Origin of the sequence: Leptospira noumeaensis, from assembly GCF_004770765.1 — a bacterium.
GTDB lineage: Bacteria > Spirochaetota > Leptospiria > Leptospirales > Leptospiraceae > Leptospira_A > Leptospira_A noumeaensis.
On the sequence record NZ_RQFK01000011.1, the window covers coordinates 403,701 to 616,770 of the forward strand.

The 213,070-nt window shown below is 39.3% G+C and carries 186 protein-coding genes, 2 tRNA genes and 3 pseudogenes (1 of these 191 running past the window's edge); 50 read left to right on the forward strand and 141 right to left on the reverse strand.

Going from position 1 to position 213,070, the window contains the following annotated elements; genetic code table 11:
* The 15 genes and pseudogenes from secD to rplM form a co-directional block, all read right to left on the reverse strand.
* Positions 1-1,898, reverse strand: partial view of a protein translocase subunit SecD gene (gene secD / locus EHQ24_RS05070; RefSeq protein ID WP_135600576.1) — the 5' portion only. It extends 37 nt beyond the left edge of the window; only the first 1,898 of its 1,935 coding nucleotides appear in the window; it begins with the start codon at positions 1,896-1,898; the stop codon falls past the left edge of the window.
* A gap of 21 nt (positions 1,899-1,919) precedes the next feature.
* A complete protein-coding gene (locus tag EHQ24_RS05075) occupies positions 1,920-2,549 on the reverse strand; it encodes an SRP-less Sec system protein (protein WP_135600577.1) in 630 nt (209 codons plus the stop codon).
* A gap of 1 nt (position 2,550) precedes the next feature.
* Positions 2,551-2,874 (reverse strand): preprotein translocase subunit YajC, encoded by a 324-nt coding sequence (gene yajC, locus EHQ24_RS05080; RefSeq protein ID WP_004789187.1) that lies wholly within the window; start codon positions 2,872-2,874, stop codon positions 2,551-2,553.
* A gap of 26 nt (positions 2,875-2,900) precedes the next feature.
* The gene (trpD, locus tag EHQ24_RS05085; RefSeq protein WP_135600578.1) at positions 2,901-3,929 is read right to left on the reverse strand and encodes an anthranilate phosphoribosyltransferase; all 1,029 of its coding nucleotides are present in this window, start codon (positions 3,927-3,929) and stop codon (positions 2,901-2,903) included.
* Entirely contained in the window at positions 3,910-4,692 is a 783-nt protein-coding gene (gene pgsA / locus EHQ24_RS05090) for a CDP-diacylglycerol--glycerol-3-phosphate 3-phosphatidyltransferase (protein ID WP_208725704.1), read from the reverse strand. Before pgsA ends, trpD begins: the two co-directional genes overlap by 20 nt.
* Positions 4,658-6,004, reverse strand: coding sequence for a MiaB/RimO family radical SAM methylthiotransferase (locus EHQ24_RS05095; RefSeq protein ID WP_135600579.1), 1,347 nt, complete (start codon positions 6,002-6,004; stop codon positions 4,658-4,660). The genes pgsA and EHQ24_RS05095 overlap by 35 nt, the downstream gene beginning before the upstream one ends.
* On the reverse strand, positions 6,004-7,107 hold the full coding sequence (locus EHQ24_RS05100) for a helix-turn-helix domain-containing protein (RefSeq protein ID WP_135600580.1): 1,104 nt from the start codon (positions 7,105-7,107) through the stop codon (positions 6,004-6,006). Before EHQ24_RS05100 ends, EHQ24_RS05095 begins: the two co-directional genes overlap by 1 nt.
* A 17-nt stretch (positions 7,108-7,124) precedes the next feature.
* Positions 7,125-7,826: a LolA family protein gene (locus EHQ24_RS05105; RefSeq protein WP_135600581.1), complete on the reverse strand. Its 702-nt coding sequence runs from the start codon at positions 7,824-7,826 to the stop codon at positions 7,125-7,127.
* A gap of 40 nt (positions 7,827-7,866) precedes the next feature.
* A pseudogene (locus EHQ24_RS05110) lies at positions 7,867-10,023 on the reverse strand (DNA translocase FtsK); the annotation flags it as partial.
* A gap of 456 nt (positions 10,024-10,479) precedes the next feature.
* A pseudogene (locus tag EHQ24_RS19465) lies at positions 10,480-10,875 on the reverse strand (DNA translocase FtsK 4TM domain-containing protein); the annotation flags it as partial.
* 76 nt (positions 10,876-10,951) lie between these two features.
* The gene (locus tag EHQ24_RS05115; protein WP_100742611.1) at positions 10,952-11,449 is read right to left on the reverse strand and encodes a YajQ family cyclic di-GMP-binding protein; all 498 of its coding nucleotides are present in this window, start codon (positions 11,447-11,449) and stop codon (positions 10,952-10,954) included.
* A gap of 30 nt (positions 11,450-11,479) precedes the next feature.
* Positions 11,480-14,239, reverse strand: a complete 2,760-nt coding sequence (gene alaS / locus EHQ24_RS05120; RefSeq protein ID WP_167483049.1) for an alanine--tRNA ligase — start codon at positions 14,237-14,239, stop codon at positions 11,480-11,482.
* A 49-nt stretch (positions 14,240-14,288) separates the two neighbouring features.
* Positions 14,289-15,494 carry an MFS transporter gene (locus EHQ24_RS05125; protein ID WP_135600584.1) on the reverse strand — a complete coding sequence of 402 codons (1,206 nt, stop codon included), beginning with the start codon at positions 15,492-15,494 and terminating at the stop codon, positions 14,289-14,291.
* A gap of 70 nt (positions 15,495-15,564) precedes the next feature.
* On the reverse strand, positions 15,565-15,960 hold the full coding sequence (gene rpsI, locus EHQ24_RS05130) for a 30S ribosomal protein S9 (RefSeq protein WP_135580601.1): 396 nt from the start codon (positions 15,958-15,960) through the stop codon (positions 15,565-15,567).
* A gap of 1 nt (position 15,961) precedes the next feature.
* On the reverse strand, positions 15,962-16,414 hold the full coding sequence (gene rplM, locus EHQ24_RS05135) for a 50S ribosomal protein L13 (protein WP_002973943.1): 453 nt from the start codon (positions 16,412-16,414) through the stop codon (positions 15,962-15,964).
* A gap of 77 nt (positions 16,415-16,491) precedes the next feature.
* Here rplM and thiL point away from each other — a divergent pair, with 77 nt between their 5' ends.
* Entirely contained in the window at positions 16,492-17,400 is a 909-nt protein-coding gene (gene thiL, locus EHQ24_RS05140; protein ID WP_135600585.1) for a thiamine-phosphate kinase, read from the forward strand.
* On the opposite strand, the gene EHQ24_RS05145 is transcribed toward thiL, so the two are convergent.
* Positions 17,379-18,644 (reverse strand): ATP-binding response regulator, encoded by a 1,266-nt coding sequence (locus tag EHQ24_RS05145; RefSeq protein WP_135600586.1) that lies wholly within the window; start codon positions 18,642-18,644, stop codon positions 17,379-17,381. The two genes, thiL and EHQ24_RS05145, sit on opposite strands and share 22 nt — an antisense overlap.
* Before the next feature lie 72 nt (positions 18,645-18,716).
* On the reverse strand, positions 18,717-20,207 hold the full coding sequence (gene pcnB / locus EHQ24_RS05150) for a polynucleotide adenylyltransferase PcnB (protein ID WP_135600587.1): 1,491 nt from the start codon (positions 20,205-20,207) through the stop codon (positions 18,717-18,719).
* A 67-nt stretch (positions 20,208-20,274) separates the two neighbouring features.
* Here pcnB and EHQ24_RS05155 point away from each other — a divergent pair, with 67 nt between their 5' ends.
* Entirely contained in the window at positions 20,275-21,276 is a 1,002-nt protein-coding gene (locus tag EHQ24_RS05155; protein WP_135600588.1) for a M23 family metallopeptidase, read from the forward strand.
* Positions 21,277-21,440: 164 nt separating this feature from the next.
* Here the strand turns inward: EHQ24_RS05155 and EHQ24_RS05160 are convergent, their stop codons facing one another.
* Entirely contained in the window at positions 21,441-21,887 is a 447-nt protein-coding gene (locus tag EHQ24_RS05160; protein ID WP_135600589.1) for a DoxX family protein, read from the reverse strand.
* A gap of 137 nt (positions 21,888-22,024) precedes the next feature.
* Here EHQ24_RS05160 and EHQ24_RS05165 point away from each other — a divergent pair, with 137 nt between their 5' ends.
* Positions 22,025-22,951 (forward strand): prolipoprotein diacylglyceryl transferase, encoded by a 927-nt coding sequence (locus EHQ24_RS05165; RefSeq protein WP_135600590.1) that lies wholly within the window; start codon positions 22,025-22,027, stop codon positions 22,949-22,951.
* Positions 22,948-23,778 carry a crotonase/enoyl-CoA hydratase family protein gene (locus EHQ24_RS05170; protein ID WP_135600591.1) on the forward strand — a complete coding sequence of 277 codons (831 nt, stop codon included), beginning with the start codon at positions 22,948-22,950 and terminating at the stop codon, positions 23,776-23,778. The genes EHQ24_RS05165 and EHQ24_RS05170 overlap by 4 nt, the downstream gene beginning before the upstream one ends.
* A gap of 7 nt (positions 23,779-23,785) precedes the next feature.
* Here EHQ24_RS05170 and EHQ24_RS19190 read toward each other — a convergent pair whose 3' ends face one another.
* Positions 23,786-23,941 carry a hypothetical protein gene (locus EHQ24_RS19190; protein ID WP_167483050.1) on the reverse strand — a complete coding sequence of 52 codons (156 nt, stop codon included), beginning with the start codon at positions 23,939-23,941 and terminating at the stop codon, positions 23,786-23,788.
* Between the two features lie 79 nt (positions 23,942-24,020).
* Here EHQ24_RS19190 and EHQ24_RS05175 point away from each other — a divergent pair, with 79 nt between their 5' ends.
* Positions 24,021-24,872: a tetratricopeptide repeat protein gene (locus EHQ24_RS05175; protein ID WP_135600592.1), complete on the forward strand. Its 852-nt coding sequence runs from the start codon at positions 24,021-24,023 to the stop codon at positions 24,870-24,872.
* On the forward strand, positions 24,857-26,683 hold the full coding sequence (locus tag EHQ24_RS05180) for an AAA domain-containing protein (protein ID WP_135600593.1): 1,827 nt from the start codon (positions 24,857-24,859) through the stop codon (positions 26,681-26,683). The genes EHQ24_RS05175 and EHQ24_RS05180 overlap by 16 nt, the downstream gene beginning before the upstream one ends.
* A gap of 77 nt (positions 26,684-26,760) precedes the next feature.
* Here the strand turns inward: EHQ24_RS05180 and EHQ24_RS05185 are convergent, their stop codons facing one another.
* Positions 26,761-27,414, reverse strand: coding sequence for an adenylate/guanylate cyclase domain-containing protein (locus tag EHQ24_RS05185; protein WP_135600594.1), 654 nt, complete (start codon positions 27,412-27,414; stop codon positions 26,761-26,763).
* A gap of 187 nt (positions 27,415-27,601) precedes the next feature.
* Between EHQ24_RS05185 and EHQ24_RS05190 the strand changes: the two genes are divergently transcribed.
* Positions 27,602-27,994, forward strand: coding sequence for a DoxX family protein (locus EHQ24_RS05190; protein WP_135600595.1), 393 nt, complete (start codon positions 27,602-27,604; stop codon positions 27,992-27,994).
* Positions 27,995-28,154: 160 nt separating this feature from the next.
* Here EHQ24_RS05190 and EHQ24_RS05195 read toward each other — a convergent pair whose 3' ends face one another.
* From EHQ24_RS05195 to rlmN, 14 genes are all read right to left on the reverse strand, one after another.
* A complete protein-coding gene (locus EHQ24_RS05195; RefSeq protein WP_135600596.1) occupies positions 28,155-28,724 on the reverse strand; it encodes a hypothetical protein in 570 nt (189 codons plus the stop codon).
* Entirely contained in the window at positions 28,721-29,176 is a 456-nt protein-coding gene (locus EHQ24_RS05200; protein ID WP_135600597.1) for a MarR family winged helix-turn-helix transcriptional regulator, read from the reverse strand. Before EHQ24_RS05200 ends, EHQ24_RS05195 begins: the two co-directional genes overlap by 4 nt.
* Positions 29,177-29,385: 209 nt before the next feature.
* The gene (locus EHQ24_RS05205) at positions 29,386-29,925 is read right to left on the reverse strand and encodes a hypothetical protein (protein WP_135600598.1); all 540 of its coding nucleotides are present in this window, start codon (positions 29,923-29,925) and stop codon (positions 29,386-29,388) included.
* A gap of 149 nt (positions 29,926-30,074) precedes the next feature.
* Positions 30,075-30,590, reverse strand: coding sequence for an Lsa16 family lipoprotein adhesin (locus EHQ24_RS05210; RefSeq protein ID WP_135600764.1), 516 nt, complete (start codon positions 30,588-30,590; stop codon positions 30,075-30,077).
* Between the two features lie 10 nt (positions 30,591-30,600).
* Complete coding sequence (locus tag EHQ24_RS05215; RefSeq protein ID WP_135600599.1) at positions 30,601-31,851, reverse strand: hypothetical protein; 1,251 nt, start codon at positions 31,849-31,851, stop codon at positions 30,601-30,603.
* A gap of 8 nt (positions 31,852-31,859) precedes the next feature.
* Positions 31,860-32,447: a c-type cytochrome gene (locus EHQ24_RS05220; protein WP_135600600.1), complete on the reverse strand. Its 588-nt coding sequence runs from the start codon at positions 32,445-32,447 to the stop codon at positions 31,860-31,862.
* On the reverse strand, positions 32,444-33,010 hold the full coding sequence (locus EHQ24_RS05225; RefSeq protein WP_135600601.1) for a DUF3341 domain-containing protein: 567 nt from the start codon (positions 33,008-33,010) through the stop codon (positions 32,444-32,446). Before EHQ24_RS05225 ends, EHQ24_RS05220 begins: the two co-directional genes overlap by 4 nt.
* Position 33,011: 1 nt before the next feature.
* Entirely contained in the window at positions 33,012-34,385 is a 1,374-nt protein-coding gene (nrfD, locus tag EHQ24_RS05230) for an NrfD/PsrC family molybdoenzyme membrane anchor subunit (protein WP_135600602.1), read from the reverse strand.
* Between the two features lie 19 nt (positions 34,386-34,404).
* Positions 34,405-37,533, reverse strand: coding sequence for a TAT-variant-translocated molybdopterin oxidoreductase (locus EHQ24_RS05235; protein WP_208725719.1), 3,129 nt, complete (start codon positions 37,531-37,533; stop codon positions 34,405-34,407).
* Positions 37,534-37,557: 24 nt separating this feature from the next.
* A complete protein-coding gene (locus tag EHQ24_RS05240; protein ID WP_100742589.1) occupies positions 37,558-38,070 on the reverse strand; it encodes a cytochrome c3 family protein in 513 nt (170 codons plus the stop codon).
* A gap of 256 nt (positions 38,071-38,326) precedes the next feature.
* A complete protein-coding gene (locus tag EHQ24_RS05245; protein WP_135600604.1) occupies positions 38,327-40,330 on the reverse strand; it encodes a methyl-accepting chemotaxis protein in 2,004 nt (667 codons plus the stop codon).
* A 223-nt stretch (positions 40,331-40,553) separates the two neighbouring features.
* Positions 40,554-42,266, reverse strand: coding sequence for an ArnT family glycosyltransferase (locus EHQ24_RS05250; protein ID WP_135600605.1), 1,713 nt, complete (start codon positions 42,264-42,266; stop codon positions 40,554-40,556).
* Positions 42,263-42,547 (reverse strand): Cys-rich protein, encoded by a 285-nt coding sequence (locus EHQ24_RS05255; protein WP_135600606.1) that lies wholly within the window; start codon positions 42,545-42,547, stop codon positions 42,263-42,265. Before EHQ24_RS05255 ends, EHQ24_RS05250 begins: the two co-directional genes overlap by 4 nt.
* A complete protein-coding gene (gene rlmN, locus EHQ24_RS05260; RefSeq protein ID WP_135600607.1) occupies positions 42,534-43,592 on the reverse strand; it encodes a 23S rRNA (adenine(2503)-C(2))-methyltransferase RlmN in 1,059 nt (352 codons plus the stop codon). The genes EHQ24_RS05255 and rlmN overlap by 14 nt, the downstream gene beginning before the upstream one ends.
* 214 nt (positions 43,593-43,806) lie before the next feature.
* Here rlmN and EHQ24_RS05265 point away from each other — a divergent pair, with 214 nt between their 5' ends.
* Positions 43,807-45,126, forward strand: coding sequence for a sterol desaturase family protein (locus tag EHQ24_RS05265; RefSeq protein ID WP_135600608.1), 1,320 nt, complete (start codon positions 43,807-43,809; stop codon positions 45,124-45,126).
* Here EHQ24_RS05265 and EHQ24_RS05270 read toward each other — a convergent pair.
* Together EHQ24_RS05270 and EHQ24_RS05275 are read right to left on the reverse strand one after the other, a co-directional pair.
* Entirely contained in the window at positions 45,123-47,111 is a 1,989-nt protein-coding gene (locus EHQ24_RS05270; RefSeq protein ID WP_135600609.1) for an LTA synthase family protein, read from the reverse strand. The genes EHQ24_RS05265 and EHQ24_RS05270 overlap by 4 nt on opposite strands.
* Before the next feature lie 67 nt (positions 47,112-47,178).
* Positions 47,179-48,414: a PQQ-dependent sugar dehydrogenase gene (locus EHQ24_RS05275; protein WP_135600765.1), complete on the reverse strand. Its 1,236-nt coding sequence runs from the start codon at positions 48,412-48,414 to the stop codon at positions 47,179-47,181.
* Between the two features lie 72 nt (positions 48,415-48,486).
* On the opposite strand from EHQ24_RS05275, the gene EHQ24_RS05280 reads away from it, so the two are divergent.
* Positions 48,487-48,789 (forward strand): transmembrane 220 family protein, encoded by a 303-nt coding sequence (locus EHQ24_RS05280; RefSeq protein WP_135600610.1) that lies wholly within the window; start codon positions 48,487-48,489, stop codon positions 48,787-48,789.
* 20 nt (positions 48,790-48,809) lie between these two features.
* Here the strand turns inward: EHQ24_RS05280 and sufB are convergent, their stop codons facing one another.
* The 4 genes from sufB to EHQ24_RS05300 form a co-directional block, all read right to left on the reverse strand.
* Positions 48,810-50,204 carry a Fe-S cluster assembly protein SufB gene (gene sufB / locus EHQ24_RS05285; protein ID WP_135600611.1) on the reverse strand — a complete coding sequence of 465 codons (1,395 nt, stop codon included), beginning with the start codon at positions 50,202-50,204 and terminating at the stop codon, positions 48,810-48,812.
* 35 nt (positions 50,205-50,239) lie between these two features.
* On the reverse strand, positions 50,240-50,833 hold the full coding sequence (locus EHQ24_RS05290; protein WP_135600612.1) for a peroxiredoxin: 594 nt from the start codon (positions 50,831-50,833) through the stop codon (positions 50,240-50,242).
* A 35-nt stretch (positions 50,834-50,868) separates the two neighbouring features.
* A complete protein-coding gene (locus tag EHQ24_RS05295) occupies positions 50,869-52,377 on the reverse strand; it encodes an ATP-binding cassette domain-containing protein (RefSeq protein ID WP_135600766.1) in 1,509 nt (502 codons plus the stop codon).
* 181 nt (positions 52,378-52,558) lie between these two features.
* Positions 52,559-55,090 (reverse strand): hypothetical protein, encoded by a 2,532-nt coding sequence (locus EHQ24_RS05300; protein WP_135600613.1) that lies wholly within the window; start codon positions 55,088-55,090, stop codon positions 52,559-52,561.
* A 162-nt stretch (positions 55,091-55,252) separates the two neighbouring features.
* Between EHQ24_RS05300 and EHQ24_RS05305 the strand changes: the two genes are divergently transcribed.
* Entirely contained in the window at positions 55,253-55,657 is a 405-nt protein-coding gene (locus tag EHQ24_RS05305) for a PaaI family thioesterase (RefSeq protein ID WP_002973585.1), read from the forward strand.
* 4 nt (positions 55,658-55,661) lie between these two features.
* Positions 55,662-55,748, forward strand: a tRNA-Leu gene (locus tag EHQ24_RS05310).
* An 8-nt stretch (positions 55,749-55,756) separates the two neighbouring features.
* On the opposite strand, the gene EHQ24_RS05315 is transcribed toward EHQ24_RS05310, so the two are convergent.
* From EHQ24_RS05315 to EHQ24_RS05345, 7 genes are read right to left on the reverse strand one after another with little or no spacing between them, the layout of a single operon-like run.
* Entirely contained in the window at positions 55,757-56,530 is a 774-nt protein-coding gene (locus tag EHQ24_RS05315; RefSeq protein ID WP_135600614.1) for a hypothetical protein, read from the reverse strand.
* A gap of 13 nt (positions 56,531-56,543) precedes the next feature.
* On the reverse strand, positions 56,544-57,893 hold the full coding sequence (locus tag EHQ24_RS05320; protein WP_135600615.1) for an N-acetylmuramoyl-L-alanine amidase: 1,350 nt from the start codon (positions 57,891-57,893) through the stop codon (positions 56,544-56,546).
* A gap of 44 nt (positions 57,894-57,937) precedes the next feature.
* Entirely contained in the window at positions 57,938-58,690 is a 753-nt protein-coding gene (locus tag EHQ24_RS05325) for a hypothetical protein (RefSeq protein WP_135600616.1), read from the reverse strand.
* 58 nt (positions 58,691-58,748) lie between these two features.
* The gene (locus EHQ24_RS05330) at positions 58,749-59,408 is read right to left on the reverse strand and encodes an O-methyltransferase (protein ID WP_135600617.1); all 660 of its coding nucleotides are present in this window, start codon (positions 59,406-59,408) and stop codon (positions 58,749-58,751) included.
* Positions 59,405-60,244 carry an MBL fold metallo-hydrolase gene (locus EHQ24_RS05335; protein ID WP_135600618.1) on the reverse strand — a complete coding sequence of 280 codons (840 nt, stop codon included), beginning with the start codon at positions 60,242-60,244 and terminating at the stop codon, positions 59,405-59,407. The genes EHQ24_RS05330 and EHQ24_RS05335 overlap by 4 nt, the downstream gene beginning before the upstream one ends.
* The gene (locus tag EHQ24_RS05340; RefSeq protein WP_135600619.1) at positions 60,244-61,647 is read right to left on the reverse strand and encodes a M16 family metallopeptidase; all 1,404 of its coding nucleotides are present in this window, start codon (positions 61,645-61,647) and stop codon (positions 60,244-60,246) included. Before EHQ24_RS05340 ends, EHQ24_RS05335 begins: the two co-directional genes overlap by 1 nt.
* Entirely contained in the window at positions 61,644-63,194 is a 1,551-nt protein-coding gene (locus EHQ24_RS05345; RefSeq protein WP_135600620.1) for a M16 family metallopeptidase, read from the reverse strand. Before EHQ24_RS05345 ends, EHQ24_RS05340 begins: the two co-directional genes overlap by 4 nt.
* 21 nt (positions 63,195-63,215) lie before the next feature.
* Here EHQ24_RS05345 and EHQ24_RS05350 point away from each other — a divergent pair, with 21 nt between their 5' ends.
* Together EHQ24_RS05350 and EHQ24_RS05355 are read left to right on the forward strand one after the other, a co-directional pair.
* Positions 63,216-63,926, forward strand: a complete 711-nt coding sequence (locus tag EHQ24_RS05350; protein WP_135600621.1) for a hypothetical protein — start codon at positions 63,216-63,218, stop codon at positions 63,924-63,926.
* A complete protein-coding gene (locus tag EHQ24_RS05355) occupies positions 63,927-64,355 on the forward strand; it encodes a lipoprotein (RefSeq protein WP_135600622.1) in 429 nt (142 codons plus the stop codon).
* 16 nt (positions 64,356-64,371) lie between these two features.
* On the opposite strand, the gene mpl17 is transcribed toward EHQ24_RS05355, so the two are convergent.
* Both mpl17 and EHQ24_RS05365 read right to left on the reverse strand, forming a co-directional pair.
* Entirely contained in the window at positions 64,372-64,800 is a 429-nt protein-coding gene (mpl17, locus tag EHQ24_RS05360) for a cell surface protein MPL17 (protein WP_135600623.1), read from the reverse strand.
* A gap of 13 nt (positions 64,801-64,813) precedes the next feature.
* Complete coding sequence (locus EHQ24_RS05365; protein WP_135600624.1) at positions 64,814-65,971, reverse strand: DNA methyltransferase; 1,158 nt, start codon at positions 65,969-65,971, stop codon at positions 64,814-64,816.
* A gap of 520 nt (positions 65,972-66,491) precedes the next feature.
* Here EHQ24_RS05365 and EHQ24_RS05370 point away from each other — a divergent pair.
* Positions 66,492-67,253 (forward strand): hypothetical protein, encoded by a 762-nt coding sequence (locus EHQ24_RS05370; RefSeq protein WP_135600625.1) that lies wholly within the window; start codon positions 66,492-66,494, stop codon positions 67,251-67,253.
* A gap of 149 nt (positions 67,254-67,402) precedes the next feature.
* Here the strand turns inward: EHQ24_RS05370 and EHQ24_RS05375 are convergent, their stop codons facing one another.
* From EHQ24_RS05375 to EHQ24_RS05440, 15 genes and pseudogenes are all read right to left on the reverse strand, one after another.
* Positions 67,403-67,918 carry a hypothetical protein gene (locus tag EHQ24_RS05375; protein ID WP_135600626.1) on the reverse strand — a complete coding sequence of 172 codons (516 nt, stop codon included), beginning with the start codon at positions 67,916-67,918 and terminating at the stop codon, positions 67,403-67,405.
* A gap of 71 nt (positions 67,919-67,989) precedes the next feature.
* Positions 67,990-68,331 (reverse strand): hypothetical protein, encoded by a 342-nt coding sequence (locus tag EHQ24_RS05380; RefSeq protein ID WP_135600627.1) that lies wholly within the window; start codon positions 68,329-68,331, stop codon positions 67,990-67,992.
* Positions 68,332-68,361: 30 nt separating this feature from the next.
* Positions 68,362-68,514: pseudogene (locus EHQ24_RS05385) on the reverse strand (ISNCY family transposase); the annotation flags it as partial.
* Between the two features lie 364 nt (positions 68,515-68,878).
* A complete protein-coding gene (locus tag EHQ24_RS05390) occupies positions 68,879-69,196 on the reverse strand; it encodes a hypothetical protein (protein ID WP_135600628.1) in 318 nt (105 codons plus the stop codon).
* Positions 69,197-69,499: 303 nt separating this feature from the next.
* Positions 69,500-69,910 (reverse strand): hypothetical protein, encoded by a 411-nt coding sequence (locus EHQ24_RS05395; RefSeq protein WP_167483051.1) that lies wholly within the window; start codon positions 69,908-69,910, stop codon positions 69,500-69,502.
* A gap of 685 nt (positions 69,911-70,595) precedes the next feature.
* Positions 70,596-71,510, reverse strand: a complete 915-nt coding sequence (locus EHQ24_RS05400; RefSeq protein ID WP_135600630.1) for a hypothetical protein — start codon at positions 71,508-71,510, stop codon at positions 70,596-70,598.
* A 271-nt stretch (positions 71,511-71,781) separates the two neighbouring features.
* On the reverse strand, positions 71,782-72,411 hold the full coding sequence (locus EHQ24_RS05405) for a hypothetical protein (RefSeq protein WP_135600631.1): 630 nt from the start codon (positions 72,409-72,411) through the stop codon (positions 71,782-71,784).
* A gap of 20 nt (positions 72,412-72,431) precedes the next feature.
* Entirely contained in the window at positions 72,432-72,596 is a 165-nt protein-coding gene (locus tag EHQ24_RS19195) for a hypothetical protein (protein ID WP_167483052.1), read from the reverse strand.
* A gap of 369 nt (positions 72,597-72,965) precedes the next feature.
* On the reverse strand, positions 72,966-73,925 hold the full coding sequence (locus EHQ24_RS05410) for an RluA family pseudouridine synthase (RefSeq protein WP_135600632.1): 960 nt from the start codon (positions 73,923-73,925) through the stop codon (positions 72,966-72,968).
* Positions 73,926-73,928: 3 nt separating this feature from the next.
* Positions 73,929-75,203, reverse strand: a complete 1,275-nt coding sequence (locus EHQ24_RS05415; protein WP_135600633.1) for a PilZ domain-containing protein — start codon at positions 75,201-75,203, stop codon at positions 73,929-73,931.
* Positions 75,204-75,205: 2 nt separating this feature from the next.
* A complete protein-coding gene (locus EHQ24_RS05420) occupies positions 75,206-77,458 on the reverse strand; it encodes an alpha-hydroxy-acid oxidizing protein (RefSeq protein WP_135600634.1) in 2,253 nt (750 codons plus the stop codon).
* A complete protein-coding gene (mnmA, locus tag EHQ24_RS05425; protein ID WP_135600635.1) occupies positions 77,455-78,597 on the reverse strand; it encodes a tRNA 2-thiouridine(34) synthase MnmA in 1,143 nt (380 codons plus the stop codon). Before mnmA ends, EHQ24_RS05420 begins: the two co-directional genes overlap by 4 nt.
* Before the next feature lies 1 nt (position 78,598).
* Positions 78,599-79,483 (reverse strand): hypothetical protein, encoded by an 885-nt coding sequence (locus EHQ24_RS05430; RefSeq protein ID WP_135600636.1) that lies wholly within the window; start codon positions 79,481-79,483, stop codon positions 78,599-78,601.
* Positions 79,447-79,674 (reverse strand): hypothetical protein, encoded by a 228-nt coding sequence (locus tag EHQ24_RS05435; protein WP_135600637.1) that lies wholly within the window; start codon positions 79,672-79,674, stop codon positions 79,447-79,449. The genes EHQ24_RS05430 and EHQ24_RS05435 overlap by 37 nt, the downstream gene beginning before the upstream one ends.
* A 22-nt stretch (positions 79,675-79,696) precedes the next feature.
* On the reverse strand, positions 79,697-80,758 hold the full coding sequence (locus EHQ24_RS05440) for a sensor domain-containing diguanylate cyclase (RefSeq protein ID WP_135600638.1): 1,062 nt from the start codon (positions 80,756-80,758) through the stop codon (positions 79,697-79,699).
* Between the two features lie 167 nt (positions 80,759-80,925).
* Here EHQ24_RS05440 and EHQ24_RS05445 point away from each other — a divergent pair.
* Positions 80,926-80,998 (forward strand) — tRNA-Met (locus tag EHQ24_RS05445).
* A 6-nt stretch (positions 80,999-81,004) separates the two neighbouring features.
* On the opposite strand, the gene proC is transcribed toward EHQ24_RS05445, so the two are convergent.
* From proC to EHQ24_RS05460, 3 genes are read right to left on the reverse strand one after another with little or no spacing between them, the layout of a single operon-like run.
* Positions 81,005-81,796, reverse strand: a complete 792-nt coding sequence (gene proC / locus EHQ24_RS05450) for a pyrroline-5-carboxylate reductase (RefSeq protein WP_135600639.1) — start codon at positions 81,794-81,796, stop codon at positions 81,005-81,007.
* Positions 81,777-82,475 (reverse strand): YggS family pyridoxal phosphate-dependent enzyme, encoded by a 699-nt coding sequence (locus tag EHQ24_RS05455; protein WP_135600640.1) that lies wholly within the window; start codon positions 82,473-82,475, stop codon positions 81,777-81,779. Before EHQ24_RS05455 ends, proC begins: the two co-directional genes overlap by 20 nt.
* Positions 82,476-82,477: 2 nt before the next feature.
* Positions 82,478-83,278, reverse strand: a complete 801-nt coding sequence (locus tag EHQ24_RS05460; protein ID WP_135600641.1) for a hypothetical protein — start codon at positions 83,276-83,278, stop codon at positions 82,478-82,480.
* A gap of 69 nt (positions 83,279-83,347) precedes the next feature.
* Here EHQ24_RS05460 and EHQ24_RS05465 point away from each other — a divergent pair, with 69 nt between their 5' ends.
* Genes EHQ24_RS05465 through nadE form a run of 3 tightly spaced genes read left to right on the forward strand, consistent with a single transcriptional unit; the run spans position 83,348 to position 87,311 of the window.
* Positions 83,348-84,097, forward strand: a complete 750-nt coding sequence (locus EHQ24_RS05465) for a flagellar filament outer layer protein FlaA (protein WP_135600642.1) — start codon at positions 83,348-83,350, stop codon at positions 84,095-84,097.
* Complete coding sequence (locus EHQ24_RS05470) at positions 84,098-85,375, forward strand: 3-deoxy-D-manno-octulosonic acid transferase (RefSeq protein WP_135600643.1); 1,278 nt, start codon at positions 84,098-84,100, stop codon at positions 85,373-85,375.
* Positions 85,362-87,311: an NAD(+) synthase gene (gene nadE, locus EHQ24_RS05475; RefSeq protein WP_135600644.1), complete on the forward strand. Its 1,950-nt coding sequence runs from the start codon at positions 85,362-85,364 to the stop codon at positions 87,309-87,311. The genes EHQ24_RS05470 and nadE overlap by 14 nt, the downstream gene beginning before the upstream one ends.
* Before the next feature lie 2 nt (positions 87,312-87,313).
* Here nadE and EHQ24_RS05480 read toward each other — a convergent pair whose 3' ends face one another.
* Positions 87,314-88,006 (reverse strand): LIC_20245 family lipoprotein, encoded by a 693-nt coding sequence (locus tag EHQ24_RS05480; protein WP_135600645.1) that lies wholly within the window; start codon positions 88,004-88,006, stop codon positions 87,314-87,316.
* A 42-nt stretch (positions 88,007-88,048) separates the two neighbouring features.
* Between EHQ24_RS05480 and EHQ24_RS05485 the strand changes: the two genes are divergently transcribed.
* The 6 genes from EHQ24_RS05485 to EHQ24_RS05510 all read left to right on the forward strand — a co-directional run bounded on the left by EHQ24_RS05485 (position 88,049) and on the right by EHQ24_RS05510 (position 92,526).
* The gene (locus EHQ24_RS05485) at positions 88,049-88,789 is read left to right on the forward strand and encodes an LIC11073 family putative lipoprotein (RefSeq protein WP_135600646.1); all 741 of its coding nucleotides are present in this window, start codon (positions 88,049-88,051) and stop codon (positions 88,787-88,789) included.
* On the forward strand, positions 88,779-89,501 hold the full coding sequence (rsmI, locus tag EHQ24_RS05490) for a 16S rRNA (cytidine(1402)-2'-O)-methyltransferase (RefSeq protein WP_135600647.1): 723 nt from the start codon (positions 88,779-88,781) through the stop codon (positions 89,499-89,501). Before EHQ24_RS05485 ends, rsmI begins: the two co-directional genes overlap by 11 nt.
* A 21-nt stretch (positions 89,502-89,522) precedes the next feature.
* Entirely contained in the window at positions 89,523-89,849 is a 327-nt protein-coding gene (locus EHQ24_RS05495) for a flagellar biosynthesis anti-sigma factor FlgM (protein ID WP_002973649.1), read from the forward strand.
* An 83-nt stretch (positions 89,850-89,932) separates the two neighbouring features.
* The gene (locus tag EHQ24_RS05500) at positions 89,933-91,099 is read left to right on the forward strand and encodes an iron-containing alcohol dehydrogenase (protein ID WP_135600648.1); all 1,167 of its coding nucleotides are present in this window, start codon (positions 89,933-89,935) and stop codon (positions 91,097-91,099) included.
* A 6-nt stretch (positions 91,100-91,105) separates the two neighbouring features.
* Complete coding sequence (locus tag EHQ24_RS05505) at positions 91,106-91,351, forward strand: hypothetical protein (RefSeq protein ID WP_135600649.1); 246 nt, start codon at positions 91,106-91,108, stop codon at positions 91,349-91,351.
* Positions 91,348-92,526, forward strand: coding sequence for a flagellar motor switch protein FliG (locus EHQ24_RS05510; protein WP_167483058.1), 1,179 nt, complete (start codon positions 91,348-91,350; stop codon positions 92,524-92,526). The genes EHQ24_RS05505 and EHQ24_RS05510 overlap by 4 nt, the downstream gene beginning before the upstream one ends.
* 6 nt (positions 92,527-92,532) lie before the next feature.
* Here the strand turns inward: EHQ24_RS05510 and EHQ24_RS05515 are convergent, their stop codons facing one another.
* From EHQ24_RS05515 to EHQ24_RS05525, 3 genes are all read right to left on the reverse strand, one after another.
* On the reverse strand, positions 92,533-92,961 hold the full coding sequence (locus EHQ24_RS05515) for a hypothetical protein (RefSeq protein ID WP_135600650.1): 429 nt from the start codon (positions 92,959-92,961) through the stop codon (positions 92,533-92,535).
* 71 nt (positions 92,962-93,032) lie between these two features.
* Positions 93,033-94,529 carry a glycerol kinase GlpK gene (glpK, locus tag EHQ24_RS05520; protein WP_135600651.1) on the reverse strand — a complete coding sequence of 499 codons (1,497 nt, stop codon included), beginning with the start codon at positions 94,527-94,529 and terminating at the stop codon, positions 93,033-93,035.
* A gap of 1 nt (position 94,530) precedes the next feature.
* The gene (locus EHQ24_RS05525; protein ID WP_135600652.1) at positions 94,531-95,487 is read right to left on the reverse strand and encodes an MBL fold metallo-hydrolase; all 957 of its coding nucleotides are present in this window, start codon (positions 95,485-95,487) and stop codon (positions 94,531-94,533) included.
* An 85-nt stretch (positions 95,488-95,572) separates the two neighbouring features.
* On the opposite strand from EHQ24_RS05525, the gene EHQ24_RS05530 reads away from it, so the two are divergent.
* On the forward strand, positions 95,573-95,890 hold the full coding sequence (locus EHQ24_RS05530) for an STAS domain-containing protein (protein WP_135600653.1): 318 nt from the start codon (positions 95,573-95,575) through the stop codon (positions 95,888-95,890).
* On the opposite strand, the gene EHQ24_RS05535 is transcribed toward EHQ24_RS05530, so the two are convergent.
* The 10 genes from EHQ24_RS05535 to EHQ24_RS05580 form a co-directional block, all read right to left on the reverse strand.
* Positions 95,887-96,642: a CDP-alcohol phosphatidyltransferase family protein gene (locus EHQ24_RS05535; RefSeq protein WP_135600654.1), complete on the reverse strand. Its 756-nt coding sequence runs from the start codon at positions 96,640-96,642 to the stop codon at positions 95,887-95,889. The two genes, EHQ24_RS05530 and EHQ24_RS05535, sit on opposite strands and share 4 nt — an antisense overlap.
* Positions 96,639-97,664: a tRNA (adenosine(37)-N6)-threonylcarbamoyltransferase complex transferase subunit TsaD gene (tsaD, locus tag EHQ24_RS05540; RefSeq protein WP_135600655.1), complete on the reverse strand. Its 1,026-nt coding sequence runs from the start codon at positions 97,662-97,664 to the stop codon at positions 96,639-96,641. Before tsaD ends, EHQ24_RS05535 begins: the two co-directional genes overlap by 4 nt.
* Entirely contained in the window at positions 97,664-99,028 is a 1,365-nt protein-coding gene (locus EHQ24_RS05545) for a S41 family peptidase (RefSeq protein WP_208725720.1), read from the reverse strand. Before EHQ24_RS05545 ends, tsaD begins: the two co-directional genes overlap by 1 nt.
* 1 nt (position 99,029) lies before the next feature.
* Positions 99,030-99,320, reverse strand: coding sequence for an LA_1448 family UV-C exposure upregulated protein (locus EHQ24_RS05550; RefSeq protein WP_135600657.1), 291 nt, complete (start codon positions 99,318-99,320; stop codon positions 99,030-99,032).
* Positions 99,321-99,356: 36 nt separating this feature from the next.
* Positions 99,357-99,965: a transcriptional repressor LexA gene (gene lexA, locus EHQ24_RS05555; RefSeq protein WP_135600658.1), complete on the reverse strand. Its 609-nt coding sequence runs from the start codon at positions 99,963-99,965 to the stop codon at positions 99,357-99,359.
* 50 nt (positions 99,966-100,015) lie between these two features.
* Positions 100,016-101,197, reverse strand: coding sequence for an efflux RND transporter periplasmic adaptor subunit (locus EHQ24_RS05560; protein WP_135600659.1), 1,182 nt, complete (start codon positions 101,195-101,197; stop codon positions 100,016-100,018).
* 6 nt (positions 101,198-101,203) lie between these two features.
* A complete protein-coding gene (locus tag EHQ24_RS05565; RefSeq protein WP_135600660.1) occupies positions 101,204-102,529 on the reverse strand; it encodes a TolC family protein in 1,326 nt (441 codons plus the stop codon).
* On the reverse strand, positions 102,526-103,149 hold the full coding sequence (locus tag EHQ24_RS05570) for an inorganic pyrophosphatase (RefSeq protein ID WP_135600661.1): 624 nt from the start codon (positions 103,147-103,149) through the stop codon (positions 102,526-102,528). Before EHQ24_RS05570 ends, EHQ24_RS05565 begins: the two co-directional genes overlap by 4 nt.
* On the reverse strand, positions 103,150-106,446 hold the full coding sequence (locus tag EHQ24_RS05575; protein ID WP_135600662.1) for an efflux RND transporter permease subunit: 3,297 nt from the start codon (positions 106,444-106,446) through the stop codon (positions 103,150-103,152).
* Positions 106,447-106,522: 76 nt separating this feature from the next.
* A complete protein-coding gene (locus EHQ24_RS05580) occupies positions 106,523-106,849 on the reverse strand; it encodes a hypothetical protein (RefSeq protein ID WP_135600663.1) in 327 nt (108 codons plus the stop codon).
* 150 nt (positions 106,850-106,999) lie between these two features.
* On the opposite strand from EHQ24_RS05580, the gene EHQ24_RS05585 reads away from it, so the two are divergent.
* Positions 107,000-107,320 (forward strand): bactofilin family protein, encoded by a 321-nt coding sequence (locus tag EHQ24_RS05585; protein WP_002973855.1) that lies wholly within the window; start codon positions 107,000-107,002, stop codon positions 107,318-107,320.
* Complete coding sequence (gene recJ, locus EHQ24_RS05590) at positions 107,308-109,278, forward strand: single-stranded-DNA-specific exonuclease RecJ (RefSeq protein ID WP_135600664.1); 1,971 nt, start codon at positions 107,308-107,310, stop codon at positions 109,276-109,278. The genes EHQ24_RS05585 and recJ overlap by 13 nt, the downstream gene beginning before the upstream one ends.
* A gap of 69 nt (positions 109,279-109,347) precedes the next feature.
* On the opposite strand, the gene EHQ24_RS05595 is transcribed toward recJ, so the two are convergent.
* The 13 genes from EHQ24_RS05595 to EHQ24_RS05655 form a co-directional block, all read right to left on the reverse strand.
* The gene (locus tag EHQ24_RS05595; RefSeq protein WP_135600665.1) at positions 109,348-109,881 is read right to left on the reverse strand and encodes a cupin domain-containing protein; all 534 of its coding nucleotides are present in this window, start codon (positions 109,879-109,881) and stop codon (positions 109,348-109,350) included.
* A gap of 103 nt (positions 109,882-109,984) precedes the next feature.
* The gene (locus EHQ24_RS05600) at positions 109,985-111,427 is read right to left on the reverse strand and encodes an NADH-quinone oxidoreductase subunit N (protein WP_135600666.1); all 1,443 of its coding nucleotides are present in this window, start codon (positions 111,425-111,427) and stop codon (positions 109,985-109,987) included.
* 3 nt (positions 111,428-111,430) lie between these two features.
* Complete coding sequence (locus EHQ24_RS05605; RefSeq protein ID WP_135600667.1) at positions 111,431-113,170, reverse strand: complex I subunit 4 family protein; 1,740 nt, start codon at positions 113,168-113,170, stop codon at positions 111,431-111,433.
* A gap of 1 nt (position 113,171) precedes the next feature.
* Positions 113,172-115,100: an NADH-quinone oxidoreductase subunit L gene (gene nuoL, locus EHQ24_RS05610; protein ID WP_135600668.1), complete on the reverse strand. Its 1,929-nt coding sequence runs from the start codon at positions 115,098-115,100 to the stop codon at positions 113,172-113,174.
* A gap of 4 nt (positions 115,101-115,104) precedes the next feature.
* Positions 115,105-115,425: an NADH-quinone oxidoreductase subunit NuoK gene (gene nuoK / locus EHQ24_RS05615; protein WP_135600669.1), complete on the reverse strand. Its 321-nt coding sequence runs from the start codon at positions 115,423-115,425 to the stop codon at positions 115,105-115,107.
* A complete protein-coding gene (locus EHQ24_RS05620) occupies positions 115,422-116,039 on the reverse strand; it encodes an NADH-quinone oxidoreductase subunit J family protein (RefSeq protein WP_135600670.1) in 618 nt (205 codons plus the stop codon). Before EHQ24_RS05620 ends, nuoK begins: the two co-directional genes overlap by 4 nt.
* Positions 116,018-117,088 (reverse strand): NADH-quinone oxidoreductase subunit NuoH, encoded by a 1,071-nt coding sequence (nuoH, locus tag EHQ24_RS05625; protein ID WP_135600671.1) that lies wholly within the window; start codon positions 117,086-117,088, stop codon positions 116,018-116,020. The genes EHQ24_RS05620 and nuoH overlap by 22 nt, the downstream gene beginning before the upstream one ends.
* A gap of 16 nt (positions 117,089-117,104) precedes the next feature.
* A complete protein-coding gene (gene nuoF, locus EHQ24_RS05630) occupies positions 117,105-118,376 on the reverse strand; it encodes an NADH-quinone oxidoreductase subunit NuoF (protein WP_135600672.1) in 1,272 nt (423 codons plus the stop codon).
* A gap of 1 nt (position 118,377) precedes the next feature.
* Entirely contained in the window at positions 118,378-118,866 is a 489-nt protein-coding gene (locus EHQ24_RS05635) for an NADH-quinone oxidoreductase subunit NuoE family protein (protein ID WP_135600673.1), read from the reverse strand.
* Complete coding sequence (locus EHQ24_RS05640) at positions 118,866-120,086, reverse strand: NADH-quinone oxidoreductase subunit D (RefSeq protein WP_208725706.1); 1,221 nt, start codon at positions 120,084-120,086, stop codon at positions 118,866-118,868. Before EHQ24_RS05640 ends, EHQ24_RS05635 begins: the two co-directional genes overlap by 1 nt.
* A gap of 16 nt (positions 120,087-120,102) precedes the next feature.
* Positions 120,103-120,624: an NADH-quinone oxidoreductase subunit C gene (locus EHQ24_RS05645; RefSeq protein ID WP_135600675.1), complete on the reverse strand. Its 522-nt coding sequence runs from the start codon at positions 120,622-120,624 to the stop codon at positions 120,103-120,105.
* Positions 120,621-121,181: an NADH-quinone oxidoreductase subunit B gene (locus tag EHQ24_RS05650; RefSeq protein WP_135600676.1), complete on the reverse strand. Its 561-nt coding sequence runs from the start codon at positions 121,179-121,181 to the stop codon at positions 120,621-120,623. The genes EHQ24_RS05645 and EHQ24_RS05650 overlap by 4 nt, the downstream gene beginning before the upstream one ends.
* Positions 121,172-121,549, reverse strand: a complete 378-nt coding sequence (locus tag EHQ24_RS05655; RefSeq protein WP_004788658.1) for an NADH-quinone oxidoreductase subunit A — start codon at positions 121,547-121,549, stop codon at positions 121,172-121,174. Before EHQ24_RS05655 ends, EHQ24_RS05650 begins: the two co-directional genes overlap by 10 nt.
* Before the next feature lie 283 nt (positions 121,550-121,832).
* On the opposite strand from EHQ24_RS05655, the gene EHQ24_RS19395 reads away from it, so the two are divergent.
* Positions 121,833-121,955 carry a hypothetical protein gene (locus tag EHQ24_RS19395; RefSeq protein ID WP_279633549.1) on the forward strand — a complete coding sequence of 41 codons (123 nt, stop codon included), beginning with the start codon at positions 121,833-121,835 and terminating at the stop codon, positions 121,953-121,955.
* Between the two features lie 235 nt (positions 121,956-122,190).
* Positions 122,191-124,575 carry a PP2C family protein-serine/threonine phosphatase gene (locus EHQ24_RS05660; RefSeq protein ID WP_135600677.1) on the forward strand — a complete coding sequence of 795 codons (2,385 nt, stop codon included), beginning with the start codon at positions 122,191-122,193 and terminating at the stop codon, positions 124,573-124,575.
* A gap of 104 nt (positions 124,576-124,679) precedes the next feature.
* Here the strand turns inward: EHQ24_RS05660 and EHQ24_RS05665 are convergent, their stop codons facing one another.
* The 10 genes from EHQ24_RS05665 to EHQ24_RS05710 are packed head-to-tail and all read right to left on the reverse strand — an operon-like array spanning position 124,680 to position 133,714.
* Positions 124,680-125,939: a replication-associated recombination protein A gene (locus EHQ24_RS05665; protein ID WP_135600678.1), complete on the reverse strand. Its 1,260-nt coding sequence runs from the start codon at positions 125,937-125,939 to the stop codon at positions 124,680-124,682.
* Between the two features lies 1 nt (position 125,940).
* Entirely contained in the window at positions 125,941-126,162 is a 222-nt protein-coding gene (locus EHQ24_RS05670; RefSeq protein ID WP_135584161.1) for a hypothetical protein, read from the reverse strand.
* On the reverse strand, positions 126,163-126,747 hold the full coding sequence (locus tag EHQ24_RS05675; protein WP_135584163.1) for a YqaA family protein: 585 nt from the start codon (positions 126,745-126,747) through the stop codon (positions 126,163-126,165).
* 50 nt (positions 126,748-126,797) lie between these two features.
* Positions 126,798-127,364 carry an aminoacyl-tRNA hydrolase gene (pth, locus tag EHQ24_RS05680; RefSeq protein WP_135600679.1) on the reverse strand — a complete coding sequence of 189 codons (567 nt, stop codon included), beginning with the start codon at positions 127,362-127,364 and terminating at the stop codon, positions 126,798-126,800.
* Positions 127,361-128,896, reverse strand: a complete 1,536-nt coding sequence (cimA, locus tag EHQ24_RS05685) for a (R)-citramalate synthase CimA (RefSeq protein ID WP_135600680.1) — start codon at positions 128,894-128,896, stop codon at positions 127,361-127,363. The genes pth and cimA overlap by 4 nt, the downstream gene beginning before the upstream one ends.
* Positions 128,893-129,168, reverse strand: a complete 276-nt coding sequence (locus tag EHQ24_RS05690; protein ID WP_135600681.1) for a Smr/MutS family protein — start codon at positions 129,166-129,168, stop codon at positions 128,893-128,895. Before EHQ24_RS05690 ends, cimA begins: the two co-directional genes overlap by 4 nt.
* 21 nt (positions 129,169-129,189) lie before the next feature.
* Positions 129,190-129,606 carry a response regulator gene (locus tag EHQ24_RS05695; protein ID WP_135600682.1) on the reverse strand — a complete coding sequence of 139 codons (417 nt, stop codon included), beginning with the start codon at positions 129,604-129,606 and terminating at the stop codon, positions 129,190-129,192.
* Positions 129,603-132,335, reverse strand: coding sequence for a sensor histidine kinase (locus EHQ24_RS05700; RefSeq protein ID WP_135600683.1), 2,733 nt, complete (start codon positions 132,333-132,335; stop codon positions 129,603-129,605). Before EHQ24_RS05700 ends, EHQ24_RS05695 begins: the two co-directional genes overlap by 4 nt.
* A 21-nt stretch (positions 132,336-132,356) precedes the next feature.
* Positions 132,357-133,433, reverse strand: a complete 1,077-nt coding sequence (gene mutY, locus EHQ24_RS05705) for an A/G-specific adenine glycosylase (RefSeq protein WP_135600684.1) — start codon at positions 133,431-133,433, stop codon at positions 132,357-132,359.
* On the reverse strand, positions 133,430-133,714 hold the full coding sequence (locus EHQ24_RS05710) for a hypothetical protein (protein ID WP_135600685.1): 285 nt from the start codon (positions 133,712-133,714) through the stop codon (positions 133,430-133,432). The genes mutY and EHQ24_RS05710 overlap by 4 nt, the downstream gene beginning before the upstream one ends.
* A gap of 141 nt (positions 133,715-133,855) precedes the next feature.
* Between EHQ24_RS05710 and ispG the strand changes: the two genes are divergently transcribed.
* Genes ispG through EHQ24_RS05725 form a run of 3 tightly spaced genes read left to right on the forward strand, consistent with a single transcriptional unit; the run spans position 133,856 to position 138,882 of the window.
* Positions 133,856-135,913 carry a (E)-4-hydroxy-3-methylbut-2-enyl-diphosphate synthase gene (gene ispG / locus EHQ24_RS05715; RefSeq protein ID WP_135600686.1) on the forward strand — a complete coding sequence of 686 codons (2,058 nt, stop codon included), beginning with the start codon at positions 133,856-133,858 and terminating at the stop codon, positions 135,911-135,913.
* A gap of 42 nt (positions 135,914-135,955) precedes the next feature.
* A complete protein-coding gene (locus EHQ24_RS05720) occupies positions 135,956-137,644 on the forward strand; it encodes a DUF2339 domain-containing protein (protein WP_135600687.1) in 1,689 nt (562 codons plus the stop codon).
* Entirely contained in the window at positions 137,641-138,882 is a 1,242-nt protein-coding gene (locus EHQ24_RS05725) for a hypothetical protein (protein ID WP_135600688.1), read from the forward strand. The genes EHQ24_RS05720 and EHQ24_RS05725 overlap by 4 nt, the downstream gene beginning before the upstream one ends.
* A 98-nt stretch (positions 138,883-138,980) precedes the next feature.
* On the opposite strand, the gene EHQ24_RS05730 is transcribed toward EHQ24_RS05725, so the two are convergent.
* Complete coding sequence (locus EHQ24_RS05730; protein WP_135600689.1) at positions 138,981-140,069, reverse strand: alkane 1-monooxygenase; 1,089 nt, start codon at positions 140,067-140,069, stop codon at positions 138,981-138,983.
* Between the two features lie 10 nt (positions 140,070-140,079).
* Positions 140,080-140,583, reverse strand: a complete 504-nt coding sequence (locus EHQ24_RS05735) for a TetR/AcrR family transcriptional regulator (protein ID WP_135600768.1) — start codon at positions 140,581-140,583, stop codon at positions 140,080-140,082.
* Positions 140,584-141,319: 736 nt separating this feature from the next.
* Here EHQ24_RS05735 and EHQ24_RS05740 point away from each other — a divergent pair.
* Positions 141,320-141,769 (forward strand): DUF1499 domain-containing protein, encoded by a 450-nt coding sequence (locus tag EHQ24_RS05740; RefSeq protein WP_135600690.1) that lies wholly within the window; start codon positions 141,320-141,322, stop codon positions 141,767-141,769.
* 43 nt (positions 141,770-141,812) lie between these two features.
* Here EHQ24_RS05740 and carB read toward each other — a convergent pair whose 3' ends face one another.
* The 12 genes from carB to EHQ24_RS05800 all read right to left on the reverse strand — a co-directional run bounded on the left by carB (position 141,813) and on the right by EHQ24_RS05800 (position 165,672).
* Positions 141,813-145,133, reverse strand: coding sequence for a carbamoyl-phosphate synthase large subunit (gene carB / locus EHQ24_RS05745; RefSeq protein WP_135600691.1), 3,321 nt, complete (start codon positions 145,131-145,133; stop codon positions 141,813-141,815).
* Positions 145,134-145,162: 29 nt separating this feature from the next.
* Entirely contained in the window at positions 145,163-147,421 is a 2,259-nt protein-coding gene (locus EHQ24_RS05750) for a sulfatase family protein (protein ID WP_135600692.1), read from the reverse strand.
* Positions 147,422-147,462: 41 nt separating this feature from the next.
* Entirely contained in the window at positions 147,463-153,063 is a 5,601-nt protein-coding gene (locus EHQ24_RS05755; RefSeq protein ID WP_135600693.1) for an alpha-2-macroglobulin family protein, read from the reverse strand.
* A 175-nt stretch (positions 153,064-153,238) separates the two neighbouring features.
* The gene (locus tag EHQ24_RS05760; protein ID WP_244310304.1) at positions 153,239-154,522 is read right to left on the reverse strand and encodes a porin; all 1,284 of its coding nucleotides are present in this window, start codon (positions 154,520-154,522) and stop codon (positions 153,239-153,241) included.
* 118 nt (positions 154,523-154,640) lie between these two features.
* Positions 154,641-155,327: a response regulator gene (locus EHQ24_RS05765; RefSeq protein WP_135600694.1), complete on the reverse strand. Its 687-nt coding sequence runs from the start codon at positions 155,325-155,327 to the stop codon at positions 154,641-154,643.
* A 14-nt stretch (positions 155,328-155,341) separates the two neighbouring features.
* Positions 155,342-157,915, reverse strand: a complete 2,574-nt coding sequence (locus EHQ24_RS05770; RefSeq protein WP_135600695.1) for a sensor histidine kinase — start codon at positions 157,913-157,915, stop codon at positions 155,342-155,344.
* Positions 157,908-158,486, reverse strand: coding sequence for a potassium-transporting ATPase subunit C (locus EHQ24_RS05775; RefSeq protein WP_135600696.1), 579 nt, complete (start codon positions 158,484-158,486; stop codon positions 157,908-157,910). The genes EHQ24_RS05770 and EHQ24_RS05775 overlap by 8 nt, the downstream gene beginning before the upstream one ends.
* Positions 158,483-160,537, reverse strand: a complete 2,055-nt coding sequence (kdpB, locus tag EHQ24_RS05780; RefSeq protein WP_135600697.1) for a potassium-transporting ATPase subunit KdpB — start codon at positions 160,535-160,537, stop codon at positions 158,483-158,485. The genes EHQ24_RS05775 and kdpB overlap by 4 nt, the downstream gene beginning before the upstream one ends.
* A 9-nt stretch (positions 160,538-160,546) precedes the next feature.
* Positions 160,547-162,184 carry a potassium-transporting ATPase subunit KdpA gene (gene kdpA, locus EHQ24_RS05785; protein ID WP_135600698.1) on the reverse strand — a complete coding sequence of 546 codons (1,638 nt, stop codon included), beginning with the start codon at positions 162,182-162,184 and terminating at the stop codon, positions 160,547-160,549.
* 78 nt (positions 162,185-162,262) lie between these two features.
* On the reverse strand, positions 162,263-163,060 hold the full coding sequence (locus EHQ24_RS05790; RefSeq protein WP_135600699.1) for a hypothetical protein: 798 nt from the start codon (positions 163,058-163,060) through the stop codon (positions 162,263-162,265).
* Positions 163,061-163,063: 3 nt separating this feature from the next.
* Entirely contained in the window at positions 163,064-164,212 is a 1,149-nt protein-coding gene (locus EHQ24_RS05795) for an LIC10775 family protein (protein ID WP_135600700.1), read from the reverse strand.
* 2 nt (positions 164,213-164,214) lie between these two features.
* Positions 164,215-165,672, reverse strand: a complete 1,458-nt coding sequence (locus tag EHQ24_RS05800; protein ID WP_135600701.1) for a hypothetical protein — start codon at positions 165,670-165,672, stop codon at positions 164,215-164,217.
* A 93-nt stretch (positions 165,673-165,765) separates the two neighbouring features.
* Here EHQ24_RS05800 and EHQ24_RS05805 point away from each other — a divergent pair, with 93 nt between their 5' ends.
* The gene (locus EHQ24_RS05805; RefSeq protein ID WP_244310305.1) at positions 165,766-166,035 is read left to right on the forward strand and encodes a hypothetical protein; all 270 of its coding nucleotides are present in this window, start codon (positions 165,766-165,768) and stop codon (positions 166,033-166,035) included.
* 14 nt (positions 166,036-166,049) lie between these two features.
* Here the strand turns inward: EHQ24_RS05805 and EHQ24_RS05810 are convergent, their stop codons facing one another.
* From EHQ24_RS05810 to guaB, 3 genes are read right to left on the reverse strand one after another with little or no spacing between them, the layout of a single operon-like run.
* The gene (locus EHQ24_RS05810) at positions 166,050-166,730 is read right to left on the reverse strand and encodes a 16S rRNA (uracil(1498)-N(3))-methyltransferase (protein WP_135600702.1); all 681 of its coding nucleotides are present in this window, start codon (positions 166,728-166,730) and stop codon (positions 166,050-166,052) included.
* 4 nt (positions 166,731-166,734) lie between these two features.
* Positions 166,735-167,508: an outer membrane lipoprotein-sorting protein gene (locus EHQ24_RS05815; RefSeq protein WP_135600703.1), complete on the reverse strand. Its 774-nt coding sequence runs from the start codon at positions 167,506-167,508 to the stop codon at positions 166,735-166,737.
* A gap of 9 nt (positions 167,509-167,517) precedes the next feature.
* Complete coding sequence (gene guaB / locus EHQ24_RS05820) at positions 167,518-169,044, reverse strand: IMP dehydrogenase (RefSeq protein WP_135600704.1); 1,527 nt, start codon at positions 169,042-169,044, stop codon at positions 167,518-167,520.
* Positions 169,045-169,140: 96 nt separating this feature from the next.
* On the opposite strand from guaB, the gene EHQ24_RS05825 reads away from it, so the two are divergent.
* Complete coding sequence (locus EHQ24_RS05825; RefSeq protein WP_135600771.1) at positions 169,141-170,298, forward strand: DUF1577 domain-containing protein; 1,158 nt, start codon at positions 169,141-169,143, stop codon at positions 170,296-170,298.
* A gap of 1 nt (position 170,299) precedes the next feature.
* Here the strand turns inward: EHQ24_RS05825 and EHQ24_RS05830 are convergent, their stop codons facing one another.
* The 3 genes from EHQ24_RS05830 to EHQ24_RS19200 all read right to left on the reverse strand — a co-directional run bounded on the left by EHQ24_RS05830 (position 170,300) and on the right by EHQ24_RS19200 (position 173,910).
* A complete protein-coding gene (locus EHQ24_RS05830) occupies positions 170,300-172,237 on the reverse strand; it encodes a B12-binding domain-containing radical SAM protein (protein WP_135600705.1) in 1,938 nt (645 codons plus the stop codon).
* Between the two features lie 45 nt (positions 172,238-172,282).
* Entirely contained in the window at positions 172,283-173,548 is a 1,266-nt protein-coding gene (locus tag EHQ24_RS05835; RefSeq protein WP_135600706.1) for an EAL domain-containing protein, read from the reverse strand.
* A gap of 197 nt (positions 173,549-173,745) precedes the next feature.
* On the reverse strand, positions 173,746-173,910 hold the full coding sequence (locus EHQ24_RS19200) for a hypothetical protein (RefSeq protein WP_002973824.1): 165 nt from the start codon (positions 173,908-173,910) through the stop codon (positions 173,746-173,748).
* A gap of 79 nt (positions 173,911-173,989) precedes the next feature.
* Between EHQ24_RS19200 and tmk the strand changes: the two genes are divergently transcribed.
* On the forward strand, positions 173,990-174,595 hold the full coding sequence (gene tmk, locus EHQ24_RS05840) for a dTMP kinase (RefSeq protein ID WP_135600707.1): 606 nt from the start codon (positions 173,990-173,992) through the stop codon (positions 174,593-174,595).
* Positions 174,596-174,599: 4 nt separating this feature from the next.
* On the opposite strand, the gene EHQ24_RS05845 is transcribed toward tmk, so the two are convergent.
* The 9 genes from EHQ24_RS05845 to EHQ24_RS05885 form a co-directional block, all read right to left on the reverse strand.
* On the reverse strand, positions 174,600-175,484 hold the full coding sequence (locus EHQ24_RS05845; protein WP_135600708.1) for a class I SAM-dependent methyltransferase: 885 nt from the start codon (positions 175,482-175,484) through the stop codon (positions 174,600-174,602).
* A gap of 7 nt (positions 175,485-175,491) precedes the next feature.
* Entirely contained in the window at positions 175,492-176,346 is an 855-nt protein-coding gene (locus EHQ24_RS05850) for a metal ABC transporter permease (protein ID WP_135600709.1), read from the reverse strand.
* The gene (locus EHQ24_RS05855) at positions 176,339-177,052 is read right to left on the reverse strand and encodes a metal ABC transporter ATP-binding protein (RefSeq protein WP_135600710.1); all 714 of its coding nucleotides are present in this window, start codon (positions 177,050-177,052) and stop codon (positions 176,339-176,341) included. Before EHQ24_RS05855 ends, EHQ24_RS05850 begins: the two co-directional genes overlap by 8 nt.
* A complete protein-coding gene (locus EHQ24_RS05860) occupies positions 177,030-177,974 on the reverse strand; it encodes a metal ABC transporter substrate-binding protein (protein ID WP_135600711.1) in 945 nt (314 codons plus the stop codon). The genes EHQ24_RS05855 and EHQ24_RS05860 overlap by 23 nt, the downstream gene beginning before the upstream one ends.
* 18 nt (positions 177,975-177,992) lie before the next feature.
* Positions 177,993-179,348 carry a TonB-dependent receptor gene (locus tag EHQ24_RS05865; protein ID WP_135600712.1) on the reverse strand — a complete coding sequence of 452 codons (1,356 nt, stop codon included), beginning with the start codon at positions 179,346-179,348 and terminating at the stop codon, positions 177,993-177,995.
* A 27-nt stretch (positions 179,349-179,375) separates the two neighbouring features.
* Entirely contained in the window at positions 179,376-180,116 is a 741-nt protein-coding gene (locus EHQ24_RS05870; protein WP_135600713.1) for a hypothetical protein, read from the reverse strand.
* 53 nt (positions 180,117-180,169) lie between these two features.
* Positions 180,170-181,126, reverse strand: a complete 957-nt coding sequence (locus tag EHQ24_RS05875) for an amidohydrolase family protein (RefSeq protein WP_135600772.1) — start codon at positions 181,124-181,126, stop codon at positions 180,170-180,172.
* Positions 181,127-181,169: 43 nt separating this feature from the next.
* A complete protein-coding gene (locus EHQ24_RS05880; RefSeq protein WP_135600714.1) occupies positions 181,170-182,927 on the reverse strand; it encodes an acyl-CoA dehydrogenase family protein in 1,758 nt (585 codons plus the stop codon).
* A 134-nt stretch (positions 182,928-183,061) separates the two neighbouring features.
* Positions 183,062-184,600, reverse strand: coding sequence for a methyl-accepting chemotaxis protein (locus EHQ24_RS05885; protein ID WP_135600715.1), 1,539 nt, complete (start codon positions 184,598-184,600; stop codon positions 183,062-183,064).
* A 166-nt stretch (positions 184,601-184,766) separates the two neighbouring features.
* On the opposite strand from EHQ24_RS05885, the gene zigA reads away from it, so the two are divergent.
* Positions 184,767-186,002, forward strand: coding sequence for a zinc metallochaperone GTPase ZigA (zigA, locus tag EHQ24_RS05890; RefSeq protein WP_135600716.1), 1,236 nt, complete (start codon positions 184,767-184,769; stop codon positions 186,000-186,002).
* On the forward strand, positions 185,999-186,529 hold the full coding sequence (locus EHQ24_RS05895; protein WP_135600717.1) for a hypothetical protein: 531 nt from the start codon (positions 185,999-186,001) through the stop codon (positions 186,527-186,529). Before zigA ends, EHQ24_RS05895 begins: the two co-directional genes overlap by 4 nt.
* 99 nt (positions 186,530-186,628) lie before the next feature.
* Here the strand turns inward: EHQ24_RS05895 and EHQ24_RS05900 are convergent, their stop codons facing one another.
* The 3 genes from EHQ24_RS05900 to EHQ24_RS05910 all read right to left on the reverse strand — a co-directional run bounded on the left by EHQ24_RS05900 (position 186,629) and on the right by EHQ24_RS05910 (position 190,452).
* On the reverse strand, positions 186,629-188,188 hold the full coding sequence (locus EHQ24_RS05900) for a HEAT repeat domain-containing protein (protein ID WP_135600773.1): 1,560 nt from the start codon (positions 188,186-188,188) through the stop codon (positions 186,629-186,631).
* Positions 188,189-188,497: 309 nt separating this feature from the next.
* The gene (locus EHQ24_RS05905; RefSeq protein WP_135600718.1) at positions 188,498-189,175 is read right to left on the reverse strand and encodes a hypothetical protein; all 678 of its coding nucleotides are present in this window, start codon (positions 189,173-189,175) and stop codon (positions 188,498-188,500) included.
* 11 nt (positions 189,176-189,186) lie between these two features.
* On the reverse strand, positions 189,187-190,452 hold the full coding sequence (locus EHQ24_RS05910) for a hypothetical protein (RefSeq protein ID WP_425270068.1): 1,266 nt from the start codon (positions 190,450-190,452) through the stop codon (positions 189,187-189,189).
* A gap of 256 nt (positions 190,453-190,708) precedes the next feature.
* Here EHQ24_RS05910 and EHQ24_RS05915 point away from each other — a divergent pair, with 256 nt between their 5' ends.
* From EHQ24_RS05915 to EHQ24_RS05935, 5 genes are read left to right on the forward strand one after another with little or no spacing between them, the layout of a single operon-like run.
* Complete coding sequence (locus tag EHQ24_RS05915; RefSeq protein ID WP_135600720.1) at positions 190,709-192,001, forward strand: imelysin family protein; 1,293 nt, start codon at positions 190,709-190,711, stop codon at positions 191,999-192,001.
* A gap of 29 nt (positions 192,002-192,030) precedes the next feature.
* On the forward strand, positions 192,031-193,560 hold the full coding sequence (locus EHQ24_RS05920) for a di-heme oxidoreductase family protein (protein WP_135600721.1): 1,530 nt from the start codon (positions 192,031-192,033) through the stop codon (positions 193,558-193,560).
* Positions 193,557-194,693 carry an imelysin family protein gene (locus EHQ24_RS05925; RefSeq protein ID WP_135600722.1) on the forward strand — a complete coding sequence of 379 codons (1,137 nt, stop codon included), beginning with the start codon at positions 193,557-193,559 and terminating at the stop codon, positions 194,691-194,693. The genes EHQ24_RS05920 and EHQ24_RS05925 overlap by 4 nt, the downstream gene beginning before the upstream one ends.
* Positions 194,683-196,014 (forward strand): HTTM domain-containing protein, encoded by a 1,332-nt coding sequence (locus tag EHQ24_RS05930; protein WP_135600723.1) that lies wholly within the window; start codon positions 194,683-194,685, stop codon positions 196,012-196,014. Before EHQ24_RS05925 ends, EHQ24_RS05930 begins: the two co-directional genes overlap by 11 nt.
* Positions 196,011-198,395 carry a TonB-dependent receptor family protein gene (locus tag EHQ24_RS05935; protein ID WP_135600724.1) on the forward strand — a complete coding sequence of 795 codons (2,385 nt, stop codon included), beginning with the start codon at positions 196,011-196,013 and terminating at the stop codon, positions 198,393-198,395. Before EHQ24_RS05930 ends, EHQ24_RS05935 begins: the two co-directional genes overlap by 4 nt.
* Before the next feature lie 55 nt (positions 198,396-198,450).
* On the opposite strand, the gene EHQ24_RS05940 is transcribed toward EHQ24_RS05935, so the two are convergent.
* A complete protein-coding gene (locus EHQ24_RS05940; protein ID WP_135600725.1) occupies positions 198,451-199,341 on the reverse strand; it encodes an LBF_1199 family protein in 891 nt (296 codons plus the stop codon).
* A 67-nt stretch (positions 199,342-199,408) separates the two neighbouring features.
* Positions 199,409-200,677 carry an NHL repeat-containing protein gene (locus tag EHQ24_RS05945; RefSeq protein WP_135600726.1) on the reverse strand — a complete coding sequence of 423 codons (1,269 nt, stop codon included), beginning with the start codon at positions 200,675-200,677 and terminating at the stop codon, positions 199,409-199,411.
* A gap of 144 nt (positions 200,678-200,821) precedes the next feature.
* Between EHQ24_RS05945 and EHQ24_RS05950 the strand changes: the two genes are divergently transcribed.
* From EHQ24_RS05950 to EHQ24_RS05970, 5 genes are all read left to right on the forward strand, one after another.
* Complete coding sequence (locus tag EHQ24_RS05950) at positions 200,822-201,595, forward strand: helix-turn-helix domain-containing protein (protein WP_135600727.1); 774 nt, start codon at positions 200,822-200,824, stop codon at positions 201,593-201,595.
* Positions 201,596-201,683: 88 nt separating this feature from the next.
* Positions 201,684-201,992, forward strand: a complete 309-nt coding sequence (locus EHQ24_RS05955; RefSeq protein WP_135600728.1) for an antibiotic biosynthesis monooxygenase family protein — start codon at positions 201,684-201,686, stop codon at positions 201,990-201,992.
* A 199-nt stretch (positions 201,993-202,191) separates the two neighbouring features.
* The gene (locus EHQ24_RS05960) at positions 202,192-204,453 is read left to right on the forward strand and encodes an autotransporter outer membrane beta-barrel domain-containing protein (RefSeq protein WP_167483053.1); all 2,262 of its coding nucleotides are present in this window, start codon (positions 202,192-202,194) and stop codon (positions 204,451-204,453) included.
* A gap of 157 nt (positions 204,454-204,610) precedes the next feature.
* Positions 204,611-205,321: an SH3 domain-containing protein gene (locus EHQ24_RS05965; RefSeq protein ID WP_244310306.1), complete on the forward strand. Its 711-nt coding sequence runs from the start codon at positions 204,611-204,613 to the stop codon at positions 205,319-205,321.
* Between the two features lie 397 nt (positions 205,322-205,718).
* Entirely contained in the window at positions 205,719-206,765 is a 1,047-nt protein-coding gene (locus EHQ24_RS05970; RefSeq protein ID WP_135600731.1) for an alpha/beta hydrolase, read from the forward strand.
* 84 nt (positions 206,766-206,849) lie between these two features.
* On the opposite strand, the gene EHQ24_RS05975 is transcribed toward EHQ24_RS05970, so the two are convergent.
* Together EHQ24_RS05975 and EHQ24_RS05980 are read right to left on the reverse strand one after the other, a co-directional pair.
* Entirely contained in the window at positions 206,850-207,791 is a 942-nt protein-coding gene (locus EHQ24_RS05975; RefSeq protein ID WP_135600732.1) for an MBL fold metallo-hydrolase, read from the reverse strand.
* A 247-nt stretch (positions 207,792-208,038) separates the two neighbouring features.
* Complete coding sequence (locus EHQ24_RS05980; RefSeq protein ID WP_135600733.1) at positions 208,039-209,148, reverse strand: hypothetical protein; 1,110 nt, start codon at positions 209,146-209,148, stop codon at positions 208,039-208,041.
* Positions 209,149-209,658: 510 nt separating this feature from the next.
* Here EHQ24_RS05980 and EHQ24_RS05985 point away from each other — a divergent pair.
* Together EHQ24_RS05985 and EHQ24_RS05990 are read left to right on the forward strand one after the other, a co-directional pair.
* Complete coding sequence (locus tag EHQ24_RS05985) at positions 209,659-210,576, forward strand: hypothetical protein (RefSeq protein WP_244310308.1); 918 nt, start codon at positions 209,659-209,661, stop codon at positions 210,574-210,576.
* A gap of 1,012 nt (positions 210,577-211,588) precedes the next feature.
* Positions 211,589-211,981 carry a hypothetical protein gene (locus EHQ24_RS05990; protein WP_135600734.1) on the forward strand — a complete coding sequence of 131 codons (393 nt, stop codon included), beginning with the start codon at positions 211,589-211,591 and terminating at the stop codon, positions 211,979-211,981.
* A gap of 7 nt (positions 211,982-211,988) precedes the next feature.
* Here EHQ24_RS05990 and EHQ24_RS05995 read toward each other — a convergent pair whose 3' ends face one another.
* Positions 211,989-212,861, reverse strand: coding sequence for a helix-turn-helix domain-containing protein (locus EHQ24_RS05995; protein WP_135600735.1), 873 nt, complete (start codon positions 212,859-212,861; stop codon positions 211,989-211,991).
* Positions 212,862-213,070: the final 209 nt, after the last annotated feature.

Below are 213,070 nucleotides of genomic sequence, written 5' to 3' on the forward strand. Positions count from 1 at the left end.
GGTCTTAAATTTAAGTGATGAACCCCTAATCGGTTCACTGTCAGTTCCATAAACAATCGAGATAGGAAAAGGGAGGTAAAAAGTGTAGTCACAATACCCCAACAAAGTGTGATCGCAAAACCTTTGATTGGTCCATTTCCAAGACGAATCATCAAAATCCCGGCAATGAGAGTTGTTACGTTTGCATCCATAATGGTCCAAAATGCATTTTCGAAACCACGAGTGACGGCAATCGAAAGTGCCCTTCCCTCTTCGATTTCCTCACGTATCCTTTCATATATGATTACGTTCGCATCCACTGCCATACCCGCAGTCAAAATGATACCGGCAATCCCTGGAAGTGTTAGAGTAAAATCCATTAAGGTAAGTAATGCGGCCAAAATAATGATATTCACAAGGAGTGAGATATCAGCAATAAAGCCACCTAACCTGTAATAGAAGATCATATATATCATTACTAGAAAAAATCCAATGGCCACGGCTTTGACACCCACTTCAATAGACTCAATTCCGAGTGTAGGTCCAATGAAACGCATTTCCAATACAGATAGCGGAATTGGAAGTGCTCCTTCAGAAATAACGTTTGCGAGTCGAATGGCTTCTTGTTCAGAAAAACTTCCCGAAATCTCCGCACGGCCACCAGCAATTGGGTCATTGATAATTGGATTGGAGATGACTTTATCTCCCCAAACAATTGCTAAATTACGTCCCCGGTTTTCAGAAGTTAGATCAAAAAATTTCTCAGCACCATTGGGAGTGAGTGTAAAACTAACCATCCATCCATAGGAATTGGAATTATATGATGGTTGTGCATTGGTCATGTCATTCCCAGAAAGGGCAATTTTACGTTCCAAAACCACAAAACTCCGTGGAAGGAGGGCTGACTTTGCTGAATTTCCGCGAGCCCACATAGCATAAACTTTGTAGTCTTTCGGGATATTGTATTTTTTTTCTAATCCTTCTAAAAACTCGTCTTGGGCTTTTTTCCCTGCTTTGTTTTTTACCAATTCTTGGAATAGAAAAATATCGGTATCTTCTCGTTTGCCCAAATCCATCGTACGACGTTCATTGTCAGCGATTTGACCTTTGAAAACAAATGGATTTGGTTCTTCCAAACGGTATTCCACTGTTTCCGTGTTTTGTAAAATTTCTAAGATGGCTGCGGAATTGGATACCCCAGGAAGAGAAACTTCAATTGCATCTTGTTCTTTTTGGATACGAACCTGTGGTTCTGTTAGGTTTTGCGTAGTCAGACGATTGTCGATAATCATCTTTGCTTTTTCTAACTCTACAATTTTACGCATGGGAGAAAGATCAAAACTAGATTCGATTTCTGCGAGCCTGGATTTTGCCTTGTCTTTTTCTTCTTGTTTTGCTGTAGGATTTTTCAGAGTTACATTCAACTCATTGAGTTCCTTAGCATAAAGGTCTTTGAGTTTAGAGGTATAATCATCAAAGTCCCCTTTCAGAACCACTCGCATACCACCTTGTAAGTCGAGCCCAAGTTTGATGGATAATGATTTACCACCACGAATGGCATTTTCAATCCAAGTTGGTTCTAATTTGTTTTTAGATTCACTGACTAAAGATTGATTCTCCTGAGAGATTTGGTTGATCTTTGCGGAAGTGATAAATCTTCCTTTTACAGTATAAAACGGATTTTCTTTGGGTGGTAGAGTTCCTGTAGGTTCAATGGTCCAACCAGAAGTTTTACCATAATCTTTTGCCCAACGTTCAAAGAGTGCGTTCACAAGAATCTTTTGTTCGGCCTCAGGAAGTGCATACACATCCTCTCTCACAACGATCTTTAAATCGCGATCAGCAAAGTTCGGATACAAAATTGTAAAGGAAACCGCCAAAATCAAAAAAGGGAGAATCAATAGTCGATACGATTGCAAGTTAGTTTGCTCCTAAAATTATTATCTTCTATAAGAACGACTACTAGATCCCGGGCGAGCGGATCTAAGTCTGTAAAAAGCAAATAGAATGATAATCCCAAGGATCATCATTGCTTTTTTATATTTAGCAAAAAAATCAGAAAAATTAAAAAGAGATTTTCCCGTTTCTTTATTTGCAGATGGATTTGTTTCCGTTTGGGAAGTTTCCACTTTACCGATTTTTAAATCAGCAGAAAATCCAGGGAGGCCAGTTGGTTCCACAGAAGTTGTTGAATCCATCCACATTCCATTGTTCACAACTTCTTCTTCCTCAGGAACCAAAGGTTGTTTTTCTAAACTAGGAACCGATTTTTCGGTAACCGTGTTAACATTCGTATTTGGAACCAAATTGGTGTTTTGAGGAAGAGTTTCTAAACTGAGTTGGTTTTGTTTGGATTTCTTTTTAGATTTCTTCTTTTTCCCCGTACCAGTTGTCGCCGCATTCACAACGTTAGTTTGTTTTTTTGTTGTGACCTGAGTTGAGTCTTCTTTTGGTTTGGAAGTAGTCGATTTGGGTTTATCATTTACCTTATCTAAAAAATCCAAACCCTCTTCTGCAAAGAGGGATACCGAAAAAAAGACTAGTAGGGTAATTAAGAAGATACGCTTCATCTTAAGCTTTCTTCTTTAGAATTGCGCTTGTTTCAAAAGTTACGTTTGTGTTCGCTGCAACACTGAGAACAACTGTTTCGTTATTGTCTTTGAACTCTACGATTTTTCCATGTAGGCCACTGTTAGTCACAACGTTATCACCTTTTTGAAGGTTAGTGATCATTTCTTTGCGTTTTTTCTCTTCTTTTTTGTTTGGAAGGATCACAAGAAAATACATAGCAACTAACATGATCGGAATGATGATGAGTGACTGTAGTGAGGACTTTGCACCCTCTTCTTGGGCAAGGATTAGGATTTCTGGTGTTAAAAAATTAAAATTGAGCATAGCTATTTATCCAATGTTTACAGGCCTTATCTTAAATTCAATGTTTCACGAACGAATCGGAGAACTTTTTTCTCGAGGATGGCTGCTTTTGCAGTTTCGTATCCTGTTCGTATATCCGTTGTGGCACCGAGTAAAAACATAGCCACCCCCGCATTGAGAGCCACCATAGAAGTGCCACCCGTGGATTCACTGGGATCCAGAACTGCCCGAAAAAGGGATTCCGCCCCTTCTTTGGATGAAGAGAACACTGTATTTCTGTCCAATTCCTTGGAATTTAAGCCGAGTTCCTTTGGGTCAAAAGTCAGTTCTTTTGTCTCTTTTCCATCGAAATAGGCGTAATCTGTCCCCTCAAAAATAGAAAATTCATCCAGTCCATCCCGCGAATGACAGACAATCGCCCGTTTGGAGCCAAGCCTTCCTAAAATTTCGGCAATAGGCAAACAAAGAGATTTATCATAAACACCTACAAGTTGGTGTGAGGGGGAAAATGGGTTGGAAAGAGGTCCAATCAAATTGAAAAAAGTGCGAAATCCAAGGGCCGTGCGAACAGGCCCTGCGTATTTCATCGCTGGGTGCCAAGCTGGGGCAAACAAAAACACAAACCCTGTGCGGATGAATTCGGATTCTGATTCCGCTGTCGATCGGTCGAGTTTGTATCCAAGTCCGGATAAAATATCAGAACTTCCGGAAAGGGAAGAGACAGAACGATTTCCGTGTTTAGCAACTTTGAATCCAAGGCTTGCCAAAGTGAGAGCCGAAAGAGTGGAAACATTCAAAGTTCCTTTTCCATCTCCCCCTGTCCCACAAGTATCTAAAAAATCAAATTCAAACTTTTGCGAAGGTTTGATGGCATGGCTACGCATGGCCCGAACAAATCCGTACAATTCGTCCGTAGTTTCTCCTTTCATTTTCATGGCAGTGAGAAAAGATGCAAGGACTGGTTCTGGAACTTTCCCATCCATCACCTCACTTAAAAAAAGTTCGGCATGGTCTTCCACGAGATGGTGTCCAGAAACAACTTGCCCGAGTATTTCTTTAACTGTTGGCGCGGTCATAAAAAATCCTTTTTAGGTTGGAAAAAGTTAACAACTGATAATTGGTCACAATATAACGAAGACCAGAAATAACAGTAATGAAAGTTGTGAATAACATTCCAAAATAAGGAACAAAAGATGCAATGGAATCAAAAAAATCTTTAAAACTTAAACTCTCTGTTGTTTTGACTAATTTACAAAACTCATTTGCATGTTGTGCTGCGACTTCATAGGTGGAATAACCTGCTAGTTTCCCCATCGCATAAGTTTCATTGATCATGGCTCTTCTTTTTCCAGAGATCAGCATAAACACAACAAGGATCATAAGAATGGCCCCCATTTGGAAAGCTGTTTTTACTTTTCCCATCATGGTGGTACGAAGGCTTTTGCCTGAACGAACCGCAATGTAACGTAAAAAAGTAATGAGCATATCTCGCGCAATGATAAGCACGACCATCCAAACCTCAATGGGTTCGTGGATGAATAAAAAAGTAACAAAACATCCAATGACTAAAAATTTATCCGCGAGTGGATCGAGAAACTTTCCAAACTCTGTTTGTTGGTTCCATTTACGTGCTAAGTATCCATCCACAAGATCCGTGAGTGATGCGAGTGCAAAAAGAACAAAGGCAAAAATTTGGTATTCCCATTCCTTTTGGAAAAGGGCAAAGATAAAAAAAGGAAGTGCGAGAACCCGAAGTACGGTAAGCAAATTCGGAATATTGGCAATGGTTTTCCAATCTTCCAACTTAAACCACCCAAGTCCCCGACATATCGAGTTCATAAAAAGAATCCACTCTGACCTGACCAAACTGGCCGACCTTCAAACCTTCTTCTTCTACATAAACCACTTCATCAATTTCTGGTGCATCTTGGAAACGACGGACGATGGCACCTTTTTCCAAAACCTCATCCACAACCGCAGGATACAATTTTCCAATTCGGTTTTGGTGGATGGATTTTAAAGTGCCGAGATAGGCATCCCGCACAAGATTCACACGACGAGCAATCTCTTTGTCTTTAAGTTGCCCATCCATCGTTGCACCTTTCGTTCCGTCTTGTGGGGAATAAGGAAATAGATTTACCTTTTCAGGTTTTACATCTTCCACAAACCGAATGATTTCTTCTACGTCTTCCATCGTTTCCCCAGGGAAACCCAAAATAAAGGAAGTACGAATTTCTAAATCGGGTCTGATACCCCTCGCTTTTTGGAAAAGTGATTTGAAGTAAGAATATTCGCCTGTGCGGTTCATGGATTTTAAAACTGATTTGGAGACATGTTGCAAAGGGCTTTCCAAATACGGGGCAATCTTAGGAATTTCTCCATAAAGATCGAGTAACTTTTCTGTTTTTTTATCTGGATACAAATAGAGAAGGCGCAAAAGTTCCAGACCATCCACATCTGCCACAGAACGAACCAAATCCAAAAGTTTGTCTGTATCCTTTCCATAAAACACGGTATCTTGGGAAACTAGGCAGATCTCTTTGGCACCCGCCTTTACAGCCAGTTTCGTTTGTGTTAACACATCAGAACTTTCCGTATCACGATACTTCCCACGTAAATTTGGAATGATACAAAAGTGACAACCTCTGTTGCAACCATCAGAAATTTTTACATAAGAGTATGGTTTGGAATAGTTTTCGATTCCTTTACTGGTTACTAGTCTTTCGAGAAGGTCTTCATTGAATTCAGAAAGATCTTTAAAATCTAGAGGAAAACTTTTGCGAAGGATCTCCCCTGCTTTGTCATATTTTCCAGTTCCAAAATGAAGATCCACTTCGGGAAGGTCATCCGAGATTTCCTTTCCGGCACGTTCCGCAAAACAACCGACAACCACTAACTTTTGTTTATTTTTCTTTTTGATGTCAATGGAATCCAAAATCGTTTGGATGGTTTCCTTCGTAGCATCTTGGATGAAGGTACAAGTGTTGACTAAGTGGAAGTCACTTGCTTCGGGGCCAGCCGCAGGAAGGAGACCTTCTTTCAAAAGCGACTGGTGCATAGCCATAGAATCTACAGTATTTTTAGGACAACCGAGAGTCGTGATAAAAAACGACTTCGGTGTTTCTTCCGTTGTTTCTTTTAGTTTCGGCATTACTCGCCTAACTCTCCAATGATGGACTGAGTCGAATCATAAGGATTTGGTTTACGAATGAAGATTTTTTTGACGAGTTTTCCTGGTTTTCCAAGAACAGAACGTTCCTTACCATTTTGAACCATTTCCACGGCACCACCGTCACCCACTTTGATTTCAAGGCGATCCCGAGCTTCTAAGTGTTTGACTTCGCCAGCAGAAACAAGTCCCCTTTCTCCCATTTGACCATCTAACACGAATTCAACGTAACTTGGTTTAGAGAAAAAGAGTGTGACTTGGATGGGAACATCTCCCACTGGAGATTTGACCGCCGTACCTTCTCTTTCTTCTTTGAGAGTCACAAGAACTTTGGCAGATTTTTCAGTAACTGCTTGAGTGACCACACGGATGTCCCGACGAAGAGAAGATAATTCTTCAATGCGATACGAAAGGATAGTTTCTTCCCCTTCTGCGGTTTGGAAAAAATATACATTCTTTTCAGGGAAGATATTGAATCCAAGGTTTGCTTTTCCGTTGGAAACACCTTTTATGAACATCTTACATTGTTGGTTGTTCACACTGAAACTCACACCACGGTCTTCTGTTAAAATAAAAGGAACGCTGGCATTTTCTGGAACACTTTGAGAAACGAAATTGATTCCAGAAGGAATGTCTGAACTTGCCACAGTTTCTACAGTGGAAGAACCAACCTCCGTGGTTTCCTCATCCATAGATCCAGATCCTGAATCTTCAAAACTAATATAAATGATATAAGCAGAGATCACAAAAAGAAATATAGAAACAAGGCTTATGATTTTATTTCGATCTAAGTTGAGGGGAGTTGTCGTCGGTCTCGTGAGTTCTTCCAAAGGTGCTTGGGATTCTTCAATCTGTTCCCCGCGGTAAAGATTCAGAAGCATTGCGGCATCTAACTTCAAATAACTAGCATAGTTTTTCAAAAACCCAAGAGCAAAGGTTTCTGCAGGAAATTGGGAATAGTCTTCTGTTTCTAAAGCAATGATGTATTTGGCTGCGATGTTTGTTTCTTTCGCAACATCTTTCACTGAAAGTTTTTTATCTTCTCTAGCTTCTCGTAGTATTTGACCGACTCGTTTTGTGTTCAAAATGATATCCTCTTAGCTTAGTTCTCGGAGACAAGTGGGTTGTTCACAATCTTCGCGTTTCCGCTCATATGAAAATTGAAAACTCCGTCTTGGATTTCTTCAGAAAAATTAATATTGGAAAATGAGATGGTGGTTACTTTCCCGCGTCCATCGGTAGCCACTGCTTTTTTAATTAAGTAGGATTCGGAATCCACAAAAAGTTTCATCTTCTCGAACCCACCAATTTTTTCTCTTTGGTCAAGATCTAACACAAAGTATTTGGCTGTATCACCCACCGAACGCGGTTGTTCGATGGTATCAAATTTATAATGGTATTTACGAAAGAGGCGGTTCAGGCCATCGGGACTGTTTGTTGTAAAGATAGGGCCAGAGGTATTTTTACGATCGAGAGTTAAATCCTGTTTTCCCACAGCACCTAACCTCTTGATGAAGATATGAAGCGTTTTTCCATCGGATACAATTTCGTCCCCTTCCGGTTCAGCAAAGTTATATCTAATTTTTCCGGGACGTTTGTAGAAACATTTCCCGCGCATCTGTTTTTCCTTTTTGTTGTCTTCTGTTTTGATGAGAAAATCAGCCGAATAGGAATTGATATCACTAAAGTTCTTCTTTATCTTTTTCACCACTTCGGATGGTGAGTGCCAATTGTGAGCCGGACTTGTTTGGGCACCAAGAGAAACACCCAAGACAAGTAACAAAGATCCGATCCATACTTTCATAGATTCCCAGTTTTTCAGACAAACTTCTCTTGTCGATGATTTACGCTGAACGCAGGATTTCCCGGGGTTTGGCCCCGATTTGCGGTGAAACATAACCCCTCATTTCCATAAGTTCCATAAGCCTTGCCGCTTTGTTGTAACCGATTCTCATCCTTCTTTGTAAGTAACTGGCACTGGCCTTTTTTTCGGTCACAACGATATTCCAAGCTTCGTCAAAAAGTTCTTCGTCTTCGTCAGAGGCCATTTCGATATTCGTTTCATCGTCCCAGTTCATTTCCACATAGGCTGGAGCCCCTTGTTTTTTGGCCTCTTCCACGATGGATTCAATTTCTTTCTCCTCGATAAAGGGAGCTTGGATCCTTTGGAGGTCACTCGATGTAGGAGACCTGTATAAAAAGTCCCCTTTCCCAAGAAGGGTCTCGGCTCCACTTGTATCCAGAATGGTTCTAGAGTCTGTTTTTTGAGCCACTTGGAAGGCCACCCTTGCCGGGCAGTTCGCTTTGATGACCCCGGTGATCACATCTACTGACGGTCTTTGGGTTGCCATCACGAGATGGATTCCGACGGCCCTTGCTTTTTGGGAAATTCGTTGGATCTGTTCTTCCAAATCCTTTCCAGAAACCATCATAAGGTCGGCAAGCTCGTCTATAAAGATCACAATGTACGGTAGTTTTTGAAATCCCTTGGCATGGGCATATTCATCCACCTTTTCATTAAAACTTTTGAAATCCCTACTTTTTAACTGAGAGATCATTTGGTAACGACTCTCCATTTCTTGGATGGCCCAGGAAAGTGCCTTCGTTGCTTTTTTAGGATCGGTGATGACTGGCATGAGTAGATGAGGAATTCCTTCATAAAGAGTCATCTCCACCATCTTCGGATCGATCATGATGAATCTCACTTCTTCTGGGGAACGAGTGCAGATTAGGCTTGTGATCATCGCATTGATACTCACCGACTTACCAGAACCCGTGGTTCCCGCCACAAGTAAGTGAGGAAGTTTGGCGATATCAATCATCACAAGTTTTCCTGAAATATCTTTTCCAATACAGATAGACAAGTCTTTGGCCTTATTTTGGAGGATAGTATCTTTTAGAATCTCTGATAAAAATACGTCTTCGCGGATTCGGTTCGGAACCTCAATCCCAATGGACGCCTTACCAGGGATAGGTGCCACAATCCGAATGTTTTTTACTTCGAGGTAGGCGCGGATTTCATCAGAGAGGGAAACAATCCGGTTCAGTTTGATTCCATTCGGGATGGTGATCTCATAACGAGTGATGATGGGCCCTCTTTCTTTGGTGATGACCTTAGACTCAATTCCAAAATGCCCTGTGGACTCTTCGATTTTACGAGAGATCAAATCCAATTCACTATCGTTCTTTAAAATATTGGCCACAGGAACTTGGTGGGACACAAGAAGCCTTGGAGAGATATAATACTTTCCTTTTTTTAGTTTTGGTTTGGGAACCATGGAACCAAACATCAGTTCCTGTTGTTCTTTTGGTTCTGGCTTCTTTTTCCCAAAATTTCCTGAACTCAAATTGGACTTTAAGAGCGGAGATGCCTCTTCCACAGCTAAAGTCTCGAGGGTTTCTTCTTCATACTCTTCGGAACGATAATCCACTTCTTCTTCTGAATCGTCAGACTCGCTACCTTCGCTCGCATCCCAACCCGTTTCTTCCACAAGAGACAAACGAACCGATTCCGGAATGGCAATCGCTTCGGATGTTTTTTCATCCTCATCCTCTGCATAAGAAAGAACCATGGATTCAGATTCCATTTCATCGGATTCTTCTTCTAAATCACTATAGTTTTCATCTTCATACGAAAAGGAAGAAGAGGAATTCGAGGTTTTTAGAATATTGTTTTCACCGCCAAAAGAAGATTTAGCAGGATCTAGTTTCGGTAGTTCCAAACTTTCTAATCCCAAAGTCGGATCTAATTTTGGTTTCCATTTGGCTTCAGGAAATTGGAAAAGGATTTTGGATTCTCTTTCACTCTCGATTTCTTCTAATTCCTCTGCGACTCGCCTGTTGTCCGTTAGCTTGAGACGGGAAATTAAAATTTCATTTTTTTCAAATTCTGCGAGTGAATCCAGTTTTGATTCTTGTTTTTGGAATCGAAACACTTTGCCCGCTTCATCAAAAAATCCTTCAAAATGAGAAGTATTACGATAACGCACAGCCGGTGTTTTTTTAAGGTAAGGATTTTCCTGGAAATGATCGTCTAAACCATTTCTATCCATGGAATTTCTCTCTTCTTGGGAATAGGAATTAGGATGGGAACTATCTTTTTTCGAACCTGGACTCAGATTTGGATTTCCCGTTTTTCTCTCATCCGCAACCACATTCCAAAAATGATTAGAAAGATCTTCTTTCGATTCTCCTTCTGTCTGCACGGCAAACCATTGTTTGTTGCGAATTTCTTCATCTGTTGCGCGGCGAGTCGAAACAACAGATTCCAAAAAGGAAGGTAATCGTAAATGCGGGAGTTCATTTCGTCCTCCCATCATCCGGTAAATTCCATTGGAGTATTTGTTGATGGCAGCAAAGGTAAAAGACCAAGCTCCGTCCTCGAGCCAGATCACGGCAAAGTATAAGTATAAAAAGAAAACAACAAGGATACGCCCCGTCTCTCCAAAGAGGTACGAAAATACCCATGAGAAAAATTGCCCGAGGATCCCACCGCTATCTCCCACATGGCCCAGTGGGGTTTCGAGTAAGTTCAAACTAACAGTGGTCGCCACAAGAAAAAGAGGAAAAAATAGAGCTTTGCCAAGCCTGTCAAAATCGGGATTTCGTAGTGATAGAACCCCTAACATCAAAACAAAACCCGCAAGCAAAAAGGAGGACTTTCCTAAAATATAAAACAATGTGAAAGAAATGTAGTGCCCAAGCCTTCCAAACCAATTGAAAAGCGATCCGTCCTCTCCTTCTTGAAACGAAAAGAGAGACAAAAGTAAAAACACACCAGAAAATACTAATAGATACGGAAGGAAGTCTTTGCGTGGCAAAGTCCATCCCCATACGGATTTTTTAGGGTCCATACGGGAAATATCGGAATGTTTTGAGACATAGGGAGAAAAAAAATGGAAGCCGAAAGGCTTTCCTTAAAGCAAAATTCTAACCCTTAAAATTCGTAAAATTGGCGTCAAAATTGAAATTAGCGTTTCGGATCGCCGCCATTACCTCTTGCAAATCATCCTTTTTTTTGCCCACAACCCGAACCGATTCCCCTTGGATGGTGGCCTGAACCTTTAGTTTTTGGTCTTTGATGAGAGTGGTGATTTGTTTGGTTTGTTCTTTGTCCAAACCATTCTGGATTTTTACTTTTTGGCGCACCGTTTGGCCCGTAGCTGATTCAATTTTGGAGTCAAAATCAAAAGCCTTTAGACTAATTCCTCTTTTTGCCATTTTGGTCGTTAGGACATCAATCACTTGTTTGAGTTTGATATCATTTTCAGAAGTCAAAACCAAACTATCTTCTGTGAGTTTGATTTCGGAGTTGGATCCTTTAAAATCAAACCTGGTTTGGATTTCTGTCATTGCCTGGGCCACGGCGTTTTGTAATTCTGGTCTTTCGATTTTTGATACAATGTCAAATGATGGATCTTGTGCCATATTCTATTCCCTTCTTAGTTTAAATCTCTTTTATCCTAATTTCTTTTTGGAAAGTTCCAAGGCAAATTCCAAAGCGGCTCCCAGGCTCTCTGGTTTTTTACCACCACCCTGTGCCATATCGGGCCTTCCCCCACCCTTTCCATCTAACATCACCAAGGTTTCTTTTAATAGATCCCCACAGTGGATTCCTCTTTCGTTTAGAACTTTGTTACACATAAAAACGAGGGTGCTGGCATCCCCTTCACTTGTTCCAAACAAACAAAGGATTTCTGGTTCTTTGGCTTTCAAACTATCAGCCAAATCTTTCAGTGATTTGGCATCCACAGCTTCAAAAACTTCTGTAACCACTTTTCCCTTAGAAAAGGAATGTGCCTTTTGCAAGAGTCCATCCACAAGTTCTGGATTCATTTGAAAACTCAATTGTTCCTTTTTCTTTTTGGCTTTAAAAAGGGCACTAGACTTTTCTTCGAGTTCCGTCTCCAAACTCTCGCGAAGTTTTCGCAAGTGTTCTACAGCGGCATTCCCTTCTTTTGCAAATAAACTTTGTAAGTCTTCGGGAGCCGGAACAACACTTGTGATTCCAAATTCTTTTAAATCACCGAAGGTTTCTTTCGCAGATAAGTTATGTGTTTCTACTTTCGCGGCCAAAGTTTGAAACTGGGATAAAAAATATTCCACAACGGAATCACCACAAATGGCTTCTACTCTTCGGTTACCCGCACCCGGGCTTCCTTCTTTGATGATGGCAAAGTATCCAATTTCTTTTGTGTTCGATACATGAGTTCCCCCACAAAATTCTTTGGACTTATCACCCATAGAAATCACTCGAACCAAACTTCCATACTTCTCATCAAACATGGACAAGGCGCCCGATTGTTTAGCGGCATTGATATCCAAAACTTCCGTTTTTACTGGAATGTTTGCATTCACTGCTTCATTCACATCTTTTTCGATGGAGATAATTTCTTCATCACTGAGTGCTTTGGGATGTGAAAAATCAAATCGTAAATAATCAGAAGAAACAATGGAACCTTTTTGTGCCACATGGGTTCCTAAAATCCGACGCAGGGCCCCATTTAACAAGTGTGTTCCGGAGTGGTGGTTTGCGAGATTTTGTCTACGAGTGGTATCAATCTCTGCTTCAATGGTTTCCCCGACAGAGATTTTTCCTTTAAGAATCATTCCTAGATGTAAAAAGGTTTCGTTTTCTTTTTGAGTGTCTTGGACTTGGAATTGGAAACCTTCTTTTTTGAGATATCCCCAGTCTCCCACCTGACCACCGCCCTCTGCATAAAAAGGTGTTTTGTCGAGAACGACAACTGCTTCCGATCCTTGGTTTGCCTCAGTTACGGACTTTCCTTCCACAAAAAGATAAATTACTTTTGCCTGAGATTTAGTGTCTGTATAACCCAAAAACTCTGTTTTGAGTTCGGAGCTTGCACTAAGACCTGTGAGGTATTGGACTTTTTTGCCTTTCCAACTAGCTCGCGATAGGTCACGGTCTTTTTCGAGTTCGACTTCAAATCCTTTGTCATCAAAACCAAATCCCCGGTCTTCCACAAGTTCCTTGGTCATCTCACGAGGAAACCCGTAAGTGGAATACAATCGAAACCCTTCTTTCCCGGTAACAACCATTTGGTTATTTTCCTTTAAATGTCCGAGGAGTGATTCCAATTCTTCTAGTCCCACTTCTAAAGTATGTAAGAAAAGTTCTTCTTCCTTTTTTAAAATGGATTCGATATCTTTTGCTTTGTCTTTTAGTTCTGGGTAACGAACCGAATATAAATCGCGGAGTGTCGCAATCAGTTTGTACAAAAACGGTTCATGGATTCCTAGTTTTCTTGCAAATAACGAAGCCCTACGGATGAGCCTACGAATCACGTATCCACGTCCTGTGCGGTCAGGATAAATTCCATCCCCTAACGAAAAAAATACAGAGCGGGAATGGTCAGTAATCACACGAAAGGATTGTTTTGTCGATTCGTCGTAAGTAATCCCTGAGAGTTCTTCAATCTTACGAATGATGGATTTTAATTCGTCCGTATCATAAACAGAGTCCACCTCTTGGAGTAACATAGCCACTCGTTCGAGTCCTGAACCAGTATCAATTCCCGTTTGTTTCAAAGGAAGGAGTTCTCCGGAAACTGTTTGGTTGAATTGGTTGAATACTAAATTCCAATATTCTAAATAACGATCACAATCACAACCAGGTTTACAATCTGGATTGTTTCCACAATTCGGGCCCCCTTTTTCTGGGCCTCTGTCTAAATACAATTCCGAACATGGACCACAAGCCCCACTGTCTCCAGCAGGCCCCCAAAAATTATCCTTTTTTCCTAGGCGTACAATTCGTTCTTCAGGAATTCCAGCTTCCATCCAAATCTTTTTTGCTTCATCATCATCTAAGTAAATCGTCACCCAGATTTTTTCTTTTGGGATATGTAAATGGTTTAATGAAAAATCTAACGCGTATTCGATGGCTTCTTTTTTAAAATAATCGCCAAAGGAAAAATTTCCAAGCATTTCAAAAAAAGTACAATGTCTTTCTGTTTTACCCACGACTTCCAAATCTGTCGTACGAACACATTTTTGAACCGAAGCGGCGCGTGTGTATGGCAACTCCACGGCTCCCGTAAACAAAGGTTTGAACTGAACCATTCCCGCTGTAGTGAATAAAAGAGTGGGATCTCCCTTGGGGATGAGGCTTGAGGAAGGCACAATGGTATGGCCTTTTCCTTTAAAGTAACTAGTATACAACTCGGCAATTTCGCGGACAGTTTTCGACATCATACACTTACAGCGAAATCGGGTTTGCCTCCTAGGGCAAGGAAATTAGAAGTTAACTCTGCCGTAATTCTTTGTATTGGAAAAAAGAAATGAAGGCAAAACAGAGAAAGATCCCACCGAAAATTCCGAAAGTCAACTGCGAACCGATGCTGTCCGCAAGGAGAGCTGCCAGAAAACCAGAGACCGCCGGTGTGAATTGGAAACAGACCGTATAGAGAGAAAGGATTCTCCCGCGAATTCCATCCTCAGCCCGTTTTTGCAAAATGGCCGGAAGTAGGCTCGAGAGAACTCCCCCCGACACTCCAAAACAAAATAAAAACAAGGAAGTGGCTTCCGGTTTTCCAAAAGGAACAAAACCCAAAAAGAAAAACGAAGAGAGAGAAAATACAATCAGTAACACGAGGCCCTTTCTTTCCAAATGATGGAAAAGAATGGTGAGAACCCCACCGAGAAATAACCCAGGCCCTAAAAAGACAAGCACCGTTCCCCGTGCCAGTTCACCGAGTCCCAGTTCATTCCGCACATATTTTGGAAGGATGACTTGGATGGGTCCAAGGGCAAGCATACTGAGAATTGCCATGTACATCACTTGCCTAGAAACTGGATCTGTTTTCAAAAAATCCAAAATTGTTTTTAAATTGGATGTAAGGGATGGAAAACTCGTGGTTTTAGTTTCGGAACCCAAGGATTTTATTTTTCCATTCGGATTCGAATCCCGTAACAAGGTAAAGGCGATCATCGATAAAAAATGAAAACCCGCCAAAACAAAAAATAAAGTAGAATAAGTATTTCCTTCCCGAAACCAACCCACAGCAAGCGGACTCATCCCAAAGGCAAAAATCAAAAGTAAGTTTCCAGCAATGGTATGAAAAACAAGTCGATGCGATTCCATCACTTCACGTAAAATGGCCATCCTACCGGGAAGAACGGTTGTCATTCCAATCCCATTCACAAAAGCCAAAGGTAATAGTAAAAACGGGTGGGTTAAAAAAACCTCAGTCAAGGCAGCTAACAAAAAACAAGCGATAAAAAGAAAAAACTGAAAACTAACAACTACCCATTTTTTAGAATAACGATCGAGTAAGTATCCAGTGTATAAAAAGAATATAGGAAATGGCAAAAATAGAAAAAAGAAAACAATCCCCGAGAAACCTTTTACGGCATCCAAGGTTTGGCAAAAAATAACAATCGAATATAAAAAACAACTGCTAGCAAAGGTACCAATCGCGAAGGCAAAATAAAAAATGAAAGTGTTCAAATGGATACCTACCTAAAAAAAAAGCCTCCCGTAGGAGGCTTTGGTTCGGAAAAAAAAGAGGATTTTCCGATTAACGTTTTGAGAACTGAGTTCCTCGACGAGCTTTGCGTAGACCGTATTTTTTACGTTCCACCATACGGCTATCTCGAGTGAGAAAACCCTCTTTTTTCAAAGTAGGTTTTAAAGACTCATTGAAAGCCACTAGTGCGCGAGCTACAGCATGACGGATCGCTCCGACTTGACCAACAACTCCACCACCAGTTACATTGAGTGCAATGTCATACTTGTCACGAGCTTCTAAAACAAGAAGAGGCTCGAGAGCACGGCGAACAAGGTGTTCACCGTTTTTGATGTAATCATTTACATCTTTGTGGTTTACTGTGATTTTACCAGTTCCAGATGCGATTTTTGCACGTGCAACGGATGTTTTGCGTCGGCCTACTGCCCAAACTGCTTTTTGCGCCATATTATTTCAACTCCAGTTTTAGGGGCTTTTGAGCTCCCAAGTTGTGGTCATTACCAGCAAACACGCGGCAATTTCTCAACATTTGATCACCTAACTTAGATTTAGGTAACATTCCTTTGACTGCTTCCATGATCACTCTTTCCGGATTCTCTTGAATGAGTTTGTGGAACGCGATGGCAGTCATACCACCTGGGTAACGTGAGTGGTGGTAGTAAATTTTTTGTTCTCTTTTGCGACCTGTTACAGCCACTTTAGATGCATTAACGATAATGATATTATCACCACAGTCCTGGTTAGGAGTGAAGGTAGATTTGTGTTTTCCGCGAAGTCGGGAAGCTACTTGACTTGCCAATCTTCCGAGAGTCTTATCAGTTGCGTCCACAACAAACCACTGTTTTTGTACGGCTTCTTTTGCGATAGAAGGGGTCTTGTGGGCTTTAGACAATAGTTCCATAAGTACGAGATTTTCCTCTTTTATGTCAGGATTTTCGGTTTTCACACCGGGTCAAACAAATTTATTGGAATCTAACTTTGAAAGAATCCGAAATTATACGCACTTTGTTTGGAACCACTCCTCCTCCAGAGGATGATTGTTACTTTTTGGCCCCAGACCGACTGGTCACCACGGACTCTTTGTCAGAAGGCACTCACTTCCTCCACGAATGGTCAAAAGCTCCCGTTTTGGCCAGAAAACTCGTCGAAGTGAATGTTTCTGACATCATCGCCTCTGGTGGGAAACCGAAGGAATGTTTTTTAAACCTGGGATTATCTCCCCTCTCCAGCCAGAAAGAATGGGTTCGCAGTTTTTCCAAAGAATTACGGAAATCCTTAGACCAATATGGGATGAAACTAGCAGGAGGCGATACCTTTTCTGCCTCCAAAACCCAACTCACCCTAACCGTTGTGGGAACTGTGGGAAAACCATGGTTACGCTCCGGGGGAAAACCAGGAGACTATCTCTATGTCACAGGATCTCTCGGACAAAGCCAATTAGGTTTTCTTTCTTTGAAGAAAAAATCAAAAGATAAAAAATTTAAAAGTGCAATAGAACGCCACCTATCACCCATCTCGCGTTACATGACATCTTTATCATTACATAAATTTAAAATCCATGCCTGTATGGACATTACAGATGGACTCATCCAAGATGGGGAAAGGTTAGCATTGGCTTCCCGCGCTCGCTTAAAAATTCAAATGGAATCACTTCCCTTCGATCCATTGGCATTGGAAACTCTTGGATTCGATTTGTGTTTGGGTTCTGGTGAAGAATTAGAACTTTTGTTTTTATCTCCAGAGATTTTACCAACAGAACTAGCAGGAGTTCCTGTCACTATGGTAGGAAGATTGGAGAAAGGAAAACCTGGAGTTCAGTTTTTAAAAAATGGAAAGACCTACCTTCCTAAAACGAAGGGGTTTCTTCATTTCTCAGAAGAAACATAAGGAAAAGTGGCTTTGAACTCAACCTTAGGAGTCACTACATCTCCCAAGTGATCGAGAATATTCCGAACAATGATATGGCCACCAAACTTAAGTATGGTTTCTTTTACAAGGGAGAGGCCGATTCCAAAATCTAGAGATCCATACTTTTCATATAGGTTTTTTGTCAGACGAAAAAATGGTTCAAATACTAAATCCAAATATTCGTTAGGTATCCCCTGCTCTGTTTTTGATTCTCCAGCAACGGAGTTAATCACAGAAATTGATACAGACTCTGAGTCGGATTGGAAAAAAAGAAAGATAGAACCGGTCTCGGGAGAAAACTTCATCGCATTCAAAAGTAATTCAAAAAAAGTTTTTCGAAAGTATTCTTTATCCCAAATGATAAATTTCGAATCCAAATATTTATCTTCCAATTTTCCTAATTGGATTTTTTGATTTTTTATTTTTAAAAGAGAATCCATTTCGGAAACGAGCGTATTGATTTCCGCGAGAAATTCCCGAAGACTCACCTTTCTGGATTCCACCCGACCAAAAATTACATTTTCGATTTCTGTAAACGTTTGTAAGACTTTTTTCGCATAACTTGCATTCTCTTCTAAAATTTCTAAGATTTCTTTTTGAAGAATATAATCTCCCTCTTTGGTTTTTGTCATTCCTTTGATGATGTCAATGATCTGAACAAGGATCCCAAACCCTGCCCCTTGGGACAAACTGGCTCGCAAAACATGAAATAGATTTTTATGTAATTCTTTGCTATCGAACTCACCTTTCTCTAGGGATTGATTTTTGAAACTATACCAATCGAGTAACTTTTCGAGCGAGATGATTTTTTCTTTTTCAAAAACTGTCTTTTGGTAGTCCATTTCCTGTTTGGAAAGGTGGTATTGGATTTTTTTAGATAATTCTTTTGGGGAGATGGGTTTGATACAATAATCCTGCACATTTTCTCTCATCACATCGATGATGGACTGGCTGTCTTCTGCGGCAGAAACAACAATGATGGGAATATTGGGATTTGTTTTACGGACTTCTAAAATTAACTCTTTGCCTGTCCCATCCGGTAAAACTAAATCTGTGACAATCAAATCTATGGAACTAAATCCATCTTCTCTGTAGGTTTCTAAGGTAGGTTTTAGGCCTGAAAACTGGATGATCTCAAATCCACTTTTACGCAGGGAACTAGCGTATAAAAGTGCTGTTGTCGGATCGTCTTCGATGATTAAAATGTTTGGTTTTTGTTTCATACCCAAAGTGCCCTCGCCTAATTCGACGAGGACTATGAAGTGAATCTAACGAAAAACTAAAAGGAACAGTTGTTATACTTCTCTTTCTTCGTTTTCGGAAGAGGATTCACGAACCTGTCTTGGTTCTTGTGATTCCCCTCGCTCTCCAGAATTAGTAGTTTGAGATTCATTCTGGTTTTGGTTCTGATTGCTAGAAGAACCTCCCCTTCTGTCCCTTTGTTTCTTTCTGGGTGGGCGTTTTTTGTTAGGTTCTTTTTTACGGTTCTGTTGTCCGAATTGATGGCTGTCTGGTTTTGGTCTTTGACGGAGCGAAATTTCCCAAAAGAAAGCAGATTGAACAGCTGCTTCATTTCCTTCAGAGATCGCTACGATTTTATAGACCATAAACGCATCGTAGAAATAATCCTTTTTCTTAAAAAAAGAATTCTGTCTTTCTTTTTCATCATCCGTAACTTGGAAACGAGGTTGGCTGATAAAGATCTTAACTAAATTGTCCTGTTCTCGTTTAGGGATTCCCATTCGTTCAAAAACAATTTGTAAACTTTCCTTAATGTTATGCGCTAAGTGACCACGATCATTTTCATATAAGTCTTTTACGATATCGTAAAAAATTAACGAATAAAAGATAGCAGGAGTCATCTCTTCTCTGGCTGAGAGGAGTTTGTCTGTGACTGCCAGTCTTTTCCCAAGTGGAGTTTCCATAAAATGTTCACGCCACTCTGGATCTGTTTTTTTTAGTTTATCTGCAGGTTCTTTGAAAAGTACATCGAGCAAATGGTTCTCAGCAAGGCCTTCGAAAATGATCGAAGTTTTCCAAGTTCTAAACATTTTATTGTATTCTTCAAGTAGTCTTGCAGTGGATGACTTTTCGAGTTCCAAACGGTTCTTTTTGATAGCCAATTTGGTTTTTTTCTCGATATCAAGTCCTAGTAAAACAGAAAACTTAACCGCTCGTAACATACGAACTGGATCTTCTTTGAAGGAAATATCTGGATCACCAATGACCCTAACGATTTTCTTTTGGATGTCTTCAAATCCTCCAACGTAATCCAAAATGGAATCGTTTTTAGGATCGTAAAACAGTGAGTTGATGGTAAAGTCGCGTCTTGCCGCGTCTTCCTTTGCTGTACCGAAGGAATTGTCCCGTTTGATGAGATAATCGTTTTCTGCTTTGTGTTTTTCCAAACGGTGTTCCGGTAGTGATCGGAACGTAGATACTTCAATAATTTTACCTTTAAAAATGATATGTACAATTTTAAATCGTTTACCGATGATTCGGCAGTTATTGAAGATCCTTTTGATTTGGTTTGGAGTCGCACTTGTGACTATATCAAAGTCTTTTGGGCGTTTGCCCATAAGCAGATCTCTGACCCCTCCACCGACTAAATAGGCCTTGTAACGAAACTTGTTCAATCGATTGATGATTTTTATAGCATCTTCATCGATGTTGGCCCTGCGTATGGAATGGGTTTCTCGATAGTATCTCTTTCCCTCGGGGTACATCAAAAAGGAATCGACAGAGTCGGCTTTCTTTCTGAAAAGAGAAGTGAGAAATTTAAACATATTGGATTCATCCACTTTCCCCTGAAAAATGGCATGGGCAAGGAAAAAATTGGCGGAATAACGAACATTGGCAGAAACTTACGTCACAACCGCCTATGAAAGGCTCCAAATTGCACACTTACGTTGGCGAAAACGCGCCCAGAAGTGGATTTCCCGCAGTCGGGAAAAAGTAAGCTTTGTCCTCATCCCGAATGATGAGAAACCCTTTGCACAGATTGAAATTTCGATCGGAATGCTTGGGTTTTTATTTGGACTTTCCCTCTCCCTTGTCCTCCTTTCCTTTGGCCTACTCTTATATTTTTCCTTTTTCTTTGACCGCAATCTCTCATTGGAAAAAAAAACGGAAACCCAACTCGTATCTTTTTTATTTTATGACCTATTATCCCAGGATTTAAAGGAATCCGTTGAGGAATTGGAGTCGACCACCGAATCTCTAAACCTCCTTGCTTGGGAAGAAATTCCAGAAAAAGAAATGATCACCCAAGATTATCTACTTAAAGAAGAATTTCGAAAAGATGCAAGCGAACTCGACTCCAATCTTTTGTTGTTCCAACAAGTAGTTACCACCTACACTCAGTTTGGTGTTAAGTTAGGCAATTTGGTTCCCAATTTTCAAAATGCCATCGACTACCTTTCCATGAGAGAAAGTATCTTTTATTCCATGCCTAGGGGCCGACCGCTAAAGCCAGGTGTCGGTGTTGTGACTTCCACCTTCGGATACAGAAGCGATCCCTTTGGAATTTTACCTGTGGGGGAATCCCATTCAGGGATTGACTTTGCCGCAGGAGAAGGAACACCCATTTATGCCACAGGCCCCGGAATCATTGCCGTCGACACGGCTGTGGGTGGGCTTGGAAAATCTGTGCGAATCAACCATGAAAATGGGTTTTTTACTCTGTATGGTCACTGCTCACTCATTTTGGTCAATCCAGGAGACCGAGTCAAAAGGGGAGATAAAATTGCACTCGTAGGCCAAACAGGAAAGGCAACGGGAGCTCACGTTCATTACGAAGTGCGAATCGGTTTAGATGCTCCACTCGATCCAGAAGAATACATAAACTTAGATTAATTAATTAATTAATTAATTAATTAGCGAAAGAAAGGATTTAGAATGATCAAATTGATCATTCTGATTTTTGAAATTTTAACAATGTTTAGGTGGGATTGGTTCGAACCCTTGATTGTTGTTAGAACAAGGACAAAGGCCGAACCAGTTCGAAATATAAATTAAACTTAGAATTTTCCGATTAAGTTAAAATCAACGGAATACACACCAGCACCGCCAACCACAAGAGCAATGAGAAGTCCTGTTGCAAGAATATGGAATTCATATCCTTCACCTTTTTGGTTTCCATTCCAATTGATAAAAAATCCATTATGTCTATGTGCAATGATAGCCGCACCAATCATGATGATGGCAATAGAAGCCGCAGCAAATTTAGTAAAAAATCCCACGAGAAGAAATACAGATCCAAAAGATTCCCCTAAGATGATGAGAACTGCCAAGATTCCCGGGAACTTCAGTTGTCCTGTAAAAAATCCATAAGTTCCTTTGAATCCGTAACCACCAAACCAACCGAGTAGTTTTTGGGCACCGTGTGGGAAGATCACAACAAAAGCTGTGATGCGTAAGATGAGGGGGATAATGTCCCCAGAAGTTGAAAATAGAGTATCGAACATATGGTTCTCCTTAAATCAATAATAGATGATTTAATATTAAACTATCTAGAGTCAAGTTAATTTTTTACTAAATTTCCAGGTTTCGGCGGTTTTAAATTCTCCTTTCCCCTTTAAGCCATCATTTTACCCTTTCCCCTATGTTAGATCGAATTCCGATTCCAAATCCCTTTGGCTGGGAGGGTTTGTCCACTTTCAGCCTTCTTATGATGTTGGCCTTTCTTGTTGGTTCTTACCTCCTTCCCAAAGAGTTAGAACGTAGGAAATTGGATCCGAGCCATTCGGATTGGTTGATTTTTCTTGGGATTTTAGGCACCTTAATTGGAGCTAAAATTTTCTTTATCTTCGAAATTTGGGACCAAGTGTTCATCGATGTTCCTGGTTATGATGGAAAGTATACTTACCCACTCACCCATTGGAATGGTTTCCCTGGTCACCCTGGCCTTTGGTCATCCCTCTTTAGCGGTGGTGGTCTTGTTTTTTTTGGTGGTCTTCTTTTTGGATGGCTCTTCATCACTATTTACTTCCGACACCACAAACTAGACATCGGCGCCTATTACGACGCAGTTGTTCCTGCACTGAGTATGGGTTATGCGATTGGAAGGCTGGGATGTTTTGTGAGTGGGGATGGCTGTTATGGTTTTGCCACTGATGCGAGGATTCCATTTTTTGTTTTTGATTTCCATGGTGCCCACCCTTCTGGTGTTCCGGTTTGGAATACACCAGTAATGGAATCCATCATGGCCTTTGGATATTTTGCTTACTTCCAGTTTTGGGCCAGATACCAAAACTTTCGTAAATGGAGTATTGGTGCACAGTTTCTCATCATCCACGGATTTGCAAGACTCATCATCGAGTTCTTACGTGTGAACAAAGCAGTGATTCCTTTTATTGATCCTCCTACTCTTGTGAACATTCCAGATGCAAACGGAAACCCAACATTCCTTACTGGTTACTACTGGCATGGATTTTCTCAGTCACAATACATCTCGATTGCACTGATTCTTTTTGGTGTGTATTTGTTAGTTTCCAAAAAACTTTGGCTCAAGGAAGAAACAACAGTATGAACCCTTCTCCATTTTTCGAAATTGAAAAGAGAAAAAACGTAGCCATCCTTTGGCTCAACCGCCCCGAAAAACGAAATGCCATGAACTGGCCTTTTTGGCGTGACCTTCCGGATATGGTGGACCAAATCAATGCTGACCCACAAATTCATTGTTTTGTGATCGCTGCCAAAGGAAAATCTTTCTCGACAGGGCTTGATTTGGAAGAGTTCTTTCAAGAATTCAAACCTGTGGTGCAAGGAGAACTTGCGGATGGTAGAGAAAAACTTTACCAACTGATTCTGACCATGCAAAAGGGAATCAACGCGGTTTACAATTCTAAAAAACCATCCATTGCCCTTATACAAAAACATTGTATCGGTGGTGGACTCGATTTAGTTTCTGCCTGTGACATTCGTTATGCGTCAGAGGATGCCGTATTTTCCTTACGCGAATCCAAGGTTGCGATTGTGGCCGATATGGGATCTTTACAAAGACTCCCCCATCTGATTGGAAATGCTCATACGAGAGAACTAGCTTTGACCGGAAAAGATATCACTGCAGAGGAAGCCTTGCAAATGGGACTTGTGACCAAAGTCACAAAAGACTTTGATTCCTTACTCCAAGCAGGACTCAAAACAGCAGAAGAAATCGCAGAAAATCCAACCATAGTGATTCGTGGGGTCAAACAAGTTCTAAACCACGGAATTGGAAAAACCATCGAAGAAGGTCTAGACTATGTTGCCGTTTGGAATGCGAGTATGCTCGATTCTAAAGATTTCCGTGCGGCAATCGGTGGGTTTATGGAAAGAAAACGACCAGTTTACAACCCAGAAACCCGGGTAGACTAACTTCCAATTAACAGTAGATGTCGAGTAACCTTTCGCTTTTTTCGCCTGAGCCTACTTTTTCTTCCACGGCCAACTTCATGAGTTTTTCGTTGAGTTGGTTTTGTGCCTGGAAAATTTCCTTCGGCAAATTGACGACTGAGTTTATAGGTGTAGATGGAACCATAAAGGACCTCCTTTTACAATCTTTACTCCCTATTCTACCCATCGGCGAATCCGGTATTTCCTGAAGTAAAAAACACCGTATGAGTTCCTTTTTTTCCCTAATCCGCGAAGCCAAACTCCTGGAAGAGGAAAAGGAATTCACACGGGCATTTAATGTCTATGCGGAAAGTGAGTCACACACAACAAACGAATCGGCTCTCATCAAAATCAAAGCAAAAAAAGCTTGGTGTTTGTATGCGGTCGGAAACCCAAAAGAAACAGAATCACTGTTTCAAGACATTATAAAAAATTATCCATCTCATCCTTTAAGTATCACCGTATACTCGCGTTATCTGATCAAATTAAAGAAATTTAAATCTGCAAAAATATTACTTCAAAAAAGTATTCTCTATTTTCCTTCCTATTTAGAAAACTACCTCCTCCTTGCCTCTCTCCTAAAAGATATGGAACGATCAGAGGAAGCAATTAAGGTATTAAAAAAAGCACTTTCTCAGGAACACTTAAGTAATGGCCGGGGCATTGATAGAAAAGACATCTGGGCCGAACTTGGGTCTTTGTATTTTTCTCGCGGTGATTTTAACTCAGCACTTGCCTCTTTAAAAAAATCACTCAAGATGGTGGAACCAGAAGAGTTCCTCTATTATGATCTTTTAGCCCTTTGTTATTTGGAAGCGGAAGATCCGGAAAACGGACTAGTCTCTATTAAAACCCATATCGAATTCTGCAAAGAAATTGATCCAGAAACGCTGATTATTTTGGCTCGTGCCCATTGCCGATTGGGCAAACTTGAAGAAGCAGCAAACAACTTAATCCAGGCTTACTCCATTGAAGATTCTTTATATTTAAAAGCAGCCGATTTTATTGATTTTGCACCATTACTCAGAAATGGTTTTTTTACAACCTTGGAGAATATTGAATGGGAAGAACCATGAAACAAGAGTTTGGTTCATTAAAAGAAGAAATTCTGAATGTAAAAACAATTCTAAGTAAAGAAAGAGAATACGAACGTTCTTTATTTTTAGAAAAAGGCCAAGACTCCAAAGCCATTAAAGCTGCCGAATTAGAAGATTTACGATTTGTTGTTGGAAATACTTGGAGGGCAGATTTTCATATTTCACCTTCGCCAAAATCGAAAGAATGGTTAAAACCAGGAATACCAGTCCTCCTCCAAGGTACAACAGAAACGATTTTTGGAAATATATTCAAAACATCTGATATAAAACTCACCGTACAAGTTCGAGGTGATTACGAATGGGAAGATAACGAATTTCAAATTTCTAAGTGGTTCCAAGAATCAACCTATGATTTGTATAATGATATCATCACAAAAGTATTGGCCGACACAGAAAGTGAATCGCATAAAAAACTAAATTGGATTCTGGGATTTGGACTCGGGGAAAAAACAACGCCACCCAAAGCAAAGCCAGACAAACCGCCACTCGAACGAATCTTTGAAATTCATGATTACGGAGTGATCTTTGGTCCACCGGGAACAGGGAAAACAACCTTACTCATGCAAGCTGTAGAAAAAATCAAAGAAAACAAAGAATCGCTATTAACACTTTGTCCTACAAACTTTGCTTGCGATTATATTGTGGAACTCGCTTTAAAAAAAGGGATCAGAGTCATTCGTCTCGGAAACTCCACCAAAATCAAAGAAGAAGTTTTACCTTACCATATAGATCATCTCATTCAAACACATCCTGATCAAAAACAAATTCATAACTGGCAGACTGAACTAAAAGCCCTCCAAAAAAAAGCCAACTCTTGGAAACGTAATTTTGGAAAAGAAGAAAGGGAAGAACGAAAGGCAATACGTAAGGAAGCTAAGTTTTTACTCGGGACGATCAGAGAAGCAGAATCAAACATTCGCACTAAGTTGCTCGACAGTGCTGAACTGATTGTATCTACCTTTTCAGGATTTGGAAATGAATTCAAAAAAGGCAGAACTTTCGATTATGTGTTTGTGGATGAGGCCACCCAAAGTTTGGATCCAGGATGTTATCTTGCAATGTATGCAGGGAAAAAAACTTTCTTTTTGGGAGATCCGAGACAACTAGGAGCTAGTTACTCTCATCCAGATCACCAGTCCCTACATAGTTTTTTAGAAAAAGCGGTAACCTTTGATTCAGGAGAACGAATTATATTCTTAGAAAAACAATTTCGAATGAAACAGGAAATCCTTGGGTTTCCCAACGAAACCTATTACGAAAACAAAATCATAACCCATCCAGATGCAAAATGGAATGAGTCAATCGACATTTCGACGATCTTCGGTTCCAATCCACCAATCGTTTGGATTGATACTGCAGGTAGTGATTCGGAAGAAGATACAGAAGGAGAAGAACCTAGTTTTTTTAATGAAACAGAAATTCAAACAGTTGAAAAACTCTTCCAACTCGGAATTCCCAAAGAAATCGCAACAGTCATTTCACCTTACAGAGGCCAGGTGGAGAAATTGATCCAGGCTTCGGAAGGTCGTTGGTTTACCCAAACCATTGATTCTTTCCAAGGGAGAGAATCAGAAATTGTAATCTTAAGTTTGGTTAGGTCTAATGACGATGGTGAGATTGGATTTTTATTAAATCCCAAAAGATTGAATGTAGCCTTAACTAGGGCCAAGTCCCACTTAATTCTTATTGGGGACTCAGGAACCCTTTGCCAAAATAAAGAGTTCCAAAATCTTTATTCCTATATAGAATCCGTCGGTGAAATCCGTTCCATTTATGAATTTATGGATTAGGTATACAAATTAATTTTACGCGAACTTGTTTCTGTATTTTTACTCGTAAACTTAAAATGTTTTTTCTTCATTTATATTTATAACACAACCCATTTGGGTTCTTCCAAAGTATAAACCAAACGAAAGGCTCCATCAGAACCTGGAGGGATTTCCGATATGGGTTCAAAATCGAAATCTGTGGTTTCATCAGCATTTTCTTTCACTGCACTTGTGACTAAAATTTCCCAGGCTTTGGCCGTATCTTCACCTAACTTTGATGCAGCATTAACTTCAGCTCCAAATACGTCGGTATCCCCAATCTTTAATATTTTTCCAAACCCAAGTCCCACACAAAGTAAAATCTGCTCCTCTGCCGATTTACCTTCATTGTATCGCTTACATGCTTTTTGCATTTGGATCGCACATTGAATGGCTTTGTTGGTATTACGAAAGAGAACCATAAGACTATCGCCCTCATCTTTCATCAGGATTCCATCAAACTCATCCAAAACAGGAATGAGGATACGTTGGGATTCATAGATGGTTTGTAGAAAATGAATGATTCCGAATTTAGCAACACCACGAGAAAACCCAGAAAGGTCGGTAAACATCACACACCAAGTTTCCCCGAAAAGATCCCAAATTCGTTTGTCGATGATTTCTTGGTTGGAGCCAGGATTCAGTCGTTCTTCTAAAAGTTTTTCTAATCGTTCTTCCGAAGCGGAGGTAGCAATGGCTCGTTTTTGTCCCATGGATTTTGAGTATAACAAAGAAAAAAGGAATGTCAAGATGCGTGAAACAAAAGGTACGAAACAAACTCTTAAGTTTATGTTTTGCAATGATTCGATAACACAAAAAATTATTTTAAATTTCTATTGATCACAATCCATTCTATTTGTTTTCCTGACTAAACCAATTGAATCAAATCTAGGAGATTTTATGAATGATATCAAAAGTTCAAAAACCACACTTTGGGTTGGAAGGGTCTTAAGTGGTCTGGTCATTGCTTTTTTACTCTTTGATGCTTGGGGTAAACTTGCCGAATTAGAAATTGTTTTAACAACTATGGGAGAATTGGGTATACCTGGATCACTATCGATAACCATTGGATCCATCCTACTTGTGATAACCATTCTGTATGCAATCCCTCAAACATCTGCGTTTGGTGCTCTGTTGCTGACAGGGTATTTAGGTGGTGCTGTTGTCATTCATGTTCGTGTAGGAAATCCACTTTTTAGCCATACTCTTTTTCCAGTGTATGTAGGGATTCTACTTTGGGTGGGACTTGCCTTAAGAAACAGAAAAGTAAAAGATTTATTTTGGGTTTTCTAGAACAAACAAATAGTTCGATCATAGGAAACATAAACATCTTCGCCAAACAATTGCTTTCATGAGGATAGATTTATGTTTCCGGGTAACAGTTACCGAATAATCACTCTATTAATATAAACCTAAAAATCTCAAAACAAACAAAATCATTTCGAAGAAATTTTCAACCATCGATCTTTAAAATTTTTATAACTAGTGGAATCATCAATACCGAAATTCCAATATAAATGGAAACTCGGAAGTAATTCAGAAATACCCACATTCGAATTTCATTAGAAATTTTAAGAGGATAATCACTTGCAGAATTTGCCAAAGATTGGAATCTAATGATTTTTTCAGCAAAATAAACCACAGTCCAAACTCGGACAGCCATATGAAGAACGAAAAGGAGGACTAAAGAGTTACCAATTCCTTCGATTTGATAACAAAACAAGAGAGATATTAAGAATATGATTTCATGGATTGAGTGAAACAAAATCCAAAAGTATTTTAAATTGGCGGATTTAACTTCTGTATTTAGAATTTGGAAATTCGGGACATTGCCTTTCGCCCAACGTGGAACAAAAACAAGAGTTTCAAAAATCTGAGATCCATTCATTAAAAAATAGACGAGTAAGTTTAGAAATAATGAGTATTTAGCGAGAGATAAAGAATGTTCGGAAACCAGAGAAACAATATCTTGTATCCCGATCATTGCGGCAAATATAAAGGACTTTCCGATCACATAACTCATATTTCATTTTTTTCCTGTAAATTTTTAGACATTTTTTCCATAATTCCAATGGCGGATTCAAAATAACGATGAACTACTTCTAACTCCCGACTTGAAAAACTAGAAATCAAAAGATCCGTATCTTTTTGTAATTTTTTGAAGATTGGTGCAAACAATTGGTTTGCCTTTTCTAAATTAGGAACAATCATCACCTTTCGTCTATCCGCTGGTAAAAATTTTCGTTTTACTAACTTATTTTTCTCTAACCGATCAATCACACCTGTAATGGCTCCGGTTGTAAGACCGGAAATCTTTGCTAGATCCCCAGCACTCATTTCTCCGTTTTCAATCAAATATCCTAAATATTTATGATCTGTTCCCGTGAGACTGGCTTTTTTTGCAATTGCCTCATGCATATTCAGAGCAGTTTCAAAGTATTTACGCGTTGTTTTTTTAAAATTTGTAATTTCCATTGGCCAGAGATTCAAGTATACCTTATCAACTTAATATCTTAGTAGCTAAGATATTAAAATACATCAAACAAAAATTTATATTTTTTCTTGAAAAAATGGTTTGGTTGGCTAAATGATTTCGAAAAAGAAGATAGTCTAAAATCTTTTTTTAGTTTGTTTTGCGACAATAAAGACCCTTGGTTTCCCTTGGGTCTTTTTTATAATTCGGATTATCTTTTAATTGGGATCACCGCAATTTTTTCTAAACCTTCTTTAGAGTCCTTTTCCTTTGTTAATTTCTTATAGAACGTTAATTCCTTAGGAAACTCTCCTTTTTTTACCAAGTAATGGTATCTTCGAGTTTCAATTTGTCCAGGTAAAAGTGTCGTGTTGTACAAGGAGGTAAGGAAAGCTGTCGATCGAAGTTCTTGTAACAAACCTTCACCAAAATGACAGCAAAAATGAAGCCCTACTATACTTGCAGACTCAGGGCTATTCCCCTTTGCTTCATTATACATATATAGAAAATCGATTGGGTAATCTTCTTTCGATATATTTTGAAATGCAATATCTACTTCTGCAAATTCATAATTAGAATCTATTACTCTTTTCTGTCCGGCATAATCGGTTGTATCAGTCCCAAGTAAATAAATGCTTAAATTAGGTCCACTTACTTCGGGTTTAGCATCCTTAATTTTTGCCGTACTACAACTAACTAATACAAAAAGACTCAATACCCCAAGTGAAAACTTATCTAACATCTGTTTCATTCATTTCTCCTTTACAAGGAACATAAAATGACTCAACAGATAACTTTTGTCAAGCGTGTAAAAAGAAAGACCCTTGGTTTCCCTTGGGTCTTTCTTAAAAAAAGATAGTTTAGTGGGAAGATCCCACCAAACAGCTCTTCATAAAAATCTTAGTTTTGTTTTAACATGTTTTTGTTTGTGTAAGGCACTTCTTCCAAACCTTTCGTTAGGTCAGAAAGTGGGATCTTTTCTTTTGGAAGATCTTTTAAGCTACCATACTCATAACCACGTGGGTAGTGTTCTTTGTCGGTTGGACTGTAAAAAGGACTATAATCCTTTACGAGACCTTTGGAATATCTCCAAACACTTTTTTCTGGATCTTGGTTCACAACAAAACAACGTGGACTCATATAACCTTCGTTTTTTGCTGTTTGCACTTTTACAAAATATTTTGGAGCCCAAACATTATGGTTACGAGCCTCAAATACTTTGACAACAGTTCCTGCAGGAACAAATTCCACCACTTTAGAGTTAGAATCTGCTTCTGAATACAAAGGAACTGTAAAATCCAAACTTGCTTTGTTGGTTTTGGCATCACAATTTTTATGCCATGCCACTTCTGCGTTTTTGGAACAAGCTGTGAAACTTGCACAAGCGATCGTTAGTAATACAATTTTGTTTTTCAATTCCATTCTCCTATTGGTGGTGGTGGAGGCACTCATCCAAACGAGGATCTCCAACCGGAACTAAGCTGTGTTTTTCCAACTTTTTGAAGATAAAGAAACCGAAGATTCCCACAACACCCACTGTTCCGCCGAAAGCTAAAACAAAGTGTAGGATGGAAAATTTTTCAAAGTTTGCAGGGAATACCAACCAGAACAGTTCAAAGAACTGAACCGCAAGAATCCATACTGACAATTTCCAAAGGAAATCGATATTTCTTTTGTTCGGACGATTGAGAAGTAAGAGGAAAGGAATCACAAACTTCACAAAAGGAAGTGCAAGAGTTGCATAACCCCATCCGCCAGTCATACGCATCTCATAGAAGAAAGTTTCTTCCGGGATGTTTGCATACCAAATGAGCATGAATTGTGAAAAACCCACATAAGCCCAAAAAGTAGTCATACCTAAAAGGAATTTTGCAATGTCATGGTAATGGTTTTCATTCACTGCTTCCCCGAGGTATCCGTTTTTCTTCAATATTGCGATGACAATCAAGTAAGAAGCAAGGGAAGTTTGGAAAGCTCCTGCAAATGCATACACACCAAACATAGTAGAGAACCAGTGTGGGGAAAGTGACATGAGAAGGTCAAATGACATGAAACACCAAGAAAGTGCGAAGAAAAGGATGAATCCACCAGAGATCTTTGCCAAAGTTTTAGTTGTATCAACAACCTTGTCTTTGTCCTGACCTACCGACTTACCATGAAAGATGTAAGCAAAGATAGTCCATACAGTTATGAAAAGCACGCAACGAATGATGAAAGCCGTTGGGTTTAAGTAACCTGATTTGTGGTGGATGAGATGGTCGTTTTCACGAACACTTGCATCGGCCCATTCATACAGATCGTGCATTCCAAAAATCACACCTACGAGTAAAAGTCCTGCTATCGGTGTAAAAAGTCCGTAGGTTTCAAAAAGTCGTCTAACAGTGACAGACCAATGAGAACCAGTTAGGTGTTGGATGGCTGTAAAAAAGATTCCTGTGATGGCAAGACCAATCACAAAGTAAGTTCCAATCAGTAATACATGGTAACCTAAGTTTGTGTGATGGAAATGTCCTGCTTCGTCCATATGACGAGATGTTTCATGACCAAATCCGAGGAAAGCGATGAGAAAACTCACCACTCCCACTCCGATCATAGCAATGAGGGCATTACGAAAGTTTACCGGCAATTTGAACTGCAGTAATTTTTCGTCTAGTTTAGCTGCTTTTGTCGCGCTCATAGTTTCCCCTAGTTCGCCTTTTTATTTTGAACTTCATATTCTTGAAGTTTTCGGATGTAAGCAATGAGCTTCCATCTGTCTTCTGGTTCGATTTGGTAAGCATAACTTCCCATAAGTCCACGACCCATAGTGATGATATGGTAAACTTGCCCATCGGACCAACCTCTGATTTTGTCAGAAACAACAGAAGGAGGTGATTGTTGGAACCTTGGTGCGGGTCCTACTACCGTTCCATTTCCAAGCCCCCTTACCCCATGGCAAGGAGTGCAGTAGGTTTGGTAACGTTTTTCACCAATCATTAAATCACCTAAGTTTGCTTTGGCGATTGGATTTTTTAATCCTTTGTCTGCCCCTGGAAGTGTGTCAGGAGTTGCTTCTGCTGCATAAGGGTATGGAAAATATCCTACAGGGATTGCTCCTTTGGGAGGAATCCGAGAAGCAGATCCATTTGTCGCAAAAGAATCAGCTTCTTGTGACTCACGTGCAGGAGAATCATACATACTAGGAAAGTATTCATAAACGGGAGTTTTGTAATCGCAATTCACGAGAACAAGGAGTCCCGCGAGTGCTAAAACTCTAAAGATGTTTTGTTTCATTTTTGGTTCTCCGGTTTTACCACGGTTACTTCTGCTCCGCCAAGGCCTTTTACGAAAGAAAGAACTTCTGATTCGTTATAACCTTTTGCAGATTTTGGAATCCAAAGTCCGAACCTGTGAGATGTCAAATCCGGGTGAAGGATACGACGGGTTGCTTTGGGAATACCGCTTAAAAAACATAGTGCAGCTACGGTGTAAATCCCTGCAGAAAATACTGTTAATTCAAAGATGATGGGCACATAGGCGAACCATGCGTTGAGAGATTTTCCAGAGATATTGAGAGGCCAGTCATGGGCATGAGTGAGATACTGAAAGAGAATCCCGATCGTGCAACCAAAGATACCAGCAAAGAAAGTGACCCAAGGAAGTCCAGATCTTGGAGTTCCCATCGCTTCATCGATCCCGTGAACAGGATACGGAAGGATACAATCAAATCCTTTGTAGTCTTTTTCTTTGGCTTTTTCTGCCGCATGTATGATTGCTTCGGGAGTCTCGAAAAGACCGAGAACTCCTTCATCCATTTCTTTATATTTGTGAAACTGTTCTAATTTTGGAAGATACATACTAGTGGTGTGCTCCTTCTTTCTGTGGCATCACTGTTTTTACTTCTGCAATCGCAATCACTGGCATAATTCGGCACCAGAGAAGGAAGAGAGTAAAGAAGATACCAAAAGTTCCGATTAACATTGCGTAGTCGAAAAGTGTCGGTGTATACATAGCCCAGCTGGATGGTAGAAAGTCACGGTTCAGTGTCATCATGATCACAAATCGTTCGAACCACATACCTACGTTTACCACAAGGGATGCAACAAACATCACTGGGATGTTATAACGAAGTTTGCGGAACCAGAACACTTGAGGTGACAATACGTTACAAGAAATCATGATAAAGTATGCCCAACCGTAAGGACCAAAAGCTCTGTTCCAGAATGCGAATACTTCGTATTCGTTTCCAGAATACCAAGCGATGAAAAATTCTGTTCCGTAAGCAAGTCCCACAATAAGACCGGTTACCATCATGATTTTGTTCATGTTGTCCAAGTGTTTCATCGTGATGTAGTTCTTTAAGTTAAACACTTCACGAGCAATGACCATAAGGGTTACCACCATCGCAAATCCGGAGAAAATCGCACCGGCAACAAAGTATGGAGGGAAGATGGTCGTGTGCCAACCTGGAAGGATGGAAACAGCGAAGTCGAAGGATACAATGGTGTGAACCGATAGAACGAGTGGAGTGGAAAGAGCTGCAAGAATCATGGAAACGATTTCCAAATGAGACCAAGACCTTGCCGATCCAACCCAACCAAAGGAAAGAACGTTGTATAAGTTCTTTCTCCAAGTTTCAGTCGCACGGTCACGAAGTGTTGCTAAGTCAGGAATGAGTCCTAAATACCAGAACACCATGGAGATGGAAAGATAGGTTGATACCGCAAACGTATCCCAGATGAGTGGGGAACGGAAGTTCACCCAAAGTGGACCTCTTTCGTTTGGATAAGGAAACAACCAAAATCCGAGCCAAGGACGACCTACGTGAAGGATGAGGTTCGATGCCGCAACAAGTACGGCAAAGATTGTCATCGCTTCCGCAGCACGGTTAATCCCTGTTCTCCAACCTTGACGGAAGAGGAAAAGAACCGCAGAAATCAAAGTTCCTGCGTGACCGATACCGATCCAGAATACGAAGTTGACTACGAAAAATCCCCAACCTACCGGGTTGTTGATCCCGAGTAAGTAAAGACCTTCATAAAACAAATATCCGATGATGGCTACGTCGATCAGGGTGATCGTAAGAACCAAAAGAAAAGTATTCCACCAAAGTTTGGTAGGGAAATCTTCGTTTGGTTTTGCGATATCAACGGTTACATCTTTAAGCGACTTCCCGCCTGTTACCAGGTCGGGGATGTCTAATTTATCTCTAACTGCTTGTGTTAATGACATTCCCTTTGTGTTCTCCCTGTTAAACTTCGTTTCGAACGCGAGTCATATAACTGACGGCCGGTCCGATGTTTAGGTATTCCAGAAGTTTGTAAGACCTAGGGTCTTTCAAGAGCTTCGCTACTTTAGATTCAGGATCATTTACGTTACCGAACACAATGGAATTGGAAGAACATGTTTGTTCACATGCTGCTTTCACTTCTCCATCTCGTAGAGTTCTTCCTTCGTTTTTCGCTGCGATTTTTTTCTCAGCAACTCGAGAAGCACAGAAGTTACATTTTTCCATAACCCCACGAGAACGAACGGTTACATCTGGGTTGAGACCAAGGTTTCTTGGAGGTCGTGCCTTAAATGTAGGTGTTGCATCGCCAAGTAAGTTGTGTTCTGTCCAATGTTCTAACCAGTTAAAACGACGCACTTTGTAAGGGCAGTTGTTGGAGCAGTAACGAGTTCCCACACAGCGGTTGTAAACCATATCGTTGGTCCCTTCCGTACTGTGAACAGTCGCAGCTACTGGACAAACTGTCTCACAAGGAGCATTGTCGCAATGTTGGCACATGAGTGGTTGGTGCGCAATTTCGAGTGATTCCGGTTTTTCAGGATCACCGATGTAGTAACGGTCAATACGAAGCCAATGCATCTCACGACCCATTCTCACTTCGTCACGTCCTACCATCGGCACGTTGTTTTCAATATTACATGCAACTACACAAGCACCACAACCAGAACAAGAAGTAAGATCCACTGCCATTCCCCATTTGTATCCTGGGTATGCAAACTGGCTTCCTGGTTGGTCAGAAGGAGCGTTCGCTCCTTGGGCTCTTTGTAGTTTTCCATCGATTAGGATTTTTGGAATCTCTGGTTCAGGAATTCCTGCCCCTGGATTCTTAGCATAATCTTGGAGTTTTGCGGAAATGATAAGAGGTCTTTCTTTCCATTCCACACCCATCATCACACCTGGGCTCATCATATGATGGTCTTGTGTGGTAGCGAGTTTGTATTTCTTTCCTGTAGGAGAGAGTGTGATGGAAAGTCCAGAGTAAACGAGCGATCCGTTTACTTCTTGTGCAAGAGTATTTGCGTTTTTCCCTACTCCGTTTCCAATCTCACCTACGTTAGTTCTTCCGTAACCAAGAGCAATTCCCACTGCTTCTGGATGGAGACCTGGTTGGATGAGAGCCGGAAGTTCAAACGATTTTGTGCCAACAGTGACTGTGACCACATCATTGAGTTTAATTCCCGACGAACGAGAGTATTGTGGGCTGATCGCAACATAATTATCCCAAGTCACTTTCGATACTGGATCTGGAAGTTCTTGGAGTTGCGAGTTGTTTGCTCTTTCGCCTGCTCCGAGTGCAGTGCTTTCGTAAAGAGAAACAGTAAGACCAGATTTCGATGCAGTAAGAGGAGCAATCGTTCCACGGAAAGATCGTCCACCTTTGTCAGCTTTTGGATTTCCAGAAACTAACACACCTTTTCTGAGAAGGTCTTCCCAGTTTGTCTTTTTCGAGTATTTTGATTTGAGGTATTCGTATAACGAACTCGCACCAAGTAACTTTCCGCCAGCCCAAGTGATGAGCATGTCTTCAAATGCTTTCGATTGGAAGATAGGTCGGATGGTTGGTTGTTGTACGGAAACAATTCCCGCTACCGATTCGTTATCACCCCAAGACTCTAAGAAGTGAGACACTGGAGCAAGCCAGTTGGAAGCAAGTGCAGTTTCATCCACTCGGTCAGAAACTTGAACTACTTGTGCTGCTTCATGAAGGAGTTTTTTCCACTCATCTCCATTTGGCGCTTCATAGACTGGGTTCACACCGAAAAGAATGACCACACCGGCCTTTCTTTCTTTTAAGTCTTTTGCGAGAGCTTTTAAATTCTCTGCGTAATTTGAACGTCCTTCTTTCAAAGGATTTCCTGCATCGATGGTTTTTCCATCGTTACCGAGCATGCTGTTCAGCATATTCACTGCGATTTGTAAATCAACAGCGTCTTCAGTTAGAGCATTGGAACCACCAGCAATCACAAGGGATTCACCCTTAGCAGAAGCAAGAGCCTTAGCAGTGCGTAAAACTACTTCTTTGGAAATTCCCAGTTCCGCTGCAGAGGATTCTACATTGATTCCGGAAACTCCAGTAGAACCACCGACTCCCAAATCAGAAAGAGCTTTTGCAATCACAAGAGCAAACTTTCTTTGGTCACCTGGTTTTAAAGGGACTCTTTGGTCAGCGTTGGAACCCGTCATAGACGGATGAGTTTCTGCCGCAATGAAAGCATTGAAGGATTTTACACCTTTGTCTTGTAAATCTCTTCTTTTAGAGAAATCATTGTGGTAGTTTGTATTGTTTAAAAAGTCACTGTCGATGGAAAGGATGACTTTTGCTTTGTCGAAATGGTAGTTTGGTAAAACTGCCTTTCCGTAAGATTTTTCTTGAGCAATTGTGATCGCATCATCAGAAGAAGCAAATGCTACTTCGATGTGTTTTCCACCACCCACTGACTTTAAGAATTCAGAAATGAATTCAGAAGTGGCAGGAGAAGTAAGAGGTTTTGTGACAACAATGGTTTTACCCTTGTTAGCATTTAGTTTCTCTTTTACATCTTTATCTAAAACAAACCAGTCACTAGACTTAGCTGCTCCATTCACCACTTGTTGTGGTTCTTTGGCACGGTCTGCATCATAAAGATCAAAAATAGAAGCTTGTCCAGAAGCACAAAGAGCACCTTCCGAAATCGGATGGTTTGGATTTCCTTCGAGTTTCAAAGGTCGTCCGTCTTTTGCTTTGACTAAGATCCCACAACCAACCGAACAACCACCACAAACAGAAGCGTAGTGGTAAGAGTGTCCATGTTTTACGAAGTCGTATTGTTCTACTTCGTTATTGTCTGGGTTCTTAATGGTGAGGTTCACATAAGGAACAATTTTTTCAGCAGGTTTTTGGATACAACCAACAGTTGTCATTACAACTGACGCACCCATAAACTTTAAGAAAGTTTTTCTGTCAAAATCACCCTTTTTGATTTTTGCAATTAGGGGATCTGGAGATTTATAGAACTCTTGCTTTTGCAATTCACGTTCGCGAGAAGTCCCGCGAAGTTCATAAGACTGCCAAAGCGATTTTTTTTCTTTTTGGAAACTATCGTCTTTCATCATAAATTATTACTTGTCTCCCGATTATCTGTGGCACGTAGAACAATCGTTAGGGGCATTGTTCTCTCTATGGCAATCGACACAAAATCCCATATTGAGGGACTTGGACTGTCTAACCTTTACCATCTCTGCCATGTTGCCGTGGCATGTGGAACAATCGACACCGCGTTGTACGTGTCGTGAATGGTTGAAGTATACGAAGTCTGGTTGGTCATGCACCTTTACCCAGGATACTGGAGTATTGCTATCGTATTGTTCTTTAAGCCATTTAACATGTTCTTGGTTGCCCGCTACGTTACCTGCTCCATGGCAGTTCATACAAGTGGAACTTGGGGGAACTGTGGCATGGGCCGAATTTTCAACACCAGTATGGCAATACTTACAGTCGATTTTGTTATCGCCGGCATGTATCTTATGGTTGAAGGGGATGGGCTGGTCGGGTGAATAGCCCACATAACGGCTAGGTGAAAAAATCAAATATGCAAGCGCTGCAACTGCAACGATAGGCACAGAGATCTTGAGTATTTTTATATTCATTCGCAGATTTCCTGAATCCGTTTACACTGTCTTCTGACAAGGAAAGGCAAAATCAGAAAAAAAGCAAGTATGTAAGGGTTTTGGATGCGAAAAAACATAAAAAGAGACATAATCTGAAATTTTCTACGAACTTTCCTTATTGAAACTAAGTCTCAACAAGTCCGCCGATATACCGACAAACACCCGTTATTTTTTACTTTAAATCCAAGATTGGCCGAGAATTGGCCTCTGGATAGCAACTAAGTCAGGATTCTTCCTAATCGTTCTTAGTGATCTTAAACTTTTTTGTAATGGAACGCAAAGTATCTGCCGCATGGGAGAGTTTCCTGGAGGAAGATGCCACGAGATCAGAGCCGGAAGCGATGTGCATGGTCTCATTATTGATCCCAATCACTGATTCTGAAATCTGCTGGATGGCTCTTTTTTGTTCTTCAATGGCCCCACGGATGGATTCAGATTCACGACCTACCTCTTCCGAACGTTCATCCACCTCTCGATTGTAACTTAGCTGAGACTGAGTCGCTTCTGAAAGACGTTTCATCACTGTTTCCACTTCCCCAATATCTCTAATGATGAGATTCAAAAGATCCACAGAGGATCTAATTCCCTTAGCGCCCTCTTCCAACTCTTTACTATTTTTACCAATCATATCTTCAATGGATTGGATGGAATGAGCCGTTTTGTCAGAAAGTTTGGATATCTCTTCAGCGACAATGGCAAACCCACGCCCAGCCTCTCCGGCCCTTGCCGCTTCAATGGCTGCATTCAGTGCTAGCAAACTGGTTTGGTCGGAAATTTCGTCAATGATTCCAATCACCTCTTTCATCTCCGAAGACGATTCTAAGATAACGTTAATCACTTCCTTCATTTGGTTCAGGGATTCACCACCAAGTTTGGCTTGTTTGGTAATGTTTTCTGTATTGGCAAGGGCCGATTTTGTATCCCTTTCGATTTGGATGGCACCTCTAGAAAGTTCCAGAATCTTACTATTGAATTCTAGAATATTCTTATGTTGTTTCGCAGTGGAAACTGCTGTAGTTTCCATACTCGCAACCACCTCTTCTGTTGTGGCTGAAATTTCTTCCGCAGAGGCAGCAGTCCCTTGGGCCATATCAGAAAAACTGGCAGAGGATTCTCGTAAACTTTCGGAAGAAGAATTAATTTCTTCTGTAACAGATTGGATCTCTCCCAAAGAACTCCGGATACTTGTGATAAAACCATTTAAAGCCAAATTCATCCTACCAATTTCATCATTGTTGGTTAATGTTAAGGTCTCGGTAAGATCACCCTTAGCCATTTTATCTAAGATGATGACTGAATTTTCTAAAGGTGATAACCTCTTTTGGAGGAATCGAAAAATTCCAAAAACAACGAGAGCTGTAATGAAAAACACAACAACAACAGCAATGAGAGCCACTTGAATGAATCCCGAATTCATATCGGATTTGGGAAGCACCACTCCAATGATGGTATTCCATTCTTCCAATCGTTTGATAAGAAGAGCATTGTCCTGTCCATTTTCAGTATATTCAAAGTAAGCTCCGTCTTTGGCCTCCAAAATAGGACGACCTTCTGGAATTTTACTTAAATCTAATTTTAAAATTTTCGATTTATCGGGTCCTGCAAATACAACTCCCTTAGTGGTGATGGCAGTGATGTATCCATTGGCACCGACATGAATCCCTTCTCCCATCCGTTTAGATACTTGTTCCAAATTCAAAGCAATCCAAAGGATCCCAACTAGGTTCCCTTTATCTTCTATTGGGAAAGAAACAAGACTCACAGGCAAACCAGTGATAGGTGACTCTTGGACAGATCCAATTAAAAACTCCCTTTTTAAAGCGACAACCACATGGTCACCGGTTTTGTCCTCTTCCAATTGATAACCAATCGAACGCGGAATTCCCGCAGCAAAGATTTTTGCATTTTGGATGGGCGCTGATAAAAAAATATTTTCATATTCACCATTTGCTTCTCGCATGATATCCACAAGGAGGTTCGTTGCAAATTTTGCCTTACCTGATTGAAAGGATTCGATGATTTCTCTTTGTTTGGCAAGAAGGCCAGCCATTCGGAGTTGGGATTTATAATAATTGGAAAGTTCGGCCCCGGCACTTTTGCCAGCATTTTCCATTTCTCCTCGGTACACTTTGACAAGTAGGCTCCAATTTAAATATAAGATGAGAGTGGATACAACCACTGACAGAAGTAAAATGGAAAGAAATGTATATAGACCAAGAATGTATTTTAAACTTTTCATAGATTACTGTATGGGACGTGTTTTCAGGGAATTCTAAGAAGCGGTTCAGATTTTTCTATCAATATATTTCCTAGTCGGAAAGGAAACCAAGAAATAATTAACAATGTTCGGGAAAGAAAATGGTTCCTAACAATCGGGACGGGAAAAGGATTTGGGCAAAAAAAAAAGGCCCTGATTTGACATCGAAGGGCCCTAAAAACCAGACTTACACAATTTAGCCTAGTTATACTTTCGTGTTTTTAGAAGATTTCCCCTGAATTTTTTTTAGCCAAACCAAAGAAATTTTCTTTGTGACAAGGTTTCTTGTCTCTTTTTTTAAGAAAGCCACGTTCGGAGTGGCCACTTTAAAGGATTCTCTCTCGAGAACCGGCTCAATCTGGTATCCTGGCCCCGCCATTTCCTGCAATTGGGTCAGTTTTTCGGAAGGAAGGATGAGAAGCCTTTCCGGTTTTTCGGACCAAAGTTTGTCTAATTTATCCTTATCATATACATTTCGGAAATTCCTTTCAGCATAAAATCCATAAGATCGTTTGGAATTGGACAACCAAAAGGAATAAACCACTGGTTCGTTTGGTTCCAGTTCTTTGATTTTTGCACCGAATTCTTTAGAAGGTTGGTAACTAGTGAGGAGTGGATAAAATTCCAAACTGATCGCAGTAAAAAACAAAGTGGCACCCACAAGAGTGACTAGGATTTCAAGTGGGATGAGTTGTGCTGACAACATGATAAAAAGCACACCAATGATCCCAAATACATAATAAAGAATTCCGACATCAGCAACAAAGATGGGGAGTAAAAAATATCCAACTAAATACACAAGGCCAGCAATGAGAAAGGATGGGCGTAACCTTGCTACATTAGAACGAAACAAACTTTCTTCCATGATTTTACCAAAGTACAAAGCGGCTCCAGGCAAAATCCAATACGTATACTGTGGGAGTGGATAACGAGAAAAGGAAATTAAAAATAGAAAAAGAAAAACCCAGAATGGAATCACAAAGTCGATTTCTTTGTATTCATTCGCACGAATTTTTCGAAGAATTTCCTTCCAACCCAGTGATTTGATGTACTGATAGATGCGAAAGGAAATATAAATAATCATGGGCACAAGTCCACTGAAGAAGGCCCAAGAAAATGATTTATAAAAATAAAACGGATCAAAATTGATATCATACATATCTCTATAAAAACGACCAAAAGACTGGATCCACAAAAAGAATACTGGGCCATAGGAGTTGAAGTTTTGATAGAGAAAGTAACACCATAAAGCAGGGAGAGATGCCAGAACAAAGATCCCTGTAGGAATTCGCATCGATAAAAGTAATTTCCAATCTCTTCGAAATAAAATATCACCGCCAATGGATATGGCAGGGATAAAAACAGAAATTGGACCTTTTGTGATGAAACCCATAGACATCATCAGATACATCAAATAGAAGTAGTTTGGATTTTGTTTTTTACCTAAATAATAGAAATGATAAGTAAACACCAAATAGGCGGTGAGATACACATCGATCTTTGGATCCACAATCATGGCGTAAACCCCTGGTGCCAAAAGGTAAGCGATGGAGGCAAGGTACCCTTGTCTTTCTTTTCCACCTGACAAAATCGTGATCCGGTATAAGGAAAAAACAGAAAGTAAGGTGATGAGAATTGCCGGAATTCGAAAGGCAATGTTATTAATTCCAAATAAGGAAAAAGAAGTAGCGATGGTCCAAAAGGTTAAGATGGGTTTGTCTAAGTACCTTCTACCATTATCAATCAGTGAAAAAAAGTCATTCGATAAAACAAGTTCACGGCCAATACCTGCGTATTGTGCACTATCAATATCAATCACATCTAAGGGAAGAGTGAATAAAATGGGAATGGATGCTAAGAGCAGAAGAATTCGATAAAAAATTCTTTCGGAAGGAGAGAGAGATAAAGATTCTTTCATTCTAAAGTACCAATTTGAATTAAACATTGTCCAAATCCTTTGCAGGAATTTGGTTCTTGGTCATAACATTGTAAGATATCGCTATTGTGTGTGGTGCATCCATCCATACATTGGATACGTCCTGTTCTTTTGACATCAGGTGCCAAGGTTAGTTTTAACTCTTCCTCAGTACAAGATACAAATACTTCACAAGCTGCTTGGCATTTTTTTTCCACTATGTCTTGGCAGTTGACAAAAAAGAAAGTCAACATTAGAGTTAAGATCCATTTACCGTGTTTCACTTCGAATTCCTTTTAATGCCAACATTCCACAAGCGCCATTGATGTCCCGACCAGGACTTCTACGGTTGAGAATGGGAGCGGTAGTTTTAGCTTTAAGATGCATTACAAATTCTTTTACTTCGTCATCGGTGGGTCTACGCCATCCAGTGAAGTCTGTATTCAGCGGGATCACATTGATTTTACATTTGTTAACAGAACGTGCAATTTTTGCGAGTCGTTCCGCATTGTCCCGACCCATGTTCACATCGGGTATCATCACATATTCAAAAGTAATGGCTCGGTCGAGTTCCTTAGTGAACCTTTTGGCTGAATCAACCAATTTCTCTAACGGATGTTTGTCGTTTACATCCATGATTGAAGACCTTGCATTGGGATTAGGATGGTTGAGGGAAATTGCAAAATTAAATGGTTCTTTGTTTTCGATAAACCGGTTGATCCCTGTTGTCACACCTGCCGTGGAAATGGTAATGCGTAATGCACCAAGACCAAATCCTTCTTGGTCTCTAAGGATATGGGCTGCTTTCATTACAGAAAAATAATTGTGCATGGGTTCACCCATTCCCATAAACACGATATTGGTGGCTCGGTCGCCCACAAGTCGTTCTACTTGCAAAATCTGGTCAAGGATTTGCCAAGTGTGTAAGTTTCCTTTGTATTCCAAAAGTCCTGTCGCACAAAATTTACAATTGAGAGTGCAACCAATTTGAGATGAGATACAGATGGTTTTTCTTCCCCCATCACCGGAAGGAATCCAAACTGCCTCGATCTCTTTGTTTTCACCTACATAAAAAGTAAATTTACGAGTTCCATCTTCTTTGGAAGCCAAGTCGCGACCAATTTCAATTTCAGGGTATAAAGTATGTTGTTTTAATTTTTCACGAACTTCTTTGGACAAGGTGGTGAATTGGTCTAGGTTCGTGTAACGACTCTTATAGATGCCTGTGTATATCTGTGCCGCCCGGTATTTTTCCAGGCCTAAGGAAACACAAATTTCTTCTAGTTCTTTTTTGGTTTTCCCTTTGAGAACCGGTATTTCCTCTTTCATTTGTTTGGAATTTCCACCTTTAGCCAATCTTTTCGTTGCCCCCTCTAGGGACAAGGATTTACGGCGATTCATTCAGTCTTACTCTGGAATCTGTTTGGAACAAGTCTAAAATAAAATTCTAGAACGAATCTTTTCGTAAATCGGTGCTTCCAAATGGACATTGACTTACATACAGTGATTCAAAAGCCTAGTATCTAGTGAGGGAAAAATACGAATGAATAGCGACGCCTTTATGGAATATGCCTTTATCGTCATGGTCGCACTGATAGGAATCGAAATCTTTGTTTCCTACATCAAAGGAAAACAATACTACCGATTGAATGTTCTCATTGCCGATGTGAGTACAGGTGTCATATTTGCACTTATCGGAGTTGTCATCCTTCTCGGTGCTTTGTATGTATATGACAAAATCGAAACAAACTTTTCGCTCTCGGCCTTAGGTTACCATTTTTTTCCTTTGGAAAGTCCGTTCCAATTCTCTCCTAGTTTTTCTGTGAACTGGCAGGCGCTAGGAGCTTGGACATTTGCTGTAGTTTTTGCTGATTTTGTTTATTACTGGTTTCATAGACATTGCCATGAAATCAATTTATTCTGGGCGACACATGTCACTCACCACTCCACTCAAGAAATGAACTTATCTGTTGCTTTCCGTGGAAATGGATTACAAAGAATATTCGAATATATTTACTTTCTTTCTATGGCACTCCTTGGAATTCCTTGGGCTATGTTTTTACTCAGCCATAGAATTCTGAAAGTTTACCAATTTGTGGTTCACACACGTTTTATCGGTAAACTTGGATTTTTAGAACAGTTTATGGTGACACCTTCCAACCACAGAGTCCACCATGGAATCCAAGATAAATACATCGACCGTAACCATGGTGGAATTTTTATCATTTGGGATCGTATGTTTGGATCCTTTGAATGGGAAACAGAAGAACCTATCTACGGTTTAACGAAACCCGTGAATTCTTTTAACCCCATCACCGTGAACATGCATGTGTTCAAAGATATATTCTTTCAGGTTTGGAAATGTAAATCCGTTGGTGATGTTTTTAAAACGATTTTTGGGCCCCCAGGTTGGAAACCAACTTACCTCATCACGGAAGCAGACAAAGCACCGGAACCAACAAAGGTTCAAAAATACGATCCAAAACCACCTATGGGTGTGATGATTTATGTGGCACTCCAGGCGGCAGTTCTTATGGCTGTGGGTCTTGTGATTTGGAAAGTTGCAAAAATCAATTTAGAACAGGATATGACAACTCTTGGAATTTTATCTGCTGTGATTATCTTTAGTTTGTTTTCGATTGATCGAACCATGGAAATGAAACGATGGTCAAGAAGGACAGAAGTGGTACGAAACGTACTTTTTATCTTAGCTTTTGTTGCGGCACTAGTTTATTCCAATATTCCTAATATTGAAATTTTTGCCATCCCACTCATTGGCCTCTCGTTTGTTTCGCTTGTATGGATTGTCATCAAACGAAAGACCTTCTTTGATTTAAGTAATATTTCTAATACTTGGTATTAGTTTTTAGATTTAATTTCTTTAAGAACGGACTCTGAAGGGAACAACTTGTTCGACTTCAGGAGTTCGTCTCCTAAATTTAAAAATGCCTTTGTTTTATCCCCATGTTTTTTACATAAATTGATATCTCTGTAACAAAGACCTAAATCCACAAACGGGGGCTTAATGGTTTTGGTTTCCCCTTGCCCTCCGGATACAGACTGGTAATACAAAAAATCATCTTCTATCCATCCAAAGATATTTCCATAAGCAAAATAGGCAGATGTTCCTTTTACTTTTCGTAAGTCACGACCCATCACACTAAAATAAACTTCCCTTTCCATAAATCCGAGGATGGTAGGAATCAAATCCAGTTGTGAGGTGATGTCTTCTCTAAGTTCCGGTTTGATTTTTCCAGGAGCATAAATTAAGAGCGGAACATTACGATCTTCATAGTAGTTTAGAAACCGGTGGTGGCTATGGTCAGAAACAAAAAAGAAAACAGTATCTTTAAAATACGTAGACTTTGCTGCTTTTTCCATATATTCGTTCAATGCAAAATCTGCATAATGAAGGACATTTAAGTATTCACTGTCTTGTGTGGTGGATTCAAACAAACGATACTTTTCATCGGGAACTTTGTACGGGTAATGTGTGGTTCCTGTATGAATCACAGAGACAATTGGTTTTTCAGGTTTTACATTGAGGAGTCTCTTGTGCATGGCATCGAGAGATGCTTCATCTAAATAACTCCAAGGCCCTGTTTTGTATTCGGGATTTTTTTCTAATTCAGTTTTTCCAACGAGAGTATCAAACCCCCAGTGGTACATGATACTTCCCTTATTGTTAAAACTCAGATCCGTTCCGGTTACAAACAAAGTTTCATATCCGATGGTTTTTGCAATATTCCCAAGACCAGAAAAACGATTGAGGATTTGCGGTGTGCGAACGGCTGTTAGGCCTGGTCTATCGGGAATCCCTCCCATCAGCGCCATAAGACCGTTTGTAGTCCTTCCGCCACTTGCAAAAAAGTTTTTAAAAAACATTCCTTTTCGGATGAGTTGATTGAAGTATGGTGTGACCACCTTCCCCTCTACCTTACCCGTTCCAATGATATCAATGTATTTGCCAGTCCAACCTTCTAAAACAATCACCACAATATGTGGCAAAGGTTTATTTGATATAACGGTTGTTTTCCGAAGAAGTGGGTATTCTTCGCTGACAAAGGTAGCTCCCGAATAGGCCACTTCTTTTTGTGTGATGGCACTAGATTCGCTCAGATTCATATAGTGGCGGTCATCCACTTTAGTCATCTTTAAGTCTGTGATGACCGTAAAACCTGGATTCAAAACCAAATCATTGATAATGGTTTCTTTGGTGATGATGGCGTCACTTGTCCTTAGTGGGCTCGTTTGGATTCCCCCACGGATTCCCAACACAAGAAGTGCGAGCACAACTAGGAATTGGAGACCAGCCCATTTGTAATGTAAGTTTACATGGGAATACGGAAACTTGGATTGGATTTTATAAATTCCGAAACCAATTCCACCAATCACAAGAATTCCAAGTAAAAACAAAAATGGATTTTGAGAAAAGGCAGATCCCACAAGTGGTAACATCTCAAAACCGAGATAAGCAAAAGCCTCGTATCCTAAATGTTTGTTTCCATTTTCATAATAGATCAAATCCGCAATGAGAAGAAATAACAATAGAATGATAAAAACTACAGGTAAGGTGCGCCACACTGCCCGATAGATTTTATTTCGGTTTAAAAAATGCAAACTCGCATACAATAAACTGAACCCAAGTAACACACATAAGACGGAAATATCGAATCGGAATCCCTTCAGAAAAGCCTTTAACAAAATCAGAACTGATTTGTCTTGGATCCGATAGGAATACATGGTAAAAAAAACGGCACGGTAAACGGTAAGAAAAACGATTCCAAGACCCGCAAGGAGTAAGTGGAACCGAATGTAAAAAGGCAATTTTGAAAATAGTTTTTTCATAGATGAAATTTAAGAAACTTCCATAAGGCTAAAAAAGTGTGAAAGGCTGGTAAACGAATCCAATCGATTATGGTTTTACCATTTTATAAATGGTTCCCGATTGGTAGTCTGCGAGAAAGATTTCACCCTCATTGTCACGACCAAACGTAGGAATGAGTAAGTTCCATTTTCCAAGGGCTGTCGTTTCCGTTACCTTGGTATTCTCTCCTGGTTTTGGAACAGGAATGGCCCAAATTTTTCCTTGGATAAAATCACCAAACACATACATTCCCTTTAACGCAGGAATCGCAGAACCAGTATAAACATACCCACCAGTAATGGATTGTCCTTCCTCTCTACCATATTCATAAAAAGGAGGTTCGTAAAGAGCGGTATTACATCCGTCGGTAAAACAATGAAAACCTTCGGTTTGGTTCCAACCATAGTTTTTACCAGAAAGAATGATATCTACTTCTTCGTAAGCATCTTGCCCTACATCCGCGACTAGCAAACGTCCGTCAGGTGAAAAACTCATCCTCCAAGGGTTACGAATTCCGTAAGCAAAGGTTTCTGGTGCATAACCCGCTTTTCCAACAAAAGGATTGTCGGAAGGAATGGAATATGGTTTTTTCGATTGGAAGTCAGGTGTTGGACTAATTCTTAAAATAGAACCAAGTAAGGTATTTGGGTTTTGTCCGTTGTTTTTAGGATCGGCTCTCCATCCCCCATCTCCAAGCCCTATGTACAAATGTCCATCGAGTCCAAAGGCCAATTGTCCCCCATTGTGGTTAGGATAAGGCTGCTCTACTTGCAATAACACTCGTTCGTTTACAAGTTTCATTGATTCGTAGTTAGTTGGATTTTCTACTACCCATTCGGAAACGATGGTAACATCTTTATTTGCAGCAGATTTTACATAATTGGTATATAACTTTGGTTGTTTGGGAAATTGTGGGTGGAAAGCCAAACCAAGAAGTCCTTCTTCACTATCCGTAATCACATTAAATTTTGCCAAAACACGACTTATCTTTTTTTCCCTGTGGAAAAGAATCATATTTCCTGTTTTTTCAAGAGCAAATAAAAAGGGGCTGTCCCCTGGCGGAAACTGGATGTCAGTTGGCTCCTTTACTTTCACCACTTCCTGCAAAGCGATTGCCACTTGTTTTCGATTGGCATCGACACCAATAAAAAGTGGTTTGGATCCGAGGACTTGGCCATCGGTTTCATACTTTTTATTGTAATTTTTTAAAATGCTACGACCTATATCATCACAAGAGACTGACAAAGTTAAAAAGGAAAATAAAACAAAGATTTGGATTTTCATCATACTTAAGGTTCCCCACATAAGATAATTGGCTTGGATTTCTCACCGCAATCAAAAAACTTAAACGCATCTATGAAACTCTTTCGAATCCTTTGTATTCCGATTTTCCTCTATTTCGCCTATTTGCAATTGAATGACCCAGACCCCTACCTTTGGTTCCCGCTATATGCAATAGTGGCCGCCATAGCCCTTTTGAGTCTATTTCGAAAGGTTCCAAAGTTTGTGGGATGGATTCTGATTCCTATTTATCTAATTCTGGCAGGGTATTATTTTGCCCACACTCCGTACTTTGGAATGGAAGTGGAAGAAGTCAGAGAATTTTTAGGACTTTTGATTGCCAGTGCGGCGATTGCTTTTCTTGTCTTTAAAAAATAAAAAGTTCGAATTGCCGAAGATTATTTTTCGGCAATCACCTTTCCATCTTCCAAAATCATTTTGATGAGTTTTGTCATCTCAACTGAATATTCAACATCCAAATGTTTGGTGACACCTTCACAAAATCCATTGATGATGAGTAACTTCGCATCATCTTCACTCATCCCTCGCGATTGCAGGTAAAAGAGTTGGTCGTCATCAATTTTAGAGACAGTGGCTTCGTAGTTTAAAGTTCCCTCTTCTCCTGATACATCATTGTAAGGATACGCATGGGACTGGGAGCGGTTGTCCATCATCAGTCCATCACATTTGATATGGCTGTAAGATCCTTTGCTAGATGGTTCAAATTTCACTAAACCACGGTAGGAATTGATTCCACCATCGAGGGCCACACCTTTTGCCAAAATATTGGAACGAGTGTTTTTTCCCACATGGATGATCCTTGCTCCCGTATCTTGCACTTGCCCACTTCCGGCAAAAGCCAAAGACAAAACATCACCCGTAGAATGATCCCCTTGTAAAATGATCCCTGGGTATTTGATGGTATTGGCTCCAATATTACAATCGGTCCAAGTGATATGAGCGGCTTCTTCGCAGATCCCTCGTTTCACTGTCCAATTGTACATATTCTTTTTCCAGTTTTGGATGGTGGTATAAAAGATTTTAGAATTCTTTTTGGCTACGAGTTCGACAACAGCGGTATGAAAATTGGTTCCTTTGTCTTGGACAGAAGTACAACCTTCGCTGTATTCCAAATGTGCACCCTCATCTGCGATGAGAAGTGTACGTTCATATTGTCCGGAACTAGCAGCTGTTACCTTAAAGTAAGCTTGGAGAGGCATAGGAGTTTTGACTCCCTTTGGGATGTAGGCAAAAGATCCACCGCTAAATACAGCGGAGTTCAGTGCTGAAAATTTATTATCACCAATGGTAACAACAGTTCCCAGATACTCACGAACGAGTTCGGGGTATTCTTTGATTGCCGTATCGATGTCACAAAAGATAATCCCAAGGTCAGTCAGTTCCTTTTTGACATTAGCATAAATGGTTTCGGAATCGTTCATGGTTTCGATTCCAGCCAGGTATTTCCTTTCGTGTTCAGGAATTCCTAATTTTTCAAAACTACGCAGGATTTCTGGATCCACTTCGTCCCAAGATTTTTTCTTTTTTTGATTGGAACCTACGTAATGCACATAGTCATCGATATTGATATGAAATTGCGGAATAAATCCCCAAGCCGGCATCGGTTTCTGTTCATAAACTTCAAAAGCCTTTAAACGAAATTCTGCAAGCCAACTTGGTTCATTTTTAATATGGGAAATGGATTCAACAACTTTACGAGTGAGTCCCTTTGGAAAATTATCAGGTTTATAAAATTCAAAAGAAACCTTGTCTAAGTCGGCTGTTGATTCCATTTTTTTCCCCTTCTCTACTTGGAGAGAATCCTAAATTAATTTACAGAAGCGAAGTAAGCTTTGGATCCAGTAGGATCTGCTTTCATCGTTTTCTTTCCTTCGTCCCAGTTTGCAGGGCAAACTTCACCGTGTTTTTCCACAAATTGGAAAGCTCTGATGAGGCGAAGAGCTTCTTCAATGTTACGTCCTACTGGTAGGTCGTTAACAGTTGCTTGGCGAATGATTCCCGCTGGATCAATGATGAAAGTTCCGCGAAGAGCGACACCTGCATCAGGGCCAGACTCGATCAGAACTCCAAAAGATTTTGCAATTTCTTTTGTTTTGTCAGCGATGAGTGGGTATTTGATCTCACCAATACCACCTTCTTTTCGGGCTGTTTTTTTCCAAGCTAAGTGCGAAAATTCGCTATCAACGGAAACTCCCAAAACTTCGGCTCCAATCTTTTTAAAATCTTCGAGTTTTGCATCGTATTCAATAATTTCTGTCGGACAAACAAATGTAAAATCGAGCGGATAGAAAAACAGAACCACCCATTTTCCTTTGTAATCTGACAATTTGATTTCTTTAAAACTGTCCCCGATCACAGCGGTTGCTTTAAAATCTGGGGCATGTGATGTCACTTGTGGCATAAAGTCACTCCTTAGAATTATTCTAAGTACAGATATTAGATTCTGTCTAGATGTTTTTGGGTCAGGGACAGGTTTTCCAATGACCATTCTTCCTTTGCGATCGATTCAAGAAAGCGACGGTCATGACTGACTACTACCAAAGCAACACCAAGTGACTGAAGGGAACTCTCTAGCGCCTCCAAAGATTTTATATCCAAATGGTTTGTTGGTTCGTCTAAGAGGAGGATTTCAACTTGTGAATCCAAATGGAGGGAAAGAAATATTTTTTTCATTTCCCCCGGACTGAAAACTTCTGATTCAAAAACACGTTTCGGATCACTCCCCAATTTGTGAACTCCCGAAAGGATTTTTGCTTTTTCCTCCGAAGAACAACTTTGAAATGCATATTGTAATTCAGTGATTTCTTTTTTAGAAAACTCTTGGGGCAAATACAAGGAACGAATTTGTTTTTCTTTTAATTCGTTTGCGAGAAATTGCAAAAAGGTTGATTTCCCCGATCCATTTTTTCCAGTAATCGCAATTTTCGAATCAGGTTGGATTTGGAGATTCGAATCTAGTCGTAAATTCATAAACCCAAAATCTAAATGATCTTCTTCCCATAAAAACAAATGTTTCCTTCTGGAAATTTCTGTTTTCCAAACAATTCCTAAATTTTCTTTTTCAGGAAGTTTAGCAAAAATTTCTTTTTCCTTTCTTTCGGAATGTTCCATTCTTTTATCTAACTGCTGTTTGAGCCTCCCCGCTTGGCCATCTTTACCGGTAACCCTTGCTAAGTTTTTTTTATGCCGACCATCATGGTCATGGAGATCGAGTCCCTTCTTGGATCTATGTTTGTGTGAAAGACTTGCTTCTTCTCTTCTCCGTTTGAGTTCCGCATCCAGTTTTTTCCTTTCACTACGCGCAATTTCCCAATCATGGATTCGCTCCAGCGCCTCTCTCTCCATCTCCCTTTTGCCTTCTGAATAATTTCCTGGCCGTTCGGAATAAAAGTTTTTTTCGAGGAATACACAATGGGTGACAAGATCATCTAACAATGACCTATCGTGACTGATTAAAATTCCTATCCCTTGAAACTGAGAAAGGGCAGCGCGAATGATGAGGATACTATCCAAATCTAAATGATTGGTAGGTTCATCCAGAATCAAAACACCAGGAGATTCGGAAAGGGCCATAGCAAGGATGACCCTTCTTTTTTCCCCAAAACTTAAAAACTCATAGTCCTCAGGTGAATCCAAAGAAACTTTCAAAAGATTTTTATAACGACCCGATTCTTTAGAATCATCATATAAAAAATCCTCTAACGATTCTTTTGGAACTTCATTACTTTGCGAAACATAACGTACGAAGTCATTTCCTTGGATGGTTCCAGTATGTGGTTCCATTTCCCCTGCAATGAGTTTTGCTAAAGTGGATTTTCCCGTTCCATTTTTGCCGACAATGCCAGTCCATCCCGGACCAAACGCGAGGTTTAAGTTCTGGAATAAAAACTCTGACTGCGATTCGTAATTAAAATTTAGATTTTGAATGGTGATATGATAGGACATACGACAAGCTCCTGTTTTTCCAAATAGGGAATAGGTAAGCATGTCTCGTCCTAAAGAGATTAGGAGAAGTGTGGATTTAGTATTTTATTTTGCTTACCTATTTGATTTAAGCCGCAATCTCATCGGATCATACCTCGTTTATGAATGTTAGACTGAATGAAGTCGGAAAAGTTGTCAAGAGTTAGTTTCCCTTGGCCATTAAGAATTTTTCCATAAACTCTGTAATGTCTCGGATGTTTCTGTTGATCATCTTACGTAGCTCCGGCGGGATGTTTTGTGATTTGATGACTCGGTAGTAGTTCAATGCATTTTTCAACATCTTCCTGCGAGCAAACTCTTGGGCTTTCATTAACATCGGTTTGTATTTATAATATGAATATTCCATAATAGAATAATTCTTTGAAAGACGAAATGCATGGGGGATCTTTCCAAAATCGTAAGTAAGAGTTAAAAATGGTGCGTCATCGGCTTCGGGAGGTTTTAGTTCTAAAACCCCATGGATGATTTTTTCTGGTTCATCTTCTGTGGCTTTTTCAGCCATTTCATCCAGAGGGACGGGAGATTCTTCATCCGCAATCTCACCCAAGTTTCCATCTACGATTTCTATCTCAGGAGCTTCCGCATCTTCAAAAGATGGTTCTTCCCCCGGTAACCCAGCTTCTTCTCTTTGTTTTCGATCCCGAAAAACTTCATCAGCGTCAGGAAGACCAATCCTTAAATCTTCACTGGTTAACGGCCGATTGGTGAGTTCCACCTGGATCGGTAAATCTGTTTCAATGATGGTTTCTGATTTGTTTGGATCTTTTGCCTCTGGTAAGTCAGATTTCGGAGAAATTAACTTTTCGGTTTTAGGATCAATCGGATCAGGAAGTTCTAACTCTTTACGAAGAGAATCTGTTGTGGATTCAAACCAATCGGGTTCTCCGCCTTTTTCAGAAGGATGGAGAGCTGGTTCTTTATCATCCCTACGTAAATCATTAGCATCAGGAAGACCAATGGGTTCCAGATCCCAAGCCTCTGGAAGTTTTAAACCTTGGTTCTCTGGAAAATAAGGTTTGAGTAAATCATTGAGAGAGGATTCATCTCCTCTTGCTTCCAGTTCCTTTGCTTTTTTTTCTATTTTCTTTAAGGCTTGGTTTTTTAAAAAATCTTCCCTTTCTTTGAACCGGTCTCGTTTCCTTCTATCATCTCCTGACCTTCTATCTTTTCTTCCCGCAATGTTTGTCCTGCGATCGGCATTTTTTCTCCGTTCGTCACCACTACGTCTATCGACAAGAGGAAGGTCTTTGAATTGTTTCCAATCATTAGAGAAAAATGTATCTTCCGGAAGATCTAGTTCTGAAACATCTTTTTTAGAAATTTGATCAGCTAGCGACTCTAAGTCGATAGGTTGTTTTGGAGTTTCAGGATCTTTAGATACTCCCGCCATATCTGGCGGAACATAAAATGGTCCCACAATCCCAGAACCTGGAGGTGCCATAGGAAAACCTGGTGCCCCACCTGCTAGTCCACCAGTCGTCAAACCCTGGTTTAACGATTGCAAGAGTTGGTCTTGGTTTTGAATTGCTTTTGGATCAATTCCGGGACCACCCGGAGAAGATTGCAAAAATTGATACACAATCGGATGAACCAATTGGTTTCCACCTGCGACTGTTTGGTTCACTTGTGGAGAAGATATCGAATTCTCTGAACCCCGATTCTCAGAAGGCCTAGGTTTTTCTGTAACACCTGGTGGGAGCGGTGGTGGAGGTAATTCGGAAGTTGTTTGAGGAATCGATTGTGGCGTTTGTGGAAAATTAGGTGGTGGACTACTCTGTGCGAATTGAATGGCACGAGCAATGGACTCAGCAAATAGTTCGGATACTTCTTTTAAAGCACCTACCAGATCACTTAAATCTTTTTCAGGTGTTGGAATTCCAGATTTCAGTTCTCTTTTTTTCTTTTTATCTTTTGGATCAGATTCTGATTTTAACGGATCACCCTTACCAGGTTCTCCCCCTTTAGGTGTTTGTGGATTGTCTTCTAAAAACTCTTCTAGATCCTGAATGTTTTTCTTTATTTTTTCTTTGATTTCGGGATCAGGAATTCTATGCCCCGTTCGTTCAAAGATTTCAATCGCTTCTTCCACTTGTTCTGCTTCGACAAGGGCTTCTGCATTGAGAAGTGGCCTTCTATGAAAACTGTATTTTGAATTTTTAGAGATTATGTCATCAGCGGAAAAACTAATGTCAGGAGATTCTCTTCTTGGTCTATCTCCAGTTTCAGGGGTGTCTGGTGTTTCTTCTCCAAAATCACCTAACGGAAGATCACTGAGACTTTTGGGAGATTTTTGTTTATCACGTCTGTTTCGTCCAGGCTTAGCCGCATTACCCTTATCTCCACCAACTCCTAGTTCGTCGGTGAAATCATCCTCGGATTCAAATTCAGGTAATCTTTCCGACAATGGTTTTGGTTTGGATTTAGGTTCCTTAGGATCGGTTTGGAAATTTAATTCCTGCCCACGCCCCCCACGAGAAGGCCTTTCCGTATTGGAAGATCGTGAGTTTGGCTGCCTTGGTTCTTCCTCCCTGGAAGATTCTCTCTGCTGTTTTCGCCTTTTTTGTCTCGGACTTAAATTCTCTTCAGACCTACCTCCCCCCTCGCTCCGAGCGATATCATCGAGATCGGCACCTGTGCCAGAAAGACCGAGTAACATCATGAGGGTGGTTAACATATAAGGGTTCTATTCTTTATTTTCGAGGTTTTGTATGTATGAACTTAAAGCAAAATCCAAGAATATTCGATTTCCTAGCATTTTACGAGGCTTTTTAAGCCAAACTGACCGCAAGTTCTTTTTCTGCTTGACATAAGAGAAATTCTTGCGTTCCATGGTGGCATGAAATCCGTTGCGAAAAAAAATCTCAGCTTTGCCTCCTCACCGGACAATGCAGACGGGTTGCAGTTAAAAATCACCTTCGACGAAGACACAAAAACTGCCTTTGGTGATTACACCTGCCCCGAAAAATACCAGGGTTTACCGGATCAAATCCACCCAGGAATTATCTCTACCATCTTAGATGAAATCATGGTTAAGATCAACGAAGCGATGAATTTTGAAACCACTACGGGTGAACTTACCATTCGTTTTTTACAACCAGCAAAAGTAAATGAACCACTTCACTTACGTGGATGGTTTGTGAAAAAGAATAAAAAAATCATAGAAAACCGTGCTGAAATAGAAAATGAGATCGGCAAAATAGTGGCCCGCGGAAAAGGTAAATATATCGAAGCTGAAGACTGATTATGCCGATGTGGTGGAATTGGTAGACGCAGTGGATTCAAAATCCACCGATGGTAACATCATGCCGGTTCGATTCCGGCCATCGGTACCAACAGTAATTTAGTTCGAATACTTCTCGCAAGCCCTCAGATAAAAATCTTCTTCGATTCTGTCTATGGCTTGTAAGATGAGGTTTATTTCATCAGTCTTCATCTCATCAAAGATCTCTCTCCCCTCTTTTAAAATTGTTACTCCAAGAGAAATTCCTTTTCGATCGGCCTCTGTATAAAGACCTCCCTTTGATTCCATCTTCACCAGTATATCTTCCATGATCAAAATGATCTTTCGAATGAGTTCTGCATCTGAAAACACTTTGAAAAGTCCACCAATGTCTTTGCGAAAGGCATCGGCTTTCTTTTTTTCTACTTTGGCAATGAGTGTTTCCATAGCAAATTCTGAATTAAGAAGTCCCATTTGATTTTCCTGGCGATCCAGTTCCATCACCAGTTCCTCTTCAAACTGGTGGGCCGTTACATAAGATTGAAGTGCAGCAAGTCCGGCTCTCAGTGCCATAGGAAAGTGTTTTCCAAATCGAAAAATAGACAATGCTAAGTTCCCAAGAATCCCCCAAATTTTTGTGGGATGGTTTACAAACCCGGATAACGCGTCAAAGGCGGCATCCAGTTCCTTTCTTTTGGAATATTCTGGATAAAGGTATTCCAAAAAAAAATAAAGTAACTGGTCTATTTTCGAACGAGGGATGGAACTAAATTCGGGATATAATTTTAGATTTTCTTCGGAATATCTTTTTTTAAGAGAAGATTGGTACATAAGGATCAACTCTTGGAAAAGGGGATGGTTTAAAACTTTGGAAGATTCCTTTTTTGGTTTCATCAGTGGTTATCAATTACAAAACATCATCAAAATAGGTTTCATACCTTTCCAGGTTTACTTTTTTCCCTTTGGGATTGTAGGGGAGAGAATTTATTTTTTTCACATCTAAACCAACGAACAGTGAATAAATGCCTACTGCTAAAGATATGGCCGTTTCCTTTTTGTTTTGGGTAAGGTATTTGACATCACGACTCCGGTTCACATAACCAATTTCAATAAAAGCACAAAGGGCATTGGTATAGGTTGGCAAACTATAAGTGGAAATGTATGGTTTTTGGATGGGTCCAAGTTCTGGATAGGGAGAGTTTTTTTCTTTTAGTTGGACGGGGAGCCCATACTGAACAAAACGCATCAGTTCCTTGGTTACATAGTGGTTGTCACCACCAAACCCTTCTTTTCCCCCTTCCCTTCTCCATTCTTCTTTTTTTCCCTTTTCCCTTTCCCAAAACTTCCCAGTTTCCGAAAAGGATTCATGGTCTTTGGCATAAGGCCCTTGTTTTCCAATTTGTTTTTCCCAATTGGCATCGTCTGCATAACGCCAACTCACCATATTTTGGCGGTATCCTTCGAACTTAGTAAGATCCGTATCTTTGCCATTTTTTTTAGACCAATACCCATGAAAGTAAATCCAAGTATCCGCAATGGCATTCTCTAATTTGGACCAACCCGATTGAAAGATAAGCCATTCCGACCAAGGCCCGTTCGTAAAACTGTTAGCAGAACTTTTTTTATCAGAGATTTTTTTTAACTTAGCGAAGGTTTTATAACCAGGAGTGAGGACAGCCCCCATTCCACCGGTTTGGCCTTTACTTGCTGGATTCAAATGCAGAGACAAAACAAGTTGAGGTTTTTGTTCATTGATTTTGGAAAGTCTTCCCTTTCGCCTGACACCTGTTTTTGGATCAGGAAAGTCATACAACCGGTAAGCAGCATTGGGATCATCAGAAGCCGGATCATCATCAAAGGAAGACTCACGAGTGAGTTTACTTTCCAAAATCACTCGTTGGAAATCTGATGTTTTAGAAAAAAGTTTGAGATAACCTTCAAATTCTTTCCAACCAACCTCTGTTTCCGTCAGTTTTAAAATTCGGTGGACTTCTTTTGCTAAGTCAAGAACCACCTTTCTTTCTGTGACTCCCCCGTGTTCGGTTCCTTGTTTGTAGGTTTCTAAATAGGTTTGAGTGACACTATCGTATTTGTCTCCATGTTGTGCCTTCGGATCTTTAGCAACACCGCCATGTCCCGGATCCACTACGATCCGAAAGACAGGTACGGCTCCCAAAGAAAAGGGAATGGATACAAAAATGAAAAAGAAAATGAGCTTTCGGAAAAGTAAGGAAGATAAAACGACCACGATGGTCATTCTCCGTCCAGAGGCGAACGGAGAAAAGAAAAAGTTTATCGAAACTATTTAGCGTTTTGGGATTGGCTAAAAATTTGATTTCTGTTATCACTTAAGTCTTTGCCGTATTTATCGGAAATTGCTTTTTTATCAGCCTCCGCTTCTTTGAAATCAGAAAGGATTTTGATCCCATAGTCTTTGGCAATTCGGTAATGTACGATAGAGTCGTAGAATCTATCTTCACGAGACATGTCAGTGGCAAGCCCCATTTGTCCATAAGCGATACGAAGTTTTTGTTGGCCTTCTGCAATTTCGCGGTAAGGAATGATGACTTTAGATCCTTCTTGAGAAGTTTCCACAAGTTGCGCTTGTTCTTGCCCAGTGATTAAATCAGCACATTCAGCAAGTAGGTTCTGAGTTTTGGTATCGTAATTTTTAGCAAATTTTCCAAGGAGTGCGGTGATGTCTTTTTCTAAAGCAACCATCGCTTTTCCAGAAGCAATGTAAGCACGACGATAATAATACCTTAAAACCACTTGGTAGTCTTTTTTGATTTTTTCTAAGGCAGTTTTGGAATCAGGGACTTCATCTCCAAAATTGGCAGTAACAATTGTTAGAAGTTTGATAGAGTTAATGACTCGGTCTTTGTTATATTCTGAAATATTTTTGTATTGTTTACGTTCTAAATTATTTCCTTGGTCCAGTTTGTCCAGATCCTCAAAGGATTCTTTCCCTTTTTCTGGGGCTCCAGACTCCTGCGCAGAAATCGACAAACAAAAGAAACAAAACGAAAGGATGATGAAACTATTTTTTAACACGAAACTTGCTCTCCTTAAACCAAGGAGCAGAATACACGAATCAGAGGAGGTTTGACTACTATTTTTTATCCTTTTGAAAAAAGAGTAATCCATCACCCACCGGATACAAAGTATAACCTGAAACTTGGGATTTCACCTCATTCCAAAGAGCCATCACCGCTAAATCGGATGGTTTTTTCGGATCGGGTGCTAGAACTCGCCCATGCCACAACATATTATCGAATAAAAAATAAGATCTTGGATTTGCCTCTTTCCAAAGGATTCGAAAGATTTCGGGGTAAGTGATTTTATCACAATCCACAAAAAATAGGTCGGACTCCCTCCACTCTAAACTTTCCTTTTCTAAGTAATCCATCACAGAGGCAGTCACCCGTTTAACATGAATTTGGTCTGAGATGCCCATTTTTTTTGCATAGAGATCCAATAAACTCGCTTGTTCTTCATGCCGATCCACTGTTACAAATTTCGACTCAGGGGAACCCACAGCCATCCAAAGAGTGGAATACCCAAGGCCTGTCCCCAATTCCAAAATTTGTTTCGGACGAAGGAGAGAAACTAAATGTGACATCACAGCACCAGTGGCCGCCGTCACAATCGGAATGTTTTTTTCTTTGGCATAAGTTTCCATTTCCGCAAACACAGGATTTGGTTTGAATACCAAATCGGTATCAATGAAAGATTCGAGTTCAGGAATGTAGATGCTTGGTCTAGGTTTCATGATTTGGGAGGTAAAAAAAGAGAAACCCTATCCTTTAAAATGGGAGGGATTTTTTTACGAAGAAGATCATTTAACTCACGATAACTATAACGTTTGGAAGGATGGATGAGAACAATGGCTTCATTTTCAAATGCGGAGGCATGTTCAACAATTTCATCAAAATGAGTATGTCCCCATTCCCGCGCACGGCTCACATCTCTTTTCTCACAATAATAAGTGCATTCCATAAACAGAATTTTACTTTTGCGAACATCTTCATTTTCTAATACATATTCTATTTTTGTATCCCCTGAAAAGGAAACCAAAGGAACAGAAATTTCTTCTGTGGGATCTTCACCCAATTCTTTTTTATTTCGAATTTCTTCCGAACTAAGACTTGTCCATTCTTTCTTAAGTTTCCGTTTTGTTTCGTAAACCGTATAACCTTGTGAAGGAACACGGTGGAAACTTTCCCAAGGTTTAAAAAAATATCCTGGTTTTAACTCCACTCTCTCCCCAAATTCCAAACCGATCAAATCACAGTCATAATCAAATCCTTCGATTTCAGAATATAATTTTAAAATTTGAGACATCTTTGGTTCCAAAGATTTAGGAAGATAAATTTTGGGAACAGAGAGTTTACGAAGGCTCCTTTGCGAAACATAATAAGGAATCCCGCAGGAATGATCCAAATGCGCATGGGATAATAATATCTTCCCGATATGAATTTTATCTGGATTGATAAATCCAAAATCAAACATAAAGTCTAGCGAAGGACAAATGATGGAAGTCCGAATTCCACCTTCGGACAAACCTTCAAATTTAATTCCTTTGTGTTCGAAACTAGCAGTTAACATCAATCTTCCGGGTTTACTAACTTTACTGATCCCTGAAAAGAGGACTCTAAAACTTTCGGGCCAACAATGGTAACTATCAATTTATCTGATTGGAAATAAAGTTTACCAACACGTTTTAAATCAGCGAGAGTCAAACGGTCAATTTCCTTTCTAAAATTTTGTAAGTAACCTTCTGGCATTTTATGATCACGTCTTCGGACTTCACTAGCAAGAGTTCTTTTATCATCTTCAAACTGGAAAACAAACTGATTGATGATGGCATTTTTTGCACGAACCAGTTCTTCTTCTGTCAATGAATCAATGAGTTTTGGTTGGATGAGTTCTCGCATGAGGGACAAAACTTCTTTTGCCGATTCCGTTTTTGTCATCGCATAAAATTGGATGGTTCCATAGTTTTCTTGGAAATCAGTATTACTTCCAGCAGAATAAGCAAGTCCCCGGTTGTTTCGAATTTCTCTCATATAATAGGAGTTAAACCCACCTGCCCCAATGATATAATTCAAAACTTGGATGGCATAAAAATCAGGATGGTTGTGTTCAGGAAGGACTCCGATCATCGAAATAAAGGTTTGATTGACATCTTTTACAACAAGTCGAATGTTTTTTCCTTCCTTCTTTACGTTTTCAGAAAGAATCGAAGGTGTGATGACTTCTGATTCTAATTTCTCAGACCCAGATCCGAGTTTAGAAAAAAAACTGTCAAAGGACTTCAATTCATAATCACCAGTCACAAGAAATCTACGTTTAGGTTCTTTTAAAATTTCTGATTGGAACTCGGTTAAATCACTTAGTTTTAAGGATTCCAAGGATGAAATTTGCATGGAAGTTCCAGCAATGGTTCCACGAAACAACGATTCTTTGGCTTTTCTTGATCCGAGAGCCGTTGGATTGTCGTTTCGACGTTTGATCTCATCAGTTAACTTACCCTTGGTGGTAATTACCAAAGACTCATCCAAGTTTGGATGATCAAAAAAAGACTGAATGACCGGAAGAACATCCTTTTCTGTGGATTTTAGATAAGCGAAACTAAAAACTGTTTTTTCATAATCAATGGATACTGAAAAAGAAGCTCCATAAAACTCTAAGGTTTCTAAAAACTTCTCCTTTGGAAAAGTTTTGGATCCTGACAATTCCCAACTATCCTCCAATAATTTGGATACTTCTACTGAACGTTTACCTAAATGTTTTTTTCCATGATAAACATAAAGATCTGCATACACAATGGGAAACTCTGAGTTTTTGTATGAAAAAATCTCTACACCTGACGGATGATTGATCGATGTGATTTCCGGAACTTCAAACACCAAAGGTTTGAATTGTAAATCGCGAACAAACTCTCCCATTTCGCGCGCAGAAAGATTAAAAAAACTAAGACTGAGTAAAATGACTAAAATACGTTTCATTCTGATTTTTTCCTTACGTCTTCCAAAATACCGATGACTACTTTCTCTTTGGAAAGATAAGTGGGGACAAGGGATTGGATATCACTAGATGAGGTTTTCATAATAGAGGAATATTGGCGGAAAAGTCCCGCCCAATCTCCGTATAACAATTGATAGTAACTCAAGAGATCGGCGATACTTGCATTTTCATCTAAGGTTTTGATAAAGTCAGAAACCATTTGATTTTTTACTTTATCCAGTTCTTCTTTAGGAACTCCCTTTTCTTTGATTTTGGAAAGTTCTTCCCAGATGATACTTTCTATGACTTCTGGTTTGGCATCTTCTCTCGGTTTTATAAAAAATACAAAATAGTTTTGGTATCTTTCTCCTGGATAACCATTGGCCGCTCCCACACTGAGTGCCAATTTTTCTTCCAACACAAGGCGTTTGTACAACCTGGAACCAGTTCCAGAAGTAAGGACTGTGGACAATACATCAAAAGAGGAATTGTCTTTATGAGGGTATGGGGGTTTTAGAAAACCCATCATCATTTGGCTTCCTGAAGGGTGATAGACTTTGAATCTTTTTTCACCGGGAAAAGATTTTTCTTCCACCTTTTGGATAGGTCTTGATTTCCCTGGTTTTAATTCAGAAAAATACTTTCGAATGATGGACTCTGTTTCATCAAAATCAAACTGACCGACAATAGAAATCACCATTCGATCAGGGGTATAATGTTTTTGAAAGAATGCTTTTGTGTCTTCTATCTTCAAAAAAGGAAGACCTGTGGAATAACCAATGACAGGTTTTCTATAAGGATGGCTTTCAAAAGCGATGGAAAAAAATTTCTCGCGAAGGACACCAGCTCCACTATCGTCTGTTCGCATCCGACGTTCTTCGATCACAACATCTCTTTCTGTATAGTATTCGCGTAAAATCGGATGTTTCAACCGATCAGATTCAATTTTTGCCCAAACTTCAATTCGGTTGTTGGGAAGTTGGATTTGGTAATTGGTAACATCTTGGGAAGTATAGGCATTGAATCCTACTTCCCCGTTTTGTTCATAAATATAAGAATCTTCGTTTTTTACAATGAACTCATCTTGTAATTGGATGAGATTTTTTAATCGGCGTTCCAAGGTTTCTTTTTCATTTTGTAAAGAAGTGGGAACTGACTCACCACGAGTTGTCAAATCACGAATTTTAAGTTTGAGATCATCGAGTTCCGTTCCCCAAACTTCGATTTGTTTTTGGTATTTTTCTTCTTTTTCGTAATTCGAAGTTCCTACTGTTTTTGTACCTTTGAATAACATATGTTCCAAAAGGTGGGCGGTTCCTGCTTCTTCTGGGGTTTCATCCACCGCACCCACAAGAAATTTAATGTACAAAGCCACTGTGGGAGAAGTTCCCCGTTTCATCATGACAACGGTGAGTCCATTGTCCAAACGAACGGTTTTTATCTTTTCACGAAACTGGGATTCAGAGGTTCCAAAAAATTGGTCCTGAGAGAAAAGAGGTAAAAATTGTAGAGAAAAACAAAGGAAAAAGATTCGTAATTTCGACATCATCTACTAGTCTTGAAGTTGGAAATGGTTCGTAAACTTCTAATTTTAAGCCTCTTTTGTTCATGCCGCCTCTTCACCATTGCAGATCCGAATTATATAGAAAGGGCCCTGCAAAACGAAACAGACGAAGGATTTATCTCGCGTGAATTCTTCCAAATCAAAGTAGAAATCCCTGTCACATACAAAGAACTTTCAGGAGTGGCAAGACGAGAAGACTGCAAACGCCGTGCCTTTGTCCAAAGAGAAGTTTTGAGTTTACCTTACCTAATGAAAATCCAAAGACAGAAACATCAGTTTGGTGAAGGTTTCAAAGAATACGCTCAATCGTTGGAAGGGAAAGATAGGGAGACAAGACTACGCTCCAATGCTCCACAAAGCCAAACAGCAACCGCAGGTACGAGTATGGGCACAGGGTCACAACCAAACACCCCCCAAACCACAACTCCCTCAGAGGTTGCCTCTGGGACACAACCGAACCAAGGGTTATCCACTACAAATTCTCCCCAATCCCAAACGGGAACCCAGAACCTAGGCGAAGTTAGGGGGAATCCCCAAAATCTAAAAGAGAACACAATCGAAAACACTCATAACTTTGCTTGGTTTTTTGACGGTCTCATCCTTTACAAAGAAGATTACACTGACCGCACAAAATGTGCTTTCCTATTCCGCAACATCCAACCTAAATTAATGGAACGAGTGGAGAAAACTCCGCTCTTAGAACCTAGGAAACTGTAAATGAACAAAACTATATCAAGGATGATTCTATCTTTTGCCATTCTCACTTTTGTTTGGAGTTGTAAATCCAAAGAAACCAAAGAAGTTCCACAAACAAAAGATACAGAAAACGAAGTGATTCTCGAATTTACAAAAGCAAAGGAAGGATTCCTTTCTGAATCATTGTTCCAAGTAGCTGTATCTAGTGTTCTTCCCTCTGAATCAGAAAGAACAGAAGAAGCAAAAACCATTGCGGAACAAAAATCTCTCAACTTGTTAAAAACATTTACCATCCCCAATCTTTCCGATAAGGGACGTAAAGAATTACGTGAGATTTCTAAAGAAGGAAAAATTGTAGATAAGAACGTTTCTGTGGGAGGAAGGTATTTTTTCTTATACCAAATCCAAAAACCAAACTTAAAACGCCTAGTGACAAAAGACTTAGAATAAAATTCTTAAGTCTTAGTTAGATAGAAAATGATTTGTTTACCTTAGCTGGGATACAAATGTTCTTCACAAAGTTACAATAAAACAATTTCCCATCTAGTTGCAACTTTCCCTTACCTTCCACTTGGAAGGTTAAGGGTTTTACATACTCAAAGTATTCTGTTTTTTTCGGGTGCACTGGCCCTTTCAATTTTAAATCTGCATTTAGAACTTTTAAACCATCAGCACCTGACAAAAAAATGCGATGTGGTGCTTCCATTTGAAACCCATAGTCTTTTGGTAAATATAGTTCCAACTCATATTTTCCCGCTGACTTCGGTTTGACAGAAATTTCAATGGGATGGGCATCTAGGGGATCGGCTTTCAGGTCATTCAAAATGAGATCCCGAAAACCAAATCCTAAAGAAACCAAAAGAAATAACAAACTAAAATTCCGAAATTGTTTCATACAAAGATTAGACTTATAAAACTTTTCGTAAAACCACACAACGGTTGGAATTTGTGCCTTTTTCGTTATTGGAAACTTGCCAACAATTGGAAAGTTTTGTGAAACTTTGGGTATGGACATAGGTTTTATTCCAAACAAGACCTGTTCCCTCTGCCATCCGAACCACATCCTCATCCAAATAAAGAATCGAATTTCCTTTTTTGACTTCGCCCACTTCCATTACCATATAGGATCCTTTTTTTAAGACCCTAGCCGATTCCTTTAAAGTGGATCGAATGAACTCATTCCAATCATTTAAATTACTAAAGATACTGAGTTTTCTGTCTTTTGACTTTTTAATGTCGAGAAACCAGTGGCGTAACCAATTGTCTCCCTCATAGTCCACCTTATCAAGGAAAGGTGGTGAAGTCACAATTAAATCTACCGATTCCGATTCGATATCAGGAACAGAATTTGCTGAATTTAAGGAATACAAATTGTTTTTAGAAAATTCATGATAAAACGGTGGAATTGGTAATGCCAAATCTCGTTTCATCTTTTGATAAATTCGAGGTTTGATCGGACGATATTCTGGAGATTGTCCACGTTTGATATTATTTTTAGCCTGAGCTTCCGGTGGAATTGATACTTGTGGAAAAGTATACACCGAAAAAAATCCCGTGCTGTGGCCATGTAACCTAGAGAGCGCAATGAGTGAAATAAACTTCATTTCTACGGACTGATCTTCCGCCATCAGGAGTTTTAAATTTTTAATTTCTCTTAATGTTCTTGGATGAAAAAAAGGAAGTAGGTTTACATCGAATGGATCATCTTCTACTTCCTTGTCTAAATCTAAAGAGTTTAATTTTTTCTCTAAGTCTTCTAGTTTGGGAACATATTGTCTAGCACTGGCAAGGAAAATAGACAACGGGTGGATGTCGTTATGAACTGCCACATGTCCTTCAATGTTTGCTTGAATGGCAGTAGTTCCCCTACCACCAAACGGATCATAAACGACCCTATTTTTCTTTTTTAGAAATTCCCTCATAAAAAAAGAAGGAAGTTCTGGCTTAAATGATGCTCTATAACTTACGGTATGATGAATTGGATGTCCTTGGCGTTGTTTTGCAGTCCAAAACTCACCAAATACAATTTTATCGGAATCCTTTAGTAATCTGCCTGCTCCTGCCATCCTTTGCAAAAGCCTCCTCTCTCTTTATAGAAAGATCGGAGGAAAGGCGAATTCTAAATTGGATTTTTATTAAAAGCTATGGGACATAGTGTTTGGGATTGGGGAAGAAGGAATGCACCGTTTATAATTCAAATCGAATTTCCAGCCATTGCATGATCTTAACATCTACTCCAAATTAGATACAAAAAAGACTCATTCATATGCAGATGATTTCCATCAAACAATCAAAGATGGTGTGTTCTATGTTGGTTTAAGTATTCAAAGTGAAATACTTTTGGGCTTCAGAAAAAAGAAAAAAGACAATGTTGACAGCAAAGGGACACTTAGTAAACCATAACAAGTGATATACGAAAAACAGAATTGTCAAGGGTTATGTTATCTTTCTATTTACTTTTGGACTGCTGTCCTTTGGCTGCGAGAAAAAAGAAGCCACGAGCCAAAGTGAAGCGTTGCTTACTGTATTACTAGCTGATGCCTATCTTATCCTGTTTGTTCTTCGTTTACCCCAGAAACAGCGACATTGCTGACTGATAGGTCTTCTGGATATTATAGTTCTTGGAATGGAATTAATGCACCTGTATCTGTTCCGCCAGGTAAAAAATGTTACTTTAAATTTATCGCTCCATCATCCAATTCTTATGCATTTGGCTCTGATTTTCTTCGCAATCCTTCATTAATTTATCACATTGGCCTTGTCAACAAATCAAATACTACGCAACCGAGCACTTCCTCATCCTTTGATAGTGAAAATATATTCACTAACCTCCCATCTTCTGATACAACCAACCAATACAAGTTTTACCAAAAATCAAATGCCTCAACATTGATTGTAGCAGATGGAACAAATTGTACATCAAATTGCCCTGTTTATTTTACTATTACTAAAAATACCAAAACAGGCGATTGTTCCTCGACTAGAGGATCTCAAATTATGGCAACATCTCCCTTTGTTTTAAGGTTTGATGATACACAAGTTTCTATACCGTCGACTGGCTCTTTTTTTGACTGTTATTATCTTTTTATCTCTCCCAAAGATACGGTATCACAATTCACTCAAACTAAAACATACCTTGCTGGCAGTGCTGTTTCAATGGTACTCTCAGTTTCTGCACCTGTGACTGCTGTTACAACAACGTTTGCAAGTGCTGCCACGAATACCGACACGACCACGGCCACAGTCAATGGACTTTCCACATCAGCGGGGCAAGGACGCTACGTAAAAGCAACTTTTTCAAACACAAATGACAGCCAAAATTCTTTCAATCTTTCGAATAGCTATTAAGACAATCAGGCGATTGAATCTCCGGAAAACGTTTTGTTGTAAGCCAAAAATAATTTAATTATTTAAGGCTTACAACATTCTAATTTTGATCGCAAAGAATATATGGCCCGTTGGAACCCTGTTATTTCTTTGCCGCGCGATCATAAGAATTAGAATTGGAAAAATTTAGAAAGCCAACCTTTGTCCTGGTTAGGCATATTCTCTTGATTGTCTGATTTCTTGAGTTCCTCGACCCATTGATTAAAAATATCTCCAGCGGTCCATTCTTTATGATTTGTATAATGAAGGTCATAACTAATATCATTATTTAACTTACCAGTCTTTGGAAAGTAGGCCATTTTCAATAATGTGGGAACTTCTCGTTTAGCTTGTAAAAAGAGTTCCCTTACTTCTTTCAAAGATTTCCCCCCTTCTCGCAGAAGAGAAATAACCCTTGCATCGCTAAGGTCATATTTCTTTTTCGAAGCAACATTCAGCTTATGAACTTCTGCTAATTTGCCATTAATTCTGTAAATAAGTTCGTATGCGATTATATTTCCCTCTAAGGAACCGAATACGTAAATTGTATCCACTTCCTTTTTATTAAAATTTACAAATTCAAATGCAATCTCTACCATCTGTTGGCAGAGATCTTGAAATTGTTGATCAAATTCAATTGTGGGCATAATTAACCTCTGATAACATTTTGTTAGCTGCTATATTTGATTGGCCTTCGAAGGTCAAGTTAGCCTTAGGACTAAGGAAAGTCTTTTAAATAATCTTCAATTTCGGTATAGATCTTATCTTTAAGAATACTTGCATATTGAATTTCAAATCCATCACCTAATTCTTCTTTTAGCTTCATCCATATCTCAACACCTCCAGATTCGAATTCTAGCGATTCCTCTTCTGAAAATTCAATGGAATCAGGAGGGTATTCTGAATCATAACCCTTATCATACCATTTTCTCCAGTTCTCAAGTTTTCTTTTTAGCTTGTTACTTAATTTGAGTTCATTTTCCTTAAAGGGATCTCCCGTACTATCAAAAAAACCTTCCTCATTCAGTATCCATATTGGATAACATTGCACCTCTGCCATTAGTTTGACAACATTGTCTTTTTTCTTTCAAAGGACTGTTCTGGCATAAGACCGATTAAATCCAGTAGCTTCAATGAACTGATCGAGTATCAGGCTTTTTTCTTTTTTCGAAGCCCAAAGGTATTTCTCTTTGAATACTTGAACCATCATAGAACGCACCATCAACGATTCACTCATGGACATCACCTGTACATGAGTGAATCGTTTCCTTAATTAATTTGGAGTAGATTTTAAGATGATGCAACGACTAGTGTTTCGAGTAGATTATTACGTGATGCAGTGAGAAGCTACTTAAAGAATAACTTTTTTCCACTTTGTACTTCACTTACAAATTTTCTTTCATTTTCAGAAAGTGGTATTTGAAGACTACAATCTGAATTCTGCGTATAAATCGCAATATAAACAGAAGGGTCTAAGGCTTTTCCAATTTCATAACGGTTCATTAATGCATCCTTATTTGCCAAGGAATTACAATCAGAATCAAAACTGAAAACTGTAAATTTTATGCGATAGTTATTGTGCTTCAGGAAAGGATCATTATCCTCATTTAAACCATCAAAAATAGAATTTGGTCATATGCATCAATAACACATCTATCATAGTTTTTTGCTATATCTCTAATCCCTGATTTGAGGCTAGTAAGTTTCCATTGATTACTTTTTCTTATAGCTATAGGATCACACTCAAGAAATGACCAGTTTAAACAAATAGTTTGGGTCTCTTCCGATTGATTCATTACTTCAAGCGAACATCCTGCTTGTGAAAAAAAGATAGTTGCTAAGAAAACGCTTGACCTTTCGAAATCTGGCTCTGGAAGAGGTAGACAACTCATTAAAATTAGATTAAAAGCTAAGAGTTTTCTCATATCCTATAATACGACTCCCGCCACATCCAAAAGCACAATCCCCAGGGTGAACTAATGATGACCTTTCTGGAAATTGCAGTAGCATATATTCTTTCAGACTAATTTCCTTTGAAGTGTATGTGCCAGTAGCTTTACCTTCAGAATTTGTATCGAAACTTAAGTATGCATTTACCGCATAATAAATGACTAGACCGATGAAGATCGCAGATGAGCCATAAAAGAAATCTCTTGAGTTCCTAAACTCGCTTTTCCTTTGGTCGTAATTCAAGAATAGTACGGAATTACTTACAGCTTCTCTTTTTTTCAAAGTATCTGAAAAAAATAAATTGAAAATGCTAATGATGTAATTTTGGACGCTAAAGCGAGTTTATCTTGGTGATCAATCTCATTTTTTCCATAATAACGGTATTTTGCACTAGCATTAAAATAATAAAAACTTTCAAATGCAGATAATTCTGGAGAACTATTTTCAACCTTTCTCACATATTCTAAATTTACTATAGACTCTATTTCATCATTTCCTATTTGTTTTCCAACTCCATCTTGTCTCAGGTAGATACCTGTTGAATGAGTGGTATATTCACCATCTAAAATGTATCCTCTTTTAGTTACTACTGTTCCCTTTGTCCAGATTGATTCCGAAAACAAATTGAATGGAAATAAGAATAATAATACAATCGATAGATGCAATCTACCAAATGACTGAATTAACATCATCAACTTCAATTATTTTGCTCTTAGAGTTGTTCTCATAAAAAATCAGTTTCCCATTTTTTTTTCATAATAACAAAACTTTATTTTTCTAGTAATATCATTCGTCGAAGGATTTGGCAGAATCTCGATATCCATAAGTTTATGTTTACACGAAACATCAGAAATCTCTATACTCACCTTTTTGTCTTTAGCATAATCCCTATTGAACTCTACCTGTCGATTATCAGTGCATTTTAATGTTTGATAGAGAAATATTACTAAAACTAAATTCTTAATCATCAGATTTTTTTATACATTCTGTCACAAAATTAGAACAAGCAGCGTAAGGATCTGCGCAGACTCTTTGATCAGAAGCGTTTTCACGAATACACTGCAATCGCTGGTTTTCACATATCGCCTGTAAAGAATAGCATTCGACTGGCGATTTTTGCTTTTTTTTATTAAAAAGTGTATCGTTCCCGCAGCTAAGGAAGGGCAAACACAATAATAGTAATAAATGTTTCGAAAATTTCAAAATGAACATATCCCGAAATAAAAACATAATATTATTAATAACAACGCATTTTCATCTGCACCGGGGAAGCGGGGGAGGCTCTTCAGTCCAAATAGCAGGCTGACCAGACGGAAATGATGCGGAAGAAGTAAAATTACAACGATCTCCCTGTTCAGGAATTGGATTTGCCCACTATCCTAAAGTATTCAATCGATTCGTAATGTTCTGGGCATTCAAAGCGTGACCCCATGGATGAGAGAAATGAATAAAATCGTTTTCATATAATATTTGGTTTCCTAACCACCATTTCTTTTGTGCAAATGCATTCGGATCCAAAAAATGTCCCCATTCATCAAGATATTCGACATTCCTTTGTAAGGCAACGAAGTTCCTTGTCATCACCGACATATATCCTAATTGTTGAGACAAACATGTTCTATCATGTCCCGGATTTTTGAATTTATTTAGCAAATATATTTCCAATTCTCTTCCATGAGAACCAGAATAAATCGCTGACACTGTTGTTTGTTTGATCGTTGGTGCCGGGTAACAGATACGTTGCGAAATACAAGAATTAATATCACTCATAACTGTGTTTGTAAATATAAAAGTATCTGCCAAAATATCATAGAGGAAAGGCATTATCCCACTGAAAAACTCTCCTAGTGCGCCAAAATCTCCAAAGTAATTGAACTCTAAACTAGGTTTAGGCGTTTGACTGATTAATAATACGCGGGAACCTTGCGCTTGATGGTAACTAACTATACGATTGAGATTGTTCACCACTGAATTTTGCCTAAATATTGAAAGAAATGGAACTGTCTGAAGAATTATTTGATACCTAATTAAATCATTTCCTCCGTATAAAATTACTGCATATCGATTCTCCAAATTTACATGCCCGTCAACATAAGGATTTGGATAAAATTTTGAATACTCATAATTTGCATGCCTATCTAAATGATTTCGAAAATACTCTGATGTAGTTCCGCCAATGGCAGCATTCCCTATTAAATTCCAATTGTTTCCAAAATAAAGTTCTGGATTAACAAATTTAGGATTTTCTGAGTCATTGATGGGCCTCAAACTTTCAACTATAAAATCCAATGACGAATCACCCCAAAAAAACAACATGTCTTCGTGTATTATTTTGCACTTCTGCTTGTGTTATCGGACCCCTTGGCATTGAGTTTCCTTCATTTTTTTGGTAACACACTTGCCTCCAACTCTTAGCAAAAACAGTTCATCAAATGATTGTCTGAGCTGATATGCAACCACAAACTCAGCTGCAAGTTCAATCTGCGATGGAACATTACTTAGTCCACCAAAGAATGAATTCTGATACCAATCTACCAGGCCCTGTGCTCTCTAATTGCTACTAACTAATAAAAACTGTATTAAAATTATAATTAATTTCTTCATACGAAAGCCCCATCTCATTTCCTGCTTTTTTCCCTATTTCCTTGATAATTTCCTCACGGAGATATATATATCGATCACTTATATGCGATAGCAACTTGCATTCTTCAGCTGTATCATCTTGGCAGGATTGCTTTAGTTTTTGCAAAGTGTATGCCCATGTTAAAACTTCCAATCTATACTCTTTCAATGCTACGATCGGGAAATCTTTCATTTCAAATATCATTGTTTGTATTACTTGATCTGAGTATTCAAACATACTCATACCTGGTGTATAACCGGGTATAGATCCCACAAACTTCAGTTCATCTGCCACGTTAGGATCGTGGAATGTTGCATTTAAATTTCTCAACGCTTCTATTTGAATTTTACGAACATATTCCTTATCAACACCCATAAGGGAATGCGTAACATCAGCTATATCCAATGCTTTCCTTTCATCTGCCGTAATTGGAGATGGTATAAAATTGCTAGGTATTTGCAATGCAGGGTAGCGATTGCTCGTAGAATTTAGAATTGGGAGCATTTTCGATTTTGGTGTGCTTAAATCACATCCTAACATAGCAATAATCGCAACAAAAATAATCACAAATCTAACAATAATCCCTATTAGGTGCCACCAAACCAAAACTCACCGGCAAATGAAATAATTATTTTGAGAATATTCGAAAATTTTAAAATATTGAGACCGATTTCAACTTCATTCCGTTTTGTTTGTTCTGGGTTACAAAACAACGTTAACATAAAGATGATGATTCCAATTACGCTTCTCATATATATCTTTGACTATCTGACGGATTACTCGGAACACTGCTATTTCTGCACCCATCGGGATTAGCTGTATTTGGTTTATGAAATTAATGAAAACCATAAAAGTAATTTCCCGTCTGTTCCCGTCACAATGACATCTCCATGTGTTAAGGGCTTCCCATTTATTCCCTATCCTTATTTCCATCCGAGGTTTTCATCGGATGGAGGTAAGTCCGCTCCAAAATAAGTGTCATTTTTAATTTACTCTCTGAAATGAACGTAACGCTCTCGCAGTGCTTTCAGCATATTTGCCGAATATGATTCAACGCGCGTAGAAACAGAAGTTTGCGCTAGATAGACTGTTTGATAGAAAGGTGACGTTATTTCAAAACATTACAAATAGTTAAAACAAGATTCAACACCGAAGAGGGACTCTATTTCCGGTAATGGTTTTGATTTCACAACTATTTGTTGAGAAGTTCCCTCATCCATATAACTTACGCTATGCGCATGTAAAAGTTGTCTTTCTGCTCCTAGCTCTGCTAACAATTCTTTCGTGAGCCCAGACTGAACAAAATCTAAAAACGCAGTTTCCCTTGGCCCATACAATTTATCTCCAAGAATGGGATAACCCAAATACAGAAGACTGACACGGATTTGATGAATCCGACCAGTCACTGGCCTGACTAGCACCAAACTGATATTTTGTGATTCATTATAACTTAAAGGTATAAAATTCGTAGAGACTGATTTGGAATCCAAAAATTCTTCCAAAGAAAATTTCATTTTCTTTCGGATTGCTGAATCCAAATCCTTGCCAATATATCCTTCGAGAAAAACTTCCCGATCAAACTTTCCACGCACTACAGCCAAGTATTCTTTTTTCACTTCTCTCGACTCAAATTTCTTTTGGAGCCAGGTGCGACTTTCTTCCGTTTTTGCAAACACCACAACACCAGAAGTTTCACGATCCAACCGGTGGACGGGAATGACTTTGGGATACGACTCCTCCAAAAGATTTAATAAAGTACGAGTGCGGTATCTTCCCGCCGGATGCATTGGCAAATTACCGGGTTTGTCGACAAAGAGGAAATCTTCTGTTTCCTTTAGGATGGTATAGTTTGTATCTACTTCCGGCTCTTGGATTCGTCCAGGGATTGGTTCGTAACTGACACTATCCCCTTCCAGAAGGATAAGGTCTCCTGAAGCAATTTCACCGCGCACTTTGACACGGTTCTCTGCGAGTAAATACGTCCACTCGTCGGGGCTATGGTAGGGAAATTTGGTGGTAAGAAATTCGAATACTGTCCGACCCGTGTAGGGGTAACGAATCAAAGATTGGTAAGAACTCATAATTTATGGTTCGGTATTCGTGTTTTCTTCTGGTGAAAGTCCTTCCCCTAAAAGAGATTCTTCCATCGCGGCACCGAACGGATCTCCAGGTTCATCCACTGCACTGTTGGCTTCCGATGATTCTTCAGTAGAAACTTCGGATGTTGAATTCTGCTCTGATCCTTCTGTAGTTTCATTTTCCGAAGTAGATTCAGCCGATTCTTGCGTCACAACGTTTGTCTCTTCTTCTTTTCCTACATTTAAAAATTCTTCTAAAACCTCTACGTCTTTTTCTGTTAGGTTATAGAACTGACAACCCACTCGGAAGTTTGTTTCTTGGTTCCGGATGTTTTTTATGATTCCACGAATGGTAACTTTTTTTCCCGCCTCTAAATTTAAGTCAAAGAGGATGGTTCCATTCAAAGTCACCGACCTAGAAAAAGATCGCGAAGGAGAATGGATAAAACTAATACCACCCATACTTAAATCCATGACTTGGCAAACATCTCGTGACTCTTGAAAAACTCCTGTACTAATGATATCACGACTGACTGCATTGGCAAATGTTTGAATTTGTTTATAAATTTCTAAATCTAGTGGTTTTTCTGACAAAACTTGAACGTAACCTAAATGGACATATCCTTTGTATTTAATAGGGACACAAATTTCAGAAGTAAAAGAATCTGCAATTTTAGAATTTTCGAAAATTCTTAAATATTCATCAAAAGGAAAAAAAGCCGGAGACGCTGTAGATTTCTCCTTACGATCAACAATAAAAATGTCCTTATCGTAATGGTGCATGAGCCGGAGACGGTTGTCCATTCGGCCGGCAAAAAAAATGGAAGATAAAGGAAAGGCTTTGGCTAATTTTGTTCGGTATGCCAAAAGAATCGCATCCACTTTTTTATCATCAAATCCAATGGCTTTTGAGACATCATTCACATTGATGATATTAGAAACCACCATACCCGCTTGGGTTTGACTCGTATCCACACGAGAACCTTGTCTGGAAGCTGCTGTGATTTGAATTTTTGTTGGTGTTAGAATTTCGATTCCGTTTCCATCACCACCTGCTACAATAAAATGAGCTAAAAACTTACTGCCATTGTGAACTACGGTAAGAACCCTATCCCTGTTTGGAAATTTCAGATTGGTATTGATGACGAGAGCTTTATTTTTTAAGGCGATGATTTTGACTGGGTATTCTTTTTCGGAATTGATGATATAAGCAGGCAGTTTACCGAACAAAGCGGTAATCACCTTTAGAATCCCTTCGAGGTCTTTGATTTCCTTATCCATACTCAACCTTGAAGTTTATGAAGCAACATTGTTCGCTTGATGTCCACCAAAGTTTTAGCTCCGGTAACACTCATTGATTGTTTTAGTTCTTCCGAATATTTTTGTAAAAGAAAACGAATTCCCGCATCTTCTCCTCCCACAAGAGAAATTGCCACAGGCCTTCCCAGAAGAACGGAATCAGCACCGAGAGCGATCATTTTAAAAACATCCATTCCCGAACGAATCCCACCATCCACAAGCAAAGGAATTTTTCCTTTGACTACTTCCGCAATTTTAGGGAGAACGCGAGCCGTCCCAGGCATTCCGTCTAGAACCCTTCCTCCGTGATTGGAAACAACAATGGCTGAGAACCCACCTTCTACAGCAAGTTTTGCATCTTCTGGATTCATAATTCCTTTTAAGATGAAAGGTAATTTAGTTTTTTCTTTCAATTGGATCAAACGTTCGAGTGGTCTCGTGATGCTGGATAAATTTTTCTGAACCATTGTTTTGAAATTCACAGCATCAATGTCCATTCCCAAGGCGAACACTCCGTCCGCTTCTGCTTGTTGGAACCTATCCACTAACATCGATTCATCTTCCCTTGGTTTGCAGATCAAAATTCCTTTTCCGGAAGATTTTTTTAAAGCCTCTAACATAATTTTATATTTTTCAGGAGAGGCACCGTCACCAAGCCAAGCAAGACTTCCATTTTGGACAAAGGAACGAACTACCATATTGGCATAATCCGCATCCGTCATCACAAAGTTCATATTGGTTCCAACCCCTGTCATTGGGGCTGCCATAATCGGAGTTTTTAAATCATAACCTAAAAACTGAGTTTGGATTTCAGGAATTATATGATCCCGAATGTATGCAGGTACAATTGAAAATTCGGATAGGGCAACACTATTGTCTTGGAAGGTCTCCATTCGACCCACTCCACCCATTCCCGGAATTCCTGAGGCACAATTGTTACCATCACATTGTTTACAAACCCAACAAATATCTTTACCAAAACGAATTCGTGCCTGGTCGTTAATTTCCTTCTCTGTGACAGAAAATTGTTCATCCACTTCAAACCGAATGGTCTTTTTTACTTTTTCAAAAACAAGATCCGCATCTTTTAAATTGTCAGCCACAATGATGACGTGGCCCGACTTATCAATGTTATTTGTCGGTTCTTTTATGATATCACCAGGTTTGGATTGGATAAAAACCTCAGAAACCCCATCGATCTTTTTTGTTTCTTCTATACCACCAATGGAAACTAGTTTCCCGGGTTTAGATAATAACGACCTTTCAATGGACACTCTGGACAAAACAGGATCTAAATTGTCAGGAGTTTCTCCGAGAGAAATAAGAAGGGCTGCACGGTTTAAATTGACACCTGTGGACAAAGGATAAGTAAAAGCAGACATAAAACCACCGGAAAGTCTCGCGGCGATTTCTCCAATTTTGACACCCTCTTTTGTGACTTTGATGTCCCCTTTGCCTGCACCAAGATGGATTCCCAATGCCCGCATTCCCCCAGCCATCACTCGTTCTACTTCATCCAAAACTTCTCTGGACATCGCAGAAGGCATGTTATGCCCTACTTCTATAAAATAAGGTTCTCGTTCTATGATTCTGTCAGCAATCCCTGTCATTCGGATCTGACCTTGAAATGCCAATGCATCTACGGAAAGTTCAGGCCCTTCCATATATTCTTCTAAAATTAATTCACCCGTGGGACAAAATCTTTTGGCATGACGAAAGGCAGTGGGAAGGTCGTCTTTGTTGTTTACCTTGATGACTCCGCGAGCTCCCATATTGTCAGCTGGTTTCATGACTAAAGGAAAGGTTAAGGAATCCAGGGCATCTTTGGCATCTTGTAAAGACCAAACAGGTGCAAAACGGGGAATCGGCATTCCAAACTCTTTGAGTCTTTGGCGCATCTTTACTTTGTTAGATGCCGCTTCCGCATCCACAAACCGAATCCCGGGAAGTTGTAAGGCCGAAGCCACAGCAGCCACGGTCATACTCGCATCGGTTCCCGCAGTGATCACACCATGGATCTGAGTATTTTGCGCAAACTTTTTAGATTCCCTAACCATTCCCTCCACGTCCTTAGTGGACATGACAATGGCCTCGTCAGCGATTTGAAATCCGATGGATGCGGGATTCATATCGGCAACCACTGTATGAAGTCGCATGGTTTTAGCGGTTTGGATGATGGGAACCTGAAGGAGTCCTCCACCAATGATCAAAATGGTTTTGCCTTCTACCGATTTCAAATGGTAACGCTCTCCGCCTCTAAAACAAAATTTGTTTTTACCTTTCTTGTGATGGAACCTTTCTGAATGATCCCACCAGCAAATAAATAATCCCCATTTGTTGGATAAAAAGTTGCCGATTGGCCAGGCGTTACACTTTTTACATCTTCTAAAAATTCCACTTTCCAAGTATTCCCAAGAGAAGTCACCTTACAATGAACAGGCGCACTTCTATAACGGATTTGGACTTTCATTTCTTTCGATTCACCAACTTCCATAGGAGTGAGAGCTTGGTATGTAATTTCTTCTAAAACAAAAGATTCGGAAACCGTTTCTTCTTCTTCCCCAAGTACAACCGTTCCATCATCTTCAATGGACAGAACATAGAGTGGGTTTTTCCATGCGATCCCAAGGCCTTTTCTTTGGCCGATAGTGAATCCTTCTTTTCCTTGGTGTTTGCCAATGATTTGTCCGGAAGCCAATTTAAAGAATCCAGGTGTAAACTCCATTCCTTTCTTTTTTAAGAAAGATCGGTAGTCATTTTCAGGGATAAAACAAATCTCTTGTGACTCTGGTTTTTCAGCCACTGGAAGACCCATACGTTTTGCAATTTCACGTACCTGGGCTTTGTCCATCTCACCCAAAGGGAAAACTGTATTTTTAATATTTTCTTGGGACAAACCGTACAAATAGTACGTTTGATTTTTTTTCATGTCAACGGCATTCCGGATGGCATAACGTCCATCCACTTCGATGACACGGGCATAGTGGCCTGTGGCGATTTTTTCTATCCCCAAAATTTTGGCTTGTTCAAAAAGAGCACCAAACTTCACAAAGGTGTTACATTCCACACAAGGGTTTGGTGTCCTTCCATCTTTATAATCATTAATAAAACGGTCGATGACTCGTTCTCCAAACACCTTTTCCATTTTGATTACGTAAAAAGGAATGTTTAATGAAAGACCCACATCACGTGCATCTCGGATGTCTTCAGGAGAACAGCAGGATTTTTTAGTGGTGTCACAAGCGGGAGCTTCATATTCCCAAGTGCGTAGGTTCACACCGATCACGTCGTAACCTGCTTCCATTAGAAGTCCTGCGGCCACAGCGCTATCAACTCCCCCACTCATCGCCACTATGATTTTTTCTTTTTCTTTCACCTTAGTTTTTGGTGCGAACGATCCCAATGCGGTTTCGGGAAAAATCCCAAAACAAAGGACGAGTCCTAAGGACATTCAATCCGATCGACCAAACCTCTTCCTTATCCTTGTCCCCTGGCAAAAGGAAATTCTCAAGTGAAATTCCGCTAAGGAATTGGACTTGTTTGTATTCTTCACGGATTCCCGATTTGGCTATTAAATAGAATTCGGAACTTGTTTCCTGAAGTTTCGCCGGTACGATCTGGTTTCTCGGCAGGAATACCTTCTTTTCTCCTAAGATTCGGTCATTAAACCCAGGAGGGATCATCGTCAGGGAAGATCCAGTGTCCACCATCCCAAAGGATCTGTAACCTTCGGGATATTCAAACTGAACGTAGTAATAATCCCCTTTTTTCTTCGTGTTCAAAATTTTTAAATCGGTAGAAAGATAGGCATCGGGGTGATCACAAAAAGGAGAATCCTCGGGGAATCGTTTCAATTCTTCCCCAAACCAAAAGATACAAGTTCCTTGGAAAAAATCTAAACCAAGAAGTCCGGGAAAGGTTTCAGGCAAAATACCGTTTTTGTTTTTTAAGGTGAATGTCAGTCCATTCAGTTGGAATTCTTTTTTTTCTTCTGCGGATTTTGATTCGTAAAAACTAATTTCTGATCCTGTATCCCAAAAGAAAGAAAAGGTTTTTCCTTCTGATTCAATTCCCGAGAGAAGGAGGTGAGTTCCTTTATCAATGACTTTGATACTTGTATGAGGAGGTAAAGGATTTGATGTGGGAAATTGGTATAAAACAGGCGTTTGGTGGATTCGAATGGGACTTGGAACACAAGCCCCTAAACAGAAAAAAGAAAATAGAACTACACTAACTTTTTGATACAACGGGCATTTGGACATCTTGTGTAATCTACGATACAATCACGGTATTCAATTCCCGTATTTACGTCCTTAGTTTTGTATTCAATAAAACAAGAGTATGGTTGGAAATCATACGACGAAAGTCCAAGAGCCCGATTGCGAATGGATTCATATACGTCGGAAGGAACCGAAGGGGAAAGATCGTTGAGTAGGTATGCCGGCTCAGCCATACTCTACCCATCGGCAAATTTCCTAATCTTTATAACAAATTGTGCGGTTTCTACCAGAATGTTTCGCCTGGTAGAGTGCCTTGTCAGCCCTTTCGATCAAATCTTTATTACTTCTGTCCGTGGTGCGGAAACTAGAAACTCCCACAGATAGGGTGACTTTTAGGTCTGTCCCATCATTTGGATTTTTAACCACCATCGATTCGACGGCTTTCCGGATTTCTTCTCCCTTTGCCATCGCCTCATCTTCTGTGGCCCCAGGCATAACGAGACAAAACTCCTCTCCACCGTAACGGGCAGGAATGTGGTGGCGCTGGCCTGCGTTAATCAACTGTTTTGCGACTTCAATCAGAACCACGTCTCCTGCTTGGTGGCCGTAGGTATCATTAAAATTTTTGAAATGATCCACGTCGGTAAATAACAAACAAAGTTTGGTTCCTTTTTTACGGCACCGGTCCATTTCTTCTTTGAGTTTGGTTTGGAAGTAGTGATGGATTTTTAAACCAGTCATCATGTCTACAGTGGCCAGTTCGTACAAACGAGCATTGTCCACAGCAATCCCTGCGAGGTTGGCAAGGGTTGTCATAAATTCTTTTTCATCTTCCGAAAACTCTTCGGAAGTCATCTTGTCTCCAAGAACCAGAAGGCCATTCACCTTCCCCTTGGCATTGAGAGGGACAAGGATCTCTGCTCCCATCTTACGAAGATAGGTAACATCCGGAATGGACTTCAAAGTATCCATCAGAAGGATTTGATCCATGGTGATGGCTTTGGGTTTTTCCTCGAAATAATGGATGAGAGGGCTATCGATTTTAACTTCGTAGTTTTGTTCTTCTGTGTTTAACTCAAAACCTTTGATGGATTGAGGTTCTAATTTAAAAAGACCTAAATCAATCTCTGGCTCTAAGTACATAGCCGCATGAAGAGTTTGTAACTGCGCCAAACAGATGTTAAGAATTGCATCAATTAAATACTTATAGTCTAACGTGGAATTCAGGGCACGGGAGATTTCCAGTAGCTGCTTTTGGTCGTAGATTTTTTTTTCGTAATGCTCAAAAACGATATCAGTGTTTTCTTTAAAAGACAAAACGCACCGCCAGAATTCTGTATAAGATAGGAATCATTCGTCCTTTTTGACTACTGTAAAGTAAGATTTTGGCGGAAACCGATAAATTTATACAGGTGAGAAAATAGCAAAGTTTTCATAATGTTTAGGTTGACAATTCACTAATCTTTAAAATAATGGTTTTATACCGCGCGGTGGAGCAGCTGGTAGCTCGTTGGGCTCATAACCCAAAGGCCACAGGTTCGAATCCTGTCCGCGCAACCGTTTTTATCCTTTCCCCAATTCCTTACTTCTCTCCGTCGCTCTGTGTATTGCATCTCTCACGGCGGTTGAGAATCCACCTCTCTCCAAAGCATCTAGTCCATGAATGGTAGTTCCTCCGGGAGAAGTCACCCAATTTCTCATTTCCATCGGATGGAGGTTGGGATCATTTTCTCTCTGTTTACGAAAATACACCAGCGTTCCTTCAATGGTTTCCATTGCCAAAGACAAGGATTCCTCGTAACTGAGTCCTTCTTGTAACCCACCTTCTGCCATTGCTTGTAAAAATGTTAACACATAAGCCGGACCAGAACCAGAAAGAGCAGTCACCGCATCCATGAGTGATTCTTTGGAAACACGAATATGACTTCCCATTCCACTAAACAGTCGTTCTACGTTTGTAACACTGGCATCATCACAAAAGTACGCAATAGCCCCTCGTTCAGAAACCAAAGGAAGATTTGGCATCACTCGAACAGAAAACGAACCTTGGGGAGCCGCTTCCAAAATTTGTGAATAGGAAATTCCTGCCGCAATGGACACGAATGTTGCCGGTTTCGAAAATTCTTTTAAAACAGGAACCACAAGATTTGGTTTTACCGCGATCACGATCACGTCCGTTTCTTTACTTATGGAATCTAGGGTACCAACAAGGTTCACTCCCGATAAAGGAGATTCTTTTAAGTTGGGATCAAATCCATATACCTTGGTTCCCTTTTTCACAAGGGCAGAAGCAATTGCAGCTCCCATCTTTCCAAGTCCCACAACCCCTACCGTTTCAATTGGTTTTTTCTGCATAGTTCCTATCTCCAAAAATCTTTGAACCCACTCTTAAATAGTCGGATCCTAATTCGCAGGCGATTTCATAATCACCACTCATACCCATTGATAATTTTTTATCTGGATAATATGTATTTCGTAGTTCTGCCAAAAGGGAAAACACTTCCCTCGTCTCTCGTAAATCTCCACTCGAAGGACCCATACCCATAAACCCTTCCCAAATACAAAATTCGTTTTGATAACTAGAAAGTGCATCTTTCATGGAACGTAAAGTTTCAAAACCCATTCCGTGTTTGGTATTTTCTTCGGTGAGATTGGTTTGTAAAAAATAGCGAATTTCCTTTTTTTCTTTTTCGGCACGTTTCAGAAGTTCCTTTAAGGTAGAGATACTACCGACCCCATGAGTAAAAGAAAACATACCAAATAACTTTCGTAAGGTTCCTGATTGCACAGGCCCAATATGGTGTAATTTGACAGAAGTGACAGCTTCTGGAAACTCTTCTCTTAGTTTTGTGAATTTGGAGATGGCTTCGGGGATATAATTTTCTCCGAACTCGCGAATCCCCTGCAAATATGCTTCTTTCACCACTTCATAAGGTTTGGTTTTAGAAACGGCAATGAGGACTGGCGATTTGTTTGGGAACAAATCTTTTAAAGAATTTTGTATGGAAAGATACGAAGAACCGTAATCGGCCACGATTACTTAGCTAACGCTTTTTCTAAAGACTCAATCCGACGTTCGATTTCCACAAATCGTTTTTCGTTTCGATCGTTTTGAGAAGAAAGTTTTTGTTCCACAGAACGCATCCGCACTTCTAAATTAGAAGATCCCGATTCCTCGTATCCACTCTTTTTTGTTTTTTGCGAATAGGTTGATTCTTTGGATTTGGTTTTTTGTTTTTTAGATGATACTAGATTTGATTTTTTATTACGACTAACATATGTTTTGGATGGTTTCGAAACTTTGGACTCTTGTTTTTTAGAAACCTTTTCAAAATCCTCTACATCCATTTTTGGTTGTTTGGCGGTAGTTGCAGATTCTTTTACTTCAGAAACAGAATCTTCTTTTTTAGAAGACTTCTTTGTTTTTTTGGTTTCGTCTTTTGGAGCGATGGATTCTTCTACTTGGTCTAATTTTTCTTGCAAACGAGAAGTTGTATCAACTTTTTCTTTGGATTTGGTAGAGGCAGCGACTGAAACAGAACGGGGACGATCCATATCTGGTTCCATATCTTCTAAACTAGGGAGTTCCGGAAGTTTGGAACTGTCCCGAACCGACTCTTTGGAGTCATTGTTTGCAAAGTTTTCTTTCGGAGCCGGAATTCCAGGATTTTCTCTTTGGATTTCGCGATCCACCATCTCTGCATCTCTGTTTTTTCCAATGGTTTGCAGTTTTTGGTAAATTTCGTTTCTATAGATAAATGCAAAAATGAACGATGAAAGAAGTAGAACCACTAGAATGGCAGTTGTGAGTATTTTCAAATTGTCGCGGCGGCCCATGACTTGCGGATTCCTTTCCTTTGATAAGAATAGAGTACACGTTTTTGGGTTTTCGAAAAGTGAGAAATCATGAAATTTGCAAAAAAATTTACATTCTGTTTGGGTTTCCTACTCATGATTTCTGGACTTTTGTCTCTTCCGAGACCATATGATCCCGACGAATTGGGCCGAGTTCAAATTTTAAAATCGGCTCTTTCCATAGACACAAGTTACCTCCTCTTCCTTGTGGAAGACTTTGAAGGAGAAAGGCCTTGGGATTTTTACCGAGTGGATTCGTTTTTAGCAGTCACACAATTTGCCGCTAACGTTCCCAAGTCGGAGGCTTTTTTACAAGAGGCCGCTATCTTAAAAGAATCAGGGTATTCAAACTTACAAAACCAAACGAGTTTCCTCCTCCAAAGTTATGTAGAAAATCCAAGACTCGACCATTGGGAAGTGAGACCGAAAGAACCAATTCTTATGCCACTCGGAATGCCCATCCAAGGAATCCTTTGGGTGTATTCAGAAGGCCACCATATCAATCTCAGTATGGGACTTTCCCAGAAAAAATCCAAAGATTTGTATTTTGATTTAGGGACTTTGAATTTTGTAGGTTGGCGTCGGTTGGAATTTAAAATCAACCTTCCCAAAGAAAATACAAGGCTCATCCAATCCATGTCCTTCCCTATTTCCTTTGCTTCCTTTCGGTTAAAAAGTTTGGCTTCACAAAAGAAAGGTGAGTTTCATTTATACTTTGACAATTTGAGTTTTGTGATAGATAAAAGAACTTTCATCTACCCTGGTTCGGAAGTGAACGACACTTGGGGTAACAAACGCTAAATGGTATATTTTTTCTACAACATTCTTATTTCATTCATTAGTTTCATTTTAAAATTTCTTTCTTTGTTTCTAAAACCAGTAAGAAATGAATTACAAAAAAGGAAATTCTCCTTAGAAAGTATTTTTTCAAAATCAGCAGAAGGGAAATTTGTGATTTGGCTCCACGCGGCAAGTGTGGGAGAACTTGACCAGGCCCGTGCCCTTACAGAAACCATCCGTAAAAAAAATAAAAACGTATTTATCATCCAATCTGTTTTTTCATCTTCTGTAAAAGAATCCACTTTTTCAGATCCACTAGCAGATGTGTATTTTTATCTTCCACTAGATACAGCTCACGCCTACGACAAAATTTTTTCTCACTTCAAACCAAAAGTTCTTTTTGTAATGGCTTGGGACACTTGGCCCAATCTTTTGAAAGTGGCAAATCGCCAGGGAACAAAAACCTATCTTCCTTGCGCCAGTCTGTCCTCAGAGTCTTCCAGAAAAAATCCGATAGTGCGGTCGTTAACAAAAGCTTCCTTCCAGTATCTGACAGGAATTTATCCAAGCCATGAACTGATGGCAAAAGAATTTACAGGCCTCATCTCTCCAAAAACCGATTTTATCGTGTTAGGTGACACAAGATTTGAATCTGTTCTTGGAAAATTAGAAACTAAAACACCAAACCCTAGTTTTACTCGTTTCGTTTCCGAGGAAAAAAGTTTTTTATCCAAAAACAAACCCATCATCCTCGGTTCCACTTATGGGATTTGTGAAGAGCGATTTACCGCTTACTTAAAAAGTCATTCCGATGATGCCTATTATTGGATTTTTCCTCATAAATGGGAGGAAAATCGAATGATGGAATTGATTCCTAATTTAGAAAATTACGGGACTGTAGGAGTCTTTTCAAAACTAAAACCAGGAGAGCCATTACCCAAATTCCTTCTTTTTGATCTGATGGGAATTTTGGCTTTTGCCTACCAATATGGAAGTTTTGCTTATGTGGGTGGAGCCTGGTTGCACCGAGTCCACAATACCATTGAACCGGCAGCTCTCGGCCTTCCAGTCATCACAGGACCTAGAATCAGTAACGCTCCCGAAGCCATCGTTATGCAAGAATTAGGTGGACTTTTCAAAACAGAATCGGAAATCCAATTTGTAGAAAAATTTGCCTTACTTGTACAAAACAAATCTTTAAGAGAAAAGATGGGTCAGGGGAATCGAAACTTTGTTGTAGAAAATAGAGGTGCGTCGGATAAGATTTATAACCGAGTTTTCTCCGATGCCCAAAATTAAAATTGCCGCTATCACACTAAACACCACTCCCCTAGACTTTTTGGGGAACTATGAATCCATCATCCAGGCAATCAAAAATCCAGAAACAAAGGGAGCCGATTGTATCCTTTTTCCCGAACTTTGTATTTCGGGATACGGGTGTGAAGATGCTTTTTACAAACCTTATGTTTGGACTCGTTCCGAAGAAATCATTAAAGAACTAAAACATATTTCTATAAACCAGATTTTGATTGTTGGTCTTCCTGTATTTGTTGGATCTTTTTTATACAATTGTATGGCCGTGCTTTATGGAGGAAAGGTGGTGGCACTGGTTCCAAAATTAAATTTAGCAAACACTGGCGTACACTATGAACGGAGATGGTTTCATTCTGAATCAGAATTTTTAAACAGAAGTATATCCTTTGCTGGTGAGGAAGTTCCTTTTGGACATTTTATCTTTCAAACTGAGAACTGGAACTTTGGAGTTGAGATTTGTGAAGACAGTTGGTCTGTACAAAAACCTGCATCCTTTTATTCCTTACAAGGAACCGATGTTTTGTTTTCACCTGGAGCTTCTCATTTTGCGATGGGAAAACAAAACATAAGAAAACAAATTTTTACCGAATCCAGTAGAAACCAGTGTAACCTCCAAGTGTTTACCAATCTTGTTGGAAATGAATCAGGACGGATTATCTTCGAGGGCGGAGCCATTTTTGCTTCCACCGGGAACCTTGTCAAAGAAGGACAAAGATTATCCTTCACTCCTTACCAAGTGACTTCCTATACCTTTGATCCCCATTTGATCCGTGCGGCCAAAGCCAGATCTTTTCGTGATTCCAAACCCAATGTTCATAGAACAGAGATTCCCAATATCCAATTAGAACCTTTAAAGGAAAGCCGCGATGGATATAGTTCTAGTTTTTCTGTTTTGGATAAAAGAGTCGAAAGGGAAACTAGTTTGGAAACAAATTCTGGTTCTTATCCTTTCAGTATTTATGAAGAATTTACAAAAGCGGTTTCCCTTGGGCTTTTTGATTATTTAAGGAAGTCAAAAACCAAAGGTTTTACCCTTTCTCTTTCCGGGGGAGCCGACAGTGCCACTTGCGCCTTACTTGTGAATTCTATGAAAGAAATCGCCATAGAAGAAAATGGTGATTCTACTTTTTCATCCCTTGGGATCAATGAAAAAGAACTTCTCGTCACCCTATACCAAAAAACAGAAAACAATTCTTCTCTCACAGAGGAGATTGCAAAAACATTAAGCGAAGAATTAGGTTATCCATTTCATTCCATTCCGATTGATGGGGCCGTAGACACCTCTATTAAACTGATTGAATCCGTCCTTGGAAAAACTCTGAATTGGAAAGAACATGACTTACCTTTACAAAACATCCAAGCCAGGGTTCGTTCTCCTCTGGTTTGGTTACTTGCCAATCTCAATGGACATTTACTTATATCAACAGGCAATCGCAGTGAGGCAAGTGTGGGTTATACAACGATGGATGGGGATTCCTCCGGATCATTAGCTCCACTAGCAGGCGTTAGCAAGGAATTTTTATTGGATTGGTTAGACGATATTCAAAATGGAAACAACCGCTTCATTACACCTAAAGAATCCATTCGGATTTTAAGGAATACAAAACCAACAGCGGAACTAAAACCCCTTTCCGAACACCAAGAAGATGAAAAGGATCTGATGCCTTATCCTATCTTACAATCAATTGAAAGAAAACTTGTGTATTTAGGAGTGCAAGATGCGGATTGTTTGGAAGCACTCATAAAGGAATTCCCATGGGAAACTCCGGATGTACTTTCTACTCATATCAAAAAGTTTAAAAAACTATTTATGACATCACAATGGAAAAGAGAGAGGCTCCCTCCCTCCTTCCATTTGGATGAATACGGCCTAGATCCAAAATCCAGTTACCGTTATCCCATTTTATCAAACGAAACTTAAAACTAAGGAGGAGAAATTCCCGCCTTTTGGAAAGCGTTCGATGCTTCCTTTTCCACTTGTTCGTTTTGGTATTGGATATTTTTTAAAATCTCTTGGAATTTTTTATCCATCTCCGGATCATCTCCCCCTTGTGATTCAATCAAGTAGTTGATGATTTCCAATCTGTCCTTTCCTTGTTTTCGAACATGGTTGTAGTACAAGGTAATGTCAGTGGCATTAGGCGTTCCACCAAACACTGAGTTTGTGGCACGTGAAAGTTTTTGATTGAACTCGGCCTGTTTTTGTTTGTCTTCCGGGGTCAATCGTTTTGGAATCAAATCGTTATCCGGAAATTGTTCCCGAAGTTCCTCAAAGGCCTGCATGGCTTCAGGAGGATAAGGTTTTCCTGTTTGTGGATTGATGGGAACTTCCCCTGCTTCCGACCCACCAAGATTGTTATCTTCCTCATACCGCATCCCACCAGCATTGTAGTAGTCGGAATCGAAGATGGAACCTGCATCTTCCCCGCGAACACCCAAACGGTTGGTTCCCTTAGGGCCGCCAGATCCTCCCCCAAATAGGGCTAGGGCCTGCGACCCTCTTTCTTTTTTACGGCGAGCTTCTTCTTCATCTTCTCCACCCATAACGAGGAGGATGAGAAAAAAAAGCCCAATCAGAGAAATGGAGACAAAGAGTAATTTTTTTTGGATTCCCATAGATTGAATTCCTGAAAACTTGGAAGGGCAACGAGAAATAGAATGCGTTTTCCCTCTTTACATCCACTTTACTTTATCTGCATATCTTTACTCTCTTTTTTTAGGTGTGGAATCAATACAGATACGCCCGTAGCACCCTTTGTTTTTCTAGTTCCTCCCAGTGTGCCGCAGATCCTTTCTATGGTTGCTGTCAATAGCAACATCACCAATGACTACCAAACGGATATTCTCAATTACACTGCAGATCCTAGACCGGAATACATCCTTCGTTATTATGTTACGAACCGGGAACCTCAGTTTTTAGGTTATAACCTCTATGTGACCACTGCCTTTCCAGGGATCATCCAAACCGTCCAAGGGGAATGGTTGGAAGATGGGGTACAACCCAGTTTCCCCCACCTTCCTTATGAAGCCTCCACAGAATCATCCAAGATTGTGACCAAAAGAATTCGTTTTGCAGTTCCTCCTCCGGGAGCAGAATTTTTCCAAAAATGCCAAATCTATAACTTTACTTTGCGTTCTATGCTCACGGGTGGACTCATCTCCAATCCGTCCACAACTTCCAGCACTTGCGCCATTCCAAATAAGGTAAACGACATCCAAACCCTTTGTGCTGTAGGCGTCGGATGTAATACCACCATTTGTGCCAATGCCGCTTGTGGAACACCGACGGCCTGTGCCTTGGGAACTGCATGTAACCCTTGTACCAAGGGAAATAATGATTTAGGTTGCACATGCCCAGCCGGACAATCTCCTCCAGGATGCCAATACGTTGGCCCATAAACGGGAAGTTGGTTCTCTCTATGTCGTGGCCACACCCATAGGAAATCTGGGAGACATCACCTTACGCGCCTTAGAAATTTTTAAAACTGTGGATCTTGTTCTTTGCGAATCAGCCAAAGAAACTAGGTCTCTATTTTCCAAATTAGAAATTGTGACACCTGTTCTTGCCCTTTATAAAGACAGTTCGGAAACTCCTTATGCCAATGTCCTAGAACAGCTAAAGTCAGGGAAATCAATGGCCCTAGTTTCTGATGCCGGAACTCCGGGCGTTTCGGATCCAGGAAGCCAAATGGTACGCACAGCTCGGGAAAAAGGGATTCGGATTGTTCCTGTGCCAGGTGCTTCCGCCCTCACTGCTCTACTTTCTGTTTCTGGATTTCAGGTCAATCCCACATATTTTTTAGGATTCCTCTCTGAAAAACCGAGTAAAAAACGCCGAGAATTAGAAAGAGCATCGGAGATCGATGGACTTGTAGTTTTTTATGAATCGGTTCACAAACTCCCCAGACTCTACCCTATGCTTGAAGAGCTCTTTCCGGAAACGGAGGTGCTTGTGGGAAGGGAGTTGACAAAGACCTTTGAAGAGGTACTTTACTATGCAAATCCTAGGGAATTGGCGAAAGAACCGCCAAATGCCAAAGGAGAGTTTGTTTTTCTCTTAAATCATCGAAAAAAAACACTTAAGGGATTTTCGGATTCCTCCGATATGTGATGTAGGAAGAGGACTAAATATATGAACGTCGACAAAGTAGGACGAGTTGGTGGTTACGGATACGAACCGAAAAAACCACAAGGGCCAAGAGAAACGGAAGCACAAGCTCCGGTAGACACAATTTCTATCTCTGACGCTGCCAAAAAAATTGCCTCGGAAGCAAAACTTCAAGCAGAAGTAAAACAGATCGCAAAACAAATCGTACAAGCTCCTCCAGAGGAAGATCGTACGGAAAAAATCAAAGCGATCAAAGAACGATTGAAAAACGGCGACTACGACAACCTCTCTACAGAGATGTTGGATAAAATCTCCGACCAAATCGCGTCAACTTTCCTCGGACAACAGTAAAAAGGACGGGTGGTGAGGGATCCTTTTTTATTGTCCTCCCCGAGGATTTCTCTAACTCCGCCGAATCATAATTAGGGGATCGTATGCCAGTTCTCCCCGAATGGATTAATTTTCAATTTCCTCCTAAAATTCACTTCGAAATCGATTGTGGATACAAACTTGGATCTTTTGTCAAAAACATTGGGTCCCGAGTGGTTCTTATCACCACACAAAAAGAACTAGAAAACGCCGAAGAACTTTCCATCATCAAAACCAGTCTCGAAAAACACGCAGAAGGTGTGATCATCTATGATGATATCGTTGACCGAGTTCATTTTAAAGATTTAGATTCCTGTGCTCACTTCCTTAGAATTTCCAATGCAGATTGTGTGGTGGCTTACGGTTCCTTTGAATCGGTAAACGCAGGTAAAGCGGCATCTCTTCTTGCTACCAATGATTTATTTGCAGAAGAATTGTTGGTTGGGAAAAAACAACCTAAGAAAAAAGGTCTTCCTTTAATCGTTGTTCCCACAAAACCCCTACTCGGAAATGAATGTTCTCCATTTTTTTCGATTGTGGATGATAAAGATAAAAATAGAAAATACTTTGCACATGAATGGGCTTTTCCTGAACTCATAGTTTCTGATCCAAAAATTGGGGCTGGTATGTCTAGTTCGGAAACTGCAAAAACTGGAATCTCCATTTTGTCCGCAGCTGTAGATAGTATCCTTTCTAAATATGCAAATGAGATTACTTCCTCCACTGCCCTACGTTCCATCGAACTTATCTCCAAAAACATTGTACCGGCAATTCGCGAACCAAGAAACCTAGGGCCAAAAAACTCCATTTATGCAGCAAGTCTCCTTGCAGGAATTGCACAATCCACAAGTAGCCTTGGACTTTGTTATGCATTGTCACTTGCAGTAACAACCGTTACGAATTTAGATATTTTTCAAAGTATGTCGATCCTTCTCCCACATGTTATGGAATACAACTTAACTTCTTCTGCTGGTAAGTATGTAATGATTGCAAGGGCTCTGGATGAAGACGTCACCAATATTTCGGTGATTGAAGCTGCGATCAAAGCGGTAGAAGGGATTCGTAAAATCTATTTAGAACTTAGGATTCCTCAAAGGTTGTCCGAATACGAAGTGAAAAAAATCGATCTTCCTGGGATTGCAACACTTGCGGCCACTTATTCATTTCTTGATTGTCTTCCTAGAGAACTTCCTAAAAATGAAATCGAAACCATCCTTGTGGCTGCGTTTTAGGTTCTCTTGATCCAACTGACGGAATTCGAAAAAAAACTATTAGAAACCTTTACTCTCAGTGATCGTGATGCCAGAAGATTACAAAGAGTCATCCAGGATCTTTCCATCGTCGTTGGAATGGAACATGAAGAGATTTATGACTTCATGCGGTTTGGTGTGGAAAATGAGTTGGAAATTTTAAAAACAGATTATAATTGGGAACACTTTCGGATTCGGATCCAGAAAAAACTAAAAAAATCTCCACCCCTTTGATTTACAGACAAGGAAACAATTACCATTTCTTTTTAGCAAGCCCCGACTCTGTGGCTCGGTTCCAATCGACGAAAAAATCCTTCTACCCTATCCCAAAGAAGAAAATCCCAGATCTACCATCTGTCACTTCAGATCCAATTCTATTCCCACAGTTTTTATACGAGTTACAATACAACAGACAATCCTTTGCATCCAAACCTGTTTTTACACCGACTTATATTGGTAGTACGAAAGTTCCAAAAGATACCGAATCCAAACCAAAACCAGGATTTTTTCCTCTAACCATTCAGATTGGCGGAATCCGTAGCACCTCATCCTTTCTTTACCGGGGAAAACGTGACAAGTTCCAATCGACAAAGTATCTATCACTTAGAGACATCATAAACCCAGAACTTTCGGAAGACTTAGTGCGGGAAAAAATTGAGTCTTTGTATTTTGATCCCAAAAGTAAAACCTACCTATTTCGTTTGGTATCCATTCTTTTTTCTGGAACACCAAAAGAAGAAGAAACCATTGTTTCCAATTTATTTCGCCATGAACCAGAATTTGCCAAATTCTTAAACAAACAAATGTTTACCGTAGAAATGATCCCACTCATTCATGGAAATTTTTTACAAGAGATTCTTCGTGACCACGATGAGAGGTATACCAAATACATCCTTCCCAGTCTTTCCAAACCTGTCATGGAAGTCGTTCGAACGTCTATCTCTAAAAACAAAATGAAACAAATTTTAGATGGGCCATCAAAAAAACCTCCAGAGGGTGAAGATTTGATTTCCATTATAGAAACAGAACTCTTCAAACGTTTTGCGAGAAATATTTATTATGAAGAAGGGAGTATCTTTACCTACCGGGAAAATGGTGAAGAGGAACGAAAAGAAGAAGTTCCTTTTACAAATACTGAAAAATTCAATTTTTTTACCGATGGCCACTTGGTTCAGTTTTATGGATGTACTGCCACCAAATTATTTTTCAAAACCTGTGATTGGATCGATGTTTTGCGATTTGATTTCTTTTTATCGAGAAAAGAAATAGAAACAACCGAATTCCATCGGTTGCCACCGGATTTACTCATTGAAATTCCCTACTATGCAACAGGAATTTTTCTTGTTGGTGGCGGGGTAACCAAAGAGAGAAAACCATTTGAATTTTCTCTTCTTTGGTTTGATTATTAAAGTTTGTTAATGAGGAAAACTTTTACCTTGGAATTTTAAGGTTTGGCTTGTTGCGTTTTTTTCTATTTTTATATAGTTATAAACATGATCATCGATGGCAACAGCTTTGTAATAGGTTCTTTTTCCAATCCAATCGGAATCCATTAAAATCGGATCAGTAATTTCCAAAGTAACCATTTCAAATTCGCAACCACCATTCCAAACCAATTTATTTTTTACATAAAATTGATCGATCACTCGATGAAAGTTGATCAATTCCTCGGTGATTTCTACATGAATGACAAGTGAATTTTCACCAAAATGAATGGTTTCTGTATAATACCCTGGTTTAAATTTACAATTGAGATTTGGTTTTGACTTTTGAAAGTTAATTGAATCAAGCGAACTAATTGTAAAAAAAAGTAACAATGTGATTAGGTGTATCTTTATTTTCATTTGTTTTGTCATTTTATTAATATTTAAAAACTACACCTAACAAACATTCTTACTCACACAAAGGTATCAAACTAATTTCCTGTTTTCACTCGTGAAATCGCCCAGTTCCATTTATCAATTTCTTCGTTTCGTTCCGATTCTTTCATCTTAGGCAAAAATTGGGTCGTTTTGGTTTCTTCTTTTCTAAGGCTTGCCACAGATTTAAAAAATCCACGTTCGAGTCCTGCCAGGTATGCGGCACCAAGTACAGTTGTATCAACATTTTGTGGTCGGATGACTTTGGTTCCTAGAATGTCTGCTTGGAACTGCATAAGCCAAGCATTGGAAGTGGCTCCCCCATCCACACGTAAAAACTTCAATGGTTTTCCTGTTTCTTTTTCCATGGCATTGGCAAGTTCATAGGATTGTAAAGCAATGGCTTTGAGTGCGGCTCTTGTGATCTGTGCGGGACTTGTGTCACGCGAAAGACCAAAGATAGCACCACGTGCCTCTTGGTCCCAATGAGGAGCTCCAAGGCCAGCAAAGGCAGGAACAAAAACCAAATCATCTTTAGTTTTAATGGCCTTCACCAATTTTTCAGAATCTTTCGAGTATTTAAAAAATTCTAAATTATCTCGAAGGAACTGCACGACCGCTCCACCAATAAATACAGATCCTTCCAAACAATAGACTGTTTTCCCTTCAGGACCAAGTGCAAGGGTTGTGATGAGACCTTGGTTGGAAATTCTAAATTCATCTCCTACATTGAAGAGTAAAAAACATCCAGTTCCATATGTGTTTTTGGCTTCTCCAGGTTCCGTACAAAGTTGTCCAAAAAGAGCTCCTTGTTGGTCACCTACGAGTGACGATATAGGAATGCCATCGGGAAGAGATTTTACATTCGAAGTGAATCCAAATAGATTTTTTGAATTGAACGCTTTCGGAAGCATAGACATTGGAACTCTTAAAATTTCACAAAGTTCCTCATCCCATTCTTTGGTTTGGATATTAAAAAGAAGGGTTCTTGAGGCATTGGTATGATCGGTTTTGTGTTCTTTATGACCTGTAAGTTTGTATAATAACCAAGTGTCAATGGTTCCAAATAACAAATCACCTTTTTCTGCTTTGGCACGAGCCCCTTTTACGTTATCTAAGATCCATTGGATTTTGGTTCCCGAAAAATACGCATCCAAAACAAGACCTGTTTTATTTCGAAAGTTAGAATCTAGACTTTGTTTTTTTAATTCCTTACAAATATCAGAGGTTCTTCTACATTGCCAAACAATGGCGTTATACACGGGTTTGCCGGTCTTTTTATCCCAAACCACAGAAGTTTCTCTTTGGTTTGTGATCCCAATAGCAACAGCATCTTTGGGATTTAGATTTCCATTTTTTATGGCGGTTCCAATGAGTTTTTGAGTTTTGGCCCAGATCTCTTCTGGATCATGTTCTACCCAACCTGGTTTTGGATAGTATTGTTTGAATTCTTGGTATGCGGAAGAAATTACCTTTCCTTTATCATTAAAACAAAATGTTCTAATCCCTGTTGTACCTGCATCTATCCCGATAATATAACTTTTTTTTGCCATTTTAAACCTCTATTTCCAAACCTTCATAAGCCATAATGATTTCTAATTTGCCATGTGGATCAAACATCTCTTTGTATTTGAGTGCGCGTAAATACACCAAGTCTAATTTTTCATCATCATAAGAAGGGTCATGATGAAACATCACTAATTTTTTGACCTTAGCACGAAGGGCAATGTCTGTGGCAATGGAAGCAGAACTATGCCCCCAATCAATTTTCTGAAGTGACTCTTCAAAAGTATATTGTGTATCGAAAACCAAAACATCAGCATCTCGGAAGTAATCAATATAGGTGTCTATGTTTTCCATTTCTTCTAAATTGAATTCCGCATCCGATGCAAAAATAATTGCCTTTCCATCTTCCATAAACCGGTAAGAAAAACTCCCACCCGGATGACGCACCGCTTTACTAAAGGCCTGAATGTTTGGGCCAAGAGATATTGTCTCCCCTTCTTCTAAATATTGAAAGGTTTTATTGGCTGCATAATGATCGAAAGATACAGGAAAATGTGTAAATACAAACTGGTGTTCCAATCTTTTTTCTATATCGTTCATACAAGAGATAAATTCAAAATGGTTCCCTGGTAAAAAAAGCGGAACAAAAAATGGAATCCCTTGGATATGATCCCAGTGTGTATGAGTTAAAATCCAATAAGCATGGCCAGTTCCTTTTCCAAAATCCGAACCCATCATTTGGTTTCCTAATTCCCTAAGCCCGGTTCCCCCATCAATGATAATTAAATTTCCATCTTTGTCACGGATTTCTACACAGGTCGTATTACCACCGTAAGTTGATGAAGAAGAAAAACTTAAAGAATTAAGAAAACTATGAATACTTTGTTCGTTTTGAATGTCCGTAGGACTTGCCAAAGAGAGAATTTTTTCTATTTTATGTTTTACGTTTTCAGGCCGAATGGGTGAACCTATGGATCCGCGAACACCCCAAAACTTGATTTTCATTGCTCTTTTTCTAGAGTCCTTTTTTGAAAAATCAAACGTTTTTTGATTGTATTTGGTTCTTTCAGATGTTGTCTTAACTTAAGTTATGTTTCAGTATGAAATCAAACGCGAAAATGAAAAGGCCCTTGTCCTTCTAGAAGGATCCTTGTCCCTTCGCGACACTCCCAAACTGAAAGCAGATATCAAAACCTTAATCGATAACCCAGAAATTCAGGAACTGGTTTTCGATTTTAAAAATTTGAGTTACCTAGACTCTTCGGGGATTGGAATCCTTCTCCACAGTTACAGTTGGACCAAAGAAAAAAACAAACTAGTCCGTATCATCCATCTTTCCGATGAAGTACGAACTATATTTACTGTTGCCAACCTACTAGATATTTTCCAACTAAAAGAAAAAACCTAAACCCGGTAGTCCTGAATGGTTTGGATGAGAAAGGAAACAATTCCGGAAAATACATAAAATCCCACAGCACCATACATCACGTAAGGCCATCTGTAAAATCCAATGGCGAGTAACAAAAGTCCAAGCCCAATGATACTGATCCCTAATTTTTTCCAGGAGAAAAGCCCTCGGATGGCTACTTGTGGTTTGCTATAACGGAGAGTCGAAACCATGAGTAATGCCGTTATCACAAAAAAGAGAACCGCAGTCCAGACAGGAACTTGTGATACGGAAAACACAAGAGGGAAAATTCCAATCACAACTCCAGCGACGGGAGAGGGAAGACCATTAAAAGATTTTGGATCGTGTGCTACGTTAAAACGTGCCAACCGGTAAGCTGCACAAATCGGATAAAGAGCTGCAATGAACATACCCAAAGGAAAATAATCAGGTTTGTCAAAGATATCCAGTTTGATATCATAAAAGAACATTTTGTACGATAAAAAACCTGGTGCAATCCCAAAGGTGGTCAGGTCAGCAAGACTGTCTAAGTCCGCACCAAGTTCACTTGTGCAGTTGAGGGCACGAGCAGCCATCCCATCAAAACCGTCGAATAACGCGGCTAAGATGATAAACACTCCTGCCAATGTGTAAAGTTCATGGGAGTTGGATTGGGAAGGGTTTGTTTCTGCTACGAGGAGCATCGAAACAAATCCTAAAGTTAAGTTCCCTAAAGTGAGAGTATTCGGAATCCAAGTTAATTTTAGTTTCATATTATTTGTTCAAAGTTTCGTTTAGGGCTAACCTTAAAGTCGAGCCCCACAAAAGATTTTTGTTTCCAAAGATGGTATCCAAGACATGCCACCATCGCTCCGTTATCTGTGCAGTAAATTTTTTTGCCAGGATAAAATAGATCGAACCGAGACCTTTCCTTTTCTTTTTCCAGTTGCTTCCGAAGGGTTTCATTAGCGAGAACTCCACCTGCCGCCACCACCGTTCGAATTCCGGTTTGGGCTATGGCCTTCCGGACATTCCGAGTGACGAGTTCAAAGGCAGTTTTTTGAAAGAAGTAAGAGATCTTTTCCAGAGGTGGATTTTCTGCATTTGCTTTTAAATAATAGAGAACTGCCGTTTTGAGACCACTATAGGAAAACCGAATGAGATCCTCCCCGTCTTCTTTTAAGAGTTTTGGAAAGGGATTCGGTCCTGCCTTGGCTGGATTATAAACATTTGCTTTGGCCTCTAAATAGGGACCACCGGGATAGGGAAGTTTTAGAACTGCACTGACCTTATCAAAGGCTTCCCCTAAAGAATCGTCCCTTGTATCGGCAAGGATTTGCAAATCACCAAACCCTTTGTAAAGATAAATGGACGAATTTCCTCCGGAAAGAAGGAGACCAAGCCAAGGAAAAGGTGGAAGTTCTCTTTCCAAACCAATCACAGCCAGATGTGCTTCCAAATGGTTGACGGCAACAATGGGAATCCCAAACACAAGTGAAATACTACGGGCAAGTTGAGCTCCTATCATCAGAGAACCAACTAACCCAGGATAGCTGGTAACTGCAACGTAGTCTAAATCAGAAAATTCGATCCCAGACTCATCCATCGCTTCTGCAAGTATAGAATTGATTTTTTCTAAATGCGCCCGAGAAGCAATTTCTGGAACCACTCCCCGATACGGAGAATGGGAATCGATTTGGCTATAGATTTTTAAAGAAAGGAGATCCTTTCCATCGCGAACGATGGCAATGGAAGTTTCATCACAACTGGATTCGATTCCTAACCCGTAGGTCATTATTTCAAAATACGAATGGCTTCTGCAAGTTGCGTATCCAAATCCAATCTTGGTTTGGAATTAGATGAACCTGCTCTCATTTCATTGAATAAAAATACCCGTGTGACAGAATCCGAAATGTTTATATTTTCTTTTTTTAGAAGGGCCGTAAAATCTGTAATGGCTGCTTCATTATAATCTGCATGTGATTCTAAAAATGGCCGCACCAAATTCTTTTTATAAAGTTTTTCCAAAGCATATTTTTCATCTTCACTTGCTGCAATGGGATTTACAATATAATCAGGAGTGATCCCTTTTCCATGGATGGAAACGCCAGAAGGAGTGTAGTATTTTTGGATGGTGATAGCAACTCCTGTACCTCCAGAAAGAGGAAAAATAGATTGTACACTTCCTTTCCCGAAACTCTGTGTTCCCACAACGATAGCACGTTTGTTATCCTTTAAAGCACCTGCTAAAATTTCAGAAGCACTGGCCGACCCTCCGTTTACCAAAATGGCAACAGGGATATCTAAAAACTTTTTTTCCTTTTTGTCGGCTTTATAACTTTTTACAAGAACTCCACCACGGCCTTTTACGGACACAATGTCCGCTTCCGGAGGTAAAAACAAATCAGCAAGGTCAATGGCTAAATCTAAAAGTCCACCGGGATTCATCCGTAAATCAATCACGAGTTTTTTTGCACCCGCTTCTTTCATGGCATTCACTGCCGAGGAAAATTCTTTTGCAGTGGTTTCTTTTCCCATAAACTGAACAAGTTTGATATAACCTGTTTCCGTTTCTTGCAGGTAATGAGACCTGACATATCTGATTTGAATGAGTTCTCTGACCAAATTCACAGTAAAAGGATCTTTGATTCCTTTTCTTTCAATTTTCATAGAAATGGAGGAACCAACTTCTCCCCGCATCATTCCAATTGACTCAGATAAAGAAACTGCCTTTGTACTTCTGCCGTTGATTTCTATAATTTTATCTTGGGGTTGGAGACCAGCTTTCCATGCCGGTGTCCCTTCGATGGGAGCTACAATGATAAATGCATTTTCTTGGAAACTGATTTCTACACCAATCCCGCCGAAACTTCCTTTGGTTTCATTTTGTAATTCACCAAATTCATCCGTATCTAAAAATCTAGTGTGAGGATCACCTAAACTTTGCAAGGCGCCAAGAATGGCACCAGTATAGATTTTTTTTTCTTCTTGTGGGTCTACATAGTCGTTTTCAATATAAGAAACGACTTCATGTAAAATTTGTAAGTATTTTTCCCCATCAGTGGAAATCGCTTTTACTTTTTCTGAACTAATAAAAAAAACCAGAGCCACCAAACAGGCTGTTATACTACCCCAAACCAATCGTTCAGAGATTTTAATTCTATTCATTTCCATAAATTGACTCGTAAAGGGCTTTGTTTTCTTTTTTTAACATTTCTTTGGCTTCAGGCACCGACAACCGGTAAACATCACAAGCCTCTTCAAAAAGGGCACTGTCCGTTGGAGTTGGCCTTTTGGTATCTGCCATGATCCCCGTTTGGATCCTGTTTTGTGCAAACCTTTCCAAAACTCGTTTGAGGTCGTAGGCATTAATTTCCTGTTTTTTGGGAGTGCAAGAGAGGAAAACGGAGAGGATAAAAAATAAGGGAATAAAGAAGAGATGTTTCGACATCCCTTCTAAACTCACTCTGAACGGGGCTTTGGTCAATCAGTAAATGCGGTAGAGTCCGATTAGTTTTCCGATTATCGTAGCCTTTTTGGTGCGGATGGGTTTTAATTTTGCATTTCTTGGTTCAAGGCGGATCATATCTGTCTCTTTGTAAAAGACCTTGAGAGTGGCTTCGTTTTCGATCATAGCCACAACAATTTCTCCGTTCCTAGCTGTATCTTTTTTTTGGATGATGGCAATGTCGCCATCGCTAATCCCTGCTTCCACCATAGAATCACCTTTCACACGAAGGGCAAAGGTTCCTGGTTTGGCGGCCATTCCATCCGGAACAGCAATGTATTCTTCGATATTTTCTTCTGCTAGAATGGGAGAACCGGCAGCCACTTGGCCGAGGAGAGGAATTCCTGAAGCGCGGACGAGGAGTGCCTCATCTGCATTTCCTTTTAAAAGTTCGATGGCCCGGCTTTGGTTTTTTGAAGTGCGGATGTACCCTTTTTTTTCAATGGCCTTAAGGTGGTCGTAAGCACCTTTGGCAGTGATTCCAAATTGGTCTCCCATTTCACGGATGGTGGGTGGAAACCCCTTCTCGCGCACTGTGTCCGTTATGTATTGCAGGACAGATTCTTGTTTTTCCGTGAGGTCTTTCATACTAAACAGATAACTAGGAAATGGGCGTTATGTCAACAAAAAACTAGGAGTTATAATTTTAAATACTCACTTTTTAAAACAAAACTTCCTTCTTCTACAATGGCTTCTCCAGATTCTACACCCGTAGTGATTTCCACCCAGTGATCATAAGTTTTTCCCACTCCCACTTTTTTTGCAGAAAAGGATCCATCAGTGTTTCGAACAAAGATAAAATTTTCACCTTCAATTTTATGAATACAATCAGCTGGGATCACCTTCGCTTTGTTTACCGATGATTCTACCATCGCACCTACAACAGTTGCTGTCACACTTTGTCCGGGACGAAGTCTGCCTTTTGAGTTTCGAACTTCCAAACGAATCTCTGCTGTTTTTTTAATGGGATCAATCACATCTCCGACATGAGAAACCACAGCTTTTAATGAATCATCTTTAGATCCAATGGGAATTACCTTCGCTTCGTTTCCCACTCGAATGGAAGCTAAGTCCTTTTCATAAACTTCTAAGTTGATCCACAATACACTCAAATCAGCTACGGTAAAAAGATTATCACGTGCATTCACAGCTTGACCAATGATGGCTTCTCTTTCAGTGACGGTCCCAGAAATTGGTGTTCGGATGTATAAGTTCTTGGAATTGTATTTTCCTGCTTCTAAGTTTGCAATTTCTACTTCATTCAGTCCAAGATTTTCTAAGGCATTTCGAGATGTTTCCATCTCTGCCTTTACTGATTTATAATCCATAAGGGACATTTCGTACTCTTTCGCAGAGGTTACTTTTCTTTCATAAAGATCTTTTGCTCTATCAGCCTGGACTTTTAATGCTTCTAGTCTTGCTCTTGCTTTTAAGTAATTGGCTTCTGTTGTTCCTAGTTCTACCGATTGGATGGAAGCAAGGGCTGTACTTTTTTTGACATGTTCCCCTTCCTTCACGAAAACTTGAACAATTCGTCCACTCACACGAGAACCAACTTTGGCCACACTGTTCATATCATAAGATACAGTGCCTGGGAGTTGAAGTTCTTCTTCCAGAGCCTTTTCTTCCAAATATACTAGGGAAAATGGATGGTTCTTTTGGATTTCTTGAGAGATCACAAATTTAGATTTATCATCAGTTAGTGCTTCTGTTTTTTTACCAGCCCCAAAAAACTTTGTATAACCAAAGTATGCTAAACTTCCCACAAGAACGAGGATACTTAAAGATCTAATACTCTTAAAATTGAATTCTGTTTTCATATAAATTTAAAACTCCGAGCTATCCATCTTTCCGATAGAAGCTTTGTATCCTTCCAAAGCATTGTAATAGAGATAAATGATTTCATAATAACTACGAAGAACACTGAGATAGTTTTTCTCCGCCTCTAAAAAAGTTACTAAATTTGATGCACCACGAATGTAAGCAAGCCTTGACTTCTCTTGGACTTCTTTGTTTTTTTCGAGTAATCCCATTTTTTGGTAATCAAGTAACTGTGATTCCCGAGCCTGTAATTCTTTGATGGCTGCTGAAATTTCAGAAATGATTTCGTTTCGTTTGGCATCCACATCAAATCCTAATTTTTTATAAGACTCTTCTGATTTTAAAATTTCCCCTTGTTTCCGATCAAACAATGGTAGAGCCGTTGCCGCATATACGCCCGTTACATTTTCATTGCCTTTATTTAAAAATTCTACACCCAAAGTTAAAGGAGGAATGATTTCACGTTTTTTTAATTCGATATTCATCCTCTCTCTTTGTTGGCGAATTTTCAGAGCCACTAAGTCTGGTCTTTCTTCGATATCAAAATCGTTGATTTCAATTCCAAACTCACGAGTGGAAATAAACTCCAACCTCCCCTTAATGGTCAAAGGGGAATTCAAATCCGAAATTCCGATAAGAACTCTTAAATTCTTTACCACTTGCGCCCGCAGGATCCTTGCATTTCGGTATTCCCTTTCGATTTGAACCCGTTCCAAAGCCAAACGATCGTATTCCAAAAAGGAAATATCTCCCTTTTCCGCTCTCAGTTTGGTTAAATCCAAAAGGTCTTGGTAGTTTTCTAAAAACTCTTTTTGGTAATTGATCTGTTCTGTAACATATAGATAAGTCCAAAAGTTTTGGCGAAGACGAAGACGAAACAAACGATCGAAGTCTCGAAAACTTGCAATTGTTCCGAGAAACTCTTGTTTGGCGACCTTTTCCCTTTGCGGAATCACACCACTCATATCAAATGGTTGGTTATAGATAAGGGATGTTTCTGGCCTTCCTGTCGCTGCATTCGCGGAAGCTCCCATAAACTGCTGTTGCATATTCACAATTGGATTGTAATACAAACTGGCAGTAATGATATCTCCCCTCGCCATACCAATGTTTTGTTTTTCACGAAGGTACAGTGGATTGCTAGTAACAGCAAAATCTTCTAATTCGTTTAGGTTCCATTTTTCTTTCGAATCTTGGGCCCGAGAGTCTTCCCCGAGAAAAAACAACTCATCTTTCGAATGGAGTTCATACACTGCTTTTTCTTTCGGAAAAACAGCGTAAGATTGAATTCCAAAAAAGAATAGGATTAAAAATTTACCTAAAAACTTCATACAGTTACAAATTTCTTTATATAATCTTCGATCCCAAACTGAATCACTTTGATGGCTTCTTTACGGTCATACACTTCTGTGATTTCCACAGTTCCCGTGGATGGAGAGTTTGGATCTAGTTTGTAAGTTAAAAAATAATGATGAAGTTTATTGATGAGAGCTTTCGGAACTTCTGAAATATCTTTGATCTCACCGAACACTTCGTCCCCTTTGAGGACAGCCACAATTTTATCATCAGCTTCCCCCTTATCAATCATCCGTAGTCCCCCAATAGGAATTACAGTTAGAATCATATTTCCATGAGTGATAGGATTCACACTGAGTACGCAGATGTCGATAGGATCACCATCACCAATGATGTCTGGCCTTCCGACTACATCCGAACAATGTTTTCCGGAAGCTTCTCCTGAAAATGTTCTCGGAATGAATCCATATAAAGTTGGGGAACGGTTGCTATATTTTTGCGGTCTGTCCACTCGGATGAAACCAGAAGCTTTATCGATTTCATATTTCACTGTGTCTTGCGGTGTGAGTTCAATAAATACATCTAACTCATCGGGAGCCTTTGGTCCAAGCTCGAGTCCATGCCAAGGGTGTGCTACGTAATAATTCGGTTTCATTTAAGTCCTCTTTCTCTTTGATTTTTGATTTTGTTTGTTTGATTTAGATTCATCTTCATTTGATGATTCATTTTGATATGGTTCATCATGGTGTGAATGTCCGTGATCCGTATGAATTTCTGATGCTTTGTATTTTTTCATTTCTTCTACAAAGTATTCATTCATCTTACGTTCTCTTTCCATCTGTCTAATTTCTTGTCTTTGTGCTAGTTTGACTAAAAACTCAAATGCAATGGGAAGTAAAAAACGTGATAGGATGGTCGCCACAAGAACCCCACCCATAACCACTGTTGCGAGCGGTCTTTGCACTTCTGCTCCCGCACTGGATGCAATGGCCATAGGTAAAAATCCAATGATGGCCACAAGTTCCGTAGTTGCTACAGCTCGGAGTGTATAAACGGCTGCTTCCACAACTGCTTTGGAAGGATCACGAGTCACCTTCAATTGGTCTTTCAATGCAGAGGCATAAACAACCCCGTTTAACACGGAAATACCAGCAGCAGCAATGAATCCAACGCCAGCGGGAATGGAAAAAGGAAGGCCACGAATCACTAAGGATAAAATTCCACCAGATAACGACAAAGGCACTAGAATAAAAACTCCCAATGCATAATAGACACTTCCAAATGCGATAAATAACATTGCAAAAATAATGGCACCTGCAATAGGAATCACAATCGCCAATCGGTTTTTCGCTCGAGTGAAGTTTTCAAACTGGCCACCCCAATCCACATAATAACCTTGTGGCAAACTAGATTCAATCGACTGAGTTGCTGCTTGCACATCATTCACAAACCCAATCATATCTCGACCACGAACGTTTACTTCCACAAGGATTCTTCGTTTCAATCCTTCGTGGTATAAGGCTGCCGGACCTTCTGTCATTGTGATATCCGTGACTTGACCCAATGGAACGGTTCCACCAAGTTCCGTCATTACGGGCACATTTTCAATCACACCAATATCTGTTAGATCCGCATCTAACCTAACAATGAGATCAAATCGTTTATATCCTTCATAAACCTTTCCTGCGTTGGCTCCTACGCGAAGAGTTTCAATGGTAGTAAGCACCTCTTCAGCTCGAACCCCATAACGAGCCATATTCCCGCGATTCATTTTGATTTCTAGAAGTGGCAATCCAAGTAACTTCTGAACTCGTAAATCAGCAGCACCTTGGATTTTTTTAATTTTGGAGGCGTAATTGTCTGCAATTGCCTTTAAGGATTTTAAATCATCCCCATAAATTTTGATTACAATATCAGCTTTGGAACCGGATAATAATGCATTGACCCGGTTTTCAATTGGTTGCGACAAACTAATGTAAGAAGAAGGAACACTATTGTTCACCGAATTTTTCATTAGTTCCATCAGTTCTTCACGGTCATTTGCAGAAACCCATTCTTTCTTTGGTTTCAGTTTGACCATCATTTCCCCTTCTTCCGATCCAATGGGTTCCGCTGCTGACTCACCACGGCCTTGTCTAGAAACAACACTGACTGCTTCCGGAAATTTCAAAATTACCTTTTCCATTTCCAGGTTTAAATCACGTGAATGATTGATGGCTGTGGAAGGTAATCTTTTGATATCGATCGCGATTTCCCCTTCATCAATCCTAGGTAAAAATTCAGAACCAAGAGTTGATGCGAGTATAAAAGAGAGTAATACCACACCAATTCCTGCATAAGTAAACTGGCGTTTGAATTTCATTCCATAAGTAAGGACTTCCCCATATTTGAGTTGGAATTTGTCCCAAAAAGCAGATTCATGTAAAATTGGTTTTTTATAAATATAAGACATGAGTGCCGGAAACGTAGTAATGGAATAAAGAAGGGCTGCACCTAACGCGAACGCAACGGTAATAGCCATCGGTCGGAACATCCTTCCTTCTACTCCTTCCAGTGTCATGAGCGGTAAATAAACGAGTAAAATAATCCCCACACTAAAAGCAGAAGCCCGCACCACTTTGATACAGGACTCCATAATGACTTCCTCCATTCCATCTTCCATGTCTTGGGCAGAAGTTTTCGAAAGTAAAAAACTTTTACGAAGTAAAAATCCATGGAGTGTGGATTCCAACATCACAATGGAACCATCCACAAGAAGGCCAAAGTCAAGAGCACCAAGAGACATCAAGTTTCCCACAATCCCAAAGGCGTTCATAAGAATGGTTGCCACCATCATGGAAACAGGAATGGCAAGGGCGACAGCAAAGGCTCCCTTAACAGTACCTAATGTTAAAATGAGACAAACTAAAACGATGATGGCAGCTTCCACCAAATTGGTAAATACAGTAGAAAGAGTTCGGCCAATGAATTCAGACCGGTCATAATAAACTTGAATTTTCATCCCTTGTGGAAGACGGGATTCAATCTCTTTCATTTTTTCTTTCACACGGCTAACAACTTGGAGGGAGTTACTACCGAGTAACATCATGGCAGTCCCACCCACAACTTCGCGTTTTCCGTTCATTGTGCTTAATCCAAAACGAAGAGCAGGTCCCGTTTCCACTTTAGCAATTTGACCAAGGGTGAGTGGAATTCCATCTCTTGATGTTCTAACAGATAATCTTGCAATGTCATCGATGGATTTAAATTGACTTTCGCCGCGAATCACAAATTGTTCTTCGTCTTTTTGGATGTAACCGCCACCAAGGTTGACGTTGGCACCTTCCAGTGCTTCTGTAATATGAGAAAGTGTTAAATTATGAGATAACAAACGTTTGGGGTCAATTTTAATTTGGAATTGTTTGGCATCTCCCCCCACTACGTTCACATCAATGATTCCTTTGACCGAACGAAGTTGTCTTGCGACTTCCCATTCCATAACCGTTCTAAGTTCTTCGGGAGTATGACTTTCTGATACAAGGGCAAATTCATAAATATCACCAAGACCTGTGGCAATGGGTGATAACTCTGGCCTCCCGTATGATTTGGGAATAAAGTTCTCTGCTTGTTTTAATCTTTCATTTACAAGTTGCCTTGCAAAATATATGTCTGTTCCGTCTTCAAAGATAACAGTCACAGAACTTACGCCCGTTCTTGAGATCGAACGAATCTCTGTCACCTTTGGCATCCCGTTAAACTCTAGTTCAATGGGATAAGTAATAAATTGTTCCACCTCAAGTGGAGAAAGTCCAGGAACAGAAGTGACCGCCGATACCTGGACGTTAGTCACATCCGGAATGGCATCAATGGATAAATTGAGAGCATTATAAAATCCCACAATGGTCAACACTGCAGTGATCACAAGGACTGTGGCCCGTTTGTGAATGGAAAACTGAATGATTTTTTCTAACATAATTCCTATTTCAAATTCTAGTACACCCCGAAACCTAAAATTAGGTTGGGACTTAAGACTAATCTACATGCAACGATTAAGCCAAAAATGGAGGTGGAAGGTATAGAAAGTGAAATAAGATGAGAATTTCAGGAAAAAATAGAGTTTCTGTGGAAAGTGTCGACCAACGAAGGACAGATATCTTTACAGGAGGTTGGATCCGACGAGAGGGAACAAGTTTTAAAACTTGGTTGGATTCTTTAGATGAGGAAAGAACACGAGTCGTCTCTTCTAACTCGTAGGATTGGTATTGAAAGTCCAAATCTTCGAGAGGAGAAACATACCGGTCGTCGACCAGATTCAGATTGATGAAAACCGCTAAAAGCAGGATGAACCCTGACTTCCAGAAGCGCCTAATTTTCACTATTTTTTCCTATCTGAGACCCAGGTTCAAGAATCGGCCCAGAGACTCAAGAGAAAACCCTTGAAATATGAACTTTTTTACATTTCCTTTTGGTTACAAATACTTGTGTAGTTGCCAAAACGGAACTCCCAAACAAGACTATCCTTACCGATGAAAGACGAATCTATAGACACCATCATTAGCGACGACATCACGTTTCGCGGAACCCTTTCCTTCAATCAAACTTTAAAAATCAAAGGGCAATTCAAAGGCACTATCACTTCCCAAGGAAAACTCATCATTGATGAAACCGGTGATGTAGAAGCTGACGTAGAAGTTGGCAGCCTTGTGGTTCATGGAAACCTAAAAGGAAACGTAGACGCCAAAGAAAAAGTAGAACTTAAAAAAAATGGTAAGGTCGTAGGCGATATCAAAACTCCTGGACTCGAAGTCGAATTCGGTTCCAAAATTATTGGCAATTGCATCATGTAACCAAGGTTCACTTTGGCCCATTACTGGCCGAAGTTCGAACTAAAGTTGAATCCAAACGCCCCCTCTTACGTTACTTAGTCGATAAAAGAGAGGGCCTACGTAACATCCACCCGAAGGAACTTCTTAGTTCCGATTTTTCCTGTTTACACTCTCCCTATTCATTACCAGATTTAGCCAATGCCGTTGAATTGATTTTGAGTTTTGCAAAAGCAGGAAAAAAAATCCTGCTTTATGGAGATAGGGATTCTGACGGTGTCAGTTCCACCTGTTTGTTTGCATTTTTTTTGAAATCACATCCTGAGTTTAGTTCCATTAACCTAGAAGTTATGGTTTCTTCCGAAAGTGATCCTTATGGACTTTGCAGAGAAGCACTGGTTAAAATCAAAAAAGTAAAACCAGACCTACTTGTCACACTTGACTTTGGTTCTAGCCAAGCCGATGAAATTGAAGAACTAACCAATTCCGGAATCCAAGTCATTGTCCTTGACCATCATGAAGTCCCTGTCCGAATCCCAACTAACTGTTCCTTGGTGAACCCAAGAAGAACCGATTCCGTATATCCAGAAAAAAAAATCTGCACAGCCGTTTTATCTTTTAAATTAGTATCAGCCATTTTGTTTCGTTTGAGTGATGAATTTGGTAGGATCTATGTCAAATCAGAAGTAGAAGAAGGAACAGGAAAAACGATTTCCCACTACTTCCAAAATGGAATCGAAATCAAAAGGGAAACACTCGTCTCTCTTACTTTAGATGAAAAATCATTCCTTCCCTATCCAGAAGAATTTGTAACACCCATCCCGGTTGACACGGAACGAAAACTTTTCTATTACCAATGTTCCAAGATCCCTGACTTTTTTACTAGTTTAGAAGAAGAAATAGACCTAGCAGGGATCGGAACCATTACCGATATGATGCCTCTTGTTGGAGAAAACCGACATTTTGTAAAACTTGCTTTAAACTCTCTCACCAAACTTTATGCAGGTGATAAAAAGAGAAAAGGATTATCCGAACTTTTAAAAGAACTAAAACTAAGTCCCCAAGGTGTTACCACAAAAGACCTAGGTTGGTCCATTGGTCCAGTTCTCAATTCCGCTGGTCGTATGGGGAAAACAGAAGAAGCAGTTTCCTTACTATTGGCAGAAACAGTAACGGATGCCAAAACCAAGGCCAAACAACTTCTGTCCATCAATGAAGAACGAAAAGAAAGAACCAAACGAAACATGGACAGGGTGGAACGTTACTTCGCAAGAAAACCAGAACGGACAACCAAAGAAATTGTATTTTGTTACGAACCAGATATGGAACCAGGTGTCAGTGGGATTGTAGCAACAAGAATGGTGGATACCTATAAAAAACCTGCCATATTCCTAGCACCTGACAATGGTGATGCGAGAGGAAGCATTCGTTCTTATGCAAAGGAAAATGTTTTAGAACTTCTAGAATCTCTTTCTCACCATTTTTTACATTTTGGAGGCCATCCAGAGGCTGGAGGATTTTCCATCCAAATCGATAAAATCCCAACCTTCGAAGCTGAATTGTACAAGGCTGCAGGCGAATGGTTATCCAAAGATAAAGAAAGAAAAACCACCCATTCCATTGAAACAGATTTCACAGTTCTAACAGAAGAAATGGGGGACCGGTTACTCAAAGAATGGAAAGATTTGGAACCATTTGGACAGGGAAATCCAGACATCAAACTTGCCATTCGTAACGCGAAGGCCATCCACCTAACACCACTCAGCGGGGGAAAACATGTTCGGTTTCACTTAATTGGAAGTGGTTCTTTAAAGTATATGATTTGGAATAAGGGTGAAGAGTTTCAAAAGTTTATGTCAGAACATGGAAGTTTTGATTTGGTTGGAAGTTTGGAAGAAAATTTTTACCAAGGGAGAACCACCCTGCAGTTCATTGTCGAGTGGTTTGGGATTGCAGCAGAAAATTCTGCCGCGTCATCCTAAAGTTTTACCTTCTAAACATCTTTAAGTTGTTCTGAAAATTCCTTCGGCTTCGAAAGAATTTTCTTTTTATCAAACGTTAACCAGAACCTTGGACTCATCCACATAAACCGGAGTCCATCCTGAATTGTCTTTGAAGTAACGAACCGCTTTGATTCTTAAATTTTTGTCGAGAGTAAACCAGTGGTTGGTATTGGCAGGAATTGAGATAAAATCTCCTTTACTGACATGAACTTCAAACTTTTCTCCATCAATGATAAATCCAAAAACTCCACTACCATCAATGATATAACGTACTTCTTCATCCGTATGAATATGTAGTTTATCAAACTTAGCTAACATATCTTGGATTCCAGGAACTTCATCATGGAGGACAACAAGGTCATTGGCTTTATATCCATGATCTTTTTTTAACTGATCAAAACGGTATGCGAGTCCAGAAAGAACTTCTTCTTTTTCAGCATCGTTTAATCCTTTTTGTCCAAGGATCAAATCCAAAGTTTCCGGTGTTTTATAAGATTCATACACAAGCCCCTTGGAAACAAGGAAGGCTCTAATCTCATTGCTGTCTGTGAGGGTTTCTGATTTTCTAATAATGGTTGCCATACGGAAAGTACCTACTTATGGACAACCCTCTAGCTCCTGCTGTTTGGATCAACCCGTTTTTTCGTTATCCTGGAAGTATTTCCGTTATAACAGAATGGTTGATTTACAACAATGCTCCTGGTTGGAAAAACAACCAACCCGCTGTAAAAAATACACAGAGTAAAAATACCAAAAACCCAAGGGTTGGCATACTTGGCAGGTCACGCACACCTGCTACTTTTCCCGTTTCTTGTTTCATATAGGATTGGATGGTAATCTTCATATAGTAGTAGAAGGCGAGACAAGAGTTTGCCACGGCACCAAACAGAAGGATTCGGTTGAATAATAAATCGGATTCCGCGATTTTTTGCAAAAGGAAAAGTTTAGACCAAAATCCAATGAAGGGAGGAAAACCAGCAAAAGATAAAAACACAATGGATAAGGAAACAGCCGTTAAAGGATACTCTCCACTCAAATGGGAGATTCCTTCTACAGTGACTTCATGTTTCCCTTGTTCTAAATAAGAAATGATGGCAAAAGCCACCAAATTCAAAAGGGAATAGGAAAACAGATAATACAATGCTTCAAGGCCCGCCCCAGAGACTATCCCTGCAACAATATAGCCTGCATGGGAAATAGAAGAATAAGCTAACATTCGTTTGAGATTTTCTTGCCTCAAAGCTACAATGTTTCCCCAAGTCATGGAAACAAGTGCAATCACACCCATAAGGATTTTCCATGATTCACCAATTGCCCCAAGTGGGACATGATTGAACAATACAATGATTAAACCAAGAGCCGAAGCCTTTCCAGCGCTGGCCATAAAACCAGTGATTGGTGTTTGCGAACCTTCGTAAACATCTGGTGTCCAAGAATGAAAAGGTACAAGTGCTGCCTTAAAGGAAACACCTACCAAAAATAATCCAAAACCTAATTTAGAAAAATTGGATTCATAACCTTTTAGAAACAGTCCACGAAGGGCACCATCCAGATTTGTGGTTCCCGATCCACCATACAAAAAAGCAATCCCGAGTAACATAAACCCAGAACTAAAAGATCCAAGTAAAAAGTATTTCATAGCACTCTCTAAAGAAGATACGGAAGAACGAGCCATTCCAATCATTACATATAGAGAGAGAGATAAAATTTCTAGTCCTACAAAAATGACTATAAAATCATAACCCGAAGTTAGAAACATCATCCCCGACAAACAAAAAAGTAAGAGAGGAAAGAACTCAGGAAACAATGTTTTGTGTTGTGATAAAAATGGAGGAGCTATGAGAAGAGTGATAAGACCTGCTATCAAATAAATAGCACTGAGCCAAACAGTCAGCGGACTGAGTGAAACTTGTGATCCAAAAAATTTACCATAACCTGGAGAACTGGTGGTATGATACAAAGCATACATCGCACCAAAAATTCCAAGGATCGAAAGAACCCAAAGTAACTTGGAATCCTCTTCCTTGGGCACAAAAAACTGTACCACAAGAGAAAGTAATGCCACGCCACAAAGAATGAGCATGGGAGAGATTGCGATTAAATCATTGGCAGAAGGAGTATATGACATTGGTTAGTTTCCTATTGTCTCTTTCGGTGTTGGTTCCAACGGAAAATCTGACTCAATGGACTTTTCCAAATTGTCTAAATTTTCATTTAAAATTGGTGGATCCGCTTTTAGGGATACAAAGGTCGGGAGTGCAAACTTTGATCGAAAAGAACCCAATCTTTCTTCAAATGAAAGTGGCTCCACTCCCATACTGGAATAATCCGAAAACTTGCGACTTACATTTCCACCAAGGAAATCTTTCTTACTTTCTTTTCTTTCCGAAATGGATTGAACGGACGCTGCATTTAAATACACATTGGATGAGGATTGTAAAATTTCCAAAAATGGTTTTGGATAAATTCCAATCCAAAATATAAAGATTACAAGAGGGGATAAAATCCCCACTTCCCTAAAAGTTAAATCTTTATAAGGTTTTGCTTGGATGGTTTTACTCACACCGAATAGAAATCGTTTCACAAACCATAAAAGATATAGTGCGCCAAGAACAACACCAGTGGCGGCAATCCCACCAAGCCACACATTCGATTTGATAGCTCCCATTAAAATGAGAAATTCACCCACAAACCCATTGGTTCCAGGGAGACCAACAGAAGATAAAACGGCAATCAGAAAGAAGGTAGAAAAAACTGGCATTTGTTTGGCGAGTCCACCAAACTCACTTATGTTTCGAGTGTGCGCTCTCTCATAAATCATACCGATCATAAGAAAGATCATACCAGTTGAAATTCCATGGGAAATCATCTGCAACATTCCACCCACAACCCCTTCATTCGTGAAAGAAAAAAGACCCAAAATACAAAAACCCAAATGGGATAAGGAACTATAAGCAATGATTCGTTTGATATCGGTTTGAACAAGAGCTGCCATAGAACCATAAACAATTCCAATCACTGCAAGGATTTGAATTCCATCTTGCGACAAAAGACTTGGTTCAGGGAAAAAAGGAATACAAAACCGAATGAAACCATAAGCACCGATTTTTAAAAGAACTCCAGCCAAATCCACCGAACCAACCGTAGGTGCTTGGGTGTGCACATCTGGCATCCAAGTATGGAAAGGAAAAAGAGGAATTTTTACGGCAAAAGCTAAGAAAAAACTAAAAAACAAAAACCATTGGAGAGGTTCTGAATATGCCCCTAGATCTGCGGTTGCCAAAGATTCAATGGAGGTTTTTCCTGTTTTGAAATAAAGGGTAAGGATACCACCTAACATAAACAAGGAGCCAGCCATCGAAAACAAAAAGTATTTTAAAGCAGCTTTAGTTCGATCTTCCCCACCCCAAATTCCAATCATAAGAACCATCGGTAAAACCATTAGTTCCCAAAATACATAGTAAAGAACCAAGTTCCCTGCGGCAAACACACCGAGAACTGCTGTTTCTAAAACGAGTAAACAAATATGAAATTCTTTGATCTTTTTGGGAATGTTCGACCAAGAAGCAAGGCTCGAAAGAAAAAACATAAATGCCGTGAGGCCAAAAAGTAAAAGTGAAATCCCATCCAGACCCACATGGTAATCAACACTCAGTCTTCCTGACAAAATCCAATCCGGAATCCAATGAACAAACTGAAGACCCGATTTGGTTGGATCATAGAGAAAAAACAATCCAACGGAAAGAATGGTAGTAAATGCAGAAGATAAAGCGGAGATAACAACAACTGTCCCCATCCGTTTTTGAAAAACAATGATGGCTGCAGAAAGAATTGGTAAAAAGATAATGAAGGAAAGAATTTGTTCCGGCACTTTACACCCCCCTCGTTAACAAATATACTAAGATACAAAATGTACCTATGACTATAAACAATGCATAATCTCCAATGAATCCTGATTGGAGCCTGCGAAGTCCACCTGCAATCACTCCAAAACTAAGCCCAATACTTATGAAAAAACGATCTAGGATTTTGGTATCAAAGAAAAATGCTACGCCCTTAGAAAGAAAAAGAAAGGGACGAACCAAAAGAAAATCATAGATTTCATCGATATAGTATTTGTGAAATAGAATCTTTCGAAATCCAGTGTGTTCTTCGAGAATGGGACTGTGTTTTCTTTGGTAAAGGAAATAAGCAAGGATCAGACCAATGGTTGCGATTCCCACAGAAAAACCAGCTAACGAAAGTTCCACGTCATGAACGAGTGACTTGTGTTCGGCAAGACTTCCCTTTAAAGAAGCCAATTCATAACCCTTACTCAAAACAGGGGCAAAGTACCTTTCTAAAGTATCAATGTGTAAAAAGAAATGTGGAGTTTGTAAAAATCCAACGGAAGCAGCACCGATGGCGAGAACCACAAGTGGAAAAGTCATCGTCCAAGGAGATTCGTGTATTTTGTGGTGAGAGTCTGTGTTGTCCTTTCCAAAAAATACAACGAAAACTAAACGAAACATATAAAACGAAGTGAAAAATGCAGCAGCAATTCCCATGGTCCAAAGGATGGTTCCGAAACTTCCGTATGTATAAGCCTTTTCTAAAATTAAATCTTTAGAGAAAAATCCAGAGAACGGAAAAAATCCAGCAATGGCTAATGTGCCGAGTAAGAATGTAAAGGAAGTGATTTTGATTTTACCAAAAAGACCTCCCATATTTTTGATATTTTGTTCGTGGTGGAGAGCATGAATCACGGAACCTGCCCCGAGGAACAGTAAGGCTTTAAAAAAGGCGTGAGTCATTAAATGGAAAAGTCCCGCTACATAACTCATACTACCCATCGCAAGAAACATAAATCCAAGTTGGGATACAGTCGAATACGCGAGGATTTTTTTAATATCGTTTTGTAAGGTTCCAATCGTCGCTGCAAAAAGTGCCGTTGTGGCACCAATACATGCGATAAAAAGAGATGTTTCTGGTGCGAGTAAAAATACAAAGTTTAAGCGAACAATGAGAAATACCCCAGCCGTGACCATAGTGGCCGCATGGATGAGAGCCGAAACAGGAGTTGGGCCTGCCATCGCATCTGGAAGCCAAACATAGAGGGGAATCTGTGCCGATTTACCCATAGCAGCAACAAAGAAAAAGAGAGCCACTATATTGGCGTAGTTAGCAAATTCACCTAACCCGCTCAAGTTGGTTTGTAGTTCCAAATATTGTAAACTGCCACCAAACCAAAAAAGAAAACCGGTTCCGAAAATAAAACCAACATCCCCAATTCGGTTTAAGATGAATGCTTTCATCCCTGCTTCGGCAGCGGAACTTTTTTCATAATCAAAACCAATTAAGAGATAAGAAGAAAGTCCTACACCTTCCCAACCGAGGAAGGTTAATACTAAGTTGTCACTGAGGACAAGGTTTAACATACAAAAGATGAATAAATTCAAATAGGCAAAAAATCGGTTGTAACTTGTGTTCCCTTTCATGTATCCCATTGAATACAAGTGGATGAGAGACCCAATTCCTGTAATGATGAGAGTCATATACAAGGAAAGTTGGTCGATTTGGTAGCCAAACGAGGATTTAAAATTCCCAATCACAATCCAATCAAAAACAGAAACCAAATGAGGAGCTGTTCTTTCCATAGGGCGAAATTCGTTAAACGCAGCTAAGGTGATGAGAAAAGGAACAAAAACTGCCAAAGTCCCAATGGCACCAGCCATCCGATGAGGGATTCTTCCTTTCAAAAAACCATTGAAAAGAAATCCAAAAAGAGGAAGAAAAACAACTAAAGGAAATATTTCTAACATTGGGTTACCATTTCATCGATTGGAGTTCGTCCACATTGGTGGATTTTTTATGCCGGAAAATGGCAATCACAAGGGCAAGACCCACAGCCGCTTCTGCAGCAGCAATTGCCATTACGAAAAATACAACAGTTTCACCGGAGATATGGGAAAGAGCTTTTGAGAAGGTAACAAAAACTAAATTCACAGAATTTAAAATGAGTTCCACTGACATAAAGATGATAACGATGTTCCGACGAATGAGAACTCCAAGAACTCCTATGGAAAATAAAATTCCAGCAAGTCCAAGGATATAAGAGATGGGAATGCCATTGATGATTGGATTCATAGGACGTTATCCTTTGTTTGTTCTACTTCTGTATTTTTCTTTTTGGCGAGAATCACTGCCCCAAGGACTGCAACAAGAAGTAAGATGGAAATCATTTCGAAAGGAAGAAGGTAATCTAAATATGTGGAAGCACCGACAACACCTACGTTTCCCTTCGCATTCACAGTAGCTGTTCCTTGGATGGGAAAGGAATATTCAGCATTTTCATACCCTTTTCCAACTTGGTCGGAGTGAGGAACACCGGTTGTCAGCGCACTATACAATAAAAAGAAAAAACCCAAGGCAAACACAGAAAGTAAAACCAAACGAATCGGGTGTTTTCTATAACGAGACAAGGTTTCTGCTCTTTGTGAAAGTAACATCAAAACAAAAACGATGAGAACCATAATGGCCCCAGCATATACTAACACCTGCATGGTGGCAATAAACAAAGCTCCCATAATTCCATAAATCCCTGCCAAAGCAAAGAAGGTAAATACTAAGGAAACAGCAGAGACAACAGGATTTTTTTGAAAGATAACACTGAGTGCAGTAACCACAGTCACGGTTCCAAAAAAAATAAATAATAAAAAGGAAGGTGAAGATTCTATATTCATATAAATAATTTCATCCATCCTTCTTTCCAATATACTGTGTAAATGGCAGCGAACATCACTGCAAAAAGTCCCCAAGGGATCATTTTTTTCCAACCCAGTTTCATGAGTTGGTCATAACGAAAACGCGGTAAAGTCCAACGAACCCAAATGAATAGGAAGGCAAAGAATAGAACTTTTAAAACAAAAAACCCAAGACCAATGAATGCCTGATACGGAGAACCGGCTCCCAATTGAAAAGGGACATTGTATCCACCAAAAAAGAGTAAGGTGGTAAGACAAGACATGGTAATCATGTTCATATATTCTGCTAAAAAGAAAAGTGCAAACTTAAAGGCACCGTATTCTGTATGGAAACCTACAACTAGTTCCGATTCTGCTTCCGCGAGGTCAAAAGGGAGGCGATTGGTTTCTGCAAACATCGCAGTCACATAAATAAAAAAGGCAACAAAACCGGGAGGTGATAGAATATTCCACATATCTTTCTGGGAATCACTAATGTCCGTTAGTTTGAGTGATCCAGTCATAATCACAATCACAACAATGGAAAGACCCATAGGAAGTTCGTAACTGATCATCTGAGCCGTAGAACGAACCCCACCAAGTAACGAATATTTGTTGTTACTCGACCAACCTGCAATCATAATTCCATACACAGAAAGAGAAGAAATAGCAAGCATATACAAAACCCCAGAGTCAGGGTTTGCAATTTGTAAGTCAATGGTAGTGACACCAGTAAGTGCCGCGAGCCATTCCGGTGCAGGAAGACTTCCCCCAAAAGGAATCACAGCCCAAGCCATAATCGCACAGGTCATGGAGATGGTGGGAGCCAAAAGATACATCCCTTTGGATACGTTTTTTGGAAAAATTTCTTCTTTGGCGATAAACTTAATTCCATCGGCCAGTGGTTGGAACAGTCCAAAAATTCCGGCTCTATTTGGACCCGGACGATCTTGGATAAAACCAGCGAACTTACGTTCTGCGAGTGTGTAATAGGCGACACCCGTCAAAATGATAAAAAACAAAGAGAGGATTTTGATTCCCCAAGCAAGTATTAGAGCCCAGTCCATATTGTTTCGATGACCTTTAGTGAGAGATACTCACTTCCTTTTTCAATCGAGCCGAGAACTCCCCTTTAAACTTTGTCATTGTAGGTCGGACTGCCATAACACATGCATCCGCTAACGGACAGATGGTGGTCCCACCTTCCATATTCCTAGACAAAGAAAAAATGAGTTCTACATCTTTTTCAGTTCCTTCTCCAATTTTAATTTTATGGAGAAGGTCTTTAACCCAGTGTGTACCTTCCCGACAAGGTGTACATTGGCCACAGGATTCATGAGAATAAAACTCTGCCAATCTGTATGTAGTTTCCACAAGATCCGCAGATTCAGAAAGAATGATGACTGCCCCAGAACCTAACATAGATTTGAGGGAAGCAATCGATTCATAATCCATTGTGGCGGTCATGGCTTCTTCGGCAGTTAAGATTGGAGAAGAACTCCCTCCTGGGATCACAGCTTTCAGAGTTCCATCGTTTTTAATCCCACCACAAATATCGTAAATGAGTTCCTTCATCGGAGTTCCCATTTCTACTTCATAAATCCCCGGTTTTTTCACATGCCCACTGACTGCAAAAAGTCTTGTCCCTGGTGATTTTTCTGTTCCAATTTTTTTGTATTCATCACCCGTCATACGAATGATATGCGGGACATTACAAAATGTTTCGACATTGTTCACAACAGTTGGGCAAGCATACAATCCAGATACAGCAGGGAAAGGTGGTTTGAGCCGTGGGTGGCCCCTCCTTCCCTCAAGGGAATTGATAAGTGCGGATTCTTCCCCACAAATATAAGCGCCAGCACCAGAATACACGGCTAAATCAAAATCGTAACCAAGGCCTAAGATATTTTTTCCAAGAAGTCCCGCTTTGTACGCTTCTTCCACTGCCTCTTCAACGATACGAATTCCTTTATGAAACTCGCCTCGAATGTAAATATAACCTTGGTGGGAATCGATGGCTTTGGCAGCAATCACCATCCCTTCGATGAGCATATGCGGAAATTTTTCAATGAGGAGCCTGTCTTTAAAAGTTCCCGGTTCTCCTTCATCCCCATTACAAATCAAATACTTTGGTTTGTCGGTTTTAGGAATGAATCCCCATTTGTTTCCGGTAGGAAAACCAGCACCACCACGACCACGAAGGCCAGAGTTTTTAACATCGTTTACGATTTGTTCGGCGGTCATTTCAGTAAGGGCCTTTTTTTGGCTTTCATACCCTCCGACCGAACGGTAATGATTTAAAGTATGAGAATCAGCAGCACCAACATGAGTTGTGAGAAGAGTTTTTAATCCCATTTTATACCTGCTTTTCCAGTTCGGAAAGAATGGCTTCAATTTTTTCCGGTGTTAGGTTTTCATAATATTTATCATTGATTTGAGCCACAGGTCCAAACCCACAAGCACCAAGGCATTGAACTTCATCCACCGTAAACTTTTTGTCACCAGTGGTTTCTCCTGCTTCGATTCCTAACTTAGAACAAACATGTTCAGTGATGGAATCCGAGCCCGAAAGATAACAAGAGATATTTCCACAAATCTGGATATGGAACTTACCCACAGGTTTTTTGTTGTACATTGTGTAAAAGGTAGCAACCCCATGGACATGGGCGAGGGAAATGGGATCCCCAATGCGGCTAGCAATGTATTCCATTCCTTCCTGATCCACAAAACCTTTGTCAGCTTGTAATAAAAAAAGACAGGGTAAAATTAACGAACGTTTGCTCGGAAATTGTGGAATCAACCTCTGGAATCTTTTTTCCGAATCTTGTGAAAATTGATAAGCCATTAACAATCCAACTCCCCTGCAATGACATTGAGTGAAGACATAGTAGCAATGGTATCAGCAAGTAAGCCCCCCTTCACAAGTTCAGGGAAAGCCTGGTAATACCAAAAACAAGGTCGTCTCACATGCACTCTCCATGGAGATTTTTCTCCTTCGGAAACTACATAAAACCCGAGTTCTCCATTGGCCGCTTCGGTAGACATATAGTATTCTCCCGGAGGAACCTTCACGCCGTGCATAATGATTTTAAAATGATAAATGAGTTCTTCCATATTGTTGTACACACGATCTTTCGGTGGAAGGAAAGTGTGGGGAACATCCGCATGGTACGGGCCTTCTGGAATTCCATCGATCAGTTGTTCGATGATTCGCATGGACTGACGCATCTCTTCCATACGGACGAGAGTTCTGTCGAGGGCCGATCCATCTTCGCCTACAGCAATATCAAAATCCACTTTATCGTATAACATATAAGGATCATCTTTTCTTACATCCCAAGGAACACCAGCTGCACGTAGGTTTGGACCAGAAAATCCATAAGCAATCGCACGTTCCGCTGAAAGGCCACCAATACCAGCAGTCCTTTCATTAAAAATTTTATTCCGAATGAGAAGGTCTTGGAATTCATCCAAAGCTGGTTTTAGGCCTTTGATGATAGTTTTGATTTCAGATTGGAATTCAGGATAAATATCACGTTCCATTCCACCCACACGGCAGAAGGTTGTAGTAAGCCTAGCGCCAGTTAGCTTCTCCAAAATCTGATAAATATTTTCTCTGTGATGGAATAAATGGAGTAAACCAGAGAAAGCACCAAGATCCACACCCATAATTCCGTTACAAATGATATGATCCATAATCCGAGAAAGTTCGGAAATAATCATACGAACATAAGTGACTCGTTCCGGAACTTGGATCTGCATCATTTTTTCTACTGTCAGAATCCAACCAATGTTATTGAGAGGAGTGGATACGTAGTTCATACGATCCGTACACACTAAGAACTGATTGTAGTCGTAACGTTCTCCGAGTTTTTCAAAACAACGATGTACATAACCAATGACTGATTCTGTATCCACAACACGTTCTCCATCAATTTGGATTACGTTTTGTAAAATTCCATGGGTGGCGGGATGACTTGGGCCCAGGTTGACGAGTAAATGGCCTTCCGGTAGGTCTTTGAATTTTTTGCCAAAATGTTCGGCTGTTTTTTCGTACATTACCATAATGATTTGCTACCGCCTAACTGGCAATATCCTCGTTTACGTGAATGGTGAGTAAGTCTTCGATGAGATAATCTTGCCCCGGGCCTTCCAATGGGTAATCTTTACGAAGTGGATGTCCAATAAAGTTATCAGGCATAATGAGCCTTTCCATTTGAGGATGGTTTGAAAAAGGAATGCCCATAAGGTCGAATACTTCCCTTTCTGGCCAGTTGGCAGCGGGAAAAATACTCACAAGACTAGGAACCTCTTCCCCTTCTCCCACTGGAACACGAAGTTGCAATCGGAAGTGTTTGTTTTTTGGAGAACGAAGCAAATAAACCACTTCGAACCTTGGTTCTCTTTTTCCGAGCCAATCCACAGAGGTAAGGTCATTCAGGTAAGTGAAGGCAAACTCCGGATGATCCTTTAATGTTTGTACAACGGTCGGAAGGGATTCCTTTTTGATGCTGAAATAGAGCAAATTGGTGTTTATGTCCCTTTGCGGGAGTAACACATCGGAAAACCTAGAATTAAAGTATTCGGTAATTGTTTCTTTCATGCCACTACGAGAGGTTTGTTGCGTTCGTTAATTTCTTCGATTTTTCTCATGACTTCTTGGCGTCGTGCTTCCAAACCTTGGCTTTGTACTTTCTTTTGGAGTTTCATGAGAGCATCCAAAAGTGCCTCCGGTCTCGGAGGGCAACCAGGAACGTATACGTCGACAGGTAAGATTCGATCAACACCTTGTAACACGCCGTAGGTGTGAAACATTCCACCAGAAGAAGCACAAGCACCGACAGAAATCACAAATTTTGGTTCAGCCAATTGGTCGTATATCTGGCGTAAGACGGGAGCCATCTTATAAGTGATGGTTCCTAGAACCAAAATCATATCTGCTTGGCGTGGAGAAAAGGACGGACGTTCTGCACCAAAACGAGCAATGTCATAATCAGCACAAGATGTACTCATGTATTCGATTCCGCAACATGCAGTGGCAAATGGGTAAGGCCACAAAGAAAAACTTTGTCCCCATTGAACCACATTGTCCAGTGTAGCGACTTGGAACATGTCGCCAAACATCTCACCAGGTTTGGATAGTGTTTCTGTTAATCCCATTCCAGTGCTCCCTTCTTCCATATATAGTATAGACCCACAACAAGTATGAGTAAAAAGAAAAACATCTCTAGTAAAAAGAAAGTCCCAAGACCTGCTTCTTTAAAACCAATTAAGTTTACCGCCCAAGGGTATAAAAAGACAGCTTCAATATCGAAGAGGATGAAAAGAACTGCAACAAGGTAGAACTTAATGTTGAAGAGTCCTCTAGCATCACCATAATACGTAACCCCACATTCAAATGTATCTTGGGGTTTCGATTTTTTCTTCGGATTGATGAGGAAGGCAAGGGTCAAGATCAGAGCGGAGAAACCGACTCCGAGTAAAAGTTGTAGGAGGATTGGCGCAAAACTATCTGGTGCAGAACCCATTCATTGAATGATCTCATCCTTATTTTGAATTGTCAAGGCGAGATTCTTTTCGGGTCATTTTTCTCATTCAATGGGGAACAAAACTTGTCATTTGAGAATGGCTCTCAAAAATCACAGAATTTCGATTTCCAGCGAGTGTAAAAAGAAAGGCACTGGGAAAGGAACTTGGTTGGAAAGGGAAAGTCACTATAAGAGGAAAGTCAGTGAAAATGGAAACCGCATGCAGAACGAAAGCTGATAACCCAGTAGAGTTGCTGCCCAATAGAAAGGAGCGGTGACTGAAATGAAAGAACGACTCCCTACAAGAGGAAATGGTAAGGAATCCCAAAACATCTTAAAAAGGAAAGTCAGTGAAGAAATCACTTACCTTCCTTTTGTCACAAGTGCGATGATTCCATTCCCCTAAGAGAAAACCAGACTTGCCGACTTGTCATTATTAATTACCAATCTCAGAGAGGCGAAAGAAAGATGTTTTTTACAGAAGGGTGAGCTGAATAGAAACTCCCACAACCTAAATGGCCTAGAATCTTTTACATTCAGATAAACGCATGTGCGTTATAGTGAAGTATTTATCTGCAATAACGAATTACTCCTTGTTTAGTGAGAAATCCTACTTTTTCCTAAAATAAAAGGAGTCCGGAATGTTTACAGAAACAAAACCCAGTTACAACCCTTACGAAATTTCCAGAGAGTCCCATGAGATTTTGGAATCATTTTCTTCTGTGATTTTATCTCCGCCATCAGGTGATTTTTTTCAGACAAGAGTTTTGAGACTCTCACAAATATTTCACCTATCAGCCGTTTGGATCGCTGAATGGAAAAAAGAATCCTCACAATTTCAAACTTTATCCTTGGTTCATTTAGGAGAACTTTCAGCAACCAAAACCTACAATGGTAACATTGCTCCATGTTCAGAAGTGATCGAAACAAAATCCTATTACCATACTTTGAATTTAGAAGATAGGTATCCCGGTTTTGAATCGGTATTATCAATCAAAGGAAGTAATTACCTTGGTTATCCTCTTAAATCAAGATCGGGCGAAATCATCGGAGTCATCGCTGTTCTCAACAGGAAACATATCACACACCTAAATAGATTGATTCGAATTTTAGAACTACTTTCTGTGAGAACAGCCCAGGAACTGGAAAGACGTAAATCAGATACTTATATTTCTCATGCCATCGAATCAGTGTATGCACTCAGCCATTCTTTAAAAGAAATTCACAGACTCACCACTTCACATTTTGAATCCATTGAAGATTTATTTTCAGGATATCTTAAAACTGGATTACAACTATTCCATTTTCCGGTTGGGATCATCAGCAAAGTGAGCCAAGATAGATATAAAATTTTACAAATTGAAGGAGAATCAGGCGACCTTAAACAAGGTGAGACCTTTCGGATTGTAGATAGTTTTTTTGCAAAGGCAAACGAATCAAAAAAAACTATCTTCTCTGAAGATATATTATCTTCAGAGGATAACCTTCAAAAAACTTCTTTTTTTAAAGAGTTTGGATTTCTGAAGTACATAGAATCGCCGATAGTCATTGACGGAAAAATGGAAGGATCCATTGGTTTTTTCTCCACAGAGATAGGCGGAACTCCGATCGAAAACCATTTCATTGAAGTCATTGAGATGATGAGTCGAAGTATCGCTTATGAAATTGAAAAAAGAAAAGCCGCCGAAGAAATCAAAAAAATCAAACTCCACCAAGATGGAGATTATTATTTAACTTCCTTACTTGTGAAACCTTTGGGAGGAACTGAAATCGAAAGTTCCAATGTAAAAATAGAATTTTTAACAAAACAAAAGAAGGAATTTTCCTTCCAAGGAAAACAAGGAGAAATTGGAGGTGATTTATCTGTTGCACACACTGTCTACTTACGTGGAAAAAAACATATTGTTTTCATCAATGCAGATGCAATGGGAAAATCTTTACAAGGTGCTGCCGGTGCTTTGGTTCTCGGAGCGGTATTTCGATCTATCATAGAAAGAACCAAAAATAGAGAGGAATACCAAAATCGTTATCCAGAACAGTGGTTACGTGAAGTGTTTGATGAACTAAACAAAACCTTTGAGAGTTTTGACTACACTATGCTTGTATCACTCATTCTTGGATTAGTCGAAGACGAGTCAGGTCTATTATATTTTGTAAATGCAGAACATCCCCATTTAATTTTATACAGAGATGGAGTTCCAAGTTTTATCAAAACAAAATACAGTTATCTAAAAATTGGTGCTACCCTTCCTCAAGACCGGTTTGCTATCAACATTTTCCAATTACAAATCGGAGATGTACTTTTTGGTGGATCCGATGGAAAAGATGATATTTTGGTTCATGGTGCTTGTAGCGGTGAACATTTTCTAAATACAGATGAAAAACTTTTTTTGGAACATGTCAGAAGAAGAGAAGGTGATCTTTCTGGAATCGTTCGATCCATCCAACAAACGGGAGAACTTACCGATGACTTGTCTCTATTCCGATTAGAATTTAGTCCGGATCGACAAGGAGAAACTATCTTGATCAAAGATGGATTCGAGCAAGTATTGAGGTTCAAACAAGAAATTCGAAAGGGAAATTTCGTCGCAGCCCGAACCCTTTTAGAAAATGCTTACGAACTCAACCGACACAATCTAGAAGTATTACAAAATTTGATGAAATTTAGAATCGCAAATAATGAATACGAACAAGCCATTAAGTATGGCGAGGAATATTTATCCTTAAAGGCAGACAGCAACCACATACTACTCTCATTGTCATTTGCTTATCAAAAGTTAGGAAAGATCAATAAGGCAATTGAATATTCGGAAAGACTCATCCTTAGAGAACCACAACATTTAAAAAACACAACCCACCTAGCAGTTCTATATGGAAAAAAAGGAGATTTTGAAAAAGCGAAGGAGTTTTTACAATTCGCGATAGAATCAACAAATGACAAGGATCAATTGGAAAAACTAGAGAAGTATTGGACACGAATCGAACATGTTCATGCCAAACAAAAAAGGAAAGTATTCCAGGAATGAATTAAAAAGAAAAAAGTCGAGAATGCAGATTACCTGAAACATAGTAAGGTCGATAGATAATTGTTTTCAAATTTGAATGATACCTGTTTCTAGAATGATCGAACTTACTTCCCAGGTTCCCAAAGTTTTTTGAGTTGGTCTTTTAAATTTTTTTCCATCCCTTGGTTTGTTGGTTCATAGAACTTCGGTGGATTCGGATAAAAGGATTCAGGAAAATATTTTTCTCTTACAAAATGATCTGGAAAATCATGAGGGTATTGGTAATCCTTCCCTGCCCCTTCCTTCTTATGTGTGGCTGTGGGAGCATTGCGAAGATGATTTGGAATTTGGAACTCACGTTTTCTTTCCCGAACCAGTTGCAATGCTCTGTCAATTGCCAAATAACTAGCATTAGACTTTGGAGCTGATGCTAAAAAAGTGGTACACTGACCCAAAGGAATCCTTCCTTCTGGCATTCCCACTCGTTCAACGGCATGCCAAGTTGAGATCGCAAGTGGAAGGGCATGGACACTAGCATTCCCGACATCCTCACTAGCAAAAATCACAAGCCTTCTTGCAATAAAAAGTGGGTCTTCTCCGCCTTCGATCATAAGCGCTAAATAAAAAAGGGCGGCATCTGGATCACTCCCACGAAGGGATTTGATAAAAGCAGAGATGATATCATAGTGACTTTCGCTATTTTTATCATAAAAAATTACATTTTCACCCAAAATCTCAGCTAACTTGGATTCGTTGATACTTCCCGTATCTTCTGTAAAACTTAATATTCGTTCGAGATAGCCGAGGAGTTTTCTCGCATCACCCGAACTCCTACGAAAGAGTTCCTTTTTTAAATCCTCTGGAAATTTACCCTTATGATCTAATTTTGTAAGGCATGTTTCAAAAATAGAATTTTCTTCTTCTTCTGAAAGAGTGGTGAGTCGATAAACGAGCATCCGAGAAAGTAGAGCCTTATTCACACGAAAACTTGGGTTTTCAGTGGTAGCGGCAATCAAAATGATTTCTCCTTCCTCTACGGCCGAAAGGAGTGCATCTTGTTGAGAGGAAGAAAAACGATGGATTTCGTCTAAAAATAAAACAATAGTTCCCTGTCTTTTGGCTTCATCTAAAACTTCCCTTACCTCCTTCAAACCACTAGTCACACAACTGAGATAACGGTTTTGCAGATTCCAACCTTGGCTAAGAAGATGAGCTAAAGTGGTTTTTCCCGAACCAGGTGGCCCATATAACAGAATGGAGGTGGGTTTAGAAATGGCTCTTAAAGACTGAACCACTTGAGTTTGCCCTACAAACTCAGACCAAGTCTTAGGCCTGACCGCATGGGCAAGAGGGATCTGTTTGTTCTGCGAAAAAAGAGAATCCAATTTATGATTTTTCCAATTCTTTTTTTACAGCCATATAACAGTTGTATATGGTTTCATTACAAACATCACATCCGGAGTTACAACAAATGAGAGATCTTTCGGAGACCTTTCCATCCACCAAATTTTTCACAAAAGCAGCAGTCCGGTCTGGCAAAAAGAAAAATCTAACTTTTTCTAGAATGACTTCATCTACAGATTTTGGAAACAACCGGTCTTCCGACATCTATCCTCCTGTAATCCAACCAAGATACATAGCGTAAAAATATACAGTCACACGGACAAACCGAAAGAGTGAACCGAGTAAAAACAACGAATAACGCATCTTAAAGGTTCCAACAGTATAAGCCATCCAAGAATAAGGAATGGGAGTGAGGGCACTTAGAACCACTGCCCCAAATCCATATTTACGTAAGTAAGGAAGCAATTTATCTTCATAATGCAGAACCATTTGTCTTCCCAAATGAAATCGCGGAATCACATACAATCCAATCAAATAAGCTAATGATCCACCAAGGATACTACCAAAGGACATTGATAGAATTGTTTTTAAAGGATCCATTTCTCCGGTGATGGCAAGCATGAGGAAAGCATCGGGCGGAACAAAGGCCGGAAGGCTATCCGAAAAAATCATTCCAACAAATAGTCCCCAGTATCCGAAGATACGGACAAAGTGTTCACTAAACCCCAAAAGTTCTTTTCGAAAGAAAAAAGCCAATCCGAATACAATTACTAAAACAATAACAATTGATAAGACCGTTTGAAAGAGGAGATTCCGAAGATTGATAGCTGTCTCTTTTTCATTTGACATGGACAATGATGTTAACCTTATATTCTACTTTATTAAGTGATAACCTTAAGTTATGCATTTGTTTCTTTTTTGATCAAATTCCGATTTGTTTTTATCCAATCTTCTATTTTGTTAATAGATTCTTTAATTAGACTATCCAAGGTATTTCGTTCTTCCGAATTAAAATTTTGCAAAACAAAGTCAGCCACTTCCATTCCGCCTTTTTCAGGTTTACCTACTCCAAACCGCAACCGATGGAAGTCTTGCGTGCCAAGTTTTGCAACGATATCTTTTAGTCCATTATGGCCTGCGGTTCCGCCCCCAATTTTATTTTTTATCTTACCAAAGGGTAAATCCACTTCGTCTTGGACGACAAGGATTTGTGCGGCGGGAATTTTATATAGATTGGCAAGGGTTTGAGTTGCCTTTCCGGAAAGGTTCATAAATTCCAAAGGTTTCAAAAGGTGGATTTTATCCCCTTCCCAAGTATGAGTAGAATCTGCATATTTTTTGGAATCTTTAAAAGAAACACCAAAACTAGATGCCAATGCATCAAGAACCATAAAACCAATGTTATGGCGGGTGTTTTTGTATTTATCCCCTGGATTTCCAAGGCCTACGATTAAAAAATGAATCATACGTTTCCGAGTAAAATATGTAACAAACGTTCGGTAGCTTTCACTGCAGCCACTTGTTGGTCAGAGTCAATACCGATGGTGCGGATGGGATTAGTTTCACCATCTTTTTTCCAAGTGATGACTGTTTCCACAAGAGCATTGGTATTCCCTCCGGGAGGAATCCTCACTTCATAATCAGAAAGGGTTGGAATTTGAATGTTTAATTCTTTTAGGATTTTGCCAAGGGCATTCATAAAAGCATCATATCCACCATCCCCTTCTCCCTTTGCCATGTAATCCTTTCCTAAATAATTCACCTTTACTTCGGCCTTAGGTTTCACACCAATTCCACTGGTCACAGTGCAAGTTTCGATCCGAAAACTGGCTTCTAAGTTTTCACCAGTAATGTCTGAGATAATATAAGGAAGGTCTTCTTTTGTGACGGTTTTGTTTTGGTCTCCCAGTTCGATCACTCGTTCTAAAACTTTTTTTTCGATTTCCGGGGAAAGAACCATACCTAATTGTTTTAAATTTTCTGTAATACTGGCTTTACCAGCTAACTTTCCTAATGCGTAAACCCTGGCCCTTCCAAATCGTTCCGGTAAAATGGGATTCGCATATAAATTACCTTTTTTATCACCATCCGCGTGTACTCCTGCGGTTTGCGTGAATACATCTTCGCCGACAATCGGACGGTTGTCCGAAATTCGTTTCCCAGAAAAAACTTCCACAAGTCTAGATGCATTGGTAATTTCTCTTTCGACTACGGAAGTTCTGTATTTTGTTTTATCATGGAGAGCTGTGACCACTGCCTCTAAAGGTGAATTTCCCGCTCTTTCCCCAAGACCGTTCACAGCCACATGAAGGCCACGAACTCCTGCCGAGACTGCTTCCAAACAATTGGCGACAGCCAAGTCGTAATCATTGTGGCCATGAAACTCAAACCAAAGTTTTGGAAATTCTTTCACTAAATCAGTGATTGCATTTCGGACTTCCGCAGGCGACAAAACACCGAGTGTATCTGCTAAATAAAATTTGCTTACAGGGAACTTTGATACAACACTCAAATATTCTAAAACATAATCACGGGAATGAGTGTATCCATTGGACCAATCTTCCAAATAAACATTTACAGTGATCCCTGATTTTGCGGCATACTCCACTGTTTTTTGGATATCTGAAAAATGTTCTGCCGGAGTTTTTCGAAGTTGATTTGTTAGGTGGTTGAGTGAACCCTTAGTGAGGAGATTTAGAACTCGGACTCCTGTCCCGTTCATCCACTCCACAGTTTTATCATAATCAACAAACCCTAAAATTTCGATTCGATTTTGAAGGCCTTCTGATTTTGCCCACTCTATAATTTTTTTAACAGCCTCAAACTCTCCCGGAGAAACGCGGGCACTGGCAATTTCCACTCGATCTGTTTTCAAATCTTTTAATAGATGTTTGGTGATGTTTAGTTTTTGTTGCCAGGAAAAAGAAACACCATTGGTTTGTTCCCCGTCTCGTAAAGTGACGTCCAGGATTTCGATTCGAGAATTAGATTCGGTCATGATTTCAATCGGTTGATGTATTCTTTGGACGGAGCTAGGATTTCCACAATCGTTGCGCCCGGGTTTGACCGAAACATCGGATCGGTCTCCACTAATTTCAGAAAATCGCAAGTCTCTACGTAGTCAATCGCCATTCGGCGGAGGATTCCTTCCCCGATACCGTGAAGGATTTCGACGTACGATTCCCCATCCATAAAGGCATCATGGAGTTCTCGTTCTAGTTTGATACGAGCCTCTTCAAATCGGAGTTTGCGGATGTATATGGTACGCACCTTAAGTCCAGAAAATGGGACTTAGGTCAAATTGCAACAGAAACGAACAGCATCGAGCAATTCTCGAGTGTTCCAAGGTTTAGAAAAAATGGCGTAGGTTTTTGCCTCTTCTTTTACGCGGTTGATGGCATCCCGGTCGGCATGGCCCGATATCATGATCGATTTGATTTGTGGGTATTTTTGGTGGACTTGGATGAGAAATTCGTCCCCTCGCATTCCGGGCATCAGCCAATCGGATAAAATGAGAATGACTTCCACTCCTGAACTACAGAGATCATCGATCACTTCCATGGCTTCTTCGGGATTTTGCGCGGTTTCATAGGTATAACCACCACCAATCTCGCGTTTTAGTTCTTGTACGAGGGATAATAGCAGAATGGGTTCATCATCAACGCAAAGAATTGCGTTTTTCTCATGTTGCAGCTGCGTAAAATTCAATCTCGTTCCCCTTTTTGTGCCTTTGGCAAATACACCCTAAACTCTGTTCCATTCTCATCTGACGAAAATTCAATCGAACCCCTCATCTTTTCTACGATTTGTTTACAAATGTCAAGCCCAAGCCCAATTCCTTCGCCATGTTTTTTTGTAGTGAAAAAAGGTAGGAAAATTTTATCCCGAATTTCAGGAGCAATTCCTTTACCCGTATCATGAATGGTAGTGACCACCGAATCATCATTTGAAGAAACAGAAATTCTTAATTTACCACGATAGTCCATAGCTTGTAAAGCATTGTTAATGATATTGATCCAAACTTGATTGAGTTTGTCTCTCTCCGCCAAACAATCATCAGTTGTTGTATAAAATTTGGTAATTTCCACATCGTTTTTAATTTTAGTTTGGTATAAGGTGAGAATGGAATCAAGTTCCGTAGGAATATGAACATTTTGGACGTTGGTTTCGGTTTCCAACCTATCAGTGTAAAGATAATGTTTGAGTGCATTCACAACATGGGCTGCTTTTTCTGTGGCAGTTTGTACAACATAAACCAAACGATACAAACTTCCTAAAATCAAAACATTTTGTAGAATGATTCCTGTTCTTGGTTTTTTTAAAATTTTTAAGAGAGGTTCATCCAGTTGAAGGATACCAAGAGAAGCCAAATCATCCATCATCTCTTCCGGATTTTCGATTTGGTGAGAATTTAGAATTCCTAACCTTTCCTTTTTTTCCATACGATTGAGAAGTCCTGAATTACGAGATCCAAACGACACACTCATATGCAGTAAATGTCGGAAGTCCTCTCTTTCCGATACATCCAAAGATTCTAAAAATTCAGGCAAACTGGTCACATCATTTTTTAGAATCTCAGACATGGTATGTACACTGGAAGTGATGGCACCAAGAGGTGTGTTCAGTTCATGTGTGATCCCAGCTGCGAATTGTCCAAGGGCTGCTAATTTTTCACTTTGTAAAAGTTGGGTTTGTGTTTTGTGTAAATCGATGAGAATTTTTTCTTTTGTTTCAATCATCTCCACAAGGCTACGATTACTTTCGATGAGTGCTTCTGTTCTTTGACCAATTTTATCTTCTAAATTGGAATTAGTTTCCATCACCAAACGTTGGCTTTCTTCCACTCTTTCAAAACTTTGTTTGAGTTCGGAAGACATAAAACGAAAAGCCTCGGATAAATCTTTGAGTTCAGCAATCATACTTTCGCCAATAGGAATGTCCCAATGCCCTTTGGCTAATGATTTGGATGCTTTGGCAAAGGACAATACGGGCCTTGTCACAAACTCGGCAAGAACTACGGCAAGAAGCAAACTTAGTAAGATGGCCCATGCAAAAACCATTGCCGATTCACTATTTCCTGAAATGACTCCACTCAAATAAAATGAATAAGGAAACAAAGTGATGAGATAGGTTTTTTCTTTTAAATTCGGATGTGTGTAAATGGTGACCATTGCATTCCAATTTTCTCTGGAGAGTGGTTTTTTGGTAACGATGGCAAAACTAAATCGTTTTTCAGAAGTATTGATTTCGTTTCCTAATTTTTTTAATTCAACTCTTACGGTTTCTTGTAATCTAGTTTTTCCAAGATCCATAGAAAGTGATGCCAAAGGATTCAAATTTTCATCTAACAAAAAAACACGAGCTTGTGGATTTACTTTGGAATCATCCAGTACAGTGACTAAGTCTTTGGGATTAAAATTGTGACCAGTTACCTTAGGAAGTTCCGATAAGTAACGATCCATACTTAAATTGATATTTTTTGACCATTGCCTGTGTAAAACTTCCACCATTTGAAAGGCAGATTTTTCTGCATTTTTCAAGGTCACGTAAGCAGTCACTCCAACAAGAAACAAAACTAAAAAGACAAAAGGGGCCACAATGAATAACTGTAACGAAATCCCTGTTCGAGTATCCGATTCGGGTTGTAGGATTTTCCATTCCTTAGGGCCTGATTTCCAAATGGATTGTGGGTCAGAAAGGGTCACCTCCTTCATTTGGCCAGGAAGTTCTGCCCAAAAAAAGCCAAACCGCCTAACAATAGGAAAGGTGACTAACATGACAAAAGGAGCAAGGATCCAAGTAATCCCTGTTGTGAAAAGTAGTGCAGAACTAATTGTATGGTAAGAAATCTCTGCTCCAAATTGTTCTGAACATAAAAATCCCCATAAAAAAGGTTCAAGGATTAAAAATAATAGAACAAAAAGAAAATAATAAACCCATATCCTAAATTTACGAAAGTCAGGTGACTTACCTATCATTTGGTAAGAAAGCCAAAACATTGTGGGATTGATAAAGTAACCAGGCAACCAGTCCCATAAAAATTCAGGAGGAACTCCTTCAATGAGATCCGATAACCCATAAGCAAAAGGAACTGCAAGAAGGGCTGGGAATCCAAAAAAATTCAAACAAAGGAATACAGATAAATCTTTCAGGCTCTCTAAAGTTTGTGCTCCCGGGATGAGAACAATGGAACTACCTAAATACCCAGTGACAAAGATAGAAACAAAGGTAATGAGAAACCAATAAAAACTAGTTAGATTCCAATTCCAGACTTCCCGTGAAATGCGGAAAGATTTTCCATTTCTAAATGTGAATCCTGTAAAAGCAAAAATGGAAAGAATCGAACCGAATAAAAAAGAGAACCGACCCCAAACCTCTAAAATCGGCAAAGGGATGTTTGAAACGATACGTTCAATCCAAACAATGATTTCGGCCATGGCCCGTGAATCGTAAGCGAACTAGGATTCTAAGTAAAGCAAAATCTTTTTTACTTTGGAAGCGAGGGAAGAAGGAAACTCTGTATCTAAATCAGAAAGACTCACCCACTTAGTTTCGACTCCGAATTTTTTTGCCAGAACTTCCACCCATTCCCGACTTTCCAAAACATAAGAATATACGGAAAATCCCATCTTATGGTGGGTGATGGTATGTTTGAACTCTCCAATGGGTGTTAAGTTTTTACTAGGATTCGAATCTTTTATGGATAAAAAGATCTGACTCGGTTCATAGGTTTCTTCGGGAATTTCACCGATAAAGCCGTAGGGCAAATGAAACATCCCTTTCAAAAAACGCATCTTTGGTTCTCGGAGGAGGAGGATGGAATTTTTATAATAGAGAACAAAAATCTCACCCTTTAAGATGATTTGTTTTTTGTCTTTTACCCTGAGTGGGATTTCTGAAGTTTTTTGGTGGATTCTAGCAAAACAAAATTCAGAAAGAGGGCATAACAGACATTTAGGTGATTCAGGGAGACAAATGGTGGCACCAAGTTCCATCACCGCTTGGTTGTGGTCTCCCGGATGATCTTCGTTTAAAAACTCATCTGCTATCTTTTGTAAGTCGGTATCTGCTTTGGCCCCTAAGATATTATTAGTATAACCATAATAACGAGACAAAACACGTTTTACGTTTCCATCCAAAACGGCAAAGGGTAGGTCGTAGGCGATGGAAAGGATGGCTCTTGCAGTATAATTTCCAATTCCTGGAAGTTTTAAAATTAAGTTAAGGTCCTTGGGAAAGGCTCCATTATAATTTTGAACTAATAAGATGGCGGCCTTTCTTATATTTCTAGCACGGCTGTAATACCCAAGCCCCTTCCAATTTGCCAAAACTTCCTCTTCTTCGGCATGGGCTAATGATTCAGGATTTGGAAATCGTTTGATAAAGGATTCATACAAAGGCAACATCGCATTAACGCGAGTTTGTTGCAGCATTACTTCTGAGATCCAAATGGGATAAGCCTGTTTTTTTTTACGAAACGGGAGATCCCTTTTGTGGGTTAAATACCAATCGTGGAGTTTTTTCTTTGGATTCAAATTTCTGAATCTTGGATGCTATAACGAAGGTAGGTATTACAACTTCCTTCTTCGGTGTACCGAACTAAATCATAGTCCAAACGAGTGGAACGGAAGAATTTGGAATGAGCCAGTCTTTCACGAATTTCCTGACGGATATGATCCCTAGCTTCTTGGCGTTTGTCATAATAGGCAGGCGAGAGGATTTCACTTTTGTAGGACAAACTTCCCTCGCGGTAGATCGCGACCGTGACTTGCACCCTATATTTTCTCTGTAGGCCTTGTTTTACTTCAGTATTCATCGTATCCAAAACTAAGGGGTTTTCTTCCTAAATTGATTTTCGGTCTTCAAAGGATGGAAATTGAAACCCACAGATTTTTTTCATACTGCTTGCCCAAAATTTCGAATTTAATTTCCTAGATAATGAGAACATAAGATTCAAATGAGCACCAAATACAACGAATCGCCATTTTTTTACAAAAGACGTCCCACTCGAGAAGTGATGGTAGGAAACGTTGGAATTGGAGGAAAAAACCCAATTCGCATCCAATCCATGATTACATCTAACACAAGAGATACGGAAGCAAGTATCAAACAAATTTCCGATTTAGAAAAAGCTGGGTCAGAAATCGTTCGCCTAACAGTTCCAAGCCAAGCTGATGCAGACAACCTACCAAACATTCGTAAGAGGATGAAAGAACTCGGGCTCAAAGTTCCATTGGTAGCAGACATTCATTTTACTCCACAAGTTGCTCTCAAATCTGTGGAATGGGTTGAGAAGGTGCGAATCAATCCAGGTAACTTTGCAGACAAAAAAAAATTTGAAATCATCGAATACACAGACAAAGACTACAACGAAGAGTTAGAAAGAATCGATGAAGTATTCACACCTCTTGTTTTACGTGCCAAAGAACTGGGTGTTGCCATGAGGATCGGAACAAACCACGGAAGCCTATCCGACCGGATTATGAACAGGTTTGGGGACACTCCCCTTGGGATGGTAGAATCTGCCTTGGAGTTTATTCGTATCGCAGAAAGAAATTCCTATAAAGACATTGTTGTTTCCATGAAGGCATCCAATCCCCAAGTGATGATCCAAGCCTATCGTATGTTAGTTTCGAGATTTTATGATTTAGGAATGGACTATCCCTTACACTTGGGTGTGACTGAGGCTGGGGATGGAAAGGATGGAAGGATCAAATCTGCTATTGGGATTGGAAGTTTGTTAGAAGATGGACTTGGTGACACCATCCGTGTATCTCTTACCGAAGATGCCATTTATGAAATCCCTGTTGCGAAAGAATTAGTCAGGAAATACAATGAAAGTTTTTTAAAAGAACTAGCAGTTTCACCTAGTTCCGCAAATCTAACTTCCGCATCCGATGCCTCAGTTTCACAAAACAGAGAAACCATCTATACAGAATTTCGTGATCCTTTCCAATACTCTAGATTCTATTCAAAAGAATTAAGTTTGGGAGAAACAAAACTGGGGGATACGTCCCCTGTGAGAATCGAAATTAGTTTTCCATTTTTTGGATCCGAATCCGCAGAAGAAGTTCTAAACCTTATCCAAAGAGAAACCAAATCGGGGAGAATCCCAGAAATCATTCATTTCGATATCCAATCGGAAATGGATTTGATTTCGCTAGGAACTATGGTCAGACGAGGATCATTCCCTCTTCCTGTTTCTGTGGAATTATCTAAAGAACTCACCTACCAATATGATAGTTTGGCAGAAGACCTGTATCGCATTCATAAATGGGTGATCAACCCGAGTATTTTTTTCCAAGAATCAGAAGAGTCATGGGATGACCTTTTGGATTTTGTCACACGTTTCGCAAAAGACAAACGATGTATCGAATGGAGTATCGACCCAAAAGACATCCAGTTAGTAGAAAAAGTTGTAAGAGAATCCCAAAAGAGAAAAATTCAAAATTTAATTTTTTCGGTTAAAAACGGAGATCTCCTCACCATACGAAAATTAGCTTTTCATTTAAGTGAATCAGATTATCCCATCACTCTAGTCACAAAATCCGACAACAAAGAAAAACTTCTTTATGATTCTTCAATCCAAGTGGGCGGGAGTTTACTCGATGGAATCGGAGATGTGGTGCGCCTCTCTTTTGGGGACGGAGAACCAGACGAATCTCTGGTTTTGAGTTTTGATATTTTACAGGCCACGAGACTTCGCCTAACAAAGACTGAATATATTTCCTGCCCCTCTTGCGGTCGAACCATGTTTGATTTACAATCCACAACGGCTATGATCAAAAAAATGACAGGCCACCTAAAAGGTGTGAAAATTGCTGTGATGGGTTGTATCGTGAATGGTCCTGGAGAGATGGCGGATGCCGATTTTGGATACGTCGGAGCCGGAATTGGTAAGGTTCATCTCTACAAAGGGAAAGAAATTGTCAAAAAAGGAGTGTCTGAGGTGGAAGCAGCCGACCAACTCATTGAACTCATTCGCGAAAATGGAATGTGGAGCGATCCAGAATAAAAAGTAGTTCCCCTCTTTCCACGGATGTGAACCATTTCCACCGTGGAAGAAAAAGAAACCCAAGAGATCCTCACTAGGATCCAAACTATGGAAAGGGAGCTTTCTTTTCTAAAAGAAAGAGTTTTATCCCTATCGAGTCCTAAAGTCACTCAGAAACAAGTTAACCCACCTGTTCCAAAACCAATTCCTGTCGTAAATCACCAAACAGAGGTTCCATTAAATGATGGCCCAGGTTGGTTTGTGGAATGGATCGGAGAAAACCTATTTGTTAAGTTAGGAGTTTTCTCCTTATTACTTGCCTCCATTTGGTTTTTCTATTTAGCAATCGAAGAATATTGGATCAACGAATCAGTTCGTATTTGGATAGGCCTTATATCCGCCATCCCCATTTTACTCTATGGATACCGAGTAAGAAACACTCGGCCGTATCTCTCTCCAAGTCTTTTGGGGCTTGGGATTGCTGTTTTGTTTTCCGCCTATTATTCGGGGTATTTATGGTATGATTTGTATTCCACAGAAACATGTTTTGTTGGACTACTCATCATCAGTTTAACAACAGTTGCCATCGCCCATGCACAAAAAAGCGAAGTGTTATTTGGGTTTGCCTCTTTTGGTGCTTTCCTTGTTCCCCTACTTCTTTCCACGGGCCAAAACTCCTATCCTTTTTTATTCACCTATTTACTCCTTTGGAATTTATTATTCTTTTGGGTGAAAAAAGATACAGGTTGGAAAGTGATCCCACTGATTTTACTCGCCGCAAACCACCTAATTTTTGTTGGATGGGCCAATGACAACTTAGTGGATGCAAAACCATTTTTTCCAATTGTTTTTCAACTAGGTGTTTTTGTATTATTTTTACTCAGAGAGTTCCAAACACTTGAAACTACAAAATCCAAAGAACCAATTTTTACTTTAGTCACAATTGGGTTTACCGTTGGACTTGGATTCATTCAGTCCTTCTGGGTTTTTTCCGTTTTTTATCCAATCGCAAAACCATTTTTACTCAGTTTAATCCTGATTCTATTTTACGGATTGTATGAACGTTCCATTCGAAAAACAGAACTCAGTATGGAGAAGAAAAAAATCTACGATTTGATTGGGTTATTCGGACTTCCCTTTATTGTAAGCCTAATCGTCATTGGAACTACAGGAAAACTATTAGCATTTAGTCTGATCAGTTTTGCCTTTCTCGTGACGGTTGCTTCTACCTATTCCAAACAACTTTATATGTACTGGGCTGCTTTTCCGGTTTGGTTTTTTGCATTGTTTTATGTTTTTGCATTCACCTATCGTTCTATAAACGAAATTCCATTTTTAAACGGAAGATTTTTGGTTTTTGCCACAGGTTCAGTTTATCTCGTACTTTCCTATTTTTATAGCAGAAAGTTTTCCGACTTAGCCAAAGTCTTTTTATACGCAGCTTATCCTTACTGGTTACTCGGAACCTTTGTTGAAATCCATTTAGGTTTCCCTGAAGATAAAAAATTATTCCTCTATACACTGAGTTTGATTGTGTATGGATTAATTGCTTTGTCAGTCGGATTTCTAAAAAGAATCCAACCACTAAAAATCGTAGGATTTGGATCACTATCTCTTGTGATCATCAAATTCTATTTATACGATTTCTGGAATTTAAGTTTGGGATACAGAATTCTCGCAGGTTTATTCTTAGGTGTTACGCTTATCGTAACAGGAACATTATACAATCATTTCAAAAAGGAAACAAAATGAAGACCAAGTATTTACTCCCAATATTATTTATCAGTGTTATGGCATCAGAAATTATGAGCCGACCACTTGCGGTTGAAAATTTTAAATACAAAAAAGATTTAAAAATCACAGGGACTCTTTCTCCCCAAGGAGTTGTCAAACTTACTTTAGATGAAGAAGTTTATAAACATTCATTTTATGGAGACCTCCGAGTCACCCATAACGGAGAAATTGTTCCTTATCATATTCAGAATGCAGAGGAAATTTCAAAAAATATAGAAAAAGTAAAACCAGAACTTTTGTTTTCCAAAAAAAATGAATTGGAAATTTATGTTTTGGAACTCCCCAAATTACCGGAAGGAATGAATTATACCAAACTTTCCGTTACAAACTCTTATGACTATGAAACGTCAGTCACTCTTAAGTTAGGTGACAATCCCGATAACTTTTCGGAATCAAAATCTGTTTTTCTCTACAAATATGGAAATCAGGCTTTAAACGAAATTGATTTGGGTGGAACAAAACATAGATTCGTTCGATTGGAAGCAGAACCAGGCTCCGACTTAAAATTCCCATCTGCTTTTCGAGCCAAACAAAACAAAAATCTTTATTGGGAAAAGTCACACACGGTATCCAATCCTGAACTGGCGGAAAACCTCTGTAAATTTTCATTTCCTAACGAATCGCAATCAGCATTTCAAATTTTAAAATTAGAATTTGAAGAGGGAAACTGGGAACGCCAAGTTACGGTTCGTGGGAAAATCGACAAAAAGGAATGGGACACAGTATTTGAAGGAACAATCAGTCATAACAAAGCAGATGGCATTTATGCTGAAATTCCACTTTCCAAAACCATCAGCAGAGAATTCGAAATTCAAATTTATGATGGAGAAAACCAGACATTACATTTAACAAATGTAATCACAGTGCAACCTTTAGAAGAAATTTATTTTTTTGCAAATCCAGATGGAACCAAAGATGGATATGCCCTTTACTACGGGAACCCATACCAGTGGTTACCAAGTTTTGATCCATACACTTATCCTACAGGTGATGAAATCAAAAATAATGATGCAAAAACGGCCACATTGTTATCAGAAGTGGAAAATCCCGATTTCAGTTTTAGTTTACTCTACCCACCTATGTCTGGTTATTTGGCAACAGGATTCTTTTATTTAGGTGTTGCGACTTTGTTATTTCTTTTGTTTTCGATTTTAAAAACAAAACGCTCCGTTTTGACAGAATCAGAATCCAAATAAGAACTAATTTCAGTTCTATCTCACAGAGTATTTTATTTTTTGTGAGATAGAACGGTTCCCTAAACCAGCCTTCGTAACAATCGTTACTAATTCATACTTTATGACGTAGTGTTTTGATTTTTTTCCCAAGATTCCAGGATAGGGTTCATCATAGAAAACCATAGAGGGGGAACTAATGCAATTAGAATCATTAATTCATAACCAAAAGGCAACTGGGGAGCTTCTTCATAATGACGAAGCGCTTGGTATCTTCGACCGGCATTGGCATGATGATCAGAATGTCTTTGTAATTGGAATAGAAGAGCATTCGAAACAAAATAATTTTGATTCCAAGAGTGGACTGGCAATACTTTCTCAAATTTACCAATCGAAACTTCCTTTCGTTTCAAACCATAATGTTCAATGTAATTTGTCATTTCTAAAAGAGAAAATGCAACAAATGACTGTAATAATAAAAAACCAAGAACTTCAAAAGGAATCTCTCCGCCCAGAAGTATGGTTCCAAACATTACCATGCAAAATAAAAAAAGAATTGTGATGACCAAATACCAAATCATCTCATTTCGATAATGAAAAACACCCAGTCCCAACTTAGATAATCGTTTTTTTTCGAGTTCCCAAGCTGACTCGAGAGCACCTACAACTGTTTGCGGATAAAACTGGTAGAAGGATTGGTTTTTTTTCGAGGAGGCTGGGTCATTGGGAGTGGATACATTGGTATGGTGTCCCCGGTTATGTTCGATGTAAAAATGCATATAGGAAACAGTCATATAAATCATTTTAGAAAGGAACTGTTCATAACGGGTATTTTTATGACCAAGTTCATGACCGACAGTAATTCCAATCCCACCAGTGACAATGCCCACTGCGATTGCAAATAATACAAATTCCATAATCGAATGAGGAAATAAAACAATTCGGTAAACTGACCAAATTACAAAGATAAGTTGCAGATAAGCCCAAATCTGTGTTAGATAACGAAAAAAAGAATCATTTTGTAAGTTAAGAAAATTTGTATCACTTGGATTGGAATCATCCTTTCCGACGAATAAATCCAATAACGGTAAAATGATAAAAACGGTAATGGGAACAATTAAATAAGTTACTCCTCCAAACTGTTCCGAAAATACTACTAACAAAGGTAATACGTAACAAAGTAAAAAACTAAATCGTTTGGTAAGAGTCATACCTATCTCCTTATTTTTTGCTTTGGAATAATGCCATTAAGTTCCCCAAACCCTCAAATAGTTCCGGCCATTCTGTTTCTATAGTGGCTTTATTTTTCAAAAACAAAGCTCCAATAAAAAAAGACAAAAATGCCTTCCCTGCTTTTACGTTTGTATCAGAAGGAAAAAATTGATCCAAAGCCGTTCGATACGAATGAAAGGAATCTTCCACTAACTCTGCCAATTCATTGGAGTCATTCAGTTGTCTCTTTACATCCACTGCGAGCAAAACCAAATTCATAAAATGATCTTCCCTCTTCGCGACGAAATTCATGATATCTTCCAGGCTAAACTGAGTTTCTGATAACTCCCGAATCTCCTTTTCATCAATGGCCACGACTTGTTTTACCATGGATTCAAAGAGAATCTCTTTCGTTGGAAAGTAATGATAAAGAGTTCCGGTAGAAACACCTAACTCTTTGGACAACTCACGCATCGAAACTGAAGACACCCCTTTGGTCACAAAAATAGGCATACACTTGGTTAAGAGTTCCGCCCGGTAAAGATCGTGATCGACTATCTTTGGCACAAGAAACACCTTTTATTTATATCGAACGATTGATATAAATAATTACTTATTCCACAATTTGTCCATTCTTTTTTCAAAGTCATAACATAAATTCCCATTTTTTCTCTAATTTCCATATAGGGCTAGTTCTTTCCCTATCCCTTTTCCACTCCTAGCTGTCAATTGCGGAAATTGGGCCAAATGGGATAGAAATGTAAGAAAGTTCAGGTAAGAATGGGGGATCATTCTGGCAAGAGATGAGGGTCACCAACTGGCTAGCGAGGGGAAAAGGAAACTAGCTTACTTAAGAAAGTTAGTTTCCAATGGTGGCAGCTTACTTTCGAGAGCGGATTTCTAATTTTAATAACTTTCTTTGGAAAGCGGATTTCAAATGACTCCGGCTTACTTAAGAAAGTGAGTTTCTATTTCTAGCAAGTTTCGCATCAAAATAGCTCAACTTGGAAAGTGGGCAATTGCTTACAGGATTTATACCGGAGACTGGCTTTCGAATTAAACTGACTTTCTTTAGACAGTCAGTTTCATATTCCACTGATCTGAGAAAGAAAGTGACTTTCCCAATACACCAACAAACAATCTTTTCTGGCTGCAAAAAGTAAGTGACTTACCTTTTCCCATCCCTCACTTTTTCCCTAATCGCAAACAGAAAGTCTAGGAACATGCTCTTAGCAAAGGAAAAAACCAAATGAATCATAAAATTTCCGTATTAACCACCACCGCCCTCTTCTACTTCCTATTTAGTTGCACCGGCACAAGACCGGATACCTTGGGAGTCAAATCAGAGAAACTAGCAGAATGTCCCAAAACTCCAAACTGTGTCAGTAGTTTTGCAGACCCGAGCGACTTGGAACATTATAGAAGTTCCGTTCCTTATAAAAAACCCTTGGCCGCGGCACAACTATCTTTAAAAGAAAAATTGGAACAGTCACCCAGAGTCAAACTCATCCAAGTAAATACAAACTATATTTATGCGGAGTTTACTTCACTGATCATGCGTTATGTGGATGACGTGGAATTTTATTTTGATGAAAAAAACAAAATCCTTCACTTTCGATCGGCTTCAAGATTAGGAAAATCTGATTTTGGTGTGAACCGAAAACGAATCGAGTTAATTCTGAAAGATTTGGAAATCTAATCATACAAAGTATTTTTAGATTTTCCAAACCTTGTATTCAGTTTTAAGTTTTTTTATGTTTCGCGTGGATTTCCTGAAGGGAATTCACGGAAAAACCTTTATCTTTCATTTCCACCAAACCATGAATCAGTGCCTTTGCCGCTTGTGCGGTAGTTAAACAAGGCACTTTGTATTTAATGGCAGCTTGCCGGATCGTAAAAGCATTTTCACGAGTGACCCTTGAGAGTGGTGTGTTGATGATCAAATGGATTTTCTTTTCTTTGATGTAATCAATCACATTCGGAAAGTATCCGTCGTAGATTTTATTAATTTTACTAGAAAGGATTCCATTGTCGGAAAGAAATTTATGAGTTCCTTCTGTGGCAATGATATTGTATCCTAAGTTCGATAAGGAACGAACTGACTCTAACAATTCTTTTTTAGTTTTATCATTGATGGTCACAAAGACGGTTCCATGTTTAGGTGGTTCTTCCCCTGCCATGATCTGAGCTTTGACAAAGGCTTCTCCTTTTGTCATCGCAACACCCATCACTTCCCCAGTGGACCTCATCTCTGGACCAAGGATGGTATCAACACCTGGGAACTTACTAAAAGGTAATACTGCCTCTTTTACAGTAATCATAGGTGCAGAAAAACGTTTCCCTAGTTTAAAGGATGCCAAAGTTTCACCTAACATAAGTCTAACGGCAATTTTCACAACCGGGATACCAATTGACTTAGCGACAAAAGGTACAGTTCTCGAAGCACGAGGATTTACTTCCAAAACATACAAAGTTTCTTCTTTGATTGCATATTGTACGTTGATCAAACCCTTTACATCTAATTCCAAAGCCAAACGGTAGGTTGCTTCTTCAATTTCTTGTAACATTCGTTGAGAAATGGATTGAGGAGGTAATACACAAGCCGAGTCACCAGAGTGAATCCCTGCTTCTTCAATATGTTCCATTATCCCTGCAATAAAAACATCTTTGCCGTCACATAGAGCATCCACATCTACTTCGATGGCATCTTGTAAAAAGGAATCCACAAGAAGTGGTCTATCTTCCGATACCTCTTCTGCCTCTTCCATGTATTTATCAAGTTCTGACTCTTCGTTTACAATGAGCATTGCCCTTCCACCCAATACATAGGATGGTCTAACAAGAACCGGGTATCCAATTTTTCTGGCAATTTCCCTTGCTTTGTCTTTGGAGGCCGCTATTCCATTGTCAGGTGATTTTAAATTTAGTTTTTCTAAAACTTCAGCGAAACGTTTACGATCTTCCGCACGGTCAATCGAGTCAGGACTTGTTCCCATAATAGGAACTCCTCTTTTTTCGAGAGCTTTTGCTAATTTCAAAGGAGTTTGTCCACCTAACTGAACAATCACACCGTCAGGTTTTTCTTTTTTGAAAATTGCCATTACATCTTCAAGACTTAATGGTTCAAAATACAATCGGTCGGAAGTATCGTAGTCTGTGGAAACTGTTTCTGGATTGGAGTTGACCATAATGGATTCCACTCCTGCTTCTTGTAAGGAAAAGGAGGCATGACAACAACAATAATCAAACTCTATCCCTTGGCCAATTCGGTTTGGTCCACCACCAAGAATCATCACTTTCTTTTTGGAAGTGACTTCAGCTTCATCTTCTTCGTCATAAGAAGAATACATATAAGGTGTGAATGCTTCGAATTCACCAGCACAAGTATCAATTCTTTTGTATACTGGATGGATATTTTTTTCTTCTAAGAATTTTTCTATGGACTCTTCTTCATCGCGAAGGGTTTTTTCTACTTTTGCTTTGGTGATTTCAATGGCTGCACCGCTACGAACTTGGGCGAGTATTTGTTCTTCTTTCAAAAGAAAGGCAAGTTGGCGATTGGAAAAACCAGATTTTTTCATCTCTTCAATGATGGCCTTTCCCTCTTTACGAAATTTGTTTTCTAAAAGATATAATTCTTCGAATTGATAAAGAAACCATGGATCTATTTTACAAATTTCAAAAATTTCTTCGACACTCATTCCAAAGTCAAATGCCATCTTCACATAAAAAATTCGTTTGTCAGTTGGTCTTTTTACCTTTGCTGTTAGCCAGGTTTTTCTTTCTTCTTTGGGGTTCGATTCCCACTCTAAAAGTTCTTTTAGGTATCCATCACTACCAAAACCAAAACGATCGGTTTCCAGAGATCTCAGTGCTTTTTGAAAACTTTCTTTGAAGTTACGACCAATGGCCATGGCTTCCCCAACGGCTTTCATTTGAACACCTAAGGTTGGATCAGAACCTGGGAATTTTTCAAAAGCAAATCTTGGAATTTTGGTCACAACATAATCAATGGAAGGTTCAAAACTTGCTGGTGTCACTCGAGTGATGTCATTCCTGATTTCGTCTAAGGTGTAACCGATAGAAAGTAATGCTGCAATTTTTGCGATAGGAAATCCTGTGGCTTTTGATGCCAATGCGGAAGAACGTGAAACACGCGGATTCATTTCAATGACAATGACATCTCCGTTTTCTGGATTCACGGCAAATTGGATATTGGAACCACCGGTTTCCACTCCAATTTCCCTTATGATATCAATCGACATATCGCGAAGTCTTTGGTATTCTTTATCACTTAACGTTTGTTGTGGGGCAACTGTGATTGAATCTCCTGTATGGACACCCATTGGATCCAAATTTTCAATCGAACAAATGATGACTACGTTGTCCGCAAGGTCTCTCATCACCTCTAACTCGAACTCTTTCCAACCCATCACCGACTCTTCCACTAATACTTGTGAGATGGGAGATGCAGAGAGTCCTTTTTGAGCAATTTCTTCGAATTCAGATTCTTCGTAACAAGTTCCACCACCAGTTCCACCTAAAGTGAAAGCCGGTCGAATGATGATTGGAAACCCAATTTCATCCTTTGCTTTTCTAGCCGCTTCCATGTCGGAAACCATAAATGATTTTGCAACACGAATCCCCAGTTTTTCCATCGCTAGTTTGAATAGTTCCCTATCCTCTGCTTTACGAATGGCCTCAACCTTAGCACCTATGAGTTCGACATTATATTTCTCTAAAACTCCTTCTTTGTGGAGTGCTAAAGCTAAGTTCAAAGCAGTTTGTCCACCTACTGTTGGTAAGATGGCATCCGGTTTTTCTTTTTTGATAATTTTTTCTAATACAGGGACTGTGAGTGGTTCGATATAAGTGGCATCCGCAAGATCGGGATCCGTCATAATTGTGGCCGGATTGGAATTTACGAGAATGACTCGTATCCCCTTTTCCCTAAGGGCCTTTGTTGCCTGGGTTCCGGAGTAGTCAAATTCGCATGCCTGCCCGATGACGATAGGTCCGGATCCGATGATCAAAATTGATTTTAAGTCGTTACGTTGCGGCATAGTTTCCTCTTTTATTTTCCCATTTATTTTTAGTTTTCATTGATATCTGATAAAGAACTTGGTATTAAATACTCTCCCGCGAGAGAGGCGTCTTCCCATTGAATCACAGTTTGGTATAACATGTCTTTCATTTTTGTTGCCATAGGGTGGTTCGGGTAAAGATTCTTTGTGTTTAGAGGATCTTTTTTACGGTCATACAATTCAAAAACCACTCCTTGGCGTGTGGGAATATAAATGAGTTTGTAATTGGAATTTTGAACAGACCTATGTTTTGAAAAAGCAATGGTTTCTCTGTAAATTGGATCTGTGATCATAATTTGGTAATCTTCTTCTGGGATTACTTGGTGGAGAGAAAGGATGTTCGGATAAGGAATTCTTTGTTTTTGAAAAAAATGATCCCCAGCATCCGAAAACCAAATTCCAGTTTCCGCATATACCAAACGATCATCTTCCCAATTTGATTTTCCAAACATTGGCAATAACGATCTACCAGGGAACTTTTGTTTGGTGGTAAGATTAAAATATTCCATAAGAGTCGGATAAATATCCACACTGGATGTAATTCCGAAAAACTCATTGTCTGGTTTCGTAGGGTTTGTTGATTTAGGAAATTTTATAATAAAAGGAACATGGGTGACTGCTTCCCCACGTAAATGTTCTCCATGCCCTTGACCATGTACATCTTCATACAAAGCTTCCCCGTGGTCGGCAGTGAGTATGATGATGGCTTCGTCATAAATCTCTTTGTCTTTTAATTCAGAAATGATCTCTCCAAATTCAGAATCAAAGGCAAATACAGCACTATCAAAAAGCCCACGAATTTGTTTTGTTTCTAATTCATCGGGAGTTGTAGAGTTTGTGGGATCTACAAACTTTAAATATTTATACTTACCATAATAATTGGGATCGGTAAATGTTTTGTAATATGGGTATGCTGGTGTGTAAGGGAAATGTATGACACTGGAAAAGTAGGTTACAGAAAATGAATCTTTTCCTTCTCGATGGAGAACCGATCGGAATCTGTCTAAAATTCGACTACCATCTCCCCAAGTGGACAATCCGTCCATTTCTTCCAAATACATCCCACCAGAAAACCAAGAACCTGTAAGAAAAGGCATAAGGAAAAGTTGGGACTCGGCTGTCCGTTGAACCGTCATAATGCGAGCATTAAAATTCGGTGCATGAACCTCATCAAATCCAAAGTTGGCACGGGGGAAAATATCGGCGGCAAAACTTCCAATCGCATAACTACGGTATCCAATTTCTTTTAACTTTTGTTGGATTGTGGAAAAAGCAGGAGATCCGATTCGCTTTTTTTCTTCCGGTGAAGGAAACATATCACGAACCTTGTGGCTCATTGCATATTGGCCGGTGAGTAAATCTGCCCAACTAGGAAAGGTGCGAGGGATGGTGGTATGATGGTCGTGAAATACAAATCCATCTTTGGCAAACAAATCAATCTTAGGAGTGATGCTCTTTCCACCAATTTTATAACCAATTTTGTCATATCTGAGGGAATCTGCGGCGATGATAAAAACAGGAGGTTTTTCTTTTTCATTCGAATGAGTGAATGCCTCAATCCTAGTCCAGATACCTGGAACTAAATAAAAAAGGATTAAAAGAAAAAGAATGATTCCATAGGACTTGATATGAATCCTTTGGTATTGTTTGCCTTGCCAGAATAGAATCGCAAAATAAAAGATTCCGACCATATAATAACCGGAAATATGTACTAACCCAAGGATTAGAACATGAACCAAAACGAAAAAACTCTCTTTGTTTTTATGTAGGTAAATTTGTAAGGATAACACGGAAAGAAACACTAAGATTAGTATTCCGAGAACCAAGGTAAAATACCCAGGACTTGTATGGTCTGTTAAAAAATATAAAAATGGTGCAAAGGTAGGATAACGGAAAAAAAAGAACTCTCCGTAAATTTGTGGATAACTCACCATCGAATGCAGTAAAGCCAAACATTCAATGAAAACAACCCAAGCAGACAAATGAATCCAAGAAACATCTGATTGTTTTAGAAAATGGTAAGTTAAATAAACGAGAGAAAAAAGACTTAGGTGTAGAAAAAGAGAAACTGAAAAAACTTTGAAAGTTGTGGAAAGATAAACCCCAAAAAAAGCACCTAAGTACTGTTTGAGGAAGTCACCTACGTCTACTCCCATGATTGTAAAACTAGTATTAAAGATTAGAAAAAATAGATAAAAAAAAACGGTAAACCAAATGGCAAGTTTAAGGATTCGGATAGGGAAAAGAGGGGCTTGGATCGGACCCATTAGAGTCATAATTCCAGGCCCTCTTTATCCGTAAACTTTTCCTAGTCCAGATTTTCCGAAATCCTCACAGTTTCATTCGGCCATTCGGCGTGGGTTTCCGGAGAATACATGGCTTCCACCCGTGTGGCAGGCAATTGGAAGGTGCCCGTATGGTTCAATCGGAAACTGTGCTCTAAGGTATGTGTCCCTTTCGGTAGGTATTCAAAATACGCTCTGTACTGAGATAAGGTCTTTTCTTCAAAACTCAAATAATAGGAAGAATCCCCCGATTTAGAGTCTTGTGTGATGATGGACTCCCGACCAAATCCCCGTCCCAAAGGTAGGGAACCTGGTGGGATCGGGTCTTCCACAACCACCCAAGTTTTATCGGAATCAGCTTGGATTTCAATCGTGACACGGATGGTATCTCCTTTGGATAAAACCCCAGGCTTTGCCACCTGCAAAGGTTCCCAAGTTCGTTTCAATCGGTAACCACTGGAGATAGGTGCTTTTAATGGAAGGATGGATTTCACCGACCATTCCACCCAAGGTTTCCCCTTTCCATCATAACTTACAGATACAGATTCAGGGCTCGTTCCAATGGATTGTGTTACCGTTTGTTTTCCGTTAGGTTCTAAATTTAAAGTTTCTTTAGCGGATTGGATAGAAATTTTTCCACCAGTCACTTTTTCGGATTCCAAAAGTTTACTCACCCGATCAAAAACCAAAATGGAATAGGCATTTCCAAGGGTAGTATCATAACTTCCCTTTTTTTGCATTTTGACAAAGGCTTTGATGAGCCTTGGCATATCTTTTTTATAACTTGGTTCAGAGAATGCCCAAAGTAAAAGTTTTGCCATCGTATAATCACGGCTTCCCAAAATCCACCAAGGATTGGTAAAACCGGAATCAGCTACCATAAGTTCTGATCCTTGGATGTTTAGCCTGGATCGCAATGTACTTGTCAGGCGAGACTTTACAGATCCATCTCCCCCATTCACCCGACCCCAAATTTCAGAAAGGTCAATGAGAGATGCCGTTGGTAAAAACTCGATCCCTTCAAAAATGGGCCTTACTTGTTCCCATTCATAAGTTTGGTAACGAGTGAGAGCTTCCCATACAATGATCTTACGCACAATGGAGTCGGCACCAAATTTGTATCTTTCTCCCTTCACTCGTCCTTCTAAATAACCTTGTAGGCCAACAATCATTCGACCCAATGTTTCCTCTGGGATTTTTTTGTTTGCCAATTGTGCCGATGTTAATACGTAAGCGGTTAGGATTTCGCTTCCATTTTCCATTCGAGCAAAGTATTTCACAAGTCCATCATAATCCAAAAAGGAATTCAAATCAGCGAATACATCATTCCACATGGGCTCAGATTTGAGACCAATGGCTTTTGACACTCGTTGTTCCATACAATAGTATGGGTAATTTTGAAAATAAGTTTGGATTCCAGAAAGGCTAGTAAGAATCGTAGGAGAGGCCTTCCACACCATCTTACCCGAGTTTGGTTTGGAACCTTCGGGAACTTGGACGGATTCTTTGATGGGCGATTCATACAAAAATAATCCGGCTTGGTAAACCCGTTCTGTGTCCACAGGCAAAACCGTTTGATCTACGGACAATTGGTCAAGGACATTGCCATTAGGTGAGGAAACTTCCAAATGGAACTTTCGTTTGGTGGTATTTTCAGGAACGGTTAAATCCCAGAACACAACTTTTGTTTCCCCTGATCCCAACATCGCTGATTTAGTTTCCAATTCCACTTTGGATTCCGTTCCATTGATTGAGTCTGCCACAGAAAGACGCAACCGAAGTTGTTCTTTATTTTCTCCCGCATTCCGAAGTGTCACTTCATGACGAAGGTTATCACCTAACCGAACCACTGGCGGAATTCCAGAGAAGGATTGGATTTTTTGAGTGGTTTGGATTTTTGCCATTCCTGTTCCAAACTCTTTGGCACCGGAAGTAGCCACGGCAACAATGCGAAAACTGGTAAGGGAATCATTTAAAGGAAAACTAAATTTATACTTTCCATCCTTTCCGATGATGGCCTTTCCTTTCCAATACACCAAAGTATCAAAAAGAGACCGAGTGGATTGTTTTCCACCGCCACCCCCATCTGGTTTTGCCTTTAGGCCAAAATGTCGTTTTCCAATGATCTGTGATTGAGCCGTGGAAGTTCCGACAGAATGAGGTCTTGTTCCCATCATTGTATCGAGTAAGTTCCAAGTAGGATTGGGGGAAAGTTCCAGAAGTGCTTCATCCACAACTGCCAAAGTCACCTCTGTCGATTCCAGAGGAACTTTTCCATCGGAAGTTTTGATTTCCAATTCCACGTTAGCAGTTTCTCTGACTTGGTAGAGTTTTTTATCGGGACTAACCGAAACGGACAAAGTGTACGGTTTGGAACCTACTTTTAACATGGTAAGGCCCAAACGGTATCCCGGTTTTGCCAAATCCACAAGGCCAGTGGGTTTAGGATCACCCACACGACCCCGCACCAGTAAAACCGAGACAAAAACATTGGGTGCATATTCCTTTTTGATAGGAATCGAAATCACAGGATCTTTGCCTGAGACTTGTGTCACAAAATAATCAAGAACCCCTTCTCTTTCTAAACTCACAAGGGCTGTTGCTTCGCGGAAAGGGGAACGAATTTGAACTTTGATGGTTTCTCCGACATCGACACTCCTTTTTTCAGGTAAAATGTCCATACGGTTGTGGTCACTCACATCAAACCAGGCTTCTTGTTTGGAACTCACCCAAACACTATAACTAGAGTTAGTGGCATTCCCATCAGCATCTTTAGTTTCTGCGAGAAAAACGATATCACCTACAGCAGGGGATTTTCCTTCACAAATGAGAATCCCTTTGGAATCGGTTTTTCCTTCACAGAATTCTCCGAGTTTAGTGACCTCTTCATAGTGTTCGTAAGCATAAAATCCACCAACAAGGCGTTTTCTGTTGGAATAAAATTCTCTTTTGTAAGCCGTAACTTTTATTTTTTGGGAAGAGATGGCTTTGTCTTTAGAATTTAAAGCAACTAATTGAAGTTTTACGTTATCTTCAGTGAATAACCAACCATCCGGTAAAATTCCTAAATGCACTTCGGACTGGGAAACGGGAAAACTTCTAGAGACAGTTTGAATTTCACCGGATGGATCGGCATATTCCATTTCTACTTGGAAACTTCCGTAACCAGTAACTGGTTTTAATCCACTGAAGGTATATTGTAAAAATCCCTTGGGATCGGTTTTGAGTGCCGTGGATAAAACTGTTGGTTTTGTTTCTTCCGCTTCTTCTTCCTCATACCCACTCACCTTCCATTTTCCTTCCGTTATTTTTTCTGGAGAAAAAGTAAATGCCGAATATTCTTCTTTAGGAGAATAAAAACTAGGAACCACTTGGGAACGAATTTTGACTGGAAACCCACCGGCCCCTCCTCCCGATAAATATTCTAATCCAAATAGAACTTTGGATTCTTTTGGAGATACTAACTCTTGTTTGTCGCCCGCAAGTTGAATATTTCCTTTGACCACCGGAAGACGAAATTCCTCCACTCGGAACTGAGTGACGGTTTCTCCATAACTTGCGTCATCATTTGAATAGGGATAATAAACAATATAAACCCCATGTTTTGCCGTTTTTGGAATTTTAAATTCGGATTCGGACTGACCAGGAAATGACCAAACAAGTGGTAAAGGATATGCCTCACCGGAACCTTCATGTTTGATGATGACTTGTGATGGATAATCCTTTGGATCCGCAGGTGTTAAACCCTTGTTTCCAAATCCACGCCGAACATGTCTTAGGTGAACGGTTTCTCCTTTTTTAAATAAGGTTCTATCGAGCACAATGGATTTGATTTCTTTCGAATGGCCTGTAGAGGTACTTGGCAATTGGTAACGCCAACTTTCAATCCCTTTGTCCCAGATGCTTGAGGTAAAACTAATGTCATCGTTTTTTTGAACAAAGATGGTAAGTCCAGAACCTAACTCATGATAACCGCAATAAGGAACCTCTTGGAAATTTAAATTTCCAAATAACATACTTCCATCTTTTCCAGTGATCCCGGCTCCGCGCAAATTCCCCTTACAATCCAGGATTTTGATTTGGACTCCTGCCTCTGGTAGGCCTTGGTCTAAATTTGTCACCCATACAAGACTTGTATCCTTTCCCCATTTGAAATGAGCCGAGAGGTTTGTGACTAGGGCTGCACTGGATACATACATCTTTCCTTTTTTTTCTAACAAACTATTTCCAAGGATATCACTTGCCAGTTCGACCACATAAAATCCGGGAGTATCCAGAGGAATCCCAACCACTTCCATTGGTTTTTTCCCATTCGGTTTCGGAAGAGTGAAAGAAGAAATGCCTGAAGATGTGGGCGGATTTTGAAAGACTGATTGTTCTCTTTCTCTTGTGGCTAAAACTTGGAACCATTTTTGGATCTCTAAAATATCCATGGTCTTTTGGCTTTTTCCACCTACACCGAGAGAAACTGATTTCATCGGAAGATTGACTTCTAAATTACGAAGTGTAACCGGTAACGCTGGTTTGGCTTTCGATTCTAAAATTCCAAATTTGGCACCAAACTTTGCAAGAGGTGGAAATTCATCTGTTTTAAACTTCAATGGAAAGGAAGTTTGGTTGGATAATTTTCTGTTTGTTTCATCTTCCAAATCGGGAATTCGAATTTCAAATTCTGTATTTTCAGGAAAAGGTCCAGGGAAACTCACCCATTCATAAAACTCATTTCCTTTTTCTGCTTGGGGCGACTGAGGGAATTCCTTTCCCTCTTTGGAAACAAGTTTGATTTTTTGTAAACTATCCCGAGAGACCGCCGAACTAAAAGACAGCGAAACAGGAAGGATAGGAATACAATCTGCTTTTGCATTCACTCGTTCGCAAGTAAAGCGAACTGAAAATACAGATCTTACTGTAAAGGGAATGACTTCGTCTTCACGGATTTCACCACCCCAAACCGATTTAGTTCCTTTTCCTAGAACCAATTGGATTTGTCTCTCTGGCAAAAAAGTTTGTTTGGATTTTAGAAGGACAGTTTCTTCTCTATCTGTGTCTCCGGTTGATTGTAATATTGACTTGCGATCAGATCCTGTGATGAGGACAATCGGAATCCGGTTTCCCAGTTCTTCCGAACGAAAGTATACATACTTTTGAAACGAGGTTAAGTCTGGTTTTGCATCCAGGTGCAAAATAAAAATTTGATCTTCAGTGATAGAGGCTCCGTTGTAAGGAGTGGAATACTGGACTGATGGTCCACCCGTATGGAAAGAAAATTTGCGTTCCCCTTGTACAGTCTCACCGCTTAAAGTTTTGGTTCCCTCTTTCAATTGGAAGGAACATTCAACGCCACCTGGGACTTCCGCTTCAAATTCATAAACCCAAGTTGTGGAATCAATAAAACGACTGGTTCCCGGCAAAGGGCAATTCACTTGGAAGATATCAACTTTGGGGCGTATATCACCAAGCGCCACCATGGGTTTTGTGAACCGAACGGTCACCTGTTTGGGTTGTTTGATAAATCCATTCGGTGTAAAAAATTCAATACTTGCAGGTTGGCTTTGTGTAAAATCAGAACGAACCAAAAAAAGGGAAAGGAGTAAAAGGATAGGATAACGAAACCGAACGAACATGGAGAGAATTTAGGAAGAGGAATTTCTTTGGAAAGAAAAAAAAGAAAATCAGGGATATTGACCCCTCCCTGCGGGTATCATAAGGAGAAACATCTATGAACGATATTTAGACCCTTTCACCTGTGGAAAGGTTTCTAATTGCCGGAAAACTTTCCGCCAAGACTCATTTTTTCCCTTAAAATTTAAGGGAAAAAGCGATCACAAAAAAATCCTCTTTCTTGGAAGTCTGCGAGTCTCGGTAAACAAAAATCGAATCGGCTGACCTTCGGTAGACATATTCAAATCTAAGTAAACCTGGATCAAATTTAAGAATATCAAAGGTAGTTGTGTATCCGTTACTCATAAATCCATTACGAGTGCCTGTGTTTGCCATGACCTGGAGTGGATCATAAAAACGTTCGATACGAAAACTCAACCGATACTCAGGAGCGATTTTATAACTGAACCAAATTGTCCCATGATACCATTGTCTATATGCATGGGAAGAAGTTTCGCGATATTCCCCCAAACTCGAATCATAAGCCGCTAACCATGGTTCGTAGACAAAACTTTCTTTTGCTTTTTGCGCTCCCACATCGAACTGTCCGACTAAACTCAACTGATCAGAGACCATCCATTCCAAAATTGTATTTTGGTAGTAACGCATTTGTTTTCTTTCGTTATTTGGTGCTTCGTTTCCGGCAAATTGGTTCAGTGTTAAAATTAAATTTGGACTAAACAAATATTTAATCTGGCTTCCGAATGCCTTATCTTTATTATTATCTGTAATGTTTTGCCAACCATTCAACACCTGCAATTGTCCACTCAGTTTGTCTGAAAACTGGTGAGTCAATCGAACCCCAGAAGAATAATAAGGAACATAATCCAAGGCAAAGGCTCTTGTATAGTTCACATTGTTATGTGAGATCCAAGACTCATGACCGATATTTCCAAAAAAAATTCCAACATCAAGCCAAGTGTCCTTCGCAATCTTAAAACCAGCATATGCCTCTTGGATATTTTTAACTGAGTTTTGATTTGAATATTTTTCAGTAGATACCTCTCCCGCATAATTTGCGTTTACGGAAGTTCCCCACTGCAATGCAAACCTACCTCTGTATTTTTTCTCATCAATCCGAGCTTCTAAATATGCCAAGTTGATATTGAACTCATTATTTCTTACAGCTTGCGTTGTATAATTTCGTTCTGTATCTTTTGGTAAGTTTCGATTGTATAAATAGTAGGAATCAACAAATCCACCCATTTGAATGGAATTTGCCAAAGATACCGTTTTCGGAAGGGAAACTGTTTCCTCTTTTTTATCAGAAATCTTTGTTTCTTCTGCTGCGACCTGTGATTGTGATTGGATCGGATACACAAACCCAATACAGATAATTATCTCCAGATAGAGAACTGATTTTAATACCTTTGTATATTTCCAAAAAATATTTGGAAATATTTTAAATTGATCTAACATCATCAGATCAATTTAGCACTTTTTGTTTTGAGTTACAATGGTTCGCGAATTATGATCTTCTAATTTACCTTAAGAACTCATTAAGATAGATAAAATGATCTTTTCTTTAAAAACTTTGGAATTAAGATTGGGTCACCCAACGATAACCAATGCCTGGCTCCGTAATTAAAAATTTGGGTTCACTAGGTGAATCCTCAATTTTTTTTCTAAGCTGAGTGATATGAACTCTTAAGGAATTCATTTCATTTAACGCTTGTTCTCCCCAAATTTTTTTGATTAACACATCATGAGTGATGACTTTACCCGAATTTTTAATTAAAAAAGTAAGGATTTGAAATTCTGTTGGGGTCAATCGAATTTGAACCTGATTTTTAACAACCTGGTGATTGACAAAATCCACCGTTAAACTTTCTTTTTCCCAATTGGAAGGAGTTTCTTCCACGGGGAGTCTACGCAGGGCCGTCCGAATCCTAGCAAGTAACTCACCCATACTAAATGGTTTTGTAATATAATCATCAGCACCAGAATCAAGTAAGGAAATTTTGTCTTCCTCAGAACTCATCACTGACAAAACAATAAAAGGAATTTCCGAAAATTGGCGGACTTCTTTGATTACCTCTAACCCAGAACCATCCGGCAATTGTAAATCGAGTAAAACTAATTTTGGCGAATGAAGAGCAATGGATTCTATGGCTTCTTTTTTAGATATTGCCTCAATGGTTTGATACCCTTTTGCCTCGAGAGCGATGCGTAACATCTTGCGAATGGCACCATCGTCATCGACAAGTAAAATCAAATCTTTACCCATAAGAAGGTAATAGTTTAAAAATAGGGAATGTCAATGAGAAACCTGGCACCACCTTCTTTTCGATTCATTGCCTCGATACTTCCTCCGTGTAACTCAATGATGGATTTCGAAATGGCAAGGCCAAGACCAGTTCCAATTTTTCCAGAAGACTCCCCTCTATAAAACTTTTGAAAGATCCGAGAGGAATCAAGCGGAAGACCGTTTCCGTTATCTTCCACAATCCATTGAAAGGAACTTTCGGTTTTTGAGAGTGATATCCAAATGGTTGATCCGCTCTGAGTATACATACAAGCATTATACAACAAATTAAAAATGGCATGCGAAAAGAGAACACGATCTAGTTCTAAAGGAAAATCCAAATCATTTAACTGAATTTTTATCAAATGATTGATTTTATTTTTTCCTAAGTAAGAGATAGAATCATGGATGATCTCGGAAGGATAAACTTTTTCTTTCTTCAAAGTCAAATACCCCGATTCAATTCGACTGATATCCAGTAAGTTTCCTAAAAGCAAATTTAATACAAGCGAACTTTCCTGAATTTCTTCAACCAAATCTTTTCTAACTTTTGGATTTGCATCTATTTCTGGATCGAGCAATGCAGAAGCAGAACCTTGGATGGATGTGAGTGGGGTTTTCAGTTCATGCGATAAGGAATTAAAAATTAGATTGTAAACTTTTTCCGATTCTTTTAATAAAAAATTTTTTTTAGAATCCTCAGAAAGAATATCTCTATCAAGAGCCAGAGCTACTTGGTTTGCTACCGTATTCAGTAAAATCTCTTTTTCCAAACTCGGTTCTTCCTCTGTCACAATATTGATGACTCCACTGATCCCACCCGGAGACACCAGGGGATAAAAAGTAGCATTTGCCAAAGACAAAGTTTCTGTATATTTACCTGCTGGTTTCCCATTTTTAATCGTCCACGTAGCAACCGCTAAATCCTTGGTATCTTCGATAGCGGGTGAAAATTCGCCTGCTTGATAAAAATGAAGTTTCACGGGAAAAGGAAAAATTCGTTTAAAAAAGGTCTCTCCTGTTTTAATGATTTCTGAAGAAGTTGATGTTTGAGATAAATTTCTAGTCAGTTCATATAAAATGGAAAGTTTTTCCTCCCTTGACTTAAGTTTTGATTCATTTTTTTTAAGTCTCGCCGTCAAACTTCCGTTAATTAGAGCGATCAACATAAAAATAACGAACATCAATGCATCTTCTAACTTCGAAATGTAAAATGTATACAGTGGAGGGATAAATAAAAAGTTCCAAAACGATGCAGAAAGAATGGCGGCAAGTAACACAGGGCCCCTACTGAAGAACATTCCAAGAACTGCCACATAAAACAAATACAGAATGGAAATTGTCCAATACCCAATATAGGAAAGCAAAATTTGGTTACAAAAAGTCACAAGGGAGGTCAATGCAAACACAGATATATATTGACGAATCCCCGAAGATGGAATTAGTTTCTTATAAAAATCGAATTGATAGTTTTGATCATAAGTATAAGGAACTACAATAATTTCTACATCTCTAAGTTGTTTGATGATTTTTGAAGAAATATTATTTTGAAACAAATCCCAAAAAAAACTTTTTTTAGACCCGCCGATCATCAATCGATTGATTCTTTTTTCCCTTGCCACCGCCACAATTCCTACCACGGGATCTGCTTCAAAGGAATGGACTACCTCTGCACCTAACTCTTTGGCAAAACGAATATGGGAACGTATGGAATTTGCAGCTTCCAAACTTTTATCTTCATCGTTCTCTGAAAAAATTGCATACAATTCGGAATTCCTTTCTAATGCCAATCTTTTCGCATATCTAAGTAAAGTTTTGGAATGGGGGCTTGCCGAAATGGCTACCAAAATTCGTTCTCTTCCCTGTGTCATTCGTTTTTCCACATACTTTGCCGTATACGACAAAGACAATTCCCGAAGATAGGTTAGATTTTCTTTACGAAAAAAGTTTTCTTTTGCAGAAACTATTTTTTCTGGAATGTAAACCTTACCTTCAGATAGTCTTTTTAATAATTCATCTGGTATAATATCGATTAACACAAGTTCATCGGCCCTTTCCAAAATACTATCTGGTATGGTTTCTTTGACTGGACTTTGGATGATTTTTTCGATGGAGTCTACTTGGCTTTCTAAATGTTGTACATTGACTGTTGATAAAACATTGATGCCGGCATCGATCAATAAAAAAACATCTTGGTATCTTTTTTTATTGATCGAACCAGGAATATTGGTATGGGCTAATTCATCGACTAAAACGTAACCTGGTTTTTCCTTTAGGATCAATTCGACATCCATTTCCTCCCATACTTTTTCTCGATATTCGATTGATTTAAGAGGAATACTTTCAAGCCCTTCGATTAATGCCTTTGTTTCTTCTCTCCCGTGACTTTCGACAATGCCGATTTTTATATCTTCCCCATCTTCTTTTAAGTGATGGGCCTCGGTTAACATTGCATAGGTTTTACCCACACCCGGAGACATTCCGAAATAAACTTTTAGAAAACCTTTTTTTTTCGGTTCTTCCTGATTGGCTAAGGAAAGAAAATCTTCCGGTCTTTTTTCTTCATTCATCTTTCAATTGTTTCCAGGAAACATTCAGTTTTGTCACATTCACTCGTTTCTGACCTATCATTCCAAATAACGGATATTCCGTATTTTTATCAATCAACTCATTGATGACTTCTAACGGAACTTTGGAATGTTTATTTAGGAATTCCGCTTGTTCACGAGCACAGGTTACTGAGATATGTGGATCAAGTCCAGACCCTGAAGCATACAAAAGTTCGGGACAACGATCGGGCCGAAGGCCTAAACTTTCCAATTCCGATTTCCTAGTTTCCACAAAGGTTTTTAAATGGGAACTAGATGGACTTAAATTGGAAGCACCACTTGGTATTGTATTGTAATTGGCCGCACTGGGCCGATACAAAAACATATTTTCCATGTTAACCTTTTGCGCTAATAATTCAGAGCCAATGATATTTCCTTGGTTTACCACCAAACTTCCATTTGCCTGAAATGGAAAAAAAGTTTGGCTGAGACCTGTGACAGAAAGTGGATAGATAAATCCGAAAACTAAAATGGATAAGAAAAAAAATCGAATGGCGATTTCCCATTGGTTTGATGTTTCGTTCGACTTCATAAATAACCTCCAGAGATAATTAAGTCAATGAGTTTGATTCCTAAAAATGGAAAGACCATTCCTCCACCACCATACATCAGAAAATTTCGTAGTAAGGCAGAATCAGGGGACTTGGGAACGTACTTCACTCCGCGAAGGGAAAGAGGGATGAGTGCCGGAATGACAAGGGCATTAAAAATCACAGCAGCTAAAATGGCATGATCTGGACTTGATAGATGCATGATGTTTAGCGGAGCTAAAGGCAAAAACAAAGCGGGTAAGATAGCAAAGTATTTAGCAACGTCATTGGCAATACTAAAAGTAGTCAGTGCTCCCCTTGTCATCAGAAGTTGTTTTCCAATCTCTACAATTTCAATGAGTTTACTTGGGTTACTATCTAAATCGATCATATTCCCTGCTTCTCTTGCCGTTTGAGTTCCTGTATTCATAGCAACACCAACATCAGATTGTGCAAGAGCCGGTGCATCATTGGTTCCATCCCCAATCATTGCCACCAAATATCCGTTTGTTTGTTCTTCTCGAATCCGTTTTAGTTTTGCTTCCGGTGTAGCCTCTGCGATAAAATCATCCACACCTGCCTCTGCCGCTATGGCCGCAGCCGTGAGAGGATTATCACCAGTAATCATCACTGTGCGAATTCCCATCCTCCTTAAAGTACTGAACCTTTCTTTCAGTCCTCCTTTCACAATGTCTTTTAATTCAATCACACCCAGTAATCTTTCGCCTTCCGTGACAAATATGGGAGTGCTCCCTTTTTTAGAAATTTCATCAGATATCTTTTGAATGGATTCAGGAACGGTTCCTCCTAAGGATTCTATATATTTTCTAATGGAATCGGAGGCACCTTTACGAATGTTTCGAACCAGTTTTCCATTTTCGTAAATTTCAACCCCACTCATTTTTGTGGATGCAGAAAAAGGAATCCAACGAACATCTAAAGAATTTAAATTTCTTTCACGGATTGCATACTTCTGTTTGGCGAGAACCACAATGGATCTTCCTTCCGGTGTTTCATCAGAAAGGGATGAAAGTTGACTGGCATCGGCCAACTCTTCTTCACTCACTCCCAAAGTAGGATAAAAACGATGGGCTTCTCTGTTTCCGAGTGTGATGGTTCCTGTTTTATCTAATAACAAAACGTGAATGTCACCGGCGGCTTCTACGGCCTTTCCACTTTTTGCAATCACATTACAACGAATCAACCTTTCCATCCCTGATATCCCAATCGCACTTAAAAGTGCGGCAATGGTAGTAGGAATGAGACAAATAAATATTGCCAACCACACAGAAAACCGAAAGTTCCAATTTTGACCAATCTCATTTCCCACAAAGTTGGCAATGGGAATCAGAGAAAGAACCGTTAACAGAAACAAAATGGTCAGTGCAAAAAGTACGATGCCTAATGCAATTTCGTTTGGCGTTTTTTGTCTGGTAGCTCCTTCAATCATTGAGATCATTTTATCAATAAAACTCTCTCCAGGTTTCGTTGTCATTTTGATGTACAAATGATCGGAGATCACTCGAGTACCTCCCGTAACCGCTGACCTATCCCCACCACTCTCTCGAATGACGGGTGCTGATTCGCCGGTCACTGCTGATTCATCAACACTTGCAATTCCTAAGACAACTTCTCCATCACCAGGGATTGTATCTCCCGCTTTTACATAAACGATATCGTTGATTTTTAATTCACTAGAGATGATTTCTTTATAATTTAAGTCTCCAATAGAATCCACTTTTTTAGAAATAGTTTTGGATCTTGTTTTTCGTAAACTATCGGCTCTTGCTTTACCTCTCCCTTCCGCCACACTTTCAGCAAAGTTTGCAAAAAACAAAGTGACGAGAAGCCAAAAGAATATAGGCAATTCGTTTTGAAACGGAACCTTCGAACTCCAATAATAAAAGATTTGCAATAGAAGTAAAAAAGTACCAATCCAAACAGTTGCCATCACGGGATTAGAAAATGCATACTTAGGAGAAAACTTACGAACCGCATCCAGGAGTGATGTTGTAAATAGTTCTTTTGATATTAGATTTTTTGAATTTGTCATATAAGCCTCTTAAAAGAATATTCCTTTATTGATTAGTAATTGTTCCAAAATTGGCCCGAGTGCCAGAACAGGAAAAAAAGAAAGGCCACAAACAATTAATATAACGGAGAAGAGTAAAACTCCAAACAATACAGAATCCAATTTAAAGTTTCCATCCGAAGATTTAGTAGTGACTTTTCCTCCGAGACTGCCTGCGACAAAAACAACTGCATAAATGACACTAAATCTTCCGACTAACATCGAGATCCCCAAAGATAAATTTCCCCATAATGTATCAGCCGAAAATCCAGCAAAAGCAGAACCATTATTACCTGCAGCGGAACTATAGGCATAAAGGATTTGTGATAAGGCATGAGGGCCTTTCGCTGAATAACCTGATTCTAAAAAGATTGTGAAAGCGGAACCAAGAAGGATACAAACGGTTGGTGATAAAATTCCAAACAAAGTCCATTTGATTTCATAACTACCAATTTTTTTGCCAAAGTATTCCGGAGTCCTACCAATCATTAACCCAGACAAAAAAACGGTGAGTATCAAAAACAAAAACATTCCATACATTCCCGTCCCTACACCACCGAAAATAATTTCACCTAACATCATTTGAAAAATAGCAATCCCTCCAGCTAACGGAGAATAACTATCAAACATAGAGTTCACCGAACCATTCGAAGCAGCAGTTGTTGCGGACAACCAGAGTGTGGATTCAGTCAAACTAAATCGAAATTCCTTTCCTTCCCAAAATCCCAAGTGATGGATTTCCGAGAAATAGGCTCCCGTAAACCCTAATATCAAAAATGAAAACATCACAAAGAATATCACCCAAACATGACGAAAGGAATTGGTAATTTTGCCGTATAAGAATACACAAGAAGCTGGCAAAAAAAGAATCGAAAACAATTGGATGAAGTTTGAAAGGGGTGTTGGATTTTCAAAGGGATGGGCGCTGTTCACACCAAAATAACCGCCACCATTGGTTCCAATTTGTTTGATGGCAATTTGTGAAGCCGCAGGTCCCATAGGTAAAATATTTGGCACTCCATCCATTCCTACGCTTTGAACAGGATTTTGAAAGGTTTGGATGACACCTTGCGAAACAAGGAATAAAGAAACAAAAAACGAAATCGGCAAAAGGATATAAAATGTAGACCGAAAAAGATCCGACCAAAAGTTTCCAAATCGGTTTGATTTCGTTGAAACAACGGTACGACTCACAAACGCTAATACAGAAATACCAACACCTGCACTTAAGAAATTTTGTGGAGTAAGTCCTACCATTTGGGAAAAACTACTCAGTTGGCTTTCACCTGAATATGCCTGCCAATTGGTATTTGTAATGAATGAGATTGTTGTATTCAGTGCTAGATCCCAATTCATTGCCGGAAGATGCAAAGGATTCATTGGCAAAAGATTTTGAAATTTTAAAATCAAAAACAAAATGACTGCCCCAAGGAAATGGAAAATGATGAGGCTATTCAAATATTGTTTTGGCGTTTGCGTGGGTGGTGCACCAGAAAACAAAAACTGGAACAGCTTCTTTTCCAGAGGCAAAGATTTAGCATTCAATACAAATGCCATATAGTATCCGACAAAGGGTGAAACTAAAATGAGTAACCCTAAATAGAATGGAAAATAAAGTAATTCAACCATAGAGAAATTCTCTCATGATTACTACTACAAGTAAATACCTCCCCACTTAAGGAGAAGGGAAATCACATTAAGAAAAGATTAAGACTCGTTTCCCTGATTTTGCGAAAAATACACCACAACAGCCCAAATCAATACAAGAAACAAAAAGAAAAGAAGTGAATACACTCCCTTGACAAACATCTCTGAATCCATCGACCCACGCCAAACAAGGTAAATAGAGTCTTTAGAAAAAGGGAGATCTTCCAAATCCCAAAGAGGCTCTAACAAAAGAACTCCTCCTGAAAACAAACTGGAAAGATGGCATTTACTATTATCTTTCGAATAACATATAGCATATAACGAAGGTTTTACGTATTTACCTGAGATGGAACGAATCTCTTTGTATTGAAAACGGATGACAGGCCCATACACAGATCCTCCGGACCTTTTCCGAACGAGAAGCGGAGAACGAAACTCACCAGCACTTGCATCATCCAAATAAAAATCGCGGAGGAATAAATAACGATACCCCAGGTAATGAGAAACTTCCTCTGGAAGAACATCCATCTTTGCTGTGATTCCCAAACTGTAACCAATCGAATCACCTAAAAATAAAATGGAATTTCCTCCTGCGAGTAAGGATAAAAAAACAGCAAGTAGGATCTTCAAACCAGTTTTTTTAGAAAGTAAAATTCCAAGAAACAAAACAGGCAAAAAAAGAATAATGATGGCCCAAACAGAAACGGAAAGAGGCAGATAAGCACCAAAAGGAAGTAAAAACAAACCAAACCCAAGGATAAAGGAAAACCCAATCCAAAAAACAAAATGGAAGGAGGCCGGCTCTTCATTTGGTTCTCGTTTTCTTCTGTTTTGATTTTCGACAAAACCAACAAACATTCGTTACTCCTTTACTTCAAATGAACTTCGAATGGTTTGCCAATAGAGTTCTGCGATCTCCTTTTCTCTTTTAGGATAAGACAAGGATAAAAAGTAACCTCTAGGTGCGTTATAAAGATAATACTCTTTCATTTCCATTGCAACTGAATTTCCAATTTCATCTACCTCTGTCCATTCGCTCAAATATTCGGATTTGGACTCTGTCCTTTTGAATCCCAACTTACGAATGAGAGCCGGTGATAAGGAACGCATAGAATCCCAAAACCGAAAATAATTTTTATTGTCCCAGAGTGGCCGAGATTTATCAAAACTAGAACCTACGGACAAAATGATCTTCGGTAGATTTTTTTTCTTTTTTCCAGATGTTTGCAGCTTTAAGGCTTCATCCCATTCTGTTTGGCCCTCCGGTAAATAATTGGAAAGAAACTGAACAAAACGTACCACCCGATAAATCGAATCTCTGTTTTCACCATAAATTCCCAAACGATTTCCATACAAACCTTCATAACGAAGATTTGAGGAAATTCGAATTCGATACCGAAAGGATTCTGATTCTAAAACCAAATGATCTTGCGGTTTTACAACTCCCACATAACAACCATAAGGATCACTGACTAAATCCAATGGGATGGTTTGGTCTGACCATTCATTGGCTGCACGATTCGTAATTTCATTGGAACGAACAAGCCAGTTTGGAAAAAATCCTGGTTCTTTTTCCCTTTGCAATCGGTAACAAAGATGGATGCCTTTTCCGAGGAAAACTACATCCTTCTCCTTACGAACATCATACAATGCTTCCAATTCTTTGGCGGCAATGTCTGCATCCGTAATGACAGGAAATTCTTTGATGTAATCATCATCGATGAGAAACCGCATAAGGCCTTTGGGCGAAACCAAATAATTTCGGCCAAAGGAATCTTTTTTTTTCACAGTGGACTGTTTGTTTTTATGTTCGGAAAGGAAACGGTGAAAACTCCGACTCTCCTCTTCTTCTGCATCCGAAATCCAAGGTTTTTGTAATAAGGGATCCACAATGATGTTTGGATTTGTTTGGGAAGGCAAAGATAAACCTGGAACAAAAAAGAATAAAACCAAAGATCCTAATTTTAGGGAAAATTTAGAAAATAGAAGAGAGTATTTCTCCCCTATCATGTTTATACCTGAAATTTAGATTGGATGAAGTTTAAGGCCATAGTAAAGATTTTAGAAAAATCTCGTTTATGGTTTTCGTCAGACACTCTTGATAAAATTCCTTTTAAGAGAGTTTGCACTTGGGTATAATTGGGAACTTCATAAAAAGATTTTTGGATATGTGGCCAAGCCATCTTTACCATTTGCATAAATTCAGGACTTCCTTTTTTGAACTCTTGAATCATACGATCTAATGTAAGTTTGACGATTTGAAAGTTTTTGAGTTTTTTAACAATCCCAACCAATACTTCCCGGCTCAATTCAGATTTAGAACTCATCATTTGAAAAAGAGAATTCCAATCCACAACTTCATTTTTTTGTTCTTTTAAAACTTGGGTGCGTAAAGACACAACTGCCTTTTCAAATTCAGAAAGACCACGTAACCAGTTTTGGTAACCCACTTGGTCAGCTTTGGTTTGGTATCCAGTGATAGTTTGCACAAGATCCATAAACTCTTTGACACTAAAAGATTCTAACTTAGCTAAATTGGGATCAATGACTGCGACTGGTTCTTCTTCAAAATCAACTTCGATGTCTTGTGAAAAATCATCGGAATCATCCGCACTAGACCCTGAACTTTGCGTAGACCTGGAATCTGAATCATCAAATTCTAAATCTTCAATTTCATATTCATCGGAATTAGATTGGTTGTTAGTTGGTGTTGTTTCAACGACTGGATTGTCTTTGGGATCCGGGCCAATTTTGATGTCTAAGGTCTCACCTGTGAGAATATCCCCAAAAGTTTCTACAATTTCCAAAAGAATGGATTTGTCTTTTTCAGGGATGAGGGTTTGTTTTTTGACAACTGGTGTCGGTGGTGCGTTGGCAATGGCCAAAGCGTCTGTTAGGGAAACTGGCTCTTTTTCTGATTCCGCACTGGCCGGCATAGAAAGAGCGGCCTTTGCTGATTCAGCCATCAAACCTTTTGGTTCAATGATCTCTCCCGTCAGTGGATTTTCGAGAACTGTTAAAATTCCTTTTTGGGCAAAAACAAAATCTTTAGGATGAGTGACTTGCAAGCTTTCTACAATTTCTTCGGCAATGGAGGCAAAACTAGGAGCCGGGGCATTTGCTAGTTTTTCCAACTCTTGGGCTTTTAGTTTATCCTGTACTTTATTCAGGACTTCGATAAAATTAGAATTTAAATATGTTGAAACTTCGTTTTGAGGAACACCTAACATCGTCGCAAACTGCGGGAGGTGTTCAAAAAAATGGTCGGTTTTTTTGATATTACCCGTCATGTAGGATTTGATTTGTTTTGCGACCTCTTCCACTTTTGCCGGATCCATTTTACGAGCTTTTAGAAGTTTTTTGAAAATATCAATATGGGCGTGAAAATAGGATAAGAACTCCCCATAAGCGGTGAATTCATATTCTCCGTGCGCTTTTTTTTCTAAAACCTTTTTAGAACCGTCTGACATAATAGAATCTCATCCAATGCATAGGAAAAGTCACAAGGGTCAAGATTTTTACGAACCGATTGACGAAATGCAGGGAGAACGGAGTTTAGGAATATGAATCGTTTGTTCGTCTTGTTTGTGTTGTGTTTTGTCATGATCTTCTCTACATCCTGCGAAAAGAGAGAAGACAATACTGTAAGAAATAATCTTTTAACTTTCCTGGCGACATGTACGGGAGGAAGTTTAGAAGCTTGTAATGCTGGTTGTGCAGGAAAATACCCTGACGTGACTGGTGATAATTATCCAGCTGCTTCTGCTTGTTTTACCGCTTGTTCTACGAATTGTAACTTATCTACCACCCTTCTCCTACTTTCCAACAAGTAAGAGAGGATTTTTCTTTAAGTTCCATATACAAGGAAACTGGCAGCAACAATACCTGCCGTTTCCGTTCTAAGGACTCCCCCGGGAAGGGTTAACCTTGGAATTCTGTTTTCTTCCATCCAGTTTTCCTCATCTAAATGAAAACCACCTTCCGGACCAATCACAGGGATTTTTCCAATCAAATGATTGGCTGAAAATATTTCTGACTTATGAGGATGAAAAACCACCAAACTATCTTTATGCGACTTCATCCACTCTCCCGCAGGTTCAATGGAAAGTTTGAGTAACTCTGTTTGTTTGGACTGCGCGGCTGCTTCCTTTACAATCTTTTCCGCTCGTTCCAAATTGAATTCTTTGCGAATGGAATGCCGAAACACTAAAAAAACAACGGCATTCACTCCAATCTCAGTCACCTTTTGTAAAAAAAAATCGAACCGGTTTCCTTTCGGAAGGGCAATGGCGACGGTTTTCCTTTCTGTTTTTTTAGGAACTTGTGTTTCGTTTAGAAATTTTAATTCTTTGGAATGCGGTGAGAATTGATAATCATAAAGACCACCTTCTCCATCTCGAATTTGAATTATGGTTTCTTCTTTACTAAGTCGTAAGGCACGAAGGTGAGCCATCTCTTCGGGAGAAAGTGTGATTGAAGGTTTGCATAAAAACCCTGTGCGAAAAAGTATCAGACCAGGTTCTAACAAGGATTTAACGGCTTAAGTTATCAACTGCAAAAAGAGAAGCATCAGGATTTACAGATTTATCTACTTCTTGGATTTCCCAAACAGTGATACTACCTGTATTCAAATCTAACATTTCCAAACGAGATGCTTTTTGAATTTCTTCTACCTTTCCAGAAACTTCTTTTACTTTCACAGGTCCGTATTTTAAGTTTAAAGTTTTGAATAAAATCCCATCCCGGTCATGAAAGTCAACGCGGTAAGGTTTTAGATCTTTTTTTCCGACAAGGAGAACTAACTTTTTATAAAAGTAAGGAAGGATGGGTTTGAGAGAAATTCGGTAATACACTTCTCCACCAATTTCCAAATCCCCATTCACAAGAGGGTTGTAATTGGCCTGATAGGAATATCCGGATAAATCTACGTAAAAAAATCCGGTTCCCATAAGGGCTTCATACTTTTCGTCATCTGTTTTTCGGAACAACTTAGCACTGAGAACATTGAAGAAAAATACATTTTCCCCTTCGTCCTTAGTGAGAAGTTTGGATTCTAATCCCCGCCCCTTTCTATCAAATAGAAGGAGAGCATCTTCCCCATTAAAAAACCGGTTGATTCTCCAAGTTTCCGAAGTTCCGTTTCTGCGAATGAGGACGTAAGTTCCTTTCACAAGGCCTTTTCCGAAGTCCATTTCACGGTCTAACCTTGCCAAAAGTTCCTGCGCCGACAAACTAGTATCAGGCGCACCTTGCGCATCTATCGAACCAAAACTAAAAAAGAATAATAGAACCCAAATTTTTCGCATGTATGATTGTTATTCCGCTCTCATCGATGGTTTTGTATAGGAATACAATCCGTGAACACTACCTTGTGCTTGGGCAGACTCTGTCCTTCTTTCAAAACGTAGTTTTCCTTCTCTGAGTGCTTTATGAAGGTCAGGAATATTTTTGAATCCCATGTCTTGAAAACTTTGTCTGAGCCCTTGGACGAGATAAGGAATGAGATTGAGAACAGATCCTTTATCCACAACGTATCCTGAGACACCTTGTGCAACTTTGATCTTTTGGGATTCCGAGAAATACCGTTTGTCCCCACCCTTACTCATCGCTTCTAAACTTGCCATACCTCGGTATTTCTTTAGACGAATTCCATTTTCATAAAAATACTCGCCAGGAGCTTCTTTTGTTCCTGCAAACATAGAACCCATCATACACATGGATGCACCAATTGCGAGAGCATTGGCAATGTCACCAATATTGGAAATTCCACCATCAGCAATCACGGGAACTCCATGTGCTTGTGCATACTCAGCAGTTTTAAAAACGGCTGTGGCTTGTGCTCTACCCACGGCCATAGTATCTTGTGTGATACAAATAGAACCAGGACCCATTCCAATTCTAAGACCATCGGCACCGGCAGCGATTAAGTTTGCTGCTTGCGCTTTTGTTACCACGTTTCCACCAATCACATCTATGTTTGGAAAATTGGATTTGATCCATTGGATCATCTCCATTTGGTAACTAGAGTTTCCTTGAGCCGAATCGATGATGATTGCATCCACTCCCACTCCCGCAAGAGCGGCCATACGATCACGAGACTCAGGCAAAGTAGATAGTGCTGCCCCAACTCGTAATCTTTTTTGGTCATCCTTAGAAGACTGAGGAAATTCTTTATTTTTTTTCAGGTCACTACGGCAGATAAGGGCTACAAGTTTTCCTTGTTTGTCAACGATTGGCAATTTTCCTTTTTTACTTGTACGAAGGATGTTATTTGCTTCTTGTAAACTAATTCCAACATTTGCTGTGATGAGTTCTGTTGTCATCACCTTGCCAAGTTTGATATCACGATCTCTTTCAAAATCTACATCTCTGTTGGTCACAATACCAACTAACTTTGTACTGGCAGTTCCATCTTCTGTGATAGGAATCCCACTAAACCCATACTTTTCTTTTACGGCGTCCAAATCAGCTAGTTTATGTTCTGGAGAAAGTAAGATCGGATCTTTAATAAATCCATTTTCATATCGTTTTACTTTGCGAACAAGATCCACTTGTTCATCGATGCTATTGTTATAATGGATGATTCCAATTCCACCCATTAGCGCTTGTGCAATCGCCATTTCTGACTCAGTGACTGTGTCCATAGGAGAACTCATCAGTGGTCTTTTGAGAGAAATATTTTTGGAAAGTTTGGTTTCTAGTTCCACATCACTTGGGTTGAAGTCTATATAACCGGGTAGAACTAAAAAGTCCCGATACGTGAGTCCCATGTTGACCGAGAAGAGCTCTTGTCCGCTGACTCCATCGAGAAGCTCAGATCCAGGTAGGGGTTGATTTGACATAATTATCCTTCCTTTTTCTACTTTAGGCAAGAAAACTCTCCGTGCAAGAGAATTTCAGGAGAAATTCGTCCGATAATAGTGAGTACACAACCTTTTATGGATACACTAGAAAGAAGTAAGCGATCTTTGGATGTTTTTTCCGACACCGAAAAAAAACTCCATGTTTTGACGAAATTTTTATTAAACCAGGAATTAAGCCTAAAGGACAATATTCATTCTGGAGAGAGTTGTTTTTTAAAAAAAGTTTCAGCCGACGGGAACAAAGTACTAGTCAGCGTACGTCCAACCATGTCCCTCTCCGTGGGCCAAAAAATCACCCTATATAAAATTCTAGGAAGATACCTTCATTTAGAATGCACCGTCGAACAAGAAAAGGCGGAATCTCAATACGTTTTACATTTAGATAAAATTGCCATTGCCAAAAAAGATAGAGAAAGTTCAAGAATTCCCGTTCCCCCAGGGTCTGCTTGGATCACAAACGTAGTTTCCAGTAAGGCAAAAATTGAAACCGATATGTTTCACGTTCCAACGGCCGTAAAAGTCAACTTTCAAGACTACGAAAACAAATTAAAAAACTCGGTTGATTTTATCAAAATTTCGACTTTTAACTCGAGTGAAGATTCTGAAATCATCCTCCAAATCAAAAAAACCAAAAAAGGTCTACTTTTAGAGGATGCAACCGACAGGAAATGTTACGAAGAGTCACCTAACGAAGATTTTTTGGTGTTTTCTGAGGAAATTGACTTAGACATCAATAAAGAAATCAATAATAGACGAAACCAAAAGATCAAATCAGAACTCATCCTCCCCATTTTATATTTAACCGATGAAGAAGATTCCATCCCCATTGGTTACATCCAAATGCAAAGTAAAACAGAAACCTTTGATTTACTAAAAGCAATGGAAATGAAAACAGTATGTTTTGAAATGGTGGATCGGATTCGTCATTCCAATATGATCAAATCGGATGGAAAATTTCCGGTGATTGATATTTCGGAAGGTGGACTCAAAGTGATTGTGGACCATCCAGATCTCATCCAAAGTTTACCAAAACTTTCTGGTTTTCAATTTGATATTTTTTTCAAAATGCAATCGCCTCTAACGGCTTTTGGAACCATAAAAACCATTACCAAAAACGAAGAAGGCCACCTAACAGTTGGCCTTGCGATTGCAGGCCACTCATCACGATCTGGTGAGAAAAAAAGATTTTTAGAAAACGTAGAATTTTTCCGTAAACAAACGCAGAAAACTTAATTTAAAGTTCTCCGTAACCTAAAACTTCGAAAGACCATCTTTCTTCCAAAACTCTAGCTGAAAAAGTTATGGATTCTGGATCCATTTCCTCTTTTAAAAATTCAAAATCGGAACTGTCTATCTCGTTCCCTTCGATTAAGTAAAAACCTTCTTTGGATGGATCTAAGTTTTTTATGTTTTTATTTTTAATTTTTTCATAGACCAAAAAGGAAGTAGAATCAATATTTTTATCTCTCCACTTCTTTAGTTCTTCCTGATTTTCCTCGATGACAAAAACCAATCGGTGTTGCAGGTTTTCTCCCCTATGTGCCAGTGTACGAGATAAATACGAATTTCTTTTGGACTCTAGTTGTGTTACTAACTTTGTAATTTCACCCGATTTTGGAACATTCCCAAGTTGGATCACAAAATCAATTGTACAAAATGGTTCTGCGGTAATCCGATCTTCGATGAGTGATTGGATCCTTCCAATATCCAAAGATAAATTTTCTGTATGGAACCAAACACTGTGATGGCGACTTCCCATCCATTCAGACAAACCCTTTTCTAAATTAGAAACCAAACCTTGAGAATTGAAAATTTTGAATTCTTTTAGATCCACATCAATCCGATCATTTTTTGTTTGGACTGGATCACATAAAAATGGTCTTGGAAATTCATCCAAACGTCTTTCGAGTAAGTCCTCTGCAAAATACAAAGATTCTGTTAGATCGCGAGGACTAAAGGTAGGAGTTTTTATGATTCGATAAGGTGGAGTTGGCATAAAGAGGAGACCTTCTTTTTCGGCATCCCGACGCATTGCTGTTCCCGGTAAAACAGACAAAGGAAAGGCCTGCACCCATTCACCAAGGCCATGTTCCAAAAAGAAATGGATCCCTCTTTCGACATCATCTGGTTTGTCTCCAGGTAGGCCGATGATGAGATCCAGTAAAAGTTCCATTCCTTCACCCGCAAGCATCTTTGCCACTTCTGCCACTTTATGAGGGCTACCATACCGTTTGACACGTTTCAAAGTTTCTTCGTTTACCGATTGGAGTCCTAACTCCACACGAGTGAACCCCGCCTTACGGAGTTTAGTTGCAAGTTTTGGAGTCACACCTTCCGAACGAAGTTCGGCAAACATGGACATACGACCATCGGAGTTCACTTCCGCAATGGCATCCAAAAAATTTTCAAATCCAGGCCGGTGGTTGAAAGTAGGATCTAAAAATACAAGTTCTCTAGCTCCCTTCTCTTTTAAATCCGTGATGAGTTTGATGGTTTCTGGAATGTCTAAGGTTCTAAGATTTTGCGACGATTTTGGATAAAAACAATAAGTACATTGAGACTTACAACCGCGAACCGTTTCCAAATAAGTAGATCTTTTTGGATCCACTAACAGATGGCCGGTTGTGTATGGTGAGGGAAAGTCTGTCAGAGGAAAGTCGGCAGCAATTGGTTTTCCAAATGCACTCAGTCCCCCTTCTTTTTTTCGGTACGCTACATTGTCTAAACCTTCCAAGGAAGATTTGGATAATACAGTCCGCATAAGATTTCGAAAACTATGTTCTGCCTCACCTGAGACCGCAATATCATAACCCTCTTCCCCTAAAACATAAGGGTTGTCTTCATTGACCTCGGGCCCTCCAATCAGAATGGTTGTATCGGGATTTCTTTTTTTGACTTCCCTTGCGAGGTAAAGGCTACGTTCTGTATTCCATAAATAAAGAGAGAGCCCTAAAAATTCAGCACCTTCTTTTGTTATTTTGTCCACAAGTTCCTTGTCACCTAAAGAATCGGTATCTTCCGGTGAAATCACATAGGGACGAATTCCTTTGACAGGATCTTCTTTTGATTCCAGACAACTTGCTAAACTAGCAGCTGCTAAAGGAACATTTCCTGTGGCTGCATAGTAAGAAGGAGGAGGAACTGGTAATTGCAAAAATTGTATTTTTGCCATAGCTCCTGCCAGTATCTACCCAGAGAGGGTTTTTCGCAAAACCTTTCAGGATCTGGAAACCACTACATCGATAAATAAAATCAAATTTTCAGATAAGTTTCTAGCAAATGTCCGTAACATCATCCGTTCTGAGATGTCGTGGTACATTTGAGATAAGGTCCATGCATCTCGGCTGGTTTTGGATTTATGCAAATGTTCAAAAAAATAAGGCCGAAAGGACCAGTTTTTGCCAAGAAAGGAATAGTCGGGAGCCATTGTCCCAGTTCCTGAATGGTCACGAGAGTAATTGGGGGAAACCTGAAACCCAAGTGGATTTGTGATGTACATGCGGAAGAAATTTCCGTCTCCAAACACATTGGTTTCAAATCCTCCCTTCCATTCCCAGATCCCATTTTCTTCGGTAAATCCCATCATAATTTCGGAAAGTTTATCTTTCCAAACGTTTTCCCATTCGATTTGCCGATTCATTTCTCCTTGTTTGCGTGCATGAAAGTACTCGAGCGATGATTGCATTTCCATTCGGTAATCAAAACGTTTGGCAAATTCAGTTTGGGGTTTGGCAAAATAAAAACCTTGGATGTATCTTGCTCCGTAATTTAGAGCATTGTAAAGTTCGTCTTCCGATTCAATTCCTTCAAATAACAAACTACTTCCTAAAGACTCACCAAGTTTAGAAAGGTTGAGTAATATTTCTTTGAAGTTCCTGGAGAATGTTGACCTGCGTAACATTTGTAAGTCGACTTTGATAATTTCTGGATGGAATAATCCGATTCGATCTAAATTACTCGCCTCAGATCCCGCATCATCCACAGCAATCGAAAATCCCTCTTGCCGGTATAGATTCAAAACAGGTCGGAGTAATTCTAAATTATGCGGAAACCTTTCTTCTGTAATTTCGATCACAATCCTTTCAGGATCTACACCCACTTCTCTCACCATTTGGATGGTTTGGGGAAGTGCCGTTTCCAATTGTAAGAGAGCATGGTACATTACGTTTGGGGAAATGTTTAAAAATAACTTGGTTTCCGCAGGAGCTTCGTCAGCGAATCTTTGTATGGCGGCAAAACGAATCTCTTCATCCACTTTTTTTTTCAGGAAAAATATTTCATCATACCCAAAAGTCTGGGATAAAAAGAAATCTCCAAGACTTAACAATCCTTCCGGTGTGGAAAGTCGTCCGAGTAGTTCATAACCGTAAATGCCTGTGGATTCGGACGAGAGGATGGGTTGGAAAACAGGAACTAGGGTTCCCCCGGATAACCAATCTTTCCATTCTCGTAAAAACTTATGGCTTTCTCTTTCTGTAATCATAGACCGATGCTACTTTATAATGCAAGATCGGTACCAGTAAGCATTGTAGGGAATTTTACTGCATTTCGCTCAAAGATTAGGCATACAAGAACGCTATGCCAAAAAGGGAGTGATTGGCTGCTTACAGAATAAGCAAAATGGCATAAAAAAACCACCCAAGTTACCTTAGGTGGTTTTAAAGTTTTTTCGAGTAGAAATTATTTAATGTCTCTAGCTCTTGTTTTGAATGAATCATCCAATTTTGGTTTTTTAGAAGGTTTTGGTTCTTCCACCACTGGCGTTTGTTTAACTTCTTCAGAGGCACAGTTAATCATAAATACAGCCAAAAAAGCAATGATCAGCATAGACGAAATTTTTTTCATGTTTTTGCTCCTTAGACTAAATTGTCGAGTTTAGTAAATAAGTCGAGGAAAAAACGCCCTTTCTTAAAATGGAGGGGATATGCCTCAAAATAATCAGTTCTTTGTCTTTGAAGGGATCGATGGTTCCGGGAAAACCACAGTCTCTCGTTTGGTTTCCGAAGCACTCTTAAAAAAATCCTTCCCCAACCTCTGGCATAGGGAACCAACGGACAGTGTGTACGGTAAAAAAATCAGAGAATTCTTGGAAGGGAAAATCAAACTAAACAAAGAAGAACAAATTGATATCTTTATAAAGGATCGTGAGGTTTCTGTAAACGAAGTCATCTTACCAACGTTAAAGAATGGTAAATCAATTGTACAAGATAGATATTATTTTTCCACAGCTGCTTACCAAGGCCGGGACGAAGAACATGCTGCTGACATTTTATATAAAAATGAAGACAAAGGATTTCCGGAACCCAATCGAATTTATTTTTTAGACTTATCCCCCGAAGAAGCACATGAAAGAAGAATCGCTCGCAGTGGTGCCAAAGAGGTGTTTGATGTGGATTCAGAACAAACTCGAATCTACCAAAATTATTTGGCAATTTTGCCTGAGTCCACCATCTTTGTGGATGCGACTGCTGAACTAGAAGAAGTGGTGGCTTTTTGTGTAGAGGATATTTTGAAATCACTCGAGGGATAAATTACTATCCCTTCTTTACCATATAAACCATCATATCTCCAATCTCTAACCACTTCACCGCTCGGTCCATAACCCATTTCCGGAGTTTGAAAAAGAAACTGGCTCCGGCTCGAGTTGTCATTCCACTTCCATAAGTAAAGGAAACAGGATTCTTGTAACCGAGAGAAATTAGTAAATTTTTTAATCCTTTGTAGGAATAATAATATAGATGTTCGGGAACATTCAAATACCGCCAAGTAAGGCCTGCTCGTTTAGCAAGGATTCCGTATCGACAAGTAGAAAGGATGAGCACTCCGCCTGGTTTCAAATGGTTTCTGATTTTTGCCAAAGTTTCTTTGGGTTTGTGAAGGTGTTCTATGGTGGCCCAAAGAGTGATGAGATCATACTTGTTTTGAAACTTTGTATCCCAGTCGAGAAAGTTCTCTTGGAAGATATTTAGGTTTAAGGTTTCGCGGGCAAAACGCACGGGACCATCAGCAATTTCAATTCCAAAAGCATCATACCCTCGGTCTTTTTGGTAAGCCACAAAATAACCAGCAGCACAACCAATATCTAGGGAAGAAAGTTTTTCACCTGACGGAACTTCCTTGATTCGGTTCTCTTCCCAAGAAAAAAAATCCAAGTCCTTAAGGTTCAGTTGGAAAACCCGAGAGATTTCTGAACGAAGTTTGTCAGAATAATAATTATCATAACCCCTTTCTGTTCTTTGGGTGAAATAAGAATCATCATAATACTTTTTTACCGCCTGGAAATCTGGCTGGGGATTCACTTGGACAAGGCCACAAGACTCACAGGAGACAATGGAGAAAGATTCCCCGAGAGGGCTATTTTTGGTAAAAATAGGAAGGAAGCGGTTTTGTCCGCAGGTATTACAAGGGATGAGTTCCACAAATTACCTATCGGACAGATTTGGAAAAAACGGAAGTAGTTAGAAAGCGAACGAGGTGGATTAAAAAGGCCAAAACACAAAGCACAAGAATGATGCTTGAGGATGTGGGAAAGTAAATGAGTTCCCCATTTCGTTCGAACCCAACGAGTGAAATTAAAAATCCGGAAATGGTAGCTAGTACAGAAAATAAAGCACAAACCAGGGTTAGCAGTTTTAAAGAACGAATGACGGGAAGCAGTGCAAACACAGGTAAAATCAAATGGGCAATGCTATAAAAGGTTCCCAGCAAATTGACTGCTACAGTCAGAGAAGCCGCTAGAATGATATAAAACAAAAGATCAAAAGGAAGAGGATTTCCCACTTGGATTTTGTATTCGTCCCTATCAAAACTGATGAAGAGGAACCTTCGGAAAAAACTAAGATAAAGGATAAAAAAGAAAACTGCGATATAAATTCCAAAAGAATCGGCTCTTACTTGTGAAGTTAAAATATCTCCAAAAAAAGCTGCCATCAAATGGTTTTGGACATTCCCACCAAGAGCCAACATAAACTGAGATGCCGCGGAGAAAAATACGAACAAAATTCCAAGGATTACTTCTTCTTTCATTCCTGGAAGTTTTCTGACATACAAAAGAGGAAATACCAGAACACAAGAAAACAAAACAGGAAAAATTTCTCCTGGCCACTCCATAAACAAGGATAAGGCGACAGAGAAAGTCACCGCTTGGGATAAGGTCACTCCAAAAAAAGTCATACCTCGGAGTACAATCAAAATTCCAAGAACTGATAAAAGGGCACCGACAAGGCTACCCACTACCATCTGCGGTAAAAACAAAGTCCAACTAGAAAGTATATTAGTCATGATGGTGGCAGTTCGGGGGCCTTTCTCCACTGGTGATATTGTAGAGTTTTCCTTCGTCTATTTCAAAAATTTCATCAAAGCCAAATCCCCAATCATGTTCCAAACTATGAGTGATAAAAAATAGAGACCGGTTTCCTTCTTTTAGGTATTCAGATAAAACCGATTGAAAGAGTTCTCTCGCATTGTGGTCCAATGAATCCATAGGTTCATCCAAAAAAATCAAATTGGCTTTGGTAAGAAGGGAACGAAGGATCAGAACCTTTTGTAGCTGTCCCCCACTACAAAGAGAAATTTGTTTTTTTAAATAGGAACTAACACCCGTTCTCTCGATGAGAACCATATCTTCTTCGGAAAACTTCTTTTTGGGTAAAAAACTAAGCCCTATATTTTTTGGCATTAAAAGTACGTCTTGTACTCTCAAAGGGAAATCCAAGGACATCTTTTTGGCTTGGGGAACATAGGAAGTGGTAATTTGTTTGGAAAACTGAATGGATCCAGAAAGTGGAGGAAGTAAATCGGTTAAGGTTCTAAATAGAGTGGTTTTCCCTGCTCCATTTCCGCCGACAAGGGCATAAGTTTTCCCTGGGTGGATGTGCAAATGAATGTCCGAGACAACAGGAAATTCTTTCCTGTATCCCACACTCAAATGTTCCGTATGGATAAAAGTAGAATGAAGGTTCTTACTATTTGGTTCTGTCGCTTGCATCTCGTATCTTTTGTAACATCAACCTTAGGGTGTCTTCGTAGGTGACAGCCTCTGGTAACCCTCCCACAGAAACAGGCAAAGTGACAACCACGGAACCCGGAACCTTAGAAGATACATACTCAGCATACTTTGGATTGTGATAAGGGCCAATCAAGATAATTTTTATCTTTTCGGCAGTCATATAAGAGATGACCTGATCCATATAACGAACCGAAGGTGGAACCCCGGGACGTTCTTCGATTGTTAAATTTGCGTTGAATTTAAATCTGGATGCCAAATACACAAATTGGTCATGAAAAACAGCCACTTTCAGCCCAAAGTATGGTTCCATTTTTTTCATTTCTTCTTTTGTGAGTTGGATGAGGCGTTTTTTAAAATTATTAAAATTCCCTTCGTAATACTCTCCATTCAAAGGGTCCACACGGGTCAGGGCATTTTTTATATTTTGTGCCATTTGGATGGCGTTGATGGGATCATTCGAATAATGCGGATTTCCATAGATATGCATATCCCCCATGGATCTATCCATCATCACTGTGGGTTCACCAAGAATTTTTACTCCAAAAGAAGTATCACAATACCCCGGTTGGCCTTTTTGGATTTTGATATTTCGCGATTGTTGTTGGAGGTAGGGAATCCAACCAATTTCTAAATCAAGCCCAATCACACAAAGCACATCGGCTTCGCTGAGTTTGACTAAAAAGTCAGGTCTTGTCATCACAAAATGGGGATCATCGGTTCCGCGAATCATTCCGGAAACTTCGGCTCTATCACCTGCAACTTGTTCGGCGATGTATTTGATATCAGGAAGACTTGTGACAAGGGAAACCTTAGCGTTAAGGTTTGTTGTAAAAACAGTCACCGAAAAAAGACTATAAAATAAAATCTTGGATACTTGGTTTGAAAACAATTTTTCTAACATCTCTTTCCTCTTTTGTCTTTAGTAACTATGTGCGGGATGAGAACCAAGAACCGCAACGGTTTGGATATAAAATCGATATTCCCTAGTTTCTTCGCCAGAGGTTCGTGAATAGTCTTGGATGAATCTTCTTTCAACAGAACCTCTAACCTTTCCAAATTCAGAACTATGGAAAGTCATTTGGAAGGATTGGGCTTCAATGGCATTTTTTGCTGGATCTCCATTTTTATCCACTAGAGACTTATCTGTAAAATAATCATACCGAAAACCCACAGACCACAATTGATGAAATTTAAAATCGATAAAAACATATGCACCCCATTGGTCTTTGGTGGGTGATTTGAATTTTTGGAATGTGACTGGGTCTATATTGGATGGAAACACTTCTTGTTGGTACCAGCCCTCTCCCATTAACATAATTTCGCTTAAGTTGGATCTGTTCCAACGAAGTACTGCGTCGGCCCCATACAATAACCTTTGGTTTTTTCTTTCTGTAGTGGGTTCAAACCGAATCCCAGAAAATCCAAACTGGGTTCCCCAATTGTTTCCAAAATAATAAAAATGTTTTAAGTGAGCATATAACAAAGGATTGTTTTTTTGAACACCTGCATCATGGGAATGCCCCCATTTCCTTCCATTGGTAGCACCGAGTACAAGTTCTTGAGTGATCCACTTCCAAGGAAAAAGGATACTAAACTCAGCACCTGTATCAATTGCCGATTCCCAACCGATAAATTTTTCATGAACAATGGGAGTCATGGTAAAGGCACGGTCATGGGCATGGATTTTATTGAGCCTACCCACATCGATAAACATCTGTCCGGCTTTCAGTGATGTATTAAAAGGTAAAAAAGGAAACTGAACCCAAGCCTCATGGACTTCAAAAAAATACTTACCATTTTCACCGTGTGCGGCCCCAATAAAATTGGCACGCATCCACTGGTCAACAGCACCATTAAACCCGAATTCGGCGGTGCGAATGTCGAGTTGGTTATCGATTCTATCTCCCGTTCCTCTGGGTTTGTTTCTGTCCCAGGCTCCGACAATATCAAGTGCCGCATATGCATCCATCATGAGATTCTGTGCGGAACGATTGATTTGTTGGTTGGATTGGACAGGAGATGTGATCCCCCGACTTCCTTCCGTTCCTTTTTCTCTTTTTTCTTGGTCTTGGAGGTCTTTTTCTAAATCCGCTTCCCAATCGGAAACGGGTTCTTTTGATTTAAGAGAAGAGTTCGTATTCTTTTTGTTAGGTTGTTCTTTGTCTTCTAATTCTTTTTCCCATTCCGATGTTTGGGCAAAAAGAATCACGGAAAACAATAACGAGAGGATCACTCCTCCCTTTTTGATTTTAGAAAAACGATGGATTTGTTTCACTTTGTTTTCGATTCAATCAATTCGATTCTATTGAAAGGATCCAGAGGTTCCAATGTTAGCAGAATAGATTGTGATCGATTTTATAGTGGCCTTATTGATCCGCAATCCAATTCTATCTCCTCCGAAATCGGCCGCCACTCCATCTTCCTCAAATTGGTAAGTCCCCCGGTTGGCCGCAGCACAAGAAGATTCCCAACCAAACACATGGGCATTCCCACTCTCTTGGTGGACTTCTAAACATAATATTTTTTCGGCAGATACAGAAGATGACCAAACTCTCGGAGTAGTTAAGGCAGAGTTAGAACCATTGGATGTTAATTTATTCACAGTCGTTGGTGAAATATAAAATCCAGGGCCTGATAAATTCGTAGTGGAAGGAAGGATGGCACTGATACTGGAATCACTTTGGGATAAAACATAAACAATCTCGATACTAGCTTTTTTATCACCGCCAAGACTAGACAAACTGGAAGAGTTTGTATAAACAGTGGAAGTAGATCCGGTGCCGACAAGTCCACCACTGAGAGAAATGGAGGAAGAAGAAAAACCACTCGCTGTAAGTGCTGCGTTGGCATCACCTCGACAAGCGGTGAAATCAATCTTTCTTCCACTCGTAGGTGAAGAAACATCGGAGATTGTACAACCTGCATTCAATAGAAGAGCAAACAGAGCATCATTATTATCTTTTTTATCTTTCTGAAAAAGTTCCGCACAGTTCATCAAAGAAAGAAGGATGGTGGAACATAGGATAAGTTTTACAAATTTCATAAATACCTCTGTGGGACAATCATTTGCAACACTGTTGCAAATGCAACCACGTTTCATTTAAAAAATAAGTTTTCTGCGTTTTTGTAGAGAATTTTTTGTTTGGCCAAATCGCTAATCGGCAAATCCAAAAACCGAGTGATGGGATGGTTTAGGTTGTAAGGAATGTTTGGAAAGTCGGATCCAAAGTAAATTTGGTTTTGGTATGTTTCCAAATAAGAAACTGCAGCGTCCACATCAGCAGCTTTGCCCGTGGCAAGGAAATCCACAAATACCATTGTGGTATCGAGTGCCAAGTTGGGATAAGAATCCAGTAACGAAGCATAGGCGGAAATTTCATTCGCACCCATATGAGCCACAATGATCTTTAAATTAGGATAGGTTTCGAGAAATGGTTTGAAAAATTGGATTCCTGTAAACTCACCTGGAAGTGGCGCAGTTCCTGTATGGATGAGGATAGGAATTTGTTTTTCTTGCAAGTAAAGGAAGGTATCAGCAAGTTCCGGGCGGTTTAAATTGAGTTTGGAGACTTCACAGTGGAGTTTGAAACCTCGGAACCCATACTCTTCCACAGCCTTTTTTACGTAAGCCAGGACTCCCTCCTCCGGATAAAAAGTTCCAAAGGGAACCGCTCCCTTCCAATTTTTGTAATTGGCATAAGTCCAATCATTTAAGGAAGAAGCCATACCAGCTTTATGCGCATAGTTTAATGTAGTAAAGCGTTCGATCCCATTGTGGTGGAGTCTTTCCACTCGTTCCGCTTCTGGCATCCTGTATCCAATGGCCCAGTTTACATTATCAAACCAACGCCAAATGAGTTTCATCACGGTCTCTGGAAAAAAATGAGTATGGATATCGAAGATATAAGGAATTCCTAAATCGCGAATCCGTGTTAAATGGTCTGGAGTTTCTGAATCTATAATGGGAGGAAATGTATCTCCCCTCCAAGAAAACGGAGAAGAGATCCGAATGTCAGGTTTGTTAGAAGATTTTACACCTTCCCCTTCTTCCATAAAACAAGCGAAACAAGGAAGAAGAGGAGAAAAATCTACTGGTTTATGCAGTGACTGGTGTTTTTTTCTTTCCACGAATCTTTGTTAGGTTCGATGCTAAGATAGCCGAACTATCAAGGATGTAAGCATCCGTAATCGATTTACGATAGGATCTTCTTTCAACCTTTGAGCGACCAATACTTCTTTCGAGTAACAAACTATTGTGGAAACGTGCTGCCGATTCTACAACTTCAAAAGCCAACTCTTCCCGAAGTGGAGTTGATTCGATTTCCGCAAATTCAGCCACAACCGTTTCAAATTGTTTGAATAAATCGTTTAGGCCATTGCTTGCAGCAAATGTTGCCATTTCCGATTTTAAGTATTCACGGTAAATTCCTGTCTCCGTCATACCAGAAACAATCCCACCAATACAAGCCACAGTTTGGAGTTGTGTGGTTCCTTCGTAGATATTTGTGATTCTTACATCGCGATAAAGTCGAGCTACATCATAATCTTCTGTATAACCAGAACCACCATGGATTTGCATCGCATCATAAGCCACGAGGTTTGCCATTTCAGTGATATAGTATTTGGAAAGTGGCGTGAATAGTGAGGCAAGTTTTTCCCACTTTTTGAAAGATTCATCTTTTTTGATGTCTTTCTCAGAAAGACCTTTCATCTTTCCTCGTTCTTCTTTCCAACGGTATTGGTCTACTGCGTAACTTGCTTCGTATAAAATACAACGCATCGCAGCCACTTCACGTTCCATTCTTTCCAACATCTTTTTCACAGCTGTGATGTTATTGATAGTTTTTCCAAACTGAACCCTTTCTTCTGCATATTTTTTGCCTTCGAAGTAAGCGGCAGTGGCAATCCCCATCGCTTGTGCTGCAATGTTCAGACGAGCTTGGTTCATCATAGCCATGGAATATTTCACAAGGCCTTTGCCTTCGTCACCAATCAGAATTCCTGGACTGTTTTCAAAAACCACTTCGCAAGTAGGAGAACAGTGAAGTCCCATTTTCTTTTCGATGGAAGCAACAAATACATCTTTAGAGTGAACTAAAAAGAAAGAAAGCCCGCGAGCACCACTAGTAGTCGTTCCAGTTCTTGCGAGTGTGAGGATGATAGAAGGTGCCGATCCAAAACCACAAGCATGTGTGATGAATCGTTTGGTTCCAGTGATCTTCCAAGTTCCGTCTTCACCTTTCACTGCTTTTGTTTGTAAATTAGGAAGATCCGATCCGTAATTAGGTTCCGTGAGTGCCATGGCACCACAAAGTTCCCCAGCTGCCATCTTTGGAACAAATTCGTGAATCATTTCTTCGGTTCCAAATCGTTCCACAGTTTCTGCTAGGTTCATACAACCAAGAGTGATCGCAAGTGACCCATCGCCACGAGAAACACATTCAGATAACATTGATTGTACGACAGATGGCAATCCCAATCCACCGTAATGTCTGTGGATTCCGTATGGAAGGAGTCCGGCCGATTTGATTTTATCCACCACGTCTAACATGGCTTTTGGGAAACCAACTTGGCCGTCTTTGTATTTGAGACCTTCTTCATCCATTTGTTTGGCAATTTGAGAAATATCGTTTCCAGCAATGTCTCCACCTGCTTCTAAGGTAGAACGGTAAAATTCGATGGCGTCTTCATAGTTTCCGGGTGCGAACGCGAGTTCTTCCTTTCCCGATTTTTGGTATTCTGCAAAGTCTTCAAAACCTTGTTCGTATTGGTCTACTACCTCGTTCCAAGGTGTTAGGGAATCAAAATGATCAATTAGGTCATCGTTATCGTTAAAATAGTTATTGGAAATCATACAGTCGGCTCCTTAAGCAGGACTTTCACACTTTCACTCAAAGATCCAAGTGGGGAGAAGAATTACAAATAATTTTCCCATACCAGGGCCTGAACGAAAGGGACAGTTGTTAAGTTAATGGTGTTAGACAAGGATCATTTGATCCGGTTGGCCAAGTCCTGGATGTCCTCAATATGTTCTGCGAGGATTCTGGTATTTTCTGCCACGACCTGGACGTCACGTTCTATACTTTGTGCTGCTCGCATCACTTCCTTGTTTCCGAAGGTTTGGTCTTTGGCGATGGATTCTAATTGAGAGGATAATTCTTTTAGTTCTTTTTGAGATTTCAAAACACGTGTATTTAACTCTTGTAAGTCGATAAACTTTTCATTAAAACTAATTACTTTATTTTGAATTTTACTCATTTCATTTTTTTGGTTCAAAGCCATTCCACTTGCCTCTTTCGCAGATGAATTCCCTTTGAGTAAATCCGATTTAGATTTGAGAATGGTTTTGGAAATGACACTGGCATTTAACGCTGAGTTTTCGGCAAGTTTTGCCACTTCTTGTGCAACAACTGCAAACCCCCGACCATGTTCCCCTGCTCTTGCCGCCTCAATCGAAGCATTGAGAGCAAGTAAATTGGTTTGGTCAGCAATTTCTTTCATAATTTGATTTACATCTTCTACTTTTTGGAAACTGGAACTCACTTCGTTTAATACAAAATTTAAGTTTTCCATAGAGTTTGTTACTAAATTACTCAACTGCGATGATTCGTTAATTTGACCTGAAATTGTATCTATTTCGACTCTTACTGACTTTACAATTCCTTCTAAGGTATGGCTTTCTTCGTTTAAGGTTTCAATCCGTTTGTACTGGTCTTTGACAAAAGAAAAAGAGTTTTCTGTGGATTGTGATATTTTTGTTAGGGAGGCTGAAATTTCTTCAATAGAAGCTGCTTGGTTTTGCACAAGTCCACTCAAATCGTCAGCAAACACTTTCAAGGCGGCAACAGATTGATTTAAATTTTCACCAGTCTCAACCAATGCTTCTTTTTGTTTTTCCATTACTTTTGAATGTTCTTCCGAAGTTTTTTTCCCATCGACGGCTTCATCTCGAATCGAAGTAAGAAGCCCCACCATTTTTGCAATGGCGACGGTAGCCATCACCAGAAAAAAAACTTTTACGATTTCCACTGGCAATGAAATGGAATATGCCATTTTATGTGTATCGTTGCGATCAACAAACTCCATACCGGACATACCTGCAAGGATTAGAGAACCCACTTGTACCACAACAAGCATCCCTCCTAAAACATAAGTTTGGCGGGAAGAAAATAAAAAACCAGAATATAGCAGGATAAAAAAGGAAATGATATAATTGACCCCGTCCTTTAAAGCAGAAGATGCAATATCTAAGTTAATGATACTTTGGCCCCAAGTATTTGAACCAATCAAAATGATATCGACGAAAACAAACCAAAAGGCATAAGGGTTTTTTCGTTTTTTCAATAAAACAAACTGAGTGAGTGCCACCATTCCATAAAAGAAAGTAGTACAAAGCATCATAAGAAGTTGGTTCCTGTGAAGCGAACCGAGACTCCCCAAAATTCCTAAAATAAAAATCACAAGTAAAGTGGTACGGATGGAATTGATGGTTTTTGTGGCTTTTAGGGAATAGAAATCCAGATGCATTTCTTAAGAATTTGAACTTAGTTCATAAAAAGCAAGAATTTCGCACAATTACTGAGAAATCCTGATTAAAATCCTTTCCCAAAGTAAATGCAACAAATTTGCATTTACGCTTGACGGAATTTCGCGGACAAAACAAATGCAACTATATTGCGTTAAGGAAAATCCAATGAAACCAAAAATTCCAGTCACTGTTCTCTCCGGATTTTTAGGAGCGGGCAAAACCACCCTCCTAAACCACATTTTGTCCAACCGCGAAGGCCTTCGAGTGGCAGTCATTGTGAATGATATGAGTGAAGTGAATATTGACGCAAAACTTGTTGCCTCCGGTGGCAGTTTGAGTCGCACCAATGAAAAGTTAGTGGAGATGTCGAATGGTTGTATCTGTTGCACGTTAAGAGAGGATTTGCTTTTGGAAATTACCAAACTTGCGAACGAAGGAAAATTTGATTCCATCCTCATTGAATCCACTGGAATTTCAGAACCCCTTCCCATTGCTGAGACCTTTACTTTTGCCGATGAAAACGGAGTTAGTTTATCGGATCTAGTTAGTCTAGATTCTATGATTACAGTTGTGGATGCTCTTAACTTTTTAAAGGATTTTGAAAGTTTAGATTCTTTAAAAGAACGTAAACTAGGTGCCGGTGAAGAAGATGATCGTGACATTGTGGACTTACTTGTAGACCAAGTGGAATTTAGTGATACGATCATCGTAAACAAAATCAGTTTGTTATCGGATGAAAAAAAGAATCGGCTCCTTACCATTTTACGTTCCTTAAATGCAAATGCAGAAATGATAACCACAGATTATAGCAAAGTCCCTTTATCCAAAGTTTTGAATACAGGTCGATTTGATTTTGATAAGGCCAGTCAGTCCCCCTTATGGCTCAAAGAACTTCGAGGGGAACATGTTCCCGAAACCGAAGAATATGGAATCAAAAGTTTTGTTTACGTGCACAGACGTCCCTTCCATCCGGAACGTTTTTACAAATGGTTAGATTCAGAAAAACCGGGACTCGTTCGTGCCAAAGGATTTGTTTGGCTCGCAACTAAAATGGACTGGGTTCTTCTCTACTCCCAAGCTGGTAATTTATCCTCTTACAAACCCGAAGGGTATTGGTGGGCAAGTATTCCCGACGAAGATATTCCTGACGATCCCGATGTTTTTGAAAATTTACAAACACATTGGTTGGAACCTTGGGGCGATCGTAGACAAGAGATTGTCTTCATTGGTCGGGATATGGATGAGAAAAAAATCAGATCCTCTCTCGACAAATGCCTATTAAGTGAGAAAGAATATAAGGAAGGGCCGGATATTTGGGCAAAGTATGCCGATCCATTTCCCGATTGGGATGCGATGATGGAAAAGTCGGAAAATATTCCATTAGAAGAATCAAATATATGAAAGTATATTTAGGAGACGAGCCGGTAGAACTTACCGGCAAACGACCAAAAAATGGATTTAAGTGGAAAGAAGATTTTCAATTTGCTCCCGTTTTGAATACAAACTCAAAATTTCCAAATCTAAGAATTAGAAAGGGAATTTTTTTGATTTCGACTTTACCAAATGTTAAAAGTTTTGCTTGTTCTACTCAAGTTTTAGAATTAGAGGAAGAGATAATAAAAAGGAAAATCTCTGCTAAAATCATCCATCTTGCGTCAGATGGAATCACCTCTTGGGAAGAAATAAAAAAACTCCATCCTCACCTAAAAGCTCATGGTTATAGCCTTAAAAACTGTAACGAAAAAGAAATTAATACACTTAAAACTATGTTAGGAATTGGCGTTATAGGCTCACATCGACTGGCTCACGGATTATTTGCAATTCAGGATGGGATACTAATTTCGAGTTTAATACCAAAACAACAATATGGAGTTCCCGATATAAAAAAATTTTTAAATCAATTACAAGACAAAAAGAAATTGAGATAAAGATAAGCTCACTGATCCCGTGTCTTCTATCGTATTGATGGAAATTGAAATACAATCAATAGTAATCGCAGACACTAAAACTATTTTCAAAATCGATCATTACCTTTTTGCCCACTCATTCCAATCTTTGGCAGTGCGAAATTTTTCTCCTGTGATCGCTGTGAGTGCGTAATAACTCAACTTACGTTTTTCAGAATCATCTCCATTGGCATAAGTTAACAAAAGAGGAATGGATTTTTTATCTTTTCGTTTGGCAATTTCTTCCATCGCCGGTCTATAGACATCAGCATCTTTGGATTTACTTGCGTCTTCCAAGATGAGGCGAGCCTCTTCTGTGGGAATGAGAGCCACTGTTGAAAGGATTTGTGGAGACATTTTAGGCCGATCGACTAACAGAGTTTTTAGTTTTGGAAGGCTTGTGGGATCCGCGATGGAACCAAGTGCTTCCAAAGCATAAACCATTAGTTTGGCATCCCCTTTGTCTAGAGCTTTGATCAGATCAGGAACTGCTTCTTTGGCACCAAGAATTCCCAGTGCCCATGCAGAACCATAAGGCCCTTCCGGATCTCCAGATAACAAAACTTTCCGAAGAATGGGAACGGAAGCCCTGTCTCCAATCCAACCCAGGGCTTCAGCAAAACTATCCCGCTCGGGAGTGGATGTTTTTTCGAGTAACTCTTCAATACGAAGTCTTCCCTCTTTGTATCTTTGCCGTCCTACAATTTTTGCGGCACTTCCCCAACTTTTCGTTTCCTTTTCGTTTAACAGACCAAAGGCTAACTTTGCCGCTTCTTTGGATGGAATCGAACACAGTACATCAGTTGTATAAAGTTTGGTTTCCGCATCTTCAGAACTTAAAAACCGAAAAACCTTAGGAACCACGGAAGGATTTCCAATTTCAATCAGAGCCATGGAAGCATTTTCTTTTCCTTTGCTATAAGGAAGACCCAGTGCTTTCACAAGAACATCATTTGCATTTTTTGCTTTGATCCTTCCGAGAGCCAAATAAGCAGCAGCAAGAGTGGGAGATTCATCTTGCGTTTTTGTAAGACCGAGTAAATAAGATTCAGAAGCACTTACTTTTAACTTCCCCAGTGCCATCGCATAGGTTTTGTCTTTTTCCCGATCTCTGTTTTTGGATGCCAAACTTAAAATTTGTGAACCAACAGATCCCGCACCAATTTGTACAAGTGCATCCACTGCTTGTAAACGAAGAGTTGGATTTACATCATCTAACAAAGGATAAATTCGATTTCCCACCGAAGGATCTTTCATCCTTGTGAGGGCATCCAAATAAACATCTTTGGGATTATCGGTATCCGACCACATCAAATTGGCAATGGTAGCCGAAGAAGATTTGTCTTTTAAATCCCCGAGGGCAATGGCAGCCCCAGCACGCACCCCCGGTTCCTTATCTGATAGAAGTTTTTTTAATTTGGGGATGGCCGATTTTTCTTCACGACTGCCAAGTTGTATGGCTGCTTGGGATCGAGTGAAGGTATCATTTGCATCGAGTTTTTCCAATAGTTCTTTTGTGGTTGGTTCTTCTGACACAATTTCCTCTACGGAGTTTGTATCCTGCTTCACCGGGACTGGATCACAATTCAAAATAAGAAAAAGGGCTAAAAAAAAGAAAAGAGAACTCAGATTCGTTTGCATGCCAGACAAATGTATCAATTTAAAAATCTGCATACAAGTGATAATTCAAATATAAGGAATGATTTTTTCATTCATCCCTTAAGTTCGCAAACTTTGCTAACTAGTTCAATTACAGTGAAAATAAAAATCGAATCATGCTGGCGCGGTTCAATACATTCAAGGGTAAAATATTTTTTACTTTTTCTTTTGAGACTTCCGGGCTCCCCACCACCCTTGGCACTCGAAGAAAAAATTTGGAAACTGTATTTAAAAAAAAAGAGGACGGTTCGTCCTCTTAGAAATAGATCAGGTAAGTTCAAAATGCGAGAATTATGAATTCGGAACTTGGCTTCTCACTTCACGTAAGGTAGTGAGTTCTGTTTTCCAAAGTTTTAAATCTTTCTCTGCAGAAAGTTTTACATCACCCGATGGGTGTTTGTTTTCGATCCAATACTCAACCATTTGGATTCTTGATTCCAATTCGTTAATTTTAAAATCGAAATAAGCTCTTTGGGTTTTGGCAGAAGGTCTATCAGCCACCTTCGGTTCTTCGCCCGAAGGTTTTTCAGACCATTTTTCTTTTGCAATCGAAGCAGAAAAACTAGCGTCCATTGCTGTAAAAGAATCCAACATTTCCATATGTTGTTTTTCTTCCGCTTCGGTCATACTTGTTTTGATTTCACGAGGAATGTAGAAATTCTTTGGATATTTGGCCGCAAAATCTCTCCATTCTTCTTTGACCTCTTCTTTACGATTTGGTTTTTTTTCCAATGCAAACGGCCATAGAACCTCTGCCTGTGCCAATTCCAATTCTTCTGGATTGGGAGCGTCAGCAAACTCTGGATCGTCAAACAACGACTTGGCGTGACTTTCTGAATTTCCGAAATCGGAATCGGTAACATCTACCTGTTGTTTTGTTTTCTGTGCAGAAAATTTCCAGATCGCAAAAGAAAACAAAACTAGTAGAAATCCACAAACCGAAATGATACCTATAAACCGTTTATTCATTTTTTAACCTCTTAAGTAAAGATAGAAACTACCCAAGAAATTGCCTGACCAAAGATATTCTCTGTTAGGAATTTTTTTAAGTCTACAGGGTTTCTATTGAGGGAATCGTAATACCAAGCAGTGTATTCACTCACTTGTGGGATTGAATATCCATAACGAGTGTTAATTGCTTTGATCAACTCATTTGCAAACAAAGAGTGACCATACATATTCGGGTGAACACCATCTAATCCAAACACACCTGGTTGATTAGGAAGTGGCCAATTGGCACGAGCATTTCCAGGAGACCAACCATCCGCACTACGAATCGGTCTTCCATTTTCTTTTAAATCATCAAAAATCACTTTTAAGTCAGCAACCGCAAATCGCATAGTCGCAGCTTGTGCTTTGATTTCATTGTTTAACATAGTAAGGAAAGTGGAAATGGAAGCGATTTCATTGGCATCCAATACTTGGTTAGGATCCGATACAGAATTTCTAAAAAATGCTTTTAAACCTGTGTAGTTCGCACGACCATTTGGATCTTTGTAATTTTCTAAGAAAGCAATTGATGTTACATTAGGAACGGTAAAAAGAACTCCACCTTGCAAACTTCCCATAGCAGACATTCTACGGAAAAATTCACGGATGTCTCTTTTGAATCTGGTTTCATCCAAACAATCAGTGGATGTATGTAATGCAGTACAAAGTACGTGGTTCGCACCAGCCGATCCAAAAAGGAAAGTTGGTTTTACTTTTTCCATCACCTGGGTTTGTGTTCCCGCGTCTCGAAGTCCAAAACGGTGGAACTTATCTGGTTCTTGGCAATCAGCGACGGTCACCCAACGGTATGTGTACCAATACCATTTTTCCCAATACCATTCTTTTTCTTGTTTGGTGGCAGTGATGTCTTCGCATTTACCGGAAGTTTTGAGTAGGCTAGTATACTCAGCTCCAGTGATCCCTGCGTGTGTAGGCAAAGACACTGTGGATGCATTTCCACCGATGATACTTTCCGCGATACAGAAAATACCGCAGTTCCATTTGAGTACATCTTCTAAATTTACATAAGGCCCTTTGAGGACGTTATAAGAAACAGAAGCTCCCGCTTGTTTGCTGACAAGAACAGGATAAGCCCAATCTTGTGTTTTTTTCTCTACCGTAACCCCAAAGAATCCTTGGCTGAGGGAATCTCCCACGACCCCTACTCTTTGGAACATCTGGCTTTGGCTTTGTGCAGAAAGTGATCCTGCGAAAACCAGTGACAATACCAGTCCTTTTGCTATCTTTACGTTCATATTTCCTCCCAATCGGAACATTTTTAACATATTTTATACAATTGCCACAATTTCATGACTTTTTGAACGAGTGTCAAATAATTTATTTCCGAACCGTTGAGATTTTTTGAACAAAGTTCACGATTTTTCAAAATCTCCGCCCTGATAAAAATCAATCAGATACAAAATAAATCATATTGCCGGTGCAGAGAACGTTATGAACTTTGTTTAATTGATAACGAGATTTATTCTCATTATCATCAAAGAGGGAACTCATATGAACACAAAACGAACTCTGATGCTCGTACTTTCACTTGGTCTTGTACTAAATGATTGTACGCCAGAAACAAAAAACACAGAGACAAATATGCTCGCAGCTTTAGCCCTTGCGGCAAATGCACCGAGCCAAGCAGCTTTTTTGGAAACCTATTCCCAGATCGCTTTTCAAAATTACAGCGATGCCTACACAGATGTGGTCGCTCTAAGACAGAAAGTATCTGCATTTACAGCGAAGGCTTCCCCTACCCTCGCCGAGCTAAACGAAATCAAAACCTATTGGAGGAAAGCTCGCCGCAGTTATCTCCAAACAGAAATCTTTCGATTTAGCCAAGGTCCAATTGATAATCCCGCACTCACTGGTGGAGTAGAACTAGAACCACTGATGAACGCATGGCCACTCGATGAAGGATACATTGATACAGTTGTCCTGGCAGGAACAATCACAAAACAAGGATTAATTGATGCGAATGAAGGTGATTGTGCCACTGGAACCTGCCCCGATGGAGATTCTGCAAAAAATATTTCTGTAGGTTGGCATGCCATTGAATATCTGTTATGGGGAGCTGATGCACCAAATAACTTCACACCAGGAAACACCATTACCCAATCCAATTTTACGACAGCAAATGGATCAGGGAATGCACAGGCCAAACGATCGGCTTATCTTTTGTATTCTACTGAGATTTTGGAAAACCACCTCCTTCAATTAAAAAATGCATGGGATCCAACTTCCTCTACTTCCTATGTTTCGAAATTTAAATCTACTTCCACTTCTTTTGAAAATATCCTACGTGGAATTGCAAGATTTTCAGGTGGAGAATGGGGCGGCGAAAGGATGACCGGAGTCTTTGGTGGAGAACAAGAAGAAGAACATTCTTGTTTTTCAGACAATACAAAAGCTGACTTTTATTATGACGCCAAGGGACTCGATAATCTTTTTAATGGAACTTACACAGGTTCTCAAACCATTAATGGTTACGGCTTAAAAAATCTACTTGGTAATGAATCCAGTTATATCAAAGAAAGAATCGCGACAGCAGAATTATTTTGTCTAAATGAATTCACTGAAGATGTTTCCCTAAACCAAACGTGTAATAGTTCCATTGTTTCCAGTCGATTCGATCGTATGATTGCAACGGTAAATGTTTCTGGATCCGCAACAGAAAACGCAGATTACAACCTCTTCCGTTACCAAATCCAACCATCTGTACAAGAAATTGCAAAAGCACTCCAAAGGTCTGCCGCTAGTTTTGGTGTTTCCATTGGCGACGATGGACTCGTTCTCCAGTAAATAATAAACAATAAAGCAAAAATATAAAAATGAAAATAAAACACCTTATCCTAATCGTAATTATCGGATTCCTTCTCCAATGCAAAAAAAATGAAGATGAAAAAAACTTAAACACTGCCATCATTCTATCTGCCATTCTTTCATCTACTTCCTGCTCTACGGGAGATTTTTTAAATGATCCCTGTGAACAATACAGTGGTGGTGACACTACCACCTTTGATTCTACGGAATCTGCATTCGATTTAGAAGCCGCCAATGTTGTGGATCCAAGACGATCTATCGATTTCCAAGATGGAAATGCAAACTTCAATCGAACTTGGCTACCTACTGGAAATTCTTCTGTAGCAGGACTTGGACCTGTCTTTAACAACCGTTCCTGCCAAGGTTGCCATGTCAAAGATGGAAGAGGTAGACCTCCTGCCGATGGGACAAGTCTTTCTTCTATGCTCATTCGTTTGAGTGTTTCTGGATCCAATCCTACAACAGGTGGCCCCCTTCCCATGACAAACTTCGGAACCCAATTGAATACAGAAGGGATTTTAGAATTTGGAACAGGAACTCAAATTCCTAAAGAAGGAACAGTTACCATTACGTATACGGAGGAACCAGGAAATTTTCCCGATGGAGAATCATATTCCCTGCGGAAACCAAGTTATACGATCACTTGGAATGTGGGAGGCGGCGCGACTCAAATCAATGTCGCCAATCCTGGCCAAGCCTATCATCCAACAAACAATCCTTCAGGAACTTATTTCATTTCACCAAGAACAGCACCAATGCTCCCAGGGCTTGGACTTTTGGAAGCCATTCCTGAATCCACCGTTCGTTCTTTTGTCGATGCCAATGATTCCAATGGAGATGGAATTTCAGGAAGGGCAAACTTGGTTTGGGATACAACACAAGCAAAATCATTTCTCGGACGGTTTGGATGGAAAGCAAACCAACCCAACCTAACACATCAAAACGCAAGTGCTTTTCTTGGTGACATTGGTCTTACAACACCTGTTTTTCCCAGCGAAAACTGTGCCACTGGACAAACAGTCTGCGCAGCAAGTCCATCTGGTAATGGAACAAGCCCCGAAATCTCTAACGAACGTTTGTCGAGAGTTACGTTTTATACAAGTCTTGTGAGTGTTCCCGGTAGACGTGGTTGGAGATCAGAGGATGTGAAAAAAGGAAAAGAACTATTCATTCAAATTGGATGTTCCTCTTGCCATATCCCGAGATTAAAAACGGGAGATCATTCCATTGCAGAAATTTCCAACCAAGAAATACGACCTTATACAGATCTACTTCTCCACGATATGGGAGATGCTTTGAGTGATAATCGTTCTGATTTTTTAGCATCAGGGAATGAGTGGAGGACCACTCCACTTTGGGGACTTGGCCTCATTGAACGAGTGAATGGTCATGAACTTTTGATGCATGATGGAAGAGCTCGGGGAATTCAAGAAGCAATCTTATGGCACGGTGGTGAAGGGGAACAAAGTAAAAACAATTATAAACTTTTACCTAAAGAATCTAGAACAAAGGTCCTCAGTTTTTTAAAATCCCTATGAAACCATTCAATCTTTTATTAAAAATTTTAACCTTTGGATTCTACATTTTGTTATACAACTGTGGAGTGAATTCAGACAAAGCTTCACAAAAAGCACAAATTCTAGGTTTGGTGGATACCTATTTAAAAACTTATAGCACTTCCAGTTTACTCAGTGACGTCACAAACAAACTCATCATTCCTAAATATACAAATTTAGATACAAAAATGTCTGCCTTACAAACGGCCGCTACTACCTATACGACAAACCCTGATGTTACTAATTTAAACTTGGTTAGGAATGCTTGGATTGAAACCGATTTGGCTTATAGAGAAATTGAATGGGCTTATTTTGGTCCGGCTTATATTCCTTATAATGTTTATCTTTACTTGGATAGTTTTTCTAAGTCATTTCCCATTGATCCAACAGCTATCGAATCCAAAATCACTTCCAATTTAGCACCAAATGGTTTACGAGTGGATGGCCTTGATACCGCAGAATATTTACTTTTTAAAGATAACGCCACTACAACCAACACCGCATTTGCTGATACCAACAGAAAAACCTATCTCAATAAACTCATCCAAGATATCAAAACCCAAACAGGTTTACTCCTTTTCCATTGGGACAAATCCAGGGGGTCTTCTTTTTATTATTCTTTTACCAATGCCGGCAAAGGAAGTCGTGATTATCCCAATACAAAAGATGGACTCACCGAGTTAACCAACCAAATGGTGTTTTTCTGTAATACCATTGTTGATATTAAAATTGCAGAACCATCTGGACTCCGAGCCACTAATTTAGGTGTGAAAGATATAAGTAAGGTAGAAACACCGTATGCAAATTTATCCCTTGATTCTTTACTACGAAACTTGCAGGGATTTTCTGATTTGGGAGATGTTGGGTTCTATAAATTCCTTTCACTCCGAAGTGAAACAGTGACACCAAGACTGCAGAGCCAAATCAAAACCACAACTACTGCCGTAACCTTGGTAAAAACGAAATACGGAACCTTTCAAAATGCAATTTTGACGGGTGGAAGTGACGTAGAACTCATGTTAAATGAATTTAAAAAGCTAAGAGTGCTCATCTCTACAGAAGTGATCAGTGCCCTTGGGGGGACCATCGGAGTGAGTTCAAATGATGGCGATTAAAAAAATACACAAGGCCGTTCCTTCTTATTCCTTACATTTCTTTCGCATTGCTTATGGGTTTGCGACTACGATTCTTATCTTTAGATATTTTTATTATGGATGGATTCATTCCTACTTCATCAAACCTACCTTTTTCTTCAAACATTTTGGCTTCGAATGGATTCACCCATTTCCTCCAGTTTTCACCTATCTATTGTTTGTGGTTCTTTTCCTTACGGCTCTTGGGATTTTTTTAGGATACTTTCTCAGATTCAATCTCTTTGTTTTTACCATTGGATTCACATGGTTTCATTTTTCTGATGCCACCATCTATTTGAATCATTATTACCTAATTTCGTTACTTGGTTTTTTATTGTGGTTATCTCCCGTAAGCGAACGAAATCTCCCTCTATGGAAATGGAAGGTTTGGATCCAAACACTGAAACCAATTCCTGAACTTTGGCTTTATGCCTTTCGGCTACAAATGGGACTCATTTATTTTTTTGGAGGAGTTGCTAAACTCCAACCAGATTGGCTACTCGAAGCCCTCCCACTAAAGCTGTGGTTGTACCAATCGGAAGGAAAACTTCCATTCCTCGATCCCATTCTTGGCCTTCCTTTAACTGCTTATGTTTTTTCTTGGATTGGTGTGGTCTTTGATTTAAGTGTTCCATTTTTACTTTGTACAAGAAGATTTCGATTTCCGTCTTGGCTTATTGTATTAATCTTTCACACCTTTACTTCGTTCTTATTTCCAATCGGAATTTTTCCCATTGTTATGAGTTTATCCTCACTAATATTTTTTGAACCTAATTGGCCGATTCTTCTATTAAACAAAGTTTTCAAAAAACAATTCGATCCTTCAGGGGAAATAAATTCTCATACAGATCCAAAACAAAAAATAGTAACTTACCATTTTAGATTCAAAGAATACCTTCTTCTCACCTACCTTATACTACAGATTACGATTCCCTTCCGACATATTTTTTATCCGGGACAAGTGATTTGGACAGAAGAAGCCATTAAGTTTTCGTGGCAGGTGATGGTGGCAGACAAAGTGGGATCTGCAATTTTTTGGATAAACAATCAACCCATTGATCCAAGAGATACACTGACCAACTACCAATATAGAATGATGACCATCCAACCAGAACATATCTTACAGTTTGCAAAGTATTTACAAAAAAAAGAATACGAAAGCTCCGGGAAAAAAAATCTACCTGTGTATGTTCAATCCCATGTTTCAATCAACGGAAAACCAGCAAAACCATTATTTTCACCTAACGAAGATCTAACCAAGATCGAAATTACATTTTTTCCTATGCAAGGACTCATTCGATGATATCTAAATTTGAAAAACTATCATTCTATCTTTTCCTCTCCCTAGTTCTGGACTATCCCATCCTTTCTCAAACGAATACAGAGGATAAAGATTCATTGCCTCAAAAAAAAAGTGAAGGCATTCATGTCATTGGAAATAAAAAAGAAGACTTAAAAAAAATCCCAGGTTCGGCCTACATCATTGATAAAAAATATCTAGAAGAAGCCTCACCTACTGACCCGATGGAAGCACTAAGAAGGTCGCCAGGTGCAAGTGTTCGTTTCCAAGATGCAGCAGGCCTTACACCAAATATTGGTTTTAGGGGTGTAAGCAATGAAGAATCCCGAAAAACTTTAATTTTAGAAGATGGAATACTTACTTCTCTTTCCCCCTATGGACAACCAGAAAGTTATTACTCTCCTTCCATCGAAAGAATGGAAAGGATCGAAATCATCAAAGGGTCTGGTTCCATTTTATTTGGGCCAAATACCATTGGAGGAATTGTAAACTTTGTCACCAAACGACCACCAACCGAATCCACATTTTATACAAAAAATGTCGGTGGAGAAAATGGATATTTATCAACTTATAATTCATATGGCAAAAGTTTTAATTCTAGTTCTTTTGAAGTTTCTTTACTCAGAAAACAAGGGAATGGATTTCGAAATTACCAAAACTTTGATGTCACCGAGGGGAATATCAAATGGATCCAAGATTGGAATGAAAACCATAGCACAACGATTAAGTTAGGTTATCATGTCCAAAATGCTCAGTCCACCTACTTGGGACTTTCACAAGGTTTATTTAGGATGGATCCAAAAATCAATCCGGCTGAGTATGATGAAAAACAATTGAACCGCAGCCAAACGGTGATTTCTCACAATTGGAAACTCGCAGAGGAACATACACTCATCATTCGAGGTTATTTTTCGCAGGCAGAACGGAACTGGGCCAGGCAAGATTTTTTATCTGGTAAATCGTCCTCTGGTGGTTATCTAAACCCACCACAAGATACACTTCGTACGTATTCTCCAGGTATTATTGGAAATCGTCCTGGAGACACAATTTATATGCGTGATTCGTATATAAGCCGTGACCAATCCTTTATGGTGGGTGGTATCGAAACAAAACTAGAATCAAAGTTTTCTACTTTTGGACTCAAACATGAAACAGATTTAGGGGTTCGTATTCATGGAGAAAATAACTTAACACAAACGAATCTTAAAAAAACCGATGATCCATTAGGTTATCTTTCGAAAGCAATCATCCAAGAAGACTCCGTTGTAAACAATTTGGCACAAACTACTTTACCAAATTTTAACCTCAACCGCCAAGAAAGAAAAATTGAATCCTTTGCTGCTTACTTTCAAGATAGAATCCAACTTTCTGAAAACTGGAAACTCATTCCTGGGGTTCGCTTTGAAGAAGTAAGGCAAAAAGCCATTACAACAAGAAGGCAGGCCACACAAGAAGACTATCTCTTAGGTGCTGTTCTTCCGGGTGATGTTTCTGTCAATCGACGTAGTTCCAGTGAATCAAGAACTCATATCATCCTTCCGGGAATGGGGATCACCTACGACATCACTAAAAAATTCATTTGGTTTTCAGGAGCGCACAAAGGGTTTTCACCTCCTACTTTTGGAACCTCATTTAGCCCACAGGGAAATGACTACCGTTTAAAACCAGAAACCTCCACAAATTATGAAACAGGAGTGAGAGGAGACATTACATCCTATTTGTATACAGAACTAGTAGGTTACAAAATGTACTTTCGCGACCAAATCATTAACGTAAACGAAGTTGGTGGAGAAGCAGGAATTAGACCAGCAAACACTGGTTATTCAACTCATACGGGAGGAGAATCTGTTTTTGTTTGGGATCCAGCAAAAATGCAAAAATCAGAATGGCGTGTTCCTATCGAACTCATATATTCTAGAATTGAAGCTAAATCCAGAAGTTTTAATCCTTTTCCCGTATCTCAATCGAGTGACGGAAAAGAAACCATTGAAATCCTACCGGCTTATACGTTGAACAACTACCAATACATTTCCACAGATACAACAGGGAACTACCTACCTTATGTGCCAAAAGAAACCATTACGCTTGCTGTCAGTGTATCTTCACCCCAAGGGTATTATGGAAGGTTAGAATACCAATACATTGGAAAACAATATTCGGATTTATTGAACACAAAAGATGAATCGGAGGATGGAAACAAAGGGATCATACCGAAAGTGGAACTCTGGAACACAAGTTTGGGATACAGATCTCCCGAAAAATGGTCAGTCTTTATCAATGCGAAAAATATCCAAGATAAACAATATGTTTCCGGTAGATTGCCAACGGGAATCCAACCTGGACCATTTCGCCAAATCAATGTTGGTTTTACTTTAGAACTTTAATAAAAAAACAAAATGTAAATCTAGAAAACAAACAAACGTATTTGTATTTTTCTTATTAAAAGTATTTACCATCTCGATCAAAGTTTCCAAGTGCGGAGAGGATTGTTGTTTCCTCCCAAACATCAATCACGGCGCCATTGGATTTCATATACACTAAAACATCCTCTCTGTCTAAAGAAGGAACCTTGGTGAGTTCTCGTAATACAAGGGATAATCTATCTGGATCTCTTTTGTTTGGTGAAAGGGCAGATTCCTTTTTAAAATCAAATCTCTCCCCTAAGTTTTGGCAAAATGTTTCCCAAACTCGAATGGATTCTAATATGGATACCAAGCGCATTCGGTTTTCCATTTCTTTAGGCGTTTGTTCGTTTGACTTTTTAATCCCAGATACCATCATCATGCGGAGATAATAATAAAGAGTATGGCTATTGAGTAAAATTTTACGAATTTCGTTTTCTCTTAGATTGGAAAAAATACCAAGCAGAGTCTGCATGGTCATATTCTTTTCTTCTAATATATCAAAATAAGCTTCCCATGTCTGAGGATCTAAATTGGACAAAAGATGGATTTTAAGAGTCGGATCTCTGTCCATCTCCTCTGCTAAAGATAAAATTCGTAAGCTTTGACCAGAACCAAACAAAGTCCTTACTTGCAAAAAATAGGAATTAGAATCAAAATTACCCGATAAAAATTGTTTTCCGTATCCAAAATAAATAAACTTCATCAGAAGTTCGGGAGTTAGATTTTCATCATTTAAAAAACGTTTCGAACCTTCTTCCGAACGTAACAACCATAAATATTCAAAAACTAAATCACAAAACTCATCTTCAACCAACATATGATCAGCTAAAGACTTTAAATCAGCACCTTGTTCGATGGATTGAAAAAAATCTAATAATTCGTTTGGAGATGCATTTTTCCAGAACTCAGAAGCCTTCCATCTCATGCACAATTTGTAATTGAAACTTTAAGTAGTGTCAATTGAATTTTAGAAATATTCAGAACCTATGATATTAGTATAAGTTCCAGTAACTACTTCGTAATAAAGAATCACAAATTTTACCATTGGCACCTGGATTTATGACAAGCACTCTGTCATCCGTATGAGGAATGGTAAATATCTTTCCATTAGGTGCATAAACAGCGTCTCCCCATTTATTACCTCCAGAAATCCCTGTGCTATATGTAGTGGATGTGAGATTGTCAGGATCAATTGCAATCAATTGGTCAATGTCAGCAGGAATGGTATAAATTTTTCCATCCGCCGCTAATATTCCACCCCTCCATTTTCCTGTATTTGCAATTGGCGAAGGCCATAAACTTATGGAGTCATTTGTTGGATCTAGGATTAAAAAATCAGAATCATCGGAAACAATGGCAAAAATTTTCCCGTTAGGTGTTACGACTGCATGTCTCCACTTATTAGTTGCACTAATTTTTGGTGAAGGAATCAGGTATGACCTTTCAGAGTAAGGATCCAAAACGAAAATGGAATTGGATACCACTGGGAATGCATATATCTTTCCGTTAGGTGCAAGAACTCCACCTTCCCACATATTTGTCTCGGATAAAGGAGAAGGAATGGTTCTAACCGAATCCGTTTTTGGATCAATCACAAGAATTTTGTCCACTCCCATAGGAATTCCATAGATCAGACCATTGGGAGCAAGAACTCCTCCCCTCCACTTTCCAAGTCCCGTTTCTGGAGTTGGCAACGTATAACTTTCATTTGTTTCTGGTTTGATGACTAAAATTTGATTCCCATCTCTTGGGATACCATATATTTTTCCATTCTGAGCAAGCACTCCCCCTTCCCAAAGACCACCCCCACTCGCTCCAGAAGAAAAACTAGAAGTACTATTTGTATTCGGATCGATGACAAGAATATCCGATTGATTGAAGGGCATGGAATAAATTTTTCCGTTATCGGCAAGAACTCCACCAAGCCACTTCGCTAAACCAGTATAGGCCGGGGTAAAGGTAGAAGTAGTGATACTAGTTGAACCTAGGGCTGCTTGTTTTTTCATTTCAGCAGAGACATACTTCCACCGTCTCGGTTGGATCACTGCCAAAGGATCCATTTCACAAATGGAACGATTGGGAGCCACTGAGCCACAAAATTCTCTGTCATCATCGACAAGAATCCTTGCCAAATAAAAATCCTGAAAGGATTCCGAACCAGGGTCACATCCATTTTCTAAACTGGGAAGTTTACAAGAGAGAAAGAGTAAATGGGTACAGAGACTGAACCAGATGAGAGGTAAGGTTAGACGGGGTTTCAATGGGGCAGGTCTCTTCTGGAAGAGAGAGTTTTTATGGATCAATAAATTGTCAAACGAAAGAAATTTACTAAAAAAATCGAGTTGCCACTCTTCTAGCAAACATTACTTTTAGAGTGTACAAATTGTATAGGAGTTTTTTTTTAAATGAAAGTTGATAGTTTCGTTCCTTCTGAAAACTTAAAACCCTATGTACAAAAATATCTGATCATTACAGCAGAAGAAGGAATAGAAAATCGTATCCTTCCCAACCCAAATTTAGTTTTATCTTTTCAACTCAAAGGGAATTTAAAATCGGAAGAATCAAATTCCCTCTATGATTTGCCAAAGGTTGGCCTTGCGGGTTTTCGAAAGTGCGTAAGAACCATCATTTACCCCAAAAACTCATCGGCCCTTCTTGTCCTTTTTTCCGAAGTCGGTGCTTTTACTTTTTTTAAGGAACCAATTTCTGAGTTCTATGGAAAAACAGTCAGTTTGAAGGATTTGTTTTCAGAGTCCATGATCAATAGAATCGAAGAACAATTGTTTGTTTGTAAATCAAACAACGAACGAATTAGTCTAATCGAAAACTTTTTATATCAAATTAAAAAGGATCGAATTATAGATCCCATCATTACGAAAACTCTTCTGAAAATTAAAGAAACCAATGGTAAAATCAAAATAGGAGATATTAGACAAGGTCTTCCCATTAGTATTGATTCTTTAGAGAAAAAATTTAAGGCCTCGATTGGAACTACCTTAAAACATTATTCCAATCTTTTAAGGATTCGGTCTGTCATATCCTCTCATTCACAAAAAACAAACCTAACTGATTTAGCATACGATGCAGGATACTTTGACCAACCCCATTTCAACAAAGAGTTCAAACTCTTTACAGGATCAACACCCAAGGAATATTTTAAAAATCCACAAAACTGGTAACTGGTTTCCCTTTTCTGATTTTTTACAATTCGCATATCCATCTTCGCGGTATCCTAAATTTAGAATCAATTACCATAAAGAGGATATGATGAACCAAATTTTAATCGATCGATTCCGTTTACCAGCAGAGTCAAAAAAAATATTTTTAGAAAGAGTAAAAATCAATCGCGATTTTATTAAAAACATAGATGGATTTTTAGGAGACCAAACCTATATCAGAGAAGAACAAAATAAGATTCAATTTATCACCATTGCCACCTGGAAAGACAAACAGAGTCTAGAAAACGCGAAAACACTGGTTTTTACAGAATATGAAAAACAAGGGTTCGTAATGCCAGAATTTTTAAAAGAAAACTCCATCCAAATCGAAAGAGAAATTTACGAAAAAATGATTTAGTAGTTGAGAATGTGAAAATCTAAAAAATGCCAAAGACAAAATTTGGCATTTTTCACCAAACAAGAGTTTATTGAATCACAAACACAGTTGCAAATATTTATTGACAAATCAAATGTTCTAATATTACAATTCTAAAATAACAGTTGTCAATAGAGTCTCTTTCCAAAAAGTCCAAAGTATCGGTAATCCTATGATGCGAATGTCCCAATTGTTCTATTTTTTCTTCATTCTAATATCCTTTATTTTTTGTAAACCTCCTGAACTTTCGAATTCTTGTGATCCAAAATCTGAGTCCTATTTAAAAGGATCCATCCTTAGGTTTCTAATCAACGATAGTTCTCCTTCTTGTCTACCTGGATTTCCGAAAACTCCCGTTCAAATTTGGGGAGCCCATAGTAGTAACTCCACCAACGTAGACATCAAAGGGATGGTAGTTCATGACAACAAACTTTACTTAGCAGGAGCCTTTCAATTTTTAGGTCCCAATACGGGAGGAGCTGCCATTCTAAATACAACCGATGGATCTTTGTTTGATGCGGGAGTATGTCCTTATTTAGAAGTCCTTAACTTTAGCAATGTAGCCATTTCGGATGAAAGAGGTGGTTTCTATCTAGCTGGAAGTTTTACCCATGTCCAAGGGATTCAAAAACAGAGCCTTGTCCATATTGATTCCAATTGTAAGTTGGATACAAATTTTGATGTGGGAACAGGCGCTGGTGGTGCAGATGTCCGCGACTTATTACTAGTTGGTGAAAAAATATATATCGCTGGGAGTTTTTCCACTTGGAATGGTTCCACTCGTGGATATCTTGCTGCAGTGAATCGTATATCAGGTAATTTAGATACTACTTGGATTGCCAATGCGGATGGAACAGTAGAATCGATCATCGCAGATACTGACGGCATCTTTGTTGCAGGACAATTTTTAAATATCAATGGAAGCGGAATTGGAAGACTATCAAAAATTTCCTATGATACGGGGACTCCCGATCCAAGTTTTTCCCCAAATATAAGTGCTGGAGCCATTCGTACTATTGCGATAGGAAAAGATGCTTCAAACAATAAAGTAGTTTATGCCGGAGGCAGTTTTACTGCTGTTTCTCCTTCGAATGCTAGATCCTTTGAAATGGATGGCAACATGACGGCGTGGAACCCTGCGCCAAACGGGTTAGTGGATGATCTAGTTTATTTAGGATCAAAAGTCTATTTGATTGGCAGTTTTAATCTCTTAGGTGCCACATCCAGAACCAATTTTGCTGCTGTTGATAACAACACTGGTCTTGTTGGTTCTGAAAATTTAATGTTAAATGGTAGCGACACACTAGCATCAATTACCGATTTTGGTGGCAAGATTTACATTCTAGGAAATTTTACTTCTGTCGCTAGTAAACCAAGAAGGTATGGATTTTCTATCGATCCTAATAATGGAAATATTTCTGATTGGAATCCAAGTTTTACAACGAGTTTTTCCTATCCAGGTGGCAGAATTGCATTTTCATCAGATGGATCGAAGGTATTGGTTCCTGGAAATTTTTATAGCGTAAATGTTGTAGAACGAAGTGGATTTGGATCCATTGATTTGATCACAGGGAAAGCCACAGATTTTAATCCACAACTAACAGGAACGATCAATAGTTTACATGTAAGAGATAATATTCTTTTTGCTGGTGGGTCTTTTACTTCTATTCTTAGCCAATCCAGAACCAACTTTTTTGCCTTAAATCTAAACTCATTATCTTTGGAAGGAATGTCTCCCACATTCAATTCCGATATCAATATAGTAACTAGTGATGTAAATTATATCTATACCGGTGGTAATTTTATCAATGTGGCAGGTTCATCTCGTCCATATATCGCACGTTTGGTGCTTGCAAATGGAAGTCTAGACAGCTGGAACCCAAGTGGTGACGCAGTTGTTAATTCCATTTTACCCACAGAAGATAAAATATTTATAGGAGGGTCTTTTACAAGTATCGGTAGTTCAGGTTCTCCCTATTTTTCATCTCTCAATCGGTCGACGGGAATTAATTTACTATTTCCATCCAACGTCAATTTTCCGAATGGAAATGTTGCCTCCATTGCCCAATACCAAAACCAATTTTTTATCGGTGGGGCATTTATTTCCGTCGGAGGACAGGCAACCTCTTACATTAGCGCCTTTGATGGTTCTACAGGTGTATATACACACCAATTATTTACAGCTGATAGCAGTGTTTCTACCATCTCCATTGGAGAGAATGGTAAGGGCATCGTCGGTGGAAGTTTTACCACCATCAATGGATCATCAAAACCAGGATTTGTATTTTATGATTTTCTAAATAAAAAAGTTTTAGATTCCAATCTTCCATCTAATGGAAACGTAAATCTTTCTTTCTCTGTTAAGAATAGGCATTACTTTGGTGGGAAAATCACAGATGTGAACAATAGACCCAAAGGCGGATATTTTATATGGGATTTATGAGATTAAATCAGATCTCCTAATTTCAACTAACTATGAATCAACTAACATCAAAGCCAATTTAAACTTTTATTTTTTTCAATAAATTAATTTCCAAAGATTCTATCAGAATGGCAGGATCTTAAATAATTTCTACTGATTTTGATTTGACATGGTTAAAATGTTCACCCTATATTTACGTGAAATGTACCTACGAATCGGATTTCTTTTCATCTTTTTAGTAAGTTTCCAATCCCCGCTTCTTCCTTGTGAACCATTTGACCCAGTTTCTCTCAAACCCACGGATGCATCCAGAGAAGATAAGGATTTTTTCTCCTTCAAACAAAAATTGGAAAAAGCAATCCAAGAAAAAAACATTCAGTTTATTGAATCAGTCATTGATCCACAAATCTCGTTTGCTTTCTCGGAAGAGGGAATGGGGAAATCCAATTTTTTAAAACATTGGAAACTAAAACAAAATCCAAAAAATCCGGAATTCTGGAACGAACTTTCCCAAACAGTTAATTTAGGTTTTACATTCAAAGATCAAATTTGGTCGGCCCCTTTTTTATTCAATCAAACACCCGAATCCATTGACCAATACTCATATTCACTCATCACGGGCAGTGTAGTGAATGTCCGTGACAAACCATCCACCAAAGGAAAAATACTAACGCAACTTAGCTGGGAATTTGTAAAAAACGAATACGATGAGACAAATTCTAAACCAAGTTCGAAGGAACCATGTAACTTCAAAAAAGTTTGTATTTCGGACGGACAAATCGGATACATTTGCGAACAATATTTACGAAGCCCTTTAGGTTATCGAGTTGGATTTTCAAAGAAAAAGAGCGCTTGGTCTATGATATTTTTTGTTGAAGGCGGAGATTAATATATATTTTAATTTTAAACAACGAGAGGGATCTTATTCATTTCAATCACCAAGATCCCCTGCTTTTCACTGATCGATCACTCTAATTCCAATTCTTTAAAACAACTCCTTCTCATTTTTAGATTTTCACCTATGATTCGTTAGCCGAAAAAAGACATTTCCGAAAAATCCTAAACCACCAAATGAACATCATAAACTAAACGTTCGAAATTCGAATGATCTTTTTGTTAAATTCTGATTTCAATTGAGTGAAAAAGAAATTAAATTCGAAAAACCAAAGTCTTCTATATCCATTGCAAACAATCATTATAAATCATTCAAAAAATGATTTGCGTTGATTTTAAAATAGAAATTTAAACTTTGTGATAAATTCTGCTATTTGCAGACAATCAAATCTATGAATCAATTAACCGCATGGTCCAAATCAATCCAATTTACACTTGGACTACAGAGCCAGGACGATTCCCTTCCTGATATCAAAGAAATCTTAATTCCAATCCGTAACGGTAATTTACGAACAGATTGTTACTTTCCGAAATCAAAATCTCTCGGTACGATTGTTACAATCAATGGTTTGGCTCCTTTGGGAAACAGAGACCCCAGGTTTATCATTGTCAACAAAAGCCTACAAAAGATTGGTTATACGGTCGTTAGCCCTTTTTATGATGAAATTTGTGACTATAAAATTTCCCTTCGCAATATAGAGGATATTAAAGACTCAATTTTATTTATCTCAAAACAAAAAGAAATTTCACCCTCTGGAAAAGTTTCTATTTTTTCCCCTTCCTTTTCGGGATCACTTAGTCTGATTGCTGCCAGTGACAATCAAATTGCAGACAGGATTAATTGTATTTGTACAATAGGAGCTTATGCAAAAGTCGATGATATTATCGGAAATTTATTTGCTAACCAAAACTTAGATGAATATGGTCGGATGATTCTTTTACTTAACTTTCTCCCAATTTCCATTGGAAAAAATGAAAGTCTTTTTAAGGCCATCAAATTGACCATCTTAGATAATTATTACAAATCCAAAGATCTTTATTTAAAACCTCATTATCAAAAAATGAAAAATGCAGATCGATTGTTTTTTGATCAGCTAAAAAATGATCCAGAATTTAGAATCAAACATTGGAATGTAGTTCTAAAAAAAGGTGGGAAAAATCGTGAATTACTTACGGCATTATCGGTTACAAACCATATCTCCAATTTAAAATTACCAATTTTATTGATTCACGGTTTAAAAGATGATGTTGTGCCTGCAACCGAGTCTGTCATATTACACAAAAGGTTAATCGCACAAGGTGTAGATAGTAAACTATGTGTGACCACTCTCATCTCCCATGGGGATACTGGATTTAATCTAATGACCTTATTGGAGCTTCCGAAATTGATTTCATCTTTTTCTTTCTTTTTTTCAAAAGCCTTTGATCAGAAAAAATAAATCCTATTCCAAACACAGTTATATAGTCAACAGACACCTATTTGATAGAGGAGAATGATCATTTGTTCATTTCAAATGAGTTCACTACCTCTTTCCTAAAATTTGAATTCGTTCTTGGTGACCAGGATATACAAATTTCAGTTGGTTTGTGTTTTCCAAACGTTTTAAATAATCCAAACTTTTTTGATTGAGTTTATGATCAGAAGTAAAAGTCCCTGGTGTTACTCCTTCTTTCCAACCCCACTGCGTATGGCAAGAATCTCCTAATACTAAATGAGCCCCATCTTTGGCTGGAATGAAAAATGCTAAACTTCCTGGCGTATGGCCCGGAACAGAAATCACATAAAAACTTTCATCGCCAAAAAAATCCAAAACACCGATCTCACTTGGTTCTTTACCAAAATCGAGTTGGAATAAATTTGGATTTTCTCCTAACAAACGATTTGTGGATCCTTGAACAAATAAGTTTATGAATTGTTTTTTAGTAACCTCACCTGGACCCACATAAAAAGGCACAGACCGATCCAACTCATAAGCTCCGAGGGTATGATCTAAATGCAAATGAGTGAAAAAGATACCCTTTACATCTATTTTATTTTTACTCAAATAAACTTTGGTTGTTTCGTAGATTTTTAGTTTAGAAAAATGCAATTGAGATTCTACTATGGAATTGATAGGTATCTCATTCTTATCTTTGGTAAAAATGTCACCCACTCCTGAATCGATCAGAAAAGTCCCATACTTCGGGTGTTTGATGAGATAAAAATAAATCGAAATAGGTTCTAAACGATCCTTTAAACCAGCAGCTTTTGCCTTAGGATTCTCCAAATCTAAAAGTCCTGCGAGTGAAGTTTCCCAATCCGCCGCTTTGATTACTTGGAATTCAATCCATGTTTTTGGTTTTGGAGAAAGGGGGATTTCTTCTGTAAGCTTCTCTGCCAAAAATGGTTTCACCTGATGAGAGGTTACCTGGCAAGTTAGGGTCAGAACAATAAGAAAGAAAGTGAATGCTAGGCGTTGGAACACAGTATACCTCCGTCAGCCAAAATCCCAAGATAAAAATTCCCAATGGATTGATCCATCACTTTAGATCTCTCGGGGAATTACTCCCAGGCACAGCCAGAGTTGCTGCCCCATTATCACCTAATATAAATAAAATATTTGAGAACCAATTCCAAAAAGAAAAACCCCGCCAAAGGCGAGGTTCTTAAATTCCTGTGTGAAGAAAGCATTTTGTTTCCGATCCACAAAGGATATATTAAACTAAATAATTTTAAAATCGGTAAGAAACTTCAAATCCAATCTGTCTACGAATGTCTTTGTTCTCAGGAAAAGGGCCAAATCCCGGCTGACTTCCCAATATAAAAGGTAAAAAATTGATACTGCTTGATGATCCACCCAATAGGGTTAAGATATTTCCGGCTTCTTTTACCTTGCTATCTACCACTCGATGGGTCGCTTCCGTATGTGAATAATTTAATCCAAAACTTACGTTTTCAGAAATATTGAATCTGTATCCAATACTGATTCGACTTCCAACTAACTCTGAATCCACTTTTCCTTTGATTTTGTTTTCAAAAGGAAACGCTATTGTAGGTGTAAGCACGAACAATGAAGAAGTTTTATTTTCGTAATTTCCACTATTGGCAACACTTTTGAGATATTCATATCCGAGACTGATGTTATGTCCTTCTGCGATTTTTAAGTTATATCCTAAACCTAAGATGGCATTTAGATAAGCTTCATTATAAGTAAGTTTTTCAATGGAACTTGCTCCTGCACCACTGGAAAAAGCTGTTGTCCCATTCGTAGTTGTGGAAGAGTTAGTAAAATAATATGGAGATTTTGATTTCACTTCGTTTCCATAAATTTCACCGCCAAGTCTGAGTGCTAATCCTTCTAAGAATTTATTCCCAGAGTCATGAAATATATATATATTCTCAGCAAGTTTGATATTTGCAGTTTGCAGACGGTTAGAGGTAAATTCACTAGCGACAAAACTTTCAGATCCGATTGTCACTGCGGAAGAACCAGAACCAAGCCGAGCTGTTGAGTTACTGTAATCACCGGAAAAAATAGAATCTGCAAACAGGGTAGCAAATGAAATGCCGAAGTCAGTCCCTAAAAGACCACTGTGACGAGCGTTGATTCCAAATTCAACTCCCTTCCCTTTAAATTTATTGGTGGCTGGAATGCTAAAACTTGTGGTTCCACCTACCAAACGATTGACGATTAAAGAATTTTGCATTGTCAATCCGTTCTTTAATGTAGCGGAATCCACGGTTAAGTCAACGCCTCGGAGATAAATGACCTTCTCCTTACCTACTTCCGCATATATCGCAATATTCGCTATCACCAATATAAATAATATTAACTTTTTCATATATTCTAATTACCCACTGATTTTTATAGCAAACTATTTTTAAATAGTAACGATTGTCAAATGATTTAAGCCTAACAAAAATAAATTATAAAAATTTAACGACTCTTAAGCTAAAAAAACAACAATTGTTCGTTAGTTTTTGAGTGTTCTAATTCTAGCGGAATCGCCAAAGCCAAAAGAATAGAAAGCCTCAAACCAGGAGCGTTATTTGCGAAAAGTGAACTAATTCAAAATAAAATAGGGAAATAAGGGAATTTCGTTTTCAATCAGTTTGGATGTGGTATAGGGGAAATTCGCACATCCCACGAGCCACACCCCTCCACCCTAACTCGGGCGGGGGATTTTAGATTCGCAACCACATTATGTCGCATTATTCAAGATCACAATCCTTCCCTCTTTTAACCCGCGCCTCCAATGAATCGTTTCATTATTTGCGAAATTTTCCCAAAAAATGAATTGGCTTCATTTATAATCGACGCCGAGAGTCATTCAGGCCAGAGTTTTTTAATCATGTATAGCGAACAGGGCCTGAATCTCACGTTACTCATTTGGAATAGCTCCATTGCCATTCTAGTGGTAGCATTTGTTTGTTACCTGGCAAGTTTTCGCCAAACCATTCTTTTGATGTTGGTCATGGCATTTGCACTGTTAGCTGGCATTCAATTTATCTTTGACCCTCATCATAACCTGATTGAAATCTTGAGTTTTATCAAGTTTATGCTGCTTCTCCCCTTTGGCTTAGGAGCAGTCCTCATCTTTGCTAGTTTTTCCGAAGACAAACAACAAAGGTTCCTGCTTTGGTTTTCCCGTTATATCAACTTTGCCGTGGTGGCCAATATCTTCGCTATGGTTTTCGCACCCGACGGCGACACTTACCGCGGATACTTGAGTCGCGTTGTATGTCTTGTCCTCCTCATTTGGTTGTTCCAAGAAATGGCAAAAGAACGGTTCCAGACAACAAAGTTTGACCGTAAATTTTTTATCTTTCGGTCCTCACCTTTAAAATGGATTTATTGTCACGCTGCTTATCGCATCGCACTTTTATCACTACCAACCTTTAATAGTATACAATACTTGCTTCTGGAACCATTGAGTCTTCTCGTTATGGTCGTCCTCCATCGTTTGCATAAAAAGCGCTATCCTCTCCATTATTATTTTGGTTTTGCGGACACAATCGTTGTCACAACCTTAACCCTGCTGGCTCGGTATCCGATCCTACCACCATTTGAAATCAAAGGTTATTATATAACCAATCTACAAAAATATCAGTGGGATATGATATTCCTTCCGATCCAACTTGCTGTCATCGGATTTGCAATCAGGGCGATATTTAAAAACACAACCCGACCACAAGCAAACACACTAACCACATTAAAAACGCCGCATGTTCCTTACGAGGATGCTAAATTAACAATGACTAAAGATTGAAATTATCCGATCCAACCATCCTTTAACTTTAAATAGGTTAGTATTGGTATAAGTTTGATGACTTTCCAAAAGGTGAAAACTTTTAGAATAAAAAACTGTATTTTGGAAACAAGATTGTCGGTTAAGGAGAATTAAGGTATAGGAGAAATTTGCACCTTCCCACGAGCCACTCCCCTCCACCCTAACTCGGGAGGGGTTTGTGGACTCACAGCCGTATTATGTCCCATCCCAACCACCCATCTTTACATAAAAACCCCGCTAAACTAGCGAGGTTTGTCAGTGAACAATGGTTAATGTTTTAGTATTTATGACTTAACTTTTACAATATACACCGTAGCGTGACGACAATTCTAGCAAAGGTAGTTGGTTTCCTTTACAAAAGGAGGTGATCGAGTCGCGATTTTTAAGTTATAACTAGAATATTTTCTTACGGAAAATATTCTGTGGTTACCTTGTTAAAACCTAACACTAACAAGAGTTTCACTTTAAAAGCGCCTCCCCCATTCGTTATGCGGGGATAATGGGCGAGCCCCCAAACCAACTTAGCTATTTCAAAATGAATTATTAATATAGAAAAAATTGATCTATTATTTGGGGTCGGGCTATTCAGGGCTTCGGTCGCAAAGCGACCGCTAACGCGCCCTTTCTATCCCTCTCCCATTCTTCTGTAAACTTCGTAACTCAGGGCCAATTTCAAATTCTTAATAATTATGGATTTTTTGATTTTATCATAAAAATATATTCTATTATAATTCGACTTGATTTAATTTTACGTATCTTCTTTTAGAATTGAGAGATAGAAATTGTAAAATATTGACTATAAGAAATCCACGATTAGGTTCCCTTACAAGTCTATCGAGAAACTCATACTAAATTTCTAGCTGATGAAACTTTAACAAAATACTCTTTTCCCATTTTTTCTGTAACTGGGGACAAACATCAGAATATTACCTCACAGGTAATCGACTGACCTTTATATCAGCATATAATGAAACTCTATGGAGAACAGTATATGAACCAATATTCCCTCTTAAAAAACACCTTCTTAATCAATGGATTTCTGTCTGCAATGACAGGACTTATTTGTTTGTTTCTTTCCGATTATCTATCCACACTATTCGGAAATATTTCGAGCTTGTATCTGGAAGTAATTGGAGGAGGACTTGTCGTTTTCGGAAGTTTTGTATTTTTTATAGGAAAAAAGGAAAAGCCGAATCTTATGATTGCGCATATCATTTTTTATTTGGATGTAGTTTGGGTTTTGGGAACGACGGGACTTCTCGCATTGTTTTTTGAAAGTATCCACATTCGAGGATTCGCATTCGCTACCGCAGTCGGACTAGCGGTATTGGGGTTTGCAATTTTTGAATTCAAAGGGATAAAAAAGATAGAAACTAAAAAATAATACGTATTTAATTTCCTATGGCAGATGCGAGATGAGACATCGTTTCCGCTGTTTCTTTGTTATTCGGGAAAAAAGTTTCAATCTTTAATTCTTGTAATCCGACGTCCAAAGGAGTTCCAAACGAGGAAATCACCGATAAAAAAGACAAAACCTTTCCTTCAAAGGAAACATCAATGCTGATGAGTGGTAAATTTTCTTTAGGAACAAACTCAATTTGATCTTGGGGTAAAAAAGAGGTAATCTTTTGATACAACTCGAAATTTTCCTTTTTGCCAAGTCTTGCTTCCTGTCGCAATCTTCCCAATAAATAAGCGGAAACTTCTTCCCAGTTGATCAAATACTTTCTGAAACCGTCAGGGTGAAAAATCAATTCCATAAGATTTTGACCAATCGTAAACGATCCAGGAAATAAATGAGAGAACAGAAGTCCCGCAGAATGATTCATTCTAAGTACTTTCCAACTTGAATTGATTAGAATTGCTGGATAAGGTTCTTGTTGTTTCAGAATGAAATGAATGGCATCTGAAACTGATTTCATTGAAGGATCGTCAATTTTCTGATCAGAATAAGATGGAGAAAGACCAGCACCTAACATTAATAAATTTCTTTCACGGAATGGAATGTCCAATACATCCGAAAGTCGATGAATCATTTCTTTGCTAGGATTTGCCCTTCCGGTTTCCAGAAAGCTGATGTGTTTGCTTGAAATTTCCGCATCCAAAGCCAATTCCAGTTGGCTTTTTTTACGAAGTTTTCTCCATTCCCTTAATTGGTCACCGAATCCGTTTTTCATCTGGAATCCATTATCATGAGAATCATTAATTTCATCAAGACCACTACCAATGTAAAAAGTAAGTTTTTCAAAAATGAACTCACTCATATAGGCAGAATACAAAACCGTATCTTTACATAAAAAAACCCCGCTAAACTAGCGAGGTTTCAAAGTAACAATGGTTAAAGAATTTAGTCTTTAAGACTAACTTTTACAATATACAACGTAGCGTGACGACAATCCTAACGAAAGGTAATTGGTTTCCTTTATAAAAGGAGGTGATCCAGCCGCACCTTCCGATACGGCTACCTTGTTAC

What these genes read in the sequence shown, in the direction of transcription:
- EHQ24_RS05075 (WP_135600577.1), bottom strand. Translation starts at nt 2,549, where the DNA reads ATGAAGCGTATCTTCTTAATTACCCTACTAGTCTTTTTTTCGGTATCC.
- yajC (WP_004789187.1), bottom strand. Translation starts at nt 2,874, where the DNA reads ATGCTCAATTTTAATTTTTTAACACCAGAAATCCTAATCCTTGCCCAA.
- trpD (WP_135600578.1), bottom strand. Translation starts at nt 3,929, where the DNA reads ATGACCGCGCCAACAGTTAAAGAAATACTCGGGCAAGTTGTTTCTGGA.
- pgsA (WP_208725704.1), bottom strand. Translation starts at nt 4,692, where the DNA reads ATGAACTCGATATGTCGGGGACTTGGGTGGTTTAAGTTGGAAGATTGG.
- EHQ24_RS05095 (WP_135600579.1), bottom strand. Translation starts at nt 6,004, where the DNA reads ATGCCGAAACTAAAAGAAACAACGGAAGAAACACCGAAGTCGTTTTTT.
- EHQ24_RS05105 (WP_135600581.1), bottom strand. Translation starts at nt 7,826, where the DNA reads ATGAAAGTATGGATCGGATCTTTGTTACTTGTCTTGGGTGTTTCTCTT.
- EHQ24_RS05115 (WP_100742611.1), bottom strand. Translation starts at nt 11,449, where the DNA reads ATGGCACAAGATCCATCATTTGACATTGTATCAAAAATCGAAAGACCA.
- alaS (WP_167483049.1), bottom strand. Translation starts at nt 14,239, where the DNA reads ATGATGTCGAAAACTGTCCGCGAAATTGCCGAGTTGTATACTAGTTAC.
- rpsI (WP_135580601.1), bottom strand. Translation starts at nt 15,960, where the DNA reads ATGGCGCAAAAAGCAGTTTGGGCAGTAGGCCGACGCAAAACATCCGTT.
- rplM (WP_002973943.1), bottom strand. Translation starts at nt 16,414, where the DNA reads ATGGAACTATTGTCTAAAGCCCACAAGACCCCTTCTATCGCAAAAGAA.
- EHQ24_RS05145 (WP_135600586.1), bottom strand. Translation starts at nt 18,644, where the DNA reads ATGAAACAAAAACCAAACATTTTAATCATCGAAGACGATCCGACAACA.
- pcnB (WP_135600587.1), bottom strand. Translation starts at nt 20,207, where the DNA reads ATGTTTAAATTTCTCACTTCTCTTTTCAGAAAGAAAGCCGACTCTGTC.
- EHQ24_RS05160 (WP_135600589.1), bottom strand. Translation starts at nt 21,887, where the DNA reads ATGTTCGATACTCTATTTTCAACTTCTGGGGACATTATCCCCCTCATC.
- EHQ24_RS05165 (WP_135600590.1), top strand. Translation starts at nt 22,025, where the DNA reads ATGTTAGATCGAATTCCGATTCCAAATCCCTTTGGCTGGGAGGGTTTG.
- EHQ24_RS05170 (WP_135600591.1), top strand. Translation starts at nt 22,948, where the DNA reads ATGAACCCTTCTCCATTTTTCGAAATTGAAAAGAGAAAAAACGTAGCC.
- EHQ24_RS19190 (WP_167483050.1), bottom strand. Translation starts at nt 23,941, where the DNA reads ATGGTTCCATCTACACCTATAAACTCAGTCGTCAATTTGCCGAAGGAA.
- EHQ24_RS05175 (WP_135600592.1), top strand. Translation starts at nt 24,021, where the DNA reads ATGAGTTCCTTTTTTTCCCTAATCCGCGAAGCCAAACTCCTGGAAGAG.
- EHQ24_RS05180 (WP_135600593.1), top strand. Translation starts at nt 24,857, where the DNA reads ATGGGAAGAACCATGAAACAAGAGTTTGGTTCATTAAAAGAAGAAATT.
- EHQ24_RS05185 (WP_135600594.1), bottom strand. Translation starts at nt 27,414, where the DNA reads ATGGGACAAAAACGAGCCATTGCTACCTCCGCTTCGGAAGAACGATTA.
- EHQ24_RS05190 (WP_135600595.1), top strand. Translation starts at nt 27,602, where the DNA reads ATGAATGATATCAAAAGTTCAAAAACCACACTTTGGGTTGGAAGGGTC.
- EHQ24_RS05195 (WP_135600596.1), bottom strand. Translation starts at nt 28,724, where the DNA reads ATGAGTTATGTGATCGGAAAGTCCTTTATATTTGCCGCAATGATCGGG.
- EHQ24_RS05200 (WP_135600597.1), bottom strand. Translation starts at nt 29,176, where the DNA reads ATGGAAATTACAAATTTTAAAAAAACAACGCGTAAATACTTTGAAACT.
- EHQ24_RS05205 (WP_135600598.1), bottom strand. Translation starts at nt 29,925, where the DNA reads ATGAAACAGATGTTAGATAAGTTTTCACTTGGGGTATTGAGTCTTTTT.
- EHQ24_RS05215 (WP_135600599.1), bottom strand. Translation starts at nt 31,851, where the DNA reads ATGAGCGCGACAAAAGCAGCTAAACTAGACGAAAAATTACTGCAGTTC.
- EHQ24_RS05220 (WP_135600600.1), bottom strand. Translation starts at nt 32,447, where the DNA reads ATGAAACAAAACATCTTTAGAGTTTTAGCACTCGCGGGACTCCTTGTT.
- EHQ24_RS05225 (WP_135600601.1), bottom strand. Translation starts at nt 33,010, where the DNA reads ATGTATCTTCCAAAATTAGAACAGTTTCACAAATATAAAGAAATGGAT.
- nrfD (WP_135600602.1), bottom strand. Translation starts at nt 34,385, where the DNA reads ATGTCATTAACACAAGCAGTTAGAGATAAATTAGACATCCCCGACCTG.
- EHQ24_RS05235 (WP_208725719.1), bottom strand. Translation starts at nt 37,533, where the DNA reads ATGAAAGACGATAGTTTCCAAAAAGAAAAAAAATCGCTTTGGCAGTCT.
- EHQ24_RS05240 (WP_100742589.1), bottom strand. Translation starts at nt 38,070, where the DNA reads ATGAATATAAAAATACTCAAGATCTCTGTGCCTATCGTTGCAGTTGCA.
- EHQ24_RS05245 (WP_135600604.1), bottom strand. Translation starts at nt 40,330, where the DNA reads ATGAAAAGTTTAAAATACATTCTTGGTCTATATACATTTCTTTCCATT.
- EHQ24_RS05250 (WP_135600605.1), bottom strand. Translation starts at nt 42,266, where the DNA reads ATGAAAGAATCTTTATCTCTCTCTCCTTCCGAAAGAATTTTTTATCGA.
- rlmN (WP_135600607.1), bottom strand. Translation starts at nt 43,592, where the DNA reads ATGAAAGAGGAAATACCGGTTCTCAAAGGGAAAACCAAAAAAGAACTA.
- EHQ24_RS05265 (WP_135600608.1), top strand. Translation starts at nt 43,807, where the DNA reads ATGAATAGCGACGCCTTTATGGAATATGCCTTTATCGTCATGGTCGCA.
- EHQ24_RS05270 (WP_135600609.1), bottom strand. Translation starts at nt 47,111, where the DNA reads ATGAAAAAACTATTTTCAAAATTGCCTTTTTACATTCGGTTCCACTTA.
- EHQ24_RS05275 (WP_135600765.1), bottom strand. Translation starts at nt 48,414, where the DNA reads ATGAAAATCCAAATCTTTGTTTTATTTTCCTTTTTAACTTTGTCAGTC.
- EHQ24_RS05280 (WP_135600610.1), top strand. Translation starts at nt 48,487, where the DNA reads ATGAAACTCTTTCGAATCCTTTGTATTCCGATTTTCCTCTATTTCGCC.
- sufB (WP_135600611.1), bottom strand. Translation starts at nt 50,204, where the DNA reads ATGGAATCAACAGCCGACTTAGACAAGGTTTCTTTTGAATTTTATAAA.
- EHQ24_RS05290 (WP_135600612.1), bottom strand. Translation starts at nt 50,833, where the DNA reads ATGCCACAAGTGACATCACATGCCCCAGATTTTAAAGCAACCGCTGTG.
- EHQ24_RS05295 (WP_135600766.1), bottom strand. Translation starts at nt 52,377, where the DNA reads ATGTCCTATCATATCACCATTCAAAATCTAAATTTTAATTACGAATCG.
- EHQ24_RS05300 (WP_135600613.1), bottom strand. Translation starts at nt 55,090, where the DNA reads ATGTTAACCACCCTCATGATGTTACTCGGTCTTTCTGGCACAGGTGCC.
- EHQ24_RS05305 (WP_002973585.1), top strand. Translation starts at nt 55,253, where the DNA reads ATGAAATCCGTTGCGAAAAAAAATCTCAGCTTTGCCTCCTCACCGGAC.
- EHQ24_RS05315 (WP_135600614.1), bottom strand. Translation starts at nt 56,530, where the DNA reads ATGAAACCAAAAAAGGAATCTTCCAAAGTTTTAAACCATCCCCTTTTC.
- EHQ24_RS05320 (WP_135600615.1), bottom strand. Translation starts at nt 57,893, where the DNA reads ATGACCATCGTGGTCGTTTTATCTTCCTTACTTTTCCGAAAGCTCATT.
- EHQ24_RS05330 (WP_135600617.1), bottom strand. Translation starts at nt 59,408, where the DNA reads ATGAAACCTAGACCAAGCATCTACATTCCTGAACTCGAATCTTTCATT.
- EHQ24_RS05335 (WP_135600618.1), bottom strand. Translation starts at nt 60,244, where the DNA reads ATGTTAACTGCTAGTTTCGAACACAAAGGAATTAAATTTGAAGGTTTG.
- EHQ24_RS05340 (WP_135600619.1), bottom strand. Translation starts at nt 61,647, where the DNA reads ATGAAACGTATTTTAGTCATTTTACTCAGTCTTAGTTTTTTTAATCTT.
- EHQ24_RS05345 (WP_135600620.1), bottom strand. Translation starts at nt 63,194, where the DNA reads ATGATGTCGAAATTACGAATCTTTTTCCTTTGTTTTTCTCTACAATTT.
- EHQ24_RS05350 (WP_135600621.1), top strand. Translation starts at nt 63,216, where the DNA reads ATGGTTCGTAAACTTCTAATTTTAAGCCTCTTTTGTTCATGCCGCCTC.
- EHQ24_RS05355 (WP_135600622.1), top strand. Translation starts at nt 63,927, where the DNA reads ATGAACAAAACTATATCAAGGATGATTCTATCTTTTGCCATTCTCACT.
- mpl17 (WP_135600623.1), bottom strand. Translation starts at nt 64,800, where the DNA reads ATGAAACAATTTCGGAATTTTAGTTTGTTATTTCTTTTGGTTTCTTTA.
- EHQ24_RS05365 (WP_135600624.1), bottom strand. Translation starts at nt 65,971, where the DNA reads ATGGCAGGAGCAGGCAGATTACTAAAGGATTCCGATAAAATTGTATTT.
- EHQ24_RS05375 (WP_135600626.1), bottom strand. Translation starts at nt 67,918, where the DNA reads ATGCCCACAATTGAATTTGATCAACAATTTCAAGATCTCTGCCAACAG.
- EHQ24_RS05380 (WP_135600627.1), bottom strand. Translation starts at nt 68,331, where the DNA reads ATGGCAGAGGTGCAATGTTATCCAATATGGATACTGAATGAGGAAGGT.
- EHQ24_RS05390 (WP_135600628.1), bottom strand. Translation starts at nt 69,196, where the DNA reads ATGAGAAAACTCTTAGCTTTTAATCTAATTTTAATGAGTTGTCTACCT.
- EHQ24_RS05395 (WP_167483051.1), bottom strand. Translation starts at nt 69,910, where the DNA reads ATGTTAATTCAGTCATTTGGTAGATTGCATCTATCGATTGTATTATTA.
- EHQ24_RS19195 (WP_167483052.1), bottom strand. Translation starts at nt 72,596, where the DNA reads ATGAGAAGCGTAATTGGAATCATCATCTTTATGTTAACGTTGTTTTGT.
- EHQ24_RS05410 (WP_135600632.1), bottom strand. Translation starts at nt 73,925, where the DNA reads ATGAGTTCTTACCAATCTTTGATTCGTTACCCCTACACGGGTCGGACA.
- EHQ24_RS05415 (WP_135600633.1), bottom strand. Translation starts at nt 75,203, where the DNA reads ATGGATAAGGAAATCAAAGACCTCGAAGGGATTCTAAAGGTGATTACC.
- EHQ24_RS05430 (WP_135600636.1), bottom strand. Translation starts at nt 79,483, where the DNA reads ATGTCCAAATGCCCGTTGTATCAAAAAGTTAGTGTAGTTCTATTTTCT.
- EHQ24_RS05435 (WP_135600637.1), bottom strand. Translation starts at nt 79,674, where the DNA reads ATGGCTGAGCCGGCATACCTACTCAACGATCTTTCCCCTTCGGTTCCT.
- proC (WP_135600639.1), bottom strand. Translation starts at nt 81,796, where the DNA reads ATGCAGAAAAAACCAATTGAAACGGTAGGGGTTGTGGGACTTGGAAAG.
- EHQ24_RS05460 (WP_135600641.1), bottom strand. Translation starts at nt 83,278, where the DNA reads ATGGGCCGCCGCGACAATTTGAAAATACTCACAACTGCCATTCTAGTG.
- EHQ24_RS05465 (WP_135600642.1), top strand. Translation starts at nt 83,348, where the DNA reads ATGAAATTTGCAAAAAAATTTACATTCTGTTTGGGTTTCCTACTCATG.
- EHQ24_RS05470 (WP_135600643.1), top strand. Translation starts at nt 84,098, where the DNA reads ATGGTATATTTTTTCTACAACATTCTTATTTCATTCATTAGTTTCATT.
- nadE (WP_135600644.1), top strand. Translation starts at nt 85,362, where the DNA reads ATGCCCAAAATTAAAATTGCCGCTATCACACTAAACACCACTCCCCTA.
- EHQ24_RS05480 (WP_135600645.1), bottom strand. Translation starts at nt 88,006, where the DNA reads ATGGGAATCCAAAAAAAATTACTCTTTGTCTCCATTTCTCTGATTGGG.
- EHQ24_RS05485 (WP_135600646.1), top strand. Translation starts at nt 88,049, where the DNA reads ATGCGTTTTCCCTCTTTACATCCACTTTACTTTATCTGCATATCTTTA.
- EHQ24_RS05495 (WP_002973649.1), top strand. Translation starts at nt 89,523, where the DNA reads ATGAACGTCGACAAAGTAGGACGAGTTGGTGGTTACGGATACGAACCG.
- EHQ24_RS05500 (WP_135600648.1), top strand. Translation starts at nt 89,933, where the DNA reads ATGCCAGTTCTCCCCGAATGGATTAATTTTCAATTTCCTCCTAAAATT.
- EHQ24_RS05515 (WP_135600650.1), bottom strand. Translation starts at nt 92,961, where the DNA reads ATGAAAATAAAGATACACCTAATCACATTGTTACTTTTTTTTACAATT.
- glpK (WP_135600651.1), bottom strand. Translation starts at nt 94,529, where the DNA reads ATGGCAAAAAAAAGTTATATTATCGGGATAGATGCAGGTACAACAGGG.
- EHQ24_RS05525 (WP_135600652.1), bottom strand. Translation starts at nt 95,487, where the DNA reads ATGAAAATCAAGTTTTGGGGTGTTCGCGGATCCATAGGTTCACCCATT.
- EHQ24_RS05530 (WP_135600653.1), top strand. Translation starts at nt 95,573, where the DNA reads ATGTTTCAGTATGAAATCAAACGCGAAAATGAAAAGGCCCTTGTCCTT.
- EHQ24_RS05535 (WP_135600654.1), bottom strand. Translation starts at nt 96,642, where the DNA reads ATGAAACTAAAATTAACTTGGATTCCGAATACTCTCACTTTAGGGAAC.
- tsaD (WP_135600655.1), bottom strand. Translation starts at nt 97,664, where the DNA reads ATGACCTACGGGTTAGGAATCGAATCCAGTTGTGATGAAACTTCCATT.
- EHQ24_RS05550 (WP_135600657.1), bottom strand. Translation starts at nt 99,320, where the DNA reads ATGTCGAAACATCTCTTCTTTATTCCCTTATTTTTTATCCTCTCCGTT.
- lexA (WP_135600658.1), bottom strand. Translation starts at nt 99,965, where the DNA reads ATGAAAGACCTCACGGAAAAACAAGAATCTGTCCTGCAATACATAACG.
- EHQ24_RS05560 (WP_135600659.1), bottom strand. Translation starts at nt 101,197, where the DNA reads ATGAAAACAGAATTCAATTTTAAGAGTATTAGATCTTTAAGTATCCTC.
- EHQ24_RS05565 (WP_135600660.1), bottom strand. Translation starts at nt 102,529, where the DNA reads ATGAAGTTTTTAGGTAAATTTTTAATCCTATTCTTTTTTGGAATTCAA.
- EHQ24_RS05570 (WP_135600661.1), bottom strand. Translation starts at nt 103,149, where the DNA reads ATGAAACCGAATTATTACGTAGCACACCCTTGGCATGGACTCGAGCTT.
- EHQ24_RS05575 (WP_135600662.1), bottom strand. Translation starts at nt 106,446, where the DNA reads ATGTTAGAAAAAATCATTCAGTTTTCCATTCACAAACGGGCCACAGTC.
- EHQ24_RS05585 (WP_002973855.1), top strand. Translation starts at nt 107,000, where the DNA reads ATGAAAGACGAATCTATAGACACCATCATTAGCGACGACATCACGTTT.
- EHQ24_RS05595 (WP_135600665.1), bottom strand. Translation starts at nt 109,881, where the DNA reads ATGGCAACCATTATTAGAAAATCAGAAACCCTCACAGACAGCAATGAG.
- EHQ24_RS05600 (WP_135600666.1), bottom strand. Translation starts at nt 111,427, where the DNA reads ATGTCATATACTCCTTCTGCCAATGATTTAATCGCAATCTCTCCCATG.
- nuoL (WP_135600668.1), bottom strand. Translation starts at nt 115,100, where the DNA reads ATGTTAGAAATATTTCCTTTAGTTGTTTTTCTTCCTCTTTTTGGATTT.
- nuoK (WP_135600669.1), bottom strand. Translation starts at nt 115,425, where the DNA reads ATGAATCCAATCATCAATGGCATTCCCATCTCTTATATCCTTGGACTT.
- EHQ24_RS05620 (WP_135600670.1), bottom strand. Translation starts at nt 116,039, where the DNA reads ATGGATGAAATTATTTATATGAATATAGAATCTTCACCTTCCTTTTTA.
- nuoH (WP_135600671.1), bottom strand. Translation starts at nt 117,088, where the DNA reads ATGGACTGGGCTCTAATACTTGCTTGGGGAATCAAAATCCTCTCTTTG.
- nuoF (WP_135600672.1), bottom strand. Translation starts at nt 118,376, where the DNA reads ATGGGATTAAAAACTCTTCTCACAACTCATGTTGGTGCTGCTGATTCT.
- EHQ24_RS05635 (WP_135600673.1), bottom strand. Translation starts at nt 118,866, where the DNA reads ATGGCTTATCAATTTTCACAAGATTCGGAAAAAAGATTCCAGAGGTTG.
- EHQ24_RS05640 (WP_208725706.1), bottom strand. Translation starts at nt 120,086, where the DNA reads ATGGTAATGTACGAAAAAACAGCCGAACATTTTGGCAAAAAATTCAAA.
- EHQ24_RS05645 (WP_135600675.1), bottom strand. Translation starts at nt 120,624, where the DNA reads ATGAAAGAAACAATTACCGAATACTTTAATTCTAGGTTTTCCGATGTG.
- EHQ24_RS05650 (WP_135600676.1), bottom strand. Translation starts at nt 121,181, where the DNA reads ATGGGATTAACAGAAACACTATCCAAACCTGGTGAGATGTTTGGCGAC.
- EHQ24_RS05655 (WP_004788658.1), bottom strand. Translation starts at nt 121,549, where the DNA reads ATGGGTTCTGCACCAGATAGTTTTGCGCCAATCCTCCTACAACTTTTA.
- EHQ24_RS19395 (WP_279633549.1), top strand. Translation starts at nt 121,833, where the DNA reads ATGAAAGAACGACTCCCTACAAGAGGAAATGGTAAGGAATCCCAAAAC.
- EHQ24_RS05660 (WP_135600677.1), top strand. Translation starts at nt 122,191, where the DNA reads ATGTTTACAGAAACAAAACCCAGTTACAACCCTTACGAAATTTCCAGA.
- EHQ24_RS05670 (WP_135584161.1), bottom strand. Translation starts at nt 126,162, where the DNA reads ATGTCGGAAGACCGGTTGTTTCCAAAATCTGTAGATGAAGTCATTCTA.
- EHQ24_RS05675 (WP_135584163.1), bottom strand. Translation starts at nt 126,747, where the DNA reads ATGTCAAATGAAAAAGAGACAGCTATCAATCTTCGGAATCTCCTCTTT.
- pth (WP_135600679.1), bottom strand. Translation starts at nt 127,364, where the DNA reads ATGATTCATTTTTTAATCGTAGGCCTTGGAAATCCAGGGGATAAATAC.
- cimA (WP_135600680.1), bottom strand. Translation starts at nt 128,896, where the DNA reads ATGACCGAATCTAATTCTCGAATCGAAATCCTGGACGTCACTTTACGA.
- EHQ24_RS05700 (WP_135600683.1), bottom strand. Translation starts at nt 132,335, where the DNA reads ATGGCCGAAATCATTGTTTGGATTGAACGTATCGTTTCAAACATCCCT.
- EHQ24_RS05710 (WP_135600685.1), bottom strand. Translation starts at nt 133,714, where the DNA reads ATGAATACTGAAGTAAAACAAGGCCTACAGAGAAAATATAGGGTGCAA.
- ispG (WP_135600686.1), top strand. Translation starts at nt 133,856, where the DNA reads ATGAGCACCAAATACAACGAATCGCCATTTTTTTACAAAAGACGTCCC.
- EHQ24_RS05725 (WP_135600688.1), top strand. Translation starts at nt 137,641, where the DNA reads ATGAAGACCAAGTATTTACTCCCAATATTATTTATCAGTGTTATGGCA.
- EHQ24_RS05730 (WP_135600689.1), bottom strand. Translation starts at nt 140,069, where the DNA reads ATGACTCTTACCAAACGATTTAGTTTTTTACTTTGTTACGTATTACCT.
- EHQ24_RS05735 (WP_135600768.1), bottom strand. Translation starts at nt 140,583, where the DNA reads ATGCCTATTTTTGTGACCAAAGGGGTGTCTTCAGTTTCGATGCGTGAG.
- EHQ24_RS05740 (WP_135600690.1), top strand. Translation starts at nt 141,320, where the DNA reads ATGAATCATAAAATTTCCGTATTAACCACCACCGCCCTCTTCTACTTC.
- carB (WP_135600691.1), bottom strand. Translation starts at nt 145,133, where the DNA reads ATGCCGCAACGTAACGACTTAAAATCAATTTTGATCATCGGATCCGGA.
- EHQ24_RS05750 (WP_135600692.1), bottom strand. Translation starts at nt 147,421, where the DNA reads ATGGGTCCGATCCAAGCCCCTCTTTTCCCTATCCGAATCCTTAAACTT.
- EHQ24_RS05755 (WP_135600693.1), bottom strand. Translation starts at nt 153,063, where the DNA reads ATGTTCGTTCGGTTTCGTTATCCTATCCTTTTACTCCTTTCCCTTTTT.
- EHQ24_RS05760 (WP_244310304.1), bottom strand. Translation starts at nt 154,522, where the DNA reads ATGATGTTAGATCAATTTAAAATATTTCCAAATATTTTTTGGAAATAT.
- EHQ24_RS05765 (WP_135600694.1), bottom strand. Translation starts at nt 155,327, where the DNA reads ATGGGTAAAGATTTGATTTTACTTGTCGATGACGATGGTGCCATTCGC.
- EHQ24_RS05770 (WP_135600695.1), bottom strand. Translation starts at nt 157,915, where the DNA reads ATGAATGAAGAAAAAAGACCGGAAGATTTTCTTTCCTTAGCCAATCAG.
- EHQ24_RS05775 (WP_135600696.1), bottom strand. Translation starts at nt 158,486, where the DNA reads ATGAAGTCGAACGAAACATCAAACCAATGGGAAATCGCCATTCGATTT.
- kdpB (WP_135600697.1), bottom strand. Translation starts at nt 160,537, where the DNA reads ATGACAAATTCAAAAAATCTAATATCAAAAGAACTATTTACAACATCA.
- kdpA (WP_135600698.1), bottom strand. Translation starts at nt 162,184, where the DNA reads ATGGTTGAATTACTTTATTTTCCATTCTATTTAGGGTTACTCATTTTA.
- EHQ24_RS05790 (WP_135600699.1), bottom strand. Translation starts at nt 163,060, where the DNA reads ATGTTTGTTGGTTTTGTCGAAAATCAAAACAGAAGAAAACGAGAACCA.
- EHQ24_RS05795 (WP_135600700.1), bottom strand. Translation starts at nt 164,212, where the DNA reads ATGATAGGGGAGAAATACTCTCTTCTATTTTCTAAATTTTCCCTAAAA.
- EHQ24_RS05800 (WP_135600701.1), bottom strand. Translation starts at nt 165,672, where the DNA reads ATGTCAGACGGTTCTAAAAAGGTTTTAGAAAAAAAAGCGCACGGAGAA.
- EHQ24_RS05805 (WP_244310305.1), top strand. Translation starts at nt 165,766, where the DNA reads ATGAATCGTTTGTTCGTCTTGTTTGTGTTGTGTTTTGTCATGATCTTC.
- EHQ24_RS05815 (WP_135600703.1), bottom strand. Translation starts at nt 167,508, where the DNA reads ATGCGAAAAATTTGGGTTCTATTATTCTTTTTTAGTTTTGGTTCGATA.
- guaB (WP_135600704.1), bottom strand. Translation starts at nt 169,044, where the DNA reads ATGTCAAATCAACCCCTACCTGGATCTGAGCTTCTCGATGGAGTCAGC.
- EHQ24_RS05825 (WP_135600771.1), top strand. Translation starts at nt 169,141, where the DNA reads ATGGATACACTAGAAAGAAGTAAGCGATCTTTGGATGTTTTTTCCGAC.
- EHQ24_RS05830 (WP_135600705.1), bottom strand. Translation starts at nt 172,237, where the DNA reads ATGGCAAAAATACAATTTTTGCAATTACCAGTTCCTCCTCCTTCTTAC.
- EHQ24_RS05835 (WP_135600706.1), bottom strand. Translation starts at nt 173,548, where the DNA reads ATGATTACAGAAAGAGAAAGCCATAAGTTTTTACGAGAATGGAAAGAT.
- EHQ24_RS19200 (WP_002973824.1), bottom strand. Translation starts at nt 173,910, where the DNA reads ATGAAAAAAATTTCGTCTATGCTGATCATTGCTTTTTTGGCTGTATTT.
- tmk (WP_135600707.1), top strand. Translation starts at nt 173,990, where the DNA reads ATGCCTCAAAATAATCAGTTCTTTGTCTTTGAAGGGATCGATGGTTCC.
- EHQ24_RS05850 (WP_135600709.1), bottom strand. Translation starts at nt 176,346, where the DNA reads ATGACTAATATACTTTCTAGTTGGACTTTGTTTTTACCGCAGATGGTA.
- EHQ24_RS05855 (WP_135600710.1), bottom strand. Translation starts at nt 177,052, where the DNA reads ATGCAAGCGACAGAACCAAATAGTAAGAACCTTCATTCTACTTTTATC.
- EHQ24_RS05860 (WP_135600711.1), bottom strand. Translation starts at nt 177,974, where the DNA reads ATGTTAGAAAAATTGTTTTCAAACCAAGTATCCAAGATTTTATTTTAT.
- EHQ24_RS05870 (WP_135600713.1), bottom strand. Translation starts at nt 180,116, where the DNA reads ATGAAATTTGTAAAACTTATCCTATGTTCCACCATCCTTCTTTCTTTG.
- EHQ24_RS05875 (WP_135600772.1), bottom strand. Translation starts at nt 181,126, where the DNA reads ATGGAAGAAGGGGAAGGTGTAAAATCTTCTAACAAACCTGACATTCGG.
- EHQ24_RS05880 (WP_135600714.1), bottom strand. Translation starts at nt 182,927, where the DNA reads ATGATTTCCAATAACTATTTTAACGATAACGATGACCTAATTGATCAT.
- EHQ24_RS05885 (WP_135600715.1), bottom strand. Translation starts at nt 184,600, where the DNA reads ATGCATCTGGATTTCTATTCCCTAAAAGCCACAAAAACCATCAATTCC.
- zigA (WP_135600716.1), top strand. Translation starts at nt 184,767, where the DNA reads ATGAAACCAAAAATTCCAGTCACTGTTCTCTCCGGATTTTTAGGAGCG.
- EHQ24_RS05895 (WP_135600717.1), top strand. Translation starts at nt 185,999, where the DNA reads ATGAAAGTATATTTAGGAGACGAGCCGGTAGAACTTACCGGCAAACGA.
- EHQ24_RS05900 (WP_135600773.1), bottom strand. Translation starts at nt 188,188, where the DNA reads ATGCAAACGAATCTGAGTTCTCTTTTCTTTTTTTTAGCCCTTTTTCTT.
- EHQ24_RS05905 (WP_135600718.1), bottom strand. Translation starts at nt 189,175, where the DNA reads ATGAATAAACGGTTTATAGGTATCATTTCGGTTTGTGGATTTCTACTA.
- EHQ24_RS05910 (WP_425270068.1), bottom strand. Translation starts at nt 190,452, where the DNA reads ATGAACGTAAAGATAGCAAAAGGACTGGTATTGTCACTGGTTTTCGCA.
- EHQ24_RS05915 (WP_135600720.1), top strand. Translation starts at nt 190,709, where the DNA reads ATGAACACAAAACGAACTCTGATGCTCGTACTTTCACTTGGTCTTGTA.
- EHQ24_RS05920 (WP_135600721.1), top strand. Translation starts at nt 192,031, where the DNA reads ATGAAAATAAAACACCTTATCCTAATCGTAATTATCGGATTCCTTCTC.
- EHQ24_RS05925 (WP_135600722.1), top strand. Translation starts at nt 193,557, where the DNA reads ATGAAACCATTCAATCTTTTATTAAAAATTTTAACCTTTGGATTCTAC.
- EHQ24_RS05930 (WP_135600723.1), top strand. Translation starts at nt 194,683, where the DNA reads ATGGCGATTAAAAAAATACACAAGGCCGTTCCTTCTTATTCCTTACAT.
- EHQ24_RS05935 (WP_135600724.1), top strand. Translation starts at nt 196,011, where the DNA reads ATGATATCTAAATTTGAAAAACTATCATTCTATCTTTTCCTCTCCCTA.
- EHQ24_RS05940 (WP_135600725.1), bottom strand. Translation starts at nt 199,341, where the DNA reads ATGAGATGGAAGGCTTCTGAGTTCTGGAAAAATGCATCTCCAAACGAA.
- EHQ24_RS05950 (WP_135600727.1), top strand. Translation starts at nt 200,822, where the DNA reads ATGAAAGTTGATAGTTTCGTTCCTTCTGAAAACTTAAAACCCTATGTA.
- EHQ24_RS05955 (WP_135600728.1), top strand. Translation starts at nt 201,684, where the DNA reads ATGAACCAAATTTTAATCGATCGATTCCGTTTACCAGCAGAGTCAAAA.
- EHQ24_RS05960 (WP_167483053.1), top strand. Translation starts at nt 202,192, where the DNA reads ATGTCCCAATTGTTCTATTTTTTCTTCATTCTAATATCCTTTATTTTT.
- EHQ24_RS05965 (WP_244310306.1), top strand. Translation starts at nt 204,611, where the DNA reads ATGTTCACCCTATATTTACGTGAAATGTACCTACGAATCGGATTTCTT.
- EHQ24_RS05970 (WP_135600731.1), top strand. Translation starts at nt 205,719, where the DNA reads ATGAATCAATTAACCGCATGGTCCAAATCAATCCAATTTACACTTGGA.
- EHQ24_RS05980 (WP_135600733.1), bottom strand. Translation starts at nt 209,148, where the DNA reads ATGAAAAAGTTAATATTATTTATATTGGTGATAGCGAATATTGCGATA.
- EHQ24_RS05985 (WP_244310308.1), top strand. Translation starts at nt 209,659, where the DNA reads ATGTATAGCGAACAGGGCCTGAATCTCACGTTACTCATTTGGAATAGC.
- EHQ24_RS05990 (WP_135600734.1), top strand. Translation starts at nt 211,589, where the DNA reads ATGAACCAATATTCCCTCTTAAAAAACACCTTCTTAATCAATGGATTT.
- EHQ24_RS05995 (WP_135600735.1), bottom strand. Translation starts at nt 212,861, where the DNA reads ATGAGTGAGTTCATTTTTGAAAAACTTACTTTTTACATTGGTAGTGGT.